This is a genomic window from Azospirillum sp. CT11-132 (genome assembly GCF_047302835.1).
Taxonomy (GTDB): domain Bacteria; phylum Pseudomonadota; class Alphaproteobacteria; order Azospirillales; family Azospirillaceae; genus Azospirillum.
On record NZ_JBGLZA010000003.1, the window covers coordinates 2,447,484 to 2,672,501 of the forward strand.

Annotated in this window: 207 protein-coding genes, 3 tRNA genes and 1 CRISPR repeat array (2 of these 211 running past the window's edge); of the genes, 120 read left to right on the forward strand and 90 right to left on the reverse strand. The window is 68.6% G+C overall.

The features are described from left to right. Positions 1–362, forward strand: partial view of an NAD(P)H-binding protein gene (locus ACCD06_RS17550; RefSeq protein ID WP_413342114.1) — the 3' end only. It extends 679 nt beyond the left edge of the window; only the last 362 of its 1,041 coding nucleotides appear in the window; its start codon lies beyond the left edge, outside the window; the stop codon is at positions 360–362. Positions 363–387: 25 nt separating this feature from the next. On the opposite strand, the gene ppa is transcribed toward ACCD06_RS17550, so the two are convergent. Beyond that, positions 388–945 (reverse strand): inorganic diphosphatase, encoded by a 558-nt coding sequence (ppa, locus tag ACCD06_RS17555; protein WP_109076049.1) that lies wholly within the window; start codon positions 943–945, stop codon positions 388–390. A 164-nt stretch (positions 946–1,109) separates the two neighbouring features. Between ppa and ACCD06_RS17560 the strand changes: the two genes are divergently transcribed. From ACCD06_RS17560 to ACCD06_RS17575, 4 genes are all read left to right on the forward strand, one after another. Then, a complete protein-coding gene (locus tag ACCD06_RS17560) occupies positions 1,110–2,918 on the forward strand; it encodes an extracellular solute-binding protein (RefSeq protein WP_413342117.1) in 1,809 nt (602 codons plus the stop codon). Positions 2,919–3,010: 92 nt separating this feature from the next. Next, a complete protein-coding gene (locus ACCD06_RS17565) occupies positions 3,011–4,504 on the forward strand; it encodes an ABC transporter substrate-binding protein (protein WP_413342119.1) in 1,494 nt (497 codons plus the stop codon). A 27-nt stretch (positions 4,505–4,531) separates the two neighbouring features. Then, on the forward strand, positions 4,532–5,497 hold the full coding sequence (locus ACCD06_RS17570) for an ABC transporter permease (RefSeq protein ID WP_136704941.1): 966 nt from the start codon (positions 4,532–4,534) through the stop codon (positions 5,495–5,497). Next, complete coding sequence (locus ACCD06_RS17575; RefSeq protein WP_413342122.1) at positions 5,494–6,321, forward strand: ABC transporter permease; 828 nt, start codon at positions 5,494–5,496, stop codon at positions 6,319–6,321. Before ACCD06_RS17570 ends, ACCD06_RS17575 begins: the two co-directional genes overlap by 4 nt. Positions 6,322–6,539: 218 nt before the next feature. Here the strand turns inward: ACCD06_RS17575 and ACCD06_RS17580 are convergent, their stop codons facing one another. Next, complete coding sequence (locus ACCD06_RS17580; protein ID WP_413342124.1) at positions 6,540–8,180, reverse strand: hypothetical protein; 1,641 nt, start codon at positions 8,178–8,180, stop codon at positions 6,540–6,542. 165 nt (positions 8,181–8,345) lie between these two features. Then, on the reverse strand, positions 8,346–8,840 hold the full coding sequence (gene gpt / locus ACCD06_RS17585) for a xanthine phosphoribosyltransferase (RefSeq protein WP_158282014.1): 495 nt from the start codon (positions 8,838–8,840) through the stop codon (positions 8,346–8,348). Between the two features lie 236 nt (positions 8,841–9,076). Between gpt and ACCD06_RS17590 the strand changes: the two genes are divergently transcribed. From ACCD06_RS17590 to ACCD06_RS17655, 14 genes are all read left to right on the forward strand, one after another. Continuing rightward, a tRNA-Arg gene (locus tag ACCD06_RS17590) sits at positions 9,077–9,153 on the forward strand. A 247-nt stretch (positions 9,154–9,400) separates the two neighbouring features. Next, positions 9,401–9,778, forward strand: coding sequence for a hypothetical protein (locus ACCD06_RS17595; RefSeq protein WP_109076042.1), 378 nt, complete (start codon positions 9,401–9,403; stop codon positions 9,776–9,778). Continuing rightward, entirely contained in the window at positions 9,775–11,160 is a 1,386-nt protein-coding gene (locus ACCD06_RS17600; RefSeq protein WP_413342127.1) for a hypothetical protein, read from the forward strand. The genes ACCD06_RS17595 and ACCD06_RS17600 overlap by 4 nt, the downstream gene beginning before the upstream one ends. Next, entirely contained in the window at positions 11,157–11,945 is a 789-nt protein-coding gene (locus ACCD06_RS17605; protein ID WP_413342130.1) for an ankyrin repeat domain-containing protein, read from the forward strand. The genes ACCD06_RS17600 and ACCD06_RS17605 overlap by 4 nt, the downstream gene beginning before the upstream one ends. A 132-nt stretch (positions 11,946–12,077) precedes the next feature. After that, a tRNA-Arg gene (locus ACCD06_RS17610) sits at positions 12,078–12,154 on the forward strand. A 133-nt stretch (positions 12,155–12,287) separates the two neighbouring features. Beyond that, positions 12,288–13,238 (forward strand): prolyl aminopeptidase, encoded by a 951-nt coding sequence (gene pip, locus ACCD06_RS17615; protein ID WP_413342132.1) that lies wholly within the window; start codon positions 12,288–12,290, stop codon positions 13,236–13,238. 241 nt (positions 13,239–13,479) lie between these two features. Next, positions 13,480–14,322: a bifunctional DNA-formamidopyrimidine glycosylase/DNA-(apurinic or apyrimidinic site) lyase gene (gene mutM / locus ACCD06_RS17620; RefSeq protein ID WP_413342134.1), complete on the forward strand. Its 843-nt coding sequence runs from the start codon at positions 13,480–13,482 to the stop codon at positions 14,320–14,322. A 12-nt stretch (positions 14,323–14,334) separates the two neighbouring features. Next, positions 14,335–14,766, forward strand: coding sequence for a hypothetical protein (locus tag ACCD06_RS17625; protein WP_109076037.1), 432 nt, complete (start codon positions 14,335–14,337; stop codon positions 14,764–14,766). 105 nt (positions 14,767–14,871) lie between these two features. Then, entirely contained in the window at positions 14,872–15,648 is a 777-nt protein-coding gene (locus ACCD06_RS17630; RefSeq protein WP_136704948.1) for an enoyl-CoA hydratase, read from the forward strand. Positions 15,649–15,854: 206 nt separating this feature from the next. Then, entirely contained in the window at positions 15,855–16,115 is a 261-nt protein-coding gene (gene rpsT, locus ACCD06_RS17635) for a 30S ribosomal protein S20 (protein WP_109076035.1), read from the forward strand. A gap of 580 nt (positions 16,116–16,695) precedes the next feature. Continuing rightward, entirely contained in the window at positions 16,696–18,231 is a 1,536-nt protein-coding gene (dnaA, locus tag ACCD06_RS17640; protein WP_413342137.1) for a chromosomal replication initiator protein DnaA, read from the forward strand. A 140-nt stretch (positions 18,232–18,371) separates the two neighbouring features. After that, a complete protein-coding gene (locus ACCD06_RS17645; protein ID WP_136704950.1) occupies positions 18,372–19,298 on the forward strand; it encodes a GGDEF domain-containing protein in 927 nt (308 codons plus the stop codon). Between the two features lie 151 nt (positions 19,299–19,449). After that, a complete protein-coding gene (locus tag ACCD06_RS17650; RefSeq protein ID WP_413342139.1) occupies positions 19,450–20,634 on the forward strand; it encodes an extracellular solute-binding protein in 1,185 nt (394 codons plus the stop codon). 19 nt (positions 20,635–20,653) lie between these two features. Continuing rightward, on the forward strand, positions 20,654–21,706 hold the full coding sequence (locus tag ACCD06_RS17655) for an ABC transporter ATP-binding protein (RefSeq protein WP_109076032.1): 1,053 nt from the start codon (positions 20,654–20,656) through the stop codon (positions 21,704–21,706). Between the two features lie 96 nt (positions 21,707–21,802). On the opposite strand, the gene ACCD06_RS17660 is transcribed toward ACCD06_RS17655, so the two are convergent. From ACCD06_RS17660 to ACCD06_RS17675, 4 genes are all read right to left on the reverse strand, one after another. Continuing rightward, a complete protein-coding gene (locus ACCD06_RS17660) occupies positions 21,803–22,873 on the reverse strand; it encodes a Tim44 domain-containing protein (protein WP_413342141.1) in 1,071 nt (356 codons plus the stop codon). Between the two features lie 114 nt (positions 22,874–22,987). Continuing rightward, the gene (locus ACCD06_RS17665; protein WP_136704953.1) at positions 22,988–23,383 is read right to left on the reverse strand and encodes an RNA-binding S4 domain-containing protein; all 396 of its coding nucleotides are present in this window, start codon (positions 23,381–23,383) and stop codon (positions 22,988–22,990) included. A gap of 168 nt (positions 23,384–23,551) precedes the next feature. After that, positions 23,552–26,089 carry a helicase-related protein gene (locus tag ACCD06_RS17670; protein WP_413342143.1) on the reverse strand — a complete coding sequence of 846 codons (2,538 nt, stop codon included), beginning with the start codon at positions 26,087–26,089 and terminating at the stop codon, positions 23,552–23,554. Between the two features lie 383 nt (positions 26,090–26,472). Further along, on the reverse strand, positions 26,473–27,108 hold the full coding sequence (locus ACCD06_RS17675; RefSeq protein ID WP_136704955.1) for a Spy/CpxP family protein refolding chaperone: 636 nt from the start codon (positions 27,106–27,108) through the stop codon (positions 26,473–26,475). Between the two features lie 254 nt (positions 27,109–27,362). Here ACCD06_RS17675 and ACCD06_RS17680 point away from each other — a divergent pair, with 254 nt between their 5' ends. Further along, positions 27,363–28,106 (forward strand): response regulator, encoded by a 744-nt coding sequence (locus tag ACCD06_RS17680; RefSeq protein ID WP_136704956.1) that lies wholly within the window; start codon positions 27,363–27,365, stop codon positions 28,104–28,106. Further along, on the forward strand, positions 28,103–29,566 hold the full coding sequence (locus ACCD06_RS17685) for an ATP-binding protein (RefSeq protein ID WP_413342145.1): 1,464 nt from the start codon (positions 28,103–28,105) through the stop codon (positions 29,564–29,566). Before ACCD06_RS17680 ends, ACCD06_RS17685 begins: the two co-directional genes overlap by 4 nt. Positions 29,567–29,636: 70 nt before the next feature. On the opposite strand, the gene ahcY is transcribed toward ACCD06_RS17685, so the two are convergent. Continuing rightward, complete coding sequence (gene ahcY / locus ACCD06_RS17690) at positions 29,637–30,935, reverse strand: adenosylhomocysteinase (RefSeq protein WP_136704957.1); 1,299 nt, start codon at positions 30,933–30,935, stop codon at positions 29,637–29,639. A 241-nt stretch (positions 30,936–31,176) separates the two neighbouring features. Here ahcY and ACCD06_RS17695 point away from each other — a divergent pair, with 241 nt between their 5' ends. Next, positions 31,177–32,268, forward strand: a complete 1,092-nt coding sequence (locus ACCD06_RS17695; protein WP_413342147.1) for a PA0069 family radical SAM protein — start codon at positions 31,177–31,179, stop codon at positions 32,266–32,268. 56 nt (positions 32,269–32,324) lie between these two features. On the opposite strand, the gene ACCD06_RS17700 is transcribed toward ACCD06_RS17695, so the two are convergent. The 4 genes from ACCD06_RS17700 to ACCD06_RS17715 all read right to left on the reverse strand — a co-directional run bounded on the left by ACCD06_RS17700 (position 32,325) and on the right by ACCD06_RS17715 (position 36,608). Beyond that, positions 32,325–33,011, reverse strand: coding sequence for a hypothetical protein (locus ACCD06_RS17700; protein WP_413342149.1), 687 nt, complete (start codon positions 33,009–33,011; stop codon positions 32,325–32,327). Positions 33,012–33,311: 300 nt separating this feature from the next. Continuing rightward, positions 33,312–33,545, reverse strand: a complete 234-nt coding sequence (locus tag ACCD06_RS17705; RefSeq protein WP_136704960.1) for a hypothetical protein — start codon at positions 33,543–33,545, stop codon at positions 33,312–33,314. 105 nt (positions 33,546–33,650) lie between these two features. Continuing rightward, positions 33,651–34,943, reverse strand: a complete 1,293-nt coding sequence (locus ACCD06_RS17710; RefSeq protein WP_413342151.1) for an MFS transporter — start codon at positions 34,941–34,943, stop codon at positions 33,651–33,653. 6 nt (positions 34,944–34,949) lie between these two features. After that, positions 34,950–36,608: a tetratricopeptide repeat protein gene (locus ACCD06_RS17715; protein ID WP_413342153.1), complete on the reverse strand. Its 1,659-nt coding sequence runs from the start codon at positions 36,606–36,608 to the stop codon at positions 34,950–34,952. Between the two features lie 178 nt (positions 36,609–36,786). Between ACCD06_RS17715 and ACCD06_RS17720 the strand changes: the two genes are divergently transcribed. Further along, positions 36,787–38,376, forward strand: coding sequence for an adenosine deaminase family protein (locus tag ACCD06_RS17720; RefSeq protein WP_413342155.1), 1,590 nt, complete (start codon positions 36,787–36,789; stop codon positions 38,374–38,376). A gap of 461 nt (positions 38,377–38,837) precedes the next feature. Continuing rightward, positions 38,838–39,932: a CRISPR direct-repeat array (repeat unit 37 nt; unit sequence GCTTCAATGAGGCCGGAGCATTTCCGCTCCGGATTAC). Between the two features lie 265 nt (positions 39,933–40,197). On the opposite strand, the gene tagF is transcribed toward ACCD06_RS17720, so the two are convergent. The 8 genes from tagF to ACCD06_RS17760 form a co-directional block, all read right to left on the reverse strand. Beyond that, positions 40,198–40,899, reverse strand: a complete 702-nt coding sequence (tagF, locus tag ACCD06_RS17725) for a type VI secretion system-associated protein TagF (protein ID WP_413342157.1) — start codon at positions 40,897–40,899, stop codon at positions 40,198–40,200. Beyond that, entirely contained in the window at positions 40,896–43,022 is a 2,127-nt protein-coding gene (tssM, locus tag ACCD06_RS17730; protein WP_413342159.1) for a type VI secretion system membrane subunit TssM, read from the reverse strand. Before tssM ends, tagF begins: the two co-directional genes overlap by 4 nt. 10 nt (positions 43,023–43,032) lie before the next feature. Beyond that, positions 43,033–44,283 carry a type IVB secretion system protein IcmH/DotU gene (gene icmH, locus ACCD06_RS17735; RefSeq protein ID WP_413342161.1) on the reverse strand — a complete coding sequence of 417 codons (1,251 nt, stop codon included), beginning with the start codon at positions 44,281–44,283 and terminating at the stop codon, positions 43,033–43,035. 227 nt (positions 44,284–44,510) lie between these two features. Next, complete coding sequence (locus ACCD06_RS17740; RefSeq protein WP_413342522.1) at positions 44,511–46,907, reverse strand: transglycosylase domain-containing protein; 2,397 nt, start codon at positions 46,905–46,907, stop codon at positions 44,511–44,513. A gap of 176 nt (positions 46,908–47,083) precedes the next feature. Next, the gene (locus ACCD06_RS17745; RefSeq protein WP_413342163.1) at positions 47,084–48,307 is read right to left on the reverse strand and encodes an NAD(P)/FAD-dependent oxidoreductase; all 1,224 of its coding nucleotides are present in this window, start codon (positions 48,305–48,307) and stop codon (positions 47,084–47,086) included. A 124-nt stretch (positions 48,308–48,431) separates the two neighbouring features. Beyond that, positions 48,432–48,701, reverse strand: a complete 270-nt coding sequence (locus ACCD06_RS17750) for a hypothetical protein (RefSeq protein WP_085087355.1) — start codon at positions 48,699–48,701, stop codon at positions 48,432–48,434. 255 nt (positions 48,702–48,956) lie between these two features. Continuing rightward, positions 48,957–50,000 carry an SH3 domain-containing protein gene (locus tag ACCD06_RS17755; RefSeq protein WP_413342165.1) on the reverse strand — a complete coding sequence of 348 codons (1,044 nt, stop codon included), beginning with the start codon at positions 49,998–50,000 and terminating at the stop codon, positions 48,957–48,959. An 11-nt stretch (positions 50,001–50,011) separates the two neighbouring features. Next, positions 50,012–51,214 (reverse strand): hypothetical protein, encoded by a 1,203-nt coding sequence (locus ACCD06_RS17760; protein WP_413342167.1) that lies wholly within the window; start codon positions 51,212–51,214, stop codon positions 50,012–50,014. Between the two features lie 257 nt (positions 51,215–51,471). On the opposite strand from ACCD06_RS17760, the gene ACCD06_RS17765 reads away from it, so the two are divergent. After that, a complete protein-coding gene (locus tag ACCD06_RS17765) occupies positions 51,472–51,795 on the forward strand; it encodes a ribbon-helix-helix domain-containing protein (RefSeq protein ID WP_109076016.1) in 324 nt (107 codons plus the stop codon). A 46-nt stretch (positions 51,796–51,841) separates the two neighbouring features. Here the strand turns inward: ACCD06_RS17765 and ACCD06_RS17770 are convergent, their stop codons facing one another. Then, positions 51,842–52,720, reverse strand: coding sequence for a TIGR01459 family HAD-type hydrolase (locus tag ACCD06_RS17770; RefSeq protein ID WP_413342169.1), 879 nt, complete (start codon positions 52,718–52,720; stop codon positions 51,842–51,844). Positions 52,721–52,792: 72 nt separating this feature from the next. Beyond that, entirely contained in the window at positions 52,793–54,043 is a 1,251-nt protein-coding gene (locus tag ACCD06_RS17775; protein WP_413342171.1) for a glycosyltransferase family 4 protein, read from the reverse strand. A 116-nt stretch (positions 54,044–54,159) separates the two neighbouring features. Here ACCD06_RS17775 and ACCD06_RS17780 point away from each other — a divergent pair, with 116 nt between their 5' ends. The 3 genes from ACCD06_RS17780 (at position 54,160) to ACCD06_RS17790 (ending at position 55,980) form a co-directional block, all read left to right on the forward strand. Then, complete coding sequence (locus tag ACCD06_RS17780) at positions 54,160–54,954, forward strand: alpha/beta hydrolase family protein (protein WP_413342173.1); 795 nt, start codon at positions 54,160–54,162, stop codon at positions 54,952–54,954. Between the two features lie 96 nt (positions 54,955–55,050). Next, positions 55,051–55,141, forward strand: a tRNA-Ser gene (locus ACCD06_RS17785). Between the two features lie 191 nt (positions 55,142–55,332). Further along, positions 55,333–55,980, forward strand: coding sequence for a hypothetical protein (locus tag ACCD06_RS17790; RefSeq protein WP_413342175.1), 648 nt, complete (start codon positions 55,333–55,335; stop codon positions 55,978–55,980). A 139-nt stretch (positions 55,981–56,119) separates the two neighbouring features. Here ACCD06_RS17790 and ACCD06_RS17795 read toward each other — a convergent pair whose 3' ends face one another. Both ACCD06_RS17795 and ACCD06_RS17800 read right to left on the reverse strand, forming a co-directional pair. Further along, positions 56,120–56,677, reverse strand: a complete 558-nt coding sequence (locus tag ACCD06_RS17795; protein WP_413342177.1) for a terminase TerL endonuclease subunit — start codon at positions 56,675–56,677, stop codon at positions 56,120–56,122. A 139-nt stretch (positions 56,678–56,816) separates the two neighbouring features. Beyond that, positions 56,817–57,311 carry a MarR family winged helix-turn-helix transcriptional regulator gene (locus ACCD06_RS17800; protein ID WP_244560711.1) on the reverse strand — a complete coding sequence of 165 codons (495 nt, stop codon included), beginning with the start codon at positions 57,309–57,311 and terminating at the stop codon, positions 56,817–56,819. A gap of 401 nt (positions 57,312–57,712) precedes the next feature. Between ACCD06_RS17800 and ACCD06_RS17805 the strand changes: the two genes are divergently transcribed. Continuing rightward, a complete protein-coding gene (locus ACCD06_RS17805) occupies positions 57,713–58,408 on the forward strand; it encodes a fumarylacetoacetate hydrolase family protein (RefSeq protein ID WP_109076011.1) in 696 nt (231 codons plus the stop codon). A 10-nt stretch (positions 58,409–58,418) separates the two neighbouring features. Next, complete coding sequence (gene xth, locus ACCD06_RS17810) at positions 58,419–59,213, forward strand: exodeoxyribonuclease III (RefSeq protein WP_413342180.1); 795 nt, start codon at positions 58,419–58,421, stop codon at positions 59,211–59,213. Between the two features lie 55 nt (positions 59,214–59,268). On the opposite strand, the gene ACCD06_RS17815 is transcribed toward xth, so the two are convergent. From ACCD06_RS17815 to ACCD06_RS17825, 3 genes are all read right to left on the reverse strand, one after another. Then, a complete protein-coding gene (locus ACCD06_RS17815) occupies positions 59,269–59,850 on the reverse strand; it encodes a histidine phosphatase family protein (protein WP_109076009.1) in 582 nt (193 codons plus the stop codon). A gap of 40 nt (positions 59,851–59,890) precedes the next feature. Further along, positions 59,891–60,724 carry a YcbK family protein gene (locus ACCD06_RS17820; protein WP_247882667.1) on the reverse strand — a complete coding sequence of 278 codons (834 nt, stop codon included), beginning with the start codon at positions 60,722–60,724 and terminating at the stop codon, positions 59,891–59,893. Positions 60,725–60,928: 204 nt separating this feature from the next. Further along, positions 60,929–61,828, reverse strand: a complete 900-nt coding sequence (locus ACCD06_RS17825; protein ID WP_413342182.1) for an MBL fold metallo-hydrolase — start codon at positions 61,826–61,828, stop codon at positions 60,929–60,931. A 297-nt stretch (positions 61,829–62,125) separates the two neighbouring features. On the opposite strand from ACCD06_RS17825, the gene ACCD06_RS17830 reads away from it, so the two are divergent. Next, entirely contained in the window at positions 62,126–62,902 is a 777-nt protein-coding gene (locus ACCD06_RS17830) for a hypothetical protein (protein WP_413342184.1), read from the forward strand. A gap of 24 nt (positions 62,903–62,926) precedes the next feature. On the opposite strand, the gene ACCD06_RS17835 is transcribed toward ACCD06_RS17830, so the two are convergent. Then, a complete protein-coding gene (locus tag ACCD06_RS17835) occupies positions 62,927–63,631 on the reverse strand; it encodes a response regulator transcription factor (RefSeq protein ID WP_413342185.1) in 705 nt (234 codons plus the stop codon). A gap of 131 nt (positions 63,632–63,762) precedes the next feature. Next, the gene (locus tag ACCD06_RS17840) at positions 63,763–64,281 is read right to left on the reverse strand and encodes a glycosyl transferase (protein ID WP_413342187.1); all 519 of its coding nucleotides are present in this window, start codon (positions 64,279–64,281) and stop codon (positions 63,763–63,765) included. Positions 64,282–64,563: 282 nt separating this feature from the next. Here ACCD06_RS17840 and ribA point away from each other — a divergent pair, with 282 nt between their 5' ends. The 3 genes from ribA to ACCD06_RS17855 all read left to right on the forward strand — a co-directional run bounded on the left by ribA (position 64,564) and on the right by ACCD06_RS17855 (position 67,530). After that, positions 64,564–65,814: a GTP cyclohydrolase II gene (gene ribA, locus ACCD06_RS17845; protein WP_413342524.1), complete on the forward strand. Its 1,251-nt coding sequence runs from the start codon at positions 64,564–64,566 to the stop codon at positions 65,812–65,814. Positions 65,815–66,037: 223 nt separating this feature from the next. Next, entirely contained in the window at positions 66,038–66,988 is a 951-nt protein-coding gene (locus ACCD06_RS17850) for a hypothetical protein (protein ID WP_413342189.1), read from the forward strand. Next, positions 66,985–67,530: a L,D-transpeptidase family protein gene (locus ACCD06_RS17855; protein ID WP_413342191.1), complete on the forward strand. Its 546-nt coding sequence runs from the start codon at positions 66,985–66,987 to the stop codon at positions 67,528–67,530. Before ACCD06_RS17850 ends, ACCD06_RS17855 begins: the two co-directional genes overlap by 4 nt. Before the next feature lie 41 nt (positions 67,531–67,571). Here ACCD06_RS17855 and ACCD06_RS17860 read toward each other — a convergent pair whose 3' ends face one another. Further along, positions 67,572–68,315, reverse strand: a complete 744-nt coding sequence (locus ACCD06_RS17860; protein WP_413342193.1) for a YggS family pyridoxal phosphate-dependent enzyme — start codon at positions 68,313–68,315, stop codon at positions 67,572–67,574. 159 nt (positions 68,316–68,474) lie between these two features. On the opposite strand from ACCD06_RS17860, the gene ACCD06_RS17865 reads away from it, so the two are divergent. After that, positions 68,475–69,077, forward strand: a complete 603-nt coding sequence (locus ACCD06_RS17865) for a hypothetical protein (RefSeq protein WP_136704984.1) — start codon at positions 68,475–68,477, stop codon at positions 69,075–69,077. Between the two features lie 78 nt (positions 69,078–69,155). Here the strand turns inward: ACCD06_RS17865 and ACCD06_RS17870 are convergent, their stop codons facing one another. The 3 genes from ACCD06_RS17870 to ACCD06_RS17880 all read right to left on the reverse strand — a co-directional run bounded on the left by ACCD06_RS17870 (position 69,156) and on the right by ACCD06_RS17880 (position 73,242). Next, positions 69,156–70,244, reverse strand: a complete 1,089-nt coding sequence (locus ACCD06_RS17870; RefSeq protein WP_109076001.1) for a porin — start codon at positions 70,242–70,244, stop codon at positions 69,156–69,158. A 375-nt stretch (positions 70,245–70,619) separates the two neighbouring features. After that, positions 70,620–71,714 (reverse strand): porin, encoded by a 1,095-nt coding sequence (locus tag ACCD06_RS17875; protein ID WP_109076000.1) that lies wholly within the window; start codon positions 71,712–71,714, stop codon positions 70,620–70,622. Between the two features lie 352 nt (positions 71,715–72,066). Further along, positions 72,067–73,242, reverse strand: coding sequence for a porin (locus ACCD06_RS17880; RefSeq protein WP_413342196.1), 1,176 nt, complete (start codon positions 73,240–73,242; stop codon positions 72,067–72,069). 319 nt (positions 73,243–73,561) lie between these two features. On the opposite strand from ACCD06_RS17880, the gene ACCD06_RS17885 reads away from it, so the two are divergent. The 6 genes from ACCD06_RS17885 to ACCD06_RS17910 all read left to right on the forward strand — a co-directional run bounded on the left by ACCD06_RS17885 (position 73,562) and on the right by ACCD06_RS17910 (position 79,336). Continuing rightward, a complete protein-coding gene (locus ACCD06_RS17885; RefSeq protein ID WP_109075998.1) occupies positions 73,562–74,101 on the forward strand; it encodes a DUF3576 domain-containing protein in 540 nt (179 codons plus the stop codon). Between the two features lie 96 nt (positions 74,102–74,197). Continuing rightward, complete coding sequence (leuS, locus tag ACCD06_RS17890) at positions 74,198–76,768, forward strand: leucine--tRNA ligase (RefSeq protein ID WP_413342198.1); 2,571 nt, start codon at positions 74,198–74,200, stop codon at positions 76,766–76,768. Further along, a complete protein-coding gene (gene lptE, locus ACCD06_RS17895) occupies positions 76,755–77,297 on the forward strand; it encodes an LPS assembly lipoprotein LptE (RefSeq protein WP_136704988.1) in 543 nt (180 codons plus the stop codon). The genes leuS and lptE overlap by 14 nt, the downstream gene beginning before the upstream one ends. 18 nt (positions 77,298–77,315) lie before the next feature. Further along, entirely contained in the window at positions 77,316–78,341 is a 1,026-nt protein-coding gene (gene holA, locus ACCD06_RS17900) for a DNA polymerase III subunit delta (RefSeq protein ID WP_413342200.1), read from the forward strand. 46 nt (positions 78,342–78,387) lie between these two features. Next, on the forward strand, positions 78,388–78,918 hold the full coding sequence (locus tag ACCD06_RS17905; protein ID WP_413342202.1) for a tryptophan-rich sensory protein: 531 nt from the start codon (positions 78,388–78,390) through the stop codon (positions 78,916–78,918). A 79-nt stretch (positions 78,919–78,997) separates the two neighbouring features. Continuing rightward, positions 78,998–79,336, forward strand: coding sequence for a GIY-YIG nuclease family protein (locus ACCD06_RS17910; protein WP_247874485.1), 339 nt, complete (start codon positions 78,998–79,000; stop codon positions 79,334–79,336). A gap of 10 nt (positions 79,337–79,346) precedes the next feature. On the opposite strand, the gene ACCD06_RS17915 is transcribed toward ACCD06_RS17910, so the two are convergent. After that, positions 79,347–80,384: a lysine-2,3-aminomutase-like protein gene (locus ACCD06_RS17915; RefSeq protein ID WP_413342204.1), complete on the reverse strand. Its 1,038-nt coding sequence runs from the start codon at positions 80,382–80,384 to the stop codon at positions 79,347–79,349. A 66-nt stretch (positions 80,385–80,450) separates the two neighbouring features. On the opposite strand from ACCD06_RS17915, the gene ACCD06_RS17920 reads away from it, so the two are divergent. The 3 genes from ACCD06_RS17920 to irrA all read left to right on the forward strand — a co-directional run bounded on the left by ACCD06_RS17920 (position 80,451) and on the right by irrA (position 83,502). Beyond that, positions 80,451–81,194, forward strand: coding sequence for a glycerophosphoryl diester phosphodiesterase (locus tag ACCD06_RS17920; RefSeq protein ID WP_413342206.1), 744 nt, complete (start codon positions 80,451–80,453; stop codon positions 81,192–81,194). Between the two features lie 265 nt (positions 81,195–81,459). After that, on the forward strand, positions 81,460–82,857 hold the full coding sequence (locus tag ACCD06_RS17925; RefSeq protein WP_413342208.1) for an NAD(P)H-dependent flavin oxidoreductase: 1,398 nt from the start codon (positions 81,460–81,462) through the stop codon (positions 82,855–82,857). A 222-nt stretch (positions 82,858–83,079) separates the two neighbouring features. Then, positions 83,080–83,502, forward strand: coding sequence for an iron response transcriptional regulator IrrA (gene irrA, locus ACCD06_RS17930; protein ID WP_211103633.1), 423 nt, complete (start codon positions 83,080–83,082; stop codon positions 83,500–83,502). 28 nt (positions 83,503–83,530) lie between these two features. Here irrA and ACCD06_RS17935 read toward each other — a convergent pair whose 3' ends face one another. Further along, positions 83,531–83,773, reverse strand: a complete 243-nt coding sequence (locus ACCD06_RS17935; RefSeq protein WP_109075989.1) for a hypothetical protein — start codon at positions 83,771–83,773, stop codon at positions 83,531–83,533. Beyond that, on the reverse strand, positions 83,770–84,012 hold the full coding sequence (locus ACCD06_RS17940) for a hypothetical protein (RefSeq protein ID WP_085087450.1): 243 nt from the start codon (positions 84,010–84,012) through the stop codon (positions 83,770–83,772). Before ACCD06_RS17940 ends, ACCD06_RS17935 begins: the two co-directional genes overlap by 4 nt. Positions 84,013–84,318: 306 nt before the next feature. Here ACCD06_RS17940 and ACCD06_RS17945 point away from each other — a divergent pair, with 306 nt between their 5' ends. Both ACCD06_RS17945 and ACCD06_RS17950 read left to right on the forward strand, forming a co-directional pair. After that, a complete protein-coding gene (locus tag ACCD06_RS17945) occupies positions 84,319–86,358 on the forward strand; it encodes an ATP-binding protein (RefSeq protein WP_413342210.1) in 2,040 nt (679 codons plus the stop codon). Between the two features lie 53 nt (positions 86,359–86,411). Continuing rightward, the gene (locus ACCD06_RS17950; RefSeq protein ID WP_109075987.1) at positions 86,412–86,633 is read left to right on the forward strand and encodes a hypothetical protein; all 222 of its coding nucleotides are present in this window, start codon (positions 86,412–86,414) and stop codon (positions 86,631–86,633) included. Between the two features lie 62 nt (positions 86,634–86,695). Here ACCD06_RS17950 and ACCD06_RS17955 read toward each other — a convergent pair whose 3' ends face one another. Continuing rightward, positions 86,696–88,378 carry a cation acetate symporter gene (locus tag ACCD06_RS17955; RefSeq protein WP_413342212.1) on the reverse strand — a complete coding sequence of 561 codons (1,683 nt, stop codon included), beginning with the start codon at positions 88,376–88,378 and terminating at the stop codon, positions 86,696–86,698. After that, a complete protein-coding gene (locus tag ACCD06_RS17960; protein ID WP_109075985.1) occupies positions 88,375–88,698 on the reverse strand; it encodes a DUF485 domain-containing protein in 324 nt (107 codons plus the stop codon). The genes ACCD06_RS17955 and ACCD06_RS17960 overlap by 4 nt, the downstream gene beginning before the upstream one ends. 231 nt (positions 88,699–88,929) lie before the next feature. On the opposite strand from ACCD06_RS17960, the gene ACCD06_RS17965 reads away from it, so the two are divergent. From ACCD06_RS17965 to ACCD06_RS17990, 6 genes are all read left to right on the forward strand, one after another. Next, on the forward strand, positions 88,930–91,719 hold the full coding sequence (locus ACCD06_RS17965) for a cache domain-containing protein (protein ID WP_413342214.1): 2,790 nt from the start codon (positions 88,930–88,932) through the stop codon (positions 91,717–91,719). A 79-nt stretch (positions 91,720–91,798) separates the two neighbouring features. Then, complete coding sequence (locus ACCD06_RS17970) at positions 91,799–92,521, forward strand: response regulator transcription factor (protein WP_109075983.1); 723 nt, start codon at positions 91,799–91,801, stop codon at positions 92,519–92,521. A gap of 154 nt (positions 92,522–92,675) precedes the next feature. Beyond that, positions 92,676–94,340: an acyl-CoA synthetase gene (locus ACCD06_RS17975; RefSeq protein WP_413342217.1), complete on the forward strand. Its 1,665-nt coding sequence runs from the start codon at positions 92,676–92,678 to the stop codon at positions 94,338–94,340. A gap of 177 nt (positions 94,341–94,517) precedes the next feature. Then, positions 94,518–95,267, forward strand: a complete 750-nt coding sequence (locus ACCD06_RS17980; protein WP_413342219.1) for an electron transfer flavoprotein subunit beta/FixA family protein — start codon at positions 94,518–94,520, stop codon at positions 95,265–95,267. Between the two features lie 196 nt (positions 95,268–95,463). Beyond that, positions 95,464–96,390, forward strand: coding sequence for an electron transfer flavoprotein subunit alpha/FixB family protein (locus ACCD06_RS17985; RefSeq protein WP_413342221.1), 927 nt, complete (start codon positions 95,464–95,466; stop codon positions 96,388–96,390). Between the two features lie 37 nt (positions 96,391–96,427). Continuing rightward, positions 96,428–98,248 (forward strand): acyl-CoA dehydrogenase C-terminal domain-containing protein, encoded by a 1,821-nt coding sequence (locus ACCD06_RS17990; RefSeq protein ID WP_413342223.1) that lies wholly within the window; start codon positions 96,428–96,430, stop codon positions 98,246–98,248. On the opposite strand, the gene ACCD06_RS17995 is transcribed toward ACCD06_RS17990, so the two are convergent. Then, complete coding sequence (locus ACCD06_RS17995; RefSeq protein WP_413342225.1) at positions 98,190–98,849, reverse strand: pseudouridine synthase; 660 nt, start codon at positions 98,847–98,849, stop codon at positions 98,190–98,192. The two genes, ACCD06_RS17990 and ACCD06_RS17995, sit on opposite strands and share 59 nt — an antisense overlap. An 87-nt stretch (positions 98,850–98,936) precedes the next feature. On the opposite strand from ACCD06_RS17995, the gene ACCD06_RS18000 reads away from it, so the two are divergent. Further along, on the forward strand, positions 98,937–99,863 hold the full coding sequence (locus tag ACCD06_RS18000) for a 2-hydroxyacid dehydrogenase (protein ID WP_109073672.1): 927 nt from the start codon (positions 98,937–98,939) through the stop codon (positions 99,861–99,863). A 132-nt stretch (positions 99,864–99,995) separates the two neighbouring features. Here the strand turns inward: ACCD06_RS18000 and ubiB are convergent, their stop codons facing one another. Beyond that, a complete protein-coding gene (gene ubiB, locus ACCD06_RS18005) occupies positions 99,996–101,534 on the reverse strand; it encodes a 2-polyprenylphenol 6-hydroxylase (protein WP_413342227.1) in 1,539 nt (512 codons plus the stop codon). 6 nt (positions 101,535–101,540) lie between these two features. Continuing rightward, positions 101,541–102,329 carry a class I SAM-dependent methyltransferase gene (locus ACCD06_RS18010; RefSeq protein ID WP_247882671.1) on the reverse strand — a complete coding sequence of 263 codons (789 nt, stop codon included), beginning with the start codon at positions 102,327–102,329 and terminating at the stop codon, positions 101,541–101,543. A gap of 322 nt (positions 102,330–102,651) precedes the next feature. On the opposite strand from ACCD06_RS18010, the gene rpmI reads away from it, so the two are divergent. The 5 genes from rpmI to ACCD06_RS18035 all read left to right on the forward strand — a co-directional run bounded on the left by rpmI (position 102,652) and on the right by ACCD06_RS18035 (position 107,667). Continuing rightward, positions 102,652–102,852: a 50S ribosomal protein L35 gene (rpmI, locus tag ACCD06_RS18015; protein ID WP_012975158.1), complete on the forward strand. Its 201-nt coding sequence runs from the start codon at positions 102,652–102,654 to the stop codon at positions 102,850–102,852. 36 nt (positions 102,853–102,888) lie between these two features. Further along, on the forward strand, positions 102,889–103,260 hold the full coding sequence (rplT, locus tag ACCD06_RS18020) for a 50S ribosomal protein L20 (protein ID WP_012975157.1): 372 nt from the start codon (positions 102,889–102,891) through the stop codon (positions 103,258–103,260). 131 nt (positions 103,261–103,391) lie between these two features. Further along, positions 103,392–104,459 carry a phenylalanine--tRNA ligase subunit alpha gene (gene pheS / locus ACCD06_RS18025; RefSeq protein WP_413342231.1) on the forward strand — a complete coding sequence of 356 codons (1,068 nt, stop codon included), beginning with the start codon at positions 103,392–103,394 and terminating at the stop codon, positions 104,457–104,459. Between the two features lie 12 nt (positions 104,460–104,471). After that, on the forward strand, positions 104,472–106,883 hold the full coding sequence (pheT, locus tag ACCD06_RS18030) for a phenylalanine--tRNA ligase subunit beta (protein WP_413342233.1): 2,412 nt from the start codon (positions 104,472–104,474) through the stop codon (positions 106,881–106,883). Between the two features lie 370 nt (positions 106,884–107,253). After that, positions 107,254–107,667 (forward strand): response regulator, encoded by a 414-nt coding sequence (locus ACCD06_RS18035; protein WP_109073679.1) that lies wholly within the window; start codon positions 107,254–107,256, stop codon positions 107,665–107,667. Positions 107,668–107,724: 57 nt separating this feature from the next. Here the strand turns inward: ACCD06_RS18035 and ACCD06_RS18040 are convergent, their stop codons facing one another. From ACCD06_RS18040 to ACCD06_RS18050, 3 genes are read right to left on the reverse strand one after another with little or no spacing between them, the layout of a single operon-like run. Further along, entirely contained in the window at positions 107,725–109,488 is a 1,764-nt protein-coding gene (locus ACCD06_RS18040; RefSeq protein ID WP_413342235.1) for a DUF3369 domain-containing protein, read from the reverse strand. A gap of 60 nt (positions 109,489–109,548) precedes the next feature. Continuing rightward, the gene (locus ACCD06_RS18045) at positions 109,549–110,517 is read right to left on the reverse strand and encodes an SH3 domain-containing protein (RefSeq protein ID WP_413342237.1); all 969 of its coding nucleotides are present in this window, start codon (positions 110,515–110,517) and stop codon (positions 109,549–109,551) included. Further along, positions 110,514–111,455 carry a LysR substrate-binding domain-containing protein gene (locus ACCD06_RS18050; RefSeq protein WP_136705007.1) on the reverse strand — a complete coding sequence of 314 codons (942 nt, stop codon included), beginning with the start codon at positions 111,453–111,455 and terminating at the stop codon, positions 110,514–110,516. Before ACCD06_RS18050 ends, ACCD06_RS18045 begins: the two co-directional genes overlap by 4 nt. Before the next feature lie 159 nt (positions 111,456–111,614). Between ACCD06_RS18050 and ACCD06_RS18055 the strand changes: the two genes are divergently transcribed. Further along, positions 111,615–111,839, forward strand: coding sequence for a hypothetical protein (locus tag ACCD06_RS18055; protein ID WP_109150947.1), 225 nt, complete (start codon positions 111,615–111,617; stop codon positions 111,837–111,839). A gap of 51 nt (positions 111,840–111,890) precedes the next feature. Then, positions 111,891–112,979: an asparaginase gene (locus ACCD06_RS18060; protein ID WP_413342240.1), complete on the forward strand. Its 1,089-nt coding sequence runs from the start codon at positions 111,891–111,893 to the stop codon at positions 112,977–112,979. A gap of 55 nt (positions 112,980–113,034) precedes the next feature. On the opposite strand, the gene ACCD06_RS18065 is transcribed toward ACCD06_RS18060, so the two are convergent. After that, a complete protein-coding gene (locus ACCD06_RS18065; protein ID WP_413342242.1) occupies positions 113,035–113,676 on the reverse strand; it encodes a hypothetical protein in 642 nt (213 codons plus the stop codon). A gap of 242 nt (positions 113,677–113,918) precedes the next feature. Here ACCD06_RS18065 and ACCD06_RS18070 point away from each other — a divergent pair, with 242 nt between their 5' ends. Next, entirely contained in the window at positions 113,919–114,521 is a 603-nt protein-coding gene (locus ACCD06_RS18070; RefSeq protein ID WP_136705011.1) for a hypothetical protein, read from the forward strand. Positions 114,522–114,574: 53 nt separating this feature from the next. Here ACCD06_RS18070 and lepA read toward each other — a convergent pair whose 3' ends face one another. From lepA to glgC, 3 genes are all read right to left on the reverse strand, one after another. Beyond that, positions 114,575–116,377, reverse strand: a complete 1,803-nt coding sequence (gene lepA, locus ACCD06_RS18075) for a translation elongation factor 4 (protein ID WP_109150951.1) — start codon at positions 116,375–116,377, stop codon at positions 114,575–114,577. A 114-nt stretch (positions 116,378–116,491) separates the two neighbouring features. After that, positions 116,492–117,961 carry a glycogen synthase GlgA gene (glgA, locus tag ACCD06_RS18080; RefSeq protein ID WP_109073688.1) on the reverse strand — a complete coding sequence of 490 codons (1,470 nt, stop codon included), beginning with the start codon at positions 117,959–117,961 and terminating at the stop codon, positions 116,492–116,494. Positions 117,962–118,161: 200 nt separating this feature from the next. Beyond that, positions 118,162–119,433 carry a glucose-1-phosphate adenylyltransferase gene (gene glgC, locus ACCD06_RS18085; protein WP_109073689.1) on the reverse strand — a complete coding sequence of 424 codons (1,272 nt, stop codon included), beginning with the start codon at positions 119,431–119,433 and terminating at the stop codon, positions 118,162–118,164. 678 nt (positions 119,434–120,111) lie between these two features. Here glgC and ACCD06_RS18090 point away from each other — a divergent pair. The 3 genes from ACCD06_RS18090 (at position 120,112) to ACCD06_RS18100 (ending at position 123,222) form a co-directional block, all read left to right on the forward strand. Further along, positions 120,112–121,512: an ammonium transporter gene (locus tag ACCD06_RS18090; RefSeq protein ID WP_413342245.1), complete on the forward strand. Its 1,401-nt coding sequence runs from the start codon at positions 120,112–120,114 to the stop codon at positions 121,510–121,512. Positions 121,513–121,688: 176 nt separating this feature from the next. Beyond that, positions 121,689–122,546 carry a pirin family protein gene (locus tag ACCD06_RS18095; protein WP_413342247.1) on the forward strand — a complete coding sequence of 286 codons (858 nt, stop codon included), beginning with the start codon at positions 121,689–121,691 and terminating at the stop codon, positions 122,544–122,546. Between the two features lie 130 nt (positions 122,547–122,676). Continuing rightward, complete coding sequence (locus ACCD06_RS18100) at positions 122,677–123,222, forward strand: hypothetical protein (protein ID WP_413342249.1); 546 nt, start codon at positions 122,677–122,679, stop codon at positions 123,220–123,222. 183 nt (positions 123,223–123,405) lie between these two features. On the opposite strand, the gene ACCD06_RS18105 is transcribed toward ACCD06_RS18100, so the two are convergent. Next, the gene (locus ACCD06_RS18105; protein ID WP_413342251.1) at positions 123,406–124,521 is read right to left on the reverse strand and encodes a catalase family protein; all 1,116 of its coding nucleotides are present in this window, start codon (positions 124,519–124,521) and stop codon (positions 123,406–123,408) included. Positions 124,522–124,891: 370 nt separating this feature from the next. Here ACCD06_RS18105 and ACCD06_RS18110 point away from each other — a divergent pair, with 370 nt between their 5' ends. Further along, a complete protein-coding gene (locus tag ACCD06_RS18110) occupies positions 124,892–127,915 on the forward strand; it encodes an EAL domain-containing protein (protein WP_413342253.1) in 3,024 nt (1,007 codons plus the stop codon). Positions 127,916–128,005: 90 nt separating this feature from the next. Here ACCD06_RS18110 and ACCD06_RS18115 read toward each other — a convergent pair whose 3' ends face one another. Next, positions 128,006–128,422, reverse strand: a complete 417-nt coding sequence (locus tag ACCD06_RS18115; RefSeq protein WP_109150959.1) for a hypothetical protein — start codon at positions 128,420–128,422, stop codon at positions 128,006–128,008. A 115-nt stretch (positions 128,423–128,537) separates the two neighbouring features. Further along, positions 128,538–129,452, reverse strand: coding sequence for a pseudouridine-5'-phosphate glycosidase (locus ACCD06_RS18120; protein ID WP_109073696.1), 915 nt, complete (start codon positions 129,450–129,452; stop codon positions 128,538–128,540). A 39-nt stretch (positions 129,453–129,491) separates the two neighbouring features. Here ACCD06_RS18120 and ACCD06_RS18125 point away from each other — a divergent pair, with 39 nt between their 5' ends. Further along, complete coding sequence (locus tag ACCD06_RS18125) at positions 129,492–130,583, forward strand: ligase-associated DNA damage response exonuclease (RefSeq protein ID WP_413342255.1); 1,092 nt, start codon at positions 129,492–129,494, stop codon at positions 130,581–130,583. Next, positions 130,580–132,169 (forward strand): cisplatin damage response ATP-dependent DNA ligase, encoded by a 1,590-nt coding sequence (locus ACCD06_RS18130; RefSeq protein WP_413342257.1) that lies wholly within the window; start codon positions 130,580–130,582, stop codon positions 132,167–132,169. Before ACCD06_RS18125 ends, ACCD06_RS18130 begins: the two co-directional genes overlap by 4 nt. Before the next feature lie 190 nt (positions 132,170–132,359). Here the strand turns inward: ACCD06_RS18130 and ACCD06_RS18135 are convergent, their stop codons facing one another. Then, positions 132,360–132,551: a hypothetical protein gene (locus ACCD06_RS18135; RefSeq protein ID WP_413342259.1), complete on the reverse strand. Its 192-nt coding sequence runs from the start codon at positions 132,549–132,551 to the stop codon at positions 132,360–132,362. Positions 132,552–132,901: 350 nt separating this feature from the next. On the opposite strand from ACCD06_RS18135, the gene ACCD06_RS18140 reads away from it, so the two are divergent. Both ACCD06_RS18140 and ACCD06_RS18145 read left to right on the forward strand, forming a co-directional pair. Further along, positions 132,902–134,080 carry a DUF3734 domain-containing protein gene (locus ACCD06_RS18140; RefSeq protein ID WP_413342261.1) on the forward strand — a complete coding sequence of 393 codons (1,179 nt, stop codon included), beginning with the start codon at positions 132,902–132,904 and terminating at the stop codon, positions 134,078–134,080. 30 nt (positions 134,081–134,110) lie between these two features. Next, positions 134,111–134,890: a 3-hydroxybutyrate dehydrogenase gene (locus ACCD06_RS18145; RefSeq protein ID WP_413342263.1), complete on the forward strand. Its 780-nt coding sequence runs from the start codon at positions 134,111–134,113 to the stop codon at positions 134,888–134,890. 222 nt (positions 134,891–135,112) lie between these two features. Here the strand turns inward: ACCD06_RS18145 and ACCD06_RS18150 are convergent, their stop codons facing one another. Then, positions 135,113–137,635 (reverse strand): methyl-accepting chemotaxis protein, encoded by a 2,523-nt coding sequence (locus ACCD06_RS18150; RefSeq protein WP_413342265.1) that lies wholly within the window; start codon positions 137,633–137,635, stop codon positions 135,113–135,115. A 274-nt stretch (positions 137,636–137,909) separates the two neighbouring features. Here ACCD06_RS18150 and ACCD06_RS18155 point away from each other — a divergent pair, with 274 nt between their 5' ends. The 6 genes from ACCD06_RS18155 (at position 137,910) to upp (ending at position 143,602) form a co-directional block, all read left to right on the forward strand. Beyond that, a complete protein-coding gene (locus ACCD06_RS18155; RefSeq protein ID WP_413342267.1) occupies positions 137,910–139,832 on the forward strand; it encodes an ABCB family ABC transporter ATP-binding protein/permease in 1,923 nt (640 codons plus the stop codon). A 22-nt stretch (positions 139,833–139,854) separates the two neighbouring features. Further along, entirely contained in the window at positions 139,855–140,424 is a 570-nt protein-coding gene (locus ACCD06_RS18160) for a biliverdin-producing heme oxygenase (protein ID WP_413342269.1), read from the forward strand. 72 nt (positions 140,425–140,496) lie between these two features. Next, positions 140,497–141,210 (forward strand): orotidine-5'-phosphate decarboxylase, encoded by a 714-nt coding sequence (gene pyrF, locus ACCD06_RS18165; protein ID WP_413342271.1) that lies wholly within the window; start codon positions 140,497–140,499, stop codon positions 141,208–141,210. Next, positions 141,207–141,851 (forward strand): phosphoribosylanthranilate isomerase, encoded by a 645-nt coding sequence (locus tag ACCD06_RS18170; RefSeq protein ID WP_413342273.1) that lies wholly within the window; start codon positions 141,207–141,209, stop codon positions 141,849–141,851. The genes pyrF and ACCD06_RS18170 overlap by 4 nt, the downstream gene beginning before the upstream one ends. A gap of 95 nt (positions 141,852–141,946) precedes the next feature. Further along, a complete protein-coding gene (locus ACCD06_RS18175) occupies positions 141,947–142,855 on the forward strand; it encodes a diguanylate cyclase (protein WP_109150375.1) in 909 nt (302 codons plus the stop codon). Between the two features lie 96 nt (positions 142,856–142,951). Further along, positions 142,952–143,602 carry a uracil phosphoribosyltransferase gene (gene upp, locus ACCD06_RS18180; protein ID WP_085087593.1) on the forward strand — a complete coding sequence of 217 codons (651 nt, stop codon included), beginning with the start codon at positions 142,952–142,954 and terminating at the stop codon, positions 143,600–143,602. Positions 143,603–143,679: 77 nt separating this feature from the next. Here the strand turns inward: upp and ACCD06_RS18185 are convergent, their stop codons facing one another. Further along, a complete protein-coding gene (locus ACCD06_RS18185) occupies positions 143,680–144,753 on the reverse strand; it encodes a DUF2235 domain-containing protein (protein ID WP_413342275.1) in 1,074 nt (357 codons plus the stop codon). Positions 144,754–145,211: 458 nt separating this feature from the next. On the opposite strand from ACCD06_RS18185, the gene hemA reads away from it, so the two are divergent. From hemA to ACCD06_RS18210, 5 genes are all read left to right on the forward strand, one after another. After that, the gene (gene hemA, locus ACCD06_RS18190) at positions 145,212–146,426 is read left to right on the forward strand and encodes a 5-aminolevulinate synthase (protein WP_413342277.1); all 1,215 of its coding nucleotides are present in this window, start codon (positions 145,212–145,214) and stop codon (positions 146,424–146,426) included. A 190-nt stretch (positions 146,427–146,616) separates the two neighbouring features. After that, a complete protein-coding gene (locus ACCD06_RS18195; RefSeq protein WP_109074336.1) occupies positions 146,617–147,162 on the forward strand; it encodes a hypothetical protein in 546 nt (181 codons plus the stop codon). A 129-nt stretch (positions 147,163–147,291) separates the two neighbouring features. Continuing rightward, positions 147,292–148,068, forward strand: a complete 777-nt coding sequence (locus ACCD06_RS18200) for an Hpt domain-containing protein (RefSeq protein WP_109074335.1) — start codon at positions 147,292–147,294, stop codon at positions 148,066–148,068. A gap of 241 nt (positions 148,069–148,309) precedes the next feature. Beyond that, on the forward strand, positions 148,310–149,194 hold the full coding sequence (locus tag ACCD06_RS18205) for an ABC transporter permease (protein WP_109150371.1): 885 nt from the start codon (positions 148,310–148,312) through the stop codon (positions 149,192–149,194). A gap of 25 nt (positions 149,195–149,219) precedes the next feature. Next, positions 149,220–150,035 (forward strand): ABC transporter permease, encoded by an 816-nt coding sequence (locus tag ACCD06_RS18210; RefSeq protein WP_413342280.1) that lies wholly within the window; start codon positions 149,220–149,222, stop codon positions 150,033–150,035. A 3-nt stretch (positions 150,036–150,038) separates the two neighbouring features. On the opposite strand, the gene ACCD06_RS18215 is transcribed toward ACCD06_RS18210, so the two are convergent. Continuing rightward, a complete protein-coding gene (locus ACCD06_RS18215) occupies positions 150,039–150,284 on the reverse strand; it encodes a hypothetical protein (RefSeq protein ID WP_413342282.1) in 246 nt (81 codons plus the stop codon). A gap of 180 nt (positions 150,285–150,464) precedes the next feature. Between ACCD06_RS18215 and ACCD06_RS18220 the strand changes: the two genes are divergently transcribed. Continuing rightward, on the forward strand, positions 150,465–150,887 hold the full coding sequence (locus ACCD06_RS18220) for an acyl-CoA thioesterase (protein ID WP_109074332.1): 423 nt from the start codon (positions 150,465–150,467) through the stop codon (positions 150,885–150,887). A 40-nt stretch (positions 150,888–150,927) separates the two neighbouring features. After that, on the forward strand, positions 150,928–152,286 hold the full coding sequence (locus tag ACCD06_RS18225) for a class I SAM-dependent RNA methyltransferase (protein WP_413342284.1): 1,359 nt from the start codon (positions 150,928–150,930) through the stop codon (positions 152,284–152,286). Between the two features lie 27 nt (positions 152,287–152,313). Here the strand turns inward: ACCD06_RS18225 and ACCD06_RS18230 are convergent, their stop codons facing one another. Together ACCD06_RS18230 and ACCD06_RS18235 are read right to left on the reverse strand one after the other, a co-directional pair. Next, complete coding sequence (locus ACCD06_RS18230) at positions 152,314–153,525, reverse strand: class I SAM-dependent rRNA methyltransferase (protein ID WP_413342286.1); 1,212 nt, start codon at positions 153,523–153,525, stop codon at positions 152,314–152,316. A gap of 54 nt (positions 153,526–153,579) precedes the next feature. Further along, complete coding sequence (locus tag ACCD06_RS18235; RefSeq protein ID WP_109074329.1) at positions 153,580–154,152, reverse strand: hypothetical protein; 573 nt, start codon at positions 154,150–154,152, stop codon at positions 153,580–153,582. A gap of 246 nt (positions 154,153–154,398) precedes the next feature. On the opposite strand from ACCD06_RS18235, the gene ccoN reads away from it, so the two are divergent. The 8 genes from ccoN to ACCD06_RS18275 all read left to right on the forward strand — a co-directional run bounded on the left by ccoN (position 154,399) and on the right by ACCD06_RS18275 (position 162,030). Continuing rightward, the gene (gene ccoN, locus ACCD06_RS18240) at positions 154,399–155,895 is read left to right on the forward strand and encodes a cytochrome-c oxidase, cbb3-type subunit I (RefSeq protein ID WP_109074328.1); all 1,497 of its coding nucleotides are present in this window, start codon (positions 154,399–154,401) and stop codon (positions 155,893–155,895) included. A gap of 21 nt (positions 155,896–155,916) precedes the next feature. Next, a complete protein-coding gene (gene ccoO, locus ACCD06_RS18245; protein ID WP_109074327.1) occupies positions 155,917–156,654 on the forward strand; it encodes a cytochrome-c oxidase, cbb3-type subunit II in 738 nt (245 codons plus the stop codon). Positions 156,655–156,669: 15 nt separating this feature from the next. Then, positions 156,670–156,831 (forward strand): cbb3-type cytochrome c oxidase subunit 3, encoded by a 162-nt coding sequence (locus ACCD06_RS18250; protein ID WP_012972963.1) that lies wholly within the window; start codon positions 156,670–156,672, stop codon positions 156,829–156,831. A gap of 3 nt (positions 156,832–156,834) precedes the next feature. Beyond that, positions 156,835–157,725 (forward strand): cytochrome-c oxidase, cbb3-type subunit III, encoded by an 891-nt coding sequence (gene ccoP, locus ACCD06_RS18255; protein ID WP_413342289.1) that lies wholly within the window; start codon positions 156,835–156,837, stop codon positions 157,723–157,725. A 243-nt stretch (positions 157,726–157,968) separates the two neighbouring features. Continuing rightward, entirely contained in the window at positions 157,969–158,499 is a 531-nt protein-coding gene (locus tag ACCD06_RS18260; protein WP_109074325.1) for a FixH family protein, read from the forward strand. 45 nt (positions 158,500–158,544) lie between these two features. Continuing rightward, entirely contained in the window at positions 158,545–161,061 is a 2,517-nt protein-coding gene (locus tag ACCD06_RS18265; protein WP_413342291.1) for a heavy metal translocating P-type ATPase, read from the forward strand. After that, entirely contained in the window at positions 160,982–161,185 is a 204-nt protein-coding gene (ccoS, locus tag ACCD06_RS18270; RefSeq protein WP_109074323.1) for a cbb3-type cytochrome oxidase assembly protein CcoS, read from the forward strand. The genes ACCD06_RS18265 and ccoS overlap by 80 nt, the downstream gene beginning before the upstream one ends. A 158-nt stretch (positions 161,186–161,343) precedes the next feature. Continuing rightward, complete coding sequence (locus ACCD06_RS18275) at positions 161,344–162,030, forward strand: Crp/Fnr family transcriptional regulator (RefSeq protein ID WP_083897443.1); 687 nt, start codon at positions 161,344–161,346, stop codon at positions 162,028–162,030. A gap of 232 nt (positions 162,031–162,262) precedes the next feature. On the opposite strand, the gene ACCD06_RS18280 is transcribed toward ACCD06_RS18275, so the two are convergent. The 4 genes from ACCD06_RS18280 to ACCD06_RS18295 all read right to left on the reverse strand — a co-directional run bounded on the left by ACCD06_RS18280 (position 162,263) and on the right by ACCD06_RS18295 (position 164,610). Next, the gene (locus ACCD06_RS18280) at positions 162,263–163,336 is read right to left on the reverse strand and encodes a COX15/CtaA family protein (RefSeq protein ID WP_413342294.1); all 1,074 of its coding nucleotides are present in this window, start codon (positions 163,334–163,336) and stop codon (positions 162,263–162,265) included. A gap of 113 nt (positions 163,337–163,449) precedes the next feature. Continuing rightward, positions 163,450–163,944, reverse strand: coding sequence for a lysozyme (locus tag ACCD06_RS18285; protein ID WP_413342296.1), 495 nt, complete (start codon positions 163,942–163,944; stop codon positions 163,450–163,452). Positions 163,945–164,089: 145 nt separating this feature from the next. After that, positions 164,090–164,239 carry a hypothetical protein gene (locus ACCD06_RS18290; RefSeq protein ID WP_158281972.1) on the reverse strand — a complete coding sequence of 50 codons (150 nt, stop codon included), beginning with the start codon at positions 164,237–164,239 and terminating at the stop codon, positions 164,090–164,092. Between the two features lie 107 nt (positions 164,240–164,346). After that, positions 164,347–164,610, reverse strand: a complete 264-nt coding sequence (locus ACCD06_RS18295) for an usg protein (RefSeq protein WP_413342299.1) — start codon at positions 164,608–164,610, stop codon at positions 164,347–164,349. Between the two features lie 355 nt (positions 164,611–164,965). On the opposite strand from ACCD06_RS18295, the gene groES reads away from it, so the two are divergent. The 6 genes from groES to ACCD06_RS18325 all read left to right on the forward strand — a co-directional run bounded on the left by groES (position 164,966) and on the right by ACCD06_RS18325 (position 170,982). Continuing rightward, entirely contained in the window at positions 164,966–165,256 is a 291-nt protein-coding gene (groES, locus tag ACCD06_RS18300; RefSeq protein WP_042702035.1) for a co-chaperone GroES, read from the forward strand. A 48-nt stretch (positions 165,257–165,304) separates the two neighbouring features. Then, entirely contained in the window at positions 165,305–166,948 is a 1,644-nt protein-coding gene (gene groL / locus ACCD06_RS18305; protein WP_109074319.1) for a chaperonin GroEL, read from the forward strand. 273 nt (positions 166,949–167,221) lie between these two features. Beyond that, positions 167,222–167,596 (forward strand): hypothetical protein, encoded by a 375-nt coding sequence (locus ACCD06_RS18310; RefSeq protein WP_109074318.1) that lies wholly within the window; start codon positions 167,222–167,224, stop codon positions 167,594–167,596. A gap of 15 nt (positions 167,597–167,611) precedes the next feature. Next, positions 167,612–168,529, forward strand: a complete 918-nt coding sequence (locus tag ACCD06_RS18315; protein ID WP_109150359.1) for a DMT family transporter — start codon at positions 167,612–167,614, stop codon at positions 168,527–168,529. Positions 168,530–168,951: 422 nt separating this feature from the next. Next, on the forward strand, positions 168,952–169,653 hold the full coding sequence (locus tag ACCD06_RS18320) for a response regulator transcription factor (RefSeq protein WP_247871073.1): 702 nt from the start codon (positions 168,952–168,954) through the stop codon (positions 169,651–169,653). A gap of 153 nt (positions 169,654–169,806) precedes the next feature. Continuing rightward, positions 169,807–170,982 (forward strand): ATP-binding protein, encoded by a 1,176-nt coding sequence (locus tag ACCD06_RS18325; RefSeq protein ID WP_413342303.1) that lies wholly within the window; start codon positions 169,807–169,809, stop codon positions 170,980–170,982. 6 nt (positions 170,983–170,988) lie between these two features. Here the strand turns inward: ACCD06_RS18325 and ACCD06_RS18330 are convergent, their stop codons facing one another. Then, on the reverse strand, positions 170,989–171,363 hold the full coding sequence (locus ACCD06_RS18330) for a hypothetical protein (protein WP_199231841.1): 375 nt from the start codon (positions 171,361–171,363) through the stop codon (positions 170,989–170,991). Between the two features lie 241 nt (positions 171,364–171,604). On the opposite strand from ACCD06_RS18330, the gene ACCD06_RS18335 reads away from it, so the two are divergent. Next, a complete protein-coding gene (locus ACCD06_RS18335; protein WP_413342305.1) occupies positions 171,605–172,630 on the forward strand; it encodes a zinc-binding alcohol dehydrogenase family protein in 1,026 nt (341 codons plus the stop codon). A 19-nt stretch (positions 172,631–172,649) separates the two neighbouring features. Here ACCD06_RS18335 and ACCD06_RS18340 read toward each other — a convergent pair whose 3' ends face one another. Further along, the gene (locus ACCD06_RS18340; RefSeq protein ID WP_109074314.1) at positions 172,650–173,543 is read right to left on the reverse strand and encodes a LysR substrate-binding domain-containing protein; all 894 of its coding nucleotides are present in this window, start codon (positions 173,541–173,543) and stop codon (positions 172,650–172,652) included. 193 nt (positions 173,544–173,736) lie between these two features. Here ACCD06_RS18340 and ACCD06_RS18345 point away from each other — a divergent pair, with 193 nt between their 5' ends. Continuing rightward, complete coding sequence (locus ACCD06_RS18345; protein ID WP_413342308.1) at positions 173,737–174,258, forward strand: substrate-binding domain-containing protein; 522 nt, start codon at positions 173,737–173,739, stop codon at positions 174,256–174,258. Positions 174,259–174,280: 22 nt separating this feature from the next. Here ACCD06_RS18345 and ACCD06_RS18350 read toward each other — a convergent pair whose 3' ends face one another. Then, a complete protein-coding gene (locus ACCD06_RS18350; protein ID WP_413342310.1) occupies positions 174,281–175,834 on the reverse strand; it encodes a helicase HerA domain-containing protein in 1,554 nt (517 codons plus the stop codon). A gap of 613 nt (positions 175,835–176,447) precedes the next feature. Here ACCD06_RS18350 and ACCD06_RS18355 point away from each other — a divergent pair. Genes ACCD06_RS18355 through ACCD06_RS18365 form a run of 3 tightly spaced genes read left to right on the forward strand, consistent with a single transcriptional unit; the run spans position 176,448 to position 178,931 of the window. Continuing rightward, on the forward strand, positions 176,448–178,328 hold the full coding sequence (locus tag ACCD06_RS18355; RefSeq protein ID WP_413342312.1) for an EAL domain-containing protein: 1,881 nt from the start codon (positions 176,448–176,450) through the stop codon (positions 178,326–178,328). Positions 178,329–178,378: 50 nt separating this feature from the next. Continuing rightward, positions 178,379–178,654, forward strand: a complete 276-nt coding sequence (locus tag ACCD06_RS18360) for a BrnT family toxin (protein WP_109074310.1) — start codon at positions 178,379–178,381, stop codon at positions 178,652–178,654. A gap of 31 nt (positions 178,655–178,685) precedes the next feature. Continuing rightward, complete coding sequence (locus tag ACCD06_RS18365; RefSeq protein WP_014248848.1) at positions 178,686–178,931, forward strand: helix-turn-helix domain-containing protein; 246 nt, start codon at positions 178,686–178,688, stop codon at positions 178,929–178,931. 22 nt (positions 178,932–178,953) lie between these two features. On the opposite strand, the gene ACCD06_RS18370 is transcribed toward ACCD06_RS18365, so the two are convergent. The 6 genes from ACCD06_RS18370 to ACCD06_RS18395 form a co-directional block, all read right to left on the reverse strand. Then, positions 178,954–179,733, reverse strand: coding sequence for an ABC transporter ATP-binding protein (locus ACCD06_RS18370; protein ID WP_413342315.1), 780 nt, complete (start codon positions 179,731–179,733; stop codon positions 178,954–178,956). 5 nt (positions 179,734–179,738) lie between these two features. Further along, positions 179,739–180,584 (reverse strand): ABC transporter ATP-binding protein, encoded by an 846-nt coding sequence (locus ACCD06_RS18375; RefSeq protein WP_413342526.1) that lies wholly within the window; start codon positions 180,582–180,584, stop codon positions 179,739–179,741. Between the two features lie 17 nt (positions 180,585–180,601). Then, entirely contained in the window at positions 180,602–181,522 is a 921-nt protein-coding gene (gene nikC, locus ACCD06_RS18380; protein ID WP_109074307.1) for a nickel transporter permease, read from the reverse strand. Beyond that, entirely contained in the window at positions 181,519–182,529 is a 1,011-nt protein-coding gene (locus ACCD06_RS18385) for an ABC transporter permease (protein ID WP_109074306.1), read from the reverse strand. Before ACCD06_RS18385 ends, nikC begins: the two co-directional genes overlap by 4 nt. 248 nt (positions 182,530–182,777) lie before the next feature. Further along, positions 182,778–183,782 (reverse strand): thioredoxin-disulfide reductase, encoded by a 1,005-nt coding sequence (gene trxB, locus ACCD06_RS18390; RefSeq protein ID WP_413342317.1) that lies wholly within the window; start codon positions 183,780–183,782, stop codon positions 182,778–182,780. A gap of 53 nt (positions 183,783–183,835) precedes the next feature. Continuing rightward, positions 183,836–185,764 (reverse strand): hypothetical protein, encoded by a 1,929-nt coding sequence (locus tag ACCD06_RS18395; protein ID WP_413342319.1) that lies wholly within the window; start codon positions 185,762–185,764, stop codon positions 183,836–183,838. Between the two features lie 251 nt (positions 185,765–186,015). Here ACCD06_RS18395 and ACCD06_RS18400 point away from each other — a divergent pair, with 251 nt between their 5' ends. From ACCD06_RS18400 to sigJ, 10 genes are all read left to right on the forward strand, one after another. Next, positions 186,016–186,627, forward strand: coding sequence for a PadR family transcriptional regulator (locus ACCD06_RS18400; protein WP_413342321.1), 612 nt, complete (start codon positions 186,016–186,018; stop codon positions 186,625–186,627). Between the two features lie 20 nt (positions 186,628–186,647). Next, on the forward strand, positions 186,648–186,941 hold the full coding sequence (locus tag ACCD06_RS18405; RefSeq protein ID WP_413342323.1) for a DUF2218 domain-containing protein: 294 nt from the start codon (positions 186,648–186,650) through the stop codon (positions 186,939–186,941). 164 nt (positions 186,942–187,105) lie between these two features. After that, positions 187,106–187,561, forward strand: a complete 456-nt coding sequence (locus tag ACCD06_RS18410; RefSeq protein WP_042701959.1) for an RrF2 family transcriptional regulator — start codon at positions 187,106–187,108, stop codon at positions 187,559–187,561. 148 nt (positions 187,562–187,709) lie between these two features. Beyond that, on the forward strand, positions 187,710–188,669 hold the full coding sequence (cysK, locus tag ACCD06_RS18415) for a cysteine synthase A (RefSeq protein ID WP_109150344.1): 960 nt from the start codon (positions 187,710–187,712) through the stop codon (positions 188,667–188,669). 168 nt (positions 188,670–188,837) lie between these two features. Then, a complete protein-coding gene (locus ACCD06_RS18420; RefSeq protein ID WP_413342326.1) occupies positions 188,838–189,635 on the forward strand; it encodes a hypothetical protein in 798 nt (265 codons plus the stop codon). 85 nt (positions 189,636–189,720) lie between these two features. Beyond that, positions 189,721–190,509, forward strand: coding sequence for a HesA/MoeB/ThiF family protein (locus tag ACCD06_RS18425; RefSeq protein WP_413342328.1), 789 nt, complete (start codon positions 189,721–189,723; stop codon positions 190,507–190,509). 33 nt (positions 190,510–190,542) lie between these two features. Continuing rightward, the gene (locus ACCD06_RS18430; RefSeq protein WP_413342330.1) at positions 190,543–191,031 is read left to right on the forward strand and encodes a DsrE family protein; all 489 of its coding nucleotides are present in this window, start codon (positions 190,543–190,545) and stop codon (positions 191,029–191,031) included. A 16-nt stretch (positions 191,032–191,047) separates the two neighbouring features. Further along, positions 191,048–191,305 carry a hypothetical protein gene (locus tag ACCD06_RS18435; RefSeq protein WP_109150340.1) on the forward strand — a complete coding sequence of 86 codons (258 nt, stop codon included), beginning with the start codon at positions 191,048–191,050 and terminating at the stop codon, positions 191,303–191,305. A gap of 84 nt (positions 191,306–191,389) precedes the next feature. Then, positions 191,390–191,842 (forward strand): carboxymuconolactone decarboxylase family protein, encoded by a 453-nt coding sequence (locus tag ACCD06_RS18440; protein WP_413342333.1) that lies wholly within the window; start codon positions 191,390–191,392, stop codon positions 191,840–191,842. After that, positions 191,839–192,720, forward strand: a complete 882-nt coding sequence (gene sigJ / locus ACCD06_RS18445; RefSeq protein ID WP_413342335.1) for an RNA polymerase sigma factor SigJ — start codon at positions 191,839–191,841, stop codon at positions 192,718–192,720. The genes ACCD06_RS18440 and sigJ overlap by 4 nt, the downstream gene beginning before the upstream one ends. Before the next feature lie 12 nt (positions 192,721–192,732). On the opposite strand, the gene ACCD06_RS18450 is transcribed toward sigJ, so the two are convergent. The 4 genes from ACCD06_RS18450 to ACCD06_RS18465 form a co-directional block, all read right to left on the reverse strand. Then, complete coding sequence (locus ACCD06_RS18450) at positions 192,733–193,107, reverse strand: response regulator (RefSeq protein WP_085087689.1); 375 nt, start codon at positions 193,105–193,107, stop codon at positions 192,733–192,735. Positions 193,108–193,183: 76 nt separating this feature from the next. After that, the gene (locus tag ACCD06_RS18455) at positions 193,184–193,921 is read right to left on the reverse strand and encodes an HAD family hydrolase (protein WP_413342337.1); all 738 of its coding nucleotides are present in this window, start codon (positions 193,919–193,921) and stop codon (positions 193,184–193,186) included. Positions 193,922–194,003: 82 nt separating this feature from the next. Continuing rightward, on the reverse strand, positions 194,004–194,408 hold the full coding sequence (locus tag ACCD06_RS18460) for a hypothetical protein (protein ID WP_413342339.1): 405 nt from the start codon (positions 194,406–194,408) through the stop codon (positions 194,004–194,006). Between the two features lie 195 nt (positions 194,409–194,603). Further along, entirely contained in the window at positions 194,604–195,035 is a 432-nt protein-coding gene (locus ACCD06_RS18465; RefSeq protein ID WP_085090580.1) for a Fur family transcriptional regulator, read from the reverse strand. Between the two features lie 383 nt (positions 195,036–195,418). Here ACCD06_RS18465 and ACCD06_RS18470 point away from each other — a divergent pair, with 383 nt between their 5' ends. Then, entirely contained in the window at positions 195,419–196,630 is a 1,212-nt protein-coding gene (locus tag ACCD06_RS18470) for a sensor histidine kinase (protein WP_413342341.1), read from the forward strand. A 198-nt stretch (positions 196,631–196,828) separates the two neighbouring features. On the opposite strand, the gene htpG is transcribed toward ACCD06_RS18470, so the two are convergent. From htpG to ACCD06_RS18505, 7 genes are all read right to left on the reverse strand, one after another. Continuing rightward, positions 196,829–198,709 carry a molecular chaperone HtpG gene (htpG, locus tag ACCD06_RS18475; protein WP_413342343.1) on the reverse strand — a complete coding sequence of 627 codons (1,881 nt, stop codon included), beginning with the start codon at positions 198,707–198,709 and terminating at the stop codon, positions 196,829–196,831. 157 nt (positions 198,710–198,866) lie between these two features. Further along, a complete protein-coding gene (locus ACCD06_RS18480) occupies positions 198,867–200,501 on the reverse strand; it encodes a hypothetical protein (RefSeq protein ID WP_413342345.1) in 1,635 nt (544 codons plus the stop codon). Positions 200,502–200,594: 93 nt separating this feature from the next. Continuing rightward, complete coding sequence (locus tag ACCD06_RS18485; protein ID WP_085087706.1) at positions 200,595–201,263, reverse strand: glutathione S-transferase family protein; 669 nt, start codon at positions 201,261–201,263, stop codon at positions 200,595–200,597. A 101-nt stretch (positions 201,264–201,364) separates the two neighbouring features. After that, positions 201,365–201,886, reverse strand: coding sequence for a GNAT family N-acetyltransferase (locus tag ACCD06_RS18490; protein ID WP_247882676.1), 522 nt, complete (start codon positions 201,884–201,886; stop codon positions 201,365–201,367). Positions 201,887–201,963: 77 nt separating this feature from the next. Then, positions 201,964–203,208: a TAXI family TRAP transporter solute-binding subunit gene (locus tag ACCD06_RS18495; protein WP_413342348.1), complete on the reverse strand. Its 1,245-nt coding sequence runs from the start codon at positions 203,206–203,208 to the stop codon at positions 201,964–201,966. A 188-nt stretch (positions 203,209–203,396) separates the two neighbouring features. Further along, positions 203,397–203,891 carry a HupE/UreJ family protein gene (locus ACCD06_RS18500; protein WP_109073735.1) on the reverse strand — a complete coding sequence of 165 codons (495 nt, stop codon included), beginning with the start codon at positions 203,889–203,891 and terminating at the stop codon, positions 203,397–203,399. A gap of 100 nt (positions 203,892–203,991) precedes the next feature. Next, a complete protein-coding gene (locus ACCD06_RS18505) occupies positions 203,992–204,531 on the reverse strand; it encodes a hypothetical protein (protein ID WP_413342350.1) in 540 nt (179 codons plus the stop codon). 348 nt (positions 204,532–204,879) lie between these two features. Here ACCD06_RS18505 and ACCD06_RS18510 point away from each other — a divergent pair, with 348 nt between their 5' ends. Then, positions 204,880–206,325, forward strand: a complete 1,446-nt coding sequence (locus tag ACCD06_RS18510) for a Y-family DNA polymerase (RefSeq protein WP_413342352.1) — start codon at positions 204,880–204,882, stop codon at positions 206,323–206,325. A 206-nt stretch (positions 206,326–206,531) separates the two neighbouring features. Here the strand turns inward: ACCD06_RS18510 and ACCD06_RS18515 are convergent, their stop codons facing one another. Continuing rightward, complete coding sequence (locus ACCD06_RS18515; protein ID WP_085087729.1) at positions 206,532–207,488, reverse strand: acetyl-CoA carboxylase carboxyltransferase subunit alpha; 957 nt, start codon at positions 207,486–207,488, stop codon at positions 206,532–206,534. Positions 207,489–207,680: 192 nt separating this feature from the next. Between ACCD06_RS18515 and ACCD06_RS18520 the strand changes: the two genes are divergently transcribed. Then, a complete protein-coding gene (locus ACCD06_RS18520) occupies positions 207,681–208,457 on the forward strand; it encodes a class I SAM-dependent methyltransferase (RefSeq protein WP_413342355.1) in 777 nt (258 codons plus the stop codon). A 153-nt stretch (positions 208,458–208,610) separates the two neighbouring features. Here the strand turns inward: ACCD06_RS18520 and aceB are convergent, their stop codons facing one another. Together aceB and pspF are read right to left on the reverse strand one after the other, a co-directional pair. After that, on the reverse strand, positions 208,611–210,215 hold the full coding sequence (aceB, locus tag ACCD06_RS18525; RefSeq protein WP_413342357.1) for a malate synthase A: 1,605 nt from the start codon (positions 210,213–210,215) through the stop codon (positions 208,611–208,613). 90 nt (positions 210,216–210,305) lie between these two features. After that, a complete protein-coding gene (gene pspF, locus ACCD06_RS18530) occupies positions 210,306–211,337 on the reverse strand; it encodes a phage shock protein operon transcriptional activator (protein WP_413342359.1) in 1,032 nt (343 codons plus the stop codon). 178 nt (positions 211,338–211,515) lie between these two features. Here pspF and ACCD06_RS18535 point away from each other — a divergent pair, with 178 nt between their 5' ends. From ACCD06_RS18535 to pspC, 4 genes are all read left to right on the forward strand, one after another. Further along, positions 211,516–211,680, forward strand: a complete 165-nt coding sequence (locus ACCD06_RS18535) for a hypothetical protein (protein WP_169055040.1) — start codon at positions 211,516–211,518, stop codon at positions 211,678–211,680. Between the two features lie 17 nt (positions 211,681–211,697). Next, complete coding sequence (gene pspA, locus ACCD06_RS18540; protein ID WP_109073730.1) at positions 211,698–212,369, forward strand: phage shock protein PspA; 672 nt, start codon at positions 211,698–211,700, stop codon at positions 212,367–212,369. A gap of 81 nt (positions 212,370–212,450) precedes the next feature. Continuing rightward, complete coding sequence (gene pspB, locus ACCD06_RS18545; RefSeq protein ID WP_149271184.1) at positions 212,451–212,678, forward strand: envelope stress response membrane protein PspB; 228 nt, start codon at positions 212,451–212,453, stop codon at positions 212,676–212,678. Between the two features lie 149 nt (positions 212,679–212,827). Continuing rightward, the gene (gene pspC, locus ACCD06_RS18550) at positions 212,828–213,229 is read left to right on the forward strand and encodes an envelope stress response membrane protein PspC (protein ID WP_109073728.1); all 402 of its coding nucleotides are present in this window, start codon (positions 212,828–212,830) and stop codon (positions 213,227–213,229) included. A gap of 32 nt (positions 213,230–213,261) precedes the next feature. On the opposite strand, the gene ACCD06_RS18555 is transcribed toward pspC, so the two are convergent. Continuing rightward, positions 213,262–213,390 carry a hypothetical protein gene (locus ACCD06_RS18555; RefSeq protein WP_256379242.1) on the reverse strand — a complete coding sequence of 43 codons (129 nt, stop codon included), beginning with the start codon at positions 213,388–213,390 and terminating at the stop codon, positions 213,262–213,264. A 281-nt stretch (positions 213,391–213,671) separates the two neighbouring features. Between ACCD06_RS18555 and ACCD06_RS18560 the strand changes: the two genes are divergently transcribed. After that, the gene (locus ACCD06_RS18560; RefSeq protein ID WP_413342362.1) at positions 213,672–214,238 is read left to right on the forward strand and encodes an MAPEG family protein; all 567 of its coding nucleotides are present in this window, start codon (positions 213,672–213,674) and stop codon (positions 214,236–214,238) included. Here the strand turns inward: ACCD06_RS18560 and ACCD06_RS18565 are convergent. Together ACCD06_RS18565 and ACCD06_RS18570 are read right to left on the reverse strand one after the other, a co-directional pair. Continuing rightward, complete coding sequence (locus ACCD06_RS18565) at positions 214,177–215,127, reverse strand: glycosyltransferase family 2 protein (RefSeq protein WP_109073726.1); 951 nt, start codon at positions 215,125–215,127, stop codon at positions 214,177–214,179. The two genes, ACCD06_RS18560 and ACCD06_RS18565, sit on opposite strands and share 62 nt — an antisense overlap. Next, positions 215,124–216,548 (reverse strand): hypothetical protein, encoded by a 1,425-nt coding sequence (locus ACCD06_RS18570; protein ID WP_413342365.1) that lies wholly within the window; start codon positions 216,546–216,548, stop codon positions 215,124–215,126. Before ACCD06_RS18570 ends, ACCD06_RS18565 begins: the two co-directional genes overlap by 4 nt. 353 nt (positions 216,549–216,901) lie before the next feature. Between ACCD06_RS18570 and ACCD06_RS18575 the strand changes: the two genes are divergently transcribed. Beyond that, positions 216,902–218,749, forward strand: coding sequence for a right-handed parallel beta-helix repeat-containing protein (locus tag ACCD06_RS18575; RefSeq protein WP_413342367.1), 1,848 nt, complete (start codon positions 216,902–216,904; stop codon positions 218,747–218,749). A gap of 172 nt (positions 218,750–218,921) precedes the next feature. Here the strand turns inward: ACCD06_RS18575 and ACCD06_RS18580 are convergent, their stop codons facing one another. Genes ACCD06_RS18580 through hemC form a run of 3 tightly spaced genes read right to left on the reverse strand, consistent with a single transcriptional unit; the run spans position 218,922 to position 223,886 of the window. After that, on the reverse strand, positions 218,922–220,271 hold the full coding sequence (locus ACCD06_RS18580; protein ID WP_252136835.1) for a heme biosynthesis protein HemY: 1,350 nt from the start codon (positions 220,269–220,271) through the stop codon (positions 218,922–218,924). After that, entirely contained in the window at positions 220,268–222,922 is a 2,655-nt protein-coding gene (locus ACCD06_RS18585) for a uroporphyrinogen-III synthase (protein ID WP_413342369.1), read from the reverse strand. Before ACCD06_RS18585 ends, ACCD06_RS18580 begins: the two co-directional genes overlap by 4 nt. Before the next feature lie 25 nt (positions 222,923–222,947). Beyond that, the gene (gene hemC, locus ACCD06_RS18590) at positions 222,948–223,886 is read right to left on the reverse strand and encodes a hydroxymethylbilane synthase (RefSeq protein WP_413342371.1); all 939 of its coding nucleotides are present in this window, start codon (positions 223,884–223,886) and stop codon (positions 222,948–222,950) included. 158 nt (positions 223,887–224,044) lie between these two features. On the opposite strand from hemC, the gene tsaD reads away from it, so the two are divergent. After that, positions 224,045–225,018 carry the 5' portion of a tRNA (adenosine(37)-N6)-threonylcarbamoyltransferase complex transferase subunit TsaD gene (tsaD, locus tag ACCD06_RS18595; protein ID WP_413342373.1) on the forward strand. Its footprint extends 100 nt past the window's final position, so 974 of the gene's 1,074 nt are visible here — the first part of the coding sequence; its start codon is at positions 224,045–224,047; its stop codon lies off the right edge, out of view.

Below are 225,018 nucleotides of genomic sequence, written 5' to 3' on the forward strand. Positions count from 1 at the left end.
CGATGTTCCATATGGATGGCCATTGGGACGCCGACGGCGATCAAATGGCCGCTGCCATCGCCCGCGCTCTTGGCGAACCCGACGTGCCGGTGCGGCGAATACCCTGGTGGCTGCTGCGGCTGGGCGGTCTGGCGGTGCCGCTGCTCCGCGAGATCAGCGAGATGCGCTATCTGTGGCAACAGCCGGTGCGGCTCGACAACCGCCGCCTGCGGGCCTTCCTGGGCGAGGAGCCGCACACGCCGCTGGACCTTGCGGTGCGCCGGACGCTTGTTGGATTGGGGCATCTCCCCGCGCAGCCGGCGGATATGCCGGAGGCGGGGAGATGCATGCCCGACCGTGTGGCCCTAAGCCGACATGGCTGAGGCCGCACGGTTCAAACCACTACCCTCAGACCACCGGACCCGGGGTGCCCTTGTTGGCTTCCAGGGCGCGGGCCAGGCCTTCCTCGATCTTCTTGGCGGCCTCTTCGGCGTTGCCCCAGCCGCGGACCTTCACCCACTTGTTCTTCTCGAGATCCTTGTAGTGCTCGAAGAAGTGGGCGATCTGCTCGGTCACGATGGCCGGCAGGTCGGTGTAGTTCTTCACGTCGGTGTAGAACGGGTGCAGCTTGTCGACCGGAACGGCCAGCAGCTTCTCGTCCTCGCCGGCCTCGTCCTCCATGTACAGGACGCCGATCGGACGCGAGCGCAGGACCGCACCCGGGACGACGCCGTGCTGGCCGACGACGCAGACGTCCACCGGATCGCCGTCACCCGACAGGGTGTGCGGGATGAAGCCGTAGTTGCAGGGATAGAACATCGCGGTGTGCAGGAAACGGTCGACGAACACCGCGCCCGAGTCCTTGTCGACCTCGTACTTCACCGGCTGGCCGCCGATCGGAATCTCGATGACGACGTTCACGTCCCAGGGCACGTTCTTGCCCGCAGCGAGCTTGCTCAGATCCATGTATCGCGTTCCTTCGACTGGCGTATTCAGGGCACGTTCTTGTTTTGGCGCCGATGCCCGGTCCGGCGCCACGCGGGGCGGGAGTTTAGGCGGAACGCACCCTGAGTCCAAGGAACTTGCGCGGGCTCTTGCGCAGGTGCGGCAAAGCGGCAACCCTGACGGCCATGGCCCGCCCGATCGTCCTTCTCCTCATCCTTCTGGCTCTGCTGGCGCCCCTTCCGACGGTAGCTGAGTCCCCCCATCACGGCATTGCCCACCACGGCATAGCCATGCATGGTGACCTCGCCTTGCCGCCGGACTTCACCGCCTTCCCTTACGTCAACCCAGCGGCGCCGAAGGGCGGCACCATCCGGCAGGCGGTGACCGGCAGCTTCGACAGCCTGCATCCGCACATCGTCAAGGGGGTGCCGGCGCTGGGGATGGGCTATGTCTTCGAAACGCTGCTGACGCGGTCGTGGGACGAGCCCTTCTCGCTCTACGGCCTGCTGGCCGACCGGGTGGAGGTGGCCGACGACCGCTCCGCCGTCACCTTCCACATCAACCCCAAGGCGCGCTGGCAGGACGGCACGCCGGTGACCGCCGCCGACGTGCTGTTCTCGCTGGAGGCGCAGAGGCAGCACGGTACTCCCAACCGCCGCCTGTTCTACGCCAAGGTCACGGCGGCCGAGGCGCCGGATCCGCAAACGGTCCGCTTCGCCTTCGCCGCCAACCCCGACGGCACCATCGACCGCGAGATGCCGCTGCTGATGGGGTTGATGCCGATCCATTCCAAGGCCTTCTGGGCGAACCGCGACTTCAGCCGCACGACGCTGGAGCCGATCATGGGCAGCGGTCCCTACCGCGTCGCCTCGGTCGATCCCGGCCGCCGCATCGTCTACGAGCGGGTGCGCGACTATTGGGGCCGCGACCTGCCGGTCCGTGTCGGCCAGTTCAACGCCGACCGTCTGGAGTTCGACTATTACCGCGACGATTCCGTGGCGCTGGAAGCCTTCAAGGCAGGGCAGGGCGACGTTCGTTACGAAAGCGATCCGGCCAAATGGGCCACTGGCTACGACGGTCCCGCCCTGCGCGACGGCCGCATCGTCCGCGAGGAATTGCCGAACCACCGGCCCGAACCGGCGCGCGGCCTGATCTTCAACACCCGCCGGCCGATCTTCGCCGATGTCCGGGTGCGCCGGGCGCTGGGGATGGCGACCGATTTCGATTGGATCGGCCGCAACCTGTTCCACGGCCTGCTGACCCGCACCGCCAGCTACTATCCCAACTCCGAACTCGCCGCCCGCGGCCTGCCGGAGGGTGAGGAGTTGCAGGCACTTGAGCCCTTCCGCGACCGCCTGCCGCCGGACCTCTTCACCAAGCCCTTCGCCCTGCCCGGAACCGGCGGCGGCCCCGCCGGCCTGCGGGCCAACAGGCGCGAGGGGCTGCGGCTGCTGGAGCAAGCCGGCTGGCGGGTGCGAGACGGAAGGCTGACCGATGCGGCGGGCAATCGTTTCGCCTTCGAAATCCTCCTGTCCGATCCGGCGGAGGAACGGGTGGCGCTGGAGTTCGCCCGTTCGCTGGAACCGCTGGGGATCGAGGCGGGCGTCCGCACGGTGGACAGCGCCCAGTTCCAGGCCCGGCTGGACGGTTTCGATTTCGATATGACCATGCGCTGGTGGGCGTCCAGCCTGTCGCCGGGCAACGAGCAGCTCTATTATTACGGATCCGATGCGGCCGGGCAGGAGGGTAGCCGCAACCTCGCCGGCATCCACGACCCGGCGGTCGATGCGCTGGCCCGTTCCATCGCCGCCGCCACCACGCGGGAGGCGCTGGTCGGCCGGGTGCGGGCACTCGACCGGGTTCTTCTGTGGGGGCATTACATGGTTCCGCTGTTCCACAGCCCGGTGGACCGCATCGCCCGCTGGTCGACCCTGCACCGTCCCGCCGTCACCCCGCTTTATGGTCCGATGCTGGAAAGCTGGTGGGTGGAATAGCGTGGCGGCTTCGCTTGCGCTCTCCCTCGCCGCACCGCATCATCGCGGCAAAGAGAACGTCGATAACGACGAGACGGGGGAGTTTGCCAACCATGTCGACCGCCAAGCAGCGTTTCACCCTGGTAGCATCAGCAGCGCTGGCGCTGGCCGCCACATCCCTGACGGCAACGGCCCAGCCGCGCACCGACCTCGTCGTCGGCATGGCGCTGGAGCCGCCGCATCTGGACCCGACCGCCGGTGCGGCCGGCGCCATCAAGGAAGTCACCTACGCCAACCTGTTCGAACCGCTGCTGCGCGTCGATGCCGACGGCAAGCTGGTCCCCGGTCTGGCGGAACGCTGGACCGTGTCGGACGACGGGCTGACCTACCGCTTCACCCTGCGCCCGAACGCCAAGTTCCATGACGGCACCACCGCCGATTCCGCCGACGTGAAGTTCACGCTGGACCGCGCCCGCGCCGCCGATTCCGTCAACGCCCAGAAGGCCTATTTCGCCCCGATCGCGTCGATCGAAACGCCGGATCCGCAGACGGTGGTCGTCACCCTGTCGCGTCCCGACGGCCTGTTCCTGTTCCACATGGCGAGCGGCGACGCCGCCATCGTCGCCCCGGAATCGGCGGCGACCAACAAGCAGAAGCCGGTCGGCACCGGTCCCTTCAAGTTCGACCGCTGGGTCGCCGGCGACCGCGTCGTGCTGGTCCGCAACCCCGATTATGACGGCATGAAGCCGACGCTCGACCGGGTGACCTTCCGCTTCATCAGCGACCCCGCCGCCCAGGTCGCGGCGCTGAAGGCCGGAGACATCGACGCCTTCACCCTGTTCAGCACCTACGAGGCGCTGCCGGAGTTCCGCAACGACCCGAAATTCTCGGTGATGGTCGGCTCGACGGAAGGCGAGACCATCCTGTCGACCAACAACGCCCGCAAGCCCTTCGACGATGTCCGCGTCCGCCGCGCCATGGCCTATGCCATCGACCGCAAGACGCTGATCGACGGCGTGCTCTACGGCAACGGCGTCGCCATCGGCAGCCATTTCCCGCCGCACCGCGAGGGCTATGTCGACCTGACCGGCATGTACCCCTACGACCCGGCCAAGGCGAAGGCCCTGTTGGCCGAAGCGGGATATCCCAACGGCTTCGACACCACCCTGCGCCTGCCGCCGCCGCCCTATGCGCGGCGCGGCGGCGAACTGGTCGCCGCCATGCTGGCCGAGGTCGGCATCCGCGCGAAGATCGAGCCGGTGGAATGGGCGGCGTGGCTGGAAAAGACGTTCAAGGGCAAGGATTACGACCTGACCATGATCGCCCATACCGAGCCGCTGGACATCGACATCTACGCCCGGCCCGACTACTACTTCAATTACAAGAGCGAGCGCTTCAACGCCCTGAACGACGAGCTGAACCGCACCCAGGACCCGGCCAAGCGCAACGCCCTCTATGGCGAGGAGCAGAAGGTGCTGGCGGAGGATGCGGTCAACGGCTTCCTGTTCATGCTGCCGTCGGTGACGGTGCAGAAGGCCGGCCTGACCGGCATGTGGGTGAACCGCCCGATCCAGGCCAACGACGTCACCGGCGTTTCCTGGAAATAAAACCAAGCAAGGTAAGGATAGACCCGCGTGCTTGCGTTCCTGCTGCGACGGCTGGTCAGCCTGATCGTCACCGTCTGGCTGGCCAGCATCGTGGTCTTCGCGGTGCTGCAACTGGTTCCGGGCGACCCGGCCCTGCTGATGCTGGGTGTCAACGCGCAGCCCGACACGCTGGCGGCCCTGCGCAGCCAGATGGGTCTCGACCAGCCCATCCTTACCCGCTACCTGCAGTGGGCCGGCGCGCTTGCCCGCGGCGACCTCGGCGTCAGCCTGACCTACGCCCGCCCGGTGGCAGAACTGGTGGCGGAACGGCTGGCGGTGACCCTGCCGCTGGCCCTGCTGTCGCTGGTCATCAGCACGGTGCTGGCATTGCCGCTCGGCCTGCTGGCGGCGGCGCGGCGGGGCAGGGGCGGGGATTGGGCGGTGCTGGGCTTCTCGCAACTGGGCGTGTCGATGCCCAGCTTCTGGATCGCCATCCTGCTGATTCTGCTGTTCTCCCTGACCCTGCACTGGTTCCCGGCCGGCGGATTCCCTGGTTGGACTGGGCCCGGCTGGGGCGGCGGCATCGGCCCGGCCCTGCATGCGCTGCTGCTGCCGGCCCTGGCGCTGGCGTTGCCGGAGGCCGCCATCCTCGCCCGCGTCACCCGCACCGCCGTGCTCGACACGCTGGCCGAGGACCACATCCGCACCGCCCGCGCCAAGGGAGTCAGCCGCACCGCGGTCCTGCTGCGCCATGCCCTGCCCAACGCCCTGATCCCGGTGGCGACGGTGCTGGGGCTGCAGATCTCCTTCCTGGTGGCGGGGGCGGTGGTGGTGGAGAATGTCTTCACCCTGCCGGGGCTGGGCCGGCTGCTCTATCAGGCCATCGGCCAACGCGACCTGATCGTGGTGCAGGGGGTGGTGGTACTGCTGGCGCTGTTCGTCGTGGTGGTGAACGCCCTGGTCGACATCGCCTGCGCGCTCGCCGATCCGCGTCCGAAAGGGGTGTCGTCGTGAGACGGCGCCTTCCGCTTTCCCTTCATTTCGGCGCCGTGCTGACCCTGCTGCTGGTCGTCATGGCGCTGCTGTCGCTGCTGTGGACTCCCTATCCGGCGGAGCAGGTGCGGGTGATCGCCCGGCTGAAGCCGCCCAGCGCCGCCCATTGGCTCGGCACCGACCATTTTGGGCGCGACGTGCTGTCGATGATCATGGTCGGCGCCCGCAACTCGCTGGCGGTCGGGGCGGCGGCGGTCGGGCTCGGCTTGCTGGTCGGGGTGCCGCTGGGGCTGCTGGCCGCCGGGCTGGGCCGCTGGGGGGACGAGGTGGTGGCGCGGCTGGGCGATCTGGTCTTCGCCTTTCCGGCCGTGCTGACGGCGATCCTGCTGACTGCGGTGCTGGGCGCCGGAGCGGTCAACGTCGTGCTGGCCCTGGCGCTGTTCAATGCCGCGGTGCTGGCCCGCGTCACCCGCGGCGCGGCGCTGGCGGTGTGGCGGCGGCCCTTCGTCGGGGCGGCGCTGGCGCTGGGGCGTGGTCCTGCGTCGGCGACGCTGGTGCATGTGCTGCCGAACATCGCCGGGATCATCGTGGTCCAGGCCACCGTGCTGTTCGCCGTCGCCATCGTCAACGAGGCGGCGCTGAGCTATCTCGGCCTCGGCATCCAGCCGCCAAGCCCCAGTTGGGGCCGGATGCTGGGCGACGCCCAGACCTACCTGTTCACCGCGCCGCTGCAGGCGGTGTTTCCGGGTGTGGCGATCGCGCTGAGCGTGATGGGACTGACGATGCTGGGCGACGGGCTGCGGGATTGGCTCGACCCGCGGCATCGGTCGTCTGGGGTGATGTAGTCGGCTAACGGTGAGGTTAGACCCCCACCTAACCTCCCCCGCTGGGCGGGGGAGGGACTGCCGCCACTCTCCCGCACAAGCACTGGCTCCCTCCCCCGCTCAGCTCTCGCACAAAGCTATGCTTTGTGCTGACGCGGCAGGCGGACCGTAGGTCCGCCGAGAGCGGGGGAGGGTTGGGGTGGGGGTTCTAACGCCGCAAGGAACAGCCGACGCCCCCCTCACCCCACCGACCGTGTCCGTTCCGACAGTTCGATCAGGTCCATCAGCTCATTGCTCTTCCAATAGCGCGATTTGCCGACTTCGGTGCGCGCGGTGGCGACGAGGTCGTCGATGATCGCCTGCTCCTCCGCGCCCAGTTCGCCGCCGCGCTCCAGCCGGTGCGACAGCAGGCGGGTCATGTTGTGGCTGAAAGTGGGGATCCAGGCGCTGACGCGCTGGCCGAACACGCCGGCGATGCCGTCGATGCGCAGGAGATGCTCCATCCGCTCGTCCAGCGGATCGGTCTCCTCGAACTTCATCGCCTTCTCGACATTGGCGCGCAGCTCCTCCAGCAGGCTTTCGCGCCACTTCACCAGATCGTAGGTCTCAAAACCGAAATCGCGCGACATCGCCTGCCAGCGCCACAGCAGCCGGTCGAGCCAGACGATGTCGGCATGGTCGATCACCGGCTGGCGCCGGGCGGCTGCCGCCTGGGCGGAGCGTTCCATCGCCACCGCGGCGACACGCGACCCGATGATCTTCGCCGCCTGGGTCCAGGCGTTGCGGAAGGCCGGCTCGCTGCGGCGGTCCTCCATCAGCCCGGCCGAGGTGGCGGCGTGGACCAGTTGGTCCAGACGCTGCACCAGCGCTTCCAGCCGCGCCTTCTCCTTGGCGCTGGGCCGGATGGCGGAGCCGGGGACCCGGTCGTTCAGCTTCAGGATGACGGTCAGCGCCGCGGTCAGCGCGCGGGTGACTCCGATGAAATGGCCGGTCAGCGCCGCGGTCATGGCGTCGCCGCGGCCGGGATCGACGCCGCTCTGCCGGATATACAGCGCCGCCACCGGATAGTTGCGCTTCACCGTCAGCACCGACAGCGGAAGCAAATTCGCCAGATCATCGCCGCAGCGGTCGCGCAGCTGGTCCGTCGCGTCCAGCAGCCGGTCGGCCAGCCGGTTCGCCTCCGCCTCGCCGCCGCAACTGGCGGGAAACTCCTCCAGCCGCTCGGCGACCGGCTTGCCCGCCCCCTCGGCATGGGTCAGCACCAGATGCATCAGCCGCAGCGTGTTGACATCGATGGTCGGCGTCTTTTCCAGGAAGCCCGACATCAGCCGGGTGCGGCGCGGCCGGTTGCGCGACATGCCGGCCAGCAGCTCCTCCATGGCCTTCTTGTTGGCCAGCACGGCATCCAGATGCTTCACCGCGGCGACGCGCATCCGCTCCTTCATCACCATGGCGACCGGGGAGCGCAGGATACGGTCGATCACCTCGCCGCGCGCCATCTCGTCCAGCGTTTCCTGCGCCTCCACCGCCAGCAGCGGAAAGGCGTCGCGGCTCAGCGCCTCCCACAGGGCGCCGACATCGACGCGCTGCAGCATGCCGGGGACGGCGACGCCGCCGTGATAGAGCACGTCGTCGTCGATCAGGAAGGCTTCGAACAGGTTGGTGAACAGGCGCCGGGCGCGGTTGGTGCGCTGGCGGTTCAGATACTCGATGACATATTGGCGGACGAGCTGGACACGGTCGGTCGGCTCGCTGTCCATGCCCTCGATCTCGCTCAGCAGGCTGTAGACGAGGCTGGCCGGCAGCCGCGCCACCAGGGCGTCGATCTTGTGCCGCAGCTCGTCCTGGTGCAGCTCTTCCGGGCGTATTTCGTCGGTCATGCGCGGGCCGCCACGCGATGTTGGGAAGCGATGGCGGGCGCAGAGGCGCCGCCGCGCGTCATTTAGGACGCAAACCGTAAATTTTTATGTAATGAACCGGAGAAGACGCAGGCTTGGGCGCGGCCCCCGCCGGCAGCGGACGGCCACGCCGAAACCCGTGGGCGCTCAGCCGTTGCGCAGCTTGGCGATCGGCTGCGAGAACTGCAGCTCGATGTCCCAGGGGAAGTGGATCCAGGTGTCCTGGCTGACTTCGGTGATGAAGGTGTCGACCAGTGGCCGGCCGGCCGGCTTGGCGTAGACGGTGGCGAAATGTGCCTTGGGCAGCATCTTGCGCACGACTTCCGCCGTCTTGCCGGTGTCCACCAGATCGTCGATGATCAGCCAGCCCTCGCCGTCGCCGGCGTTGGCGCCCTCGACACCCTTCAGCACCGTCGCGTTGCGCTGCTGCTGGTGGTCGTAGCTGGAAACGCAGACGGTGTCGATCATGCGGATCTCAAGCTCGCGCGCGATGATCGCCGCAGGAACCATGCCGCCGCGCGTGATCGCGATGATGCCCTTCCACGGGCCGCGGTCGATCAGGCGCCAGGCCAGCGCCTTGGCATTGCGGTGGAGCTCTTCCCAGGACACCGGGAAATGCTTGTTGAAGGGGGCTTCGGCCACGGGACTGACTCTCCAAAAACAGCAAGCGGACTGTATAACCCAGCCGCCGCCGCCGGGCAATCGGGGGCTATTTGTATGCTCATGCCCCGCTGCCGCAGGGCTGCCGAAATTTCGTGAAAAAAGCGCTTGCGGGGCAGGGGGGCTTTGAGTATGTTGCGCGCCTCGACGCCGACGGCCCGCCGCCGACGCCGGGATGGATGGACGGTAACACTGCCGACCGTCGCAGAATACACAGCGCGCCCGTAGCTCAGCTGGATAGAGCATCAGACTACGAATCTGAGGGTCAGGAGTTCGAATCTCTTCGGGCGCGCCATTCTGCTTCGAATACAGGTCCTGAAAATTCGATGATTTGACAGCAGGCGGCCTTTAGGCCGCTTTTTGCGTTTTCAGGCTTGGCCGCTCTGGCGCCACTGCCAACTTTCACCGGGCCATCTTGCGCCGGACTTGGATCGCCGGTTCCCGCCCGCCCGGCATTCGCCCCTTGAAATTACTGTTGCGTCTTCGGTTGCTCCCTTACTGTCGATCTGCGATCCGTTTTTTAGCGAGCAGAAGAGAGGGGCATGGCAACCGGTCTCACGCTTTCGGACCGGCAGGTCGAAACGCTGGCGGTGGAAGGGTTCCTGCGGAAGATGATCCGCATCCTGACACAGTCGGATCCCAAGGCCGGCCCGGTTCTCGACACTGCCGAGGGACAGCAGACCCTGCGCCAGCAATATGAGCGGGCGCGGGGATACGGGCTGGAGACGGAGCGCGACCTCGGCCGCTACATCGTCACCGCCTGGACGATGGGGATCGACTTCGACCGCCGCTTTCCGGCCATGTCCCAAATCCTGAACGATCCGGCGCTGACGCCGACCGAAAAGGCCGATGGGGTCGAGCGCACCGCCCTGACCCTCTTCGCCCTGTTGGCGGAAGGCCCGAAGGACGGCGCGGCATGAGCTGGGGTGATGCTCTGGCCGAGGCCTACGCGGCGGCCTCCGACGCCGCCCGCCAGGCTGCGGTGCGGGCCGCCTCCTCCGCACAGGCCGCGATCTCGGCGGCGGCCGATATGGCCAAATCGGCGGCCGGTGCCGCAAGCGATGCGGTGGTCGAGACCGCCAAGGCCACCGGCCGCGTTGCCGGCTTCGGCATGCGCGCCGCCGCAGAGACCGGAAAGGCGGCGGTCCAGGGCACCGCTTATCTCGCCGACAAGGCGATGGAGTCGCAGCCGGTGGTCGGCCGCCTCTACAAGGCGGCGAAAGAGCAGCTGTCCCCGGCCCGCGCGCCGCGCCAGCGGGTGGTCGAGGCCTGTCCGAACTCGGTCGAGGCCAAGGTCGACCGGCTGAACCAGCGCCAATCCCTGATCGACAAGGGGCGCGGCGCCGGCAGCACCCCGGCGCAGAAGGCGGCGGCCGAACGGCTGGCCCGCGACAACCGGGCGGTCGAACTGGCCCGCCTGTCGGGCGACACCTACGACCAGTACGGCAAGCCGCCCAAGAACGATCCGCCGCTCGGCTGGACGGCCATGAGCGACTCGGAACTGAACAAGGCCGGCATCGATCCGGCGCTGCTGCGCGACGCCAAGGCCACGATCTACCGCACGCCGGCGGACTGGCCGGGCGGACAGCAGACGGTCCTCGCCTTCCGCGGCACGGTGCCGAGCGAGATGGAGGATCTGCAGACCAACATGGATCAGGCGCTGGGGGGCGAGACGATCCAATACAAGGCTGCCGCCCAACTCGGCGCCAACGTCGCCAACAAGCTCGGCCCCGACGTCATGGTCACCGGCCATTCGCTCGGCGGCGGCAAGGCGCAGGCGGCGGGCGTGTCCGGCGGCCTGACCGGCATGATGTTCAACGCGGCCGGCCTCAATCCCAAGACGGTCGGCGGCGACACCGGCGATCCCTCCGACTTCCTGCAGTTCCGGACACCGGGCGATCCGCTGACCGGCGTCCAGAATTCGGCCGCCCTGCAATCGGGGGTCGGGCTGCTGGCCGGCGGCCTGGGGTCCGGGATCGGCATGCCCGTGGCCGCCGGCAACTTCATCGCCGACAAGCTGGGCTTCCCGTTCCTCTCGCCCGACACGCGCCAGCTGGTGGAAGGCGGAACCACCGCTTTCCCCCGCGCGTTGAAGAATCTCGTCAGTCAGGGCAACCTGCTGCCGCCGGCCATTGGGCCGGTCGTCACCGTCCCGGCGCTCGACGATGCGGGCAAGCCGGTGCCGATGACCAGCCCGGGCGGGCAGCATTCCATCATCAGCGTCATCAACGGCATCGAGCGCGAGAAGAGCGAGGACGTCGCCACTCTGCAGGATTCACCGGGGCAGGGCGCGTCCGGATGATCCGCCGCCAGGTCTTCCGTGTGATGCTGGCGGTCGTCCTCGCCGCCGGATGTGCAATGAGTCAGGAGAGCAATGCCATGGGCGCCACCGCCCGCAGACTGGACACCAGCCGCTATTTCGACGATCCGAAGCTGGCGGCCCTGGCCGACGACGTGCAGGAAGGCCGCGTTTCCAAGGTGGTCGAGGCTTTGCGCGGCGGCGTCGACCCCAACGGCGTCGGCCGCGACGGTTTCCGCCCGATCTTCTTCATCTTTCCCGCTCCGACGAACGAGACGGCCAAGGCGCTGCTGGCCGCCGGTGCCGACGCCAACGTCAAGACGGCGGGGGGCGAGCCGCCGCTGATGTATGCGGTGCGGCTGGAGGACCCCGCCTTCACCCGCGTCCTGTTGGCCGGACGGGCCGATCCCAATGCCCTTGGGAGCAACGACAAGCCGGTGATCCACGAGGCCGTGCGCTCCGACCAGCCGGAGCATCTGCGGCTGCTGGCCCGCGCTGGGGTCGATCTTAATGTCGTATGGGGCAATGCGACGCCGCTCCTGGCGGCGGTGGAGAGCATGAGCTGGGCGAGCGCCACGGCGCTGCTCGAGCTGGGGGCCGGCACCGACTGGCGCAGCCCCGGCGGTCGCACCCAGTTCACCGCCGGCGAGTCCTTCTGCAATTTCTTCACCAGACAACGCCCCTTGCGCATTCCGCCGGCCCATCGCGAGGCGGTGCGCGGCCTGTTCGCCGCCTTCGCGCGACGCGGCGTGGTGCTGGATTGTGCCGGCCTGGCCGACCGGCTGTAGGCGGAAACGGGCCGGGCGCCGCGCCGGAAATTTTTTGAAGAAAAGCGCTTGCGCCCGGTGAAGCTTTTGAGTAGGTTGCGCGCCTCGACGCCGACGGCCTGCCGCCGACGCCGACAGGGAAGACGACACAGCGCGCCCGTAGCTCAGCTGGATAGAGCATCAGACTACGAATCTGAGGGTCAGGAGTTCGAATCTCTTCGGGCGCGCCATCTTCTCCAGAAAGATATGATCGACACGCAAGGCCGCCTCCGGGCGGCCTTTGTCGTTTCGCGACTTCGTCGCGCTGGCGCAAGCCCCGGTGGCTCCTCTACACTTGTGGCCCGGACCACTGGATGCATGGCCATGCCCCGCAGCGACTTCTATCCGCCCATCGACCCGTTCCAGACCGGCACCCTCGCCGTCGACGGGATCCACACGGTCTATTGGGAGCAGGCGGGCAACCCGCGCGGCGTGCCGGTGATGTTCCTGCATGGCGGGCCGGGGGCCGGCGCCTCGCCCACCCACCGCCGCTTCTTCGACCCCGCCCATTACCGCATCGTCGTGATGGACCAGCGCGGTGCCGGCCGTTCCACGCCGCTGGGCGAAACGCGCGAGAACACCACCGAACGGCTGGTCGAGGACATCGAGACCCTGCGCCGGCATCTGGGCATCGAGCGCTGGCACCTGTTCGGCGGCTCCTGGGGTTCGACGCTGGCGCTGGCCTATGCCCAGACCCATCCCGACCGCTGCCTGGGCCTGATCCTGCGCGGCATCTTCCTGATGCGGAAGGCGGAGATCGACTGGTTCCTCTATTCCATGCGCATCCTCTTCCCCGAGGCCTGGGCCGCCTTTGCCGGCCATATCCCGGAGGACGAGCGCGACGATCTGCTGGAGGCCTACTGGAAGCGGCTCGATTCGGCCGACCCGATGGTGCGCATGGCCGCGGCGCGGGTGTGGAGCATCTATGAGGGCAGTTGCTCCTCCCTGCTGCCGTCGCCCGACCTGATTGCGGCCAGCGGCGAGGACCGCCACGCCCTGGGGCTGGCGCGGATCGAGGCGCATTATTTCCGCTCCAACCGCTTCACGCCGGAGGACAAGCTCCTGCGCGACGTCTCCCGCATCCGCCATCTGCCGGGGGTGATCGTCCAGGGCCGCTACGACATCGTCTGCCCGGTGATCTCCGCCGACGCGCTGCACCGCGCCTGGCCGGAAGCCGACTACCGCATCGTCCCCGACGCCGGCCACTCCGCCATGGAACCCGGCATCCGCGCCGCCCTGATCCAGGCGACGGAGCGCTTCAAGGAGTATCGGTGACGGGAGTTTCGGGGAGACGCTGGATCGGAGGACAAGATTGACACGGATGTCACGGATTTTTCTTGAGCGTGGCGGTGCGCCGGCCAGACCCGACAGCAGCTGCTTCGGAACGCCACATCCGTGAAATCCGTGCTGCAATCCGTGACATCCGTGTTCATCTTGCCCGCAACTCCCGAACCTCCCGTCCCGCCGACCGCCTCGCGCCCTTGCACCCGTCCCCCACCCACCCCACACTCTACCGATGCCTGAACTTCCCGAAGTCGAGACGGTGTGCCGGGGCCTTGCTCCGCATCTCGAAGGCCGGCGGCTGGTCCGTGTGGAGCAGCGGCGGCCCAACCTGCGCACCCCCTTTCCGCCGCGCTTCTGCGAGCGGCTGACCGGCCGGCGCGTCGAGTCGGTGCGGCGGCGGGCCAAATACATCCTGATGCATCTGGATGACGGCGGCGTGCTGATCGCCCATCTCGGCATGTCCGGCCGCATGATCATCGCGCCGGAACGGCCCGAGTCCTTCGACAAGCACGACCATGTGGTGTTCGAGACCGATACCGGGACCGTCGTCACCTTCAACGACGCCCGCCGCTTCGGGTTGATGGACCTGACGGTGGCCGACGCGCTGGGCGACCACCCGATGCTGCGCAACCTGGGACCGGAGCCGCTGGGCAACGAGTTCTCCGGTCCCGAACTGGCCCGCCGGCTGGCCGGCAAGATCACCCCGATCAAGGCTGCCCTGCTCGACCAGAGCATCGTCGCCGGGCTCGGCAACATCTATGTGTCGGAGGCGCTGTACCAGTCCGGCATCCTGCCGACCCGCACCGCCGCCAGCCTGACGGCCGCGGAGGTCGACCGGCTCGCCAGCGCGGTGCGCGAGGTGCTGGAGCGCGCGATCGCCGCCGGCGGCTCCTCCTTGCGCGACTACCGGCAGGCGTCGGGGGAGCTGGGCTATTTCCAGCACCAGTTCGCCGTCTACGACCGGGAGGGGGAGGGTTGCCCCGATTGCGACTGCGACCGTGCCCGGACGGGGGGCGTTCAGCGGATTGTACAGTCAGGCCGCTCGACTTTCTTTTGTGCGGCGCGCCAACGGTGATATAGCTGGGGCATGACGGCTCTACCGGCCATGCTCCGGGCGGCGTCCGCCGCTTTCCTCCTTGCCGGCCCCGCGGTCGCGGGCCTGGGGAGCTTCCTCGTTCCCATTCCTCCGGCTCAAGCGGCCCCACCGGCTTTTGCCGAGTCCGGGCCGTTCGTCCCCGGCTTCACCGACGTTCCGGTGATGCCCGGGCTGGCGACCGCCGAATCGGAACCGCTGGTCTTCGACAAGCCGGGCGGGCGGATCGTCCAGGCCGTGCTGTCGGGCGAGGTGCCGCGTCAGGCGGTGCTGGCCTTCTACGACCAGACCCTGCCGCAGCTTGGCTGGCGCCGGACCGCCGACCGCGTCTTCGTCCGCGAGGGTGAGGAATTGCGGCTGGAGTTCCCCAAACCAGCCGGCCGGCAGGTCGCGACCGCCGTCCGCTTCACTTTGACGCCGCGCTGATCGCGGGGACACCCGCCATACTCGCGCCGGTTCAGGATCGAACATCTCAACAACCACGAGTCCCGGAGGCAACCGGGCTCGCCCCATCGGGAGAGTGCTGCAGCCATGTCCTATGAAACCATCCTCGTCGAGACCCGCGGCCCGGTCGGCCTGATCACGCTGAACCGTCCGAAGGCGCTGAACGCGCTGTGCGATCAGCTGGTGACCGAGCTGGGCCAGGCGCTGGACGCCTTCGAGGCCGATTCCGCCATCGGCGCCATCGTCGTCACCGGGTCGGAGCGCGCCTTCGCCGCCGGCGCCGACATCAAGGAGATGGCCGGCTTCTCTTATATGGATGTCTACAACTCCAACTTCATCACCGCGAAGTGGGAGCGGCTGGCCAAGTGCCGCAAGCCGACCATCGCCGCGGTCGCCGGCTTCGCGCTGGGCGGTGGCTGCGAGTTGGCGATGATGGCCGACTTCATCCTGGCCGCCGACACCGCCAAGTTCGGCCAGCCGGAGGTCACCATCGGCACCATCCCCGGCGCCGGCGGCACCCAGCGCCTGACCCGCTTCGTCGGCAAGTCCAAGGCGATGGAGATGGTCCTGACCGGCCGCATGATCGACGCCGCCGAGGCCGAGCGCTGCGGCCTCGTCTCCCGCATCGTCCCGGCCGCCGAACTGGTCGAGGAGGCGGTGAAGGTCGCCACCAAGATCGCCTCGCTGTCGCAGCCGGTCATCGCCATGGCGAAGGAGGCGGTCAACGTCGCCTATGAATCGACCCTGGCCGAGGGCATCCGCTTCGAACGCCGCCTGTTCCATTCGACCTTCGCCACCGAAGACCAGAAGGAAGGCATGGCGGCCTTCGCCGAGAAGCGCCAGCCCGGCTGGAAGAATCGCTGAGTCGCCGACACAGCGCCAACCCGGCGTTGACTCTGCCTGCTGATCCGTCCCCTGCATCTTGCGGGGGACGGACCAGATCCCATCAAGATGTCGTTTAGCTACGATTAGTCAAAATCAACGGGCGACCACGCCTTGACTCGGGGTGCGCTGCCGCGTATAAGGCGCGCTCGCATCACGACAGCCGTGTCGTTCGGAGTAGGGTTTCCATGGCCAATCATAAGTCCGCTGAAAAGCGCATTCGTCAGACCGAGCGTCGCACGGAAGTCAACCGTGCCCGCATCAGCCGCATCCGTTCCTTCGTGAAGAAGGTCGAGGGCGCGATCCAGAGCGGCGACAAGTCCGCCGCCGCCGAGGCGTTCAAGTCCGCTCAGCCGGAAATGATGCGCGGCGTGTCCAAGGGCGTGCTGCACAAGAACACCGTGTCGCGCAAGCTGTCGCGTCTGTCGGCTGCGATCAAGGCTCTCTGATCGAGTCTTCATCCGCTGCTTTCAAAAAGCCGCGCCCGTGACTCGGGGCGCGGCTTTTTGCGTTTAAAGTAAATATGCGGATGCTCGACAATTGTCTTAGATTGTTCTTACGGTCGCGTATGAGATTCGGGATCGGTCTTGTGGTCAAAGCGAACGTTTTTATCTTTTTGGGCCGTTCGCCATCTGTCCCATTGCCAGATTTCCGCAGCCTCGTTAGACTTTTGATCCATTCGGCCGGGCGAATAAGGGTGATGCAACACTCTGTGTCCGGTTGAACACAGCAGTGAAATACTGAAGGTCTTACGCCGGATCAGGGCTTGTTGAGTCCCGGTCGTTCGCACGATCTTCTTTTACTTACAAGCTGTCGTGCTTGGGGCGGGATTTACGATCCCGTCGACTCTTGCGCGTGCTTTTTTGGGTATGGTGTTCCGTTCGGGGTTATCCTTGCCCGGAGTCTTCCGGGCTGGACCAGACGGGCGGCTATTCCGGTTGCAGAACCGGATTTGGGGCCGGTTGCGGGGTGATCCCGCGCCGCCACGGCGGTGGGGCCGGCCGGCGGAAGGAGCGGGAGTAAGGGAGCATGTCGGTCGGCGTGTCGTTGGATCAGCAGTGGGCGCGCATTCGCGGACGCCTGAAGGAAGAGGTGGGCGAGATCGCCTACCGGAGCTGGCTTCAGCCGCTGTCCGTCGCCAGCCTGGTCGGCGGCGAGGTGTGCATCGTCGTGCCCACGCGCTTCATGCGCGACTGGGTGCTGACCCACTATGCCGACCGCATCCGCGCCCTCTGGTCCGGCGAGAATCCGGAAGTCCAGTCGATCGACGTCATCGTCGCCTCCACCAACCCGCCGGCGGCGCTGGTCGCCGACAACGACGACCGTGATGATGGCCGTGATGGGGGCCGCGACGATGGTCGCGCCGCTCCGCCCCAGCGTGGCTTCGAATCGCGTGCCGCCGATTCCCGCCCGGCTCCCCGTCCGCTGCCGCCGTCCTCTGCCGAACCGGCGCCGTCGACCGTCTACACCTCCGCCTCCTATGGCGGGGCGTCGGACGAATCGCCGAACGCCGTCCCCGCGATTCTGGAGGACCGCTCCGACCTGTCGGCGGCGTTAGATCCGCGATTCACCTTCGAGAATTTCGTCGTCGGCAAGCCGAACGAGCTGGCCCATGCCGCCGCCCGCCGCGTCGCCGACGCCACCACCGTGACCTTCAACCCGCTGTTCCTCTATGGCGGGGTGGGCTTGGGCAAGACCCACCTGATGCACGCGCTGGCCTGGCAGATCCGCAAGAACGACCCGAACCGCAAGGTGCTGTACCTGTCGGCCGAGAAGTTCATGTACCAGTTCATCCGGGCGTTGCGCTTCAAGGACACGATGGCCTTCAAGCAGCAGTTCCGCTCGGTCGACGTGCTGATGATCGACGACGTTCAGTTCATCAGCGGCAAGGACTCCACGCAGGAGGAGTTCTTCCACACCTTCAACGCGCTGGTCGACCAGAACCGGCAGGTCATCATCTCCGCCGACAAGAGCCCGTCCGACCTGGAAGGCATGGAGGAGCGGCTGCGCTCCCGCCTCGGCTGGGGGCTGGTGGCCGACATCCACCCGACCACCTACGAGCTGCGGCTGGGCATCCTCCAGGCCAAGGCCGACGCGCTCCAGGCCAGCATCCCGCTGAAGGTGCTGGAGTTCCTCGCCCACAAGATCACGTCGAACGTGCGCGAACTGGAAGGGGCGCTGAACCGCATCGTCGCCCATGCCGAGCTGGTCGGCCGTTCCATCTCGCTGGAGACGACGCAGGAGGTGCTGCACGATCTGCTGCGCGCCAATGACCGCCGCGTCACCATCGACGAGATCCAGAAGCGGGTGGCCGAGCATTACAACATCCGCGTCGCCGACATGCATTCCGCCCGCCGCGCCCGCGCGGTGGCCCGCCCGCGCCAGATTGCCATGTATCTGGCCAAGCAGCTGACCGCCCGCTCCCTGCCGGAGATCGGCCGCAAGTTCGGCGGCCGCGACCACACCACGGTCATGCATGCGGTGAAGAAGGTGGACGAGTTGCGCGCCACCGATCCGTCCTTCGCCGAGGATGTCGAACTGCTGCGGCGGATGCTCGAAAGCTGAGGTTCGTTCGGTCCGCGAATTAATCGCCCGATTTATCGCCAAAGCAACCGCGACGTGTCGCCACGCCGCTATCCCCTCGCGACGGGAAGTTTGCTAAGGTCCGCGCGCACGGAATCTTTGCGGACGGCGTGGGTGTTGTGGTGGAAACGAATATTCTTGTCGTCGATGATTCCAATTTCTTTCGCGACCTGATCCGGACAGATCTGGAAAGCAACGGTTACCGTGTGTTGCTTGCGGAGGATGGGGCGCAGGCGCTGTCGCTCTACCGCAGCCACGACATCCACATCCTCATCACCGATCTGGAAATGCCGGTGATGACCGGGCTGGAGCTGTGCTGGCATGTCCGGGCGGAGGACGACCAGCACCGCACCTTCACCATCCTGATGACGGGCGACACCGAAACGGCCCGGCGGATCGAGGCCTTCGATTCCGGCGCCGACGAGTTCCTGGCCAAGCCGATCGACCTGTCGATGCTGCGCGCCCGCGTCCGCGCCGGAGAGCGCATCACCCGCATGCACCGGGTGATGGTGGAGATGCTGCACACCGATTACCTGACCGGCGTGCTGAACCGCCGTTATTTCATGGAGCGGCTGGAACAGGCCTACCGCGCCGCGAAGGAGACCGGCTCGCCGCTGGCGGTGGCGATGTTCGACATCGACCATTTCAAGACGATCAACGACACCCATGGCCACAGCAACGGCGATTTGGCGCTGAAGCGCTTCGCCGACCATTGCGCCGCCCAGTTGCCCGACGGCGGCTTCCTCGGCCGGCTGGGCGGGGAGGAGTTCTGCCTGTGCCTGCCCGCCGCCGACCTGGATGCGGCGCTGGTACGGGTGGAGGCGATCCGCCGCTCCACCGCGGAGTTGATGGTGGAGACCGGCAGCGGGTCCAGCTTCGGCTTTACCGTCAGCATCGGCATGTGCCTGGACCAGGACACCGACTCGGTCAACGACCTGATGGCCCAGGCCGACGAGGCGCTCTATTTCGCCAAGCGCAGCGGCCGCAACCGCACCGTCCTGCGCGGCGCCGAAGGCGTGACGGTGAAGGCACGCTTCTACGTGATGTGACGGCTCTATGAAGTTTGGCGGAGCTTCATCTTCCCCCATGGACGGACGGCTTTTGTCTCAGGCACACTTTCCGCCTTAAACGGGGCTGCGCGAAGCCGCCGCCGCGGGAACCTGACAAAACGCCATTCAAGAGCCAGGGAGACCGGACGTCATGTCCAAGATGGATCACGCCCAGACCGAGTCCCAGCGGTCCAGCGCCGAGACCCAGCGCGCCGCCAAGAGCTTCACCCGCCGCCTGCTGCTGCAGAGCGCTGCCGTCGCCGCCGGTGTCGCCTCGGTCGGCCCCTTCATCCTGCGCGAGGGCCGCGCGGCGTCGGGTTCGGTGAAGATCTTCTCCTGGGCCGGCTACATCAGCCCGGACATGCTGGCCGATTTCGAGAAGAAGACCGGCGTCAAGGCGACCCTGACCGAATACGGCACCAACGACGAACTGCTGAACCAGCTGAAGGCCACCGGCGGTGCCGGCTTCGACATCATCCACCCCACCGTCGACCGCGTGCCCAACTACGTCGAATACGAACTGGTGCAGCCGATCGACGAATCGAAGGTGAAGTGGGACGGCTGCCTGAAGTCGTCGGTCGAGGGTTCCGCCGGCATGGGCGGCGTCGTCGGCGGCAAGCGCTATTTCGCCCCGGCCGACTGGGGGACGGAGGCGCTGGCCTACGACATGAAGAAGGCGCCGCTGACCTACGGCACCGCCAGCTACGGCGACCTGTGGGCGCCGGCCAATGCCGGCAAGGTGACGGTGCGCGGCCATTCGGCGCTGATCGGCATCGCGCTGTGGCTGGAAAGCCAGGGCAAGCTGCCGCACCCCGTCCGCGACCAGTTCAAGGACGAGGCGAAGGCGCGCGCCAACTTCGACGCCATCCTGAAGGTGGCCGCCGCCAACAAGAAGTCGGTCGCCCAGTTCTGGACCAACGAGAACGAGGCCCAGGGCGCCTTCCGCACCAACGGCTGCGTCATCGGCCAGACCTGGGACAGCAGCGCGGTGGCTCTGCGCAAGGAAGGGCTGCCGATCCGCTTCATCGCGCCGAAGGAAGGGGCGCTGGCCTGGATGGAAGGCTTCGCCATCCCGAAGAAAGCGGAGAATCTGGAGAACGCCTATGCCTGGATCAACTGGTTCTACACGCCCCAGGCCGGCGCGCTCTACACCAACCATTCCGGCATCTCCAGCACCGCGGTCGGCGCCGAGGCCCACCTGACCGACCTGAACAAGCAGTTCTTCGCTGATGCCTATCCGGGCGACGCGCTGCAGAAGCTGTGGTGGTGGCCGATCCAGGAGGCGTGGTACGTCTCGATCCGCAACGAGTACCAGGACCGCTTCCTGGCGGCGTGACCCGCAGACAGAAGAGGCCATGAGCCAAGACGTCCAACTCGACCACGTCACCATGCGGTTCGGCGACACCGTCGCCGTTCGCGACGTGTCGCTGACCATCGGGGCGGGGGAGTTCTTCAGCTTCCTCGGCCCCTCGGGCTGCGGCAAGACCACCATCCTGCGCATGATCTCCGGCTTCATGGAGCCGACCGACGGCGTCATCCGCATCGGCGGCCGGGACATGCGCGGGATCGGGCCGAACAAGCGGCCGACCGCGCTGATCTTCCAGAACCTGGCCCTGTTCCCGCTGATGACGGTGGCGGACAACATCGGCTTCGGGCTGGAGGTGCGCGGCGTGCCGTCGGCCGCTCGCCGCCGCCGGGTGAGCGAACTGCTGGAACTGGTGGCGCTGCCCGACACGGCGGACAAGCGGGTGACCGACCTGTCCGGCGGCCAGCGCCAGCGCATCGCCATTGCCCGCGCCCTGGCGGTGGAACCGGCGGTGCTGCTGCTCGACGAGCCGCTCTCCGCGCTGGACCTCAAGCTGCGCCAGCATATGCGTGCCGAACTGCGCGAGCTGCAGAAGCGCACCGGCGTCACCTTCATCTACATCACCCACGACCAGGGCGAGGCCCTGACCATGTCCGACCGCATCGGCGTGATGTCGCGCGGCGTGCTGGAACAGGTGGGCGACGGCAAGACCATCTACGACCATCCGGAGACCGCCTTCGTCGCGTCCTTCGTTGGCGAGTCGAACCGCTTTTCGGGTTCGGTCACCCAGGCGACGGATGGCTGGGCGGTCCTCGACACCGCCTTCGGACCTCTGCGCGGCCGCAACCCGCGCGGACTTGGCCCCGGCGACCGCGCCACCCTCTATGTCCGGCCGGAACGTCTGGCGCCCGGCGACAGCGACAACAGCCTGACCGCCCGCGTCAGCCACAGCGACTTCGAGGGCGCCTTCGTCAACGCCTTCCTCGACGGCGGCCTGACCGTGCAGATGCCGCATCTGGGCCAGGAGCCCGCCTTCGTTCCCGGCGAAACCGTGCGGCTGGGCTTCCGGGCTGCCGACGCGGTGGTGCTGCCGACGGCATAAGACTCCCTCTCTCGTCCCGGGAGAGGGCACGAATCGCACAAACGAAAACGCCCCGGCCAATCGGCCGGGGCGTTTCGCATTGGGAAGACCGAGTCGTCAGTGCGTCTGCTGGATCGCCGACAGCTGCCACTGACCGCCGCGCGGGCGGACGAAGGTCCACAGCTCCGTCGCTTCGGTCGGCTGCGAGGCGTTGCCCTCGATCACCCGGCCGCTGGCGCGGTCCACCGTGACGTCGATCAGCGAGAAGCGCATGGCGACGGTGGCGTATTCCTGCGCCCCCTCGCGCCAGCCTTCGGCCAGATCGCCCTGCAGCAGGCGGACGTCGCTGACCTTGTTGACCACGCCGCGGTTGCGGTTCTCCGCCAGATCATCGCCGAAGTAGGCGAACATCTCCGGCGTCGTCGCCGCGCGCAGAGCGTCGGCATCCTCGCGCCCATAGGCGGTCTGGACGGTGACGAGCAGCCGCTCGAACGCCTCGAAGTCGGCCGGCTGGATGCCGATCTCGTCGGCCGCCTGACGGCGCTGGGCCGGGCCGGCGTTGCCGCCGCCCATACCACCAACCGGGTTATAGCCGACATCCGCCGAGTCGCGGTTCATCTGTCCACCCTGCGGACCACCAGCATAAGCCGGCCGGTTCCCGCCCAGCGGACCGCCGGACGCCGCGGTGTTGGCGGTCTGCGAGCGGTTGCGGAAGAAGCGCATGGCGAGCCGGACCAGGAAGACGACCAGCAGGATCTGCAGGATGAAGCCCAGGATGCCGGCGAAGCTGCCCAAGCCCTCGAAGAAGCCGCCGCCGAACAGCATCGCGCCGATGCCGGCGCCAATCAGGCCGCCCATCAGGCCCGACATGAAGCCGCCGCCGAAGAAGCCGCGCGAGGGCGCCGCCGCCGGGGCGGTGGAACCGGGGCGCTGCATGCCCGGCGACGCCGCCGGGGCGGCGGAGCGCTCCATCGGCGAGACCGCGTTGGGCGCGGTGGAGGTGGCGGCCGGCGCCTCGGTCGTGCGGCTGCCGCGGCTGCCCGAAGAGCTGCTCTTGCCGGCGCGGGCGTCGGCGGTGCCGGCGGCCAGCGCCATAACCAGGGCAACCGCCACCGCCGTGGCAGCGCGGGCGCCCCGCATTCCGGTGGAGGTGGCGGAAAGGCTCGAAGGTCGGGTCTTCTCGCTCATGATCGTGCTCGCTTGTCGCATCTGGTCTGTTGTCCAGCTTTGCCAGATGGGGGTGGTCCCGCCTCCGTTTAAGAGGCGGTCTCACTTTTTTCGAGCAACAATCGGAACGGCCGCCTAATCGGTCTCACTTTGCAGAGCATCGATCGCCCGGCGGTCGCGCTTGGTCGGCCGCCCGGCGCCCGGCGCGCGGTAGGGGTCCTGCAAGCGCTCTTCCGGTACCGGCGGGGCGAGATCCTCGTACAGCGCCTGGGCTTCCGGCGCCGGCCCGCGCCGGATTCCCAGCGCCACCACCTTGATGACGCGGATGTGCCGTCCCTGGGCGAAGGTCAGCACGTCGCCCGGCTTCACCGCCGCATGTGCCTTGGTCACCACCGCTCCCGACAGTCGCACGCCCCCGTCGTTGCACAGCTTGGCGGCAAGGCTGCGCGTCTTGAAGAAGCGCGCATACCAAAGCCACTTGTCGATCCGTAGCCGGCCGGGGGTGGAGTCTTCGGTGTCGGTGTTGCTCATGGGCGTTTCCGTTTGGTGGTTTCGTTAGTCATGTGTGAGGTCGTCATGCCCCTTCCCTAACCCTCCCACGCCTTTGGCGGTGGAGGGGACTGCCGCCGCTTTGCGGAAGGCACCCTCTCCCGCGCTAGCGGGGGAGGGTTGGGGATGGGGCACCCGTCGCCATCCCCCTCACATCCCCGACAGTTGCCGCAGCTTGGCGAACGGGTGGTCCTCGTTCGTCGGCGGCTCCCGCCGCTGCCGGTTTCCCTGCTGCTGCCTGGAGGACCTCTTCCGCTTCCAGGTCACCGCCCCATCCTCGGCGACGATCCGCACATAGCCCAGCCCGGTCAGCACCACCCCCAGCTCCTCCGCCGACAGGCCGACGCGCTGGCCGAGCGCCACCTCGCGGATCGGCGCATTGGCCTTGGATGCGGTCAGCAGCTCCGTCTCCAGCCGGTCGAGCATATCGACGCGCAGAGCCCGCCCGCCGGCCAACGGATAGCCGATGGCCTCCCAGAAGGCCGGCGGCGCGCCACCCTCCTTTACAGGCGGCGCCTCCACCGACACGCGGCCGGGCGGCGGGATCGGCACCGGCAGCGGATGACCCTGCGCCACCGCCCACAGCAGCCCGCGCAAACTCACCGCCGCCGGCTTGGCCAGCGCCGTCAGATAGAGGTGCGACACCCCCAGCCGGACGCCCAGCTTGGTCAGCGCCCTGCGGTCCTCGCGCTCCAGCCGCTCCACCATGTCGGCGACCGGCGCCCGCGGCAGCACCCCCAGCCCCTCGACCAGTTGGAAGACCAGCCCGCGCCCGGCGCCCGACAGCCCCTCGGCGGCGGACAGCGCGAACAGCGGCTTCAGCCGGGCGGCGATGTGGTCCTTCAGCCAGCGGTCCAGCCGCGCCCGCACCCGCTCGCGCTGGGCCTGATCCAGCATGCCCTCGTCGAACGGCATCACCAGCGGCGCCAGCACCGACGGCCCGGCCGCCAGCCGCGCCACCGGCAAATTGTCGGCGCTCAGCACCCCGTCCGGCCCCAGGGCGAAGACGTCGTCCGGCTCGGCCTCGAAGGCGCGCAGCCGCTTGGCGAGTTCGTCGCGCAGCGCCCGCCGGGCGGCCGTCAGCAGCGACTTCGCCTCGTCGGAGCGGTCGGGCGCGTCGGGGACGAAGCGGAAGCCCTCCAGCCGGCCGACGACATGCCCCTCCACCACCACCTCGCCGTCGGCCCGCACGCCGCCCAGCAGCGACCGTCCATCCTTCAGCGTCCGCGCCAACGTCGCCGACCGCCGGTCGATGAAGCGCTGGGTCAGCCGCTCGTGCAGGGCGTCGGACAGCCGGTCCTCGATGGAGCGGGTGCGTTCCTGCCAGTGCAGCGGGTCCTTCAGCCAGGTCGGCCGGTTGGAGATGTAGGTCCAGGTGCGGATGTGGGCGATGCGGGCGACCAGCGCGTCGATGTCCCCCTCCGTCCGGTCGAGCCGGGCGATCTGCTTCGCCACCCAGTCGTCATCCAGCCGGCGCAGCGGCCCGCGCAGGCTGCGGAAGACCTGGGCCAGCAGCTTGGTATGGGCATCCGACAGCACCTTGCGGAAGTCGGGGACCTGGCAGACCTCCCACAGCAGCTTGACGGCATCCCGGCCGCGCGCGAGGTCCATGATCTCCGGATCGCGCACCAGCGCCTGCAGCGCCAGATGGTCGTCGGCCTCGCGCACGCGGGACAGTTCCTGGATCGGCGCCCGTTCCTCCAGCGACTTCAGAAGGAAGCCCGGCGTGTCGAAGCGCAGGTCGCTGTTGCGCCAGGACAGCGTCTTGACCGTCTCGAACTCGTGGTTCTCGACGCGGGTGACCAGATCGGCGTCCAGTTCCCCCACCTCGTCGGTGGTGCCGAAGGTGCCGTCGCGCATGTGGCGCCCGGCGCGGCCGGCGATCTGGGCCACCTCGGCGGGGCGCAGGCGGCGCGGGGCGAAGCCGTCGAACTTGACGATGCGGGCGAAGGCGACATGGTCGACGTCCATGTTCAGCCCCATGCCGATGGCGTCGGTCGCCACCAGATAATCGACCTCGCCCGCCTGATAGAGGCCCACCTGCGCGTTGCGCGTGCGCGGGCTGAGCGCGCCCAGCACCACGGCGGTGCCGCCGCGCTGGCGCCGGATCATCTCGGCGATGGCATAGACATCGGTGGCGGAAAAGGCGACGACGGCCGAGCGCGGCGGCAGGCGCGTCAGCTTCTTGTAGCCGGAATAGGTCAATTGGGAGAAACGCGGCCGGCTGATGAACTCTGCCTTCGGCACCAGCCTGCGGATCATCGGCTGCATCGAATCGGACCCCAGCACCATTGTCTCGACCATGCCGCGGGCGTTCAGCAGCCGGTCGGTGAAGATATGGCCGCGCTCCGGATCGGCGCAGAGCTGGATTTCGTCCACCGCCAGGAAATCAACGGCGCGGTCCAGCGGCATCGATTCGACGGTGCAGACCCAGTAGGACGGGTTGGGGGGCAGGATCTTCTCCTCCCCCGTCACCAGCGCGACGGCATTCTTTCCCTTGATCGAGACGATGCGGTCGTAATTCTCCCGCGCCAGCAGGCGCAGGGGAAAGCCGATCATGCCGGACCGGTGACCGAGCATGCGCTCGATCGCCAGATAGGTCTTGCCGGTGTTGGTCGGCCCCAGCACGGCGACCACACGGCCCCCCCGCCCGAGACCGCCGCCCGCCGAAGCGTGAGAGGACGTCATGGAGTTAAGCTTTGGGGTGCGCAGGCCCGCAATGCAAGCGGCGGCTTGTCTTTTGCACCCTGCCCAAACCGCAAGAGGTCCCCTCTCCCCCCGCTCTCGCGCGAACTTCGTTTGCGCTGACGCGACAGGCGGACCTGTGGTCCGCCGAAAGCGGGGAGAGGGTTAGGGTGAGGGGGAAGCATCGTGGGATGCCGACAAAGGTCCGGCATGTGCGCCCCCCTCACCCTCCCCACTTCGCGGGTCCCCTCCCTCTCCCCGGGGGAGAGAGGGCGTTTTTTCCCCAAACGACAAGGGCCGCCGAAGGGGGATTCGGCGGCCCTTAGTCTCACGGCGGCTGCGTTGGGGGGCTTGGGGGCGCCGCCGGGAGCCTGTCTGTTACGTCCTTACTTGGGCTGCTCCTGCGGTGCCGGCGCCGGACCCTTTCCCGGAGCCATACCGCCCGGCCCCATTCCACCCGGGCCCATCCCGTGATGGCGCGGGCCGTCATGGTCCCAGCCGCCCGGACCGCCCATATGGCCGCCATGGTGGCCGCCCATCCGGCCGCCCATGCCGCCCGGTCCCGGGGTCAGCATGCGGTCGGCCTGCTTCTGCTGGTCGGGCGTCAGCTGGCCGTAGAGGTCGGTCAGCGCCGGGCGGACGGTCTGCAGTTGCTGCAGGTGGGCCTGCATCATCTGCTCCATACGCTCAAGGCGCTGCGGCAGGGCGGCGGGCGGCGGGGCCTCCTTGAACTTCACGCACAGGTCCTGCGTCGGCTTCAGGCTGGAGCGGGCGGCGTCGGCGAACTTGGTCCAGGCGGCGCGCTGCTGTTCGGTGATGTTCAGCTTCTTTTCCGCATAGGCCAGCTTGCCGGCCAGACGGGCCTCCTGGTCCTCGCACATCCGGGCGAAGTGGCGGTCGGGTCCGCCGGCGCCGGGACCCATGCCGGGACCGCCGGGCTGCGGGCCACCCTGGGCGAAGACCGGAACGGCCACGCCGAGACCGGCGACCAGCAGGGCGGACGTCAGAAGGGCGCGTTTCATGGTGACAACTCCTCAGTGTTTGGACCGTGGGTCACGGTGCTGATTAAACCCCGATGGAGGGGGCTTATTCCGTTGGGACCGTGCCGGCCGCGTCGCCGGCGCTGTCCCGATGACCAGACAATGGGCGCCGAACGTTGCGGTCGAATGTCCGCAAACCGGTCATTTGGTAACAGAGTGTAACCGCCGGCCGCCCCGTAACCGGGCGTTACACATTTCCCCTTCACGCCCGCGGCGCCTCGCCCGATCATGGGGCCATGGACCGCACGCCCCACCTCCTCGTCGTCGACGACGACCGCGAAATCCGCTCCCTCGTCGCCCAGTTCCTGACCAAGCACGGCTACCGGGTCACCGGGGTGCGGGACGGGGCGGAGATGATGCGCACGCTCGACGGCGCCCGCGTCGACCTGATCGTTCTCGACCTGATGCTGCCGGGGGAGGACGGGCTGTCGCTCTGCCGCCGGCTGCGCGCCACGCCGCAGACGGCGCAGACCCCCGTCATCATGCTGACCGCCATGGGGGAGGAGACCGACCGCATCGTCGGGCTGGAGATGGGCGCCGACGACTACCTGGCGAAGCCCTTCAGCCCGCGCGAGCTGCTGGCCCGCATCAAGGCGGTGCTGCGCCGCGTCTCCGCCCCGCCGGTGGCGGGCGCCCCGGCGGCGGCCGGCACGGTGCTGCGCTTCGAAGGCTGGTCGCTCGACCTGACCAAGCGGGAACTGCGCTCGCCCGACGGTGTGCTGGTCCAGCTGTCGGCAGGCGAATACGACCTGCTGGTCGCCTTCGTCGAGCATCCGCAGCGGGTGCTGACCCGCGACCAGCTTCTCGATCTGGCGCGCGGCCGCTCGGCGGTTCCCTTCGACCGTTCCATCGACGTGCAGGTCAGCCGCCTGCGCCGCAAGATCGAACCCGATCCGGCAGAGCCGACGCTGATCAAGACGGTGCGCGGCGGCGGCTATCTCTTCACCCCGACCGTCAGCAGCGGCGGATCGGCATCGTGACCGCGCAGCCGGAAGAGATGACGGCGAAATCCCGGCTGGCCCGCCGCCGCAGCCTCCGCCGCCTGCGGCTCGGCTTCCCGGACAGCCTCGCCGCGCGCATCGCCCTGACGGTGGTGCTGGCGCTGCTGCTGACCCAGGCGATCAGCGCGCTGGTCTATCTGACCGACCGCAGCGAGGGGCCGCCGATCCACGGCCCCAACGTGCTGATCCAGCGCATCACCGCCATCGTCCAACTGGTGGAAAGCACGCCGCCGCCGGGCCGCGAGCGGGTGGTGCGCGCCATCGACGACCCGGTCCTGCGCGTCGAATGGCGCCCCGACCGCCCGCCGCCGCTGGCCCCCAACGCCATTTCCAGCGGCCGGTTCGAGGGGCTGAAGCGCCGGTTGAGCGAGCAGCTCGACACCGCCGACCGCAATATCCTGGTCGAGGTCCAGCGCCCGCCCCGTGGCGATGTCCGGGGCGACGACCACCCGCATCCGCCCTTCATGGGCGGCGACGAGCCGCGGCGCTGGGGGCCGCATGTCCGGCTGTCAGTGCGGCTCGGCGACGGGTCGTGGCTCAGCTTCACCGGCGGCGATCCGCTGGCCGGTCCCTTCGGCATCGTCCGCTTCCTGTTGTGGATGGGTGCGATCGTCGCGGTGATCCTGCTGGTGTCGCTGCTGGCCGCCCGCCGGGTGACGGCGCCGCTGGCCGGCTTCGCCGCCGCCGCCGAGCGGCTCAGCGTCGACGGGCAGGCCGATCCCTTGCCGGAGGAAGGCCCGCGCGAGCTGCGCGCCGCCACCCGCGCCTTCAACCGGATGCAGGCGCGGCTCGCCCGCTTCGTCGCCGACCGCACCCAGATGCTGGCGGCCATCAGCCACGACCTGCGCACGCCGATCACCCGTCTGCGCCTGCGCGCCGAGCTGGTCGACGATCCGGAGATGCAGCGCCGGATGCTGGCCGACCTCGACGAGATGGAGGCGATGATCTCCGCCACGCTGGCCTTCGCCCGCGACGACGCCCAGCGCGAGCCGCGCGGCCGCTTCGACCTTGCCGACCTGCTGCAGAGCCTGTGCGACGACCGCGTCGACGCCGGCCACCGCGCCCTCTACGACGGCCCGGCCCATGTGGTGGCGGAAGGCCGCCCGGTGGCGCTGCGCCGGGCGCTGGCCAACCTGATGGACAACGCCATCAAGTATGGCGGCGGCTTCATCGTCCGGCTGGAGACCGGCGCCGACGGCACCAATGCCGCCAATGCCCTGATCCACATCGACGACGACGGCCCCGGCATCCCGGAGGCGGAGTTCGAGAAGGTCTTCGCCCCCTTCTACCGGCTGGAACGCTCCCGTTCCCGCGACACCGGCGGCGTCGGCCTGGGCCTGTCCACCGCCCGCAGCATCATCCGCGGCCACGGCGGCGACGTGACCCTGGCGAACCGCGACGAGGGCGGCCTGCGCGCCACGGTGACGCTGCCGCTCTGACCTTCCAGCTATTGCAAAGAAAAAGGGCCGCTCCATCGGAACGGCCCTTCTCTTTCAACTCCGCGACCGCTTAGTAGCGGTAGTGGTCCGGCTTGTACGGGCCGGCGGCGTTGACGCCGATGTATTCGGCCTGCTTGTCGCTGAGGACGGTCAGCTTGGCGCCGATCTTTTCCAGATGCAGGCGGGCCACCTTCTCGTCCAGGTGCTTGGGCAGGACGTAGACCTTGTTCTCGTAGTTGGCGGCGTTGGTCCACAGCTCGATCTGGGCCAGCACTTGGTTGGTGAAGCTGGCGCTCATCACGAAGCTGGGGTGGCCGGTGGCGCAGCCCAGGTTGACCAGACGGCCCTGGGCCAGGACGATCAGGCGCTTGCCGTCGGGGAACACGACCTCGTCGACCTGCGGCTTGACCTCTTCCCAGACCAGATTGCGCAGGGCGTCGATCTGGATCTCGCTGTCGAAGTGGCCGATGTTGCAGACGATGGCGCGGTCCTTCATGGCCCGCATGTGGTCGAGCGTGATGACGTCGACGTTGCCGGTCGCCGTGACGAAGATGTCGCCCAGCGGAGCGGCCTCGTCCATGGTGATGACCTGATAGCCTTCCATCGCGGCCTGGAGCGCGTTGATCGGGTCGATCTCCGTCACCATGACGCGGGCGCCCTGCGAGCGCAGCGAGGCGGCCGAGCCCTTGCCGACGTCGCCATAGCCGGCGACCACGGCGACCTTGCCGGCGACCATCACGTCGGTGGCGCGCTTGATGCCGTCGACCAGCGACTCGCGGCAGCCATAGAGGTTGTCGAACTTCGACTTGGTGACGCTGTCGTTCACGTTGATGGCCGGGACCTTCAGCGTGCCCTTCTTCATCATCTCATAGAGACGATGGACGCCGGTGGTGGTCTCTTCCGACAGGCCGCGGACGTCGTTCAGCATCTCCGGATACTTGTCGTGCATGATCTGGGTGACGTCGCCGCCATCGTCCAGGATCATGTTCGGGGTCCAGCCGTCCGGGCCGCGCAGGGTCTGCTCGATGCACCACCAGAATTCCTCCTCCGTCTCGCCCTTCCAGGCGAAGACCGGGATGCCGGCGGCGGCGATGGCGGCGGCGGCCTGATCCTGGGTCGAGAAGATGTTGCAGGAGGACCAGCGCACGGTGGCGCCGAGCGCGGTCAGCGTCTCGATCAGCACGGCGGTCTGGATGGTCATGTGCAGGCAGCCGACGATGCGGGCACCGGCCAGCGGCTTGGAGTCGCCGAATTCGGACCGCAGGGCCATCAGGCCCGGCATCTCGGTCTCGGCGATGGTGATCTCCTTGCGGCCCCAGTTCGCGAGGCTGATGTCCTTGACCTTGTAGTCCGTGAATTCGGCGGCCATGAGGGATGACTCCTGGTGGGCAGTGATGATTGGGGCAGCGATGATTGGCGCCGGCCGGATCGAATCCCCGGCCTTGCCGCTGTAATTTGCCAAGGGTGTATCAGCGGTATCGGAACCATGCAAGCATAAAGATATCTTTATGTTTGTTGGGTAGGGTGATGGAAAGCCCGGTGATCGAAAGACCGGCCACACCCCTTTCTGTTCGCTTTACGTTCCCATCTGCCGCGGCTAAGCTGCGGGCATGGACGAGATACGGCGATCCCCGATCAAGGGCCGCGGCGCGGTCAGCAACGCCACCGGGCGGTTCGAGCGCGAGACCCGCGTCCTGACCGACGACGGCTGGACCGGCTATGCCGAGGGTGGGAACGAGGCGCTGTCCGATCCCGTCCGCACCATTGTTGCCCCGGCGTCGGCCAAGTCGATCATCACCGGCAACCAGTCGCCCGACATCCCTTTCGACCGGTCGGTGAACCCGTACCAGGGCTGCGAGCACGCCTGCATCTACTGCTTCGCCCGGCCGACCCATGCCTATCTCGGCCTGTCGCCCGGATTGGATTTCGAGACCAAGCTGTTCGCCAAGCGCAACGCGGCGGAACTGCTTGCGAAGGAGTTGCGGGCGAAATCCTATGACTGCCGGCCGCTGGCGCTGGGGGCCAACACCGATCCCTACCAGCCGATCGAGCGGACGGAGGGCATCACCCGGCGGGTGCTGGAGGTCTGCCGCGACTTCAAGCAGCCGGTCAGCATCATCACCAAATCGGCGCTGGTGCTGCGCGATTTGGACATCCTGGCGCCGATGGCGGCGGAGGGGCTGGCATCGGTTGCGCTCTCCGTCACCACGCTGGACCGCGACCTCGCCCGCGTGATGGAGCCGCGGGCCAGCACGCCGCCGCGCCGGCTGGAGGCGATCCGCAGCTTGACGCAGGCCGGCGTGCCGGTGGCGGTGCTCGCCAGCCCGATGATCCCCGCCCTGAACGACCATGAGCTGGAGGCGATCCTGGAGGCGGCGGCCGGGGCCGGGGCGAGCGCCGCAAGCTATATCCTGCTGCGCCTGCCGCTGGAGATCGCCGGGCTGTTCGAGGAATGGCTGCGCGTCCACGCCCCCAACCGCGCCGACCGCGTGCTGAGCCTGATGCGGCAGAGCCGCGACGGCGCGCTCTACCGCTCCGGATTCGGCACGCGGATGAAGGGCACCGGCCCTTACGCCGAACTGCTGCGCCATCGCTTCAAGCTGGCCTGCCGCAAGCATGGGCTGGGCGATCGGAGCTGGCAGCTCGACTGCAGCCGCTTCCGGGTGCCGCCGGCCGTGGGGGATCAGCTGTCGCTTCTGTGAGGGGCGGGAGTTGGAACAGCGTGGAACAGGGGTGCGGATGGTGTTTCATCCGCCGCCTACCGGCGCCGGGAGAAGGGACCGGCGGCGCGGCGGCTCACCGGGCCGGGGTTGAGGTTGGGGTAATGTTCGTACTGGTTGGCGGTCCAGGGGAAGACACCCTTCGGGCCTTCCCCTTCCGGCCGGGCCAGGATGGCGGCGACCATGGCCGGATCGGGCGGCGTGCGCTCGCGCAACGCGCCGGGGATGTCGTCGTCGAGTTCGGGGACGGTGACGGCGGGCGGATCTTCGGGACGGGGCGATTGCAGGCCGGGCGGTTGCGTTTTGGTGTCCGGGAGATCTCTCGGGGTATCGAGACCGGCGAAGAGGCCGAGGCGTTCGGCCAGCCAGCGGACGGTGGAGGGATCGCCGGCGGAGACCAGCCGTTCGATCTGTTCGGCCACCAGGGCGCGGAGCGAGGACAGGCGCAGTTCGGCCTCGCGGTTCAGGGATTCACGCTCCCACCAGACTCGGACACGGAAATCCTTGGAGTCGTAATAGGCGCGCCAAAGCGTGGTGCGGCTGCAGCCCATGGCGCGGGCGACCTGGAGAAAGCTGTTGCCGCGCGCCAGCATGCCGGCGGCCATGATCCACTGTTCCTCGTGGAACTGCGATCCGGGGACGAGAGAGCCTTCGGATGGCACCGGCGGCTCCTCCGCCCAGCAGGGGAAACGGTCGTCTTTCAGCGTACGGGGATCGACGGGCATGGGGCGGCTCCGCGGAAGGGTGGGTCCTGCGGAGAGTTTATGGGAATAATTTCCGATTTTGGAGATTTTATGCAAAGACTGCCGGCGTCCGGGGAGGTCGCGGCGTCCGTGGCAACATTTCCACGGATGTCACGGATTAAGACACGGATGACACGGATTTTTTGGTCTTGTGGACGCTCCGGCTTCGACCGGAAGCCATGGCTTCGGAACGCCACATCCGTGACATCCGTGTCTTAATCCGTGACATCCGTGTCGATCTTGCCCGCCATCTCCGCGGCTTCCCGCCCGGACGAGGTGTCGTCAGGATCGGCGGATCGTCTTGCTCCAGGGCGGCAGCGGGGCGGCGGGCTTCTGCCCGGAGGACGACAGCGCCGACAGCGGCAGGCGGCCGGTCGCCAGCATCGCCATCACCAGGGCCGGATGGGCCGGACCTGCGTTGGTGGTGTCGTGGTCGGTCTGCCCGGTCTCGGCCGGTTCGTCGTTCAGCGCCTCGTTGATGCGGGCGAAGGCTTCGATGTCTTTGATGTGCAGCATGGTCCGTGCCCCTCGGCTTCGACATTTGTGCGTCGCAGCAAAAACGAAGGTAACAGCTCTGCCCTCGAATGATCTCACGTGCGGCGCTTTGACGCGGCCCTTTTTCTAACGGGCCGGTTCGCGAACGGCCAGCATAAGCCCGAAGCCGATGACGAAGAAAGCCAGAACCGTCGCCATGCCGGCGCGCTGGCTGTCGAAGGCCTGGGTCGCCAGCCCGAACAGCAGCGGCCCGAAGAAGCCGACGAAGCGGCCGGTCAGGCCGTAGAGCCCGAACATCTCGCCCGCCATGCCGGGCGGGGCAAGCCGCGCCATCATCGACCGCCCGGCCGCCTGCGCCGGCCCGAAGAACAGCCCCAGCCCCAGCGCGAAGATCCAGAACCACAGCCGCTCGGTCGCCAGCAGCAGCGGCAGGCCGCACAGCGCCATGCCGGCCAGCGCGATCAGGATCACCGGCTTGGCCCCCGCCCGGTCGTCCATCCAGGCGAAGCTGATGGCTCCCGCCCCCGCCACCACATTGAGCGCGATGGCGAAGACCAGGATCTCCTCGAAGCTCATGCCGAAGGTGCCGGCGGCGAAAATGCCGCCGAACATGGTGATGGTGTTGATGCCGTCGCGGTAGAAGGCGCTGGCGACCAGGAAACGCGCCACCTCGCGGTAGCGCCGGACCTGACGCAACGTGGCGACCAGCGTCGCCACCCCCTCGCGCGCCGCCCGGATCAGGCCTTGGCCGGTGGACGGCTCGTCGGGCACCCAGAGGAAATAGGGCAGCGCGAACAGCCCATACCAGGCGGCGGCCAGCAGGGCGGTGGCGCGGACATTGGCCTGCGGCCCCCAGTCGGCCCACTCCATCCCGAACAGGCCGAACAGCGGGGCCGGCGCCTTGACGAAGCCGACCAGCGCCAGGACGAGGCAGGCCAGCCCGCCGAAATAGCCGATGCCCCAGCCCCAGCCCGACACCCGGCCGAACAGCCGCTCCGGCACCAGCCCCGGCAGGGTGGCGTTGTAGAAGACGTTGGCCAGCTCGAACGCCACGGTGGCGACCACCACGCAGGCCAGCGCGAAGGCGGCGTCGGCCGGATCGGGACGCACCCACCACAGGGCGGCGGTGAACAGGACGGTGACTAGCGTAAACAGCGCCATCCACGGCTTGCGCCGCCCGGCTCGGTCGGCGATGGCGCCCAGCACCGGGCTGAGCAGCGCGATGGCGACACCGGCCACGGTCATGGCGGCACTCCACCGCGCGGTGCCCTCGACCGGATCGCCGACGACGCCGCGGGCGAAATAGACCGCGAAGACGAAGGTGGTGATGATGGTGTTGTAGGCCGAATTCGCCCAGTCGTAGAGACACCAGGAGGCGATGGCGCGGCGGGAAGGGGCGTTGGGGGAGGCTTCGGTCACGCCCGCTTACCCCTGCTCGCCCCCCGCCAACCCGTCCACACCGAAGGAGATCTGGTTGTTGTCGTAGCGGGCGACGATGCGCAGGCGGTCGCCGGCCGACAGCGCGATCGGCTTTTCCAGGAAGGTCATCGCCTGCTTCCAGTGGTTGGTGCGCGACCGGCTTTCCGACTTGTAGACCACCTCCTCGTCCATGAAGAGGTCGAACCAGAAGGCGACGCCGTGGCAGGTGCCGGCGGTGACGATCGTCACGTCGATCACCCGCTCGCCCTCCTCCGGCATGTTGCGGGTGAAGTCGAAATCCAGCGCGGTGAAGGGCTTGGACAGCGGGGTGTGGGCGTCGGCGCCGAGGTCGATCTGCTGGTAGCCGGGGGAGCGGAAGACGTCGAAGCTGCCCATGTCGAAGCCGTCGATCGTCTCCACCGGGTTGATGCGGGCCAGTTCCGGCGTCTCCACCAGCATGGCGTAGACGGTGGAGGCGCGCGGGATGATGGCGCCGCCCGGCTTCACCAGATGGGTGCGGGCATGCTGCAGCACCGACAGCATGCGCGGGGCCAGCATGCCGATGTTGATCAGTTCGGAGACGAAGACGTCGGCCTTCTCCGGCAGGTCGCCCCCCTCGCCAACCGTCAGCTGGGTGGACAGGCGCGGCACCACGTCGATGCGGCCGGCAAAGCCGTTGCGCGCCACGGTTTCCTTGGCGACGCGGGCGAGGATCGGGTTGACCTCGCAGGTCACGACCTTCTTGGCGCCGGCGCGGGCCGCCATCATGGCGACGATGCCGGAGCCGGTGCCGATCTCCAGCACCAGCGAATCGGGCTTCACCGCCCGTTCCAGCGACTGCTTGTAGGCCTCGTTCCGCTCGAAATCGTTGATCATCGGCAGGTGCCAGCCGGGTACCGCGTTGGAGTAGATCAGCCGGCGGGTGAACTTCACCATCGGGTGGTCGGGCGCCTGTTCGCGCGCCGCCTCGATCACCTCGATGGCCTCCGCCGCGCGGTCCAGGCTCTGCAGCACATGGGCGAGGCCGACCTGGGCGGGGATGAAGCGCGGGGCGGCGGCGAGCACGGTGCGGAACTCCGCCTCCGCCTCGGCCAGCCGGCCGCGGGTGGAGAGAAGCTCCGCCAAGCTGTAATGGACGTCGAGATAGTCGGGGGCCTGCTCCAGCGCGGTGCGGAAATGCTGCTCCGCCTCCTCAAGCTCGCCCAGCTCGCGCAGGGTGGCGGCGAGGAAATGGTGCATCTCCGGCGCTTCGGGGCGGAGGTCGAGCGCGGTGCGGAAGCAGTCCGCCGCCTCGTCCAGCCGGCTCTGCGCCTTCAGCGCGTTGCCGAGGTTGCCGTGCAGTTCGGGCAGGCGCGGGTTGATGGCGAGGCCGGCGCGGAACGCCTCCTCCGCCTCCGCCGGGCGGGCCTGCTGGAAGAGCAGGCTGCCGCGGCTGTTGTGGAAGGACGGGTCGTTGCCGTTCTCCGCGATGGCCTGGGCGAATAGGGCCAGCGCGTTTTCCGGATGGTCGGTGTGGGCGGCGACCAGCCCCAGCAGATGCAGCGCCTGGGCATTGTGCGGATCCGTCGCCAGGATCGCCCGGCAGTCCTGTTCCGCCCCCGCCAGATCGTTGCTGCGGAATCGCTTGGCCGCGTCGAGCAGGGTCGGGGCGGGGGTGTCGGTCATCGCTGCGGCTCCAAAGACGGCGGGTACGGCGGGAACACGAAAAGATCGCCGCACCATACCGGGAATTGCCGCCCCGCTACAGCCTTTCGATCCGCACCCTTTCACCGGGCTCGGCCATTGCGCCTGCGCGATTATCACGCCATCCATACGCGCAAAAGGAGAATAAGGAGTCGGGTGCATGTCGGACACGGGAATGATCGGGCGCGTGAAGGGCGGCGTGACGGGCGGCGTGATGGGGGCGCTGGCGGCGACGCTGCTGCTGGCGGGCTGCGCCACGGCGGAGATGGGCGGCGCGGGCGCCGGAGGGGGCGATGCCGCGGGATCGGCGGCGGCGCGGCGGTTCGAGGCGGTGCGGACCAGCCCGCCGGAACTGCGCGCCTTCCTGTACCGCATGCCCAAGGGGGCGGACCTGCACAGCCACCTGACCGGTGCGGTCTATGCCGAGAGCTACATGCGGATGGCGGCGGATGCCGGGCTGTGCTTCGACGTCAAGGCCAACACGCTGGTGGCGCCGACGGCGCAGGCGCCCTGCGACGCCAAGGCCGGGCGGCCGGGTGCCGCGGCGGTGACCGCCGACAGCGTGCTGTATCCGGTGGCGCTGGACGCGCTGTCGACGCGCGACGCGCTGCCGGTCTCCGGCTACAGCCTGCATGACCAGTTCTTCGCCACCTTCGGGCGGTTCCGTGCCGCCGCCAACGCGACCCCCACTTCCACCGGCGATCTGCTGGCCGAGGTGGTGGACCGCGCCGGCCGGCAGGGCGAACGCCATGTCGAGCTGATGGTGTCCTTCGGCACCGGCCCGGCCGCCGCCATCGGCAAGGCGTTCGCCTGGACGCCGCAGGTGGCGGCCGACCTGTCGGGCACCGCCGACCGGCTCATCGCCGCCGGCCTGCCGGCGCTGGTCGCCCCGGCCCGGCAGGAGATCGACGCCGCCGAGTCGCGGATGCGCTCCGTCCTGGGTTGCGGCACGCCGGCGGCGCGGCCGGGCTGCGCGGTGTCGGTGCGCTACCTCCAGCAGGTGGCGCGGACGCAAGGACCGGGGCCGGTCTTCGCCACCACCCTGTTCAACGCCCTGCTGGAAGAGCAGGAGCCGCGAATCGTCGGCCTGAACTTCGTGGCGCCGGAGGACAATCCGGTGGCGCTGGACGACTACGACCTGCACATGCGCATGGTGGCGGAGGCGGTACGGCGCCATCCCGGCACCAACGTCGCGCTGCATGCCGGCGAACTGACGCTGGGCCTCGTCCCACCGGAGCGGCTGCGCGACCACATCCGCAAGGCGGTTGAGGTCGCACGCGCCAAGCGCATCGGCCATGGCGTCGACGTGATGTATGAGGACGATCCCCAGGGCCTGCTGCGGACGATGGCCGGGCGCAAGGTGGCGGTGGAGATCAACCTGACCAGCAACGACAAGATCCTGGGCGTCAGCGGCCGGAACCACCCGCTGCCGGTCTATCGTGCCGCAGGCGTGCCGGTGGTGCTGTCCACCGACGACGAGGGCGTGAGCAGGATCGACCTTACCAACGAGCTGCAGCGCGCGGTGGAGGAGTTCGGGCTGGGCTATGCCGATCTGGTCGGGCTGGCGCGCGCCAGCCTGGAGCACAGCTTCCTGCCCGGCGACAGCCTGTGGTCGGCCCCCGGCTGCGCCCCTCCGGTCCGCGAGGACTCCTGCCGCGCGGTGACGGAGCGCAGCGAGAAGGCGCGGGTGCAATGGGGGCTGGAACAGGCGCTGGCGCGGTTCGACCGCGAGATGGCGGGGGTGCGGTAACGCCCGGCCGGACGCCCGCCCGCGGCGATGGGAAGCGGCGGGCGGGTTGCGCGGGTTGGAACAGCGTGAAACAGACTCCGGCACCCTGTTCATCCGTTCAACGGAGCGGACAAGGGGGGCGGGCCGCCGTCGGAGCCCCGGAATGGCGCGGCGGATGGAACACCGGACCGGGCGGGTGGTGTTGCAGGACCTGCCGCCCGACGGCCAGCAAGGCCCGATATCCCGGAGCCGCACGCCGATCCGGCAGTGAAGCGGGCAGGACGAAAAGCGGACGACAGGCCTCATGTACGGCCTCCGGGATTGGAGATGGGTACGCAGTCCTATCACGACGGATGGCTTCAGACCAGCGCGGCCCGCGCAGTTCCGGTGGAAAGCCGTGGGTGAATGCCTTCGCCAAGGGATCGGGCCGTAATGCCGGGAGTGAAAAGGCTGTTCGGCATCACCGACGATCACAACGAGCTGTTTCAATGAGGCCGGAGCAATTTTGCTCCGGATTACGACCGAGATCGTGCTGCGCCCGTACGCCGGTGAACTGCTTCAATGAGGCCGGAGCGTTTCTGCTCCGGATTACCGCGCGCGACCACGGTGTCGAGGTCCGCCCGGTCGACGTGCTTCAATGAGGCCGGAGCATTTCCGCTCCGGATTACCAATTCGACCCCGCCCCGTCGGGCGACGAGCCGTTCTTGCTTCAATGAGGCCGGAGCATTTCCGCTCCGGATTACTCTTGTCGCCGGCTCGATCCTCCGCGCGAAGGCCGGGGTGCTTCAATGAGGCCGGAGCATTTCCGCTCCGGATTACGGTCACCACCGCGGCGCCGTAGCTCGGCCGCCAGATGTCGCTTCAATGAGGCCGGAGCATTTCCGCTCCGGATTACCCGGCCGCGGTGATGGAGACCTGTCGTCCACCGACGTGCTGCTTCAATGAGGCCGGAGCATTTCCGCTCCGGATTACCAGGACATTCCCGCCGGCTGTGGCCTCATGGCGCGTGGTCCGCTTCAATGAGGCCGGAGCATTTCCGCTCCGGATTACGCAGCATGACGGATGTCAGGGTGAGGCGAACCATGTGTTGCTTCAATGAGGCCGGAGCATTTCCGCTCCGGATTACGGGGCCGGCGCCATGACCATAGCCGCGATCCACGACACGCTTCAATGAGGCCGGAGCATTTCCGCTCCGGATTACCAGCGAGCCGGCAGGAATGCTGTGCCAGACCCCCATCCGCTTCAATGAGGCCGGAGCATTTCCGCTCCGGATTACTAGTCAGACACGATCACCCCCACAGCGTAAGAGAAACTGCTTCAATGAGGCCGGAGCATTTCCGCTCCGGATTACACGCCACCAATGCCGTACTCTCGGTCCCCGCCCTCAACCATGCTTCAATGAGGCCGGAGCATTTCCGCTCCGGATTACCCGTGCGGAAAGCCGCCAGCAGACGCGGCGACGCGTTGCTTCAATGAGGCCGGAGCATTTCCGCTCCGGATTACAAGTCGAAGACGACATCAACGAGATGCTCCGCGCCCAGCTTCAATGAGGCCGGAGCATTTCCGCTCCGGATTACTGCCTTGCCCTCAAACCGTTCAAAGTCCACAGCGATTCGCCCTGGAATCGAGCGGTGAGGGACTCTGTCGGCTCGGTCAGGTCCTTGGGTCCGTTTTCGTTCTGAACGATGTCAAAGAACCCAGGAAAAACAACGGCTCCGCCCTTGCGAGCGGTGACGGGGGTTTCGCCTGTGCCGGACCGCTCGCGGCGGCGGTGGGAAGGATAGCATGGGGTGGGGGGGCAATGCCATCGCAGGGGGCTGGCCACCCTCTCCCGACCCCCCCTTACCCCTCCTCCGCGTTCTCCCAGCCCCAGCGGGTCCAGGCGCCGTCGAGGAAGGCGGTCGGGCGGGGGGCGGCGGGGAGGCCAGGGCAGGACAGCAGGGACGGAGCGATGCGGCCGGCGCCGCGGGTCCACCACAGGCTGGCATCCGCGGGCAAGGGGCCGGACAGGCGGCCGAGAAGGGCGCGGGTGGCGGCGCCGACGCGCTCCGGCTCGGGACGGCCGAGGATGGCGAGGCGGGCCGGCAGGCCTTCGACATCGGCACCGGCGCGGCAGGCGTCGGCGGCCAGCGACTCGGCACGGGCCAGCCAGGGGGCACAGGCGGCGGGGGCGTCGGCGATGTCGAAGCCGGCGGGCAGACCGGCGGCGATGGTGAAGGGATAGGGACGGCCGACGCGGTCGGCGCTGGACATCCATACGCCGATCAGCGGGGTGGCGCCGCACAGGCCGGCCGCCAGGGCGAAGCGCCAGACCGGGGCCTGGGCGAACAGCGACTCCCACTCGGCGCCGAGCTGGCTGGCGGCCTCGCCCAACGCCGCCGACAGCCAGCGGTCCCATGGGCCGACCACGGCCGGCGGCAGGCCGTGGCCGACGAAATCGCCGCGCGCCGGGACCTTGCCGTGGAATCCCATCACCGGATCGGCGCCCATCCCAACGCCCGGCCCGGCGGCAAGGCCGCGCGGCGTGCCGAAGGATCCCATCATGGCAGGGCGGCCCGGCTGGCCGGGGTCGGTTGTGGAGGTGGCTGGGGCGTCGATTCGGCCAGCACCTCGCGCACGCGGGCGACCAGGGCCTCGTCGGGCGGGACCGGGGCGAAGCCGACGGCGAACAGGGCGGCCAGATGGTCGCCGAGGGCGCGTCGTGCCGCCTCGTTGGCCGGGCCGGGAAGCGTGCGCTGCCAGTCGAGCGCCAGCCATTCCGCCAGCGCGCCGGCATCCATCGGTTCGGCCCCGCCGACCATGTGCCCAGTGATCATGTGATACAGGCGCAGGGTCCGGCGCAGCTGGTCGGGCAAGGCCCAGTCGGCGCGCAGCCGCTCCTCCAGCCTGAGGGCGATGCGGGCGAGGAACTGGCTGCGCAGGGCGCGGCTGTAGGCCTCCCGCGCCGGGACGGCGATGCGGGCGCCCTGGTAGAGGCCGCCGGCCAGCGCCGGATCGGCCCAATTTTGCGCCTCGTCGAAGGCGTGCGGCAGGGCGCGCAGGGCGTCCAGCGCCGGCAGGATCGCCGCCGGGTCGGCGTCGTCCACCCGCGTCAGCGCGCGCGGCGGCGTGTCGAGCGGGCGCAGCGCCGCCTCCACCGCCGCGGCGCCGGCGTCGGCGCGGTCCAGCAGGGCGGCGTTGCCCCGCGCGCTGACCAGCCACCAGCCGCCGAGCGCCGCGCCCAGCAGCAGGGCGGCGGCGGCGGACAGGGCGTTGCGGCGGCGGCGGGTGCGCTCCAGCACGCGGTCGACCTGGGCGAGGTTGGCTTCCGGAAAGACGATGTCGGGCAGCAGCCGGTCGAGGAAATAGGTGGAGGCCGGACCGTCGGTCTCCGGCTCCAGCAGGCCGAGCGGGCCGCCGGTCTGGGTGGCGCTGGTCAGGTAGAGCCCGCGCAGGCGCGGCGTCTCCTCGCCCTGTTCGGAGCCGAAGACGGTGTCGACGATGTCGGCCAGCGCCGGTTCCAGCTCCGCCACCCGCAGCGGCAGGGTGAAGGCGTCGCTGCGGCGGCGGATGTCGGGTTCCTGGTGCAGCCGGTCGAGCAGCCGCTCGTCCAGCCGCCGCACCAGACCGGCATAGAGGTCGCGGAAGAGCGGCAGCGGGCTGGCGGTTTCCGGTTCTGCGGCCGGCAGGGTCAGGCCCCAGATCTGGCTGCGCGCCTCGCGGTCGAGCGGATCGAAGAAGGTGGCGAAGCCGTCCAGCAGGTCGGCCTTGGTCAGCAGCAGATAAACCGGCAGGCGGACGCCCAACTGCACCCGCAGCTCGTTCAGGCGCTGGCGGATCAGGATGGCGTGGTTGCGCCGCTCGGCATCGGTCCAGCCGGTCAGTTCGGGAATGCTGACGGTGAGAAGGACGCCGTTGGCGGGCTGGCGCGGGCGATGCTCCTTCAACAGGTCGAGCAGGCCGGACCACACCCGGCCGTCGACCGCGCGCCGGCTGTCCTGGGTGGTGTAGCGGCCGGCGGTGTCGATCAGCACGGCGCGGTCGGTGAACCACCAGTCGCAGTTGCGGGTGCCGGCCAGGCCGGCCAGCGGCCCGGTGACCGTGCCGTTGAGCAGCGGGGTGGCGAGGCCGGTGTTGGCCAGCGCCGTGGTCTTGCCCGAACCGGGGGCGCCGATCACCAGATACCAGGGCAGCTGGTAGAGATAGCGCCCGCCCCGCCGCTTGCGCAGCTGGGCCAGCACGGCGTCGAGGCGCTTGCGCACCGTGCCGATCTCCTCCAGCGAGGCCTTCAGTTCGGGATCGCGGCCGGCGGCCAGCGCCTCCAGCAGGCGGGCGTTGGCGGCGCGCTCGCGGCCGTCGATGCGGCGGTTGACGGCGATCCACACCGCCAGCGCCAGCAGCAGCGGCAGCAGACGGACGCTCCAGTCGGCCTGGATGGTCGGCAGCAGGTGGGGGGCGGCGGATGCGGCCAGACGCGGCAGCAGCAGCCAGCCGGCCAGCCCCAGCGCCAGCGCGCCCGCCAGCGAGGTCGCCCAGCGGGCGCGGGCGGAGCGGTGGGGCGAGGGCGTGGCGGCGGGCTTGCGGCGCCTGACGGGCGTCTTCGCCACGGTCTTCTTCGCCGCAGTCTTGTTCGCCACGGGCTTCTTCGCCGGAGTGGCGCCGGCCTTCTTGGGACGGGGATCGGCCATGGCGGGCGCCCTATTGCGGATAGAGGCGGATGTCGATCCGCCGGTTGGCGTCGCGCCCGGCGGGCGTGTCGTTCAGCGCGACCGGCTCCTGGTCGCCATGGCCCTCGGCTGACAGGCGGGCGGGGGCGACGGTGTGCTCCAGCAGCTTGCGCACCGCTTCGGCGCGGGCGTCGGTCAGGGATTGCGCGGTGGCGAGGCGGCCGGTGGGCGGGGTCTGGTCGTCGGTGTGGGCGACCACCAGCACGCCGCCGGACTCGGTCGCCAGGGTCTGGCCCACCCGCTCGACGATGGCGCGGTGGCGGGCCTTCACCGCGTCGCCGCCGGTGGCGAACATCGCCGCCGCCGGGATGCGGATGACCAGGGCACCGTCCTCCCCCGCCAGCACCTCGACGGAGCCGGTGCGGATCTCCGGGGCGAGTTGGCCGGTGATGCGGGCGATCAGGGCCGGGCCGGCGGTGGGCGGCGGCGGTGGGACCAGCCGGGCGATCTCGATCGGGCGGTCGGGCAGCAAGGCGGCGATGCGGGAGGTGACCGGCTCCGCTTGCCGGTCGAGGGTGCCGGCGAGATGGACGTAGAGGCCGGACAGGCCCAGCGCCACCGCCGCCCAGACGAGCCAGCCGGGCAAGCCGCCGCCAAGGGTATTGCGAACTGGGCGGAACGGCTCCGCCACCCCGGTCCAGGCCGGCGACAGCTCCGCCGGCACGTCGCCGCGGGCGCGGCGCAGGATACGGTACAGCTCGTCGCGCAGGCGGGCGAGGTCGTGGGCGCCGCCGGGCTTGTCGCGGAAGCGGCCTTCGAAGCCCAGCGACAGGCAGGCGTAGAACAGCTCCAGCGCATGACGGTGGCGGCGCGGGTCGCCCAGCATGCCGTCGAGCAGGTCGAAGAAGCGCACCCCGGCACCGGGCTCGGCCACCGCCGCCCCGCCATGGCCGGCGGCGCGGGCGACGTCGTCCAGCGTGGCGGCCAGCGCAATGCGGGCGGCGCGGATGTCGTCGGGGTCGAGGCCGGCGCTGGCGGCGGCGCGGTCGAACCGCTCCAGCGCCGAGGCGGCGGCGGCGCGCGGCGGGTCGGACAGGGCACGGTCGCGCAGCGAGGTGGCCAGCGCCAGCACCGGGGCGGCGACGCTGAGCAGCGGGTTGAGGGCGTCGCGGGGGCGGGCAGGCGGAGCGGGGGTGTTGGCGGCGGCCGGCGGGGGCGCGGCCTCCGCCAGCAGGTCCGCTCCGTCCGATCGCTCGTCCGCTTGCCGCTCGTCCGCCTGCATGTGTCGTCCGCCGTGGGGAAAGTCGGGGGAGGTATAGCAGGGTCGGGGCGGTGGGGGGAACTTGAAGCCCTCTCCCGTCCCGGGAGAGGGAGGGGACCCGCGCCGTCAGGCGTGGGGAGGGTGAGGGCGCAGCCAAGTATCCCGAAGCCCATGGCTCCGTGCCTCACCCCTCACCCTTCCCATGCTCCGCATGGGCCCCTTCCCTCTCCCGGGGCGGGAGAGGGAGCCTACCGCACCCCGGTGTTGCTGTAGTCGTGCTGCACCTTCGGCGCGGCGCCGGAGCTGCCGGCGATCTTTTCGATCAGCGAACCGATGGCGCCGCCGGGCGGGGCGTCGGCCGAGGCCATCGGGACGCCGTTCGGTATCGTGCTTCCCGGCGGCGGCGTCCAGGCGGGGGCGCCGTCCAGGCCGGGGAGTGGGCGGGCGGGCTTGCCGGCATGGGCGTCCAGCATGAACTCGCGCCACAGCTTGGCCGGCAGGGTGCCGCCGGTGACCTTCTTCATGGCGTCGTTGTTGTCGTTGCCGAGCCAGACGCCGGCGACCAGATCGGCGGTGAAGCCGACGAACCACGCGTCGTGATAGTCCTGGGTGGTGCCGGACTTGGCCGCCGCCGGGCGGTTCAGCCGGGCGCTGCGGCCGGTGCCGTAGTCGAGCACGCCGCTCATCATCCGGGCGAGTTGGACCGCGTGGGCGGGGTCGACCACCGGCGCGCCGCCGCCGCCCTGGCGCCGGTAGAGCACGGCGCCGTCGCGGCTCCTGATCTCGGTGATGGCATAGGCCCAGACGGGGACACCGCGGTTGGCGATGCCGGCATAGGCGCGCACCAGCTCCAGCGGCGTCACCTCGCTGGTGCCGAGCGCCAGCGACAGGTCGCGGGTCAAGGGCGAGGAGATGCCGAGGTTCGACGCGATCCGCCGCACCCGGTCGGTGCCGACCCGGTCGATCAGCCGCGCCGTCGCGGTGTTGGACGAATGGGCCAGCGCCGAGGCCAGCGTGATGCTGCCGCGGTACTTGCCGTCGTAATTGCCGGGACTCCAGGTGCCGAGCTGGACCGGGGCGTCGTCGATCAGGCTGTCGGGGGTCCAGCCGGTTTCCAGCGCCGCCAGATAGACGAAGGGCTTGAAGGCCGAGCCGGGCTGGCGCAGCGCCTGGGTGGCGCGGTTGAACTCGCTGCTGTCGTAATCGCGGCCGCCGACCAGCGCGCGCACGGCGCCATCGGGGCTCATGGCGACCAGCGCGCCCTGGCGGACGTTGGCGGCGGCGCCGGGGCCGGCGAGCAGAGCCTCCATCCGCTGTTCGGCGGCGCGCTGCATCCGCAGGTCCAGCGTGGTGCGGACGATGACGTCGCCATGGTCGGGGCCGGCGAAGCCCGGCACCAGATCGGTCACCCAGTCGGCGAAATAGCGGCCGTCGCCGCCGGGCCTGCGCCTGGGCGAGGGCTTGGCGGTGCGGGCGGCATCGTACTGCGCCTGGGTGAGATAGCCGGCGTCGAGCATCGCCGCCATCACCACCCGCGCCCGCTCCGCCGACTCATCGGGGTTGGAGCTGGGGGCGTAGCGCGATGGCGCCTTCAAGAGGCCGGCGAGGACGGCCGATTCGCGGATGTCGACCTCGGTCGCCGGCTTGCCGAAATAGGTGCGGGCGGCGGCGTCCACCCCGAAGGTGCCGGCGCCGAGATAGACGCGGTTCAGATAGGCGGTGAGGATCTGGTCCTTGGTGAAGCGGCTCTCCAGCCACAGCGCCAGCATCGCCTCCTGAATCTTGCGCTTCAGCGACTTCTCGGGCGTCAGGAACAGGTTCTTGGCGAGCTGCTGGGTTATGGTGGAGCCGCCCTGCACCGCCCGGCCGGAGCGCCAGTTGACGTAGATCGCGCGGGCAAGGCCCAGCGGGTCGATGCCGAAATGGCTGTAGAAGCGGCGGTCCTCGATCGCCAGCACGGCGTCGACCAGATGCGGCGGCAGGTCGCGCACGCTGAGCGTCGTGCCCTGCAGGTCGCCGAAGCGGGCGAACTCGCTGCCGTCGGCGGCCAGAACGGTGATCGAGGCGCGGCGTTCGAACTGCGCCACCTTGGAGATGTCCGGCAGGTCGAGCGCGAACCAGGCCAGCACCGCGCCAAGCCCGATGCCGCACCAGATGGCGGCGACGAGGCCCCATTGCAGCAGTTGCCTCATCCAGCCGCCGCCCTTGGCCCTATTGTTCTTTGGCGGCTGCGGCGGCTGCGGCGGCTGGGAACCGCCGGACCGGGGAGCGGACGGCTTGGACGCTTTTATCTTGGGCAAGGAGATCCTTGGCAGGGTGAAGGGCGGCAGGGTGAGGGACGGCAGCGTGAAGGACGGCAAGCCGCGGCGGCGCGGCCGGCGCGGCTGCTTGTAGGGCGTCGGCGGCGGGGCGGCGGAGGGAGGCGGCTGCCTGCGGCGCGGCTTGTTCCGGCCGAGTCTCTGGCCAAGGGTAGCCAGCCGGTCGCGGGCAATCCCGAACGCCTTGGCGGCCAGCGCACGGGCGATCCCGCCCGCCGTCAGCCGGTCGAGCGGCGACGGGTCTTCGCGGGTGCGGATCGGGCGCGGACCGGCGTAGAGCTGGCCCGTCCTCTGGTCCCTTTGGTGGTCGGGTCGGTCGGCGGTCACGGCGCGCTCGCTGAAGCCCCATCGGGTCGATGCGGTGAGTGCGGGAAACGTTCCCGCTTCGGTCCTCATACGCCTACATCCCCGCCGCCGGAAGACCGGTGGCGGGCCGACGATTATTTGTCTCCCGACCGTGGCGAAAGGATGACGCTATCCGAAATTGCGGAGGGGTTCTCCTCTCACCGCAGCCACTCCACCATTCCCTTGCCGGCCGCCACGCCCATGGCGAAGCAGCCCTGCAGAAGATAGCCGCCGGTCGGCGCCTCCCAGTCCAGCATCTCGCCGGCCAGGAACAGGCCGGGGCGGCGGGTCAGCATCAGCCGGTCGTCCAGTTCCGACAGGCGGACGCCGCCGGCGCTGGAGATCGCGCGCTCGATGGGACGGACGCCGGTCAGCACCACCGACAGCCCCTTGATCTGACGGGCCAGCGCCACCGGATCGGTGAGTTCGGCGGCGGGGGCGAACTCGCGCAGCAGGGCGGCGCGCGGGCCGGTCAGCGACAGCGACTTCTTCAGGAAGGTGGACAGCGACTCGGCGCCACGGCGGCGCAGGCGCTTGACCAGCTCGGCCTCGGCCATGTCCGGCAGCAGGTCCAGCGTCAGGGTCGCCCAGCCCTCCCTGGTGATGGCGTCGCGGAGCGGGGCGCTCAGCGCATAGACGGCGCCGCCTTCGATCCCGGTCCCGGTGATGACGAACTCGCCCTTCAGGCGGCGGCCGGCAGCAGACAGTCCGACGCTCTTCACCGGCTGGCCGGCGAAGCGGTCGCGCAGGTGATCGGACCAGGGCACCTCGAAGCCCATGTTGGACGGCACCAGCGGCGCCACCTCCACCCCCAGCCCCTCCAGCAGCGGGACCCAGCCGCCGTCCGACCCGGTGCGTGGCCAGCTCGCCCCACCCAGCGCCAGCAGCGTGGCGCGCGGGGCGACGGTGACGACGTCCTCTCCGGTGCGGAAGGTCAGCGCGCCGGTGTCGTCCCAACCGGTCCAGCGGTGGCGGCTGTGCAGGGTGACGCCCAGCCCGTCCAGCCGCCGCAGCCAAGCCCGCACCAGGGTGGAGGCCTTCATCTGCACCGGGAAGACGCGGCCGCTGCTGCCGACGAAGGTCTCGATGCCCAACCCGGCCGCCCAGCCGCGCAGGTCGTCCGGCGAGAAGCCGGCCAGCAGGCGGCGGAACAGCGGCTCGGCGGCGCCATAGCGGGGCAGGAAGCGGTCGAGCGGTTCCGAATGGGTCAGGTTCAGCCCGCCGCGCCCGGCCAGCAGCAGCTTGCGCGCCGGGGTCGGCGCGTGGTCGAACACGGCGACCCGCAGGCCGGCGGCCGCGGCGATCTCCGCCGCCATCAACCCGGCGGGGCCGGCGCCGATGATCGCCACGTCCGGGATCACGTCAGGGGTGGGATGGGGCACTTGGCGGGGCTTTCACAAAAGGACATGCCCCCGCCGTTCCCATGCAGCGCGGGGAAGGGCGGGGGCATTCCGGTCTCGACCTCGGTCCACAGGGTCAATCCCTTGGGGGTCAGTCCCTTGGGGATCAGTCCTCGTAGTCGTCCTGGTCCTGCGATACTTCCTCGGCCAGGTCGGCGGCGAGGTCGGCGAAATAGCCGGCGTCGACGTCCAGGCCGTTCTCCTCGCAGATGCGCATGAAGATGCGGTAGGCGTGCAGGATGGCGACGTCGAGGACGACGAGGTCCCCCTCCTCGCTGTGGCGGTCGGCGACGTCCCGCTCCTGAAGGGTGGCGACGATGTCGTGCGCGGCGGCCTGCAGGACCGCGTCCATGGCTTGTTTGTGTTGGGTCGACATCGTGTGGATCCTTGTCCCGGTCGTGCTTCGCGCCCCCGCCCGGCCTGACCGGCGCCGCATGGCCGGCGGGGGTGGTCGAACCGTCGGACGGGGCGGGCACCCCCCGGCTCACGTCTGAAGGGGCACCGTTCGTCCGCGAAAGTTCGGCCTCCCCCTTGTTGTAGAATCCTTTTTCACGGCCGAACAAGCCCCTTCACGGGGGGCCAGGGCGCGTCCTTCCGGGTAGCCTCGTACCGGTTCCCCGGCGTTGCCCGTTCAGCGCTTGAGGGGCGCCAGCAGGGCGGCACCGACATAGCCCAGCGCCTTACCCTTCCGCCCGACCTTGTACCAGCCGTCGGCGGCCTCCAGCACGGTGACGCGCTCGCCGGCGTCCAGCACGTCCAGCACCTTGGCGTCGCAGACCGGGGCGACACGCAGGTTGCCGGCCGCGCGCAGCCGGGCGACGGTCCCGCCGGGCAGGCGGGGGCGTTGCGCCCGCTCCGGCAGGTCGTCGGGCAGGGCGCAGCCACGGTCTTCCGGATCGGCCTTGGCATAGCGGCCGGGCTTTGGCGCCGCGGTGGGCGCCGCGCTGGGCGCTGCGTTTGTCGTGCGGTTGGCGGCGGCTTCCGCCAGATAATCGCCGGCGACGTAGCCCTGCGGCTTCCCCTCCCGCCCGACCCGCTGCCAGCCGTCGACGGGCGGGCCGTAGGCCGTCACCTGCTCGCCCTTCTCCACCGTATCCAGAACCCGGCCATCGGCGTCCGGTGTCGCCCGCAGATAGATGCCGGCGGTGGCCGTCACGCTGCGCCGCGCCGGAGCGGCCGCAGGCGGTTTGGCGGTCGGCTTGGCAGGCCGCTCCACGGCGATCGGCTTTTCAGCCGTCGCTGCGGGGGCCGGCTGGAGCGCCACGTCGCCCAGTGGATTGATCGGCGGCTTCACGGGCGGCAGGGGCGGAAGCGCGACGGCCGGGGGCGCTTCGGCGGGTTTGGCGTCGGGCGGCTTCACCGCGGCGGGCGGTGCCGGCGCCCGGCTGGCGGCGGGCTCGGCCGGGGCGGGGCGTGGGTCCGGAGGCGACAGCGGGGCCGGCGCTTCCGGCGGATGCTCCCAGACCACGCCCGGGGTCAGCGGCGGCGAAAGGAGCTGTGTCGGCGTCAGCCGGGGGAGGGCGACGATGGGGCCGGCGGCAGGGGTCAGCCGGTCGGCCGGCGTTTTGGCCGGCGTTTCGGCCAGCGCGCCGGCCAACGCTCCTGCCGTGCAGGCGCTCAGCAGCAGGGCGGACGCCGCGAACCGCAGGATGGAGTTCCGCCGCACTCGGCCCATCGCATCCCCCCTCAATCGAGCGTGATGCGGGCGATCAGCGTCGGCAGCGTCTGGCAGCGCAGAAGCCCGTCCAGCGTCCGGTGCTCGGCCAGCCGCAATGTCAGGGCGCAGCCGAAGGAGTTCACCGCCAGTTCGGTCTGCGCCAGGGTGCCGACGATGCTGGACGGCCGGGCGATGCTGTAGCCGGGCGCCCCCAGCTTGCCGGCCAGCGCGCCGTTGACCGGGCTGAAGCCGTCGATCTCCAGCGTCATCGGCCCGAGATTCTGCACCACCACCTCGGAACTGGGGTCCTCCTTGGTGGCGTAGAGCTGGACCGGAACGGCGCGGTGGCGGGCGATCCAGTCCTTCAGCGCCAGATTGGCGACCACCGGATCGCGGCTCTGCAGCGCCGCGTCCATCGCCGTCTGGCGCAATGCCGGATCGTTGCCGCCCAACGCCGCTTCGAAGGCGGCCAGCCGCGCGGCACGGTCCGGACCGGACAGCTTGCCGCGCAGGTCGGCGACCTGGGCGATGCGCGCCTCGACCGCCCGGCGCTCGGTTTCCGCGCGGGCGGCTTCGGCCTTCGCCGCGGCGGTCTGCTGGGCCAGCCGTTCCTCCTCCCGCCGGCGGCGTTCGGTGTCCTCGGCCAGCCGTTGCGCGGCGTCGCGATCCAACTGCTCGCGCAGGCTTTTTGCTTCCGGCGTGCCGAGAACCACCGTGCGGCCGGGCAGCTCAGCGGCCGGCTTGCCGATGCCGTCGAACAGGCCGGGGCTCTGCGGCGTCAGCGCGACGGTCCAGCCGCCGGCCCCGTGGCTGGCGAGCGCCGTCGCGACCCAGCTCTTGGTCAGCCCGGCTTCGGCCGCCGGACGCAGGAAGGTCACCGGCCCCTCGCGGCTGTCCACCAGATAGGTCGGGCCGCCAAGCACCACTGTCGCGGTCACCCGCGCCGCCAACCGCGGTTCCGCCGCCCGAGCCTCCGGGGACGGCGGGGCGGCCAGCGGCTCCACGGTCAGCGATTCGATGCGCCAGGGAGCCGGCAGCAGCGCTTCGATCCGGCTGCGGAGAAGGGAGTCCGGGATGGTCTCGGCGGGAACGGCCGTGGCGGGCCCGGTGGCATCGGCAGCCCAGGCGCTCGGTGTCGCGGGGGCGATCCAGGGGGCCCAGGAAGCCAGGAGCCCCATGGCGAACCCGGCTGCGATGCGGGCCGCGAATCGTCCGTTCTCCGGTCGCGTCATCGCCGATCCTTCCCCTTCTTCCGCCGTCCGGCACTGGTATAGCGAAGGTACAGGCCAAAGGAAGCGGCTTTTCCCCGCAATCTGCCGATCTGCGGTTGGAGGCAATACCCGCCTGCGCTCGATTGTCGCGCCGATCCGCAGCCATGGGTCGAATTGAGCTTGGACGGCACACGCCGCTTGCAATATGGTCACACAAATGGATGTATTGCCCGCAACGAGAGATCGGGGCGTGTAACGGATGGAGAACGGGGTTTCCGATGGGGGGAACGGGCGCGAGCAGGGGTAAGGAAGGACCGGGGCTGCTCTGCCGCAATGTCAAGGTAAGCGGTCGCCGTACCAGCCTGAGGATGGAGCCGTACATCTGGGACTCGCTGAAGGAAATCTGCGAGCGCGAAAGGCTGACGCTGAACGAAATCTGCACGCAGATCGACGAGCGGCGGGGCGAGGCCAATCTGACCGCCTCCATCCGCGTCTTCATCGTCAGCTATTACCGCACCGCGATCGGCAATCGCGGCTTTGCCGAAGACGGCCAGTCGCCCCTGCTCGGCAAGGCGATGGACGACGCCGTCCCGCTGGATTGAGACGGGAACGCGGGCAGGACGCCTGCGCGCTCCCGTCTTCGAAGATTTACCAGCGCAGGCTGGGCACCGCGTAGGTGGGCATGTGCCCCGACGCATCGGCCAGGGCGCGCAAATTGACCGGATCGACCGCGGCCCCCCAGGCGGCGCCCCCCAGTTCCTCCTGATGGATGCCGGATGTGACCAGCGCCACGTCGATCCCGGCGGCATTGGCGCCGGCGACATCGGTGCGCAGGCTGTCGCCCACCGCCAGGATGCGGCTGCTGTCGTCGATCCCCAGCAGCTTGAAGCAGCGTTCGTAGACCGGGGCATGGGGCTTGCCGTGCTGGCGCACGTCGCCGCCCATCTCCTCGTAGCGGGCGGCCAGCGTGCCGGCGCAGATCACCAGCATCGGACCGACCATCACCACCAGATCGGGGTTGGCGCAGATCATCGGCAGCCCGGCGGCGAGGCAGGCATCCAGCTGCGGCTGATAATCCGCCACCGTCTCGCCGAAGGTGACGATGCCGGTGTTGACGACGAAGTCGGCCTCCTCCGGGGTTGCCGCGATCCGGTAGCCGAGCCCTTCATAGACGTCGGTGTCCCGCTCCGGCCCGATGTGGTAGAGCCGGCGGCCGAGGGCCGCGTGCCAGGGATCGTCGCGGTCGCGCAGCGCCTCGTAGGTCGCCTCGCCCGAGGTCATGACATGGTCGTAGCGCTCGCGCCCCAGCCCCATGCCGTCCAGCTTCTCGATCACGCCGGTGGTGCGGCGCGGCGCGTTGGACAGCAGGCACAGCGTCTTGCCGGCGGCGCGCATGCGGTCCAGGCAGTCGGGCACGCCGGCATAGGGCCGTTCGCCGTCATGCAGCACGCCCCACAGGTCCAGGATGAACCCGTCATACTGGTCGATGACTTCGGCGATGCCGGAAATCTGTCGGATGTCGGCCATGGTGTCCGGTCGGTTTGATGGAAGGGGTAAGGATCGGATTGCGTTCGATCGGATTGCGTCGACAGGCCGATCTCAGCGTGGTTGCAGCAACTCCGCATAGACCGCCAGCGTGTCGGCGCACATGCGATCCTTGGTGTAGCGGTCGGCGACGAAGGCGATGGCACGGGCGCCGATGGCCTCGCGCTGCTCCGGGGTCAGCGATAGCGCCTCGTCCAGCGCACGGGCCAGCGCGTCGGGATCGTCGGGCGGCACCACCCAGGCGGTTTCGCCGGGAACGACGGTTTCCTGATAGGCGCCGATGGCCGAGACGATCACCGGCTTGCCCATCGCCTGCGCCTCCACGATCACCCGCCCGAAGGCTTCCGGCTCGCGCGAGGCGGAGACGACCACCGTCGACAACAGGTAGGCCGCGGCCATGTCGCTGCAATGGTCGGTCATCCGCACCACGCCGCGCAGGCCGGCGTTGGCGATGCGGTTCTCCAGCTCCTCCCGGTAGCCGGTGCGGCCCTGGTCGGAGCCGACCAGCAGGGCCAGAACGTCCTTGCGCCCCAGCCTGGCCAGCGCGTCGATCAGCACGGTCTGGCCCTTCCAGCGGGTCAGCCGGCCGGGCAGCAGGATCACCGGCCGGTCGTCCGGCAGGTTCCATTGCTTGGCGAGCGTCACCAGCCGCGTCGGGCTGACCCGGTCGGGGGCGAAGACGCCGCGGTCGATGCCGCGGTGGATAACGCGCACCCGCTGCGGATCGACCGGGTAGTTGCCCAGCACATGGTCGCGGATGAAGCCGGAGATGGCGATCACCCGCTCGCCGCGCGCCATCACGGAGTTGTACCAGCGTTTCAGCCGGCCGCCGACCGGACCCGTGCCGAAATTGTAGGGGGCGTGGAAGGTGGTCATGTAGCGGGCGCCGGTCTCCCGGCAGGCCAGCCACGCGCTCCAGGCCGGCGCGCGGGAGCGGGCGTGGACGATGTCCACCTTGTGCTCGCGGATGATGGTGGCCAGCCGGCGGGCGTTGCGGCGGATGACCAGCGGGTTCTTGGAGGCCAGCGGCAGCGTCAGGTGGGTGATGCGGGCGCGGTCCAGCTCGCGCACCATCGGCCCGCCCTCCGACGCCACCAGCGGCCTGCCGCCGGCGGCCTGCAGGGCGAGCGCCATGTCGATGCAGCCGCGCTCCGCCCCGCCGGTGACCAGCGTCGGCACCACCTGCAGCACCGTCGGCGCCCGCCCACCCGGCCAATGCTCCGGCCAGTTGGGGACAGCGGTGTCCTGATGGGCGTCCGCGTTGCGCGGGGAGTGGTCGGTGGTAAGGTGGGGGTCGAAATCCATGATGCCGGCTGCTCGCAAGGGGCGGCCCGGAACCGGCCGCGGGCCCCGGCATGCCGGATCGCCGTCGAGTCCGGTGCCCGACCGCGTGCCGGTGTCCGTTTGTCGAAGGTGACCGTATGACCGAAACCGCAGCCCATCCGGGCGGCGCGCACCATAGCCTAACGCGCGGTGCCGCGACCATAGCCTATCACCACACCCCTGCCGGCCCGTCCGGGCAGGGCAAGCCGGGCGTCATGTTCCTGGGCGGCTTCATGTCCGACATGACCGGCGGCAAGGCGACGGCGCTGGAAGCCTGGGCGGTGGAGCGCGGCCTGTCCTTCACCCGCTTCGACTATCAGGGCCATGGCGCCTCCAGCGGGCGGTTCGCCGACGGCACCATCGGCCTGTGGGCCGACGACGCGCTGGCGGTGCTGGATCAGGTGACGACGGGACCGCAGATCCTGGTCGGATCCTCGATGGGCGGCTGGATGATGCTGCTGGCGGCAACGCGCCGGCCGGAACGGGTGGCCGGGCTGGTCGGCATCGCCCCGGCCCCCGACTTCACCGAAGACCTGATGTGGGACATCTTCGATGCCGATGTCCGCCGCCGGATCATGGAGGAGGGCGTCTGGAACCGCCCGTCGGAGTACGGACCGGAGCCGCAGCCGATCACCCGCGCCCTGATCGAGGACGGCCGCAACCACCTTCTGCTGCGCGGCCCCATCGCCTTCGGCGGCCCCGTCCGCCTGCTGCACGGCCAGCGCGACCCGGATGTCCCCTGGCAGCTCAGCCTGCGCATCGCCGAGGCGCTGACCGGCGACGACGTCCGCGTCACGCTGGTGAAGGACGGCGACCACCGCCTGTCCCGTCCCCAGGATCTGGACCTGCTGTGCCGCACCGTCGGCGCCCTTGTGGATGAGATTGGCGGATGAAACTGGATCGGTTTAGCGCGCCGCCAAAAAAACGTCGTTTGCGTGAAACGGAGGCTTGCATAGCCGCGAACCTCTGGCTATAACGCGGGCCTCTACGGAGGGGTGGCCGAGCGGTTGAAGGCGCACGCCTGGAAAGTGTGTATACGTCAAAAGCGTATCGAGGGTTCGAATCCCTCTCCCTCCGCCACGAATTCAGCCCAAGCAACTGGTTTGCTTGGGCTTTTTCGTTTCTGGAAAATGCTTTCCCCACTTCACCCCACATTTTTCAGCGGATTGACGCCGCTGTTGGCGGACGTTTGTGGACGGAAGCTCCTTTACAGAAGGACATCGCTACCGTAAGAATTGCAATCCTAGGAAGCGAAAATATGGTGGGATGATATGAAAAGCATAGATTATATGCAGGTTACTAAGCTTATTGATGAGAGAATTTCTGTTGTTTTGAAAAATGAACAACCAAAGAATCCCGCACAACGTAACGGAGTTATCAAGTCCGCTTTTTCAAAAATGGCAGCTGATTTGGGAATTGATTGTCGGTGCAGTCAGCCTAAAGGGCGTGGAGAGTTTATGGTTGATGTATGTTGGCTTGAACGAGACAAGACTAGTCTAATTCCAACTTTAAGCGCGTGCCATATGGCGGGTGAAATAGAACTAAACCCGTATGCTGACATGAAAGATATGTACAAGCTTCTGTTAATGAAGAGTCCATTGAAAGTATACGTTCATTCTCCGGCAAAATATATGTCAGGAACGAACGTATTGCGATTTGTAAGAGCCATTCAAGATTACAATCAGCATAGTTCGAATGAAATTTACCATTTCATGGAAATTAGTAAAGACAACCGTGTTGTGACAACAGCTACATATATTCACGAAGAGAGAAAATTAAGCTTGGGAATAGAGCAAAGTAAGCAATTCGATGAAATAATGAGAAGAATTGGCGATGATTATGGAGATGAGCGCGACGAAGTTGTGAGGGAATCACTGAAAAGAAGAGTCCCAACAGATATAAATTTTATGAGAAGGTAGATGGCTTTAGGAGCAAGCAATATGCTTGAAAGTTTTGTAATTCTATAATGTTCTGGAGGCTCATTAGTTCCCCAAATTCAGAGATATCTCGTGTCATTATGGAAATAGTATCTGGCATTGGCATGGGTGAGCTTGGGAATTAGATGAAGAACTCATCATCCAGCAGGTCCAGATCGTAGATTGAGCCTTCCGCCTCGCCGTGCTGCGCCAGCGACACGGCGATGGCGCAGGCAACAGTACCCTCGATCCGCTCCCGCGCCTTGCCCTTGCTGAACAGCCGGTTGCCGGCCCGGTCGGTCTCGACCTGGATGTTGTCGAAGCACCAGCGCAGCACATCATGCCCGCCGTGCTGGAACTGCCGCGCGATGATGGCGCGCTCCAACTCCTTAATCGCCGGCGCCATCGTCACCCACCCCTGCCGCACCTCCACAGCCGGATAGCCGTCTTCGGTCAGCGTGTTCAGCGTCGAACGGGCAAGGTGCGGGTCGATGCCCACCGACACTACGTTGAAGCGGTCGCACTGGTCGCGGATGCAGTCTTCCACCGCGCGGAAGTTCACCACGTTGCCGAGCGTCGGCTCGATCAGCCCGTTATCGGCCCGGCGCACATAGGGCGCCCTGTCCCGGTCCTGCTGAACAAGCAGGTTGTCGCCCGGACACATCTCAACGAAAGGATCCGTCGGGTGAGCCATTTTCATTTTGTGCTGTTCTTCGGCATGCAGCGGAGACTTGCCCCGCTTCACCCCAAATAGAAAAGCCCGCCCCACATCGGCGCATGCCGGTGCGGGGCGGGCTGTCAGTCTTTTCCGGTGCCTGGAACGGAAGGGGCGGTTCCCCTTACTTCGACCGCGACACGCGGCGCAGGAAGTCGATGAACTGTGCCTGCTCTTCCGGGGACAGGTCCTTGACCATGCCCTGGTCGTGCGCCTGGACGCGCGGGATCAGGTCGTCCATCAGCGTCTGGCCTTCCGGCGACAGGCGCAGCGCGTAGGAGCGGCGGTCGTTGGGCGAGGGAGCGCGCACGACGAGGCCGCGCGACTCGAGACGGTCGATCACAGCGACCATCGTCGACCGGTCGATGCCGACCGCCGTGCCCAGGTCGGACTGCGACAGTCCCTCGTTCTCCCGGATCATGATCAGCACGCCGAACTGGCCGGGCGTGATGTCATGCGGAGCGACCGCATTCTGAAAGCTCTGGAACACCGCAACCTGAGCCTTGCGCAGGTTGTAACCCACCAGCTCCGGAAGGGGGCCAAGGGCGAGCTTGCCGTTCTTGCCGGGCCGCAGACGCGACCGCCGGTCGGCGGGGGTGGAACGCTCGTTGTCAGTCACCGTGGATGCCATATTTTGGATGAATTATCGGATGAACGGATAAAATGCGGGCAAGGCTTTCGTTTGTCAGCAAGAACCGCACAGACAACAGGCTATGCATACCAGATATGCGTTGAGCGTATTGGTGGGAACGCGTGCAAATTCCATCTTGAAGAGTCAAGAAGTGATCGACGCCGATTCGACGCCGATCGCCCGCCCAGCGGTTTCCCCTGCCGCGCGCGGGTTCCCGAATCGGAGCTTCCGACGCCCGGTCCCCCCCAGACCGGGCGTCTTCGTTTTTGGCCGACCCCTGCTTGGAACGCTGGACCGATTTGCAGGGCAGGGCGGATGGTTGGGCGCTTGGTCCGTTGCCGGCTTTCGGGTTAGCTGTGGGTAAGCGTTCCAACCAGAGAGCCGATGCCATGGCCTTCGCCATTCCCCTGTGGTCCCAGCCGGCCGTCCCCGTCGTGGGCGGCGATCCGTTCCCGGTGCGCCGCATCTACTGCGTCGGCCGCAACTATGCCGCCCATGCGCGCGAGATGGGCGCCGATCCCGACCGCGAGCCGCCCTTCTTCTTCATGAAGCCGGCCGACGCCATCGTCGCCGACGGCGCCACCATCCCCTATCCGCCGAAGACCGCCAACCTGCATCACGAGATCGAGCTGGTGGTGGCCATTGGTGCCGGGGGCGGCACCGGCGGCCGCGACATCCCGATCGACCGGGCGCTGGACCATGTGTTCGGCTATGCCGTCGGCCTCGACATGACCCGGCGTGACCTGCAGGCCGCCGCCAAGAAGGAAGGCAAGCCCTGGGACATGGGCAAGGGGTTCGACCAGTCGGCACCCTGCTCCGCCATCCGCACCGTCGCCGACATCGGTCATCCGGCCAAGGGCGCGGTCACCCTGCAGGTGAACGGCGAGCCGCGGCAGAAGGGCGACCTGTCCGACCTGATCTGGTCGGTGGCGGAGACGATCTCCTACCTGTCCGGGTTCGTCGAACTGCAGCCGGGCGACCTGATCTACACCGGCACGCCGGAGGGCGTCGGCCCGGTGGTGGCCGGCGACGTGCTGACCGGCGCGGTCGAAGGCGTCGGCACCCTGACCCTGACCATCGCCTGAGCCGCCGGCAATGCGCATCGCGACCTGGAACATCAATTCGGTCCGCATGCGTCTGGACCTCCTCCTCCGTCTGATGGAGGAGGAGCGGCCGGACGTGATCTGCCTGCAGGAAACCAAGGTGGTGGACGCCGACTTCCCGCTCGGCCCGCTGGCGGAGCGCGGCTATGTCCACGCCCACATCCACGGGATGAAGAGCTACAACGGCGTCGCCATCCTGTCGCGCCTGCCCTTCGAGTCGCATGACGTCCAGCACTGGTGCGGCAAGCAGGACTGCCGCCACGCGCTGGCCCATCTGCCGGGCGGGATCGAACTGCATTGCGTCTACATCCCCGCCGGCGGCGACATCCCCGACCCGGCGGTGAACGACAAGTTCGCCCACAAGCTCCAGTTCCTCGACGAGATGACCCACTGGCTGGGCACGGAGCGGAGGTCCGACCGGCCGATGGTGCTGGTCGGCGACCTGAACATCGCGCCGCTGGAACAGGACGTCTGGAGCCACAAGGAACTGCTGTCCGTGGTCTCCCACACGCCGATCGAGGTGGAAAAGCTGGCGGCGATGCAGGCCTCGGCCGGCTGGGTCGACGCCATGCGCCGCTTCGTTCCGCCGGAGGAGAAGCTCTACACCTGGTGGAGCTACCGGGCGAAGGACTGGGCCGCCTCCAACCGAGGCCGGCGCCTGGACCACATCTGGGTGACCCCGCCGCTGGAAGGGGCGCTGACGGGCATCAAGGTGCTGCGCGACGCCCGCGGCTGGGAGCCCAAGCCGTCGGACCATGTGCCGGTGATCGTCGATCTGAACGTTTGAGATCTGGCCGTGTGATGGGGGAGGGGGCGGTTGCGCCCCCTTACTCCAGCGAACCCTATTCAAGCAGGCTGATGTTCAACCGAACCAGCTCCGGTGCGCCGCCCTTGGCGATGCGGAACAGGTGGGCGCAGCCGTTGCGCAACTCCTCCGCCGGGTCGTCGCGCATGTCCCAGCCGGTGGCGAGCGAGTAGAGCGCGCGCAGGATGCCGTTGTGGGCGACGGCGCCGGTCGGATGCCCCTCCGCCGCGAGGTCGGCGAGCCAGGAGCGCAGACGGGCCTGAACCTCGCGCGGGCTTTCGCCGCCGGGCGCCTTGAAGTCCAGACCCAGCCGGTCGTGGCGGGCCGGCATGCGGCCCTCGGCGCGCAGGTCCTCGGTGCGCTGGCCTTCCCACTCGCCCCAGTCCATTTCGACGATCCGCGGCTCCGGCGTGGGATCGAGGCCGAGCAGGGTGGCGGTCTCCCAGGCCCGGCGCTTCGGGCTGGCGACCCAGCGCAGCCCGGCCGACTCGGGCGGCAGGCGATAGCGGGCGACCCGTGCCCGGCCGGCGTCGGACAGCGGCTCGTCGATGCTGCCCTGGATGCGCCCTTCGGCGTTCCAGGCGGTCGGGCCGTGGCGGAGGATCAGCAGGGTGGTCATGACGGTACCGGTGCGCGGGTGACGGGACAGTGCCCCGAGTTTAGCGCTTCGCCGTCTTCTGCACCGGCATTTCCTTGACCTGGGCAAGCGCCACGCGGACACGCGACAGATCGGGGGCCGCCGCCCGGATGGCGGATTTGGCCGGAGCCTTGGCCGGCTTTGCCGGCGACTTGCCCGGTTTGACCGCCTTGGCCGCCACCTCGGCCACCTGCACGCGGCCCTTGCCGCCGCCATGCTTCATGGCGAGCGCCTGGGCCCTGGCACGGGCGCGGGCCTGCGCCTCCAGGATCTGCGGCGCGCGCGGTTCGCCGGTCTTCGGCGTCCAGGTGCGGAAGGGGCCGGTGTCGACATGGACATGGCCGGTGTGGGCGTACATGGCGTAGCCGCCGCGCTGCATCGCCGCCGCTTCCTCCGCCAGCCGCGAGGGCGGGATGCCGGCGATGGAGAAGTCCGCCGCCTGACCGCGCATGTGATAGGAGTTCTCGGCGACGTTCGGGTTCGTCCGGGCGAGGCTGGCGTTGGTCGCGCTCGACCGGTAGCCGGAGGTGAGGCGGATCGGCGACTCCGCCGACGCGCCGACGCGCTGGCGCAGCTCCACCAGCATATCGACCAGGGCCGGATCGACCGGGATCACCTCGTCGCTGCGGCGGTCGCGGAACAGGACGGCGATCTCGCGCATCGCGGCCGGGTCATAACCGTCGCCGGGGCGCCAGTAGGTGACGGACGCCGTCTCCCCGCTGGCGGGATGCTGCAGGACCACGCTGCGCGGTTCGCCGTCGAACTTGGCGCTTTCCAGCGGCGGCGCGGTGGCGCAGCCGCCAAGCTGCGTCGCGACGGTCAGCACGGCGAGAATACCCAAGGCACGACCGGTCATGCGCATCGCTCTTCCCCCCAAGCTTTGCACGCATCAACGACCCCGCCCGCCCCAATCGTGGCGGGGTTGCACACCGATCTAATACCAAGATTGTCACAGGAGGCCAGTGTGACAAAGCAACCTGTGGCGTAATGAACACGCACAAGCGCTTTTGCTCAGTGGAACCGATTGTTCGGGATTCAACCGATGCGGATCGCGCCGATCCTACAGGGACAGCTCCATCCCTTCATAGGCCACCAGGGCTCCGGGGCGCATCGCCGCCGCCTCGGCTGCGATGGCGTCCAGCGCGTCGTCGGTGCGGGCCGGGTCGTGGTGGAAGATCACCGCGCGGCCGACTCCGGCCGCCTCGGCCAGCCGCAGACATTCCTGCCAAGTCGAATGGCCCCAGCCGACGCGCGACGGGTATTCGGCGTCGGTGTAGGTGCTGTCATACACCATCACGTCGGCGCCGCGCAGCAACTCCAGGATCACCGGGTCGCGCCCTTCGGCCGGATGCTCGGTGTCGGTCAGGACGCACAGGCTGCGGCCGCCATGCTCCACCCGGTAGCCGGTGGCGCCGTCGGGATGGTTCAGGCGGCAGGTGCGCACCACCACTCCCGCTGGCACTCCCGACGCCAGCTCCAGCGTCTGGCCGGCCTGGAAATCGCGGAACTGGCAGTCGGCACGGAAGATCTCGACCGGCACCGGGAACAGCGGCGCCGTCATCATGTCGGCCAGCACGGTGCGGAAGGGTCGTTCCGGCGGCAGATGCCCGGACCACAGCCGCAGCCGGCCGGCCGGGTCGAAGGCCGGCGCGAAGAAGGGCAGGCCGCTGATATGGTCGAGATGGCTGTGGGTCAGCAGCAGGTCGATGTCCACCGGCCCGCCGTCGCGCGCCAGCGACTCGCCCAGCGGCCGGATGCCGGTGCCGCAGTCGAAGACGATGTGGGTGCCGCCGCAGCGCACCTCGATGCAGGCGGTGTTGCCGCCATAGCGCACGGTGGCCGGGCCGGGCGACGCGATGCTGCCGCGCACGCCCCAGAAGCGCACGGTGAAGGGGGACCCGCCGCCGGACTCCTCAGGAGCGGGCGGTTGCGCGGAATTGGTGGTTGAACGAACGGTCATGACGGCGCCATCGTGGCGGCCCCGCTTGCCCAAGTCTAGAGCTTCCTGCGTTTGATATGAAACGCAGGAAGCTCCAGCCTTATGTCTGGCGATCGGATTCACGCTTCAAATCGATACCGATTTTCGCGATCCGATCTGGCAAATCCGAACAGGCCGTGTCGCGAGTCGACACCCTACGAAGGGCATCTGTCCAAACCCATAAGATGTGGTAGGTTGGGGCTCGTCGCGCATTGCGCGGCATGACTCCCAAAGGGTCCCCGCGCGGGTGGGGACCGGCTCCGGCGGAACCCGACGCGGATGGATCCTGACAAGCTCGCCAAAGTCCTCGCCATGGCCGAGTCGGAGCATCAGGGCGAGGCGCTGTCCGCCCTGCGCGCCGCCCGCATCATGCTGTCCCGCGCCGGGCTGTCCTTCCGCGATCTGGCGGAGCGCGCCCGCACGCCGGTGCCGACCGCGGCCGAGCCGCCGCCCGCCGCCCAACCTGCCGAACCCGCCGGTGCGCCGGCCCCGCCGCCGCCGCCGGACGAACTCGTCCGCGGCCTGCGCCGGCAGGTGAAGGACCTGGAACTGGAACTCGCCACTCTGCGGCGGCAACTCGACAAGGCGGCGGGCGATGCCGACCGCCAGCGCGAGGAGGCCGACCGCTGGCGCACCCTGGCGCGCGAGACGGCGGAGAAGCTGTGGGACATGGGCAAGGCGCTGGAGCGCAAGCACTCCCGCCATGCCGACAGCGACAAGCGCCGCGCGGTTCTGGACCTGCTGCAGGACCCCGGCAGCGCGCTGCTGTCCGACCGCGAGATCGCCCGGCGCGTCGGCGTGTCGCCGCACGACGTCGCCCACTGGCGCCGCCGGATGGCCATCGTCGGCCGCAAGCTGCGGCTGCTGCCGGTGGTGCCGCGCGGGCGCGGCCTGTGGGGCGGCCCCTCGGCCTGCGGACTCGGCGTGGCCCGGCTGGGCAAGCTTTCGGGTGGGCCGCAGATGGGCGAGCGTCGCCGCTGGCTGGGCTTTGCCGGCGAGGTCACCATCGCCGAACGGGGAAGCCGGCGCGAGCTGGCCTCGGTCGGCCGGCGCTGATCGGGGAGCCGGCCAGGAGCCGGCTCAGGGCACCAGCCGGTAGCCGCCGGGTTCCGTCACCAGGATGCGGGCGTTGGACGGATCGGCCTCGATCTTCTGGCGCAGGCGGTAGACGTGGGTCTCCAGCGTGTGTGTGGTGACCGCCGCGTTGTAGCCCCAGACCTCGCCCAGCAGGGTTTCGCGCCCGACCACCAGATCGCCGGCCCGGTACAGGTATTTCAGGATCGCCGTTTCCTTCTCGGTCAGGCGGATCCTGCGGTTGGTGGCCTCGTCCAGCAGCAGCTTGGCGCCGGGGCGGAAGCTGTAGGGGCCGATGGCGAAGACCGCGTCCTCCGTCTGCTCGAACTGGCGCAGTTGGGCGCGCAGCCGGGCGATCAGCACCCCCAGGCGGAAGGGCTTGGTCACATAGTCGCTGGCACCGGATTCCAGCCCCAGGATGGTGTCGGCATCGCTGGCCGATGCGGTCAGCATGATGATGGGACAGCGCACCCCCTCGCGCCGCAGCAGCTTGCAGACGTCGCGCCCGTCCATGTCCGGCAGTCCGACGTCGAGCAGGATGGCGGAGAATCCGGTTCCGGCCTCGGCCGCCTTGCGGACCGCGTTCAGCGCGCCGGCGCCGTCGCCGGCCTCCTCCGTCTCAAGCTCCTCCAGCAGGCGAAGCTGCTCCGCCAGCGACTGGCGCAGGGCGGTGTCGTCGTCGACCAGGAGGATGCGCTTTGCGATTGTCATGGTCCGCGGCACGAAGTCGGAAGTCGAAGATTGACGCCGGCAGGGCCGGGGGCGGCGCCTTAGTAGCATGGCGCCGGTGGATTGTCGTGATGGCTTGTGGCGAAGCGGATGGGCCTTCCAGATGGGCCTTACTACAGAACCGCCAGCAGCGTCGCCGCCCCATCGGCGTCCGCGGCGGCGAGGACGATCCGCTCGGGCCGCACGCCCAGGTCCCGCAGGGTGGCGGCGACGGCCTCGTCCGGAACCGCGACATGGCGCATCAGCGACAGCGCCCCCTGTTCCAGATTGCGGCGCACGGCGGCCTCTTCGGCGGTCAGACCCGGCTCGGTCCAGTGCAGGCGTTCGATCAGCGCGGTGAAGCGCAGGCGCCGGCTGTCGGCCGGCAGGCTGGCGGCGAGGTTGGGCAGGGCGTTGCCGTCCAGCAGGACCGGCGCGCCGTCGGGCAGACGCGACAGCGCGACGTCGGCCGCCAGGATCGCCGACGGATCGACCTGCGGGTGCGGGCCGGGCAGGGCGTGGAGCATGATGCCGGCCCCGGCGGCGCGCAGGGCCTCGACCATGCGGCGGCCATAAGCATTGGCGGCAAGATCGGCCGGCATCACCAGATGCACGGACACGGTCGGATCAGGGGGCGTCGAAAGGGTGGTCACAGGGAACGGGCTCCCGGTTGAAGGGCTGCGGTCGCCATCCCGGCGCCCATGGTCAAGGGCGGCGGAGCGGCCCGTTGGAGGGGCCGACTCCGCCCGGCCGGCGGCCCGGGATGGTTCCCGCGCCGGGCAGGCTAGCCGGATCGTTGTGTCCCCGGCAACGGTGTGGCGCGCGGGAATTGCTGGACAGGGGCGCGCCACCTGCGCTTTGCTTCGCCCGCCGAACGCACCATGTCCCGTTTTACGCGCCGTATCCGGCGCACCCGCTACGCAAAGCCGCTGACGATGCAAGCCGAACGCTCCTCCGCCACCACCACGGTCACCCTGTCCACGCCCGCGGCAGCCGCCGCGGCGGCGCCAATCGACGAGGCCGCCGTGCGCGCCGTCGACCGGGCGCTGGCCGCCCTGCGCCGGGGCGAGGTGGTGGCGATCGAGACCGCCGACGGCACGGTCGGCGCCGCGGTGTCGGTGGAGTCGGTGGCGCTCGACGCCGTGGAGCGGCTGAAGGCGCTGACCGGCGGCACCCCGCGGCTGGTGGTCACCCGCCGCCGCGCCGTGGTGCTGGGGCTGGCCGCCGCCGCCGCGGCGCAGCCGGTGAGCGACATCGCCGACGATCAGGCGCCCGGCGCCGCGGCGGAGGCGTTCGGCGCCATGACGCTCGACCGGCCCGGCGGGCTGACCGCCGACCAGGCCCACGCGCTGGCCGATCCCGAACAGCATCCGCAGGCCCAGGATTCGCTGCCCGCCGGTCTGGCCGCCGTCGAGGCTTGCCCCGGCAGCCGCGAGGCCGCGGCGGTGGATCTCGCCCGGCTGGCCCGCCTGCTGCCCGCCGCCATCACCGCCGACCTGCCGTCGTCGGCCCGGATCAGCGCTGCGGAGTGGGCGGCGGAGCATGACCTGCTGCTGGTGCGGGCGTCGGACGTCGCCGATTACCGTGTCCATGTGGTGCGGACCCTGCGCCGCGTCGCCGACGCGCGGGTGCCTCTGGTCGGGTCGGAAAACACGCGCATCTACGCCTTCCGCCCGGCCGACGGCGGGCCGGAGCATCTGGCCATCGTCATCGGCGACCCCGATCCGCAGCAGCCGGTGCTGGCCCGCCTGCATTCGGAATGCTTCACCGGCGATCTGCTGGGGTCGCTGCGCTGCGACTGCGGCGACCAGCTGCGCGGCGCCATCGCCGAGATCGCCCGCCAGGGCAGCGGCGTGCTGCTGTATCTGGCGCAGGAGGGGCGCGGCATCGGGCTGGTCAACAAGCTGCGCGCCTACCGCATCCAGGACCGTGGCTTCGACACGGTGGACGCCAACGAGATCCTCGGCTTCGAAGCGGACGAGCGCGTCTATCTGCCGGCGGCGGAGATGCTGCGGCAGCTTGGCTTCGAGTCCGTGCGGCTGATGACCAACAACCCGGAAAAGCTGCGCCAGCTCGCCCGCTGCGGCATCGCGGTGGTGGAGCGGGTGGCCCACATCTTCCCGGCCAACGGCCACAACGAGGCCTATCTCCGCACCAAGGCGGAACGCAGCGGCCATATGTTCTGACCAAACGGCCGGGGCGAAAGGCCGGGGCCGGCGGGGCAGGAATCGCCATGCCGGCCCGGCAGTTCTTGCCGGCCTTTCGCCGACCGGGCCGCGCTGGGAATCGGATTCCGGGTGCTGACCGTCCGGATCCTCCCGAATCGGTCGATTCCGCTTCGGATCGGGCGCTCCGGCTTGGCACGCCGCTTGCTGTACCTGTCGTGACCACCGAGCCGGGAGACCGCCCATGGCCATCGACGCCACCATGATCGACAGCAGCGCCGTCCAGCGTCCGGCGCCGCGCGAAAAGGCGTCGCCGGTCATCAGCGACGGCCACAATGGCGGCCCGGTGGAAATCCAGGGCGACATGTCCTTCTGGGACTTCCTGGACATCATCAACCCGCTGCAGCACATCCCGATCGTCAGCACCATCTATCGCGAGATCACCGGCGACACCATCCAGCCGTCCATGCGGATCATGGGCGACATGCTGTATGGCGGCGTGATCGGTGGCATGGCCTCCATCGCCAACGCGGTGGTCGAACAGGCGACGGGTCAGGATGTCGGCGAAACGGTCATGGCCTCGCTCGGCTTTGGGGACGGTGACCATCCCGCCGCCTCCACCGCCGTCGCGGACGCCTCGGGGGGGCCGGCGGCGTCCGGCTCCCCCGCGGAGCCGCAACAGGCGCAGCAGGTTGCCGCCGGCGGTCTTGCCGCCGCGCTGGCCGCCGCCAAGCCCGCCGATCTCGGGTCGGCGCCGCCGCAGCCCGCTGCCGGGCAGCCGGTCCGGCTTGCGGCCGCCACCTCCGCCGCCAAATCCGCAGATGCCTCGCCGGTCCTGACGGCGCAGCTCGCGGCCGGGGCGGTTCCTCATCCCAGCAAGATGCCGGCGCGCGACACGCCGCTGGCCAGCTCCGCGCTGGCGAAGCACAGCGTGCCCCGCTATGCGGCGCCGGTCCCCGGGGCGGTGACCGCCAACGCGCGCGCCGCCGGTGCGACCGCGGCCAATGGCGGCCAGCCCCAGCCCGCTGCCGGGCAGGCAGGCGGCCAGCCGGCCGAGGCGGCCCCCGCCGCCGGCCTGACTCCGGTCGCGCCGGACATGCTGTCGGAGACGATGATGCGCAACCTCGCCAAGTATGAGCAGTCGCGCAAGACGGCGCAGAGTGCCGCGAGCAGCACCACACGGGTGACGGGATGAGCATCGAGATCACCGTGACGCCGGATGCCGGCTGCAATGACGGCGCACCGGTCACCACCGGCCGGCTGCGCTGGCCGGGCGGCGAGGTGCCCTGTGTGCTGGGCCGCGGCGGCGTCCGTGCCGACAAGCGGGAGGGCGACGGCGCCACTCCCGTCGGCCGCTTCCCGCTGCGGCGCGTGCTGTGGCGTGCCGACCGGCTGGCTCCGCCGGAGACCGGGCTGCCGCTCCAGACCATCGCCGAGCAGGACGGCTGGTGCGACGCGCCGGAGGATCCCGCCTACAACCGTCCGGTCATCCGGCCCTATCCCGCCAGCCACGAGGAGATGTGGCGGGACGATCACGTCTACGACGTCGTGGTGGTGATGGGGCACAATGACGACCCGGTGGTGCCGGGGATGGGCAGTGCCGTGTTCCTGCACCTCGTCCGCCCGGACCGCGCGCCGACCGCCGGCTGCGTCGCGCTGGCGCCCGACGACATGCTGCGCCTGTTGAAGGACTGCGGGCCGGGAAGCGCGCTGAGCGTCGCCGGCCCGGCCGCCTGATGCTGCGGCCTGTTGTCGGGCCAGGGCGTTTACCGGGCCGTTTATTGGGCCGGATAGGGGCGCGCGCCGAAAATCGCCGTGCCGACCCGCACATGGGTGGCGCCGAAGCGGACCGCGGTCTCGTAATCGCCGCTCATGCCCATGCTGATTTCCGACAGACCCAGCCGGCGCGCCATCTCCGCCAGCAGGGCGAAATGCATCGCCGGCTCCTCGTCCACCGGCGGGATGCACATCAGCCCGGTGACGGGCAGCCCCAGCCGGTCGCGGCAGTCGGCCAGGAAGGCCTCCACCTCCACCGGGGCGAGGCCGGCCTTCTGCGGCTCCTCGCCCGTGTTGACCTCGATCAGGCAGCGCGGGCGGCGGCCGGATTTCGCCATCTCCTCCGCCAGCGCCTCCGCCAGCTTCGGGCGGTCCAGCGTCTGGATCACGTCGAACAGGGCGACGGCATCCCGGACCTTGTTGGTCTGCAGCGGACCGATCAGGTGCAGTTCCAGCTCGGGGAAGCGCTCCTTCAGCGCCGGGAACTTGGCCTTGGCCTCCTGCACCCGGTTCTCGCCGAACACGCGCTGGCCGGCGGCGAGCGCCTCCTCCACCGCTTCGGCCGGATGGGTCTTCGACACGGCGACCAGCGTCACCGAGCCGTCGCCGCGCCCGCAGGCCGATGCGGTTTCCGCAATGGCGCGGCGCACCGAGTCGAGCCGTCCCGCCACGCTGTCCGCGTGGGCGGAACCGCCTGCTTCGGCGCCGGTTTGCGTATCTCTGCCAGTGCCCTGCGTCGTCGTCATGGCCGCCCCCAATCCGGTCGCTGCGGGTGTACAGCGCTTCCGCGGCGTGTTAGCGGACGGTCCGCGGAAACGCAAGCGCCCCAAGCGACCATGCCCTTTGCGTCCGGATCGCCGGTGCGGGGGATCGTCATCGTTTTTGCACATCGAGGAGACCTCCGCATGCGGAGTCCGTATCGTTCCCTGCTCTCCGTCCTGACGTCGGTGGCCCCCGCCGGCCTCCTTGCTGCCGCGGTCGCCATCTGGTCCGTCGCCACTCCCGCCCACGCCGAAGACCATGCGAAGCCGGCCCCCAAAACCGCAACGCCGAAAGCCGAGGGCAAGGCGAAGCCCGGCGCCAAGGACGGCAAGGCCAAGCTGATGCTCGGCTCGCCGATGACCAAGGTGCGCTTCAGCGAGCCCGCCTTTCCGCTGACGGACGACGGCACCTATCGCAGCTTCATGGACAGGATTCTGGACGAATACGGCCGCCGTTGCGTGCGGCAGGAGCAGTTCGGCTGGGAAATCGCGAAGGACGATCAGGAGCGGCTGGACTTCATCTTCCAGGGGACGATGGCGAATTACGGCCGTCTCGGCTTTCTGCTGGGGGAAATCCATCCCAAGTCCGTGACCGATCCGGAAACCCTCGCCTTCCTCGCCGACCGCAACAAGGAGCGCTACCTGCTGGTCTGGACGCCGCTGGAGTCGTCGGTGCTGTTCATGATGTGCGATACCGCGGCCAAGGATGCCAAGGCCGACCAGCCGAAATCCGCTCCGAAGAAATAGGGGCGGTCCGGAATGACGGAAAAGGCGGCGGATGTCTCCGCCGCCTTTCGCGTTCGTGCCGTCCGGGATCGCGGGCGCTCAGAAAGCGAAGCGGGTGTCCCACAGGACGATGTTGGCGTCGTTGTTCACACCGCCGACCTTGTTGTCGAGATAGCTGTATTCCAGACCCGTGGTCAGGCCCGGCGCCACGGTGTAGGTCACGCCGGCCTGCCAGACATGGGCACGGGAGTTCAGCCCGGCGAAGTTGCTGTCGATGCCCTTGGCGTCGGTGTAGGTGGCGGCCAGGATGACCGGACCCATCGTGTAGTTGGCGCCGACGATCCACAGCTGCTGATCGTCCACGCCGCGGGTGCCGGTGGCATAGCCGCTGTCGCCGCTGAAGGCGTAGCTGCCGCCGACCTTGAAGTTGGCGTAGGACACATTGGCGCCGACATGGACCGAGGACAGGTCCTCGAGCCCGCTGGCCGCCTTGGCGAACTGGTAGGCGGCGCTCGCCTCCACGCCGAAGCCGCCGAACGCGCCCTTGTAGGTGGCCTGGACCTCGGCCATGTCGTGATAGGCGGTGGTGTTCTTGCGGCGGTTCACGTCGGTGTTGCTGCTGCCGTACACCGGGGTGTAGGCGGCGCCGACCTGGAACCCGGCGAAGCTCGGCGTCAGGTAGATGATCTTGGTGCTGGCGTCGCCCGACTCCAGCGTGCGCAGGCTGCCCAGCACATAGGGAGCGCCATTGGCGTTCACGTAGTAGTTCAGGAACTGGGCATCGGGCGAGCCTTCGATGCCTTCGACGTTCGGCCCGATGATGCCGTATTCGTCCGACAGGCCGTTGATCACGCCGGCCTGCACCGTGCCGAAGCCGCCGTTCACGAAGATGAAGGCGCGGTCGCTGTCGGTGCTGCGGTTGTTGGCGGTGCCGCCGGAGGCGCGCAGGCGCAGGCGGGCACCGTATTCCAGGCCGTTGTCGGCCTTGGCCGTCGGTGTGATGTTGAGGCGGAAGCGGTTGGCGAACTCGGTCTGGCGCAGCCCGTTGTCATTGTCCTGGTCGACATAGGCGCCTTGGAAATAGGCGTCGCCACCCAACAGGATATCGAACTTGGCCTGGGCCGAGGCGGTGCCGCAGCCGGCGGCGAGGGCGACGGCTGCACAGCCGATGACGAGAGAGCGCTTCATGGCATGTCATCCCGGATGCATGCGCCCCATCGGAGAGAGGCGCGAGCGGTGTCTTATGCTCCAAAACTTAATCCCGTCACCGGTCGACCGGCAAGTGACCGATATGGTGGAAGTCTCCGCATCCCGAGGACAGTGATGGGAAAAACACGCACTCCCGGATCATGTGAATTCATATAATAAGTATTTGGCGATTTTCTGGCGATTGCTTGCAAGGAGATCGCCGCTTTGTCACCGGAAAGGGGTAACCCCTTCGCTGGGCGCGTCGTGATGGTCCTGTACGCCGGCGGGCATAGCGGGGCACGGCATCCGGGGGAACAAAAAAAGAGGCGGCGGATTTCTCCGCCGCCTTCGCGTCTGCTGCCAGGAGCCTGCTTCTTAGAAAGCGAAGCGGGTGTCCCACAGAACGATGTTGGCATCGTTGTTGACGCCGCCCGACTTGTTGTCGACGAAGCTGTACTCCAGGCCCGTGGTCAGGCCGGGGGCGACGGTGTAGGTCACGCCGGCCTGATAGATGTGGGCGCGGGCATAATCGGCGGCGGTGGCGGCACCGGTGCCGACATTGGCGCCCTTGGCGTCGGTGTAGGTGGCGGCCAGGATCACCGGACCCAGGGTGTACTGGGCGCCGACCAGCCAGACCTGGTTGTCGTCGACACCGGTATGGCCCTTGCGATACCCGCTGTCGCCGCTGAAGGCATAGCTGCCGCCGAGGGCGAAGGCGCCGTAGGAGATGGTGGCGCCGGTGTGGATCGACGACAGATCTTCGAAGCCGGTCGGAGCCTGGGCGAACTGATAGGCGACGCTGGCTTCCAGGCCGACGCCGCTGAAGGCGCCCTTATAGTAGGCCTGGATTTCACCCATGTCGTTGTAGGTGACGTTCTTGCGGCGGTTCACGTCCGTGCCGCTGCTGCCGTAGGTCGGCGTGTAGGCGGCCGACAGCTTGAAGCCGGCGAAGCTCGGGGTCGAGTAGACGATCTTGGTGCTGGCGTCGCCCGACTCGAGCGTGCGCAGCGAACCCGTCACGTACGGCAGCGAGGTGACGCCGTAGTAGAGGCCGTAGAAGCCGTCCGGGCTGCCCGAGATGCCGTCGACGTTCGGGCCGATGACGCCCGAGTCGTCCGACGGGCCGTTGGTCACGCCGGCCTGCACCGAACCGAAGGTGCCGTTCACGAAGATATAGGCGCGGTCGTAGTCGGTGCTGCGCGCGTTGTTGGTGCCGTTGCTGGCACGCAGACGCAGGCGGGCGCCGTATTCCAGGCCGTTGTCGGCCTTGGCCGTCGGGGTGACGGTCAGGCGGAAGCGGTTGGCGAACTCGGTCTTGCGCAGGCCGTTGTCATTGTCCTGGTCGACATAGGCGCCCTGGAAGAAGGCGTCGCCGCCCATCAGGACGTCGAACTTGGACTGGGCCGAGGCGGTGCCGCAGCCGGCGGCGAGAGCGACGGCTGCGCAGCCGATAACGAGAGAGCGCTTCATGGATTGCCATCCTTGTGCGTACGCCCCGTTTGACCGGGAGCGGCGGTTGTCTTGTCGGCCGTGACCTTCCGGCCGGGGCCCTTATGGGAATGACTTAATCGCGAGTTGCTCGGCGCCACAAGGGGGAAACCGACGTGCTTTCACGCATCCGCAACACAGTTGCGGGAAAACCACACCGGTAACTCTCTGAAAAGAAAAGGAAAATCGATTATGCCGCTTTTTTGGCGCATGAGCGGCCCAGGATTTGGGCGTCCTGCCCACGCCGCGGGCATAAAATTGGGCATAAAAAAAGAGCGGTGGCCGAAGCCACCGCCCTCTCTTTCCGTTTCCGGACGTCTGATCGGAAGACCGATTAGAACGCCAGGATGGTGCGGACGAGCACGACGTTGCCCTTGTCGCTGAGAGCCGAGGTCTCGGCATCCAGGTCGAAGTAGTCGTACTGAGCCTGCAGGGTCAGGCCCGGAGCGACGGTGTAGCCGACGCCGATTTCGTAGACCTGCAGCTCACGATCGCCGGAGATGGCAACCGAGCCGGCGTCCTTGCCGTTCTTGTAGTTGGCGCCGACGACGATCGGGCCGGTGGTGTACTGAGCACCGATAACCCAGTTGCGGGTCGACTCGGTGAACAGGCCGGTACGGTCGTTCAGGCCCGACTTGCCGAAGTCGGTGTAGCTGCCGCCGATGCTGAAGCCGGCGTAGCCGACGGTGGCGCCGACCTGCCAGGCGTTCAGGTCCTTGTAGTTCGAACCGGCGACGTTGTCGACGGCCTGGCCCCAGTAGTAGCCGGCGCTGCCCTTGACGGTCACGCCGCCGAAGGTGTTGTTGTAGTTCGCGCCGACTTCGACCATGTCGGTGTAGGTGCCGTTGCCGCCGCCGGCGAAGGTGCCGACCGGCTTGACGCGGTTCACGTCCGTGCCCGAGCTGTCGTTACGCGGGGTGTAGCTGGCGCCCAGCTGCAGACCGGCGAAACGCGGCGAGAAGTAGACGATCTTGGTGGAGTTGCCGTCCGGGTTCAGCGACGGCCAAATGATGCTGTTGCCGGTAACGGTCGCGGCCGGGCCGTTGCCACCGATGTTGGTGTTCGGGCCGAAGTAGTTCTGGACCTGATCGACCAGGGCCAGCGGCAGGTAGTCGGTCGGCGCCGAGACGTAGGTCTCGTCGTTGAACGAGTTGGTCACGCCCATGCGGACCTGACCGAAGGTGCCCTGCGCGAAGATGTAAGCGCGGTCAGCGTCGGTGGTACGGGCGTTGTTGGCGCCGGAGTTGGCGCGGATACGCATGCGGGCACCGTACTCCAGGCCGTTATCGGCCTTGGCGGACGGGATGATGTTGATGCGCATGCGGTTGCGGAATTCGGTCGAGCGCAGGCCGGAGTCCAGGTCCTGATCGACGTAGCCGGCCTCAAAGTAGGCGTCGCCACCGACCTTGACTTCGAACTTGGCCTGGGCGTTGGCGGCGCCAGCGCCGAGGGCGAGAGCGGCGGCAGCGGCGCCGGCCAGCAGATAACGGTTCATGATTGTTGCCTCCATCCTGGCAGCAGATGTTTCAGCCTGGTTGACGTCCTGGCTGAGACTTTCGTACGCACCCCCGCCCTTGCCAGCAAGCGGCAAATCTCCCCGATTGCTGCATTGGGGGGACAGTGTGTCGCACGGAGCACACTAAGAAGACCCCCCTGTCCGCCCCGCCACAGTCGAAGCCGGCAGGCCCCGCCTGTTGTCGTCCTGTTGTCGCGAGGCGGGGCAAAGACGCTTCCGCTGTTGCGTGGGGCCGTCCACTTATGGTCTGTTCACCGGCATTCCGCGCGTGACTCGCGCGCGGCATCCCCATTTCTGAACCGGGTTCCCGACCATGCGCCGTTCGACCGCCCTTCGCCTTGTCCCTGTACTGCTCGCGGCTTCCGTCTCGATCGCCGGCTGCGCAAGCTGGGGCGGCAAGACCGAAACCGTCGAAGAGCAGATGAAGAACAAGGACTACAAGTTCGGCAGCCTGCTCGGCACCGACGGCGGCCTGAACCTGTTCGGCAAGAACAAGCGCGGCGGCGACCAGGACAGCGCCGGCGGCATCGGCGTCAACAGCTTCCTGTGGCGCGCCTCGCTCGACACGCTGTCCTTCATGCCGATCGCCTCGGCCGATCCGTTCGGCGGCGTGATCCTGACCGACTGGTACACCCCGCCCGATTCGCCGAACGAGCGCTTCAAGGTCAACCTCTATATCATGGACCGCCAGCTGCGCGCCGACGGCGTCCGGGTTTCTGTGTTCAAGCAGCAGCGGACCGGCAACGACTGGCGCGAGGTCGCGGTCGGGCCGGAGACCGCCGGCCAGCTGGAGGATGCGGTGCTGACCCGCGCCCGCCAGCTTCGCGTCTCGCAGAACGCCGCGGTCCGCTGACGCGGCGACCGGCCTCCCCGGGCGACCCCCAGGCTGCCCCTGGGCGGTCCCCCGGGCTTTCGAGCATCTGGTACAACGGAAAACGGCGTCGCGCTCATGTCGCGTTACAATGTCAAGGAAACCGAGGCGAAGTGGCAGGGCGTGTGGGACGGCAAGGGCTGTTTCACCGCGCGCGAGGACGCCTCCCGGCCCAAATACTATGTGCTGGAGATGTTCCCCTATCCGTCGGGGCGCATCCACATGGGCCATGTCCGCAACTACACCATCGGCGACGTGATCGCGCGCTTCAAGCGCGCCAAGGGCTTCAACGTCCTGCACCCGATGGGCTGGGACGCCTTCGGCCTGCCGGCCGAGAACGCCGCGCTGGAGAAGAAGGTCCACCCGGCCGCCTGGACGCGCGAGAACATCGCGACCATGCGCGGGCAGCTGAAGACGATGGGCCTGTCCATCGACTGGGACCGCGAGATCGCCACCTGCGACGTGGAGTATTATCGCCACGAGCAGAAGATGTTCCTGGATTTCCTGAAGGCGGGCCTCGCCTACCGCAAGGAATCCTGGGTGAACTGGGACCCGGTGGACAACACCGTTCTCGCCAACGAGCAGGTGATCGACGGCCGCGGCTGGCGCACCGGCGCGCTGGTGGAAAAGCGCAAGCTGTCGCAGTGGTTCCTGAAGATCACCGCCTATGCCGAAGACCTGCTGAAGGGCCTGGAGACGCTGGACCGCTGGCCCGAGCGCGTCCGCATCATGCAGGAGAACTGGATCGGCAAGTCCACCGGCGTCCGCTTCCGCTTCAAGATCAAGGGGCGCGAGGAGGAGCTGGAGGTCTTCACCACCCGTCCGGACACGCTGTTCGGCGCCTCCTTCGCCGCGATCTCCCCGAATCACCCGCTGGCCGCCGAACTGGCCGCGTCCAGCCCGGAACTGGCCGAGTTCATCGCCGAGTGCAACCGGCTGGGCACCAGCGAGGAAGCGATCGAGACGGCGGAGAAGCGCGGCTTCGACACCGGCCTGAAGGTCGTGCATCCCTTCGATCCGTCGTGGGAGCTGCCGGTCTATGTCGCCAACTTCGTGCTGATGGAATACGGCACGGGCGCGATCTTCGCCTGCCCGGCGCATGACCAGCGCGACCTGGATTTCGCCCGCAAGTACGGTCTGCCGGTCCGTCCGGTGGTGATCCCGGCCGATGCCGACCCGGCGGCCTTCGATGTCGGGACCGAGGCCTACACCGGCCCCGGCGTGCTGCGGAACTCCGCCTTCCTCGACGGACTCGACACCGAGTCGGCCAAGGACGAGGCCGGCAAGCGGCTGGAGGCGGCGGGCCAGGGCGAGCGCACCACCCAGTACCGCCTGCGCGACTGGGGCGTGTCGCGCCAGCGCTATTGGGGCTGCCCGATCCCGGTCATCCATTGCGAGTCGTGTGGCATCGTCCCGGTTCCGGACGACCAGCTGCCGGTCGTGCTGCCGGAGGACGTGACCTTCGACAAGCCCGGCAACCCGCTGGCCCACCACCCGACCTGGAAGCACACCAGCTGCCCGACCTGCGGCAAGCCGGCGCTGCGCGAGACCGACACCTTCGACACCTTCATCGAGTCGTCCTGGTATTTCGCCCGGTTCTGCTCGCCGAAGACCGAGGATGCCGCCTTCACCCGCGACTCGGTCGACTACTGGCTGGGCGTCGACCAGTATATCGGCGGCATCGAGCATGCGGTCCTGCATCTGCTCTACAGCCGCTTCTGGACGCGCGCGCTGAAGACCTGCGGCTATCTGGATCTGGAGGAGCCGTTCACCGGCCTGTTCACCCAGGGCATGGTCAACCACGAGACCTACAAGGACGCCGGCACCGGCGCCTGGCTGGCCCCGACCGACCTGACCAGGAACGACAAGGGCGAGTGGGTCCGGGCCGACAGCGGCGCGCCGGTCAATGTCGGCCGCGTCGAGAAGATGTCGAAGTCCAAGAAGAACGTGGTGGACCCGGCGCACATCATCGGCACCTATGGCGCCGACGCCGCCCGCCTGTTCATGCTGTCGGACAGCCCGCCGGAACGCGATCTGGAATGGACCGAGGCCGGCATCGACGGCGCGTGGCGCTACATCAACCGCCTGTGGCGGATGGTGACCGAGGCGCCGGTGGAGCTGCCCGCCGCCGGCACGCCTAGACCTGAGTCGTTCGGCCCGAAGGCCGACGCCGCCCGCCGTCTGGTCCACAAGACCATCGCCGGCGTGTCGGAGGATCTCGACAAGTTCCGCTTCAACAAGGCGGTCGCCCGTGTCCGCGAGCTGTCCAACGCGCTGGGCGAGCTGGACGGCAAGGGCGAGGGCGAGGCCTGGGTCCTGCGCGAAGGCTTCGAGTCGCTGGTCCGCTTGGTCGGCCCGATGATGCCGCATCTGGGCGAGGAGCTGTGGGCGCAGCTCGGGCACACCACCCTGCTGGCCGACCAGCCCTGGCCGGAGGCCGACCCCGCCCTGGTGGTGGAGGACAGCGTCAAGGTCGCGGTCCAGGTCAACGGCAAGCTGCGCGCCACGCTGGAGCTGCCGCGCGACATGGACAAGGACGCGGCGGAGCAGGCGGCGCTTGCCGATGCCAACGTCCAGCGCGCCATGGACGGCAAGCCGGCGCGCAAGGTCATCGTCGTCCCGAACCGGGTGATCAATGTCGTCGTCTGATACCAGACTGTTCCGCCAGACCGTGGCGCGGGGGCTGTTCGCCCTCGCGCTCGGTCTGTCCGCCCTGTCGCTGTCGGGCTGCGGCTTCCAGCCGCTCTACGGTGGCCAGGGGGTTGGAGCCGCCGCGGCCGACCGGCTGATGGAGGTCGACATCGCGTCGATCCCCAACCGGGAAGGGCAGAAGCTCCGCAACCTGCTGATCGACAACTTCTATCCGTCGGAGCGGCCGAGCAATCCGCGCTACCGGCTGGATGTGGCGCTGTCGGCGTCGGAGCAGAAGCTGGCCCTGCAGAAGGACGCCACCGCCGTGCGCGCCCAGCTGCTGGTCAACGCCCCCTACCGGCTGACCGACACCCAGACCGGTCAGGTGGTGTTCCAGTCCAGCTCGCGCTCGATGATCAGCTACAACACGCTGGAACAGCATTACGCTGCCATCGAGACGGTGCGGAGCGCCTATGACCGGGCGCTCGAGGACATTTCCAACGACATCACCACCCGCGTCGCCATGTATCTCGGCCGCGGGTCCTGACCGGCCGGGGATGCACGGGTGAAGCTCCAGCCCAAGGCGATCGACGGTTTTCTGCGCAGCCCGGACCGCAAGGTTCGGGCGGTGCTGCTTTATGGCCCCGACTCGGGCCTCGTGCGCGACCGCGCCCAGACGCTGGGCAAGACGGTGGTGCAGGACCTGTCCGATCCGTTCCGCGTCGCCGAGTTCCTGGGGCGCGCGATCGCCGACGATCCGGCGCGGCTGGCGGACGAAGCCGCGGCGATCTCCTTCACCGGCGGCCGGCGCCTGATCCGTGTCCGCGACGCGGAGGACAACAGCACCGCCGCCTTCACCGCCTTCTTCGAGAATTTGCCGCCGGGCGACAGCCTTGTGGTGGTCGAGTCGGGCGACCTCTCGGCCCGCTCCAAGCTGCGGCTTCTGTTCGAGGGAGCGGACGCCGGTGCCGCGATTCCCTGCTATGTGGAGGAGGAGGCGTCGCTCGGCCGCGTCATCGCCGACATCCTGCATGGCCATGGGCTGACCGCCGATCCCGACGTGCTGAGCTTCCTGGCCGCCAACCTCGTCGGCGACCGCATGGTGGCCCGTGGCGAGGCGGAGAAGCTGGCGCTCTACATGGGCAGTGAAAAGCGCGTGCGGCTGGAGGATGCCCAGGCCTGCATCGGCGACAGCGCCGCCCTGTCGATGGACGAGCCGGTGTGGGCGGCGGCGGAGGGCGATTTCGCCACGCTCGACCGCTCGCTGGCGCGGCTGTTCGCCGAGGGCACCTCGCCGGTGCCGATCCTGCGCGGCGCCCAGCGCCATTTCCAGCGCCTGCAACTGCTCACCGCCCAGGTCGCCGCCGGCAAGTCGGCGGAGGCCGCCGTCGAGTCGCTGCGCCCGCCGGTCTTCTTCAAGCTGAAGACCCGGCTGGTCAAACAGGCGCGCCACTGGTCGCCCAACCATGTCCGGCAGGCGCTGGAACGGCTGGTCGATGCCGAGGCCGACTGCAAGCGCACCAACATGCCGGACGAGACGCTGTGCGCCCGCGTGCTGTTCCAGCTGGCTTCGCTGGGCGCGCGGCGTTAACGGGCGCTGACTTGACCATTGGGGGCCGCGCGCTATCTGGCGGGGCATGAGCCACGCCATAGACACCGCGCCACCGCCCGCCCCCTTCCGGGTGCGCTGGTGGCAACCCCTGCTGTTCTGGGTCATCGTCAACGCCTGGGGCTTCGTCGAACGCGGCGGCCAGCCCTTCGCCGGGCATCAGCCGTCGCCCTTGCAGCCGCCGGGCTGGGTGTTCCCGGTGATGTGGTTCACGCTGAACGTCTTCCAGATCTGGGGCGACATCCGCCTGCTCGACCCGGCGCGGCGAATCCGCAGCCGTGGCCTGCTGATCGGCCTGCAGGCGGTGACCTGGGTGATCTACGCCACCTTCAGCCTCGTCTATTTCGCGCTGGGCAGTTCGATCCTCGCCGCGGCCTGGACGGTGTCCTTCTTCGTCATCACCTCCTTCTGCATCGCGCTGGTGGCGCGGGACGACCGCAGCATCGCGCTGATCTGGACGCCGCTGATCCTGTGGACCGGCTTCGCATCGGTGGTCGGCATCCACAACGCGCTGATCAACCCCGATCCGCTGTTCGGCACTCCGGCCCTCTGGGGATAATACCCGGATAAAAACCTTGCATCGAATATCACCCGGGTATAACCAGTCGGGAACGATGATGCATGCGGTGAGGCTGGACGTGGTTGGCAAAGAGGATCGCAAGGCGGCGGTGGCGGCCTACAAGGAGCGCAAGAGCGTGGCCGGCGTGTTCGCCGTCCGCTGCGGGGCCGCCGGTGCGGTGTGGGTGGGCGGCGCGCCCGATCTCGACAAGATCCAGAACCGCCTGTGGTTTCAGCTGAAGATGGGCGGCTGTCCGCACCGCAGCCTGCAGGCGGCATGGAACGCCCATGGGCCTGAGTCGCTGGCCTTCGAAATCGTCGAGCGGCTTGAGGACGAGGACCTTGCCTTCGCCCGCACCGCCGCGCTGAAGGCGCGGGTCGCCCATTGGATCGCGGCGATGGGGGCGGAGGCGATCTGAGCGGAAGGGCTCAGCCCCGGTAATCGTGGACCCGGCCGGTGAAGTCGGTCACGCGATAGCGGCCCTCGCCCTGCTCCTCGATCCAGGCCGCGGCGGCGGGGGCCTTGCCATGGCCGCCGGGAATGTCGAGGACGTAAGTCGGCTGGCACAGGCCGGACAGCCGGCCGCGCAAGCCGGTTACCAGCGCCTGCCCCTCCGCCAGGGTGGGGCGGAAATGGCTGGTGCCGGCGGCGAGATCGGGGTGGTGCAGATAGTAGGGCTTCACCCGGTTGCGCACCAAGCCGCGGAACAGCGCCTCCAGCGCCGCATGGCTGTCGTTGATGCCCTTCAGCAGCACGGTCTGGCCGACCAGCGGGATGCCGGCCTCCACCAGCCGGGCGAGGGCGGCGCGCACCGGCGGTGTCAGCTCGTCGGCGTGGTTGATGTGGACGGCGACCCAGGTGGCGAGGTCGGGGGCGGTCAGCGCCTCCAGCAGTTCCGGGGTGACGCGCTCCGGGTCGGCGGCGGGGATGCGGCTGTGCAGGCGGACGATGCCGACATGCGGCATGGCCGACAGCGCCTGGACGATTCCGCGCAGCCGCCGCGGCGACAGCAGCAGCGGATCGCCGCCGGTGATGACGACCTCCCACACCTCCTGGTGATCGCGGATGTAGGCGAGTGCCGCGTCCAGCTCGTCGGCGGTCAGCGCCTCGCCGCCCGGACCGACCATCTCGCGGCGGAAGCAGAAGCGGCAATAGACCGCGCAGGCATGCAGCGGCTTCAGCAGAACCCGGTCGGGATAGCGGTGAACGATGCCCTTCACCGGGCTGCGCGCGCCGTCGCCGATCGGGTCTTCCAGCTCCTCCGGCGTGCTGTACGCCTCGGCGGGGGAGGGGACGTACTGGGCATAGAGCGGATCCTGCGGGTCCGTACGTCCGGCCAGCGTCTCGCGCAGGTACGGGGTCAGCGCCACGGCATAGCGGTCGGCGACCGTACGTACGGCCTCGCCGGCTTCGGGAGTCATCAGCCCGGCGGCCACCAGATCGGAAACGCTGTGCAGGGCCTTCATCGCTCTTTCCCGCTTCGACGGAATGGGTCATGTAGGAAAGCGACCGCTCTTACTCCTGCGAGACCCATGCTGTCGACTCTTCCCCGCCTGATCGGCCACCGCGGCGCCAAGGAAAGCGCTCCGGAAAACACCCTCGCCTCGATCCGCGAAGCCGCCCGCCAGGGCGCCCGCTGGGTGGAGGTGGATGTCATGCTGACCCGCGACCAGCGGCCGGTGCTGATCCATGACGATACGCTGGACCGCACCACCACCGGCACCGGTGCCGTGCCGCTGCTGGATCTGGCGGCGTTGCAGCAGCTCGACGCCGGACGCTGGTTCGATGCCGCCTTCGTCGGCGAACGGGTTCCGACGCTGGAGGAGGCGGTGGATCTGATCCGCGAGCTGGGACTCGGGCTGAACCTGGAGATCAAGCCCTATCCGGGGCAGGAGGAGATCACGGCGGAGGTGGCGCTGAACACGCTGCGGCCGTTGTGGCCGTCCGACCGGCCGCTCCTGCTCTCCAGTTTCGAGGTTCCCTGCCTGGAGGTGGCGCAGCGGCTGTGGCCGGAGATCCCGCGCGGCTATCTGCTGTGGGACCCGCCGGCCGATTGGGCCGCCATCGCCGACCGCATCGGGGCGGCAACCCTGAACGTCGACCAGAGCCGCCAGACCGCCGACAGCGTGGCGGAATACCGTGCCACCGGCCGGCCGGTGCTGTCCTACACCGTCAACGACGCCGATCGTGCCCGGACGCTGTTCGGCTGGGGCGTGTCGGCGGTCTTCACCGACGCGCCCGGCCGGCTGGCGCGGGAGCTGGGGCCGCTCGCCTGATCGGGCGCCTGATGGTCCGCCAGATGATCCGCCGGGTGACCGGTCGACACGCTGACGCTTCCGTTCGCGACTGCGGCAAATCGTGAACGTTTTTTGCGCGGGGGGATGAATCCGCTCGTAGGGCGCGCCAATTCCTCATATATAGAACCGCACTGGCGATCCCGCCGGAACCCACGCGGATTCCGGTGGAGCCTTTCGTCGTCTGGTATCCGCCGCTTTGGTCCGGCGTCCCACGGGATGCCACGTTCGGTCTTTGGAGGGTTCGTTGAAGGCGTTGAAGCCGTTGCCGATGTCCGGCCGGGAGGTTTTGCCGCTCGTCGAGGGTGGCAAGGGTATTGCCGTGTCCAACGGCGAAAGCTCCGGCGCCTGGGCGGCGGCCGGCGGGATTGGCACCTTCTCGGGTGTCAACGCCGACAGCTATGATGAGAACGGCAACCTTCTGCCGCAGATCTACAAGGGCAAGACCCGGCGCGAGCGCCATGACGAGCTGATCGCCTTCGGCATCGAGGGCGGCATCGCCCAGGCGCGCATAGCGCACGAGACGTCGAACGGCCAGGGCCGCATCCACATGAACGTCCTGTGGGAGATGGGCGGCGCCGAGCACATCCTGCACGGCGTGCTGGAAGGCGCCCAGGGTCTGATCCATGGCGTCACCTGCGGCGCCGGCATGCCCTACAAGGTGGCCGAGATCGCCGTGCGCTACGGCGTCCATTACTATCCCATCGTGTCGTCGGCCCGCGCCTTCCGCGCGCTGTGGCTGCGCGCCTACCACAAGTTCCGCGACCATCTGGGCGGCGTGGTGTACGAGGATCCGTGGCTGGCCGGCGGTCACAATGGCCTGTCCAACTCGGAAGACCCGCAGAAGCCGGAGGATCCGTTCCCCCGCGTCCTGGCCCTGCGCCAGATGATGAACAGCTTCGGCCTGAACGACACCCCCATCGTGATGGCGGGCGGCGTCTGGTGGCTGTCGGAGTGGGAGGACTGGATCGACAACCCCGATCTGGGTCCGATCGCCTTCCAGTTCGGCACCCGTCCGCTGCTGACCCAGGAGAGCCCGATCTCCATGGCGTGGAAGCGCAAGCTGGTCGCGCTGCAGCCGGGCGACGTCTTCCTGAACCGCTTCTCCCCCACCGGCTTCTATTCGTCGGCGGTGAAGAACCCGTTCCTGCTGGATTTGATGGGGCGGTCCGAACGTCAGGTCGCCTATCTGTCCAAGCCGGTGGGCGAGCATTCGGCCGAATTCCCGGTCGGTCCGCGCGGCCGTCCGGTCTATGTGACCGAAAGCGACAAGCAGCGCGCCGAGGGCTGGCTGTCCCAGGGCTTCACCACCGCGCTGAAGACGCCGGACAGCACGCTGGTCTTCGTCACGCCCCAGCAGTCCGAGAAGATCCTGCACGATCAGGTCGACTGCATGGGCTGCCTGTCGGCCTGCGGCTTCTCCAACTGGGCGCAGAACGAGGAGGGGACGACGGGCAAGCGTGCCGATCCGCGCTCCTTCTGCATCCAGAAGACGCTCCAGGCGGTCAGCCACACCGACGACTGCGAAAACCAGCTGATGTTCGCCGGGCACAACGCCTACCGCTTCGCCAGCGATCCCTACTACAACGACGGCTTCATCCCCACGGTGAAGCAACTGGTTGAACGGATCGCCACCGGTTACTGACCGGGCGCATCATTGGACGGGCAAGGCCGACGGCGGGAGACTGCCGGCGGCCTTTGCATTCGCCCGCCGCGCGTGTGCCGTCCGGTTGACGTCGGTGCGACAATGGCTTGCGCGGCCTTTCCGAATGGTTTTACAGTTGAACGGATTGCGGCCATGTGCCGCGGTTCTGTCCCGGACCATGTGTTCGATCCCGATGTCGACAGTACGGGGGCCACGCCCATGATGACCGCCGAACGTCCCTTCAAGCGAGTCCTGGACCGGCTGAACGGTGCCGGTCTGCGCCCGACCCGCCAGCGCCTCGGCCTTGCCCGGCTGCTGTTCGAAGGTTGCGACCGGCACGTCACCGCGGAACAGCTGCATGGCGAGGCGCTGTCCGCCGACCTGCCGGTGTCGCTGGCGACTGTCTACAACACGCTGAACCAGTTCACCGCCGCCGGCCTGCTGCGCGAGGTGGTGGTGGAGGCGGGGAAGTCCTACTTCGACACCAACATCAGCGATCACCACCATTTCTTCGTCGAATCCACCGGCCGGCTGGAGGACATCCCCGCCGACCGGGTGATGGTGCAGAACCTGCCGGCCGCTCCCGCCGGCACCCGCGTCGCCCGCGTCGACGTGATCGTCCGCCTGATCCAGGACGATTGCTGAACCTGCTTTTACCGATCCCGTTCCGCGCTCAGTTCCTGTCGGCCGGTCCCGGTTCGGCGGCGTTGGGCGCGCGGTCGACGAAGGGCCAGCGCATGAAGGCGAAGGCCCACACCGCCAGGACGTTGATGTAAGGGAACAGCAGCAGCAGGATCCACAGCGGGCTGCGCCCGGCCTTGGCCAGGACCCAGCCGCCGGCGATCAGCATGTACATCGTGACGATCGAGCCGATCAGCAGTTCCCAGAAGCCCAGATGGATCACGGTCTCCGTCATGCCGTCCTCCGTGCCTTGACCTTGCGCGCCTGACGCGCCGGCAGGACCGGCCAGCGGCTGTGCGCCATCACGCCGATGGGGACGACATGCCCGAGCGGAACCAGCGAGAACAGGGCCCACAGCGGCGAGAAGCCGGCCCGCCGCAGGATGCGCGACAAGGGCCAGACGATGGCGATCTGGAACAGCATCAGCCCCAAGAACGGCCCCTGACTCAGGCCATCGATGAAATCCTGCAGCATGCCGGTCCGGACCCTCCCTTGCATCGTCGTCGGGCAGAGAAGCGCGGGCGGGCGGCTTTGTCGAGCCAAACTTTTCCCGAACCGGGCATCATGCACCGCGTTGCAGGTTCTGCACGGATCAGGGGTGTGCGAACGTGAAATGCCCCGCATCGGCATGCTACAGTTCGCCGCGTCCGGCCTTTCCGGCTTGACGCCATCTCAGAATTCAGATGCGGCGGACCATTCTCTTTGACGGATCTCTCCGAACCGGACGGTGGCGCACGCGGGAGACGGTGGCGCTTATCGTCCCTGCCGCCGGTCGCCGCGTTGCGCATCGGCCTGCTTGTGGCGGTGATCGCCGGCTTCTGGCTGGTCGCCTACGCCGACCTTGACCGCGCGCGCGACCGGGCGATCCAGGACGGGCTGCGCCAGACCGTCAACCTGTCGATCCTTCTGGAGGAGGATGCCCGCCGCGTCATCGTCGTAGCCGGCTATTCCCTGCATTCGATGGCGGAAAGCGGACGGATCGCCGCTCATCTGCTGAGCGACACGGCAGGGCCGCCGGGCGCCGATGCCGGTCCCGGACCGGCGCTGCGGAGCATGCTGATCGTGGAGCGGGACGGGCGGGTGCGGCAGGCCGCCGGGCTGGACGCCCCGGCCTCGGTCGCCGGGACCCCGCTGGCCGATGCGGTGCGCGACGGTTCGGCGGCCTTCGTCGGGCCATACCAGACGGCCGACGGCGGCTGGCGGGCGGCCATGACCCGGCCGTTGACGGACGGCAGCGGCGTGGCGGTGGTGGTGCTCGACCTCGACCGCTTCACCCGGCTCTACGCCAGCCAGACCATCGGGCCGCTCAGCATCATCCTGCTTTATCGCGAGAACGGCGCGGTCCTGGCCTATTCGCGGACCGGCCTGCGATTGGACCAGGATCGCGCCGCCTTCGCCGCCTTTCTGCCGCGGCTGCCCGCCGGGGAAGCCGCGCGGACGCTGTCCGGCTTCGACCCGGCGGAAGGGCGCGAGCGCATCGGCACGGTCCGCCGGGTGGCGGGGTTGCCGCTGTACGTCTATGTCCGCATCCGCACCGACGACGTGCTGGCCGGCTGGTACAACGACCGCTGGAAACGCGTCCTGGAGACCGCGGCGGTTTCGGTGGTGGTGACGCTGCTGGCCCTGCTGGCCTTGCGGCAGCTCGGTCGGCTGGAGACGACGACGCAGGCGTTGCGGGCCAGCGACCGGCGGTCGCAGGCGCTGTTCGACAGCAGTTTCCAGATCATGGGGTTGCTGTCGCCGGATGGTCGGGTTCTGGCGCTGAACCAGCCGGCCTGCGCGCTAGCCGGGTTGCCGGCCAAAGCCCTGGTCGGGCGCCGCGCCTGGGAGTTCCGCGGCTGGGCCCGCACCGACGAGCTGGCGGCGGGATTCCGTCAATCCATCGAAAAGGCGGCGTCGGGACGATTCGTCCGCTATGAGACCGACGTGGTCACCGACGGCACGACCCGCGTGATGGACGTGACGATCAAGCCGGTGTTCGACGACCGGGGCGCCGTGACGGTGCTGGTGGTCGAGGCGCGCGACATCACCGAACGGGTGGAGGCGGCCGCGCGGCTCGCCGCGGCGCTCGATCAGGCGGAGGCCGCCAACCGCGCCAAGAGCGCCTTCCTGGCGACCATGAGCCACGAGCTGCGCACCCCGCTGAACGCCATCATCGGCTTTTCCGACATCATGCTGCACGAGCTGTTCGGCCCGCTGGGCAGCCCGCGCTACCGCGACTATGCCCGCCATGTGCAGAACAGCGGCCGGCACCTGCTCGACCTCATCAACGACGTGCTGGACATGTCGAAGCTGGAGGCCGGGCGCTACACGCTGGATGAAAGCTGGCTGGAACCGGCTGGGGCAATCGAGAATTGCCGGGCGCTGGCCGCGGTGCCGGCCGACGCCGGCGGCGTGCTGCTGGCGGTCGACTGCGCCCCCGGCCTGCCCGGCCTGCTGGCCGACGAGCGCGCGTTGCGGCAGGTGCTGCTGAACCTGCTGTCGAACGCGGTGAAATTCACCCCGCGCGGCGGCCGGGTGACGGTGAGCGCGGTGCGGGAGGAGGACGGCGGGATCGCCATTGCCGTGCGCGACACCGGCATCGGCATTCCGGCCGAGGCGCTGACCCGTATCCTGGAGCCCTTCCAGCAGGCCGACAGCAGCATCCCCGGACGGTTCGGCGGCACCGGGCTGGGGCTGTCGATCTGCCGCGACCTGATGGCCCTGCATGGCGGAAGCCTGTCGATCGAAAGCGAACCGGACCGTGGCACCACCGCCACCATCCGCTTTCCGGCGACCCGCGTCGGCCCGCCGGTTGCGGCGGACGGGTTGCCGGCGTAAGCCTGTCGCCAATCAAGCCTGTTGGCTTTGAGGCGGATCGAAAGGCGGACGAGATGATCGGGAATGACGGGAAGCCGGTGTCCAAGGAGGAGGTGCGCAAGCACATCGCCGCCTACAACGGCCAGTCGCGCGGCTCCAAGGAATTCGCGGCGATCCCGCGGGCGCTGGTGACCATCCTCGACGGGCTGAAGCCGGGCAAGACCGGCTACGTCAAATGCCTGGACGGGCAGGTGCAGCTGTCGCGCCGCAAGGACAACAGCGTTTCGGCGGGCTGACAAAAGAAAAGCGCCCTTCCCCGAGGCTGGGGAAGGGCGCCCTTCATTGGACCGTCAGGCCGTCAGTGCTTGGCCGCGGCGGCGGCACCGATGCCGGTCTGGGAGCGGACGAACTGGTCCTCGAAAGCCTCGCGCTCGGCACGGGCGGACGCGCTGCTGTCCAGCTTCGACACGATGATGGTGACGAGGAAGGCCAGCGTCATCGAGAACAGGGCCGGCTGCTCGTAGGGGAAGATCGGCGCCGGGTTGTTCAGCACCACGACCCACACGGCGTTCGACAGGATCACCAGCGTGACCGCGGAGATCAGGCCGGCGATGCCGCCCGCCAGTGCGCCGCGGGTGGTCAGGCCCTTCCAGTACATCGACAGGATCAGCACCGGGAAGTTCACCGACGCCGCGACACCGAAGGTCAGGCCGACCAGGAAGGCGACGTTCTGCTTTTCGAAGGCGATGCCCAGCACCACGGCCAGCACGCCCAGCACCAGCGACGCGATCTTGGACACGCGCATCTCCTCGCGCTCCGTCGCCTCGCCCTTGCGGATGACGCGGGCGTAGAGGTCGTGGGCGATGGCCGAGGCGCCGGCCAGCGCCAGACCCGACACCACCGCCAGGATGGTGGCGAAGGCGACCGCCGACAGGAAGCCCAGGAACAGATCGCCGCCCAGCGCCTTGGCCAGATGCATCACCGGCATGTTGCCGCCGCCGATCAGCTTGCCGCCGACCTTGCCGCCTTCGAAGAACTGCGGGTCGGTGCCGACGATGGTGATCGCCGCCATGCCGAGAACGCAGACGATCAGGAAGAAGAAGCCGATGAAGCCCGAGGCGTAGAAGACCGACTTGCGGGCCTCGCGCGCGTTGGGGACGGTGAAGAAGCGCATCATGATGTGCGGCAGGGCGGCCGTGCCGAACAGCAGGCCCAGCGACAGCGACACCGCCGACACCGGGTCGGCCAGCAGCGTGCCCGGCCCCATGATCTTCACGCCGTCCTTGTGCGCGGCGATGGCGCTCTTGGCGATGGCCTCCAGGCTGAAGCCGAAGCGCGACAGCGCCAGGAAGGCCAGCAGAATGCCGCCGCCCAGCAGCAGCACCGCCTTGATGATCTGCACCCAGGTGGTGGCGATCATGCCGCCGAAGGTGACGTAGACCACCATCAGCACGCCGACCACGATGACCGCGATGTTGTAGTCCAGCCCGAACAGCAGCTTGATCAGCTGGCCGGCGCCGACCATCTGGACGATCAGGTAGAAGCACACCACCGTCAGCGAGCCGATGGCGGCGAAGGTGCGGATCTTGCCCTGGTCGAGCCGGTAGGACGCGATGTCGGCGAAGGTGAAGTGGCCGAGGTTGCGCAGCCGCTCCGCCAGCAGGAACAGGATGATCGGCCAGCCGACGAAGAAGCTGATGGTGTAGACGAAGCCGTCATAGCCCTTGGCGAACACCAGGCTCGACAGACCCAGCAGCGTCGCGGCCGACATATAGTCGCCGGCGATGGCCAGACCGTTCTGGAACCCGGTGATGCCGCCGCCCGCGGTGTAGAAGTCCGACGTGGAGCGGGTGCGGCTGGCCGCCCAGTAGGTGATGCCCAGCGTCATCAGCACGAAGGCGATGAACATGCCGATGGCCGACAGGTTGATCGGCTGTTTCTCCACCTGACCGACATCGCCGGCGGCCAGCGCCGGCAGGGCGAACAGGGTGGCGGACAGGGTGGCGGCAGCCGCCGCGAGGAGGATCCGGCGGGAGGTCATTGCAGCGTCTCCCGCGTGATCTCGTCGGTCAGGTCCTGAAAACGGCCGTTGGCGAAGTGGGAGTAGACGCCGGTCAGCAGCCAGGACAGGATGATGATCCCCGCCCCGATGGGAAAGCCGACGCTGAGCGACGACTCGTCGGAGATCGGCTTGTGCAGCAGGTCCGGCGCGAAGGCGACCACCATCATGAAGCTGTAATAGCCGACCAGCACGACGGCCGACAGGACCAGGGCCAGCCGGCTGCGCTGGCGGACCAGCTCGTGGAATTTGGGGTTCCGGCGAACCCTCTCGTAAACGGGATTGTTGGCGGGGGAGTGCATGTTTCCTCCAGACGCTGGACGTCCTTGTGGTGCCCGACCCAAATTGATGGGATTCGGCTTATGGCTTTTCGGCTAACAAAACACTGTTTCGCAAATTTCCCGGAAATATGACGAATTGTTTCAGCGCAATTCAGGTAACAATCCCACCGATTCGCATTGAGGCGCGGCGGCGAAGCTGGGATGATGGCGGCAACTCCCCAATTCCCGCATCCTGCCGTCCCCGTCCGGAAAATGATCCGCTCGCCCCTGTTCCTCCGGCTGTTCTCGGCGATCCTGATCTCGCTCGGGCTGTTCTCCGCCGCGGCCTATGTCTTCTCGGTCCCGTTCATCGAGGAGAAGGCTTACGAGATCGAACGCGACGCCAGCCGCACCATCCTCGACAACGTGTTCGAACTGGTCAGCCGCATCCGCGTCGGGCTGGAGGAACAGCGGACGTCGACGGTGGAGTCGTACAAGACCCGCCTGCGCGATGTGCTGGAACTGGCGGTCGGCTATATCGAGCATGTCTATGCCCGCGCCGACCGTGGCGAGATCACGATGGAGGAGGCCCGGCGCGAGGCGATGGAGGGGCTGCACGCCTTCCGCTACGGCAACGGCGACTATGTCTGGGCCATCGGCTACGACTCGGTGATCCTGTCCCACCCGTCGCCCGACTATGAGGGGCGGAAGTCCGACGATTTGCGCGACAATCTGGGCCGCCACATCCTGCCCACCATCGTCGCCACCGCCAAGCGCGAGGGGGAGGGGTTCCAAACCTATCCGTGGTGGCGGCCCAACGGTGACGAGCGGGCGCCGAAGCTCAGCTTCTTCAAGGATCTGTCGAAGCGCGGCATCATCGTCGGCACCGGCGCCTATCTGGCCGACGTCGATGCCGAGGTGGAGCGGCGCAAGGCCGAAGCCATCGAGGATCTGCGGCAGGCCCTGCGCAAGCTGCGCATCGCCCGCACCGGCTATCTCTACATCTTCGATTCGGCGAACCGGATGATCATCCACCCGAATTCGAACATCGAGGGCACGGCCTTCGGCGACCGCCTGAATTCGGCCACCGGGCGCCCGATCGCCGAGGATCTGAAGGTTGCCGCGGCCAAGGGGGAGCCGCTGACCTACCTGTGGGACAAGCCCGACGATCCCGGCAACTACGCCTACGAGAAGATCAGCTGGGTCCGGCATTTCGAGGGCTTCGACTGGTACATCGCCTCGTCGGTCTATGTGGACGAGCTGCGGCGGTCGTCGGTGGTGCTGGGCAACCGCATCCTCGCCATCGGCATCGCGCTGATGGCGGCGGGCAGCCTGCTGGGCTACATCGCGGTCGGTCGGCTGGTCCGGCCGCTGCGCCGTCTGGCCGACACCGCGGCGCAGGTGCGCGCCGGCGATCTCGACGCCCAGAGCGGCATCCGCCGCGGCGACGAGATCGGGCTGCTGGGAACCGCCTTCGACGGCATGGTCCGGCAATTGCGCGATACCGTCGCCACGCTGGACAGCCGGGTGCGCGACCGCACCGCCGCGCTGGCGGAGGCGGAAACCCGGCAGCGCGTGATCCTGGACGCCATTCCCGCCTGCATCGCCGGGCTGGACCGCGACGGCCGGCTGACCTTCGCCAACCTGCGCTGGGCCGAACTGGTCGGGCGCGACAAGGCCGAGGTGATCGGCCGCGACCTTGCCGCCGTGGTCGGCCGGCGCGCCATGGCGGCGCTCGGTCCCCATCTCGACCGCTGTTTGTCGGGGAGCGTGGTGACCTTCGAATACGCCTTCCCGCGCGACGGTCGCGACATCGTGACCAAGACGACGCTGATCCCGCATCGCGGCGAGGGCGGACTGGAGGAGGGCGCCGTCACCGGCCTGTTCGTCCTGACGCTGGACATCACCGACGAGAAGCAGACCGAACGCCAGTTGGTGGAGGCGCAACGGCTGAAGGCGGTCGGGCAGCTGTCGGGCGGGCTGGCGCACGACTTCAACAACCTGCTGTCGATCATCATCGGCAACCTGTCGGCGGCGCGCGACCGCTACGCCGCGGTGGAGGGGCTGGACGCCTATCTGGAGCCGGCCCAGCGCGCCGGCCGCCGCGGCGCCGACATCACCGCCCGGCTGCTTGCCTTCTCGCGCCAGCAGCCGTTGAAGCCGGAACCGATCGAGCTGTGCGGCCTGTTGCGCGACATGGCGGTGCTGCTGCGCCGCTCCTTCCCCAGCTCCATCGCCATCGGCGTGCCGGAGGAGGGGCGGGAGTGCTGGACCATCGCCGACCAGACCCAGTTGGAAAACGCGCTGGTCAACCTCGCCATCAACGCGCGCGACGCCATGGCCAACGGCGGGCGGCTCGACATTGCGGTCGGCATCCGCAGGGTGGAGGGCGACCAGTCCTTCGACGAGCCGGTCCGGCCCGACGATTATCTGGAAATCCGCGTCAGCGACACCGGCACCGGCTTCACGGCGGAGGCGCTGGCCCGCGCGGTGGAACCCTTCTTCACGACGAAGGCCTTGGGGTCGGGGCTGGGTCTGTCGATGGTCTACGGCTTCGTCAAGCAGTCGCGCGGCTATCTGCGCATCGACAGCCGGCCGGGGGAGGGGACCGCCGTCACCCTGCTGCTGCCGCGCGCCGAGCCGGTGCCCCGGTTGCAGGAGGCCGATCCGGCTTCGGCCGAACCGCAGCCCGGCGGCTGGTCCGGCCAACTGGCGCTGGTGGCGGAGGACAATGACGACGTGCGGCAGGTGATGCGCCAGCAGCTGGTGGATCTCGGCTTCTCGGTGGTGGAGGCGGCCAGCGGCGACGAGGCGGCGGAGCTGGTGGAGCAGATCGACGGGCTGTCGCTGCTGGTCTCCGACATCGTCATGCCCGGTCTGTCGGGGGTGGAGCTGGCGCGGCGCGTCCGGCTGCTGCGGCCGGCGATGCGGGTGGTTCTGGTCAGCGGATTCGCCGTCGAGTATGGCGACGTCCCCGCCGATGCCGTCATACTGCGCAAGCCATGGGACAAGCGGGACCTGGTGGCGGCCATCGGCCACGCCGCCGAACCCGCGCCGGCCTGATATGATCGGGTCCAGAGAACGCACCTAATAGAACGCACCTGAAAAAATGCAGGGCGACGAGTGCCGAGGGGAAACGCGCGTGGGACAGAAGAAGCGCATCTATGTGGTCGAGGACGAAGCCGACATCCGCCGGCTGGTGACGGAGGTTCTGGAGGGCTACGGCTATGACGTGTCCTGCTGGGCCAGCGGGCGGGAGGCGCGGGCGGCGATCCAGCGACAGGCCCCCGACCTGTGCCTGGTGGATCTCGGCTTACCGGACATGGACGGGCTGACCCTGGTGCGCGAGCTGTGGGAGGATGTGCGGTTCGGCGTCATCATCCTGTCCGGGCGCGGCGGCACCTCCGACCGCGTGCTGGGGCTGGAGCTGGGGGCCGACGACTATATCGTGAAGCCGTTCGAGTCGCGGGAACTGGTCGCCCGCGTCAACAGTGCCATCCGCCGCCGCGAACAGCTGTCCAGCGCCGCCGCCCCGGCCGAGACCGCGCGGGCGCGCTTCGGCCCCTGGGTGTTCGATCTGGGCAACCTGACGCTGACCGCCGACGATGGCCGGCAGGAAAGCCTGACGGCGGCGGAGGCCTCGCTTCTGCTGATGCTGCTGAAGGCGCCCAAGCGCGTGCTGTCGCGCGAGCATCTGCAGGGTCCCGACCAGGACCGCGACGACTTTCCCTATGACCGCAGCATCGACGTCCGCATCTCGCGCATCCGCAAGAAGATCGAGGAGGACCCGCGCGCGCCGCGGCTGATCAAGACCGTTTACGGCGCCGGGTACCTGTTCGCGGGAGACGTGACGTGGCTGCGGTGACGGGGCACCCCCTCGCGCCGCCGTGAAACAACGCCAATAACAATTGGTCATAATCCTGAGAAAGTTGCGCAAAGCTGATCTGGTAGAGGCTGTTTCCAACACCGCCGCGCCCAATGTCGGCGCGCAACAAAGAACCCCTGGGGAGAACGGTCCGATGAGTGAAACTGCCGCCGCGGCGAATCAAAGCGTCGATGTCCGCGTCAATCCGTACGAACGCGATCTCGACCGCAACGCCGCCAATTTCGTCGCCCTGACGCCGCTGACCTTCCTGGAGCGCGCCGCCGCGGTGTGGCCCGACCGTCTGGCCGTCGTCCACGGCCCGGTCCGCCGGACGTGGGCGGAGACCTTCGTCCGCGTGCGCCGTCTGGCCGCGGCGCTGGCGAACCTGGGCATCGGCACCGGCGACACCGTCGCCATGCTGGCCGCCAACACGCCGGAACTGTTCGAGGCGCATTTCGGCGTGCCGCTGGCCGGGGCCGTGCTGAACGCCATCAACACCCGCCTGGACGCCGAGGCCATCGCCTTCATCCTGAAGCATGGCGAGGCGAAGATCCTGATCGTCGACCGCGAGTTCTCCGGCGTCGCCAAGAAGGCGCTGGCCCTGCTGGACTCGCCGATCCCGGTGGTGGACATCGACGACCCGACCTACACCGGCGGCGAGCTGATCGGTGACCGCGATTATGAAGCCTTCATCAGCGACGTCGGTGCCGAACATGCGTGGAGCCTGCCGGCCGACGAATGGCAGGCCATCGCGCTGAACTACACCTCCGGCACCACCGGCAACCCGAAGGGCGTCGTCTATCACCACCGCGGCGCCTATCTGAACGCGGTGTCGAACGCGCTGTCCTGGAACATGGGCGACGCGCCCGTGTATCTGTGGACGCTGCCGATGTTCCACTGCAACGGCTGGTGCTTCCCCTGGACCATCGCGGTCACCGCCGGCACCGCCGTCTGCCTGCGTCAGGTCCGTCCCGACGCCGTGCTGACGCTGATCCGCGACGAGAAGGTGACCAACTTCTGCGGCGCGCCGATCGTCCTGAACATGCTGAACAATGCCCCGGCCGAGTTGAAGCAGGGCATCGAGCAGAAGGTGAAGGTGATGGTGGCGGGCGCCGCCCCGCCCGCCGCCGTCATCGCCGGCATGGAGCGCATGGGCTGGGAAGTCACCCACGTCTACGGCCTGACCGAATGCTATGGCCCGACCGTGGTCTGCGTCTGGCATGACCGCTGGGACGGCCTGTCGCTGGATGAGAAGGCGGCGATCAAGGCCCGCCAGGGCGTGCGCGGCCCGATGCTGGAGGCGGTGATCGTCGCCGATCCCTTCACGCTGGAGCCGATGCCGAAGGACGGCCGCAGCATGGGCGAGATCATGATGCGCGGCAACAACGTCATGAAGGGCTACCTGAAGAACCCCAAGGCGACGGAAGAGGCCTTCGCCGGCGGCTGGTTCCACACCGGCGACCTCGCCGTCTGGCACGAAGACGGCTACGTCGAGATCAAGGACCGGTCGAAGGACATCATCATCTCCGGCGGTGAGAACATCTCGTCGATCGAGGTTGAGGATGTCCTCTACAAGCATCCCGAAGTGCTTGAGGCGGCCGTCGTCGCCCGCCATGACGAGAAGTGGGGCGAGACGCCCTGCGCCTTCGTCACCCTGAAGGACGGCGCCACCGCGACCGAGGCCGATATCATCGCCTTCTGCCGGTCGCACATGGCCCACTTCAAGTGCCCGCGCACGGTGGTGTTCGGCCCGCTGCCGAAGACCTCGACCGGCAAGATCCAGAAATACGTCCTGCGCAAGCAGACCGAGGGGCTGTAACAGCCTAAGCCGCTACCCCCACCCTAACCCTCCCCCGCTGGGCGGGGAGGGGACTGCCGCCGTCCTTTGCGATGTCTCTGCAAGCATCCGCCCCCTCCCCGCCCAGCGGGGGAGGGTCGGGGTGGGGGCAAGTCCCCCCATGCCCACACGCTGCCCAATCCTTAGGGGACCCGCGCCATGAAGATCCTCTGCGCCGTGAAGCGCGTCGTCGATTACAACGTCAAGATCCGGGTGAAGACCGACCAGTCCGGCGTCGAGACGTCCAACGTGAAATTCTCGATGAACCCCTTCGACGAGATCGCCGTCGAAGAGGCGGTGCGGTGCAAGGAAGCCGGCACAGCGACCGAGATCGTGGTCGTCTCCGTCGGCCCGGCCCAGGCGCAGGAGACCCTGCGCACCGCTCTCGCCATGGGTGCCGACCGTGCCATCCTGGTGCAGACCGACGTGACGACCGAGCCGCTCGCCGTCGCCAAGCTGCTGAAGGCGCTGGTCGAGAAGGAAGCGCCGGGGATGGTGATCCTCGGCAAGCAGGCGATCGACGACGATTGCAACCAGACCGGCCAGATGCTGGCCGCGCTGCTGGGCTGGGGTCAGGGCACCTTCGCCTCGAAGGTCGTTGCCGGCGACGGCAAGGTCGCGGTGACCCGCGAGATCGACGGCGGGTTGGAGACGGTGGAGCTGAAGCTGCCGGCGGTGGTCACCGCCGACCTGCGCCTCAACGAGCCGCGCTATGCCTCGCTGCCGAACATCATGAAGGCGAAGAAGAAGCCGCTGGAGACCGTTGCCCCGGACGCCCTGGGTGTCGACGTCACGCCGCGCCTGACCACGGTGAAGGTGGCCGAGCCGGCGAAGCGTCAGGCCGGCATCAAGGTGCCGGACGTCGCCACGCTGGTCGACAAGCTGAAGAACGAGGCGCGGGTGATCTGAGGACTGGTTGTACCGGGTGCCCCCTCCCTAACCCTCCCCCGCTTCGCGGGAGAGGGAACTGCCGCCGCTCCGCGAATAGAGTTCATGTCCGCAAGCGTCCACCCCCTCTCCCGCGAAGCGGGGGAGGGATGGGGAGGGGGCAATCCGCAGCCCATAGCCAGCAGACCTCACCACCCGCCAACCAAGGACCCGCCCCATGCCCATCCTGATCCTCGCCGACCACGACAACGCCACCCTCAAGCCCGCCACCGCCCACGCGGTGACCGCTGCCGCCAAGCTCGGCAGCGACGTCCACCTCCTCATCGCCGGCCGCAACGCCGCCCCGGCCGCGGAGCAGGCCGCCAAGCTGGCCGGTGTCGCCAAGGTGCTGCTCGCCGACGATGCCGCCTACGAGCATGCGCTGGCCGAACCGGTCGCGGCCCTGCTGGTCTCGCTTGCCGCCGGCTACAGCCATGTCCTCGCCGCCGCCACTTCAGCCGGCAAGAACGTGCTGCCGCGCGTCGCCGCCTTGCTCGACGTGGCGATGATCTCCGACATCACCGCGGTGGTCTCTTCGGATACGTTCGAGCGGCCGGTCTATGCCGGCAATGCCATCGCCACGGTGCAGTCGGCCGACGCGGTGAAGGTCGTCACCGTCCGCACCACCGCCTTCGAAGCGGCGGCAGCCACCAACAGCGCCCCGGTCGAGAACGTCACCGCCGTGGCCGATCCCGCCCTGTCGAGCTTCGTCTCGGCCGAGCTGTCGAAGTCGGAGCGTCCGGAGCTGACCTCCGCCCGCATCGTCATCTCCGGCGGGCGCGGCATGCAGTCGGGCGACAACTTCCACCTGCTGGAGGCCATCGCCGACAAGCTGGGCGCCGCCGTGGGCGCCAGCCGCGCCGCCGTCGATGCCGGATTCGTGCCGAACGACTATCAGGTCGGCCAGACCGGCAAGATCGTGGCGCCGGAGCTGTACGTCGCCGTCGGCATCTCGGGCGCCATTCAGCACCTCGCCGGCATGAAGGACAGCAAGGTCATCGTCGCGATCAACAAGGACGAGGAGGCACCGATCTTCCAGGTCGCCGACTACGGCCTTGTCGCCGACCTGTTCAAGGTGCTGCCGGAGCTGCAGCAGGCCGTCTGATCCCGTTCATTTCCTCCGTTACCCGAAGAGGTCCCCCATGACCGCCGCCGCGATCCCCTACACCCCGCCGCTGAAAGAGATCCGCTTCGTCCTCGACCACCTCGCCGGCATGGCCGACGTGGCGGCTCTGCCGGGCTTCGAGGATGCCAGCCCCGACATGGTGGACAGCATCCTGGGCGAGGCGGCGAAGATCGCCGAGAATGTCCTGGCTCCGCTGAACCGCATCGGCGACGTCCAGGGTGCCAAGCTCGGCGCCGACGGCATCGCCCGCACGGCGGAAGGCTGGGGGGCGGCTTGGCAGGCGCTGGTGGAGGGCGGCTGGAACGGGCTGCCCTTCGACCCGACGCGCGGCGGCATGGGGCTGCCCAACCTGCTGAACACCGCGGTGCAGGAGATGTGGCATTCCGCCAACATGGCCTTCGCGCTCTGCCCGATGCTGACGCAGGGGGCGGTGAATGCGGTGCAGCTCTATGGCTCCGACGCGCTGAAGGACATCTACCTGCCCAAGATGATCTCGGGCGAGTGGACCGGCACCATGAACATCACCGAGCCGCAGGCGGGGTCCGACCTTGCCGCCACGCGGTCGCGTGCGGTGCCGAACGGCGACCATTACCTCGTCAGCGGGCAGAAGATCTTCATCACCTACGGCGACCATGACCTGACGGAGAACATCGTCCATCTGGTGCTGGCCCGCCTGCCCGACGCGCCTCCGGGCGTCAAGGGCATCAGCCTGTTCGTCGTGCCGAAGTTCCTGGTCAACCCCGACGGCAGCCTGGGCGCCCGCAATCAGGTGAAGTGCGTGTCGCTGGAGCACAAGCTGGGCATCCACGGCAGCCCGACCGCCGTGCTGTCCTTCGGCGACGAGGGCGGGGCGACCGGATTCCTGGTCGGCGAGCCGAACCGCGGCCTGGAATACATGTTCACGATGATGAACCACGCCCGGCTGAACGTCGCCATGCAGGGCCTGTCGATCGCCGAGCGCGCTTATCAGCAGGCTTTGGCCTATGCCCGCGACCGTGTGCAGGGCAAGCCGCTGGGCTGGACCGAGGGGCAGTCGAAGGGCATCGTCAACCACCCCGACGTCCGCCGCCTGCTGATGGGCATGAAGGCGCGGATCGAGGCGATGCGCGGCATCCTTTATACCGCCGCCGCCGCGGTCGACGTGGCGCACCATCATGCCGACGAGGCGGCCCGCGGCCGGGCCGCCCTGCTGGTCGATCTGCTGACCCCCATCGCCAAGGGCTGGTGCACCGAGACCGGCCAGCAGCTGGCCTCGGACGGTGTGCAGATCCATGGCGGCATGGGCTTCATCGAGGAGACCGGCGCTGCCCAGCATCTGCGCGACGCCCGCATCACCACGATCTATGAAGGCACGACCGCCATCCAGGCCAACGACCTGATCAACCGCAAGATCCTGCGCGACGGCGGGGCGACCGCCAACGGCCTGCTGGACGAAATCGCGGCGCTGGGCGGCGAGCTGTCCGGCCACGCGGACGAGTCGTTGCGGGCCACCGGCGCCGAGCTGGCCGCCGCCGTGCTGGAGGCCAAGCAGGCGGTGGCCTGGGTGCTGAGCGTGGCGAAGCAGGACCCGCGCCTGCCGGCCGCCGCGTCGGTGACCCTGCTGGAGCTGATGGGCGTGGTCGCCGGCGGCTGGCAGCTTGCCCGCGCCGCCAAGGTGGCGGCGGAACGGCTGGCGGCGGGCGATGCCGACACCGCCTTCCTGTCGGCCAAGCCGCTGACCGCCCGCTTCTTCGCCACCCATGTGCTGCCGAAGGCGGCGGCGCTGCGGGCGACCATCGTCAACGGCTCCGCGAGCGTGATGGCGCTGAGCGAGGAGCAGCTGTTCGGCGCGGCTTAACGGGGGCGCGCTGACCGGTTGGTGCCGGGGCCTTTGGCCCTTTGCCGGGTGTCGCGGGCGGTTGGGGGACCTCCCGCCACTGCCCCGGCGCCAACCCATCCAATGTCCAATCGCCGATCGACCAGCGGATCAGCCGCAGGGTGGGGAAGCCGACCGCCGCGGTCATGCGGCGGACCTGCCGGTTGCGCCCCTCGCGCAAGGTCAGCGCGATCCAGCTGGTGGGGATGGCGGCGCGGTAGCGCACCGGCGGATCGCGCGGCCACAGCGATTCCGGCTCCTCCATCCGCCGCACCTCGGCCGGCAGGGTGGGGCCGTCTTTCAGCGTGACGCCGCGGTGCAGAGCCTCCAGCGCCTCGTCGGTCGGGATACCCTCCACCTGCACCCAATAGGTCTTCGGCATCTTGTTGGCCGGTGAGGCGATGCGGGCGATCAGCGGGCCGTCGTCGCTCAGCGCCAGCAATCCCTCGCTGTCGCGGTCGAGCCGGCCGGCGGCATAGACGCCCTTCACCGGCACCAGCTCCGCCAGGGTCGGGCGGCCCTGATCGTCGGTGAATTGCGGCAGCACGCCATAGGGCTTGTTCAGCAGGATCAGGCGCGGCACGGGCATGCGTCCTTGCGGATTGCGGAGTTTTGGAAAGGCGCTATCGTTCGCGCCCCAAACACTCACCTACATAGCAGGGGTTCGGCCGTGACGCTTCTGTTCTGCTCCGCCAGCGACAGCGCCGAGGATTGGCGCCGCGAGATCGCCCGCCATCTTCCCGGCGTGGAGATGCGCGTCTGGCCCGAGACCGGCGACGTCGCCGACATCGAGGTGGCGGTGGTGTGGAAGCCGCCGGCCGGCATGCTGGCGACGCTGCCCAACCTGAAGCTGATTGTGTCGCTGGGCGCCGGGGTGGAGCCGATCCTGCAGGATCCAACCCTGCCCGACGTGCCGCTGGTCCGCATGGTGGCGGACGGGCTGACGGTCGACATGGCCGGCTATGTGGCCTTCCAAGTGCTGTATTGGCACCGGCTGATGGATGGCTATGCCGCCCTCCAGGCCGAGGCGCGGTGGGAGCAGAGGGACCATCGCCCGGCCTCCGAGGTGACCGTCGGCTTCCTGGGGCTGGGCGAGCTGGGGGCGGCGTCCGCCCGCACCCTGCGGACCCTGGACTACCGCCTGATGGGCTGGAGCCGCAGCCCCAAGAGCATCGAGGGGGTGGAGAGCTTCTCCGGTCCCGACGGGCTGGCGGCGATGCTGCCGCAGTGCGATTTCCTCGTCTGCCTGCTGCCGCTGACCGACGAGACCCGCGGCATCATGAATGCGTCGCTGTTCGCCGCCTTGCCCAAGGGGGCGGTGGTCATCAACGCCGCCCGCGGCGGGCATCTGGTCGAGTCGGACCTGCTCGACGCGCTGGAGAGCGGGCATCTGCACGGCGCCAGCCTGGACGTCTTCGCGACGGAGCCGCTGCCGGCCGACCATGCGCTCTGGCGTCATCCGCAGGTCCGCATCACCCCCCATGTCGCCGGAATCACCCACCCGTCGCGTTGCGCCGTGCAGGTGGCCGACGCGGTGAAGGCCCTGCGTGACGGCCGGCCGCTGCCCAATCTGGTGGACCGTAGCCGGGGCTACTGAGAAGAAAGCCTCTCTCGGCCGTCATCCCGGCGAAGGCGGGGATCCAGGCTTCCGGCTCAGACACTTGGAAAGTCTGGATTCCCGCCTTCGCGGGAATGACGGTCGACGAACGCTTCAGCGCGGTCGCGGCCCTTACAGCATCTGAACCGCGATCACCGCCAGCAGGGCCGCGATCACCCACAGGGCAATGCGGTCCGAGCGGCGGCGGGTTTCCCAGCCGTTCAGCATCTGGCGGACGGTCTGGGGATGCAGGCGCACGCCGCCCTCCGCCATGTCGCGGGTCACCCGTTCCGCCTCGCTGACCAGGGCGGGGATGCGGCGGACGGTGGACAGGATGGCGCCGGCATCGTTGATGAACTGCGCCTCCGGCCCGCGATTCTCGCGCATCCACTCCTCGATCAGCGGACGGGCCAGTTCCCACATGTTGATGTTGGGGTTCAGCAGCCGGCCGACGCCCTCGGCCGTCAGCATGCTCTTCTGAAGCAGAAGCAGCTGCGGCTGGGTTTCCATCTCGAACTGTTCGGTGACGGCGAACAGCTGGGCCAGCAGACGGCCGACCGAGATGTCGGCCAACGGCTTGTTCTGCAAGGGCTCGCCGATGGCGCGGCAGGCCTGGGTGAAGATCTCGATCGACTGGTGGCGCGGGACGTAGCCGGCCTCGAAATGCACGATGGCGACGCGGCGGTAGTCGCCGGTCAAAAAGCCGATCAGCATGTCGGCGAGGTAATAGCGCGTCTCGCGGTCCAACCGGCCCATGATGCCGAAATCGACGGCGGTGATGGTGCCCTGTTCGTTGATGAACAGGTTGCCGGGATGCAGGTCGGCGTGGAAGAAGCCGTCGCGGAACACCTGATTGAAGAAGCTGGCCGAGGCCATCGCCAGGATCTCGTCGCGGTCGAAACCGGCGGCGGAGATGCGGGCCGGCTCGTCCACCTTGAAACCGCGGATGCGCTCCAGCGTCAGCACGCGGCCGGCGGTGCGCTCCCAATCGACCTTCGGCACGTTGAAGGTTTCATCGTCCTTGAAGTTCGACGCCAGCTCCGACGCGGCGGCCGCCTCCATCCGCAGGTCCATCTCCAGGCGGGAGGTGCGGGCGAAGGTGTCGACCACCTCGACCAGCCGCAGGCGCTTCAGCCTGGGCAGCACCCATTCGGCAAGCCCGGCCAGCCGGTAGAACAGGTCGATGTCGCGTTCGAAGGCCTGCTCGATCCCGGGACGCAGCACCTTGACCGCCACCTCCTGCCCGTCGGCGGTGACGGCGAAATGCACCTGGGCGATGGAGGCGGCGGCGACCGGCTTGTCGTCGAAGCTCTGGAACAGGGCATGGACCGGCTGGCCGAACTCCGCCTCGATGATGGCGCGGGCCTGATGGGCGGGGAAGGGCGGCAGCTTGTCCTGCAGTTCCGCCAGATCGACGGCCATCCGCTCGCCGACCAGATCGGAGCGGGTGGACAGAAGCTGCCCCAGCTTGATGTAGGTGGGGCCGAGTTCGGCCAGCGCGCGGGCCAGCCGCTCGCCCTCGCGGCCGGGCACGCCCTTGCGGGCGACCCGGCGCCACAGCCAGAGCAGGCCGGGGGCGGTGCCGAGCAGGCTGGTGGGCAGGGCGTCGTGACGGGCGACCGTCCGGCCGATGACGGCCATCCGGATCAGGTTGCGCAGGATGCGGAACACGGGAGCCTAGATCCGCCAGCCGGAATGGATGGCGGCGATCCCGCCCGACAGGTTGCGCACGCGCACGGCACCGAAGCCTGCGGCCTCGATCCGCTTCGCCAGATCGGCCTGCTGCGGGAAGCGGCGGATGCTCTCGGCCAGATAGCGGTAGCTCGCCTCGTCCTTCGCCACCACGCGGCCCATGAAGGGCAGCACCTGGAAGGAATAGACGTCGTACAGCTCGCGCAGGACCGGCAGGACGACGTGGCTGAATTCCAGGCAATAGAACTTGCCGCCCGGCTTCAGGACGCGGTGGGCCTCCTTGATCGCCTCGTCGATGCGGGTGACGTTGCGCAGGCCGAAGGCGATGGTATAGGCGTCGACCGAGCGCGAGGCGATGGGCAGCTTTTCCGCGTCGCCGACCGTCCATTGCACGCCGGACAGGATGTTGCGGTCGATGGCGCGGTCGCGGCCGACCCGGACCATCGCCTCGGTGATGTCGCAGACCACCGCCGCGCCACCGCCCTTCTTCAGGAAGCGGAAGGCGATGTCGCCGGTGCCGCCGGCCACGTCCAGCAGGGTCATGTCCGGCTTGGGCGCCACCAACTCCATCAGCGTGTCCTTCCACAGCCGATGGATGCCGCCCGACATCAGGTCGTTCATCAGGTCGTAGTTGGTCGCCACGCTGTCGAAGACGGCGCGGACCAGCCCGGACTTGGCGGACGGATCGACGGGGGTGAAGCCGAACCAGTTGCCTTCGGCACCGGAGACGGGCTTTTGCGGGTCGGCGGAGGATGGGGGGGTGCGGTCGCTCATGGCCGGGAACATAGCGCGGGCAGGGGCCATGCGCCAGCGGGGGCGTGCGATGCGGAAGACGCTGCGGCGAATGGCGTAGGGCGGGGGGCGGGGGGGCGGAAGTTTGGAACGACTGGATTCCCGCCTTCGCGGGAATGACGGCCGAAGAGGAGCCTCGGGTCCAGGGCGTTGCAGAAAGCCTTTCCGCCACATCCCCCTTGCATCCCGCTGCCCCCGCGCGTATAAGCGCATCCTTCCACGGGCGGCGAGGCTGGGCCGTATGGCTCAGGGCATGCCCAACCGTCCGATGGAATTCCGCCTCATTTCCCTCTAGGAAACGAAAATGCCCAAGCTGAAGACGAAGAGCGGCGCCAAGAAGCGCTTCAAGGTGACCGCCACGGGTAAGGTCCGCGCTCAGGCCGCCTACAAGCGCCACTGCCTGGAACAGAAGTCCCCGAACATGAAGCGCAACGCGCGCGGCATGATGACCCTGTGCGACTCCAACGCCCGCACGGTGCTGAAGAACTGGCTGCGCAACGCCTGATCTCGGCACATTGTAGAATTCGGAAGGACCTGAACCATGGCTCGTGTTAAGCGCGGCGTCACGACGCACGCCCGTCACCGCAAGATCCTGAAGCTCGCCAAGGGCTACCGGGGTCGCAATTCCAAGAATTTCCGTATTGCGATCGAGAAGGTCGAAAAGGCGCTTCGTTACGCCTACCGCGACCGCCGCAATAAGAAGCGCGATTTCCGCGGCCTGTGGATCCAGCGCATCAACGCCGGTGTCCGTCAGTACGGCCTGACCTACTCGCGCTTCATCAACGGCATCAAGCTGGCCGGCATCGAGATCGACCGCAAGGTCCTGTCCGATCTGGCCGCGCGCGAGCCGGAGGCCTTTAAGACCCTGGTGGACAAGGCCCAGGCCGCGCTCGCCTCCAAGGCCGCCGCGTAACGCCCAGCGCTTCCCGTCCCAGGGAACGCTTGCCGTCACGGCGTCAGTTGTAAGAGAAGGGAGCCGGGCCGCTGGGCCGGCTCCCTTTTTCTGTTTGCACCGATTTTTCCCCACGCTTGCCGGGAACCGCCATGCTCGACGCGCTGAAAGACGAACTTCTGTCGCAGGTCAACGCCGCCGCCGACCTTTCGGCGCTGGACGAGGTGCGGGTCTCCGCGCTCGGCAAGAAGGGGCGCATCACCGGCTTCATGAAGGTGCTGGGGAACCTCACCCCCGACGAGCGCAAGGAGCGCGGTCAGGCGCTGAACGCGCTGAAGGACGAGATCGCCGCCGCCATCGACGCGCGCAAGGCCGACCTCGCCGCCGCCCACCTGAAGGCGCGGCTGGAGGCCGAACGGGTCGACGTGACCCTGCCGGTGCGCCCGGAGACCGAGGGGCGCATCCACCCGATCAGCCAGACGATGGACGAGATGATCGCCATCTTCGCCGAGATGGGCTTCTCGGTCGCCGAAGGGCCGGACATCGAGGATGATTTCCACAACTTCACCGCCCTGAACTTCCCGCCCGGCCACCCGGCGCGCGACATGCACGACACCTTCTATCTGCCGGATGCCGGCGATAAGAAGATGCTGCTGCGCACCCACACCAGCCCGGTGCAGGTCCGCACCATGCTGAACAACAAGCCGCCGATCCGCATCATCGCGCCGGGGCGGACCTACCGCTCCGACTACGACATGACCCACACCCCGATGTTCCACCAGATCGAGGGGCTGGTCATCGACGAGGCGACCAACATGGGGCACCTGAAGGGCTGCCTCGTGGAGTTCTGCCGCGCCTTCTTCGATGTGGACGACCTGCCGCTGCGCTTCCGCCCCAGCTTCTTCCCCTTCACCGAACCGTCGGCGGAGGTCGATATCGGCTGCTCGCGCAAGGGCGGCGAGCTGAAGCTGGGCAATTACGGCGACTGGCTGGAGATCCTCGGCTGCGGCATGGTCCACCCGAACGTGCTGGAAGCCTGCGGCATCGACAGCACCCGTTACCAGGGCTTCGCCTTCGGCATGGGGGTGGAGCGCGTCGCCATGCTGAAATACGGCATCCCCGACCTGCGCACCTTCTTCGAAGCCGACCTGCGCTGGCTGAAGCATTACGGCTTCGCCGCGCTCGACATTCCCAACATCGCCCACGGCCTGACGCGCTAAGGAGCCGGATCCATGAAGTTCACGCTGTCCTGGCTGAAGGACCATCTGGAGACCGACGCCTCGCTCGACCAGATCACGGAGAAGCTGACCGCCCTCGGGCTGGAGGTGGAAGGCGTCCATGACCGGTCGAAGGAGCTGGCGCCCTTCCGCGTCGCCCATGTCGTCTCGGCCGAGAAGCACCCGGACGCCGACAAGCTGCGCGTGCTGATGGTCGATACCGGCGCCGGCACCCTGCAGGTCGTCTGCGGCGCCCCGAATGCGCGCGCCGGGATGAAGGGCGTCTTCGCGCCGGAGGGGACCTATGTCCCGGGTTCCGACATCACGCTGAAGAAGGGCGTCATCCGCGGCGTCGAGTCGAACGGCATGATGTGCTCCAAGCGCGAGCTGAAGCTGTCCGACGAGCATGAGGGCATCATCGAGCTGCCGGACGACGCGCCCGTCGGCGCCGGCTTCGCCGATTATGCCGGGTTGAACGATCCGGTCATCGACATCAACCTGACGCCCGACCGCGCCGACTGCGCCGGCGTGCGCGGCATCGCCCGCGACCTCGCAGCATCCGGCATGGGCACGCTGAAGCCGCTGACCGCCGGGCATCTCGACACCACCCCGGTGGAAGGCCGCTTCGCCAGCCCGATCGGCGTCAGCATCGCCGCGCCCGAGGCCTGCCCGCTGTTCGTCGGCCGCTATATCCGCGGCGTGAAGAACGGCCCGTCGCCGAAGTGGCTGCAGGACAAGCTGGTGTCCATCGGCCTGCGCCCGATCTCGGCGCTGGTCGACATCACCAACTACCTGACCTTCGACGCCGCCCGTCCGCTGCACGTCTTCGACGCCGACACGGTGAAGGGCAACATCACCGTCCGCATGGGCCGCGAGGGCGAGACGCTGGCGGCGCTGAACGGCAAGGAATACGCGCTGGACGGCGCCATGACCGTGGTGGCCGACGACGAGCGGGCGGAGGCTCTGGCCGGTATCGTCGGCGGTGAGCCGACCGGCTGCACCGAGGCGACCGTCAACGTCTTCGTCGAGGCCGCGCTGTTCGACCCGGTGCGCACGGCGCAGACCGGCCGCCGGCTGGGCATCGATTCGGATGCGCGCTATCGCTTCGAGCGCGGCGTCGATCCGGCCGCGGTGTTTGCCGGCATGGAACGCGCCACCCGCCTGATTCTGGAACTGTGCGGCGGCGAGCCGTCGGAACTGGTGGTCGCCGGGGCCGAGCCGGACTGGAAGCGCAGCCTGACCCTGCGCGCCGGCCGAGTCGCGGCGCTGGGCGGCGTCGACCTGCCGCGCGAGCGTCAGGAGCGGATTCTCACCGATCTGGGCTTCACCCTGGAAGGCGAGGATGAGGAGGGCCGGCTGCGCGTCGGCATTCCGTCCTGGCGCGCCGATGTCCATGGCGAGGCCGACCTGGTCGAGGAGGTGCTGCGCGTCCACGGCTTCGACGCCATCCCGGCGACGCCGCTGCCGCGCGAGACGGTGCTGACCCGTCCGGCCCTGACGCTGAAGCAGCGCCGGGTTGCGCTGGCCAAGCGGACGCTGGCCGCCCGCGGTTTGTCGGAGGCGGTGACCTGGTCCTTCCTGTCCGGTCCGGTCGCCGAGCTGTTCGGCGGCGGCCAGCCCGGGCTGCGGCTGGTCAACCCGATCAGCAGCGACCTGGACGTCATGCGCCCGTCGATCCTGCCCAACCTGATCCAGGCCGCTGGCCGCAACGCCGACCGTGGCTTCGCCGACGTGCGCCTGTTCGAGGTCGGGGCGGCCTTCCGCACCCCGGCGCCGGACGGGCAGGACAGCGTCGCCGCCGGCATCCGCGCCGGGGCGGCGGTGCCGCGCCATTGGGCGGAGAAGGCGCGCGGCGTCGATGTGTTCGACGCCAAGGCCGACGCGCTGGCGGTCCTGGAGTCGGTCGGCGCCCCCGCCGGCAATCTGCAGGTCACCACCGACGCGCCGGGCTGGTACCACCCCGGCCGCTCCGGCGTGCTGCGACTCGGCCCCACCGTGATGGCCCGCTTCGGCGAGATCCATCCGTCGGTGCTGGAGGCTCTGGGCGTCAAGGGTCCGGTCGTCGGATTCGAGGTGATGCTGGACGCCGTGCCGCTGCCCAAGAAGAAGGGCGGCACCGCCAAGCCGATGGTCCAGCTCTCCGCCTTCCAGCCGGTGGAGCGCGATTTCGCCTTCGTCGTCGACCGCAAGGTCGAGGCCGACAAGATCCTGCGCGCGGTGAAGGGTGCCGACAAGGCGCTGGTCAAGGATGTCGCGGTGTTCGACGTCTATGAGGGGCCGGGCGTGGGCGAGGGGCGCAAGTCGGTCGCCGTGTCGGTCACCTACCAGCCGACCAGCGCAACCTTGACCGATGAGGCGATCGAAGCGGTCGGCCAGAAAATCGTCGCGGCGGTGGTCAAGGCGACCGGTGGAAATCTCCGCGCCTGAGACTGTCACCCAAAGGTTGAAGTCTCTGCTGTTCAAGAAAAGAGCCTCCGTTCCGACGGGGGCTCTTTTTTTGTCCTCGCCGAAGGCGTCGCGAAAGAGTCCTTTCAAACCGCCGACTGCCCAATCATATGCTGAATCGCTGATTGAAGAGTCTTGAGTGCATTCGCTAAGGGAAAAACCTGATGCCGATTGTTGCAATTCAGTGTTAGACGGCTATGCAATGTTTTGTGGGAAGATCGGCCCCTGGGATTGTTTGCCCGTCGTAAGCCTATGATGTGTCCGATGTCACGGTTAGGCCACAGGCGGCGCTTGCATTGCCTTGGCATGCCCGATGTCCAATTTGATGCAAGCGACAGACCGGGAGAAATCAATGGCTGATCCTACAGGCAGTCAGGCAACCAAACCGGAGTCCGTCAGGCCGCTGATCCTGGTGGTCGACGATGACCGCTCGATTGTCGAGGGGCTGGCGATCCTGTTGGACGGCTGGGGGTACGAGGTGGTGAAGGCGCTGAGCGCCGCCGCGCTGGAGGCTCAACTCGGCGGTCTGGGCCGGGCGCCGAACCTGATCATCGCCGACCATTACCTGCCGGCCGGCCGTACCGGGCGGGAGGTGGTGGAGCGCGTCCGCGCCGAAACCGGGCAGCAGATCCCGGCGATCATCCTGACCGGCGACAGCACGCCCGAGCGGCGTGACGAGGCCGAACTTCTGGGCTGCCAACTGCTGCTGAAGCCGGTGCAGGTCGGGCCGCTGCGCGAGGCGGTCGAGGCCCTTTGCAGCCGATAGGACGAAGGAAAAGGGGGCGGGGGTAGGGGTGCGGCATCCCGCCTGTCTGGCCGCCCGTCAGGTTGCAGGACCTGCCCCGGAACCGGGCCGGTCGATCTCCGGCAGCACGGCGAGGAAGGCATCGACCACCGCCGGATCGAAGCGCAGGCCGGCCAGCCGCCGGATTTCCTCCACGGCGTGAGCACGGTCCAGCGCCGGACGATAGGGACGGTCGCGCGTCATCGCGTCATAGGCGTCGGCGACGGCGACGATGCGGGCGCACAGCGGGATCGCCGCCCCGGTGCGGCCGTCGGGATAGCCGGTGCCGTCCCAATTCTCGTGATGCCAGCGCGCAACCGCCGCCCCCAGATGCAGATGGGTCGGACCGTCGGCCAGATGGCTGGCATGGTGCAGCAGGGCGGCGCCGGCCACCGTGTGGGTCTGCATGGCGCTGCGTTCCGTCGGATCGAGCGGGCCCGGCTTCGACAGGATGTCCGGATCGACCGCGGCATTGCCGATGTCGTGCAGGATGGCGGCGAGCCCGATGATCTCCAGCGTCGACTCGTCCAGCGACTCGGGGAACAGGCCGTCGGCATGCAGGCGGCGGGCGATCCGTTCGGTGATCGCGGCAATGCGCAGCGAGCGGCTGAAGCGGCTGTCCCCAGTTATCTCGGCCGCCATATCGGCCGTCTTCTCCGCCGCCGCGCCGTCCGTGCCCAGCGCGCCGCGGCCGCGTTCGGCCAGATCGGCCAGCGCCGCCAGCGTGCCCTGCTGGGCGCGGTAGAGCTGCTCGTAATGGTGCAGATTGTCGAAGCCGACGGAGATCTTGCCGCAGAACACCTCGATCAGCTTGCGGTCGAGTTCGGACAGCGGCCGGTTGGAGCGCAGATAAACCACGGTCTCGCGGTCGTTCGGCGTGCGGATGTAGAGCGTGCAATGGTCGCCGGCATAGCCATGCGCCTGTCTTTCCAGGCAGGCGGTCACCGCGTCCAGCACGGCCGGGTCGACATGGCCGGCGGCGGGCTCGTTGATCAGCGCCTCAAACCGGCCCGACCCGGCCAGCACATAGAGGCTGGTGGGACATCCCGATGGGGCGCATCCCGACGGGGTGCAGCCCGCCGCGCCGGCGCCGCCGCGCTGCATGCAGAGGATGGCGTCCGGCCCCACCCCCAGCAGGCCCGACAGCTGGGTCAGCACGCCCGCCGCGAACAGCTTCATCGAGCGGGCGCGGAACAGCGACGACGACGCCTCGATGATCTTCTCCAGGCCACGGCGGTTGGCGTCGATCGTTACGATGTCCTCGTAGGAGCGCAGGGCCGCGACGGTGGTGGTGAACAGCTGCTGGGCGGTCAGCTGGGTCTTCGCCTTGTAGTCGTTGATGTCGTAATCGAGGATCACCGCCCGTTCCGGCGCCTGTCCCGGCTGGCCGGTGCGCAGGATGATACGGACGTTGCGGTTGCGCAGCTCCTCGCGGATGTGGTGGACCAGCCGCAGGCCGGCGTCCTCCGTCTCCATCACCACGTCGAGCAGGATCAGCGCGATGTCGCTTTCCCGCGCCAGGATGCGCCGCGCCTCCGCCGCCGAATGGGCGGACAGGAAGCGCGCCTTGCGCCCCTTGTAGGCGAAGTCGGACAGGACGAGCTTGGTGATCGCATGGACCTCCGGCTCGTCGTCGACGATCAGCATGGTCCAGCGGCTGCCGGGCTGCTCCTCCGCGCCCCCGCCTGATGCATCCCCGTCCGGGGCGGCATCGTCGAGGAACACCAGATCCTCGTCACCGCTTTCCGGTGCCGGATCGGTTCGGGCCTCGTCCTCTGGTCCAGTCGGGTCGGCGTCGGTCATGGCTCTTCGATCGTGAAAGCGTCATGAGGGTGGGCGTGGCCGGCCCATTGGTGCAAACTATCAGAACGTATCCAACTCGATCACCGTACAATCGAGTCCGCGTTGCGCCAACGTGCCGCAGGCGGTGTCGACCTGCAGCCGGGTGAAGGGGGCCACCCCGACCTCGTACAGCAGGCGGCCCTTGCGGAACACCGGCCAGACCATCGGCGGCAGGTCGCGATAGGCGCTGCCCGGTCCGGCGGTGAACTCCTTCCAGGCGCGCAGGCCCTCGGCGTAGCTGACATATTCGCCCAGCTTGATGCCGTAGAGCATGCCCGGCTCCACCGGCGGCATGCCCGGCAGCGGGTAGGGTGCAACCACCCCGACCAGCCCCTGGACCGGCGCCAGCGCGCGGGTGCCGGCGGGCAGGGCCAGAGTGGCCTCGCCGTTCGCCGCACTGATCAGCGCCACCACGTCGCCCTGGCGCAGGGTGAAGGGGCGCCGCTTGCGGTTGCTCAGGATCTCGGTGGCGGAGATCGGGCCGGCGGCGACGACATAGCCCTCCGCCGGGGTCTGCGCCGCCTTGTCCCAGGCCGCGCGCGGCACGACGGCGGCGCTGCGGTGGGGCAGGGGAGCGTCCGCCGCCGGCTTGCCGGAGCCGGGTTTCGCCGGGTCGGCAGGCTTGTGCGCCCGTGGCCCCTCGCCGCCGATGGCCGGCCGGCCGGTGACCATCAGCGCCGGGTCCAGCGAATCGGCGGGAACATAGCCGATGGGCTGGCCGCCGATGGCGACCTCCGTCCAATAGGTGCCGCGCGGGGTGCCGAGCGCGTTCAGCGCCTTGCCCTGCTTCAGCGTCATGACGATGCGCGCATCCTCGCTGGGGCCGATCCGCACCTCGATGTCGCGGTTCAGCACCACCTCTCCGGTCAGCGGGGCGCCGATGGCGACGGGGCTCTGCGCCCGCGCCGATGGGGTGGCAGCGATGAACCCGACACAAGCGAGGGCGACGGCGAGCGCCGGCAGCAGGCGGCGGGTCGGCACGGCTTTCATGTGGCAACTTCCTTCGCGGACACCGGTGAAGCAAGGCCCGGTTCCCGCCGGCCAAGCAAGTCATGGCCGACAAGGTCGTGAATGGCGTCGGCCAGCAGCCGCACCGGCTTGGGCGCCGTGCCGCGGGCGCGGTGCAGGGCGATGTCGACGTCCGGCAGGCCGGGAAACCCCTCCGCGGCGCCGATGCGGCGCAGGCTGGGCGGAACGGTGCAGCATTCCATCGCCGTCACCCCCAGCCCGCCCATCACCGCGCCATGGACGGCGACGACGCTCTTGCTGGTGAAGGCGACGCGCCAGTCGCGGCCGATCCCGTCGAGCGCGGCGACCGCGAGGTCGCGCACGACGCAGCCCTTGGGGAACAGCGCCAGCGGCAGCGGGTCCAGGCTTTCCACCGGGCGATGTCCCGGCGGCGACACGGGATCGAGCGGCGGGGCGACCCAGGCCACCGGCTCCTGCCGCACCAGCTCGCCGCCGGCCTCGCCGGCCTTGCGGGTGACGAGCGCGAGGTCGTAGCGGCCCTTGTCGATCTCCGCCACCAGATCGGGGCTGTTGTCGCAGATGACCTCGACCATCACCTCGGGATAGGCGGCGTTGAAGCGGGCCAGGATTTCCGGCAGCAGCATGGTGGCGTAATCGTCGGGCGTGCCGATGCGGACGCTGGCCACCGTCGGGCTGCGGTGCATCAGGGCCAGCACCTCGTCGTTCAGGGTCAGCATGCGCCGGGCATAGGTCAGCAGCACCTCGCCGTCGCGGGTCATGCGCACGCCGTGGGTGTCACGTTCGAACACGCGCTTGCCCACCGTGTCCTCCAGCCGGCGCACCTGCTGGCTGACCGCCGCCTGGGTGCGGCCCAGCCTTTCGCCGGCACGGGTGAAGCTGGCGCTGTCGGCGACGGCGACGAAGGCGCGCAGCAGGTCGGTATCGAGATTGGCGGGCATGGCGGGGAACCGGAAGTTGCCGCTTATTCAAGCAGAGCGCCCGGCCGTCCGCAACGGCGCGGTCATTACGAATCGTGATGACGGCATAATGCCTATTCGTTTCCAAGGGAATGGCGCCCGCCCCATTGTCGGTCTCCGAACCCTTTGGAGTGTCCGATCATGTCGCTGTTCGCCGCCTGGACCGGTGCGGTTCTCGGGGCCGCCCGCATGGAGTTGCCTGTCATGCCTGCGCCGTCGGTGCCGGAGCCGCGGCGCTTCCGCCTTGCCTACAACCCGGTGCCGTCGGCCCTTCCCGTGTTCGGCCATCGCCTGATGGCGGAACAGGCGCCGTCGTCGGTGCGCTCGCCGCTGGCGGTCCGGGACCGGCTGCGGCTTGAGAAATAGGCGGGCGCCAGCCTATCCTGCCGCCGACAAGAATGCCGGGAGGAACGGGCGATGTCGCGGGTCTATGTGCTGTATACCGGGGGCACCATCGGGTGCGTGACCAATCCCGACGGGGCGCTGGCCCCGGTGCCGGGCGCGGAGTTCGAGAAGCTGGTGCTGGCGGTGCCCGGCCTGTCGGGCCACCGGGTGCAGGATTACCCGGACCTGAACTGGACCATGGACTGGTTCGACCGCACGCTCGACAGCTCCAACATGACGCCGGCGGACTGGGTCGCCATCGCCCGGCGACTGCTGTCGGTCTATGACCAGTATGACGGTTTCGTCGTGCTGCACGGCACCGACAGCATGGCCTACAGCGCGTCGGCCCTGTCCTTCCTGCTGCCCGGCCTGTCGAAGCCGGTGGTGTTCAGCGGGTCGCAGGTGCCGCTGTCCTTCACGCTGAGCGACGCGCCGGCCAATCTGGTCGGCGCCATCGTGGTGGCGGGGACCCTGCCGGTGCCGGAGGTCTGCGTCTATTTCGACACCAAGCTGCTGCGCGGCAACCGCTCGTCCAAGGTCGACGCCAACCGTTTCGCCGGCTTCGATTCGCCGAACTTCCCGCCGCTCGCCAGCGTCGGCAGCGTGGTCGCCCGCAACGAGCCCCATTGGCTGCCGATGCCGGACAAGAGCGTTTCACTGGCCGAGCCGGACAACCGGGCCAAGCGGCTGGCAACGTTGGACGCCCTGCCGGCGGCGCTGGCGGGGTTCTCCGTCGTCATGCTGTGGCTGTACCCCGGCATTCGGGCGAGCACGGTGTCGGCGATGCTGACCGCCACCAGCCCGGCGGCGAAGGGGGCGGTGCTGCTGGCCTTCGGCGAGGGCAACGGCCCGACCGATCCGGAGTTCCTCGGCGCCCTGTCGGCGGCGGTGACGGCCGGGGTCGTGCTGATGGACAACACCCAGGTGCAGCGCGGCGCGGTGCTGCCCGGCGCCTATGCCACCGGGTTGGGCGCCGTCGGTGCGATCGGCGCCTATGACATGACGCCGGAGGCGAGCTACGCCAAGCTGGTCTGCCTGCTGGCCGGCGGTCTGGACGCCGCCGCGGTCAAGGCGGCGATGCCGGTGCCGCAGGCGGGCGAACTGACGGTGATCGGGGATTGAGAGTTGTTGTCCGGAGGCGGGGGCGTCGGTTGGACCCTCCGCCTCCGGCAGACGGTTACTGGCCCATGCCGGGCTGGTTCGGCGACATGGTGCCGCGGTTCATCGTGCCGTTGCCCATAGTGCCCTGATTCATGGTGCCCTGATTCATGGAGCCTTGGTTCATCGACCCGCGGTTCATGGTGCCGGTGCCCATGGAGCCCCGGTTCATCGAATCACTGTCCATTGCCCCGCGATTCATGGCGCCGGAGCCCATGCCGCCGGCGGAGCCGCCCATCTGGCCGCCCATGGTCCCGCCCGTCGAGCTGCCGTAGCCGGTGTTGGCCTGGTTGCTGTATTGGGCGAGCTGCTGCAGTTCGCTGGCGTCCTGCATGACGATGATCTGCTTGCCCCGCCGTTCGAAGGAGGCCGGGGGAAGCATGACGGTCTGGCCAGACTTGGCGAGCTTCAGCTCGACCATCGTCTGGCCCTGGGCGTCGGTGGTGACGTTCTGGACGGTGCCGGCGACCGGCCCGCCATGGCGGTGGACCACCCGTTTGCCGATCATGGCGCGGCTGGCCTGGACGTCGCGGGCGCCGCTGTCCATCGTGCCGTTGGCGACCGCGTTGGCCCTGGCGGAGCCGCTGGTCTGTGCATGGCCCGGCGCGGCGGCGGCCATCAGCATCAGGGCCGGAACCGCGGCGGCGAGAAATTTGCGCATGTCATCCTCCCGGACTTCAACCGAATGTGGGGGGACCGCGACCGCCGACGGCGGCATCTGATCCCCCTTCGCAGGAGATGACACCTCAGCCGTGGGTTTGTTTCGCCGGTAAGCCGCTATTTCTCAGGTCTGTCATCAGATAGACAGTTCGGTCGCAGGGCTGAAACCACAGTTCGCTTTAAATGCGAACTAATTTCTGAGAGTCTCCTTCCCGCAGAATCGGCAGTCGCGAGGCTTCAGTCATGGTGTCCCTTTCCCCGGCCTATCGTCCCGGCGACATCATCATCGCCGATGGAACGGTGTCGCACTGCGCCATCGTGATCGGCGAGAAGGTCAAATACAGCAGCGGTGTGCGGACCGACTGGATGGTGCTCCATGCCACCGGCTTCGGCAGCGAACAGCCGCGCGACGGCATCAAGAAGTCCGACGTCATCAATATGGGGGCCGGGCGGCTGTTCCGCCCGCGCGCGATGAGCGATGCCCAAGCCCAGGCGGTACAGGACACCGCGCTGAGGCTGCACAAGGCCTCCTCCTCCTACGGGACGGCCAGGGCGGTGTTCGCCTGGGCGGGAAGCACCGGCTTCGGCACCGGCGCCTTCGGGCGGCTGCAGAAATACAAGGAGCGGCTGTCGCACACCGAACATCAGGGGGCGGTGAAGAACGTCTTCTGTTCGGAATTCGTGATTCTCTGCTACCAGCTTGCCTTTCTCGACGAGGCGCAGAAGACGCGGCAGACCAATCCGCTGTTCATCAACCTCGACGCCAAGCACAGCTATCCCAAGCACCTCCGCCAGTATCTGCGGACCAACGCCACGGTCTGGGAGGAGGGCGATTTCCCGCCCTGAGCGGCGACCGCCGTCAAACAAAAAGGCGGGCCGAAGCCCGCCTTTCCGTATCCTTACTCGTCGCCCATCTTGAGCGCCGCGATGAAGGCGCTCTGCGGGATTTCGACCTGGCCGAACTGGCGCATGCGCTTCTTGCCTTCCTTCTGCTTGTCCAGCAGCTTGCGCTTGCGGCTGATGTCGCCGCCGTAGCACTTGGCGGTCACGTCCTTGCGCATGGCGCTGATGCTCTCGCGGGCGATGATCTTGCCGCCGATGGCGGCCTGGACGGCGATCTTGAAGAGCTGGCGCGGGATCAGTTCCTTAAGGCGTTCGCAGAGCTGACGGCCGCGGCGTTCGGACTGGCTGCGGTGGACGATCATCGACAGGGCGTCGACGGGCTCGGCATTCACCAGGATCGACAGCTTCACGAGGTCGCCTTCCTCATAGCTGTCCATCTGGTAGTCGAAGCTGGCATAGCCGCGGCTGATCGACTTCAGCCGGTCGTAGAAGTCGAACACCACCTCGTTCAGCGGCAGGCGGTAGACCAGCATGGCGCGGGCGCCGGCGTAGGTCAGCTCGATCTGCTGGCCGCGCCGCTCGGTGCAAAGCTGCAGGACGCCGCCGAGATACTCGTCGGGCAGCATGATGGTGGCCTTGATCCACGGCTCGTCGATGTGGTCGATCCGCATCACATCGGGCATGTCGGCCGGGTTGTGCAGGTCCCGCACCGTCCCGTCGGTCATCGTCAGCTTGTAGACCACCGAGGGGGCGGTGGTGATCAGGTCGAGGTTGAACTCGCGCTCCAGCCGCTCCTGGATGATCTCCAGATGCAGCAGGCCGAGGAAGCCGCAGCGGAAGCCGAAGCCCAGCGCCGCCGATGTCTCCGCCTCGTAATGGAAGCTGGCGTCGTTCAGCTTCAGCTTGCCCAAGCTGTCGCGCAGCCGCTCGAAATCGGCGGCGTCGACCGGGAACAGGCCGCACCACACCACGGGGATGGACGGCTTGAAGCCGGCCAGAGCCTCGGTCGCCGGCTTGCGCTCGTCGGTGATGGTGTCGCCGACCTTGGTCTGGGTGATGTCCTTGATCGCGGCGGTGATGAAGCCCATCTCGCCCGGCCGCAGCTCACCGGTCAGCAGCGCCTTCGGCGTGAAGACGCCGACGCGGTCGACGTCATGGGCCGAGCCGGCGGCCATGAAGCGCACCTTCTGCCCGACCTTCAGCACGCCGTCGACCACGCGCACCAGAATGACGACGCCGAGATAGGGGTCGTACCAGGAATCGACCAGCAGGGCCTTCAGCGGCGCGTCGGCATCGCCCTTGGGCGGCGGCAGCCGCTTGACCACCGCCTCCAGCACCGCGCCGATGTTGAGGCCGGACTTGGCCGAGATCTCCACCGCGTCGGAGGCGTCGAGGCCGATCACGTCCTCGATCTGCTGCTTGATCCGCTCCGGCTCGGCGGCGGGCAGGTCGATCTTGTTGAGGACCGGGATGATCTCGTGATTGTTGTCGATCGCCTGATAGACGTTGGCGAGCGTCTGCGCCTCCACGCCCTGGGAGGCGTCGACCACCAGGATCGAGCCCTCGCAGGCGGCGAGCGACCGGCTGACCTCATAGGCGAAGTCGACGTGGCCGGGGGTGTCCATCAGGTTCAGCGTGTACTGCTTGCCGTCCTCCGCCTTGTAGAGCAGGCGGACGGTCTGGGCCTTGATGGTGATGCCGCGCTCGCGCTCGATGTCCATGCTGTCGAGCACCTGTTCGCGCATCTCGCGCGCGTCGAGGCCGCCGCACTGCTGGATCAACCGGTCGGCAAGGGTGGACTTGCCATGATCGATGTGGGCGATGATCGAGAAATTGCGGATGTGCGAGAGGTCAGTCATCGGGGCCCGGACAAGCGATAGTTTGCCGGGAACATAGGGCGGACGGGGGATGGGCGCAATGATGGTGTGGTGGGGCGGGCGGATGCGAAGCCCCAGGGGGGCCTCGCCGGGGCCTCACCGCCCAGCGATCCCCCGGTACAGCTCCATGTACTCCTCCGCCGGCCCGTGCCAGCCGAAGTCCCGCGTCATGGCGCGGCGCTGCATCGCGTGCCAGCGCTCCGGCTTGCGGTAGACGGTCAGTGCGCGCCGCAAGGCCCACACCAGTTCCTGGCCGGTGGCGTTGACGAACTGGAAGCCGGTGGCGCTGCCGTCGGCACTGGCGGCGGGGTTGGCGTCGATCACCGTGTCGGCGAGGCCGCCGGTGCGGCGGACAAGCGGCAGGGTGCCGTATTTCAGGGCGTAGAGCTGGGTCAGGCCGCAGGGCTCCGAGCGGGACGGCACCAGGAACAGGTCGGAACCGGCCTGGATGCGGTGGGACAGCGGCTCGTCATAGCCGACGCGGACGCCGATCGAATGCGGGTGCCACTGGGCGAGGTGGCGGAAACCGGCCTCGCTGGAGGCGTCGCCGCTGCCGAGAACCACCAGCTGGCCGCCCCAGGACACCCATTGGCTGGCGGCCTCCAGCACGAGGTCCAGGCCCTTGTGCCAGGTCAGGCGGCTGACCACGGCGGCGAGCGGGGCGTCGGGGCGGCGGTCCAGGCCGAAGGCGGATTGCAGGTCGGCCTTGCAGGCATCCTTGCCGCCCAGATCGTCGGGGGTGTAGCGGGCGGGGAGGTGCGGGTCGGTCGCCGGGTCCCACACGGCGTAATCGACGCCGTTCAGGATGCCGGTCAGCACGTCGGAACGGGTGGCGAGCAGGCCCTGCAGGCCGGTGCCGTGTTCCGCCGTCTGGATCTCGTTGGCGTAGGTCGGGCTGACCGTGGTCAGGCGGTCGGCGTAGAAGCAACCGGCCTTCAGGAAACTGATGTTGCCGTAATACTCGACGCCGTCGATGCGGAAGCTGGAGGAGGGCAGGCCGATGTCGCCCATCATCCAGGGGCCGAAGACGCCCTGATAGGCGATGTTGTGGATGGTCAGCACGGTGCCCGGCCGGAAGGGGGCGGCGAAGCGGTCGGGGCGCAGGGTCAGATAGGCGGGGATCAGCCCGGCCTGCCAGTCATGGCCGTGCAGGATGTCGGGCCGCCACCAGGGATCGTAGGAAACCTCCGACGCGAAGCCGGCGGCGACCCAGGCGAGCGCGGCGAAACGCAGGGCGTTGTCGGCCCAATCCTTGCCGTCCGGACCGAGATAGGGGTTGCCGGGACGATCGTACAGCGACGGCGCGTTCAGCGCATAGGCGAGGACCCCGTCGGCGGTGCGGCCGATGCACAGCTGGGCGCGGTCGCAGCCGGGCAGGTCGGTGATCAGGTCGCCGACCTCGTGCAGGTTCTGCAGGCTGTTGAGAACGGCGGGATATCCCGGCAGCAGCAGGCGGACATCGGCGCCGGCGGCGTTCAGGGCCGGCGGCAGGGCGGCGGACACGTCCGCCAGCCCCCCCGTCTTGACCATCGGGTAGCATTCGGACGTGACGTAAAGGACGCGCATCGGGAAGGCACTCGGGTGAAAGGCGGGAGGGGCGAAAGGCGGGGGAAGGCTGGCCTGTAGCTCACCTGGCCGTCATCCCCGCGGGAGAAGGGGATCCAGGCTGTTCCGAAGATCGGCTTCGGGAACTGGATTCCCGCCTTCACGGGAATGACGGCCGCAGGGGTGAGGGGTCGGCTTCGGTCGGAGGGGGAGGAGGCTTCCTACTCCTTCGGCAGCTTCTCGATCATCTCGCGGGTGATGAGGACGACGCCGCCTTCCGAGCGGTGGAAGCGCTTGGCGTCCAGCTCCGCATCCTCGCCGACGACGAGGCCGTTGGGGATGCTGACGCCGCGGTCGATCACCACCTTCTTCAGGCGGCAATGACGGCCGATGTCGCATTCCGGCAGGACCACCGCCTCGTGCAGCTCGCTGTAGGAGTTGACGCGGACCGAGCTGAACAGCAGCGACCGCCGCACGGTGGAGCCGGAGATGATGCAGCCGCCGGACACCAGGCTGTCCACCGCCATGCCGCGGCGGTTCTCGTCGTCGAAGACGAACTTCGCCGGCGGCAGCTGTTCCTGATAGGTGAAGATCGGCCAGTCGCGGTTGTACAGGTTCAGCTGCGGCGTGACGTGGCAGAGGTCGAGGTTGGCTTCCCAATAGGCGTCGATGGTGCCGACGTCGCGCCAGTAGGGGGCGTCGTCCGGCGCGTCGATGATGGCGCTGTCGGCATAGTCGTGGGCGATGATCCTGGCACCGGTCTTCACCAGATGCGGGATGATGTCCTTGCCGAAATCGCGGCTGGAGCCGGGGGTGGCCACGTCGCGCTCCAGCTGGTCGTAGAGGAACTGGGCGTTGAAGACGTAGATGCCCATGCTGGCCAGCGCCAGATCGGGGCGGCCGGGCATCGGCGGCGGATCGGCCGGCTTTTCCACGAAGTCGATGATGCGGCGGTCGTTGTCGATGTGCATCACGCCGAAGCCGCTCGCCTGTTCGCGGGGAACGGCGATGCAGGGAACGGTGACGTCGGCCTGCCGGTCGATGTGGTCGAGCAGCAGCGCGCCGTAATCCATCTTGTAGATGTGGTCGCCGGCCAGGATCAGGACATATTCCGGCTCGTGGTCGCGCAGGATGTCCAGGTTCTGGTACACGGCGTCGGCGGTGCCCTGGTACCACTCCGTCTCGCTGACGCGCTGCTGGGCCGGCAGCAGGTCGCAGAACTCGTTCATCTCGCCGCGGAAGACGTTCCAGCCGCGCTGGAGATGGCGGAGCAGGCTGTGCGACTTGTACTGCGTCAGCACGCCGATGCGGCGGAAGCCGGAATTGACGCAGTTGGACAGCGCGAAGTCGATGATGCGGTACTTGCCGCCGAAATAGGTGGCCGGCTTGGCCCGCCGGTCGGTCAGTTGCTTCAGACGGCTTCCGCGTCCCCCGGCCAGCACCAGCGCCACCGCACGTCGCGGTGCGAGGCGCAGATCGCGTTTGTCGAGCATGGCCGTTACCCCCTTTGCCTTATTCTTGCGGCCGCGGGCGAGCGGCCAATCCAATTGGAGGCGTTGACGGTGCCACATCTCGCCGCCATGTCCAATAGGCCCGGCGTCGGGTTTGCCTCGGCTTACCCGCCGGATCTTCAACCCGCGGTCCTAGGAGGAAAGCGGTGGCGAAAGCGGGGCAAGCCGAAAGGACTGGATGGACGGGGTAGGGTGCTGCCCGATGTCGCGCCCCCGATGCCGTGCCCCAGATGCCGCTCCAGTGACCGCCGCGCGGGCCGATCTCTGCCTAATTTTTCATCATCTGCCGGAATGGCAGCCAGAATGCCGGGCCAAATCGGGGCGTCCGGTCCTGCCAATCGGTCGAAAGCCCGAAAATTGCAGCAGAGTGAGGGTTCCGGAGCCTGCCTGTTTTCTGTGCAGACACCGGGTGCGACTCGTCCGGGGCTGCCCGTTCGGGGGTCCGGTCCTGGGACAACCCTGACGATTCCAAGCCGTTTTCGACTGGCACGCTTCTTGTAACGCTGGAGGCGTCCTTGGTCCCGTCCGCCGCCCCGTCTTTGCCGGGGACGGGGCGACCGGGACGGGGTCGCCCCAGTGCGGTGCCCAGCGCGCGGAACACCTCCGGTGCCGCGCCGGCCGTATCGGGGCGGGAGCGATTTTGGAGAAAGAGGAGCCTCGATGAACCGTCTGTTCCTTCTGGCCGCACCGATGATGGCGGTTGCTCTGGGCACGGTCGGCATGCCGGCCGCAGCCCTTGCCCAAGATGCGGCCGCGGCCGCCGCTGCTGCCGCGCCGGCGCTGAATGGCGGCGACACCGCCTGGATGCTGATCTCCACCGCGCTGGTGCTGATGATGACCATCCCCGGCCTGGCGCTGTTCTACGGCGGCATGGTCCGCAAGATGAACGTGCTGTCGACGGTGATGCAGAGCTTCGCCATCACCTGCCTGATCAGCGTCCTGTGGTACGTGATCGGCTACAGCCTGGCCTTCACCGGCACCGGCGCCTATGTCGGCGGGCTCGACCGGCTCTTCCTGAACGGGCTCGACTTCTCGAAGGCCTTCGTGCTGGGCGAGGCGACGGGGTCGGGTGTCGCGACGACGATCCCCGAGCCGGTCTTCATGATGTTCCAGATGACCTTCGCGATCATCACCCCGGCCCTGATCACCGGCGCCTTCGCCGACCGCATGAAGTTCTCCTCGCTGCTGGTCTTCACCGCCCTGTGGTCGATCGTGGTCTATGCGCCGATCGCTCACTGGGTCTGGTATCCGTCGGGCTTCCTGTTCGGCCTGGGCGTGCTGGACTTCGCCGGCGGCACGGTCGTGCACATCAACGCGGGTGTCGCCGGTCTGGTCGCCGCGCTGGTGATCGGCAAGCGCAAGGGCTACCCGAAGGAAGCCTTCATGCCGCACAACCTGGTGCTGTCGCTGATCGGCGCCTCGCTGCTGTGGGTCGGCTGGTTCGGCTTCAACGCCGGTTCGGCCCTGACCGCCGGTCCGCGCGCCGGCATGGCGCTGGCCGCCACGCACATCGCCACCGCCGGTGCCGCCATGGGCTGGCTGTTCGCGGAGTGGATCGTCAAGGGCAAGCCGTCGATCCTCGGCATCATCTCCGGCGCCGTCGCCGGTCTGGTCGCGGTGACCCCGGCCGCCGGCTTCGTCGACCCGACGGGCGCCATCATCATCGGCATCGTCGCCGGCGTGGTCTGCTTCTGGTCGGCCACCAGCCTGAAGCACATGCTGGGCTATGACGACAGCCTGGACGCCTTCGGCGTGCACGGTGTCGGCGGCCTGATCGGCGCCATCCTGACCGGCGTGTTCGCCAAGATGTCGGTGTCCAACAGCGAAGGCGGCTTCGCCTCCGTCCTGCAGGCCGACCCCAACGCCACGCTGGGCCTGCTGGAAGGCAACGCCGCCGCCGTGTGGATCCAGGTCCAGGGCGTGCTCTACACCATGGTGTGGTGCGCCGTCGCCACCTTCGTCCTGCTGAAGGTCGTCGACGTGGTGATGGGCCTGCGCGTCGAGGAGGATGTGGAGCGCGACGGTCTCGACCTCGCCCTGCATGGCGAGAGCATCCACTAAGACAAATCCCTTTCCCACGGGTCTCTTCGAGAAGGCCGCCGGTTCTCCGGCGGCCTTTTTCGTTTGGATTGTTGCACGGGCGGAAACGCTGTGGCGCGGGCGGGCCGGCTTCACGGCGGGGCCGGGGCGGACTACCTCTGGTGCAACGTCATTGTGCTTTGCCAGGAGTTGCCGCCATGTCTACCAAGCCCGCCACCCCCGGTGTCCGTCCGGTGCTCGCCGCCGTGGAGGGCATGGCCACCTCCGACGGGGCCGGGGTCAGCATGACCCGCATGCTGGGCACGCCCCGCCTGCGCACGCTCGACCCCTTCCTGATGCTTGACCTGTTCGGCTCGGACCAGCCGACCGACTATCTCGCCGGCTTCCCCGACCATCCTCACCGCGGGTTCGAGACGGTGACCTACATGCTGGCCGGCCGCATGCGCCATGCCGACAACCATGGGCATGAGGGCGTGATCGAGACCGGCGGCGTGCAATGGATGACCGCCGGCCGCGGCCTGATCCATTCGGAGATGCCGGAGCAGACCGAAGGGCTGATGCGCGGCTTCCAGCTGTGGATCAACCTGCCGGCCCGGCTGAAGATGACCGACCCGCGCTATCAGGAGTTCCCGGCCGCTTCCATTCCGGTGGAAAAGCGCGAGGGTGGGGCGACCGTCACCGTCATCGCCGGCGACACCGCCCGCGGCACGGCCGGGCCTGTGCGGGCCGAGGCGACCGACGCCCGCTATTTCGACGTGACGCTGCCGCCGTCGGTGTCCTTCGCCGAACCGCTGCCGGCCGGCCACACCGCCTTCCTGGTGCTGTTCGAAGGCACGCTGGATGTGGGCGGGGAGGGAGCTTTGTCGGGGCCGCGGGTGATCGTGCTGGGCGACGGCGAGCGGGTGGAGGCGGTGGCCGGGCCGGACGGCGCCCGCTTCCTGCTGCTGGCCGGCGAGCCGATCGGCGAGCCGATCGCCTGGGGCGGTCCCTTCGTCATGAACACGCGGGAGGAGGTGATGCAGGCCTTCCGCGACTTCGAGGAAGGGCGCATCTGATCGCCCGATGCTGCGCGGGGCCGGTCCTCATGGTCTGCCCCACGCGGCATCTCGTGCCTTGCACCCCCGCCGTCCCCGGTTATCATGGCGCATTCCGTATTAACACCAACGATGGCGGGGAGCCGGGGCGATGCGAGCAAAGGGTCTGATGGGCGGCTTCAGGGCGGCTGCGGCTGCGGCACTGCTGGCTCTGACGCTTGCCGGGGGACTTTTCTCCGCCAAGCCGGCCGCCGCCGTGGACTTCTCCAAGGCCGCCGCCGATTTCGGGCCCGAGGGCGCCTGGACCAACCAGTGCGACATCGACCGGATGACCGACAGCAAGACCTGCCGGCTGATGATCTACCGCCTGTTCGACGACGGGAAGGATGTCGGCTTCATCGCGCTCAGCATCATTCCGACCGGCAACGACTTCCACCTGTTCCTGACCACCAGCCAGGGCCTGATCGACCGCTGCGCCATCCGCGTCGACCGCCAGCCGCGCATCGAATCGCATGTGGCGACGCTGAACATGTGCATGTTCCCGAACTTCGTGTCCGGCCGCGTCGCCGACCAGTTCCGCAACGGCTCGTCCATCCTGGTCCGCGTCAACTCCCCCCACATGGGCAAGCGCGACATCGACTTTCCGCTGAACGGCTTCTCCCGCACCTTCGAGGAGATGCAGCGCAGCCTGCAGTGAGGGGGAGTGATGTCCCCCTCTCCCCTCCGGGGAGAGGGTCGGGGTGAGGGGGATGCATGGGGTGGATTTGGTGCAGGGCGGAGAGTGCGCGATGCTTGAAGATCCTCGCCGCGCGTCCCCCTCACCCTAACCCTCTCCCCAGGGGGGAGAGGGGATTGTAGGCGGGAGAGGGAGCGCTGACGCCTACCCCGGCAGGCGGTAGCCCGCAGCCGGTTCGTGCATTGGGCAGCCGTTGCGGTCCATGCGGAATTCGGCGGAGCGGTCGTAGGCGAGGCGGCGGGCGCGCATGATCGAACCCAGCGGCCGGTGCGCCGCCAGACCGTGCCAGGGGCTGAAGGACAGCCGGTCGTCGCCGGCGCGCGACCGTTCCTCGCTCCACGCCGTCTGCGCCGGCACGGTGAGGCGGGCGACGGTACGGTAGGGGCTCAGCTCCTCCGGCCACAGCACGCTGGCATCCTCCACCGGCATGCGCTCCTCGTCGGTGCGCAGTTGGGCGCGCAGTTCCCAGACGGCTTCGTTGTCGCGGAAGAACTCCACCACCGCTTCGCGCAGGCCGTTCGGCTTGCCGTTGACGGTCAGCGCCGCGCCGGCCAGCGCGGTCAGTTCCGGAGACACCGGAACGATCTGCAGCTTGGCGATATGGTCGCCGAAGCGCAATGCGGCCTGACTGTAGAAGGTTTCGCCCAGGATGTGGGTTTCCGGGTGGCCGCCCAGCGTCTTCAGCGTGGCGCTCTCGCCGCCGAAGGCCTCCACCACCCGTTCGGCGGCACGCAGGCCGGCCGACAGCACCGTCTTCGCCGTCTCCGCCCGGTCGGTGGTGGCGGCCAGCAGCTTCAGCGTCGTCAGGAACCGCTTGGCGTCGGGGGCCGAGAAGACAGGGGCGTTGGCCATGACGAAATCCTGCGTGGCCTCGTCCTCCGATCCCGGCAGCCGGTCGCCGGACACGCCCAGCACCTTCACCGCCAGACCACGCGGGGTCGATACGCTGTCGGGCAGGATGTCGCCCGGCGTGGTCGACAGCCGCAGGATCGCCGGATAGCTCTCCGGCCGCGCGAACAGGCCCTGGGCAAGCTCCGCCGGCAGATCGTCCAGCACGTCCAGCCTGCCGATCAGCAGCCCGTGGCTCTTGGCGTGGACGCTGCGGTTCGCATGGCCGCTGTCCTCGAAGGTCTTGGCGCTGATCGACAGCAGCGTTTCGGCCAGTTCCTCGAAGATTCGGGCTTCGTCGGGACCGGGATTTTCGACCGACGGGGCGTAGGGCAGGGGCTTGGCAGTGGGCTGGGAAAAGGCAGCGGACAAGGGGCCGGCTCCGGATTGGGGAAGGGGCGGGGTGCAGCCGGGACAACAGCCGGATTGTGTCGTCCGTTCCGCAACGATTCGCCGGAGCCGGCGGAGGTTAATGACCAGGCCCGGCATCCGCCTTTGCTGTTCGCACTGCACAAAAAGAGGCGGGATTGCAAATAATCAAGCACGACCCATGCGGGTGTGGTTTGGGAGTATTCCAATCTTCTATGGAAATTAACCCAAGAGTATTGGAAGATCCCTTATAAGAAGTCTGTGGCGCTGAGGTGCCTTGCCTGCTTATCCTTCAAGGTGGGAGGGTCGGAGATTTTCGATCACTTTGCGGAGTTCGAAGAGTCCGGCCGGATCGGCGACTGAAGGATGCTCCATGACCAGCTGGCCTGCGATACGTCCCATCAGGTGGGTGCGCGGCTGCGTCCTGCTGCTGGGACTTCTGCTGGCGGCGATGGCGTCCTCCGCCGCCGGACGGCCGTCGGCGGCGAACCGGACGGTGCTGGTCCTGCATTCCTACCACCAGGGCTACGAGTGGACGCATGGTCAGGCCGACGGTATCACCAAGCTGTTGGAGGTGGAGGCGCCGACCGCGATCGTGATTGCCTATTACCTGGACTGGAAGCGCTTTCCGGACCGGAGCGGCCTGGAGCTTCTGCGGGCACTGATCGCCTTTCGCCATCCTCAGGGCACCGTCGATGCAATCATCACCACCGACGATGCGGCATTGGAATTCGCTCTCGACCTGCGGCGGGAATTGTATGGGCCGGTGCCGCTGGTGCATGGCGGCGTGATCGCGGCAACGGCACGCAAGCTGACCGCGGGCGAGCGCAATGTGGTCGGGGTGGACGAGGGCAAGGACATCGAAGGAACCGTCCGCATGGCGGCTGCGGCCAACCCGAAGCTGCGCCACCTGTTCCTTCTGCGCGACCAGACCGAATCGGGACTTGCCCTGGATGTCGAGGTCGAGGCGCTGGCGGCGGCCGGCCGTCTTCCCGCCGGGCTGGAGCGGCATGTGCTGCCCGACCTGCCCTTCGCCCGGCTGGAGGATCGGCTGGCGACCCTTCCGCCCGACAGCGCCGTGCTGCTCGGGAGCTATGCTTCCGATGCCGACGGGGTGGTTCTGCCGCCCGAGGAGTTCCTGGACCTGATGAGCGAGCGGAGCAGCGCGCCGATCTATGGCCTGCAGGACTTCCTGCTCGGCCACGGCATCGTCGGCGGCAGCCTGCTGAGCGCACAGGAGCACGGCCGGGCGGTGGGAAGGCTGGCCGCCAGGATGTTGAACGGGGACGGGGTGTCCGATCTGCCGGCGGAGGCGAACCGCTCCGTTTCACGCGCGGCGGATTACCGGCAGGCGGAGCGGTATGGCATCGACGCCATGTCGTTCGGGCCGCTCGACCGGCTGATCAACAAGCCCTTCTCCTTCATGGAGACCTACCGCTGGCTGGTGGTGACGGTCGGCGGCGTGCTGCTGCTGCTGTTCGGCATGGTGCTGGTGCTGTCCTTCGCGCTGCGCGAACGCCGGATGGCCGAGGCGGCGCTGCGGGTGAGCAACGATGCGCTCAGCGACTCGCGCCGGGAGCTGCAGGCCAAGGTGGAGGAGCTGACCGCCAGCAAGGAGGCGTTGCGCGGGCGTGAGCGGTGGATGCGGCTGGTGGCCGAGGCGTCGCGCGACATCATCTGGACCTGGGACGTCGTCAAGGACCGCCGGGTCCTGTCCGGCCGGGTCGAGGAACTGCTGGGGGTGGATGCCGTCAGCATCAATTCGCTGGCGGCCTGGTACGACCGTGTCCACCCGGACGACCGCGCGCATGCGGAAGAGGAGCTGTGCCGCCACCTGTCGGGCGAACTGCCGGAATACCGGGTGGAATACCGCGTCCGTCACCGCGACGGCAGTTACCTGTGGCTGTACGCCACCGGCAAGGCCCTGTTCGACGAGCAGGGGCATCCGACGATGATGGGCGGCTCCTACACCGACATCACCGCCCAGAAGCAGCAGCAGGCGCGGCTGGACCATCTGGCCCATTATGATTCGCTGACCGGGCTGCCCAACCGGCTGATGCTGGAACGGCATGTCGACCGGCTGATCGCCGACAACAGGGCGTGCGGCAAGGCCGGGTCGCTGGCGCTGCTGTTCCTCGACATGGACAATTTCAAGTTCATCAACGACGGGTTCGGCCACAAGGCGGGCGACGAGCTGCTGGCGATGATGGGCCGGCGCATCAGCGAGGGAGCGGGCGAGGGGCTGTTCATCGCGCGGCTGGGCGGCGACGAGTTCGTGGTGGTCGTCCAGGGCGGCGACGCCGGTGCCCCGGCGGAGGTGGCGCGGCGGGTGGAGCAGGCTCTGGCCGCGCCCTTCCTGGTCGAAGGGCAGCATTTCTACGTTTCCTGCAGCATCGGCATCGCGCGCTATCCCTGGGACGGCCGCTGTTTCGACGATCTGCTGCAGAATGCCGACACCGCCATGTACCGGGCCAAGGACAATGGGCGCGGAAGCATCTGCACCTTCACCGCCGACATGAACCTGAACGTGGTGGAGCGCATGCAGCTGCTCAGCCGCGCCCGGCTGGCCTTCGACCGCCAGTCCTTCAGCCTGCATTACCAGCCCCAGGTCGCGACGGCCGACGGCCGGGTCCGCGGCTTCGAGGCGCTGGTCCGCTGGACCGATTCGGAACTGGGGCCGGTGTCGCCGGACCGCTTCATTCCGGTGTGCGAGGATTCGGGCCTGATCGTCCCGCTCGGGCTGTGGGTGCTGGAGACCGCCTGCGTCGAGGCGGTGGGGCTGGGCTGCCGCGGGGCCGGCGACGTGACGATGAGCGTCAACATGTCGGCGGTCCAGCTGGCCCAGCATGATTTCGTGCCGCGGGTGCTGGAGATCCTGGCCCGCACCGGATTGCCGCCGCACCGGCTGGAGCTGGAGATCACCGAGTCGCAGATGATCGGTTCGCTCGACGCCGCCATCGGCAAGCTGAACGCGCTGCGGCAGGCCGGCATCCACATCGCGCTGGACGATTTCGGCACCGGCTATTCGTCGCTGACCTATCTGCGGACGCTGCCGATCAACACGCTGAAGCTGGACAAGGCCTTCATCGACGACGTCCACCGCCGCCCCGACGCGCGCAGCATGGTGTCGTCCATCTCGCGCATCGCCCACGACCTCAGCCGCAGCGTGGTGGCTGAAGGGGTGGAGGAGGCGGCCCAGTGGGAGGTGCTTGCGCAGATGGGCTGCGACCTGATCCAGGGCTATTTCATCAGCCGGCCGCTGCCGGCCGACCGCATCGACGCCTTCCTGGCGGCCTGGGAGGGGCGGCGGGCCGGCTTGCCGCTGATCGACGGCGATGATGTGGTGGTCGGCATGCCCTGCGCCGCGGCGACCCGGCCGCCGTCGCCGGTGTCATGATTTGGGGAAGGGCCGTAAACGCAAAACGCCCCGCAGGCGGACTGCGGGGCGTTTTCGGAGGCTGGGCTGACGGGACCGGAGGAGTCGCGTTCAGTGCCGCGTGCGGGCCGGGGTGATGTAGACGCCGTCCCAATCGACGCCGAACAGGGCGTCGTCGCCGGCCTCTTCCACCAGGTCGTCATATTCGTGGGCCTCGATCAGCCCGAAGATGGAGGCGGTGCCGGAGGCGTCGAGGTCGCAGGTCACCACATGGCCGCCCACCTCGACGGAGGTGAAGAACACTTCCGGCAGCTCCATGCTGTCCAGGTCGGCGGTGACGGCGGCTTCGATCTCGTGGATGGAGCGGGACGACAGCGACACGCGCAGCTTGGCCGCCTGGGAGGCCCAGACGATGCGCTTGACGTGTGCCGGCTCCTTCATCTCCGCAACGCCCGCCGCTTCGTCGCCTTGGCCGGCCATCGCGATCATCCGGGAAACCAGGGTCGAGGTGCTGCTGGGTGCGCGCATTGAAGCCTCCGCTCGTTCGATGACGACAGATTTGCGCGCAGGCGGTTAACGGGGTCTTAAGCCGGCACCGGGGCTAAAGCCTTACCACCGCAGGAGTAGGCTTATCCGTTCGGTTCTAGGGGGCGGCAAGGGCGGCGGCGACCCCTGCCGCGACCCGCGCGTTGTTGCGGATCAGCGCGATGTTGGCGGTCAGGCTGCGCCCGCCGGTGATGCGCTCCAGCGCCGCCAGCAGGTGGGGGGTGATGTCCTTCCCCTTGATATTGTTGGCTTCCCCATCGGCCAGCGCCTGGGTGACCGCGGCTTCCATCAGGTCGGCGTCCAGTTCGTCGGCCGGTGGGATGGGGTTGGCGAGCAGCACGCCGCCTTCCAGGCCAAGCTGCCATTTCGCCCGCAGGATGTCTGCCACCTGTCGCACGTTGTCACAGCGATGATCGACGGGCAGGCCGCTGCGGCGGCTGTAGAAGGCGGGAAATTCGTCCGTGCCGAAGCCCAGCACCGGGACTCCGCGGGTTTCCAGCACCTCCAGCGTCTTGGGCAGGTCGAGAATCGACTTGGCGCCGGCGCAGACCACGCAGACGGAGGTGCGGGCCAGCTCGTCGAGGTCGGCGGAGATGTCGAAGCTGCTCTCCGCCCCGCGATGGACGCCGCCGATGCCGCCGGTGGCGAAGACGGAGATGCCGGCCAGCCGCGCCCCGATCATCGTCGCCGCCACCGTGGTGGCGCCGATGCCGCCGCCGGCGAGCGCGATGGGCAGGTCGCGGCGGCTCAGCTTGCGCGCCTTGTGGCCGGCGATGGCCAGCCGTTCCAGCGCCGTGTCGTCCAGCCCGATGCGGATGCGGCCGTCCATCACCGCGATGGTGGCGGGGATGGCGCCGGCGGCCCGCACCTCCGCCTCCAGCGCGCGGGCGGTCTCCAGATTCTGCGGATAGGGCATGCCGTGGGAGATCACGGTCGATTCCAGCGCCACCACCGGGCGGCTCGTGGCAAGCGCGTCGGCAATCTCGGGGGTCGGCAGCAGGATCGGGTGCATGCGCTGGGTCTCCGGTTGTCGCGCCCTATATTAGGACGCATGTCCGCTGCACAACAATCCAATCAGGCTGGGTCCAAACCCGATCGCCCGCATCCTGACAAATGGATCAGGGTCCTGCCCGAGGGGCTCTATGTCGAGCCGGGAGGCTTCTACATCGACCCGGTGCGCCCGGTGGAGCGCGCGGTCGTCACCCACGGCCATTCCGACCACGCAAGGCCGGGCAACCGCCATGTGCTGGCGACTCCCGGCACGCTCGCCATCATGCGCCAGCGGATGGGCGAGGGGGTGGGGGGAAACCTGCAGCCGCTGGAGTATGGCGAGAGCTTGCGCATCGGCGACGTGGCGGTGCGGCTGGTTCCGGCCGGCCATGTGCTGGGCAGCGCCCAGGTGGTGCTGGAGCATGCCGGGTCGCGCGTGGTGGTGTCGGGCGACTACAAGCGCCGGCTCGACCGTACCTGCGCAGCCTTCGAGCCGGTGCCCTGCGACGTCTTCGTGACCGAGGCGACCTTCGGCCTGCCGGTGTTCCGCCACCCGCCCGACCTGGGGGAGGTGCAGAAACTGCTGCATTCGATGGCGCTGTTCCCGGAGCGCAGCCATGTCGTCGGCGTCTATGCGCTCGGCAAATGCCAGCGGCTGATCACCTTGCTGCGGGCGGCGGGATACGACCGGCCGATCTGGCTGCATGGCGCGCTGGAGCCGCTGTGCCGGCTCTACAGCAGCCTGGGGGTGGAGTTGGGGGAGCTGCGGCCGGCGACGGTGGCGGCGAAGGAGGATTTGAAGGGGGCGCTGGTGCTGGCCCCGCCGGCGGCGGTGGCCGACCGCTGGGCGCGGCGGCTGGCCGATCCGGTGGTGGCGGTGGCGTCGGGATGGATGCGGGTGCGCCAGCGTGCCCGCCAGCGCGGGGTGGAGCTGCCGCTGGTGATCTCCGACCATGCCGATTGGGACGAGCTTTGCCAGACGCTGGAGGATGTCGGTGCGCCGGAGGTCTGGGTGACCCATGGCCGCGAGGAGGCGCTGGTCCATTACGCCACCAGCCGCGGCATCCTCGCCCGCGCGCTGGCGCTGATCGGCTTCGAGGATGAGGATTCGGAAGGGATTTCGGAGAAGGCCGGAGAAGGGGAGGCGTCGTGAACCGCTTTGCCGCGCTGATCGACGCGCTGGTCTTCATGCCGTCGCGCAACGGCAAGATCCGCCTGCTGGTCGAACATTTCGCCACCGCGCCGGACCCCGAGCGCGGTTGGGCGCTGGCTGCGCTGACCGGGGCTCTGAGCTTCCGCGAGGCCAAGCCGGCGGCGATCCGCGAACTGGCGGCGACCCGGGTCGATCCGCAATTGCTGGCGCTGTCCTACGACTATGTCGGCGATCTGGCGGAGACGGTGGCGCTGATCTGGCCGGAGCGTGCTGAACGCGCGAACAGTCTGCCGCCGAGCCTGGACGAGGTGGTGGAGGGGCTGCGGGCCGCCAAGCGCGGGCAGGTGATCGGGCTGGTGGAGGGCTGGCTCGACACGCTCGATTCGTCGGGGCGGTTTGCGTTGCTGAAGCTCATCACCGGGGCGTTGCGCATCGGCGTCTCGGCGCGGCTGGCCAAGACGGCGCTGGCGGAGTGGGGCAGGACGGCCCGGCCGGAGGTCAGCGTCGATGACGTGGAGGAGGTCTGGCACGGGCTGACCGCCCCCTATGCGGAGCTGTTCGCCTGGCTGGAGGGGCGGGCCGAGCAGCCGGCCACCGGCTCCGGTGCCGGCTTCCGCCCGATGATGCTGTCCCACCCGCTGGAGGAGGAGGACCGCGCCGGGCTCGACCCCGCCGCCTATGCCGCCGAATGGAAATGGGACGGCATCCGCGTGCAGATGGTGGCGCGCGGCGGGGAGCGGCGGCTCTACAGCCGCACCGGCGACGACGTGTCGGGCGCCTTTCCCGACATCGTCGACCATATGAGCTTCGACGCCGTGCTGGACGGCGAGCTGCTGGTGGCGCGCGACGGGGTGGTGGCGCCCTTCAACGATCTGCAGCAGCGCCTCAACCGCAAGACGGTGACGGCGCAGATGCTGCGCGACGGGCCGGCCTGGGTGCGGCTCTACGACATCCTGTTCGACGGCGATGAGGATTTGCGCGGCCTGTCCTTCGTCGAGCGGCGCGCCCGGTTGGAGCGCTGGTTCGAGGCGGTGCAGCCGCGGCGGATGGACTTGTCGCCGATGGTGCCCTTCACGGCCTGGGACGAGCTGGTGGCGTTGCGCGAGGGCGCGCGGGAGAACGGCATCGAGGGGCTGATGCTGAAACGGCGCGACAGCGCCTATCTGGCTGGGCGGCCGAAGGGGCCGTGGTTCAAATGGAAGCGCGGGGCGCTGACGCTCGACACCGTGATGATGTACGCCCAGCGCGGCCACGGGAAGCGGTCGAGCTATTATTCCGACTACACCTTCGGCGTCTGGCGAGGGGAGGAGCTGGTGCCGGTCGGCAAGGCCTATTCCGGCTTCACCGACGCCGAACTGATCGAACTGGACCGCTGGGTGCGCAACCACACCACCCGCCGTTACGGCCCGGTGCGCGAGGTGGAGGCCGGGCTGGTGCTGGAAGTCGCCTTCGACAGCGTGCACCCGTCGACCCGGCACAAGAGCGGGCTGGCCATGCGCTTCCCCCGCATCCACCGCATCCGATGGGACAAGCCGGCGCATGAGGCGGACCGGCTGGAGACGCTGGCGGCGATGGTGGTTGGGTAAGATTCCCTCTCCCGCCCCGGGAGAGGGAAGGGGCCCATGCGAAGCATGGGAAGGGTGAGGGGTAGTGCAAGGAACCATGCGGTTCGGGTTTCTTGGGTCACCCCTCACCCTCCCCGCCTTTGGCGGGTCCCCTCCCTCTCCCGGGGCGGGAGAGGGCATCTGCCATCATCGCAAATAGCTGGTGGAGGCTTTACCGCAGCGGCGCGGTCACCACGTCGACGGAGGTTTCCGCCACGGTGCCGACGACATCCACGGCGGTGCCGGCGATGCTGGCCGCACCGCTGGCCACGCCGGTGACGGCACCGCAGCCGCTCAGCGAAGCGCCCAGCAGCAACAGGGCGGCGAGCGGGAGACAGCGGCGGGAAGCGGGGCGGCGGGACATGCTGTCCTCCAGAAAACCAAGGGGCTGGAACGAAACCGAGGGCATTGCAGCACGCAATCCCCACCGAAAGGTTAATTCGGGCATTTGGCACAACAGCCGTGAAATCCGCCGTCCTGCGAAGAAGCGATCACTGATCCTGAATATTACAAGTAATTAATAGTGGTGTAATACCTTGATATAGGTTTCCGCAAAGATAGGGCGGACTTAAAAGAAATCGGCATGGCTGCCATGAGTATTCAGCCGACTTTGCGGAATGTTTCTGCGTGGCCGCGTTCATTTCCGGCCCCATATCAGGCCTGCCGAGCGACGAATGACGTCTGCGAGCAATCGACTGGTAGGGAAAGACACCGATGCGCGACGGATCCTTTGCCGATCTCACCGCCCCCTACGACCGGGTGGCTCTCGTCCTGCAAGGCGGCGGAGCGCTGGGGGCCTATCAGGCGGGCGTCGTCGAGGGGCTGTTCAAGCACGACATCCATCCGACCTGGGTGGCCGGCGTGTCGATCGGCGCCGTCAACGCGGCGCTGATCGCCGGCAACCCGCCGGAGCGGCGCTGCGCCGCGCTGGCGGAGTTCTGGGCCCGCGTCGCCCCGCCCTCGCCCTGGGAGCATGCGGAGGCGCTGTGGCGGCGGCTGGATCCCGACGGCCCGTCGATTTCCATCCTCAACCAATGGAGCGCATGGCGGACGGCGCTGTCCGGGCAGCCGGGCTTCTTCCGGCCGCGGCCGGCGGTGGAATGGGCGGCGGCCGGTCCCTTCGCCGGGCCGACCAGCGTCTACGACACCGCGCCGCTGAAAAGCACGCTGGAGGACCTGATCGACTTCGACAGGATCAACCGGGGCGATGTCCGGTTGTCGCTGGGCGCCGTCAATGTGCGGACCGGCAACTCCATCTATTTCGACACCGAGACCCACCGGATCGGCCCGGAGCATGTGATGGCCAGCGGCGCCCTGCCGCCCGGCTTCGCCCCCGTGGAGATCGACGGCGAGTTCTATTGGGACGGCGGGCTGGTCTCCAACACGCCGCTCGACCATGTGCTGGAGGACCAGCCGCGCCGCGACACGCTGGTCTTCCAGGTCGACCTGTGGAGCGCCAGCGGTCAGGTGCCGCGCGGCATGTCGGAGGTGCTGGAGCGGCAGAAGGACATCACCTATTCCAGCCGCACCCGCTTCAACACCGACAAGGTCACCTACGAGCAGACCCTGCGCAACCAGCTGGTCACGCTGCTTGACCGGCTGCCCGGCGATCTTCGCGACACGCCGGAGGCCAGGGCGCTGCGGCGCGCCGCCTGCGGGGCGGCGATCAACATCATCCACCTGATCTACCGCCGCAAAAGCTACGAGCGCGACAGCAAGGACTACGAGTTCTCCAACGCCGGCATGCGCGAGCATTGGGAGAGCGGCCTTGCCGACACCCTCGCCACGCTCGCCCACCCGGAATGGCTGGCGATGCCGTCGCGGCTGGACGGTCCCGTTACGCACGATTTGCGGCGCGCGGCCGTAACCGAAATCCCCACCGATGCACCCTGAACGATGCAGCTTGAACGAAGGAGCGGACCCATGTGTTTGCAGGACAAAGTCGCCGTCATCACCGGGGCGGCGAGCGGAATCGGGCTGGAAATCGCCCGGACCTTTGCCGGCGAAGGCGCGCTGGTCGTCATCGCCGACCTCAACCAGGCCGGTGCCGACGCCGCGGCGGCCAGCCTCGATCCCACCGCCAAGCGGGCGCTCGGCGTCGCCATGGACGTGACCGACGAGGCCCAGGTCGAGGCCGGCATGGCCCGCGCCGTCGCCGCCTTCGGCCGCATCGACATCCTGGTCAGCAATGCCGGCATCCAGACGGTGGCGCCGGTCGAACAGTTCGAGTTCGCGAAGTGGAAGCAGCTTCTGTCCATCCATCTGGACGGCGCCTTCCTGACCACGCGCGCCGCCCTGCGCACGATGTACAAGCAGGGAAGCGGCAGCATCATCTATATGGGGTCGGTCCATTCCAAGGAGGCGTCGCCGCTGAAGGCGCCCTACGTCACCGCCAAGCACGGGCTGATCGGGCTTGCCAAGGTGGTCGCCAAGGAAGGGGCGGCGCATGGCGTGCGCGCCAACGTGATCTGCCCCGGCTTCGTCCGCACCCCGCTGGTCGAGAAGCAGATCCCCGAACAGGCCAAGGAGCTGGGCATCTCCGAGGAGGAGGTGGTCAAGACCGTGATGCTGAAGGAGACCGTCGATGGCGAGTTCACCACGGTCGAGGACGTCGCCCAGGCGGCCCTGTTCTTTGCGTCCTTCGGATCGAACGCGCTGACCGGCCAGTCGCTGGTCGTCAGCCATGGCTGGTTCATGCAATAGGCGGAACGCCGCCGGACTGAAAAAGGCGTCGGGCCAATGGCCCGACGCCCTTTCGTTTGAAGATGAGTTGGTTCGCTGAGAGACCATTATCGGCCGTCATCCCCGCGGAGGCGGGGATCCAGGCTGATTCGCTTCTAAACCTTTGGAACCTCTGGATTCCCGCCTTCGCGGGAATGACGGCCGAGAGATGCTCATGACGTGAGCATCAAACCTCGTGAACTCTCAGAACTCCTTCCAGTCGTCGTCGTCGCTGGTGCTGTGCTTCAGGACCGGGACCGCAGCGGCGCCGCGCGCGGGGGAGTCGGTGCGGGCAGACGGCTTGGTCGTCGCGACCGCGTGGGCCGTGCCGTTGCCGCGGGCGGCGGGCTTCGCCGTGGGCTTGGCGGCGGTGCGGGTCGGGGCCGCGGCGGCGCGGCGCGTGGTGGCGGCCGCTTGGGCGGTGTGGGCAGCGGCATGGACGGCGACCGGCGCGCGCGGAGCCGCGGCGTAACCGAAGCCGGCCGCCTGTTCGAACTTGAAGAAGCCGACCAGCGACTTCAGGTCGCCGGCCTGACCGCTCATCGCCTGGGCGGCGGCGGTGGTCTCCTCCACCAGGGCGGCGTTCTTCTGCGTCATCTCGTCCATGTTGGCGACGGTCGAGTTGATCTCGTCCAGCGCCGTCGCCTGCTCGGCCGAGGCCGACGCCATCTCGGCGATCAGGGTCGCCACCTGCTGCACGCCGGACACGATGCCCTGCAGCGCGTCGCCGGCCTTGCTGACCAGATCGACGCCGTCCTTCACCTGGGCATCGCTGTCCAGGATCAGGCCCTTGATTTCCTTCGACGCCTGGGCGGAGCGCTGGGCGAGCTGCCGCACCTCCTGCGCCACCACGGCGAAGCCGCGCCCGGCGTCGCCGGCCCGCGCCGCCTCCACCGCGGCGTTCAGCGCCAAGAGGTTGGTCTGGAAGGCGATCTCGTCGATCACGCCGATGATGTCGGTGATCTTGCGGCTCGATTCCTCGATCCGGCGCATCGCCTCGATGGCCGAACCGGCGACGCCGCCGCCGGATTCGGCGGAGCCGCGGGCCTGGGCGGCCATCACGTTGGCGCGCTGGGCGTTCTCGGCGTTGGAGCGCACGGTCGCCCCCAGCTCTTCCATGCTGGCCGCGGTCTCCTCCAGCGAGGAGGCCTGCTGCTCGGTGCGGTCGGCGAGGTCGGAGGATCCCAGCGACACCTCGGCGGCGGCGGCGGCGATGGTCTCGGCCGCCTGGGTGATCTGGCCGACGATCTCGGCCAGCCGGGTGGAGGTGGCGTTGACGTCGGTCTTCACCCGCTCGAAGGCGCCCTGGTAGTCGCGGGTGACGCGGCGGTTCAGGTCGCCCTGGGCCAGTGCGCTCAACACCTCGCCCAGGTCGGCGATGACCGCCTCCACCGTGTCGGTCAGGCGGTTGATGCCCTGCGACATGGTCTTGTAGAAGCCGTCCTTGCCGGCCAGATCGATGCGGCGATCGAGGTCGCCCTTCGACACGGCGTCGATCAGGCCGGCGATCTCCTCGCCGATGGCCTGCTCGCGGGCGCGTTGGGCCTCGGCGGCGCGGCGCTCGGCCTCCAGCCGCTCGCGCTCGGCCTCGTCCATCCGCTTCTTCTCGACGGCGTTGTCCTTGAACACCAGCACGGCCTTGGCCATGCTGCCGATCTCGTCGCGGTTCTCCAGGGCGGGCACGTCGACGGCGAGGTTGCCGGCGGCCAGCTCCGTCATGGTGCCGGTCATCTGCACCACCGGGCGGACGATGGAGCGCGCAGTGATCAGCGCCACCAGGATGCCGAGCACGAAGGCGCCCACCGCCATGCCGATCAGCAGCTTGGTGGTGGTCTCCATGTCGCTCTGCGCGCCGGTCAGCATCGCCTTGCGGACTTCGCTCTGCGAGGCGACGGTCTTCGTCACCAGATCGCCGAATTCCTCCGCCTCCGCGCTCATGGTGGTGAAGGCCAGCGTCTGGGCCTCGTTCACGGCGGTGACGACGCGGTTGAAGCTTTCCAGGTAACGGCCGGCAGTCTGGGCAGCCTCTTCGGCAGCGCGCTTGTGCGCCGGATCCGTGAGGGTATCGGCCAGTTTGCGGGCGGCCTTGATGAAGCCGTCCATCTGGCCGCGCACCTCGTCCGCGGCCTTGGCCGACGGCTCGGTCAGGAAGCGCTGCGAGCCCAGGCGGGCAAGGATCAGCGTTTCCTGCGCCTGTCCGGCATGGGCGGCGGCTTCGAAGTTCCCGGTGGCGATACCCGTGGTCATCACTTGGCTCAAGGCTTCGCGCGCCTTCATGCCCAGCGGCATCAGCTCTTCCGGCACCAGCCGGTCGCGCAGCTCGCGCGCCTTGACCAGCTGGCTGAAATTGGCGCTGTAACTGTCGATCTTCTGGATCATCCGCTCGATGTTGGCACGACGGCCATCGTCCAGCGTCGCGTCGCGGGCGGCACGCAGCATCTCGCCCAGCGTCCTCTGTTGCGCCTGGGTCGGTGCGATCAGCGCGTCGTTGCCGGAGAAGGAATAGTTGACCACGTTGCGCCGCATGTTCGCGACCAGGCTGTCGATGTCGGAAATCCGGATCGAGTTGTCCGAAACCGACCCATAGCGGGTGAATCCGTCCTCCACCGTCGACAGCGACCGTACGCCGAGTGCTGCCACCAGGGCGAGGAGGACGAGGATCAGAAGGAACCCCACCTGGATGCGGGTGCCCACCTTGAATCGGCCGGCGAAGCTGGCGTTCTGCATGGTCAAATGCCTTGGTCTGCGGTGCGGATCGAACGCGATACGCCCGGCAGGGTAGAGGAAGATGGTTTCCAGTCCGTTGCCATGGCGCAAGGAAATGCAGGGAAAGCGTCCCTGGGCCGCGGCAAAATCGTGTCAAAGTCGCGGCGCGGGGCTTTGACGATGCCGCACCGGTCCCTAGGTTAGGTCGCCTGAACAGCATTTCGGGGCGGTGCCATGGTCTGGCCCATTCCCTGGGCTGGTTTCCCGAAACCCGCAGAGACCACCGAAGAAGAAGATGCGCCGCAGCCTTCCGCCGACCTCCGAAAACAGCGCCTTCACCCGCCCGTCCGGCGACCTGCGCGCCGCGATGCGCTCGCTGGCGCCCTATATCTGGCCCAGCGATTCCCTGGAAACCCGGATCCGGGTGGTGGCGGCGATGCTGCTGCTGATCGGCGCCAAGGTCGCCAACGTCTATGTGCCGATCTTCTACAAGCATGCGGTGGACGCGCTGACGCCTGCCTCTGCGGGCGGGAGCGTTGGGCCGGGCGCGGCGGTGACCATCCCCCTGGGACTGATCGTCGCATACGGCCTTGCCCGTGTGACCTCGCTGATCTTCGCCGAGCTGCGCGACGCCGTCTTCGCCACCGTGGCGCAGCGGACCATCCGCCGGGTGGCGCTGTCGGTGTTCCGGCACCTGCACGCCCTGTCGCTGCGCTTCCATCTGGAACGCCAGACCGGCGGCCTGACCCGCTCGCTGGAACGCGGCACCCGGGCCATTGAGTCGCTGCTGCGCTACACCCTGTTCTCCATCGTGCCGACGCTGGTGGAGATCGCGCTGGTCTGCGCCATCCTGTGGAAGCTGTTCAGCATCTGGTTCGCGCTGGCGACCTTCGTCACGGTGATGGGCTACATCCTCTACACCTTCTTCGTGTCGGAATGGCGCATCAAGTTCCGCCGGCAGATGAACGACACCGACAGCAAGGCCAACACCAAGGCGATCGACAGCCTGCTGAACTACGAGACGGTCAAGTATTTCGGCAACGAGGAGCATGAGGCCCGCCGTTACGACGGTGCGCTGCAGAGCTACGAGAAGGCGGCGGTGCGCAGCCAGCAGAGCCTGTCGCTGCTGAATGTCGGCCAGTCGGCGATCATCTCGCTGGGGCTGGCGGTGGTGATGGGCATGGCCGCCAAGGGCATCGTCGACGGCAGCATGTCGCTGGGCGACTTCGTGCTGGTGAACACCTATCTGCTGCAGCTCTACCAGCCGCTGAACTTCTTCGGCGTCGTCTATCGCGAGATCAAGCAGTCGCTGATCGACATCGAGTCGATGGTCACGCTGCTGGCGGTCGACCGCGAGGTGGCCGACGGCCCAGAGGCGAAGCCGCTGGCGGTCGAGGGGGCGGAGCTGCGCTTCGAGGGGGTGGAGTTCGGCTACGATCCGCGCCGGCCGATCCTGAAGGATGTCAGCTTCACCGTGCCGGCCGGCAAGACGGTTGCCATCGTCGGCCCGTCCGGGGCGGGCAAGTCCACCATCAGCCGGCTGCTGTTCCGCTTCTACGACGTCAACGGCGGCCGGGTGCTGATCGACGGGCAGGACATCCGCGACGTCACCCAGTCCTCGCTGCGCGCGTCCATCGGCATCGTCCCGCAGGACACCGTGCTGTTCAACGACACCGTCTTCTACAACATCGCCTATGGCCGCCCCGGCGCCAGCCCGGCGGAAGTGGAGCGGGCGGCCCGGCTGGCCCACATCCACGACTTCATCATGGCGCTGCCCGACGGCTACCAGACCACGGTGGGCGAACGCGGGCTGAAGCTGTCCGGCGGCGAGAAGCAGCGCGTCGCCATCGCCCGCACCATCCTGAAGGATCCGGCGATCCTGCTGTTCGACGAGGCGACCAGCGCGCTCGACACCCACACCGAACGGGAAATCCAGGCCAACCTGCGCGAGGTCAGCCGCGGCCGCACCACGCTGGTGATCGCCCACCGGCTGTCCACCGTGATCGACGCCGACGAGATCCTGGTGCTGGAGGCCGGCCGGGTGATCGAGCGCGGCCACCATGCCGACCTGCTGGCCGCCCGCGGCGCCTATGCCGCCCTGTGGACGCGGCAGCAGGAAGCCAGCCAGGGGGCCAATGGGGCGTCCAATGGGGCGTCCAACCAAGCGCCCGATGGCGGCGGACCCGCGCCGTTGTCCGGCGTGCTGGCCTCGACCTGAGCGGAAGCGCGGAGCACGATTGATGGGACCGGCAAGGCAGGCGCTGCGCGCCGCGACGCGGGAGAGTCACGACCGGCTGGACAAGGCGGCGGTGCTGCAGCCGCTGGTCCGGCCGGACATCACCGCCGACCAGTATGCCCGGGCGCTGGCCGTGCTCTACGGCTTCAACGCGCCGGTGGAACGGGCGCTGGGGGAGGGGCCGGGCGCGGCGCGGCTGGCGCTGCTGCGCGAGGATCTGCGGGTTCTCGGCACCGATCCGGACGGGCTGGCGGAGATGACGGACCTGCCGCCGCTGGACAGCGCGCGGGCCCGGTTGGCGGCGCGCTATGTGCTGGACGGCTCCGCCCATGGCGGGCGGGCGATGCTGCCGGGGATCACCCGCGCGCTGGGTTACGACGCCCGGCGCGGCGCGCGCTTCCTGGCGTCGGATGGGCTGGACATGGCCGGGGCGTGGAAGGCGCTGATGGGGCGGCTGGAGGAGGAGCTTGCCGATCCGGCCGCGCTTGCCACCGCCTGCGCCACCGCCGCCGCGCTGTTCGCGGCGCTGGAGCGCTGGACGGCAGAGCAGTGGATGGGGGAGCGGAGGGGTTGAAACTGGCGTACCGCCCCATCCCTTGCTAGGGTGCCGGACCATTCGCATTCGGGTTCTGGAGACCGCCTTCCCATGACCGCGCCAGCCTCGCGCATCTATTGCTCCGTCGACACCACCGAGATCGACGCCGCCCGCCGCATCGCCGGGCAGGTGGCGGGGGCCGTCGGCGGCATCAAGCTGGGGCTGGAGTTCTTCATCGCCCAGGGGCCAGCCGGCGTCCGCGCGGTGGTGGGGGAGGATGGGCCGCCGCTGTTCCTCGACCTGAAGCTGCACGACATCCCCAACACGGTGGCGGGCGGCGTGCGCGCGGCGCTGCCGCTGAAGCCGGCCTTCATGACCATCCACAGCGCCGGCGGGCCGGCGATGATGCGCGCGGCGGCGGAGACGGCGGCCAGCGCCGGGGCCGACCGGCCGAAGATCCTGGCCGTCACCGTGCTGACCAGCCTGGACGAGGGTGACCTGGGGGCCGTCGGCCAGTCGGTGCCGGTGGCCGATCAGGTGGTGCGGTTGGCGAAGCTGGCCAAGGCGTCGGGGGTGGACGGCGTAGTCTGCTCCCCGGCCGAGGTGGCGCTGGTGCGGGCGGCCTGCGGTCCCGACTTCATCCTGATGGTGCCCGGCATCCGCCCGGCCTGGGCCGCCACCAACGACCAGAAGCGCATCATGACTCCGGCGGAGGCGCTGGCCGCCGGCGCCGACCATCTGGTCATCGGCCGGCCGATCACCGCCGATGCCGATCCGGCCGCCGCCGCCCGCCGCATCGTCGCCGAAATTGAGGGGACCGCATGACCGTCGCCGCCAAGATCTGCGGGCTGAGCGAGCCCGAAAGCCTGCGCGCCGCCGTCGCCGGCGGGGCGCGCTATGTCGGCTTCGTCTTCTACCCGCGCAGCCCGCGCGCCATCGCCCCGCCGATGGCGGCGGAACTGGCGCGGCTGCTGCCGACCGGCGTTCGCTCCGTCGGGCTGTTCGTCGATCCCGACGACGAGTTCCTGGAGCATGTCACCGGGCAGGTCCCGCTCGACCTGATCCAGCTGCATGGCGCCGAGACGCCGCGCCGCATCGTCGAGATCAAGGGCCGCTATGCCCTGCCGGTGATGAAGGCGGTCAAGATCGGCGGGCCGGAAGACCTGACCACGGCGATGGAGGCGGCGGAGGTCGCCGACCGCCTGCTGTTCGACGCCAAGCCGCCGGCCAAGGTGTCGGCGCTGCCCGGCGGCAACGGCATCGCCTTCGACTGGACGATCCTGGCCGGGCGCAGCTGGCCGCGCCCCTGGATGCTGTCGGGCGGGCTGACGGTGGAGAATGTCGCCGAGGCGGTGCGGGTCACCGGCACCAGCGAGGTCGACGTGTCGTCCGGCGTGGAGGATCGCCCCGGCCACAAGGACCCGGCGCTGGTCCGCGCCTTCCTGTCGGCGGTGGCGGCGCTTTGAGGCCGTTTTTCGGCGAAAGCGCCCTGTTTTAGACGAATGCTGCGGCTTATCTTGGTCGCATGGCGGGACCTTGCGCCGTCGGGTAGGATGCGCCCATGAGCGATTCGACCACTCCGTCCACAACCGAGGCGCTCGGCGCCGTGCTCGACGAGCATCTGCGCTGGATCGGCCAGTGGCAGCGCGCCGTTTTCTACCGTGAGGGGCGTGGCGGGGAGCGGTCGTCGGCCCCGGCCTCTTTCCAGGCCTGGTGTCAGGCCGCCAGCCGCGACGACCTGCTGCAGCAGCCGGCGGTGCAGAAGCTGGCGACCCTGCACGAGCAGATGCACCGGCAGGCCCGGCTGATCCTGCTGAAGGCGTCCGGCGGCGAGCTGCCGACCGAGGCCGAGTTCGAGGGGGTGGTCGGCCGCTTCGAGGAGTTCATGCTGCACCTGCGCCGGATGGAGCGCGCCTTTGCCGCCGCCGCCTCCGGCCTGGACCCGCTGACCGGCCTGCGCACGCGGCGCGGCATGGGCGAGGCGCTGGAGCGCGAGCACAACCGCTACCGCCGCACCGGACAGCCCTTCTGCGTCGCGCTGTGCGACATCGACAAGTTCAAGGGCATCAACGACAGCTATGGCCACGACATCGGCGACCGGGTGCTGGCCGCGACCGCCGCCGTCATCAGCCGCGGCGTCCGCAGCTTCGACGAGGCCTTCCGCATGGGCGGCGAGGAGTTCCTGGTCTGCCTGAAGGAAACCCGGCTGGACGAGGGCTATGAGGTGATCGAACGGCTGCGCGTCGACCTGATGCGCTCGCCGGTGGTGCTGCCCGACGGCCGGATGATCCCCGTCACCGCCTCCTTCGGGCTGGTGGAGGCGGTGTCCGACCTGACCGTCGACGATCTGGTGGTCTGCGCCGACCGCGCGCTCTATCAGGCGAAGAATTCCGGCCGCAACCGCGTGATCCGCTACGGCATCGACCGTCCGGAACCGAAGCCGGCGGCGGCGAAGGCGGGGCGGGGATAGGGACAAGCGACGCCCCGCCGGTCAGCCCCCTTGGCCCCGGCCCCCCTGACGCGCTAGGATCGCGATAACCTTACCGTCAGCCGTGATCCGGATTCCATGCGCACCCTGCCCGAATTTCCCAACCTGTTCGTCCTCGACCATCCGCTGATCCAGCACAAGCTGACCCATATGCGGAACAAGGAGCGGTCGACCGGCGGGTTCCGTACCCTGCTGCGCGAGATCTCGCTGCTGATGGGCTATGAGCTGACGCGCGACATCCCGCTGACCACCGAGCGGATCGAGACGCCGCTGCAGCCGATGGACGCGCCGGTGATCCTGGGCAAGAAGCTGGCGGTCGTGCCGGTTCTGCGCGCCGGGCTCGGCATGTCGGCCGGGCTGCTGGAGCTGGTGCCGTCGGCGCGCGAGGGGCATATCGGCCTCTACCGCGACCATGACACCAAGCAGCCGCACGAATATCTGGTGAAGCTGCCGCCGGCCGAAGGGCGGCTGTTCATCGTCGTCGACCCGATGCTGGCGACCGGCAACTCCGCCGCCCATGCCTGCGACGTGCTGAACCGCCATGGCGTCGACGACGACAACATCCGCTTCATGGCGCTGGTCGCCGCGCCCGAGGGCGTGCGCCGTTTCCATGAGTCGCACCCGGACGTGAAGGTCTTCACCGCGGCGTTGGACAGCCATCTGAACGAGGACGCCTACATCGTCCCCGGCCTGGGCGACGCCGGCGACCGCATGTTCGGCACCAAGTAAGGACCGCTCAAGCGACCGGTAAACGGGGCGGGCGCCGGAGGACGGCTCCGCCCCGTTTTTCGTTGTGATTTCGGCAATCAGGTGCCGAACTGCACCAGCGCCTTGCGGAAGCCGACATTGGGCGGCGCATAGCCCGCATCACCTGCGGCGCGTTGCGGCACCGACTCGTGCAGGTTTTCCTCGCTGTAGGGCAGGACGCAGACCGGGCGGTAATGGCGCGGCTCCGACAGCCTGCCGAGGCCATCCAGGAACTCGGCATAGGAATCGACGATCTTGCCCAGCGCGTCGTCGGGCGTCACCCGGGGCATCCATTCGGGATCAAGCGCCAGTCCGCACTCGGCAGCCCGCTCCATCATCCATTGCAATGCGATGTTCGACAGTTGGTCGTCCTCATAGCCGCCGCCGACATTCGAATGGCAGCCGACGAACCAGCGCTGCTCCACCCGCTGTGCCGGCTTGTCCTTCGGATCCCAGACGGAGGCGGCGAAGGTCTTGCGGTGCTCGTCGATCGCCAGGGCCTGAAAGGCGTTGCGGACCAGACCGCTGAGTTCGGTGTCGTGGAAGCCGTAAAGCTTCTCGTCCAGATGTTCGCAGATGCCAAGCGGTATGCCCAGCGCACCGACCGTGTCCCAGACGCCGAGGAAATGGATTGGAATCAGGCGGGAGCCGTGGGTGTCGCGGAACTGCTTCGCCTCGTCTACATCCGGACCCTCATCCCGCGTGCGGTAAAGCTCATAGGCGGCGTCCGTCTGGTCCAGCTTGTCGGCGGGCAGCAGGCCGGCGTTGCGGATCAGCCCGACAAGGCTGCGGGCGGTGTAGGCTCCGCGAGAGAAGCCCAGGATGAAGACCTGATCGCCGTCCACATACTGTTTGGCGAGGGTGCGGTAGCCGTCCTTGATCTTCTGGTCCAGACCCAGACCGAAGGCACCGCCAAAGATATGATTGAGCCAGTCGTGGATGATGTTGCCGTTCTCGTCGGCGCCGACGCCGGAATCGTAGAAGCTGTATTGCGTCGTGCCGTCGTCGGCGCCGGGCCGTACCGATTTATAAAATTTCCAGACGTTGGTCGATTGCCTGTTGTTATCAGGGTTGTCGCCGCTGCCCGGCGTATTCCAGGTGCCGTCGAAACACAGGACGATCCGCTTCGCCATCTTGCCCTCCCTGCTGGCATGCGCGCGGGAGATGATGGCAGTGATAGTTTTTCTCCTTCAACAGATTTGTTGAAAAAGCCCGCAACCCCGGAACGTGTCGCTGTGCATACCGCAACCGGGTCCGGCCGCCGGGGATCGGCGCAGGCATACGCACGTATTTCCAGACTGCAGCCATGGTTATGCGGAAAGTTCCCGCCCATACAATTGCCGCTTCGGTCAAGTCATCGCCGTGCGGCCGGACTGTCGGCGGGAAGCCGATATGCGGCATCCGCAGGACATGGGAGCCCGCCACTTGTGCGAAGGTCCCATATGACATTGGCTTGATTTCGATCAATGCCGGGTGGCGTGACGGTAAGGATCATGCCATCCTATTCGATGCGCCGACCGAATGGCCTAGCCCATATGCCTTCAACCGGTGCAGCCGATCCTTAGTGGATGAACGCGAACGGGAACGCGCGATGGATTACGAAACTTTCTTCCGCAACCAGATTGCGACCCTGAAGCAGGACGGCCGCTACCGGGTGTTCGCCAATCTGGAACGCCATGCGGGCAATTTCCCGACGGCGACCTTCCGCGATTCCAACGGGCGCGAACGTCCGGTCACGGTCTGGTGCTCCAACGACTATCTCGGCATGGGCCAGCACCCCAGCGTGATGAAGGCGATGCACGACGCGCTGGATCAGGTCGGCGCCGGCGCCGGCGGCACCCGCAACATCTCCGGCACCAACATCTACCATGTGCTGCTGGAGCGCGAACTGGCCGACCTGCACCACAAGGAAGCGGCGCTGCTCTTCACCTCGGGCTATGTGTCGAACGACGCGACGCTGACCACGCTGGGCAAGATCCTGCCCAACTGCGTGATCCTGTCGGACGCGCTGAACCACAACTCGATGATCACCGGCATCCGCAATTCGGGCGCCGAGAAGCACATCTTCCACCACAACGACCCCAAGCACCTGGACGAGCTGCTGTCGGGCATCGCCCCCGGCCGGCCCAAGGTGGTGGCGTTCGAAAGCGTCTATTCGATGGACGGCGACATCGCCCCCATCCATGACCTGTGCGACGTCGCCGACAAGCACGGCGCCATGACCTATCTCGACGAGGTGCACGCCGTCGGCATGTACGGAGCCCGCGGCGCCGGCGTGGCCGAGCGCGACGGCGCCATGGACCGGCTGACCATCGTCGAGGGCACGCTGGGCAAGGCCTTCGGCGTCCAGGGCGGTTACATCACCGGCTCCACCGCGCTGATCGACTGCGTCCGCAGCTTCGCCGCCGGCTTCATCTTCTCCACCTCGCTGTCGCCGGTGCTGGCGGCGGGTGCGCTGGCCTCCATCCGCCACCTGAAGAACAGCCAGGTCGAACGGACGCAGCACCAGGAGCGCGCCGCCACGCTGAAGCGGATGTTCGCCGATGCCGGCCTGCCGGTGATGCCGTCGGTCAGCCACATCGTGCCGCTGATGGTCGGCGACGCCCACCGCTGCAAGCGCGCGTCCGACGAGCTGCTGGACCGGCACAACATCTATGTCCAGCCGATCAACTATCCCACCGTCCCGCGTGGGACGGAGCGGCTGCGCTTCACCCCGACCCCGCTGCACACCGACGCGCAGATGGGCATGCTGGTCGAGGCGCTGCTGGATGTCTGGAGCCGGCTGGACCTGCGTCTCGCCGCCTGAGTCGCACCCCCTCGGAAAGCCCGGGAAAGACCCTTTCGGCGATAGGGGCCTTTTGTCCTCTGGACAGATGGCGTGTGCACCCCTATTTTGAGGGATAGCGTTGCGATCGGTTCGCAGCTTCGTTGCTGCGGGCCGGCCGTTGCGCTTGCCGTCCATCCTTCAATCCAGGGCATCGCCCAGGGGGTTCGCCATGTACCGTGACAACTCGCTGATGCCGAAGGAGGCCGTGCGCCTCGTCGTCCTGGGCACGCTGATCCAGGGCGGTCCGTTGCGTTACGCCGATCTGGCCGGCTCCGTCCGTCATTTCCTCGATCGTATGATGGGTCCGTCGCTGGACCTGATGGGCACCTCGCTGGAGATGCTGCGCTACGAGGGGCTGATCGAGGCGCTGGACGGCAGCGGCATGGAAGACAACGCCCTGCTGGGTCCGACCGAGACCGGCCGGGCGGAGTTCGACACGCTGATGCGCGCCAATGTCCGCGCGCCGTCGGCCGACGGGCTGAACAAGCTGGTCACCGCGCTGAAGCTGCGCTTCCTGCATCTGCTGGATGTCGAGTCGCAGCGCGACCAGATCGACAATCTCGTGGCGCTCAGCGAGACCGAGCTGGCCCGGCTGGGCGACCTGAAGCGGGCGGATGTCGGCAGCGACGGCCATTTCGCCTCCTGGCTGGACCGCGACATCGCCCAGACGGAAGAGCGTCTGGCCTGGTTTCAGGAGCTGCTCTCCCGTCTGTAATTCCCTGCGGGACCTAAGGTTTTATTTCGCGCGGCGCGTCCTTATCGAATAGGGGCGCGCCGCGTCTGTTTCGGCGTGCGGTTTTGGTGTACCTTCGGGGTACCCCTTTTCCCAGCCGGAATCCTCTCCATGGCCTCGTCCCTGTCGACCGACGACCTCGAAGACCGCTTGCGCATGGAGTTCGTGGACGACGCGCGCGATCGGCTGGAGCTGATGAACGCGGCGCTGGCGGACCGCGTGAAGGGCGAGCGCAGCGACACGGACACCATCGGCGTCCTGCGGCTGGAAGCCCACAATTTCAAGGGCATGGGCACCAGCTTCGGCTATCCCACCGTCAGCCTCGTCGCCCACCGTCTGGAGGATTACCTCAGCGGCCTGAAGCGGCTGGACGAGAAGCAGCTGGTCGACGCCCAGATCTTCATCGACCGCATCGCCGAACTGGTCGACCGCGCCGAACAGCCGCTGCTGGCCGAGACCAACCGGATCATCCGTGCCCTGCCGGTCCGCTACGAGTTCCAAGTCACCGACGTCGATGTCCGCAACGTCGAGATCATGCTGGTGACCCCGTCCAAGGTCGTCGCCAAGAAGCTGGGGACGGAGCTGGCGGCCTGCGGCTTCCGCACCATGACGGTGACCGACCCGATCGAGTCGATCAGCCTTGCCGTGCGCGTGCCGCCGGACATGGTCATCGCCTCGATGGTGATGGACGGGCTGTCCGGCCTCGACCTGATCCGCGGCCTGCGCGCCATGAGCGTGACCCAGCATGTGCCGATGGCGCTGCTGACCTCGCTGAACCTCGACCACCCGTCGCTGAAGGAGATTCCGTACGGCGTCTCCGTCATCCGCGTCGGCGAGCATTTCGGCGACGACTTCGCCGCGGTGGTGGCAAAGCACAATCTGGGCTGAGCCTTTTCCGGCCGTCATCCCCGCGAAGGCGGGGACCCAGGCTTCCCGGTCAAGCGCCTGCATCGGCTGGATTCCCGCCTTCGCGGGAAAGACGGCCGAGGGGCGTGGTTGCTGGGGCTGCTGTATCGGGACACCGACCACTCCATTCGGCTGAACGTCATCGTCATATAGCCGCGCTTGCGCCGGCGGGAATCCCCATGTTAGGCGTCAAACCGGTCCCACAGGCTGGAGCAGCGCCCGAATGACGGAGGTTCTTCGCCGGTACGGCCCGGTTCTGACCGGAGTGATCCTGCTGGCGGTGGCGTTGTGGCTGGCGCTGCTGGTGGTGCTGCCGCAGCTGATGATGATCGGCTTCTCCTTCCGGCCGTCGCTGCCGCCGTCCAAGATCGGCGGGCCGGAGGATGTGTTCACGGTCAGGAATTACCTGACGCTGTGGACCAACAGCATCCACCTGTCGATCTTCCTGAAGACGATCTGGGCCAGCGCGCTGGTCACCGCGACCACGCTGGCGGTCTGCTATCCGGTCGCCTTCTATCTGGCGCAGGTGGCGCCGAAGCGGCGGCTGCCGCTGCTGATCCTGATGCTGGTCGTGCCCTTCTGGATCAACGAGCTTCTGCGCACCTTCTCCTGGTACATCATCCTGGCCTTCAACGGGCCGCTGAACGCGATTCTGCTGGGGCTGGGCATCATCGACGAGCCGCAGCGCTTCCTGGGCGGCGACGGCGGGGTGATCGTCGGGATGGTGTATGTCTACATCCTGTTCATGGTCTTCCCGCTCTACAACGCCATCGAATCGCTGGACCGCAACCAGATCGAGGCGGCGCGGGATCTGGGCGCCGGCTGGCTGCGCATCCATCGCCGCATCGTGCTGCCGCACGCGAAGCCCGGCATCGCCGTCGGCTGCATCATGACCTTCATGCTGGCCGCCGGCAGCTATGCCGTGCCGGCGCTGCTGGGCGGGCCGAACAGCCGCTGGTTCACCGAGATCATCTACAACTGGTTCTTCGAGGGTGGGAACTGGAACCAGGGGGCGGCCTACGCCTTCATCCTGCTGGTGCTGTGCATCGGCTTCATCCTCGGCGCGATGCGGCTGTTCCGCGTCGGGCTGGCCGATATAGCGAAATGAGCCATCGTGAAGTGAGCCTCAAGCCATGACCGCCGCCCGACTCCGCCGCCTGCTGACCGGCGCCTATCTGGTGCTGTTCTTCGGCTATCTGTTCCTGCCGCTGGGCATCATGGCTGTGGCGACCTTCAACAGCAGCCGCTTTCCCACCGTGACGCCCTGGATGGGCTTCACGCTCGGCTGGTTCCAGGCGCTGTGGGAGGACCAGCGCATGTGGGCGGCGCTGGGCACCAGCCTGATCGTCGGGGCGGGGGTGATCGCGCTGGCGGTGCCGCTGGGGCTGGCGGCGGCGCTGCTGCTCGACCGGCTGCACAGCCGGGCCAAGACCTTCCTCTACGCGCTGATGGTGTCGCCGCTGCTGACGCCGGGGGTGATCGTCGGCATTTCGACGCTGGTGTTCTGGCGGGAGTGGTTCGGGGTCAGCGGCGGGCTGTTCCTGACCGTGGTGGCGCAGTCCAGCTTCATCGCCGCCTATGCCATGCTGCTGTTCTCGGCAAGGCTGGAGCGGTTCGATCCGGCGCTGGAGGAGGCCGCGCTCGACCTCGGCGCCACGCATGGGCAGGTGTTCCGGCGCATCACGCTGCCGTACCTGATGCCGGCGATCCTGTCGGCGGCCCTGCTGGCCTTCCTGCAGAGCTTCGAGAACTACAACACCACGCTGTTCGTGCGTGGGCTGGATACCACCCTGACCGTCTACATCGCGACCAAGGTGCGCACCGGGCTGACCCCGGCGGTCAACGCGCTGTCGCTGGTGCTGATCGCGCTGACCATCCTGGGCGCCGTCGTCTACGAGATCCTGCGCCGGCGCGAGGCGCGCCGGCAGGCAGGGTCCGTTACAGCGTAATCCTCAGTCCTCTTCCGCCTCGTCGGCGTCCGCCTCGATCTGGGCGGCGAGGTCGCGCAGCATGTCGATGACGTCTTCGTGGCTGGTCTCGTCCACGGCGGCGTTCACCGCGGCCTCGATCATGGCGACGGCGATGTAGGGGCCGAGCGGGCCACCTTCCTTGATCGCCTCATCCAGATGCCTTTCGGCGATCGACAGCGCCTTTTCGAACAGCGCTTCGGCCGTCTGGTTGGTGGTGTCCTTGCTCATCGTCCGGTCCGTTGCGGAGGGTTGGTCCGACTCCAATAACACGCCCAATCGGCGATTGGCGCGGGAATTCGCTGTCGCGGCCGCAAATAGAGGCCGCGAAACGGGAGGCCGGGCTTGCGCCGCCCCGGACCATACGCCACAGTCCGGAGACGCGTTGACCTATACGGCAAGAGAGACAGCATGACCGGGACGCCCGACCTGACCAGCCCCGACCTCTACCGCTTCTGGTGGGAGGAGCGCGTGCGCTTCAACGACCTCGACGCGGTGGGGCATGTCAACAACAACGCCCTCGGCGTCTATTTCGAACAGGCGCGCGTCGCCCTGATCCATCAGGTCGGCGGCTTCACCGACGAGGTTCCGTGGACCGTCGTCCTGGCCCGCAGCGTGATCGAGTACAAGGCGGAACTGCTCTATCCCAACACGGTCCGGATCGGCGCGCGGACGCTGCGGCTGGGCAACAGTTCGATCACGCTGGGCTGCGCCATCTTCCTGGGCGACCTCTGCATCGCCACGCAGGAAGCGGTGGCGGTGATCGTCGACAAGGCGGCCCATCGCCCGACCCCGATCCCGGAACCGTTGCGCGCCAAGCTGCTGGAGGCGTAAAGGGAGGCGCCGCAGCCCCGTACCATCGGAACCCCGACATATGACGCGCTCACCCCAGCGCCCTTCCGGCAAGCGCCCCTTCGCCAAGGGACGCCCGCCCGCCCGCAAGACCGCCCAGCCGCCCACCCATGCGCCTACTGAGTTGCGGGAAATTGAGGTCGCCATCGCCGATGTCGGTGCGCGTGGCGACGGGATCGCGTTCGCCGAGGGTCTTCGCCTGTTCGTGCCCTACACGGTGACCGGCGACCGCGTGCGTGTACGTGTCGCCGAGGGCGACGGGAAAGGGGAGGGCGTACGGGCAGACCTGCTTGAGGTTCTTGAGCCCGGCCCCGGCCGCCAGACCCCGCCCTGCCGCCATTTCGGCCGCTGCGGCGGCTGTACGCTGCAGCAGATGGACGATGCGACGTACGCCGCCTGGAACAGCGGGATGGTGCGCGGCGCGCTGGAGCGGGTCGGGCTGGACGACGTCGTGTTGGAACCGCTGGCGCATACGCCCGCCGGTGCCCGCCGCCGCGCCCGCTTCGCGGCGCTGAAGCGTGGCAAGCGCGTCTGGTTCGGCTTCAACGAGCGGCAGAGCCATCGGCTGGTCGATCTGGAGGAGTGCCCGATCCTGGCGCCCCGCCTATTCGCCCTGGTGGAGCCTCTGCGCGCCGTGCTGGCGGCGATCCTGCCGGACGGCGGTGACGCCGACGTGGTGCTGACCGATCTTGAGGGTGGCGCCGACCTGCTGCTGGTCGGGCCGCGCAGCCTGGATCGTGGTGCCCGCGAGGCGCTGGTCGCTTTCGAACCGGAGCGCATCGCCCGCATCGCCTGGCAGCCCACCGACCGCGCGGCGGCGGAGCCGGTGGCGAACCGCAGACCGGCCTTTATCCGTTTCGCAGGCGTTCCGATCCAGCCGCCGCCCGGCGCCTTCCTGCAGGCCAGCGCAGAGGGCGAGGCCGCCCTGGTCGCTGCGGTGCGCGAGGCGGTGGGGCAGGCATCCCGCATCGCCGACCTGTTCGCCGGCATCGGCACCTTTTCCATTCCGCTTGCGCAACGGGCCGCGGTTCATGCTGTGGAAGGCGACGAGGCGGCGGTGGCGGCGCTTGGCCGCGCGGTGCAGGGGCTGCGGCTGACGGTGGAGCGGCGCGACCTGTTCGAGAATCCGCTAGGGGTGAAGGACCTCAACCGCTATGACGCGGTTGTGTTCGACCCGCCGCGCGCCGGGGCGGCGGCCCAGGCGGCGGCGCTCGCCGGCAGCAAAGTGCCGCGGGTGGTGGGGGTGTCCTGTAACCCAGCCAGCTTCGCCCGCGACGCGCGGGTGCTGGTGGATGGCGGCTATCGCCTGGTGAAGGTCTGGCCGGTCGACCAGTTCCTGTGGTCGGCCCATGTGGAACTGGTCGGCCTGTTCGAGCGGTGAGGAGGCTGTCGCAGCCTCCCCGTCGCATCAATCCAGCTGCAGAACGATCGCCTTCAGATAGGCCGACTCCGGCAGGTGCGGGTGGACCGGGTGGTCGGGGCCGGCGCCGGCGCTGCGCAGGATGCGGCCGGTGCGGCCGGCGTCGTGCAGGCCGCGGGCAACCTGCTCGGCGAAGGTCGGCGGATCGACATTGTGGCTGCACGACCCGCAGAGCAGAAAGCCGCCCGGCGCCGTGATCTTCGCGGCCAGACGCGCCATCTTGCGGTAGGCGCGGGAGCCGGCCGCCAGATCCTTCTTCGACTTCACGAAGGCCGGCGGATCGGCGACCACCACTTGGAAGGTCTCGCCGGCCTCGCCCAGCCGTTCCATCTCCTGGAAGGCGTCGGCCTTGCGCGCCTCGAAACGGTCGGCGACGCCGTTCGCCTCGGCGGCGCGGGTGGCGTTCTCCAGGGCCAGGGCGGAGCGGTCCACCGCGACCACATGGGTGGCGCCGGCCACCGCGCACTGGATGCCGAAGCCGCCATTGTAGCTGTAGAAGTCGATGGCCCGGCCGCCCTTGGCCAGCGAGGCGATGAAGGCGCGGTTGTCGCGCTGGTCGTAGAACCAGCCGGTCTTCTGGCCCTCCAGCGGGTTGGCGAAGAAGGTCACGCCGTTCTCTTCCAGCCGGATCGGGCCGTCGATCTCGCCCTTGACCAGCCGGGTCTCCTCGCCCAGCCCTTCCAGCGCGCGCTGGCTGCCGTCGTTGCGCAGGATGACCGCGCGCGGCGCCATTACCTCGTCGATGGCGGCCAGGATATCGTCGATCCGGCTGTCCATGAAGACGGAGTTGGCCTGGACCGTCACCACATCGTCGAACCGGTCGACGATCAGGCCGGGCAGCCCGTCGGCCTCGGCATGGACGACGCGGTAGAAGGGACGGGAGAACAGCCGGTCGCGCAGCTCCACCGCGCGGCGCAGCCGGCCGGCGATGAAGGCGTGGTCCACCACGGTCGCCGGGTCGTTCGACAGCAGCCGGGCGGCGATCAGCGTGTGCGGATTGAAGGTGTAGATGCCCAGCGGCGTCCCGCCGGGGTCCAGAAGCCGCACCGGGCTGCCGGGCGGCACCGCCTTGGCGATGCTGTCCATCTGGACTTCGTTGGAATAGACCCAGGGATGTCCATGCATGACGCGCCGCTGGCGGCCGGCCTGCAGATGGATCGGGGGGTATTTCTTGACGGGTTTGGTGCCGGTGTCGCTCATGGCCGCATCCTAGCGGCAATTCGCTGGCGCGCAATGGCCGGCTGTCCTGTCCACCTACTCGGCGCGCAGGCTGCCGTCCGGCAGGTCGGGGGCGTTGTCGTTGACCACGACCAGATCCTTGCAGAAGCGGACGGTCTCCTGCCGGTGGCCTTCGCTGTGGAAGCAGTCGGGGATCGGGTTGCGGCGGGAGTCCCGGGGCAGGTAGCGCTCCGGCAGGGTGGTGTGGATGGCGGTGCAGCCGAGCCGCCGGGCCAGCCCCTCCATCGCCTGCAGCAGAGTCTCGGCGGGGCCGGCGACGTCGAACAGGTCGAGCACGACGAAGTTGTCGACGCACAGCGTCCGGCCATGGAGGAGCTGCGGTTCGACCGCGTAGGAGAACAGGCCGTGCATGTACCCTTGCGCGTTCTGCACGGTCATGATGCCCCTGGCCGCGGGCAGGCCGTCCGTCCCGGCATCTCCCCTGCCCCCGCCCTTGGGGCTGCTGCCCATGGTTGCGCTGTCGAGCAGCGCTGCGGCAAATGCGCGCCATTGGTCGATCCCCAGGCCCGGCGCGATGGCGCAGACCAGCGGATAGGCTTGGTCGATCTGGCGCCGACCAAGGGGTTTGGCGATGAAACTGTCGTCCATTTCAGTCCGGCCGATTGCAAGGACACTGAACGATGGCAGCCCCGGGCCGCAAGGGTCGTTGACGTAGATCAATGTTGCTGAACCCCCCCATACACATAGTGGCGTCCATTGGAGACAGGCGCGCCCGGCGTCCCTTTCGGCATTTCCGAGTGCAACCTGTCCCGCTCCTTAACAGTACGTACCCAGTGGTGGTGCAACCCAGAAGGCGCGGCCCCACGGCCGCCCGGGGCAAACGGGAGAGATTGTATGACATCAGCGACTCTGACTTCAGGGGCCACCCTGGGCAGCCAGCGGGTGTCGGAAGACGTGCGTTACAATGAGGACGCCATCCGACTCTTCGTTATCGCTGCAGTGTTCTGGGGCGTGGTCGGTTTCCTGGCCGGCACCTTCATCGCTCTGCAGCTGGCCTTCCCGGCGCTGAATCTCGGGCTGGAGTGGACGAGCTTCGGGCGCCTGCGCCCGGTCCACACCTCGGCCGTGATTTTTGCGTTCGGCGGCAACGTGCTGCTCGCCACCTCGCTCTATTCGGTCCAGCGGACTTGCCGCCAGCATCTCTTCGGGGGCGAAGGGCTGGCGAAGTTCATCTTCTGGAACTACAACGTCTTCATCGTGCTCGCGGCGCTGAGCTACGTCCTGGGCTTCACCCAGGGCAAGGAATACGCCGAGCCCGAGTGGATCCTCGACCTGTACCTGACGGTCGTCTGGGTGCTCTATGCGGTCCAGTTCATCGGCACGGTGATGACGCGGCGCGAGTCGCACATCTATGTGGCGAACTGGTTCTTCATGGCGTTCATCCTGACCGTTGCCATCCTGCACATCGGCAACAACGTCAACGTTCCGGTGTCGCTGTTCGGCATGAAGTCCTACACCTACGTGTCGGGCGTGCAGAGCGCGATGGTGCAGTGGTGGTACGGCCACAACGCGGTCGGCTTCTTCCTGACCGCCGGCTTCCTGGGCATCATGTACTACTTCGTGCCCAAGCGCGCCGAGCGGCCGGTCTATTCCTACCGCCTGTCGATCGTCCACTTCTGGACCCTGATCTTCCTCTACATCTGGGCCGGCCCGCACCACCTGCACTACACCTCCCTGCCGGACTGGGCGCAGACGCTGGGCATGACCTTCTCCGTCATGCTGTGGATGCCGTCCTGGGGCGGCATGATCAACGGCATCATGACCCTGTCGGGCGCCTGGGATAAGCTGCGCACCGACCCGGTCCTGCGTTTCCTGGTCACCTCGGTCGCCTTCTACGGCATGTCGACCTTCGAAGGCCCGCTGATGTCGGTCAAGCCGGTCAACGCCCTGTCGCACTACACCGACTGGACCGTCGGCCACGTGCACTCCGGCGCTCTCGGCTGGGTCGCCTTCATCTCCTTCGGCGCGATCTACTATCTGGTTCCGGTGCTGTGGAAGCGCTCGCAGCTCTACAGCCTGCGTCTGGTCAGCTACCACTTCTGGACCGCCACCATCGGCATCGTGCTGTACATCACCGCCATGTGGGTGTCGGGCATCATGCAGGGCCTGATGTGGCGCGCTTACGACAACCTGGGCTTCCTGCAGTACTCCTTCGTGGAGACCGTCGCGGCGATGCACCCGTTCTACGTGATCCGCGCGATGGGCGGCGTCCTGTTCGTCACCGGCGCTCTCATCATGGTCTACAACCTGTGGCGCACGGCGAAGGGCGATGTCCGCATCGAGAAGCCCTATGTCACCACGCCGCACAAGGCGACGGTCGGCGCGGCCTGACGCTAGGGAAGGATGCGAGAAATGGCTCAGGATAAAAAGGGCTTCAGCCACGACCTGATCGAGCGGAACACCCTTCTGCTGATCGTGCTCGTGCTGATCACCGTGTCGATCGGCGGTCTGGTTCAGATCGTCCCGCTCTTCACGATCGAATCGACCATCGAGAAGGTGGAGGGGGTCCGTCCCTACTCCCCGCTCGAGCTGGCCGGGCAGAACATCTACTTCCGCGAAGGCTGCTACAACTGCCACAGCCAGCAGATCCGTCCGTTCCGTGACGAGGTCGAACGCTATGGTCATTACTCGCTGGCGGCGGAGTCGATGTACGACCATCCGTTCCAGTGGGGCTCCAAGCGCACCGGCCCGGATCTGGCCCGCGTCGGCGGCAAGTACTCCAACGACTGGCAGGTCGCCCATCTGGTGAACCCGCGCGCGGTCGTGCCGGAGTCGATCATGCCGACCTACGGCTGGATGAAGGACCGTCCGCTGAGCTACGGCGACATCGCCGACCACCTGAAGACCCTGAAGATCGTCGGGGTGCCCTACACCGACGAGCAGATCGCCAACGCCAAGGCCGATCTGGAAGCGCAGAAGAACCCGGACGGTGACACCGCCGGCCTGACGAAGCGCTACCCGAAGGCCGTGGTCGCGAACTTCACCGGCAGCAAGACCGTCACCGAAATGGACGCTCTGGTTGCCTACCTGCAAGTGCTGGGCACCATGGTGGACTTCACCAAGTACCAGTCCAAGCAGCTGCAGCAGTAATCGGGGGAGGAATCCATGGACTTGGATTCGATCACGGTGATGCTTCGGTCCTTCTGGACGGTGTGGTTGATGCTGCTGCTGACGGGCATCCTGGTTTACGCCATGTGGCCCGGCAACCGCCGCACCTTCGACGACGCCGCCCAGATCCCGCTCAAGGATGATGGTCAGGAGCTTTAGACCATGGCACAGAATTACAAGGACGAGCTGTCCGGCGTCGAGACCACCGGCCACGAGTGGGATGGACTGCGCGAGCTGAACAATCCGCTGCCCAAGTGGTGGCTGTATCTCTTCTACGTCTGCATCGCCTGGGCGATGGCCTATTACGTGTTCTACCCGGCCTGGCCGCTGGGCAAGACCTACACGAAGGGCATCCTCGGCTATTCCCAGCGCGAAGAACTGGATACCAAGCTGGCGGAAGCGAAGGCCGGCCAGGCCAAGTACCTGACCGCCATTGCCGCAAAGTCGGTCGACGAAATCCAGAAGGACAAGGACCTGCTGGGCTTCGCGATGGCCGGCGGCCGCTCCTACTTCAACGAGAACTGCGCCGCCTGCCACGGCGCCGGCGGCCAGGGTGCCAAGGGCTTCCCGACGCTGGCCGACGACGTGTGGCTGTGGGGCGGTGCCTCGGCCGACATCTACAAGACCATCCAGCACGGCATCCGCTCGGATGACGGCGACACCCGCGGCACCCCGAACGTCGGCATGACCGCCTTCGGCAAGGACGGCATCCTCACCCGTGATCAGATCGATCAGGTGACGGACTATGTCCTGTCGCTGAACGGCAAGCCTGCCGACGCCGGCAAGGTCGCCAAGGGCAAGACCGTCTATGACGAGAACTGCGCCGCCTGCCACGGCGACGCGGCCCAGGGTGCGGTTGCCGCCGGCATCGACGGCGTCGGCGCCCCGCCGCTGAAGCAGGCCAACTGGCTCTACGGCGGCGACAAGGCGACGCTGATGGAGACGGTGACCAACGGCCGCGCCGGCGTGATGCCGGCCTGGTCCAAGCGTCTGGACGACGCGACGATCAAGTCGCTGGCGGTCTACGTCCACAACCTGGGCGGCGGCAAGTAAGCCGTCCGACTGGGGAACTGGTTCGGAACTGACCGGAAAGGCGTCGGGGGGGCAATCCCCGGCGCCTTTTTCTTATGCGTAACTGGCGGTCGGACGGCCGCTTCGTTAACTTCCTGTCATTTGATCCATCGCAATGTACCTGCGGCAATCGGTCGCCATAGTGCCTCCCGACCGGCCACACACATCGTCGATCGAACGCCGCCGATCGAAAGCAGCCGACCAGTCGAAGGGCAACCACCGACCATGAGCATCAGCACCGCCACCGGAAACCGCCCCGTCCCCCCGAAGCGTGGCAAGGCGCCGCGCCAGCCGGGATGGTACATCCCCTGGATCTTCGTCGGCGTCTTCATGATCGTCCTGGCGGTGAACGGGGTGATGGTCCATTTCGCGATGTCGAGTTGGACCGGGGTGGAGACCGAGAACCACTTCATCAAGGGTCTCGGCTACAACAACGACCTCGCCGGCGCCCGTGCCCAGGCGGAGCGCGGCTGGCAGGTCGAGCCCCAATTCACCAGCACCGAGCCGCGCAAGGCGGTGATCGCCATCACCGCGCGTGACAAGCAGGGTCAGGTCCTGAAGGACGCCACCGTCTCCGTGACGATGATCCGCCCGACCGCGGAAGGGCACGACAAGAGCCTGACGCTGCCCTATCTGGGCGAGGGCCGCTATGGCGCCCCGGTGGAGCTGGATCTGGAAGGCCAGTGGGACATGCGCTTCGTCATCACCCACGCCACCGGCGACTATCAGGACCAGAAGCGCGTCTGGGTGCAGTGACGGCGGCGACACCGCCGCGACCGGGACAGCCAGGGTGACGTTGAGATGACCGTCTGCCTCCATTGCGGACAAGAGCTGGGCGAAGGCGCGCAGAACGGGACGATCGCCGGTGCCATGACCGCCGGTGACGGCGCCGGTCCCTTCTGCTGCACCGGCTGTGCCGCCGCCTACGACCTCGTCCGCGGGCTGGGGCTGGAGCGCTATTACGAGCGCCGCAGCGTCGATCCCACCGCCCGCCCGCTGCGCCCCGACGAGACCCCGGCCGCCGATTACGAGCCGCATGCCCGCGAGGAGTCCGACGGCAGCCGCAGCCTGCACCTGATGGTCGACGGCATGCAGTGCGCGGCCTGCGTCTGGCTGATCGAATCGGCGCTCAGCCGCCAGCCGGGCATCGGTCAGGCCCGCATGAACATGACCACGCGCCGGCTGACCGTGCGCTGGGACCCCAAGGAGACCGACGCCAACGCGGTGGTCGGCACCGTGGCGCAGCTGGGATACCGCGCCGTGCCCTTCGACCCGGAGCGGCTGGGCGGCGCCCAGGCGAAGAGCGAGAAGGAGCTGCTGCGCGCCATGGCGGTGGCCGGCTTCGCCATGGGCAACGTCATGCTGCTGTCGGTGTCGGTCTGGGCCGGCCACAGCCAGGGCATGGGCTCCGCCACCCGCGACCTGATGCACTGGATTTCGGCGCTGGTCTGCATGCCGGCCATCGCCTATGCGCTGCGGCCCTTCGCGCGTTCGGCGCTGTCGGCGCTCAGCCATGGCCGCACCAACATGGACGTGCCGATCACCATCGGCGTCCTGCTCGCCACCGGCATGAGCCTGTTCGAGACGATCCACAGCGGCGAGCACGCCTATTTCGACGGCGCGGTGATGCTGCTGTTCTTCCTGCTGATCGGCCGTTATCTCGACCAGCGGGCGCGCGGCCGGGCGCGGTCGGCGGCGGAACAGCTGCTGGGCCTGCGCGCCAACGCCGTCACCATCCTGAACGCGGACGGCACCAGCGCCGTGGTCGCGCCGGAGCAGGTCGGCCCGGGCAGCACCATCCTGGTCGCCGCCGGCGAGCGCATTCCCGTCGACGGCCGGGTGTCCGACGGCGTGTCCGACCTCGACACCGCGCTCATCACCGGCGAGACGGTGCCGGGCACCGCGCGGCCGGGCGATCAGGTCTTCGCCGGCACCCTGAACCTGACTGCTCCCTTGCGCCTGACCGTCACCGCGGTGGGGGAGGGCACGCTGCTGGCCGAGATCGTCCGGCTGATGGAGGTGGCGGAGCAGGGCCGCGCCAAATATGTCGCCATCGCCGACCGGGTGTCGCGCCTCTACGCCCCCGTCGTGCATCTGACCGCGCTGACCACCTTCGCCGCCTGGATGCTGCTGGGCGGGGTGGTGTGGCAGGACGCGCTGATGAACGCCATCGCCGTGCTGATCATCACCTGCCCCTGCGCGCTGGCGCTGGCTGTGCCGGTGGTGCAGGTGATCGCCAGCGGCCGGCTGATGCGGCAGGGCACCCTGCTGAAAAGCCCGACCGCGCTGGAACGGCTCGCCGCCATCGACACGGTGGTGTTCGACAAGACCGGCACTTTGACCGAGGGGCACCCGGTGCCGCAGCTCGACGGGCTGCCGGCGGAGGATCTGGCGCTGGCGGCCTCGCTCGCCGCGGCCAGCCGCCATCCGCTGGCCCGCGCGCTGGCCGCCGCCGCGCCGGAGGTGCCGGTGGCCGCGGGCGTGCGCGAGATCGCCGGCGCCGGCCTGTCGCTGCAGACGGCGGACGGCGAGGTGCGGCTGGGCAGCCGCCGTTTCACCGGCGCGCCGTCGAGTGCCGAGGATGCCGCCGGTCCGGAGCTGTGGCTGGCCCGTCCGGGCGAGGAGCCGCGCCGGATCGTCTTCCTCGACGCCCCGCGTCCGGATGCCGCCGCCGTGGTGACGGCGCTGAAGGCGCGCGGGCTGGAGGTGAAGCTGCTGTCGGGCGACCGCAAGGGCGCGGTGGCGGCGGTGGCGGAGCGGCTGGGCATCGCCGATTGGCGGGCAGAGCAGACGCCGGCCGACAAGACCGCGGCGCTGGCCGACCTGGCGGCGGAGGGCCGCACCGTGCTGATGGTCGGCGATGGGCTGAACGACGCCCCGGCGCTGGCCGCCGCCGCGGTGTCGATGTCGCCCTCCACCGCGGTGGACGTCAGCCAGACCGCCGCCGACGTGGTGTTCCAGGGCCGGCTGTTGCGCCCGATCGTCGAGACGGTGGAGGTCGCCCGTCGGTCCGGCCGTCTGGTGAAGCAGAATTTCGGCATCGCGCTGGTGTATAACCTGTGCGCCGTGCCGCTCGCGATGGGGGGGCTGCTGACGCCGCTGCTGGCGGCGCTGGCCATGTCGTCCTCGTCGCTGATCGTCATTCTCAACGCGCTGCGGCTGGCCCGCGGCGCCGTCGTCAAGGATCTTCCCGTGCGGGACATCGCCGCGCGGGAAGCGTCGGGTAAGGATTCGGGTGATGGACGAGCTTCTCTATCTGATCGCGATCGCGCTGAGCCTGGGCGGTCTGGGGCTGGGGGCCTTTCTGTGGGCGCTTAAATCCGGCCAGTTCGACGATCTGGACGGGGCGGCCCACCGCGTGCTGTTCGACGATGATCTGCCGCCGCCCGCCCGCGCCGGACATGAGGCTGCCAAGCCGGCGGAGGCCGGGCGCGGGCAATAGGCCCACATTCTGTACGGGCAATGAAAGGGACGTATGCGTGCGAGGTTGCGATTCCGAGCGATTGCCACCAATATGAGCGCATGCGGAATGAAAGGCTGGGTTCGTCCATGCCACCCTTCGATATGGTCCGCGCTCGCGATAAGAGCGCTGCGACGGAAATGAATCCCTGCGGGGCCTGTCCCGTGCGCAGCCTGACGGTGTGCGCCGCGCTGGAACCCGAGGAATTGCGCCGTCTTGCCGACATTCTGCAGAATGTGCGCATCGACGCCGGCCACACCCTGTTCGCCGAGGGTGACGCCGCCGACGCGCTCTACAACGTCACGTCGGGCACGGTGAAGCTGTACAAGCTGCTGCCGGACGGGCGTCGCCAGATCACCGGCTTCCTGGTGACCGGCGATTTCCTGGGGCTGGCCGTCAACGACAGCTATGCCTACACCGCCGAGTCGGTGACCAGCGCCTCGCTCTGCCGCTTCCCGCGCAAGAAGATCGACGCGCTGCTGGAGGAATTTCCCAAGATGCAGCGGCGCCTGTTCTCCATGGCGTCGAACGAGCTGGCCGCCGCGCAGGACCAGATGCTTCTGCTCGGCCGCAAGACGGCGAAGGAGAAGATCTGCTCCTTCCTGCTGATGCTGTCGCAGCGCGCCGCCCGCCGTGGCCACAAGGAAAACCCGGTCTTCGTGCCGATGAGCCGCGCCGACATCGCCGACTATCTGGGCCTGACCACCGAAACCGTCAGCCGCACCTTCACCCAGCTGAAGACCGCCGGGGTGATCTCGCTGCAGGAAGGCAACAAGGTCCTGATCGCCGACCTCGACGCGATGTACGATCTGGCCGAGGGGGCGTGACGCGCAGCCTCGCGCTTTTGCGGGGTGCGGGCGTGTTCGACAAATTCTCCACGGATGTCACGGATTTAAACACGGATGTCACGGATGTTCTTCCGCAAGGCCTTGGCCTTCCGAAGAGCAGCCGCCTTGGCAAGTCATGAAAAAATCCGTGTAATCCGTGTATAAATCCGTGACATCCGTGTAGATCTTGCCAGGCATCTCTGCGCGCTGGCAAGAATACAGCCAGCGCGCGTTACTCCCTACCGATCGACCGCAGTTCGAACAGCAGCCACACCAGCATCGACACCACGAGGATCGCGCCGGCCTGATGGGCGGCGGCGATGGGAATCCACACCACGGTCAGCAGCGTGGCGATGCCCATGGCGATCTGCAGCAGGACCATGGCGCCCGACGCCAGCGCCGCGCGGCCGGCGCGGCCGGGAAGGCGGGCATTGAGGACGCGGGCGGCCAGCACCAGCACCACCACGCCGGTCAGGATCGCCAGCACGCGATGGATCAGCTGGATCGCCGCGGTGTTCTCGAACGGATTGATCCACCAGGGGGTCAGCGTGTCGACCTCCGGCGGGATCCAGTGGCCGGCCATCAGCGGGAAGGTGTTGTAGGCGAAGCCGGCATCCGATCCGGCGACCAAGGCGCCCCAGACGATGGTCACGGCGACCAGCCCCAGCGCCCAGCGGGCGTGGCGGCGCAACGGCGCCGATTCCGGCCGCCAGCCGGCCAGCGGCAGCGGATCGAGCAGGCCCAGCGCGGTGCGCAGCAGCAGGGCATAGATCAGGATCGCGGTGCTGAGATGCAGGGCCAGCCGGTAATGGCTGACGTTCGGCGAATCGACCAGCCCGCTCTTCACCATGAACCAGCCGATGCCGCCCTGGAGGCCACCCAGCAGGAACAGCCCGGCCAGCTTCGGCCACAGCTCGGCCGAGATGCGGCCCTGCATCCAGAAGCGCAGGAAGGGGATCAGGAAGACGAAGCCGATCAGCTGGCCCCACAGCCGGTGGAACCATTCCCACCAGAAGATCGACTGGAAACCGGCCAGATCCATGTGGCTGTTGTAGATGCGGAATTCCGGCGTCGCCTTGTACAGGTCGAAGACGCGGTTCCATTCCGCCGAAGACAGCGGCGGCAGGATGCCGATCAGCGGCTTCCACTCCACCATCGACAGGCCGGATTCCGTCAGCCGGGTGATGGCGCCGATCACGGCCATGGCCAGCACCATGGCGGCGCAGACCAGAAGCCAGACGGCGATCGGCCGGTTCGGGTTGGGGCGAGTTGCGGCGGCGAGGCTGTCGGAGGCGAAGGCGGTCAAGGCGGCATTCCGGAGCACGGCGGTGGGATGTTCGCCAATGTGGTGCGAACATCCCGTCCCGTCAAACGCCTCTTGTCAGGCGCCTCTTGCCCCGTGCCCGCCGGGACGGCGGATCAGACGGTGCCGTCGGCGGTGGTCACCCCGGTCTGGGGCTGGGCGGTCTGGCCCTGGAACAGCGCCTCTTCCGCCGCGCGGCGGGCGACGAGGCCTGCCAGCTTGGTCGGCTTGCCGGCCACCGTGGCATAGACCCAGCGGCCGAACTGGTCGGCGGCCCCGGCGTAGTCACCGGCATTCAGCAGCTTCAGCAGGGTCGAGCTTTGCAGGCTGCCGGCGCCCAGATTGAAGACGAAGGAGGACAGGGCGCCGCGCTGGTCGTCGTTCAGCGCCACCTTCACCAGCCCGTCGACGCGGCCCGCCGCCTCGGTCAGGTCGGAGGCGAGAAAGGCGTCGGCCTGCTCGGCGGTGATGGTCTGGCCCATCTTCACCCCGGCGGTGTGGCCGTAACCGATGGTGGGAACGCCGGCCGGGCAGAGATAGGCGTTGAGGTACAGGCCCTCGAAATGCTTCACGAGATCGACCGCGGCTTGGCAGACCGGCTTGGTGGTCATGGATGCTAACTCCCGGTTGGCGCGCCGGGCGGACACCCTCCGCCCGCAACGGGGGTGATCCTATGCGAGATACGCGCTTAGCGGGAAGGATGGAATGCAAATTGTCGTAATTCGCCGAAAGTCCATCGGATGGGCTGCCGGAGAGTCAGGGTGTCAGCGTCTGCGCGGCGCCGAACAGCACGAACAGGGCGAACAGCAGCGCGAACAGCCCGGCAATGGTCGTGACCTCCAGCAGCGCCTCCACCAGCCGGCTCTCACGAGTCCGCCAGTCCACCGCCTTCCGCTTCGCCGCCATCGTCCCCTCCACCTCTGCAGCCCCGGTATTCGCTAAAATTTTAGCGAATACCGGGGCGTGGTGCTGTGACGGCAGTCACAGGGGGGGTGAAAGGGCGCCGGCCGGGATCAGTGAAGGCGGAAATCGGCGGCGACGTGGCGAAGCTCGCCGGGGGTGATCAGGGTCTGGCTCGCCAGCCGCACCGAATGCAGCTTGCCATCCAGATTGCGCTGCCAGAAATCGAGGAAACGGCGCAGCACCGGATAGTCCGGCGCTTGGTCCAGCTCCTGCCACAGGTAGCACTGCAGCAGGCCGGGATGGTCCGGCATATGGTAGAGAATCTCGGCGGTGGTCAGGCGGAAATCGCGGAGCTGGAGGCTGAGGTCGGCCATGCGCGGTCTCCCGTTCGGTGGGGGGATCGGGTGGGTCTGGCGGTGTCCGGTTCCTTCCGGTGCCGTTCCGGCATGGAGGCAGGCGCCGGAACGGTCGGGTCCTTCGTGACCGTTTGAAGAAATCTTGCCGCGGAGCGGGTCGGGGTGCAACGGAAAATATCAAACACTTTCAGTGTGTTAGCAGCATGCTTCGGTGAGTGCTGCCGGCATTCGCGACAAATTCCGAAATGAGCCTCTTGAATCCCCAAACCGCTTCTATTAGCTGTCTGGCACTCGCCGGGTGGGAGTGCTAACAGCCGCCGCCCGCGCCAATTCACGTCAGTCAGAACCAAGCCTTGATCCAAGGAGGCATTCCATGAAGTTCCGCCCGCTGCACGACCGCGTCGTCGTCAAGCGTCTGGAGTCCGACACCAAGACCAAGGGTGGGATCATCATCCCCGACACGGCCAAGGAAAAGCCGCAGGAAGGCGAGATCATCGCCGTCGGCCCCGGCGCCCGTGACGAGTCGGGCAAGGTCGTGGCGCTGGACGTCAAGGCCGGCGACCGTATCCTGTTCGGCAAGTGGTCGGGCACGGAAGTGAAGATCGAAGGCGTCGATTACCTGATCATGAAGGAATCGGACATCATGGGCGTCATCGAGGCCTAAGTCCTCCGCCCTTATCCTTCGAAATTTACAAGTTAAAGGAATCGAGACATGGCTGCCAAAGACGTCAAGTTCGGCCCCACCGCGCGCGAAAAGCTGCTGCGTGGCGTTGACATCCTCGCCGACGCCGTGAAGGTCACGCTGGGCCCGAAGGGCCGCAACGTCGTGATCGAGAAGTCCTTCGGCGCTCCGCGCATCACCAAGGACGGTGTGTCGGTCGCCAAGGAAATCGAACTGTCGGACAAGTTCGAGAACATGGGCGCCCAGATGGTCCGCGAGGTCGCCTCGAAGACCAACGATCTGGCCGGTGACGGCACCACCACCGCCACCGTGCTGGCCCAGGCCATCGTCCGCGAAGGCGTGACGAAGGTCGCCGCCGGCCTGAACCCGATGGACCTGAAGCGCGGCATCGACATCGCCGTCGCCGCCGTCGTCGCCGACATCCAGGCCCGCGCCAAGAAGGTCACGACCAACGACGAGATCGCCCAGGTCGGCACCATCTCCGCCAACGGCGAAGCCGAGATCGGCAAGATGATCGCCCAGGCGATGGAGCGCGTCGGCAACGAGGGCGTCATCACGGTGGAAGAGGCCAAGAGCCTGGACACCGAGCTGGACGTCGTCGAGGGCATGCAGTTCGACCGCGGCTACCTGTCGCCGTACTTCATCACCAACGCCGACAAGATGATCGCGGATCTCGAGAATCCGTACATCCTGCTGCACGAGAAGAAGCTGTCGGGTCTGCAGCCGCTGCTGCCGGTCCTGGAGTCGGTCGTGCAGTCGTCGCGTCCGCTGCTGATCATCGCCGAGGACATCGAGGGCGAGGCGCTGGCCACCCTGGTCGTCAACAAGCTGCGCGGCGGCCTGAAGATCGCCGCCGTGAAGGCCCCGGGCTTCGGTGATCGCCGCAAGGCGATGCTGGAGGACATGGCCATCCTGACCGGCGGCCAGGTCATCTCGGAAGACCTCGGCATCAAGCTCGAGAACGTCACGCTCGACATGCTGGGCACCGCCAAGAAGGTCGTGATCTCCAAGGAGACCACCACGATCGTCGACGGCGCCGGCGAGAAGGCCGACATCGAAGCCCGTTGCGGCCAGATCCGCGCCCAGGCCGAGGAGACCACCTCGGACTACGACCGCGAGAAGCTGCAGGAGCGTCTGGCCAAGCTGGCCGGCGGCGTCGCGGTCATCCGCGTCGGCGGTGCGACCGAGGTCGAGGTGAAGGAGCGCAAGGACCGCGTTGACGACGCCATGCACGCCACCCGCGCCGCGGTGGAAGAGGGCGTGGTCGCCGGCGGTGGTTCGGCCCTGCTGTACGCCGGCAAGGCTCTGGACAAGCTGGTCCCGGCCAACGACGAGCAGCGTGTCGGCATCGACATCATCCGCCGCGCCCTGCAGGCCCCGGTCCGTCAGATCGCCTACAACGCGGGCACCGACGGTTCGATCGTGGTCGGCAAGCTGCTGGACCAGAACGACGCCAACTTCGGCTACGACGCCCAGAAGGGTGAGTTCACCGATCTGGTCGCCGCCGGCATCATCGATCCGGTGAAGGTGGTTCGCACCGCCCTGCAGGACGCGGCCTCGATCGCCGGCCTGCTGATCACCACCGAGGCGATGATCGCCGAGAAGCCGGAGAAGAAGGCTGCTCCGGGCGGCATGCCGGGCGGCATGGGCGGCATGGACGACATGGGCTTCTAATAGCCCGCAGTCCGTCTGTCTGCCGACCATTCAATGGTTCGGAAAGGGGCGCCTCCGCAAGGGGGCGCCCTTTTCTTTTGCCCGGAGGGATGTGGGGGAGCGGGTCGCGCCGAATTGCGGTCATCGCGAAAAGCCCCAACCCTGAAATGTCAAGGCGAACTCCGCCTTGCTTTGCCGCGGTCGCCTCCCAATAATCCGCCCCTCTCTTGCCGGGTGCCCCAGCGTGGGGCGCCGGCCTCCTGACTTCCGTATATTTTAACGAGGGCCTGTTCCATGCGCTCCTTCGAGGGCCAGCATTCCGACAACGTCGCCATCAAGCGCACCCGCGAGCAGAAGCAGCGCCAGCTGGTTCAGCTCAAGGAGCAGCTGGCGACGCTGAAAGCCCACGCGGCCCCCGCCATCCGTGAAGCGTTGGTCAAGCGCATCGCCGAACTCGACGCCGAACTGCGCCAGCCCGCCAAGCCGCCCCGCGAAGGTCGTGAGGGCCGCGAAGGCCGCGAGGGTCGTGGTGGCGAGGGCCGTGAAGACGCGCCGCGCCATCCCCGCCGCGAATCCCGCCCCAGCGTCTTCCGCGCCGAAGACAGCAGCGACCGCGCCGGCGCCCTGTCCGCGTCCAGCGTCTTCGCCTCGCCCCGCCGCCGCAGCTGAAGCACGGACAGCCCGATGCCCGCCGACCGCGTCGCCTCCGCCAAAGGTTCCCGTCTGGCCGATCAGGCTTGGCTGCTGATGATGCTGCCGCCCCTGTTCTGGGCCGGCAATGCGGTCCTCGGGCGCGCGGTCGCCGGGGCGGTGCCGCCCATCGGGCTGGCCTTCTGGCGCTGGTGCCTGGGCATGCTGGTGGTGCTGCCCTTCGCTTGGCCGCATCTGCGCCACGACATCACGCCGATCCTGGCGCGGTGGAAGAGCGTCCTGCTGCTGGGCACGCTGGGCATCGGCATCTACAACACCTTCCAATACATCGCGCTGAACACGACGACCGCGCTGAACTGCGTGATGCTGCAGTCGTCGATGCCGGTGATGATCGTGCTGATGAGCCTCGTCCTGTTCCGCGACCGGATCGGGGCGATGCAGGGGGTGGGGATCGCCGTCTCCCTGGTCGGCGCGACGACGCTGATCTCGCACGGCGATCCGGCGACTCTGCTGGGGCTGGAGCTGAATGCCGGCGACGTCTGGATGCTGGCGGCGGTGGTGATCTATGCCGCCTATACCACGCTGCTGCGCCGCCGGCCGGCGATCCATGGCCTGAGCTTCGTCGTCGTCACCTTCGCCATCGGCGCGGTGGAATTGCTGCCCTTCTACATCTGGGAGAGCCTGAGCGGACACCCGGTGCAGGCCAGCGGCATCACGCTGCTGGCGGTCGGCTATACCGTGCTGTTCCCGTCCATCGCCGCCTATCTGTGCTTCAACCGGGCGGTGGAGCTGCTCGGTCCCAACACCGCCGGTCTCGCCATCCATCTGGTGCCGGTCTTCGGCAGCCTGCTGGCCATCCTGTTCCTGGGCGAGCAGCCGCATCTGTATCACGGGGTCGGCATCGCGCTGATCGCCGCCGGCATCGTCCTGGCGACCCGCCGCCGGGCCTGAGCGGGGGCGGGGGCAGGCGCAGCAATAAAATTACCGGAAAAGAGAAATTTTCGGAATGTGCCGGCGAAATAAAAAGCTGGGATTTGATTGTTTCACGTGGGACAAAGTTGGGAGGGCGTTTTTCCGCGGGCTGGTATCGGTCCAGAAGAAGAACTTGCGAGTTTTCTCGCGAAGTTCGCCATCCGGTTTTTCCCGCGCCACGGGATAGCGTCTTGATTGGGCTTCTTGTTCGGGTGTTCGCCCGTATAATATCCCCGATATCCTTTTAGACACCCCCACTATCCCTCGCGCCTGCGGCGGTCAATAAGGGACGACCGCTAAAATATGGGTCATGGCGGCGGTTCGGTGTCGGATCGATCGTCATGTGGAGCCGGCGCTGTTCGCCGGTCCGATGTGGTGGAGGTCCCAAGATGCCCCTGCAAATGTCCGCGCCCGCTTACCAGCAAGCCGCCTGCCTGGTTCATATCGTCGACGGCGACCTGCTGTCGCGCAGCACGCTCTCGCGGGCGCTGGGCGCCGTCGGCATCGCCTGCCGGGTCCACAGCACCGCCGCCGATGCGCTGGCCGTGCTGGGCACCGCGTCCTCCTGCATCGTCCTGCGCAGCGACCTGCCGGACATGACCGCCATCGAATTCATGTCCGAGGCCTCGCTGCACGGGCATGACCTGCCGGTGCTGGTGGTGACCGAGCAGGGCGACGTCGATGCCGCCGTGGCCGCGATGAAGGCAGGCGCCATGGACTGCATCGCCCATCCCTTCGCCATCCCGGCCTTCCTGGAGCGGCTGCGCGCCTGTCTCGCCTCCGGCAATCCCCATGCCCAGCAGCGCGACCGCAGCCGCGACGCCGTCCGCCGGCTGGCTCTGCTGAGCCGCCGCGAGTCGGAGGTTCTGGAACTGATCGTCGAGGGCAAGCAGAGCAAGACCATCGCCTGGGAACTGGGCATCAGCATCAAGACGGTGGAGGTCCACCGCGCCCGCATCATGGAAAAGACCGGCTGCCGGTCCATCGTCGGGCTGGGCCGCCTGTGGGAGGCGGCGGAGATGCTGCGCGGGCGCGACCTGCTCCATGGGCTTCCCGTCCGCCAGCCGGCCCAGCCGGCACTGATGGAAGTGGCAGCATCCTGACGCAGGGCACGAGGCGGAATCCTGGAAGTTGCGCTTCTTCCGGTTCCGGCCGGGCGAAAAATGAGACGAGACGTGTCCTTTGCGTGGGCTTGACCACAAGAGGATTGTAATGTTCTGGCGATGAGCAACCAGAACGCCGACAGGAGCGGTCCGATGTTCCCCGATCATGGTCACCGTCGCATCGCCGTGGCGTCGCCCGACGACATCGCCACGGCGCGTCGGATCGCGGCGGAGCGGGCCGAGGGCGTTCTGGCGGCCGACGAGGCGGCCCGGCTGGACCGGCTGGTGGCCGCGCTGGCCGAGCATGCGCTGGGCCGGCCGGACGGCACGCTGCTGATCGCGCGGATGCGATCGGGCGCCGGTGTCGAATGCCTGGCCTACGATCGCGATCCCGCCACTGCCGAACTGCCGGCGCCATCCGGGGGCGATGCGGGTCTCGGCATCGCGCTGGAAACGGTTCGGGCGCTGGCCGACCGCTTCCACATCCATGTGACGCCGGGCATTGGCTCGGCACTGCTGGCCCGCGTGCTGCGGCCCGGGGTGGACGACGCGCCGACCGCCGACGCCATGGTGCAGACCGGGGTCGTCATGGTCGAGCGGAGCGGGGGCGAGGCCGCGCGGGGCGGCCCCTTCATCGACCATTGCTTCGTCGGCTGCGCGCCCGCCCGCGGCGAGTACGGCCCCTGCGGCATCGCGCTGATGATCGACGGCGACACGGTGGCCGGCGGCAATGCAGGCGTGGCTGCCGGAGCCGGATCCGATGCCGGGGGAGGTGAGGTCTATGGTCCTCCTCCCTATCCCCCCACGGTGATGACGCCCGCAGTGATCCGGCAGGTGGAGACGGTGGTCGCCGCCACGGTGCCCGGCCTGCCGGCGCCCATGGTGGTCAATGCGATCCGGCGCGATCTGAAGGGGCGGCCCGAACTGGGGCTTTCCGAGGACAAGACCCTGGCGCAGATCGGACGGGCCGCCGTCGCGGTTCTGCGATTCGACGCCAAGGCCGTCGACTATACCGCGCTCGGCACCGTGGCCGGGGCGGTGGTGCGCCCGCAGGAGCTGACGGCGCTCGGCGCGCGCTGGGCGATGATCGGCTTCAACCCGCTGGCACCGGCCGCCGTCCATCTGCTGTGGGGACCGGGCGACCATGTCGTGCTCTACACCGGCGGATGCGCCCGGCTGCCCGCCCTGTTCATCCGCCGTGACCTGCGCACGGTCGACCCGACGCTGGCGGCGCTGGTCCTGCTGCGCGACGGCGCGGTGTGCGACGACGACCACACCATCCTGGTGCTGCGCAACCGCGCCGATCAGGTTTCGGCATCGGCCGCCTGACGAGGCTTATCGGCCCCAGCCATGCGGACCGCCGGGGCGTTCCCAGGCATGGGGGTCGCCGTTGTGGTCCCGCCCCCGCTGGTGCCAGCCGCGATCGCCCCAATCGTGATCCCCCCGGCCGCGATCCCTCCAGCCGCGATCCCTCCGGCCGTGGTCGCCATCCCACGAGCGGTAGCGGTAACCGGGCTGCACGATGACCGGCGGCGGCACCGCATAGACGGTGGGCGGCGGCACCACCACCGGCCCGCCGTAAGCGGGATAGTAGGGATCGTAGGGGTCGTAGCCATCGTAGGCGACGCAGCCGGACAGCGCGGCGGCACCCGCGGCCAGAAGCAGGGCGGTCAGCATCTTCGGCAGGATCATCGGACGAATGGTGCGCATGGCCTTGCTTCCTGTCTTGCGGAGGACCGGGATCGGTGAGGAAAGCGGTCATCGGTACAAACAGCCCAACCCACCCGGCTATTCCATACCTCTTTGGCGTCACCCTGTCCGGAGCAGGTGCGGCGGCGGATCGTCCATCGCGGTTTCTGATGGATGAAACAAGAACTATGAATTTCACATATCCGATTGGCGCCGTCATCCTGTGTCTCGACTTCCTCCACAGCATGAAGACGAGGCCATCATGAAAGCCATCGGCTACCGCAAGTCCCTGCCCATCACCGATGCCGACGCGCTGATCGACGTCGAGATCGACCGCCCGGCCGCCGCCGGCCGCGACCTGCTGGTCCGGGTGGAGGCGGTGTCGGTCAATCCGGTGGACACCAAGCTGCGCCGCAACGCCTCGCCGGCCGAGGGTGACCTGCGCGTCCTCGGCTTCGATGCCGCCGGCATCGTCGAGGCGGTCGGGCCGGACGTGACCCTGTTCCGCCCCGGCGACGCGGTGTTCTATGCCGGCGCCATCGACCGTCCCGGCACCAACAGCGAATATCATCTGGTCGACGAGCGCATCGTCGGCGCCCGCCCGGCCAGCCTGAGCGTCGCCGAGGCCGCCGCCCTGCCGCTGACCGCCATCACCGCCTGGGAGATGCTGTTCGACCGGCTGGGGCTGCCGCGTGATGGTGGTGCCCAAAATAATGGTGAGGGCAAGTCGCTGCTGATCGTCGGCGGGGCCGGCGGCGTCGGCTCCATCGCCATCCAGCTGGCCCGCCGGCTGAGCAAGGTCCGGGTGCTGGCCACCGCCTCGCGTCCGGAGACCGCCGACTGGGTGCGCGAACTGGGCGCCCATGACGTGATCGACCACAGCCGGCCGATGGCGGAGCAAGTGAAGGCGCTGGGGCTGTCCGGCGTCGATTACGTCTTCTCCACCAACGCGACCGACCGCCATTTCCAGGATCTGGTCGAGCTGGTGGCGCCGCAGGGCCATATCGGCCTGATCGACGATCCGGAGCCCATCGATGTCCGCCTGCTGAAGCGCAAGAGCGTCTCGCTGCATTGGGAGCTGATGTTCACCCGATCGCTGTTCCAGACCGCCGACATGATCGCCCAGCACGAGCTGCTGACCGAGGTGTCGCGGCTGGTCGACGCCGGCACCCTGCGCACGACGCTGACGGAAACGCTGGGCCGCATCGACGCCGCCACCCTGCGCAAGGCCCATGCCCTGATCGAGTCGGGCAAGGCCCGCGGCAAGGTGGTGCTGGAAGGCTTCTGATCCGCGTTCCCCCGCCGCTCTACCCCGCCAGGGCGAGCGGCGGGCGGGCCGGGCGCATCGCCGCCAGGCTTTCCACGATGAAGCCGACCAGCGGTTCGGCGAGACGGCGGTTGCGCGGCGTCTCGCCGAAGATCGCCATTTCGACATTGCCCAACTCGGGCAGGCCGTCCTCCACCCCCAGCCGGCGCACGCCGTCGGGCACCGAGGATTCGCTGAGCACCGCCACCCCCAGCCCGGCGCGGACGGCGGCCTGCACCCCCATGACGCTGGCGCTGGTGTAGACCACCCGCCAGGACCGCCCGGTTTCGCCCAGCGCCGCCAACCCGCGGTTGCGGAAGACGCAAGGGGCCGGCAGGGCGCAGAAGGGCAAGGGGCCGTCGGCCGGGATTTCCAGGCCGGGGGCGGCGATCCAGCGCATCGGCTCGGTCCAGATGGCGCGGCCGCGGCTGTCGCCGGCATCGCGGCGCGAGATCACGAGGTCCAGCTCTCCGGTATCCAGCGCCGTGACCAGATCGCTGCACAGGCCCACCCGCACGTCGATGTGCAGGCGCGGATGCAGCTTGGCGAAGCGGCGCAGCACATGGGGCAGATGGTCGGACAGGAAATATTCGGCGACGCCCAGCCGCAGCTCGCCCTCCGCCGCCGGTTCGGTGAAGCGCCGCACCGTCTCGTCGTTCAGGTCCAGCATGCGGCGGGCATAGCCCATCAGCAGTTCGCCGTCAGGGGTCAGCGCCAGCGACCGGCTGGTGCGCTCGAACACCCGGCGGCCGAGCATGTCCTCCAGCTTCTTGACCTTGACGCTGATCGCCGACTGCGTCCGGCCCAGCCGTTCGGCCGCCGCGGTGAAGCCGCCGGCCTCCGCCACGGTGACGAAGGCGCGCAGAGCGTCGATCTCCAGATCGGGCAGGGACATGAGGATGCATTCCGGACGGTAATCAGTATGGCTCATCCTATCGCGATCGTTCATGGATGGCGAGCGGCGCATCGGGGCAGCCTGTGGGACAAGCGGCGGCCGGGCCGTTGAAGCCGGGCGGGAGCGTCCTCATTGTCAGCCTCCGGACCTTGCCGTCCGGATGCCTGACGTTGCTTGAGGAGAGAGACGCCCGATGATCCGCTTTTCCGCGCCGGCCGGCAGCTTGGCTCTTGCGCTTGCCGCTGCCGCCCTGCTCGCCGGTTGTCAAATGCCGGGTTCCATGCCGCCGCCGCAACAGACCGCCGCTCTTCCGCCGCCGGCCGTGCCCAAGCCGCCGCCGGAAGCCCGCGGCATCTGGATCGTCGGCAGCCCGGCCCTGCGCGGCACCGTCGATCAGGCGGCGGCCAAATATAACGGCGGTCCCGACACCAAGCCGCATCTCGATGCCCGTGGCACCGCTGCCGGCTTCCGCTCCTTCTGCGCCGGAGTCGGTCTGGACCATCCCGACATGGTGGCCTCCGACCGTCCGATCAGCGCCGCCGAGTACAAGCGCTGCCGCTCCGCCGGCATCACGCTGACCGAGTATGATTTCGGGCCGAAGCGCTTCGTCTACGTCAAGGATTCGCACATGATGGCGGTGCCCGGCGTCAACGACTTCGTCACCAGCTGGAGCCAGAGCGGCAAGCCGGTGAGCGCGCCGACGGCGGGGAGTTGACGGGCGGGGAACTGATGGCGGATCAACCCGCCGCGAACAGCCCGCCCTCATCGGGGGCGTCGGCCGCGTCGTCGGCATTCGGGTCGCCCAGCGCGGTTTCCCAGCCCAGCGCCGGCAGGGTGATGGCGCGGGTGTTGCCCAGGCCGCTGCGGCTGGTGATGAAGCCGCGCTGTTCCATGTAGGTCAGCAGGCGGCGGCCACGTCCTTTGGACCGGCTGCCGCAGGCGCGCGCCACGTCGGCGTCGGACGGGCAGGGGGCATGGTCCAGGGCGGCGCGGGCCAGCAGCAGGAAGACCGGCTGGATGTCCTCCGCCAGGGTGGCGGCGACCTCCGTCGCGCGCTGCCAGGCGGGATCGTCGCCGCTGCCGGCCCCGGCGCGGGCGGTCGCCAGACGGCGGCGGAAAGCGGGCAGGGCCAGCCGGTCGCCATCCACCCCGCGACCCCGGCAGCGCACCAGGAAATCCTGGTACAGCACGGCCAGCGAGCGGTAGGGCGCCTCCGGGTCGGCCAGTACCTCGGCCAGCACCTCGTCATAACCGGCTTCGCGCTCAGCCGCCTGTTCGGGCGTTTCCTCCGGCTCCAAGGGCAGCAGGGCCGGCTGTTCGGCGGCGCTTTCGTCGGTTGACGGCGGCGGGGCGGCGGGACGGCCGCGCGCCAGCTGCGCCATCAGGTCGGCGCTGGCCGAGGTCGAGGGGCGGCGGACGTAGCGCGGCGGCTCCGGCTCGGTGGTGGTGAAGATCAGGTCGCGGGCATCCGCCGCCGGGGTGGCGGGGGGCGGCATCAGGGTCGGGCTGCCCGTGCGGCCCTGGGTCTCCACCGCGCCGATTCGCAGCGGCAGCGGCCGGCGCGACAAAGCGGGGCCGAGCGCGATGAAGTGGCCGCGCTCCAAGTCACGGAACATTTCCGCCTGCCGACGCTCCATGCCCAGCAGGTCGGCGGCGCGCGCCATGTCGATGTCGAGGAAGGTGCGGCCCATCAGGAAATTGGACGCCTCGGCCGCGACGTTCTTCGCCAGCTTCGCCAGACGCTGGGTGGCGATCACCCCGGCCAGCCCGCGCTTGCGCCCGCGGCACATCAGGTTGGTCATGGCGCCGAGCGAGACCTTGCGCGCCTCGTCCGACACTTCGCCGGCGGCCGAGGGGGCGAACAGCTGCGCCTCGTCCACCACCACCAGCATCGGATACCAGAAGTCGCGGTCGGCATCGAACAGCCCGCCCAGGAAGGCGGCGGCGTGGCGCATCTGCATTTCCGCGTCCAGCCCTTCCAAGTTCAGGACGACGGAGACGCGGTGCTGGCGCACGCGGGCGGCAACGGATTGCAAGGCCGCCTCGCTGTGCTCGTCGGCTTCGACCACCACATGGCCGAAGCGTTCGGCCAGGGTGACGAAGTCGCCTTCCGGGTCGATCACCGCCTGTTGCACCCATTGGGCGCTCTGTTCGATCAGCCTGCGCAACAGGTGCGACTTGCCCGAGCCGGAATTGCCCTGGACCAGCAGACGGGTCGCCAGCAGCTCCTCCAGGTCGAGCGTCGCGGCGCTGCCCGCGTTCGTCGCCCCCATGTCGATGCCGACCTTCATCCCGCTCGCCTCCCACTCACCCGAACCGCCCCCGTGAAGAAGGGGGACTTCCTATAGCGCAGGCGGGCGCGGCGATACGAGGATTCGATTCGGGACGGCCGGGCGGCGGACGGGGAGCCACTCTCCGCCCGATTGAGCGGCAGCGGCCCGGATGAGCGTTCCGGTGGTGGGGTGGGTCTTGCGGTGGAGGGCGGTTTTGCCCATATTGTTGCGGACAGGAGGGTGCGGCTGGCACCGCACCCCCCGTCCGGTCCGGTTACTTCAGCAGGTCAAGGATCGCCTTGATCAGCTGCAGCACCAGGACCAGGAGGACGAGTGCTTTTTCCACTCTGTGCTCCCAGGTAGGTGGGACGCGGGCGGTGGCCATTCCGCCGCCCGGTTCCCACCATTGCATGCATAGCGATGCGCGGTGGTGCGGGCAATGCGCATTCCACCGTACCGTGTGTGCGATGGAGCTGTGATCAACCGAAATTCGGATCCTGCCTGTTTCCCCGCGTCTGCGGCGGGAGGGCGCGTTGCGCAACAACGTGGCGCTGCGGTCACGAAACCGCAAACAAGCTCTGTTACAAGCGGATGCTGATCTCATGCCGGATCGGCGCTGGCGGACCGAGCGATGACTGTGCTGACCACGACAAAAGCCGGGACCATGGCCGGCGCCAAAACCGGACGGACGGCGAATGATGCCGCCGAATCTTATGGCGCGAACTGGACCGCCGTCCGCTCCGCCGAGAATGCCGCCGCGGCGTTCGATTGGGCATCGGCGGTCGGGCTCTTGCGCTATGCCTTCCAACCCATCGTCCAGCTGCGGTCCGGCCGCTGCCATGGCTATGAGGCGCTGCTGCGCGGGTTCGAGCGCACCGGCTTCGCCAATGCGGGCGAGTTGCTGGACGCCGCCGATGCCGCCGGCCTGCTGGCGACGGTGGAGACGGCGCTGCATGCCAAGGCGGTCGCGGCCTATCGTGCGCTGTCGGGCTGGAGCGAGGCGAAGCTGTTCCTGAACCTGGACGCCCGGCTGATCGGCCGGCCCGACTCGCCCTGGCTCGCCCGCGATCCGGCAGCCGCGCGCAACAGCGGCATCGTGCTGGAGCTGTCGGAAAGCCGGCCGGTGCCCAGCGGCGTCGCGGTGGATGCGGCGGTGGACCGCTACCGCCAGAGCGGAGTCGGGATCGCCATCGACGATTTCGGCGTCGGCCATTCCGGCCTGCGCACGCTGTACGAGGCGCGGCCGGATTACGTGAAGATCGACCGCTTCTTCATCGCCGGCATCGATGCGGACTCGCGCAAGCGGGCGCTGGTGGCGGCGCTGGCCGGCCACGCCCACGCGCTGGGCATCCAGATCGTGGCGGAGGGGGTGGAGACCGCGACCGAGTTCTACACCTGCCGCGATCTCGGCTGCGACTTTGCGCAGGGCTTTTTGATCGCCCGGCCGCGGGTGGATCTGACCGGGCTGCCCAACCGCTACGCGATGGTGGAGGACCTCAACCGCCAGGACCGCCGCCAGCCCAGCGAATCGCACCGCCGCCTGTCGGAGGTGATCGAACGGCTGCCGCCGCTGCGGGTGGATTCGCGCAAGACCGAGTTGCTGGACTATTTCCGCCGCGACGGCAGCGCCCCCATCGCGCCCATCGTCGACGAGCATGACCGGCCGCTCGGCCTGATCCGCGAGCGCGACCTGAAGCGTTACGTCTATTCCCGCTTCGGCGGGGAACTGCTGCGCAACCGCGGCCTGGGCGACCGGCTGGACGATCTGGTCATCCGTTCGCCGGTCTGCGACATCTCCACCCCGCTGGACCGGGTGATCGAGGCCTTCTCCACCGAATCCGCCGCCGACGGGATCGTCATCGTCGAGGGCGGCGCCTATGCCGGTGTGCTGTCGAGCGGCGCGTTGCTGCGGCTGGTGCATGAACGCAATCTGGCGATGGCGACCGACCAGAACCCGCTGACCCGGCTGCCGGGCAATGCGGCGATCCTGCGCCACATCGAAGGGGCGCTGGCCGATGGGGGCCGTGGCCATGTGCTGGCCTATCTGGATTTCGACAACTTCAAACCCTTCAACGACAATTTCGGCTTCCGCCAGGGCGACCGCGCCATCCTGATGTTCAGCGAGCGGCTGAAGGCCTGGGCCGGCAGCGCCGGGGCGGCGATCGACGCCGACGCCTTCGCCGGCCATATCGGCGGCGACGACTTCTTCCTGGGCGTCAGCGGCGGCGAGGAGGGCGAGGTGCTGGCCCGGCTGGTGGAACTGCTGGCGCTGTTCCGTTCGGATGCCGAGAGCCTGTACGACGCCGAAACGCGGGTCAGCGGCGGGTTTCTGGCGAAGGACCGTTATGGGGCGCTGCGGCGTTTCCCCTTGCTGGCGGCCAGCGGGGTGGCCGTGGTGATCCCGCCCGGCGGCGGCCAGTTGACCCCCGACGCCGTCAATGCCGCGATCGCCGACCACAAGGCCGCCGCCAAAGGGGCGGACGACAAGCTGTGCGTGGTGCGGCTGGGGTGATGTGATATCTCTCTGGCGCGGACTCCGTCAATGACGTAGCATGGCCTTCCATGGGTGAGCCATTCGATCCGGTCAAGAACCTGCTCAATCGCCGCAAGCACGGCTTGGACCTGTCCTTTGGGGCCGAGGTCCTTCGCGACCGTCACCTGATCGAAGCGCCCGATCTGTCCATGGATTATGGCGAGGAGCGCTTCAACGCGCTGGGCATGGTCAACGGCAAGGTCTACGCCGTCACCTACACTGAACGTACCGAGGGGGTAAGATTCATTTCAGTGCGGGAGGCCGACAAACGCGAGGCGGCCCACTATTTCAAGGCCAACTCCTGAGCAACGGCATCCTAGACCCATGGTGATCCCGATGAGCGACCACGAAACCTTCACCGATGAGCAACTCGCCGCCATGAGGCACCCGCCTCTGGCGAAGCGGGTTCGCCGTTCGACCGGTCTGTCGCAGGAGGCATTTGCCGAGCGCTTCGGCATTCCGCTGCGCACGCTACAGGAGTGGGAGCAGGGGCGGCGGGAGCCGGACGCCGCCGTTGCCTCCTACCTGCGGGTCATCGAAAAGCAGCCCGATATGGTCGCCCAGGTTCTGGCGGCGGAGTGATCTCAACGCGGGGGCGCCTCCCTCACGCATAATCCCGGAAGCTCTCCGCCGTTGCGCGGTCATAGCCCAGGCTGGCGCGCAGGAGTTGCAACGTGTAGGGCTCGCGTGCCGCACCCCGGCGCAATTCCTCGACCGTCATCTCCTCCACCAGACGGCCGCGGTTCATCACCGCCAGCCGGTCGCACAGGTTGGCGACGACGGCGAGGTTGTGGGTGACCAGCACCATGGTCAGGCCGTGCTCCGCCCGCAGCCGGCGCAGCAGGTTCAGGATTTCCGCCTGCACCGACACGTCGAGCGCCGAGGTCGGCTCGTCCAGCAGCAGGACGCGGGGCTCCAGCACCAGGGCGCGGGCGATGGCGACACGCTGGCGCTGGCCGCCCGACAGCTGATGCGGGTAGCGGAAGCGGAAGGCGGGGCCAAGCCCGACGTCGCGCAGCACCCGGTCGATGCGGGCGTCGGCATCGCCCAGCCCGTGGATGGCGATCGGTTCCGCCAGGATGCGGTCCACCGTGTGGCGCGGGTGCAGCGAGCCGTAGGGGTCCTGGAACACCATCTGGCAGAGCTTGTAGAAGCCCTTTTGCCGCTTCGGTCCCTGCTCCGTGCCGGCGACGGCGATGCGGCCGGTCCAGTCGTCGTTCAGGCCGCTGACCGCGCGCAGGACGGTCGATTTGCCGGAGCCGGACTCGCCGACCAGCCCGAAGCTTTCCCCCTCGCGCACCGACAGGGTGACGCCGTCCACGGCGGTGACGGCGTCGGCGCCATCACCGAAACTGACCCGCAGGTTCTGGATGTCGATCATCATCGTCCTTACGCCTCCAGCCAGGCGGGGTCGCGGCTCAGCACCGGCAGGTCGCCCGGCGGCTCGTCGATCTTCGGCAGGCTGGCCAGCAGGCCGCGGGTGTAGGGGTGCTGGGCGGCGTGCAGGTCCGACGCGCGGCAGCTTTCCACCACCCGGCCGGCATACATGATGAGGATGCGGTCGCAGAAGGAGGCGACGAGGTTCAAATCGTGGCTGACGAAGATCATGCCCATGCCGCGCTGGGAACAGAGGTCGTCGAGGATCGCCAGCACCTGCATCTGCACGGTGACGTCGAGCGCCGAGGTCGGTTCGTCGGCGATCAGCAGGTCGGGGTCGGGGATCAGCATCATCGCGATCATGATGCGCTGGCCCATGCCGCCCGACACCTCGTGCGGATAGCGGTCATAGACCCGCTCCGGATCGCGGATGCGCACGGCGGCCAGCATCTCCAGCGCGCGGCGCTTGGCCTCGGCGGCGCCGGCCTTGCTGTGGACGCGGTAGGCCTCGGCGATCTGGCGGCCGACGGTCATCACCGGGTTGAGCGAGTATTTCGGGTCCTGCATCACCATGGCGATGCGCCGGCCGCGGATGTCGCGCATGCGCTTGGGCGACGCCGCCAGCAGATCCTCGCCATTGAAGGCCAGCCGGTCGGCGGTGACCCGGCCCGGCGGCGGCACGAGGCGCAGGATCGATCGGCCGGTCATCGACTTGCCGGAGCCCGATTCGCCGACGATACCCAGCTTCTCCCGCCCCAGGGTGAAGGAGACGCCGCGCACCGCCTCGGCCATGCCGGTGCGGGTGGGGAAGGCGACGCGGAGGTTGGAGACTTCCAGAAGGGGAGTGTCGTCCGCCATCTTTTGGTTGGTCATCGTCAATCCCCCTTCGGGTCCAGCACGTCGCGCAACCCGTCGCCCAGCAGGTTGAAGCCCAGGCTGACGATGAAGATGGCAAAGCCCGGCATGGCGGCGACCCACCATTGCTCCAGCACATATTGCCGGCCGCTGGCGATCATCGCCCCCCATTCCGGCAGCGGCGGCTGGGCGCCGAGGCCGAGGAAGCCCAGCCCGGCGGCGGTCAGGATCACGCCGGCCATGTCCAGCGTCGTCCGCACGATCAGCGAGGCGACGCACAGCGGCATGATGTGGCCGAGGATGATGCGCAGGCTGGACGCGCCCTGCAGCCGGGCGGCGCTGATGAAGTCGGCGCGGCGGACGGTCAGCGTCTCCGCCCGTGCGATGCGGGCATAGGGCGGCCAGGAGGTGATGGCGATGGCGATAACCGCATTCTCGATGCCGGGGCCGAGCGCGGCGACGAAGGCCAGCGCCAGGATCAGCTTGGGGAAGGCCAGCGCGATGTCGGTGATGCGCATCAGCACGGTGTCGACCCAGCCGCCGAAATAGCCGGCGACCGTGCCGATCACCAGCCCGGCCAGCGGCGCCGTCGCCGCCACCAGCGCCACGATCATCAGCGTCAGCCGCGCGCCGTGGATCAGGCGCGAGAGGATGTCGCGGCCGAAGGCGTCGGTGCCCAGCCAATGGGCCGCACTCGGCGGCATCAGCCGGTTGTCCAGATTCTGGGCATAGGGATGGTAGGGCGCCAGCACCGGGGCCAGCGCCGCGACGACGACCAGGGCCAGCACGATCAGCAGCCCGGCGACGGCCAGCCGGTTGCGGCGGAAGGCGGTCCAGCCGGCCCAGGCGCGGCCAAGCCGGGCCTGGGCCCGGGACTGCGGCGTGTCGGTGGTCAGCCAGTCCCGCCAGCCGGCGGTTTGGGTATCGGTGCGCGCGGTCATCGGGCCCGGGGATCCAGAAGGCGATAGAGCAGGTCGGACAGCAGGTTCAGCGCGATGAAGACCGCGCCGACCACCAGCGTCCCGCCCAGCACCGCGTTCATGTCGGCGCTGAGCAGCGAATTGGTGATGTAGAGTCCAAGGCCGGGCCAGGCGAACACCGTCTCGGTCAGCACCGACCCCTCCAGCAGGCTGGCATAGGACAGGGCGATGACGGTGACCAGCGGCACCGCGATGTTGCCAAGCGCATGGCGCCAGACCACGCGGGTCTCCGACAGGCCCTTCACCCGGGCAGTGGTGATGTATTCCTGGCGCAGCTGGTCCAGCATGAAGCCGCGCGTCATCCGCGCGATGTAGGCGACGCTGTAGAGCCCGAGGATGGCCGACGGCAGAACCAGATGCTGGACGGCGTTCCAGAACATCTCGGTCTCGCCGGCCAGCAGGGCGTCGACGGTGACGATGCCGGTCACCGGATCGACCATGCCCTCGTAGAATACGTCGACCCGCCCCGGTCCCGGCACCCAGTCCAGCTTGGCGTAGAACAGCAGCAGCGCCATCAGCCCGAGCCAGAAGATCGGCACCGAATGGCCGATCAGGCCGAGCAGGCGGATGGCATGGTCGGGCCAGCGCCCGCGGTGGGTGGCGGCGAACACGCCGGCCGGCACGCCCAGCAGGGCACCGAGCACGACGGCGACCGTCGCCAGCTCCAGCGTCGCCGGGAAGACGCGCAGCACATCCTCCAGCACCGGGCGGGAGGTCAGCACCGAGGTGCCGAGGTCGCCCTGCAGCACATCGCCGACATAGCGGAGGAACTGCTGCCACAGCGGCAGGTCGAGGCCCAACTGCGTGCGCATCTGCGCATAGCTTTCGGCGTTCGCCCGATCGCCGAGCGCGGACAACACCGGGTCGATCGGCACGACGCGGCCGATCAGGAACGTGACCAGCAGCAGGCCCAGCAGGGTGGCGGCGACCGTGACCAGCAGGGTCAGGCCGCGTTTCAGCGTAGGCAAGAGGACTCCCTCGCGATTTGGAGGCGCTAGGGAATCACAGTCGGGGCTTTCTGCAAAGCCCGTCAAGGGCATAGGGGGTAATCTCCCTCTCCCGCCCCGGGAGAGGGAAGGGGCCCGCCGCGCAGCGGTGGGAAGGGTGAAGGGCTTGGCACGGCGCCATGCGGTTCGGAATTCTTGGATTCCCCCTCACCCTCCCCACTTCGTGGGGCCCCTCCCTCTCCCGGGGCGGGAGAGGGCCTTTTCTCAGTTCACCAAGTCCCCGCCGGGCTGGGATCGCCATGCGCGCCGGCGGCCGGCTCGTGGTGGGCGAGCCAGCGTTCGGCCTCCAGCGCGGCCATGCAGCCCATGCCGGCGGCGGTGACCGCCTGACGATAGACCTTGTCCTTCACGTCGCCGGCGGCGAAGACGCCCGCAATGTCGGTGGCGGTCGAATCGGGGGCGGTGATGATGTAGCCCGACTCGTCCATCTTCACCTTGCCCTTGAAGATGCCGGTCGCCGGCTCGTGGCCGATGGCGACGAAGACGCCGGTCACTGGGATGACGCGCTCCTCGCCCGACTTGACGTTCTTCACGCGGACGCCGGTGACGTTGCGCGGGTTGCCCATGGTGCCGTCGCCCTCGCCGACGATCTCCTCCACCGTGCTGTCCCACACCACCTCGATCTTCGGGTGGCGGAACAGGCGGTCCTGCATGATGCGTTCGGCGCGGAAGCTGTCGCGGCGGTGGATGACCGTCACCTTGGTGGCGTGGTTGGTCAGGTACAGCGCCTCTTCGACCGCCGAGTTGCCACCGCCGATCACCGCGACCTCCTTGCCGCGGAAGAAGAAGCCGTCGCAGGTGGCGCAGGCCGACACGCCGAAGCCGCGATAGATCTCCTCAGTCGAGATGCCGAGCCAGCGCGCCTGGGCGCCGGTGGCGATGATGACGCTGTCGGCGGTGTAGGTGTCGCCGCTGTCGCCCTTGCAGACGAAGGGACGCTGGGTGAAGTCGACGTCGGTGATCAGGTCGAACACCATCTTCGTGCCGACATGCTCCGCCTGCTTCTGCATCTGCTCCATCAGCCAGGGGCCCTGGATCGGATCGGCGAAGCCGGGGTAGTTCTCCACGTCGGTGGTGATCATCAACTGGCCGCCCGGCTGCATGCCCTGGACCATCAGCGGCTCCAGGTTGGCGCGCGCGGCATAGATGGCGGCGGTGTAGCCGGCCGGGCCGGCGCCGATGATGAGGACCTTGGTGTGGTGGGTCGTGGCCATGGGTCTGATCCCGCTGTGTATCGGCAAATGACGTGGTGCGTTTTGGAACGGCTCTAGAAACCGAACATATGGTCGAGGCTGAAGGCGCTGTCACCGGCAGCAAGGCAGCCATGGTAGCCGAACAGGCGGCAGGTGGTGTCGCGAATCAGCACATAGGCATGCTCGCCCGCCGCCAACCGTTCCGCTTCCGAAAACATCTCGTGATAGCGCCAGAAACGCGAGCCGCCGCAGGGGATCGCCAGCCGCTTGCGCGCCACTTCGACACCGTCGCGCCGCACCAGGATCAAGCTGGTGTCGGAGGTGTCATGCCACCGGGTCGAGGCAGGGTAGACGAGGTGGCAGAGCGTGTCCCACGGGTCGGTGCCCAGCCGCAGGAACAGGCGGGTCGACAGGCCGGGCGGGCGGCCATGGTAGCTCTGCGGCTCGTCGCGATAGACCATCGCCATGTTGAACATGTGGCTGCCGAAGCTGGTCTCCGCCACATGGCCGGTCGTTACGTCCTCGTAACGGACCAGTGCGTGCAGCCAGCCGTCGGCAATCGTTCCGGCTTCGAAATCATAGACCAGTTCGACATGGCCCCAGCCGTCAACGACGCTTTTGTCGGCGACCAGCCCGGTCACGTCCAGCGCCACGCTGTCGGAGCGCTTCAAGTTGCCGAAGCGGTGTTCGGCCACCGCGGCGCCGTTGCGGTCGTAGACCACCGCCTTCACCGGCAGTTCGGTCTGCGCCGTGCTCATCGGCGTCGGCAGCAGAATGGTGCGCCAGCGGCCCATGGGCAGCAGCGGCGCCGGCAGGATGTGGCCCTTACCGACGACGCCCTTGTCCATGGCGCCACCGGTCAGTTGCGGCAACTTGGGGTCGGGCTTCAGGTCGGTGCGCTCGACATTGGCATGGGCCATGCGGCGGCGGCCGTCGGCGGCGACGATCTCATAGCGCGGCCGGACGAAATGCTTGCCGGCCTGCACCTCGAACTGCTGGGGCCAGCGCGCCTCGGGGAACAGGCTGGCGACGTCCAGCTCGACGGTGGCGAAGGCCGGGACCGCCTGGTCGAGCCTGCGGATGTCGGCCGAGCCCATCAGGTTCAGGCCGACGGCACCGGCCGGGATCGGGGTCGGGTGGCTGTTCTGGATCCACAGGGTCACCCGCTCGCCCTCGCGCGGGGCGGGCAGGCCGGCATAGAGGTCGGCCGGCCAGGCGTTGGCGTCGTGGGTGCAGGACAGCACGCTGTCGTCGTCGCCATAGGTGTCGAGCGCGTATTTGACCACGTCATGCCCGGCGGCGCCGATGACGTGCAGGAACAGCGAGCCGCAGAAGTCGGACAGGTTGAAGCGCTCGCGCACCTGCCGGCTGTCGATCACCACGGTGCCGTCGGTCGGCGGCATCGGCTCCGTCCAGTCGGCGATGGGGCGGCCCTCGCCGTCGAACAGGCAGGCCCACAGCCGGGTGCCCTTGGCGCCGTAGCGCGGCCAGTAATTGGCCGACACCACGCGGGTGTGGTGGCCGTCGCCGTCGCGGAACCAGGCGAAGTTGGTCGCCCAGTTGAACTTGGACAGGTAGTGGCCGGGGTCGTTCAGCATGTCCTCCGGCACGCGCATGGCGTCGAGCGAAACGACGCCGGCCTGCTTCGGGATCAGATGCGCGATGTGGCCTTCCAGCCGCTGGGAATCGAAGGCGACGACGAAGACGGTGCGGGCGCCGCTGGACGGCAGGTCGGTCACCGGACGGGCGGCGTGGCCGAACACCTCGCGGCCGACCTGCTCCACGTCCTGGACATAGATCCCGCCGATGTCGATCGACGACAGGTCATAGAACTCCGCCAGCCCCGACAGCAGGCCCAGCGGGTCATAGACCGCCACTGGTCCGAAGGAGGCCAGCCGCGCGATCAGGATCGCGGCCTTGGGCGCCGCCAGCGGGTGGCCCACCGCCTTGAAGAAGCTGGAGCCGCCGGTGACGTTGGAAAAGGTCTCGATCCGAAGGGGCATGAGGACACACACACGCGAAAGCAATGCCAGGGCGTCGGTTATAGCCCCTTCGGCCGGGCGGGCGACAGAGATTTGCGGACCAACCCGATTTGTCCGGGGGCCGGGCGTCACCTGAGGGCCGCAGGGGCGCCGCATGGGGCGCCGAATGGGTCGCCGCCGGAGCGTCCACCCGAAAATCGCCTCTTGTCTAAGAGCGGGTTTCGATATATCTAAGTTTTCGTTATATCGAAACTGCATCAAGAGAGGGTTCCATGTTTCGGCATCTGTTTCACAATCACGGCCGCCGCTTCTCGCGTCCCGAGTTCGACGACGAGGCTCCGGAAGGGCGTGGCCGGCACGGGCGCCACGGTCACCGCGGCGGCTGGGAAGGCTGGGGCGGCCATGGGAAAGGCGGCCGGGGAGAACGGCGCATCTTCGACCATGGCGACCTGCGCCTGGTCCTGCTGTGGCTGATCGCGGAGAAGCCGCGCTCCGGCTACGACCTGATCAAGACGATCGAGGAGATGGTCGGCGGCGCCTACAGCCCCAGCCCCGGCGTCGTCTACCCGACGCTGACTCTGCTGGAGGAGCAGGGCCACATCCGGGTCGGCGCGACCGAAGGCAACAAGAAGCTCTACGAGATCACGCCGGACGGCACGGCGGCGCTGGCGGCGGCGGAGCCGACGGTGGCGGCGGTGCGCGAGCGCATTGCCCATGCCAAGGCCTGCCGCCAGCGTGAATCGTCGCCGCAGATCGTCCGCGCCGTCGAGAACTTCAAGATGGCCCTGCGGATGCGCCTGTCGCGCGGCGACCTGACGACGGAGCAGACCCAGGCCATCGCCGACATCATCGACAACGCCGCCCGCAGCGTCGAACGCATCTGACCGGACAGGAGACGATGACCATGGCCGCATCGACCGCGCGCATCGCGACGCCGAACGGGCGCCACTACATGACCCAGCTGTGCAAGCATTGGGCGCACAAGTTCGAGGTCACCTATGACGAGACCCAGGGCCTCGTCCCCTTCAGCCCCGACAGCCGCTGCCGCATGGCGGCCGACGACGCGGGGCTGACGCTGACCCTGGAGGTGGCGGAGTCCGGGCAGATGGAGCGGATGCAGGGGGTGGTGATTGACCATCTGAAGCGCTTCGCCTTCCGCGAGGATTTGGGCGAGGTGGCCTGGACACCAGTGGGGTGAGTGTGGGGTGAGGTGCATTTTCCCGAATCTGTCTGCGACAAATCCTGTTGAGAATTACCGCGTTGGCGGTGTAAAACGGCTCTTAACCAACAGGCGGGAATGGGAGAGAAGGCGGTTTCCCACCGCCGGGCCGCCCATGGACAGATCACCGGGAGTCGTTCGTGATGCTCCGCATCTCCAAGAAGCTGATGTTCGCCATCGAGGCGGTCCTCGACATCGCCTATAACGCGGGCACCGAGCCGGTGCAGTCGGGGGAGATCACCCGGCGCCAGGGCATCCCGAAGCGCTATCTGGAACAGGTGCTGCAGCAGCTGGTGCGTGAAGGCGTGCTGGCCGGGGTGCGCGGCCCGCGCGGCGGCTACCGGCTGGCGCGGGAACGGCGGCGCATCACGCTGGGCGAGATCGTCAAGGTCGTCCGCGCGATGGAGACCGCCACCGATCCGATCGAAGAGCCGGCCGGCTCCGTGCTGGGCCATCAGGTGGTGCGCCCGCTGTGGGGTGAACTGCAGGAAGAGTGCATGGCGAAGCTCGACACCATCACCATCGAGGATCTGTGCATGCGCGCGCGCCGCGCCGGGGTGGAGAGCGAGACCGAGGACCGCATCGACTTCACCATCTGACGCCCTGATGTGGTGCCACGGCTGACTCGCTGGGGGTCGTTCGGACGGCCCGGCAGCACCACTTCCTGTTTGACAGGGTCCCGGGGCTGGATAATGCTCCACTTGTGGTGTTGAACTTACTTATAACACAAATCTCAGAGGTGGAATCATGGCTGCACCGGAGTTCCGCGGCAAGATCTACGACAGCATCCTCGACACGATCGGCGCCACGCCGCTGGTGCGGCTCGACCGTCTCGCCGCCGAGGCGGGGGTGAAGGCCCAGATCATCGGCAAGCTGGAGTTCTTCAACCCGCTGGCCAGCGTCAAGGACCGCATCGGCCGCGCCATGATCGAGGCCGCCGAGGCCGCCGGCACCATCGCCCCCGGCCGCACGACGCTGGTCGAACCCACCTCCGGCAACACCGGCATCGCGCTGGCCTTCGTCGCCGCCGCCAAGGGGTACAAGCTGATCCTGACCATGCCGGAAAGCATGTCGGTGGAGCGGCGCAAGATGCTGAAGCTGCTGGGCGCCGAACTGGTGCTGACCCCGGCGGCGGAGGGCATGAAGGGCGCCATCCGCAAGGCGGAGGAGATCCTGGCCGCCGACCCGAACGCCTATCTGCTGCAGCAGTTCAAGAACGCCGCCAACCCGGCCGTCCACCGCGCCACCACGGCGGAGGAGATCTGGAAGGACACCGACGGTCAGGTCGATTTCCTGATCTCCGGCGTCGGCACCGGCGGCACGCTGACCGGCACCGCCGAGGTCATCAAGGCGCGCAAGCCCTCCTTCAAGGCGGTGGCGGTGGAGCCGGAGGACAGCCCGGTCCTGTCCGGCGGCATGCCCGGCCCGCACAAGATCCAGGGTATCGGCGCCGGCTTCGTGCCGGAAATCCTGAAGAAGGAGCTGATCGACGAGGTGGTGCGCATCTCCAACCAGCGCGCCTTCGAGACCGCCCGCGACGTCGCCCGCCTGGAAGGCGTGCCGGTCGGCATCTCGTCCGGCGCGGCGCTGGCCGCGGCGCTGGAGATCGGCGCCCGTCCGGAGAATGCCGGCAAGCAGATCGTCGTGATCCTGCCGTCCTTCGCCGAACGCTACCTGTCGACCGCCCTGTTCGAAGGGCTGGAGTAACACTGCGCCCGTGCGGGTGGGGGCGATCCTTGCCCCCCACTCGCAGCTTCGGTTCGCAGCTTGGCGGCGAAATTCCGGCCCGAAATTTGACGGAATTCGCCCTTTCGGCTAATCTTCCCGGTGACCGCACCGCCGTTCCGTCCGTGCCGCCGCCGGGGAGTGACCGCCATGACGGATATTACCGCCGCCACCTACGTTCCGAACCTGTCGAGCAGCGCCTTCTCCCAATTGAAGGGGAAGACGACCAAGATCGGTTCGGACGGTGCCAACGCCGACACCCAGACCTTCACGGTCAGCAAGTCCGGCGAGTTCAATTTCAAGATCAACAACACCTTCACCAACGTCGAGATCCGCAACGACCGCAACGAGGTGGTGACCACCATCCGGTCGAAGGAATCGGCGGCGGACGCCAGCGCGCGGCTGGGACCCGGCACCTACACGGCGACCTTTTCGCAGGCCAACCGGGCCGCGGGCGTGCGCGACTATTCGATGGACGTCACGGAGCGGCAGAACGTCCTGGTGACCGGCGGCGGCGCGACCTTGAAGGGCACTGCCCAGCCATCCGGCAACGGCGATACCGGCATTCAGAAGCACACCTTCAACGTCGTGCAGGGCGGCACCTTCACCGCCGACATCTCGCTGCCCAACACGCGCTGGGCGATGATGGACAAGGACGGCAAGGTGGTGGCCGCCAGCGACTCCGGAAAGCCCGACGCGCAGCAGACCTTCCTGCAGAAACCGACCTACAAGCTGGAACCCGGTCAGTACACCATGGTTGTGGTGCCGCCGTCCGACCTGAAGAGCCCGACCGATTTCCGGCTGAGCTTCGTCCCGCGCAATCCGGACCTGACGGAAAGCGGCCTCAACCAGGAAAGCGCCATCCAGAAGACGCTGCGCGAACGGCAGGACCGGCTGCGCCAGTGGGCGTCGGAAGCGAAGCCCACGACCTCCTCGACAAAGGCCTAGCGGTTTCCGGCGGCACTGCCGGCCTGCGGAAAACGCGGCATCGAATGTTGCTGCAACGGCGCGTCCTTGCGCTATGCTGCGGGCCATGGACTTCACGGATACCCAGCTTCACCGCTATTCCCGCCACATCGTGCTGCCGGAAGTCGGCGGCATCGGCCAGGAAAAGCTGTTGCGTTCCAAGGTGCTGGTCGTCGGTGCCGGCGGCCTGGGCGCGCCCCTGCTGCTCTATCTGGCGGCGGCCGGCGTCGGCACCATCGGCATCGTCGACGACGACACGGTCGACCTGTCGAACCTGCAGCGTCAGGTGATCCACGACGAGTCGTCGCTCGGCCGCCCGAAGGTGGAGAGCGCCGCCGCCCGCATCCGGGCGCTGAACCCGGATGTCCGGGTCGAGACGCACCGGACGCGGATCAGCCGCGACAACGCGATGGAGCTGATGGCCGGCTATGATCTGGTCGCCGACGGATCGGACAATTTCGCCACGCGCTTCCTGCTGAACGACGCCTGCTTCCTGGCCGGCAAGACCCTGGTGTCGGCGGCGATCCTGCGCTTCGACGGGCAGTTGACCACCTTCAAGGCGCATCTGGGCGCGCCGCACCCCTGCTATCGCTGCCTGTTCCCGGAACCGCCGCCGCGCGGCGCCGTGCCGTCCTGCTCGGAAGGCGGGGTGCTCGGGGCGCTGGCCGGCTCCGTCGGTTCGCTGCAGGCGACGGAGGTGCTGAAGGAACTGCTGGGGCTGGGCGAGAGCCTGTCGGGCAGCCTGCTGATGATGGACACGCTCTATGCGTCCTATCAGCGCATCTCCATCAAGCGGGATCCCGACTGCGCGCTTTGCGGCGATCATCCGACGATCCACGACCTCTCCGCCCATTGACGGGCGCCACGGCAACGACGGGAGGCGGCCATCATGTCCACTGCCCTGCCTGAAACCATGTCTATGACGGGAGCCGGCGGCACGTCGGCCCTGTCTATCGTCTTATTCGCCGGCGGCTTCGACCGCGTCCATTACGCGCTGGTGATGGCCAGCGCCGCGGCGGCCACCAACCGCAAGGTCACGCTGTTCTTCACCGGCCGCGCCCTGCGCGCCCTGGTGCATGAGACGGAGCCGGGGGTGCTGGGCTGGCACGATCTGGACCCGGCCGACGACGGCAGCACGCCGGTGGCGCGCGACCGCTATTTCGCCACCCACGGCCTCGCCACCTTCGAGGAGCTGCTGGAGGCCTGCGTCGCCATGGGCGTCACGGTGATGGCCTGCGAGATGGGGCTGCGGGCGCTGGGGCTGCCGCCGGGCGTCTCGCTGCGAGCCGACGTGCCGGTCGCCACCGGCGGAGTCGTCACCTTCCTGAACCATGCGTCCGGCGGGGCGCCGGGCGGCGGCGCCATGCTGTTCATCTGAGATGGCTGGAACGGGCATGAGCGACAACCGCGAGATCCTCGACCTCGCCAACCGGTTCGAGTCGATCGCCACCGACGGGTTCGAAGGGCGCCCCTACCGGCCGGCGCTGTCCGACCTCGCGACCCGTGTGCGGGAGCGACCGGGCATGGCGCCGCGCGTCGCCCATGCGCTTGGGATCATGATCCAGCTGATCGGCGAGAGCGATCCCGAGGGGCGGTTCGCCGCCAAGATCGCCATCCTGCGCGAGGCGGTGGGGCTGCTGAGCGACGCCTGAGCCAAGTGCAAGGCAGCCATGCGTCACGCTGGAGATGTGTGCCCCGTCATGGGTGCGATGACACTCCAAACGAGGATGAACACCATGGCTTTCCGTTTCACCGTCGCCGCCGATGCTCCGTCCCTGTACGCCACGCTGTTCGCCACCGCCAAGGCCATCCGCGGCAGCGGCCTGCCGACCGGGCTGGTCCACCTGATCGACCTGCGCGTGTCGCAGATCAACGGCTGCGCCTATTGCATCGACCTGCATACCAAGGAGGCCCGCCACGACGGCCAGTCGGAAGAGCGCATCGCCGCCCTTGCCGAGTGGGAGCGGTCGGACCTGTTCCTGCCTGACGAGCGCGCCGCCTTCGCCTGGGCCGAGGTGCTGACCCGCACCCAGCATGATCGCATCGACGACGCCTACCGGGCGCTGCAACGCCATTTCAGCGCCGAGCAGATCGCCCAACTGACGGTGACGGCGGCGCAGATCAACGCCTGGAACCGCATCGGCATCGCCCAGCATATCGAGGGCACCGCCGTCGGGATGGCGGCGTGACGGCGCTGGCCGACCCGGATACCGCGCTCGCCGCCTTCGCGGGCGAGCGGGCGCGGCTGCGCGCCTTGGCCTACCGGCTGCTCGGTTCGGTGGCGGAGGCGGAGGACGCGCTGCAGGACGCCTGGCTGCGCTGGTCCGCGGTGGCGCCCGGCAGTGTTGGGTCGGCCCCCGCCTTTCTGACGACGCTAGTGACGCGGCTGGCGCTCGACCGGCTGCGGTCCGCCCGCGTGGCGCGGGAGCGCTATTACGGGCTGTGGCTGCCCGAGCCCGAGGTCGCCGGTTGGGATGACGGGTCGGAGGACGGAGCGGAGTCCGAGTCGGTGCCGATGGCGATGCTTCTGCTGCTGGAACGGCTGGCGCCGGACCAGCGGGCGGTCTTCGTCCTGCGCGAGGCCATGGATCTGGATTACGCGGAGATCGCAGGCATGCTCGGCAAGTCGGTCGAGGCCTGCCGCCAGATCATGCGGCGCGCCCGCGCCCGGATGGCCGAGCCGTCCGCCGCGATGGCCGATCCGGATGCCGGGCGCCGTCTGGCCGCCGCCTTCGCCGAGGCCAGCGTGCGGCGCGACTATGCCGCCATCGTCGCCCTGCTGTCCGACGACGCCCAGTGGCTGAGCGACGGCGGCGGGATGGTGCGGACGGCGGTCAAGCCGCTGTTCGGTGCCGACCGCATCGCCCGCTTCCTGATCGGCGTCCAGCGCAAGCGCGCCGTCAGCTTCCGATTCGTGCCGGTGCGGGTCAATGGCGGGCCGGGGCTGCTTGCCGAACTGAGCGGGTCGTTCCGCAGCGTGCTGGCCTTCGACGTTGCTGACGGCCGGATCCTGCGGGTCTATCAGGTGGCCAACCCGCAGAAGCTGGAGCGGGTGCGGAGCTTTTAAGCTGTCCGGTTTTTAGCCTGCCGCCTCGTCTAGCCAGCGGTCGAGCGCGGTCAGATCGACCGGGCGGGGCAGGATCGGGAAGGGCAGGTTCGGCATCCGCGGGCCGGTCATCAGGATGCGCGTCTGCGGATAGAGCATCGCCGCAAGCGCCGCGGCGCGGTCGCCCTCGTCGCCCTCATGGTCGAGCGGCAGCAATGCCACGACCGGCGCCTCCGCGCCGATGAGGGTCAGGGCCTCCAGCGCATCGGCGGTCTGCGAGACCTGGAAGCCGCGGCCGGACAGATGGCCGGCCAATGCCTCGCGCTGGATGCGGTCGGCATCGGCGACCACGGCGCGGCGCCCGCCGTAACCCGGCATCCGGATGTCCGCTTCGATGCTGAAAGCCACGTTTCCCCTCCGTCCATCATGTTTTTGTTATGGACGGAGGGAGTATGCGGGCGGGTGGGCGGGTTGTAAACGGCCGCTACCTGTGGTTCGACCTTCGTCGAATACGGACCACTTCGCCCTTGTGCATCAGCGCCAGCATCGGCAGGTCGCTGGGATGGTTGCCATAGCCCCAGGTGGCGGCGACCGGGCCGTTGTCGGCGATCCAGCCGGTCACCCGCTCCGCCTTGTCCAGCCGCACGCAGTTGGCGGTGCTGAGCCGGCCGGTCAGCGTGCCGTCCACCACCTCCATGCCCGTCGCCAGCAGGTCGTCCACCTCCAGCTCGCGCAGCAGCGCCGGCATGTAGAGGTCGAGCGCGCCGGTGGCGACCACCACGCGGCGGCCCTGCCGGCGATGATCCTTCAGCACGTCGAGCATCGGCTGGTGCCAGCGCACGCGCGGGATCATCCGCTCCGCCGCGGCCAGCGCGTCGGCCACCGGCAAGCCGCGCAGGGTGCGCTTCAGGTAGATCGCCTTGACCGAGCCCGGAAAATCGCAGCCCGGCCCGCGGCCGCGGACATGGCGGTGCAGGGCCGACCGGATGGCGTCGGCCAGCGCCAGGGCGGCGCGGCGCCGGCCGATCACCTCGCCGACGAACATCGGCAGGCTGTCGCCATGGATCAGCGTTCCGTCGAAGTCGAAGAAGGCCACGCCGGCCGGCCCGGAAACCAATGGCCCGGAAACCGGCGAATCGGGAGCCGTCGCCAGCAGCGGCGCGGGCGGCGTGAGGCTGATCCGGGGCTCGATGCCGCGGGGCGGAACGGACGTCGTTTGCATGACCATGGTTATCCGGCCGCCGCGGGGCGGCAGGCAAGGATTTTCAAGCGGACTCCGGCCAAGCCGGCCCCGGCAGAGCCGATCAATGCAGCATGGTGGGGCCGCAGGGCGTTTCGAAGAGCGGTCCGTCCTCCGCGCCATCCTCCGACCCGTCGCCGGATGCGAAGTCCGGCCCGGCGGTGTCGTCCACCTCCTCCAGCTGGGCGATCAGGTCGCCTGACGCTTCCTCCAGCCCGGCCTTGACGGCGATCAGCAGGTTGATGATCTCGCCATTGTCCTGCTCCAGGCTGCGGACCCGCTCTTCCAGCCGGTCGATGCGGCGCAACAGCAGGTCGGACAGGCGGTCCAGCCGTTCGAGGACGGGGTCGGGACCCGAGCCTGCGGCGTTGGCTGCGGTCTTGGGAATGTCCGGCCCGGCCGTGCTTGGCGGGCTTTCGGGCCGGGCGTCGGGGCGTCGGTCTTGGCGATTGTCGGGACGATCATCCATGGTGCGGCCGGTTCCGGTCAGTGAGGTTTGCTCCTCGCCTAACCTTGGGCCAGCGGCCGGCAAGGTCCAGCCCGGCACCCGATGCACCCCGCAAGCGATGGCTGCCTGACCCGCCCGTCACGCGTGTGGAGATTCCGGGGAAGGGAGAGTCAGCCGGCACCCCTTGTGCGCATCGCCAGCAAGTTCCGTATACAGTTAAGACTCAGATTTGTCAGTGCGGCGTTTGCGCGGAACACCGTACAGTTCCAACCGATGGCCGATCAGGTCATAGCCAAGTTCGCGGGCTATGCTTTCCTTCAGCCGTTCCATTTCATCGTTGGTGAACTCGATCACTTCTCCTGAGTCGACATCGATCAGATGGTGGTGATGATCGGTTCTGGTCTCTTCGTAGCGTGCACGGCCGTCACCGAAATCAAGCCGGTCGATGACGTGCGCCTCCTCGAACAGCCGCATCGTGCGATAGACCGTGGCGATGGAAATGCGCGGGTCGATGGCGGATGCACGGCGGTGCACTTCCTCCACATCGGGGTGGTCCGTCGCCTCCGACAGCACGCGCGAGATCACGCGGCGCTGGTCGGTCATCTTCAATCCCTTCTTCACGCACAGTTCTTCAAGGCGCGAGGGCATGGACATCCCCTGTATTCCTGTCTTTGTTTGATGGGCGACGCTTCGCCCCTCCGGTCTCCCTGATCCCCGGGACGCCAGCACCAAACGCCGACCGGACGTTCCATCCCGGCCGGCTCTTCGCGGCACCCCGAATATCCGAGCAATATACTGTGTTTCGGACGCATTCTCAAACACCCACGCCCCCGCCGGACGGCCGAGCGGAAGATGCTTTGCCGGCCAAAGCCATAGTACTTTCAGGCTATCGTTCGGCGGGGACGGATGGTTGGAACGGAAACCAATTGCTCATAATCCCCTGCTAGGTTTTGTCGGACGGAGCGCCGTGCAGTCCGGGACGGCGCCTGATCGGACGTGACCATGCCGGATGGGGAGGGGGAGGAGCCGCAATGAAGCCATTCGATGTCCCGCCTCCCGTCCTGAAGAATCCGGCGGAGCCGGCCATGGACGAGCCTGCCTTCACCGCCGCGGGGCTGGCCGTTCCGGTGCCGCCGCTGACCCTGGACCAGGAGTGTGACGCCGCGCTCGCCCGCTTCCAGCGCCAGCCGGAGCTTGCCGCCCTGCCGGTGGTCGACGGCGACGGCCGCGTCGCCGGGCTGCTGGAGCGTGGCCGGCTGCTGCCGGACGGCGGGGGAGAGGGGGGTGGCCGGCGGCTGGTCTCCGCCGCGATGGATCCGCATCCGCTGCTGATCGAAGGGGCGACCCCGCTGGCGGAGATCGGGCGACGGCTGGCCAAGCTGAAGCCCGCGGCGCTGGTGACGGGATTCCTGGTGGCGGAGCAGGGCCGCTATCTCGGCGTCGGCACGGTGACCGGGCTGATGGCGCGCTCGGCCGAACAGACGGAACTGCGCGCCCGCCAGTTGGAGGAGGCGCGCCGGCAGGCCGAACAGGCCATCCGGGCCAAGACCGCCTTCCTCGCCAACATGAGCCACGAGATCCGCACGCCATTGACCGCGATGATGGGCTTCGCCGAGTTGCTGGAGCAGGAGGTGCTGGGGCCGCACGCCATCCCGCTCTATCGCGAATACGCCCGCGACATCGCCGAGAGCGGCCGGCACCTGATGGAGCTGATCAACGACCTGCTCGACCTGTCCAAGGCCGACGCCGACCGGTTGGAACTGGTGGATGGCACGGTGGACGTGGTGCGGGTGACGATCGGCACGGCGCGGCTGCTGGCCGAGCGGGCGTCGCGCCATGGCGTGAGCATCGCCACCGAGGTGCCGCTGGACCTGCCGCCGCTGCGGGCGGACGAACGCAAGCTGCGCCAGATGCTGCTGAACCTGCTGTCCAACGCGGTGAAGTTTACCCCGATCAATGGCGTGGTGACGCTCGGCGCCCGCATGGCGTCGGATGGCGCGTTGTGGCTGTCGGTGCACGACACCGGCATCGGCATGACCGGGGAGGAACTGGGCAAGGCGCTGGAGCCCTGGGGGCAGGTGGACAGCGCGCTGGCCCGCAGCCAGATCGGCACCGGCCTGGGACTGCCGCTGACCAAGCGCCTGATCGAACTGCATGGCGGTCGCCTGGACGTCGTCAGCCGCCGCGACGAGGGCACCACCATGTCGCTGGTCTTCCCGGCCGAGCGGGTGGGGCGGGGGTAGAACGGAAAAGCCCCTATCCCGCATTGCCCTCTCCCGTCCCGGGAGAGGGAGGGGACCCGCCGAAGGCGGGGAGGGTGAGGGGTGATCCAAAGATCCCGAACCGCAGGGCTTCGTGCCTAACCCCTCACCCTTCCCATGCTCCGCATGGGCCCCTTCCCTCTCCCGGGGCGGGAGAGGGAAACCGTTGCAGGTCGAACCTTACGCCAGACCCTTCTCCATCGCGCTTGCCAGACGGCGGGCGAAGGCGGCGGGGTCGGGCAGGGCCTCGCCTTCGACGATGCGGGCCTGGTCGAGCAGCAGCCAGGCGGCATCCTCCAGCGCGTCGGTGGCGCCGGTGCCCTTGGCCCGTTCGGCCAGACGCTTGATCAGGGCGTGGGACGGGTTGATCTCCAGGATGCGCTTGCCGACCTCGCCGTTCAGCTGCTTGTGCTGCTTCAGCAGGCGTTCCAGGTGCATGTCCATATCGTTGTCGTCGGCCACCAGACAGACGGCGCTGTCGGTCAGGCGTTCGGACTTGCGGACATCCTTCACCGCGTCGGACAGGGTCAGCTTCAGCAGGGCCAGCAGGTCGGTCAGCTCGCCCTCCGGCGTCTTCTCCTCCGGCTTCTCGGCCTCTTCGCCCTTGATCTTGCCGAGATCGGCGCCGCCGCGGGTCACCGACTTGAAGGGCTTGCCGTCATAGACGCCGACCGACGGCATCCAGAACTCGTCCACCGGGTCGGTCAGCAGCAGCACCTCGACGCCCTTGGCCTTGAAGCCTTCCAGCTGCGGGCTGCGCAGCAGGGTGTCGATGTCGTCGCCGCTGATGGTGTAGATGGCGTCCTGGCCCTCCTTCATGCGGGCGACATACTGCTCCAGCGAGACGAGTTCCTCGCCGGCGGTGGTGCGGAAGCGCAGCAGCTTCAGCAGCTCGTCCCGGTGCTCGTAGTCCTCGTAGAGGCCTTCCTTCAGCACCGCGCCGAAGTTCTCCCAGAAGCTGTCGTATTCGGCCGCGTTCTCGGTGTCCTTGGCCTTCTTCGACAGTTCCGACAGGACGCGCCGGGTAATGCCGGCCTTGATCTTGGCCAGCATCGGGTTGTGCTGCAGCATCTCGCGGCTGATGTTCAGCGGCAGATCCTCGCTGTCGACCACGCCGCGCAGGAAGCGCAGGTAGGGCGGGATCAGCCCTTCAGCCGCGTCGGTGATGAAGACGCGCTTGACGTACAGCTTCACCCGGTGAGCGCGCTTGGGGTCGAACAGGTCGAAGGGCTTGGTCGAGGGCACATAGAGCAGGTTGGTGTATTCCAGCGCCCCTTCTGCCCGCCAGTGCAGGGTCAGCCACGGATCGTCGAAGGCGTGGCCGACATGGTGGTAGAATTCCTTGTACTGGTCGGCGGTGATCTCCGACTTCGACCGGGTCCACAGGGCCGACGCGCTGTTCAGCGCCTTGGCCTCTTCGCCCTCGCCGAACAGGATCGGGATGGCGATGTGGTCGGAATATTTGCGGACGATGCCGCCGAGACGGGCTTCGTCGAGATACTCGTCGTCGCCTTCGCGCAGATGCAGAACGATCTTGGTGCCGCGCGACAGGCCATCGGTCTCGGCGATGGTGAACTCGCCCTTGCCGTCGGATTCCCAGCGCCAGCCGGTGGCCTCGCCGGCCTTGCGGGTCAGCACGGTGACCTTGTCGGCGGCCATGAAGGCGGAATAGAAGCCGACGCCGAACTGGCCGATCAGGTTGACGTCCTTCTTGCCGTCGCCCTTCTCCGCGCCTTCCAGCGACTTCATGAAGGCGGCGGTGCCGGAGCGGGCGATGGTGCCGAGATTCTCGACCAGATCCTCACGGTTCATGCCGATGCCGTTGTCGGCGACGGTCAGGGTCCGCGCGTCCTTGTCGACCAGCAGGCGGACCTTGAGGTTCGGATCGTCGGCCGAGAGTTCGGGCTGGGTCAGCGCCGCGTAGCGCAGGCGGTCGCAGGCGTCCGACGCGTTGGAGACCAGTTCGCGCAGGAAGACTTCCTTCTCGCTGTAGAGCGAGTGGGCGACGATGTCGAGCAGACGGCTGACCTCGGCTTGAAAACTGAGCCGTTCCTCGGTCATGGGGGCACCTTCGTTGGTTTTGCACGGGTGGGCGTCAAGACGGCGGAGATATGTGAAAGCGTCTCCGCCGTTCAAGAGGCTTGTGGCGTGCAACCGCGGGAGGTGTGCGGCGGGGTGTCGCGGGGGGGGGGCGACGGCCCCCCCACCGCGCGCCCCCTTACTTCTTCTTCTTCGGCTGTTCCGCCGGGGCCGGGGCCGGTTCGCCGCCGCCGGCCAGCAGCGGGGTCATGTCGGCGCCGTTCAGCAGGAGCTGGCCGGCCTCCGTCACCTCGAACTTGTAGCTGCGGACATCGGCGCCGGTGTCGTCCTTGCCGGCCTGACCCATGGCCTGGACCATCGCCAGACCGCCCAGCAGGTCCTGGGTCTCCTTGTCGGGCTTGGCGCCCGGCGCCGGCTGCATCGCCTTCACCGCGGCGTCGATGCCGCGCAGCAGGACGGTGGCGCCGCCGGTGACGCCGAAGGCGGCCTGGGTGGCGACCTTGACCGCGCCGGTGGCGGTGCCGGCCGTCGCCGGGGTGTCGAGGTTCAGCGCGTCGATCCGCAGCTCCGTCCCGGCCTCGCCCATGGCGGCCATCGCCTGCTGCATCACCATCTCGGAGGAGGGCGGCGGCGGGGCGGCCTTGGCCTTGGCGCCCTTCTTCGGCTGGGTCTCTTCGGCCTCGGCGGCCTTGGCCAGCTCGGTGAAGGCCTTCCACAGGGCGCTGTTCGGCAGCTTGGCGACCGACAGCTTCATTTCGAAGGCGCGCGGGGTGAAGGCGGCGGGCGCCGGCGACGGCGTCATGGAGAAGTCGCGCGCCTCCATGCCCATGCTGACTGTCGACATCGCCTGGTCGAGGTCGGTCAGGCCGCTGCGGAAGGCGAGCTGGCCGAGAGAGACCTGGGTGCCGTCCTCGGGATTGACGAAGGACAGGTTGGACAGGCGCATCGCGCCGCTGATGCCGCCGAACATCCCCTGGAGCTTCGGCAACAGTTCCGCGCTGGTCGGCGCCACGCCCTTGGCGGCGGTCTGTTCCGACAGCTTCTGCAGCGCGCTGACCTTGGTCAGGTCGACCCGGGTGTAGGTGGCCTCGGCGGTGACCCCGCCGATCTTGACCAACTCCTTCTTCTTCTCGTCCTGCACCGACAGGCCGCCGAAGGCGAAGGCGGCCGGGCCGCTCCACAGGGTGGCGCCGCCGGTCCCCGCCTCCGGCTTCAGGTCCTGGACCATGGTCATGGAGGCGACGGAAATCTTGCCCTTGCCGTCGGCGGCGCTGACCGCAATGTCGTTGTAGGCGGCATCGACGGCCAGCAGCGTCTCCAGCGCACCCGACCAGGTGCTGGTGAAGGACTGCTTGCCGATGGAGATGGTGGCGGCGTCGACATACTCGTCGTTGTCGTCGAGGTTCTGCACCTTGATCGCGCTGGGCAGCGTGATCGCCACGCCATACTGGCCGTCGTCCTTTGGCGTCACCGACAGCAGGACGGTGCCGATGTCGAACAGCGTGCCTTCGGCATCCTCGGCCGACAGGCGGGGCAGGGCGACGTCGTAATGGTCGCCAGCCGGCTTGACGGTGGGCTCGCCCTGCCATTCGAAGCCGACGCCCTCGCCATCCTCGCTGGGCGGCGGGAACCAGCGGGGCAGGTCTTTCTTCAACGAGGCGGCGAGCGCCTTGGCCCCGGCGTCGTCGACGGCGGGGGCGGCCTGGACGGGCGACCAGCCGGCGACCAGCGCCAGCATGCCGCCGGCGATCAGGGCGGGCCTCAGGGAACGGACCGGCAGGGCCGGGACGGGCGAAAGACGGCTGAGACGCATCGAGGAACTTCTCCCAGGTACGATTTGGGAGCACGTTAAGCTTGATACGCGAGGCCGGTCCATGCCCCTGATGGGCCAAAACCCAAGAGGCGGTTAAAAATCCAGGTCGGCGTAGTGCTTGGGCGGCGGGCAGCCGGTGATGTTGTCGGCCAACAGGGCGCGGAAGCTGGGACGCGACTTGATCCGGGCGTACCAGTCCTTGGCCTCCGGACTGCGGTCCCACGGCACGTTGTCGATATAGTCCAGGCAGGACAGCTGCGCAGCGGCGGCGATGTCGGCCAGGGTGAAGACCGACCCGGCCAGCCACGGCCGCCGTTCCGACAGGAAGGCGATGTAGTCGAGATGATAGGTGACGTTGGCCAGCCCGGCGCGAATCGCCGGGGCGAAGGGGTGGCCCTGGCCGGACAGCCGCTTGATCAGCTTCTCGCCCACCAGATTCTCGGTCACCTCGCGGTCGAACTTGTTCAGGAACCAGTCGGCGACCCGCCGCACCTCCGCCCGCGCCGCGATCTCGCGCGGCAGCAGGGGGGTGTCGGGATAGGCCTCCTCCAGATATTCGATCACGGCGAGGCCGCCGGCGACGACCGTCCCGTCCTCCTCCACCAGAACCGGAACCTCGGCGGCCGGGTTCAGCTTCAGGAAATCGGTGCGCCGTTCCCATGGCCTTTCGACCACGGGTTCGAAGGGCAGGGCCTTCTCGGCAAGCATCACGCGCGCGGTGCGCGACAGGGCGTGGATCGGGTGGTGGTACAGGGTTCGCATGGCGGCGCGACTTTACCGCAACGCCGCAAAGGAAAACAGCCTGCGCATCCGGGCCTGCGGGTCTCGTTGGGGGTGGGTCGGCGGGGCAGGCGGCAAGCGGTTCACCCCATCCGCGACAGGCGGTAGAGCACCAGCGTGTCCGGCTGGTCGGAGGGGGGAGCCACCGGCGTCCAGCCGTTGCGTTCGTAGAAGGCGCGGGCGGCGGCGTTGCGGGCGGCGCAGGCCAGCTCGACCGGGTGGGGGCCGCCGCGCAGCAGGGCCAGCGCCTCGCGCAGCAGGGCGGAGCCGATGCCGCGCTTGTGCCATCCGGGGTCGATGAACAGGTTGTGGATGACGCCGGCCTGGGGATCGAGCGAGACGAAGCCGACCACCGTCCCGGCCCCGGTCCCACCCTCGGCCGCCTCGGCGACCAGCACCGCATCCTCGCGCACGCAGTCGTAATAATCGTCCAGCCCGAAGCGGTCGGCGGGTTGCCAGGAGAAGGCCTGGCGGCGGCCGTGCAGGAAGATCTCGGCACAGCGTTCGGAGTCGGCGCTGCGGGCGGAACGGATCGCGATGCGCACCCCTTCCCCGGCCGGCATGCCTTCCTCCTTCTGCCCGTTGCGCCCGATCCTGAGGATCAACCGGATCTCCGGTCAGAGTATTCCACCGGCGGGGCGTCCGGGAACGGTCCTTTCGTCCTGTCCGGAGAATGGAGCGTTCAGCGCGTCGCCTTGTCCCCGGCCGCCTTCCCGGTGGCGGTCTTTTCGGCAGGGGCCTTCTCGGCAGGGGGCTTCTCGGCGGGAGGCGTGTCGGCGGGGGGCTTCCCGTTCACGGCCTTCTCGCCGGCGGCGGGGGTGGTGTCCGTGCCGGTCCCGCCGGTGGGCGCCCGTGCCGGTTCGTTGGCGGCGTTGCCGAGCAGGCCGGCCTCGCGGTAAAAGCGCTCCGCCCCCGGATGCAGGGGAACCGAGACGTTGGCGACCGCACGGGCGGGATCGAAGTTGCGGCCCTGCGGGTGGCCTTCGGCCAGGACGCGGCGGGTGTTCTCGTGCCACAGCGCGCGGACGATGCCATAGATCAGGTCGGGATCGCGGTCGGCGCGGGTCAGCAGCTCCGCCCCCAGGCTGAGCGTCGGGGTGGGGGCGCTGCCGGGGTAGGCGTTGGCGGGGATCTCGTGCTCGATGTAGAAGCGCTGGGTCCGCAGCAGCCGGTCGGCGGGCTCGCCGTCCAGCGGCACCAGCCGGATCGGCACCCGCGCCGCCACGTCGGCGACCGCCGCCACCGGATAGCCGCCAACCATGAAGAAGCCGTCCAGCTCGCCCTTCGCCAGCCGGTCGGCCGCCATGCCGGGCTTCAGGTAGAGCGGCGTGATCGTGCTTTCCGACAAACCGTAGGCGTCCAGGATCAGCCGCGCCTCCACCAGCGTGCCGGAGCCCTCCTCGCCCAGCGAGATGCTGCGGCCCTTCAGGTCGGCCATGCGGTCGATGAAGCCGTCGGAGCGGACGACGACCTGGATCGCCTCCGCATAGAGCATGCCGAGCGAGCGCAGTTCGGCGAACGGGCGCTTGCCGGTGAAGCTGCCGGTGCCGCTGTAGGCCCAATAGGCGACGTCGGCCTGGGCGAATCCGGCCTCCACCGTGCCGGCGCGCAGCATCTCGACATTGTCGACCGAGCCGTTGCTGGCCTGCGCCACCACGATCAGGCCGGGAATGCCGCAGCTTCCCCCCTTGTCGCAGGGGCGGGAGCCCGGCGGGTTGGAGATGGCGTTGGCGATCAGCCCGCCGATCGGAAAATAGGTGCCGGCGGTGGTGCCGGTGCCGATGCGGAAATAGCGCAGATCCTGCGCGGCGGCAGGGTCACTCAGCAGCAGGCCGGCGGACGGCAGCAGCGGCGCCAGCGCCACCCCGCCCAGCAGGCGGCCCAGCAGACGGCGGCGGGTCAGGGCGGACGTCTGGGGGGCGGACATGCCGGGGCCGTCCCGAAGTCCCGGTGAGGGGAACCCCGGCGGGGTAAGGCAGGCTTTGGCGACTGCGCGGGGCACCGGGGCGTTCCGTTCGTCTGGCCCGTTGGTCCCGGAAGGGAGGGGCGGGGCGGGAAGGAGGGGCGTGTCTTCAAAGATTTCCGCGCAACCCCGTCATTTCAAGGCGCAACCGGTCAAATCACGCCGACGAGGTCAAGAACGCCGGCGACTGCTACCGCACCGCCACACAGCCGCACCGCGCGCTCCGACTCGGCCTGCGTCACCGCGACCGACAGCCCCAGCCCGCCGCAGGCGACCAGCATCAGCCCGGCGGCGAAACCGGCCCAATAGAGCGGCGGTCCCTGGTGGGCATGGCCGTGGAACACGGCAGCGACCGCGGCGATCAGCACCGCCAGCACGGCGGGCGCCCGCACCCCCAGCGCCACCAGCGACCCGACCACCAGCAGCGAGGCGGCCAGTCCCGGCCCGGCATAGGGCAGCCGAACCCCCATCTGAGCGGCGAAGCCGGCCGCCAGCGCGGCGGTCACGGCGGCGGCCGGCACCTGCCACACCGCGGTGCCGCCGGTTTGCCCCGCCCACATGCCGATGCCGAGGATGCCCAGCAGATGCTGCAGCACCCACACCGGCGTGGTCAGCCCGGTGCCGAAGGCCCCCGTCAGCGTCGTCATGCGCCCGCATCCCCCATCCCGTATCGGTCCGGCAGCCGGTATGGCGGCTGAGGCGGGGCGGGGTCAAGCGGTCAGGCTCCAGGTCGGGGAGGGGAGAAGGCTACCGCGCCAGCGGGTCGCCCCACTGCCGCAGGTCGTTCTCGCGCTTCATCAGATCGCGCTGGCCCAGCGGGTCGAGCCGTCCCATGGCGTCGTCGGTGCGCATGCGGTCGACCTCCGGCCGGATCAGGTCGCGCTTGAAGGCGTCGGTGGCGCTCTGGGACGAGGGCGGCGGCGGCACCGGGATCGGACGCGGCGGCTGGGGCAGGACGGCCGGGTCGGGCGGGGGCGACGAACTGCCGCGGCGGCGCTTGGGTGGCGGCCGGTCGGTGTCTCCCGAGTCGCGGCGTGCCTGCGGCTCTTCGGCCTGCCGGGCCTGGGGAGCGGGCTTCGAGTCGGCGCGCGACTGCTCCGCCTGGATCTGGCTCCAGGTCCGCCGCTCCCCGCCGCCGGGAATCACCGTCTGCTCGTGGATCGGCGGAAAGGCCTGGGCACGGCCGGGCATGTCGTCGCGCAGGTCCGGCTGCGCGCAGGCGCCGGCCGCCAGCAGGAAAGCCAGCGGAGCCAGACGGCGGGCGAGGGGCGGGAGATGTGGGGTCATTGATGGAATGTCGGCACTGCTGATCGTTTCGGCAAGATGACCCCAAAGGAGGGACTCGCCTCAAAGCCAAGCCAGCGCTAGATTGTTCTTTGTTTGTTCTGGATTGTTGGTTCTCGTATGACGCACTTGTCCTCACACCCCGGCGTTTCCCCCTCTCCCCCCCGGGGAGAGGGTCGGGGTGAGGGGGATGCATCTCAGGATTTCCCCAAAAGTCCCGCCACGCCACCCCCTCACCCTAACCCTCTCCCCGGGGGGGAGAGGGGAACGTGGAATGGTGGAGAGAGAAGCCGCCGCCGCATCCTCGCCCTGTGGCTCCCACGCCTATCCACCGACGCGCGGGAGCGGCTCATGCCGCCGGAGTTGCGCGCCCGTCCCCTGGCCCTGCTGCGGACGGAGCGCCAGCGGCGGATGGTGGTGGCGGTCAACCGGGCGGCGGCGGTGCTGGGCATCGTTCCCGGCCAGACCCTCAGCGATGCCCGCGCGCTGGAACCGGCGCTGGAGGTGGCGGAGGCGACGCCGGAGGCCGATTCGGCCCTGCTCGGCCGCATCGCCGACTGGGCGCGGCGCTACAGCCCCTGGACCGCGGCGGACGAGCCGGACGGGGTGGTGATCGACATCACCGGCTGTGCCCACCTTTTCGGCGGCGAAGCGGCGCTGGCCGCGGATTTGACCGGGCGGCTGCGCACCGCCGGCTTCGCCGCCCGCGCCGCCATCGCCGACACCCCCGCCGCCGCTTGGGGGCTGGTGCGGTTCGGCAGCCCGGAAGAGCGGAAGCGCGAGGCGCTGGACGGTCTCCCGCTTGCCGCCCTGCGGCTGCCGGCGGAAACGGTGGAGGGGCTGCATGCGCTGGGCCTGCGCCGGATCGGCGACCTGCATGCCATGCCGCGGGCGGGGCTGGCCGCAAGGTTCGGGGGCAGGTTGCTGCAACGCTACGATCAGGCCTTCGGCCGGCTGGACGAGCCGATCTCGCCGCGACGGCCGGTGCCGGACCACCGCGAGCGCCTGACCTTCGCCGAACCGATTTCCACGCCCGAGTCGATCGCCGGGGCGCTGCGCCATCTGCTGGGCCGGCTGTGCAAGGGGCTGGAGGCGGCGGGGCAGGGGGCGCGCCGGCTGCGGCTGGACGCCCACCGCACCGACCAGCGGGTGGATGACGAGCCGCAGAGCCTGTCGCTCGGCACCAGCCGCCCGACCCGCGACCCGGCGGCGCTGGCCCGGCTGTTCACCCCGATGCTGGAGCGGATCGAGCCGGGGCCGGGGCTGGAGACGCTGGTGCTGTCGGCGACGGAGACCGGGCCGCTGTCCGCCGTGCAGACCGGCATGGATGGGGAGGAGGTTGACGGTGGATTGGCAGAACTGGTGGACCGGTTGACTCTGCGGCTGGGGGAGCGGGCGGTGCTGCGGTTGGTGCCGCGGGAAAGCTGGCTGCCGGAACGCTGCGTGGCGCCGCATCCGCCGCTGGAGAGTTTGCCGCCGCCGAAGCCCTGGCCGGCGGGACAGCCGCGCCCGTTGCGCCTGCTGACCCCGCCCGAACCGGTGGAGGCCACCGCCCCGCTGCCCGACGATCCGCCGCTGCAATTCGTCTGGCGCGGCGTGCGCCACCGCGTCAGCCGGGCCGAGGGGCCGGAGCGGATCGAATGCGAATGGTGGCGTGGGGAAGGATCGCTGGGGCTGGCCGTGCGCGATTACTACTGCGTGGAGGATGGCGACGGCCGCCGTTTCTGGCTGTTCAGGGCCGGGCTGTACCGGCCGGGGGAGACCCCGCGCTGGTTTCTGCACGGGTTTTTGGGGTGAGGGTGGTGGGGAATGGAGAAGTTAGACCCCCACCCTAACCTCCCCCGCTCTCAGCGGACCTTCGGTCCGCCTGCCGCGTCAGCACAAAGCGTAGCTTTGTGCGAGAGCTGGGCGGGGGAGGGGATAAGTGCTTAAGCGGGAAAGCAGCGGCAGTCCCTCCCCCGCCCAGCGGGGGAGGCTAGGTGGGGGCAACACGGACCAGGAACTTACCCCAGCCCCTTCTGCCCCATTTCCAGGAACTTCTCGCGGCGCTTGGCGCGCAGGGTGGCGCCGTCCAGGCCGTCCAGCTCGCCCAGCGACTCCTCGATGCAGTCGCCCAGCTTCTTGATCGTCTCGGCCGGGTCGCGGTGGGCGCCGCCGATCGGCTCGCTCACCACATGGTCGATGACGCCCAGTTCCTTCAGGTCCTGGCTGATCAGGCGCAGCGCGATGGCCGCCTCGCCCGCCATGTCGGAACTGCGCCACAGGATCGACGCGCAGCCTTCCGGCGAGATCACCGAGTAGATGGCGTGTTCCAGCATCAGCACGCGGTCGGCGGTGGCGATCGCGATGGCGCCGCCCGAGCCGCCCTCGCCGATCACCGAGGCGACCATCGGCACGTTCAGCCGCAGGCAGCGCTCGATGCTCTTGGCGATGGCCTCGGCCTGGCCGCGCTCCTCCGCCTGGACGCCGGGGAAGGCGCCGGCGGTGTCGACCAGCGAGACGACCGGCAGCTTGAAGCGGTCGGCCAGATCCATCAGGCGCTGGGCCTTGCGGTAGCCTTCCGGCTTCGCCATGCCGAAATTGTGGCGGACGCGCGATTCGGTGTCGTTGCCCTTTTCCTGGCCGATCACCACCACGGACCGGCCGCGGAAGCGACCGAGCCCGCCGATGACCGCGCGGTCCTCGGCGAAATGGCGGTCACCGGCCAGCGGCGTGAAGTCCTCGATCAGGCCGTTCACATAGTCCAGGCAGTGCGGCCGATTGGGGTGGCGGGCCACCTGAACCTTCTGCGCGGGCGTGAGCTTGGCGTAGGTCTGCCGCAGGAGCTTGTCGACCTTGGCCTGCAGCTTGGCGACCTCGTCGGCGATGTTGATGTCGCCGGCGTTGGTCAGGTGCCGCAACTCCTCGATCTTGCCTTCAAGCTCGGCGATCGGCTTTTCGAATTCCAGGAAGGTCTGCATGCCGGACACGGGTGGTTGGCGAGGCGCACAAAAAAGCGCGCGCTTGGTAGCACGCCCGGCGCGCCTGCGCCACAGCGGAAAGATGCGGGACAGCCTGGGAAGGGTTCCGCGACGAACCCACAGGGTTTATCCTTAACCGCCGGGAAATTCCAAGCCTAATCGTTGCCCGGATCGTGCAAGGCGGATCGCTGCATGCCCTCATTCCCCCAATCCTTCCCCCAATCCTTCAAGGACCATTTTTCCGGCCATGCCGGCGATTACCGTGCCTTTCGTCCGACATATCCGCCCGGTTTGGCCGCCGCCCTGGCCGATGCGGCGCCGGCCCGCGAGCTGGCCTGGGATGTCGGTTGCGGCAACGGGCAGTTCTCCGTTTCGCTGGCCGACCACTTCGCGGCGGTCCACGCCACCGACGCCAGCGCGGAACAGATCGGGCAGGCGGAAGCGCATCCGCGGGTTCGCTATGCCGTCGCCCCGGCGGAGGACAGTGGATTGCCCGACGGCTGCTGCGACCTGATCGTCGCGGCGCAGGCGGCGCACTGGTTCGACTTGCCACGCTTCTATGCCGAGGTGCGGCGGGTGGCGAAGCCGGGGGCGGCGGTGGCGCTGGTCTGCTATGGCCGGCAATGGCTCGACCATCCCATGCTGGATCCGGTGGTGGAGCGGTTCCACAACGGCACGCTGGGACGGTATTGGCCGGCCGACCGCTGGAAAGTGATCGGGGGCTATCGCGGCATGGAGTTCCCGTTTCCGGAGCTGCCGGTGCCGCCGCTGGCGATGGAGGCGGTTTGGACGCTGCCGCGGCTGCTTGGCTACATGAACACCTGGTCGGGGGTGAAGGCGGCGACCAAGGCGCTGGGGCGCAACCCGCTGGAGGACTTCGCGGAGCAGATCGCGCCGCTGTGGGGCGATGCCGAAGCCGAGCGGCGGATCCGCTGGCCGCTGACGGTTCGGCTGGGAAGGGTGGAGTAGGCGTCGGCTTCGAATGCCCCCACCCTGACCCTCCCCCCCAGGGCGGGGGAGGGGACTGCCGCCGCTCTGCAAATCCTCCCTCCCCTGCCCAGCGGGGGAGGGAGGGGACCCATGCGCAGCATGGGGAGGGTGGGGGCAAACGGGCGAGGACCCTTACGCCCCCTCCGCCACCACGCGCTCGTAGGCCGGCAGGGTCAGGAAGTCGGTGAAGTCCTCGCGCGCGACCAGATCGCGGAACAGCGACGCGGCGTCGGCGTAGCGGCCCTTGGCGTAGGTGTCGGCGCCGACGCGGGCCTTCCAGGCCGACAGCTCCTCGGCAATCACGCGGTCGACGAGGTCCAGCGTCACGGCCTGCCCGTCGTCCAGCGCCGTGCCGGTGTGGACCCACTGCCAGACCTGGGTGCGGCTGATCTCCGCCGTGGCGGCATCCTCCATCAGGTTGAACAGCGGGACGCAGCCCTGGCCGCGCAGCCACGCCTCGATATAGCCGATGCCGACCGCCACGTTGTTGCGCAAGCCCCCCTCCGTCTTCGGCCCGGCGGGCACCGCCAGCAGGTCGGCGGCGGTGACGGTCACGTCGGTGCGCTTGCGGGCGATTTGGTTCGGCGTCGGCATGTAGGCGTCGAACACCTCGCGCGCCACCGGCACCAGGGCGGGATGGGCGACCCAGGTGCCGTCATGGCCGTTGGACGCCTCGCGCTCCTTGTCGGCGCGCACGCGGGAGAAGGCGGCCTCGTTGGCTTCCGGGTTGTCCTTCACCGGGATGAAGGCGGCCATGCCACCGATGGCCGGCGCGCCGCGGCGGTGGCAGGTCTTGACCGCCAGCTGGCTGTAGGCCGACAGGAAGGGGGTGGCCATCGTCACCTCCGCCCGGTCGGGCATGACGGCGGTGGGGTCCTTCCGGAACTTCTTGATGAAGCTGAAGATATAGTCCCAGCGGCCGCAGTTCAGGCCGGCGGAATGCTCGCGCAGCTCATAGAGGATCTCGTCCATCTCGAAGGCGGCGAGGATGGTCTCGATCAGCACCGTCGCCTTGATCGAGCCCTGCGGCAGGTGGAGATACTCCTCCGCCACCAGGAAGACCTCGCGCCACAGCCGCGCCTCGAAATGGCTTTCCAGCTTGGGCAGGTAGAAGTAGGGACCACTGCCGCGCGCCAGCAGCTCCTTGGCGTTGTGGAAGACATGCAGGCCGAAGTCGAACAGCGCACCGGAGATCGGCTCGCCGTCCATCAGCACATGGCGCTCCTCCAGATGCCAGCCGCGCGGCCGGACCTTCAGCACCGCCGGCTGGTCGTTGAGGCGGTATTTCTTTCCGCTGGCCGGGTCCTCGTACGAAATGGTCCGGCGCACGGCGTCGCGGATGTTGATCTGCCCCTCGACCAGATTGGTCCAGGTCGGGCAGGTCGCATCCTCGTAATCGGCCATGAACACCTTGGCGCCGCTGTTCAGCGCGTTGATGACCATCTTGCGGTCGACCGGGCCGGTGATCTCCACCCGGCGGTCGAGCAGGTCGACCGGCAGCGGGCTGATGGTCCAGTCGGCCTCGCGGATCGCACGGGTTTCCGGCAGGAAATCGGGCTTGTGGCCCTGGTCGAGCAGCGCCTGCCGCTTGGTCCGCACGTTCAGCAGCCGCAGCCGTTCGCTGCCGAAGCGCCCCTCCAGCTCCGCCAGGAAGGCCATCGCCTCCGGCGTCAGGATTTCCTCGAAACCGGGCTTGATCGGACCGCGAATCTCGAGACCGGACATGCTGGTGGCCATCGTGCTGCTCCCCTTCCCGTATCGTAATGAACCGCTCTGCGACGGTTGAGGACCCGGTATAGCACGGGACACCCGCAATCCGGGGACGGCCTAAGGTCGCAGAGGGGCGGGCGGGATCAGCCCGTGCTTCTTCAGCATGCCGCGCAGCTGGTGGTAGCCCAACCCCAGCGCCTCCGCGGTCTGGCGCTGGTTGAAGCGGTTGCGCTCCAGCGCCTCGCGCAGTCTGGCGGCCTCGAAGGCGCGGACCTGATCGAGGATGCCGCCGTCGAAGATGGGGGCGGGAGCCTGCGCCGGGACAGGTGCCGCCTCCTGCCGCGCCGCCGGCGCCGTGGCCCAAGCGGCTATGGGGCGCCAGGGCGATTCGAAAGGGTCGAGGATGATGTGGTCGAGTGGCTCGTCGGGATCGGCGGCGGCGACGGAGCGCTCCACCGCGTTGCGCAGTTCGCGCACGTTGCCGGGCCACTCATGGCCGCGCAGCCGGTCCAGCGCGGCGGCGGTGAAGCCGGGGAACAGCGGGCGCCGCAGCTCGCGCACCATGCCCAGCGCGAAATGCTCGGCCAGCGGCGGGATGTCGTCGGGACGGGCGCGCAGCGGCGGCAGGGTCACCACGTCGAAGGCCAGCCGGTCCAGCAGGTCGGCGCGGAAGCGGCCGGCGGCGGCCAGCGCCGGCAGGTCGGCGTTGGTGGCGCCGACCACCCGGACATCGACGGTGGCGGTGCGGCCGCCGACCCGCTCGATCTCGCCATACTCGACGGCGCGCAGCAGCTTCTCCTGAACGGCGGGGGAGGCGGTGGCGATCTCGTCCAGGAACAGGGTGCCGCCGTCGGCCTGCTCGATCCGGCCGATCTGCCGGCGGGTGGCGCCGGTGAAGGCTCCGGCCTCATGGCCGAACAGCTCCGAATCGAGCAGCGACTCCGGCAGGGCCGCGCAGTTCACCTTGACGAAGGGGCGGTCCCACCGCTGCGACAGGTAGTGCAGGCGGGCGGCGATCAGCTCCTTGCCGGTGCCGCGCTCGCCGATCACCAGCACCGGCCGCTCCAGCGGCGCCACCCGCGACACATGCGCCAGCGCCGCCAGGAAGGCCGGCGATTCGCCGAGCAGGGAGGGGGGAGTGATGGTCATTGTGATTTTCACCACTGTTTCGCCGGATTGGCGATTGTATCGTCGTGTAAACGAAGCGGCAATCCGGGGCATGCAGGGGCGTAAGCTTGGCAAGTCCAGGCTTTCCAACGGTTTGGCGCCGATCCGTCGGAATTGGCACGACGGTTGCAATACCGGTGGCATGGCAAGGAGGTCATCCATGAGCGACTTCAGCGATTTCCGCCGCCGCTATGGCGGTGACCGCTTCAACACCACGCAGGGCCGCCCGCTGGCGCGCCGCGTGCGCAACTATCTCGCCACCCGGCCGGCGGAAAGCTGGCTGTTCTTCTTCGCCGGCATCGTCGCCGGCGCCATCCTCGGCTGATTCACGGGACATCCATCATGAGCATCTTTTCGCGCCTGACCGACATCGTGCAGTCGAACCTGAACTCCCTGCTCGACCGCGCCGAGGAGCCGGAGAAGCTGATCCGCCTGATCATCCAGGAGATGGAGGACACGCTGGTCGAGGTGCGCTCCTCCACCGTCAAGATCATCGCGGAGAAGAAGGAGATCGAACGCCGCGTCGCCGACCTCCACCGCGAGCGCGACGAGTGGGACCGCAAGGCCGAGGTGGCGCTGACCCGCGACCGCGAGGATCTGGCCAAGGGCGCGCTGATGGCGAAGTCCAAGGTCGCCGAGCAGGCCGACGCGCTGGCCGAACAGCTGGTGCAGGTCGAGGCCGCGCTGTCCAAGGCCAATGAGGACATCAGCCGCCTGCAGGCCAAGCTGACCGACGCCAAGACCCGCGAGAAGGCGCTGGTCGCCCGCACCCAGACGGCCAGCAACCGGGTCAAGGTCCGCACCGTCCTGCACGACGAGCGCATCAACGACGCCCTGTCGCGCTTCGAGCAGGTCGAGCGTAACCTTGACGAGATGGAGGGCCGGGTCGAGGCCTATGACGTCGGCCGCAGCAAGAGCCTGACCGAGGAGATCGCCGAGCTTGAGGCGACCCACAAGGTCGAGGAGGATCTGGCCGCGCTGAAGGCCCGCATCGCCGCCCGCCGCAACGGCTGACGGCGGATCGGACCCGGCTGCCGGGGTGGGGCGGTGACGCCCCGCCCGCTCTTCTCACGACAATAAGAAGGCCCGACGACCATGGGGTTCCTGGGTTTCGTCCTCGCGGTGCTGTTCATGGTGGTGGTGGCGCCGGTCTGGATCGTCTTCCACTACATCACCAAATGGCGCTCCCAGCGCGGGCTCACCGCGCAGGACGAACGGCTTCTGGCCGAATTGTGGGAGATCTCCAACCGGCTGGAGGCCCGCGTCCACTCGCTGGAGCGCGTGCTGGATACCGAGGCGCCGAACTGGCGCAACAAGGTGTGACGGCTGTTTGCAGGCGGGAACGCGCGTTTTCAGGCGGTGTCCTCCCCGCGAAGGCGGGGATCCAGCCTTCGCCATAAGTGTCGTTCCGCCAAATCCGGATCCCCGTCTTCGCGGGGATGACGCAAGCCATTCAATAATTGGGAGGAGTCATGGACCGCGCGTCCCCCTACGACTCGCCGAATCCGCACCGCCTCTATCGCGATCCGCAGCGCGGGGTGCTGGGCGGGGTGTGCACGGGTGTTGCCGATTATTTCGGCGTGCAGCCGGCCGTCGTCCGGCTGGCGATGCTGTTCGCCCTGTTCTTCTTTTCGGTGCCGCTGGTGATCGCCTATGTCATCGCGCTGTTGGTGCTGCCGGTGCGTCCGGCGCAGCTGTATCGCGATGCCGAGGAAGAGGCCTTCTGGCGGACGGTGTCGACCAAGCCCGACCGGACGCTCGCCGGTCTGACCCAGCGCTTCCGCGACATGGAGAAGCGGATCGTCGGAATGGAGGCCTATGTCGCCTCGAAGGAATTCGAACTGAACCGCGCGATCCGCGATCTGGATCGCTGATCCCCGACCGTAAAGGCCGGGGGCCGGTGTCGTCAGCGCCGCTGGCGGCGCCGGTCGCGGACGCGGATCGGGATCGGTTTCGGTGTGGGCATCGTGGCGATCAGACCGGCCAACGCCGCAGCCGTCGCCACCGCACCACCGAGCAGAACGAGATCCATCATAGGCCCTCCACCATCGAGATCCCCGTGTTCACCCACATGGTGAAGCACTTGGTTAGAACATGGTAGCGAAAAGAGAGACTGACAACATCTCTCCCATCGGGGCAGCCCCCCAGTAGACGCCGTCGAACATGGCGTCATGGGACACCCTCCGCGTCGCCCGGGCCTTGATCCAAATCACGAGCCGGGCCGTTATTGGTCGAAGGAACAGGGTGCGGTCCTTTCCAGATGGGAAGGGGCCGGCCCTTTGTCGAATCCCCGGCCTTTGACGGAGCACCGCCCCGATGTCCGATACCAGTCTTCGCCAAAGCGCCCCCCGCCGGCGCAAGTCCCTGGTGCTCCGTGCCCTGATGCTGAACGGGGCGTCGGCGGTGGTGACGGTGCTGCTGTTCGTCCTGCTGCTGTCGCTGGTGGCGCCGCCGATGGGCGTCAATGCGCCGGGCGCGCGGATGGCGCTGTGGGCGCGGCTGATGGTCTGGCCGGCGCTGGTCCTGTTCGGCATGGTCGTCGGCGTGATGGCGATGCGCGGCCGCACCCAGGCCTTCAACCCCATCGAGGATCCCGAATCGCGTGGTCAACGCGTCGCCCAGCGGGTGCTCGCCAACAGCGTGGAGCAGACCGCCATCTTCGTCCCGGCGCTGGCCGCCCTGGTCGCCACCCTGCCGCAGCCCTCGCTGGGGGCGGCGGTGGCGGCGACCGCGCTGTTCGTGCTGGGCCGGCTGCTGTTCTGGGCGGGCTATCTGGTGCATCCCTTCGCCCGCGCACCGGGCATGGCGATGACGCTGACCGTCAATCTGATCGTGCTGGGCTGGGCCGTTCTGCTGCAATTGGGCGGGATGCAGCCCGGCTGACGGGCTTCTCGGCAGGTGGGGCACTGGCGGGGGCCGCCGTCTTCGCCAGATGCATCCAGCGGCGGTAGGCCTCGGCGCTCACCGGCGCGCGGTGCTTCAGGCCGATGCGCAGGATCTGCGGCAGGGCCAGCAGCACCTTCAGGTCGGTCATCCGCGGGCCGTGGCGCAGGTTCTTCCAGCTGTTGCCGGCCCAGGATCGCGCCAGCCGCCACGCCATCAGCGAGGACGGGCAGCGCGCCACCTCGCGGATCAGGTCGTTGCGGTGGTTGTAGAAGCGCTCCATCCCCGGCTTGCGGCCCTTCTCGCTCTTGTCGTGGTAGACCATGACGTCGGGCAAGGCGACGACGCGATAGCCGGCGCCGACCAGCCGCAGGCAGCGGTCCTTCTCCTCCCCCTGGCGGTAGAGTTCGGGCATGTAGAGGCCGACCTGTTCGACGGCGCTGCGCCGCAGCAGATGGCCGCAGCCGACATACCAGGGCACATCGAAGGGGGCGGCACCCTTGGGGAAATAGACCAGCCCGTCGCGCGTCTCGATGTTGCAGGCGACGGCGGCGACCTCCGGGTTCTCTTCCAGATAGGCGACACAGCGGGCCAGCCCGTCCGGATCCTCGAACCAGCTGTCGTCGTCCACCGACAGGATGCAGTCGCCGGTGGTGTTCACGAAACCGAAGTTGCGGGCCAGGATCAGCCCGCCATTGTGCGGCTGGCGGACATAGCGGACGGTCGGGAACTCCGCCCGCATCATCGCGCCGGTGCCGTCGCTGGAGCCGTCGTCGATGACGATGATCTCCATCGGCGGGGTGGTCTGGTTCATCAGCCGGGTCAGCGCGATGCGCAGTTCCGGCCCGCGGTTGTAGGTGGCGATGACGGCGCTGACGGTCAGCGTCATGACGGCTCCCTTCTGGCGAGATTGGGCCGGACAAGATTGGGTGGCGCCACCACCGGGCGCATCGGGTCGTCGTCCAGGATTCCCCAGGCGCGGAGCGCGCGGGTCAGCCCGATCCACAGCAGGATCGGCAGCAGCGAGAAGAAGCCGAACTTCACGATGGTGATGTTGCCGTCGCGGAACCACTGCAGGCACAGCGGCAGGAAGGCGCAATAGAACAGCACGGCGTAGCGGTTGCGGAAGCCGCTGGTCCAGAACCAGCGGTGCATGCGGCCCAGGATCAGGCCGACCACCACCATGGTGACGATCATGCCGATCCAGCCGGCGCTCATCCAGCCGTCGCCGGGCAGCGAGGTGGTCAGGTTGTAGAAGACGCCGTAGTCGTTCAGGTCCACCCACTTCACCGGCGCGCCGACCGGCTTGCCCGGCCACAGCAGGCGGGGGATCGGTTCGGTGAACAGCTGCAGATACTGGGTGAACCAAGTGTAGGTCGCCGACTGCTTCGGCACCACCCACAGGATGTAGGCGAGGAAGTCGAAGTTCGCCAAATCCTGGCCGGCCAGCGCGTCCAGCGCCCGGCCGCTGCCGCTGCCGCCGTTGAAGCGCAGCAGGACGGAGAACGGGGCGTCGCCGGCCATCACGTCGCGGAAGGCGTCGCGGTTGTTGCCCAGCACGGTGAACAGGCCCATCACCGGGATTGCGGCCAGCACATGCCACAGCCGGAACCAGCGCGTGCGGGTGCGGTACAGCATCAGCAGCACCAGCCCCAGGATGCCCATGATGATCGCCCAGCGTCCCCAGCCCAGATAGGCGCGGTAGGCGACGAAGCCGGCGAAGGGGATGAAGGACAGCGGGTGGAAGCGGCAGACCCAGATCAGCCCCAGCGTCAACGGCAGACCCATCGAATGGGCCTCCGCGATGTAGCCGGTGGTGTTGGTGTAGATCGGCTGGCCGGTCAGCGGATCGCGCTCCATCTGCACGTCGCCGGTGCCGTCGAAGCTGGCGCCGCCCTGACGCTGGATCGCCGAATAGATGGCGAGCGGACCCAGCAGCAGGGCGGTGGTCAGGAAGGCCACGATGTCGACGCGGTCGAAGGAGAAGGCCGGTGCCGGCTCGCCATTCGGGGTCCAGTCCGGCTTGATCAGGCCGGCCCACATGCAGGCGGCGGCGAAGGCGATCAGCCCCACCGAACTGACCACCAGGGTCATGACGAACTGCTGCTCGTTCGGCCAGAAGCCCATGAACAGCCAGACATCGTCGAAATTCTGGGTGTGGACCAGGATCGGCCGCATGACGAAGACCAGGGCGTGGAAGATCAGGTACAGCGTCAGCGGATGGAACATCGATGCGCTGCCGGAGCTGAGGAACACCACGGTTACCAGCACCAGCACCAGGACCTGCGCGATCAGCGCCATTTCGATCATCGGCAAACAGTCCCCGGTAATTAGGCTCCGCCTGATGACGGACGCGACCCGCGGGCAAGCGGGTACGACCGGCCGGTCAGGCTAGGATGAAAAGCCAGCCTATACGCCCCGTCCCGGTCGGGCAGGTGTGCAGAGGGCGTGGCCCCTTCGCACCCGCACACCCCCTTCGCGCTTTTGCCGGTTGCTGTGGGGTTGGGTCAGTCTCCCCCCTTCGGCGGCCTCGCCGCTGTCTTGGAGGAGGTTCTCCCATGTTCCGTTCCCAACCTCGCCTTCGGAGTGGAGCGGCCCAAATCCTGCCTCGGATTTTGCTGACATCTGCGTTTCTGCTGACCGCTGCCGGATGGGGGCCGGCGGTGGCAGCCCAGACCACATCCACCGAGACGACCTTCTATGTGTCGCCGACCGGCAACGACCGCTGGTCGGGACGCCTGTCCCAGCCGTCGGCGGACGGGCGCGACGGCCCCTTCGCCACCCCGGCCCGTGCGCTGGCCGCCGCCAAGGGAAGCGGCCCGGCCACCGTGCGGCTGCATGGCGGGACCTATCGGCTGACGGCGCCGCTGGTGGTGGATGCCTCGCTGCCGGGGCTGCGGCTGACCGCGGTGGAGGGGGAGCAACCGGTGCTGTCGGGGGGCGAGGTGGTGGGCGGCGCCCAGCTGGCGAACGGCCTGCTGTCGGCGCCGCTGGCGCGCGATCCGGGGCTGGATGTCTCGATCGGCGGCCCCGGTGAAAGGTTGCGCCTGGACGCCGCGCGCAGCGGCGACGTCACGCCCGGCGACCCGCGCAGCGGCTGGTTCCCGGTCAAGGCGGTGCAGTCCGATCCCAAAAGTCCGGGGAGCAAGCGGCAGATGCGGCTGCCCCCCGGCGTGCTGAAGGCCGGCTGGGCCGGGCCGGGGGTGCGGGCGCAGGCGCTCGACCGCGAACGGCTGTCCGATGACCTGCTGGGCGTAGCGTCCGCCGATCCGAACGGTCTGCTGACCCTTGGCGGCGATGGGCAGTATCCTTACCGCGACGGCTCGACCGTACGGCTGCTCGGCCATCCCGATTTCCTGACGCGGCCGGGCGAATTCGCCTGGGACGCCAAGGCCAAGCGTCTGCTGGTCAAGCCGCCGACCGGGCTGAACAGCGCCGGGGCGGAGCTGGTGGTGGCGCGGCAGCCGGTGCTGCTGCGGCTGGACAATGCGCGCAACGTGGCGGTGGAGGGGCTGACCTTCACCGATGTGCCGTGGGACGGCAACGCCGTGCTGGTGAAGGGCGGCAGCGGCGCGCGGATCGCCGGCAACCGCTTCGTGCTGGTCGGCACCGCGGTGATGCTTGATGGCGCCAGCCGCAGCGAGGTGTCGGGCAACCGGATGGAGCATCTTGGCCGCTCCGGCGTGGTGCTGGCGCCGGGCAGCAGCGACAACCGCATCCTCGCCAACCGCATCAGCGACATCGGCGAGGTCCGCTTCTTCAGCGGCGGCGTGATGGGGGCCGGCATCCGCAACACGCTGATCGCCCACAACGACATCCGCCGGTCGGCCCGTTACGGCATCTCGATCAAGAACTGGAACCCGCAGACGGTGAACAGCGACAACACCATCGAGTTCAACCGCATCCGCGACACCTCGCGCCAGACCGCCGACGCTGGCGCCATCGAAATGCTGGGCCGCAGCGGCAACGACACCCGCAGCATCATCCGCTTCAACGACATCCGCGACACCGGCGGCCTCGCCACCGATGCGCAGGGGCGCTGGCTGGCCCGCTACAAGGGGTTCGGCATCTATCTGGACGACATGACCAGCGGCGTGACGGTGCAGGGAAACCTGCTGGAGAACACCGGCATGGCGGCGATCTTCCTGCATGGCGGCGACAACAACCGGGTGTCGGACAACATCACGGTGATGAACGACGGCAAGGACCGCTTCCTGCGGCTGGAATGGGTGCCCAGCGCCGGCCCGGCCGGCCGGATGCATGGCAATGTCGCCGACGGCAACGTGGTGGCCGGCCCGTCGGCGAAGGAGCAGGTCGTCAACAGCCTGTCCGGCGGCGAGTACCGGGTCGAGAACACGCAGCTGGAAAACGCGGCGCCCACGGCGGAGGCCGCCGGTGTGGCCAGCGCCACCAGGGCCGCGAATGCACCGGCCGGGGGGCGCCTGCTCGACCGCCTGCTGGCGAAGAAGGAACTGCCTCTCGACCGCGTCGGACCGGAGGGGATGCGGTAATAAAAAACCCTCTCCCGCCCCGGGAGAGGGGAGGGACCCAAGCGAAGCTTGGGAGGGGTGAGGGGTGGGACAAGGATCGAGAATCCATGTCCACATCGCCCCTCAACCTCCCGCCTGCGGCGGGCCCCTCCCTCTCCCGGGTCGGGAGAGGGGGATTTTCAGCGCGTCATCCTCACGCCGTGGCCGGACGGGCCAGCGCCGGGGGGATGTCGGTCGGTTCCATCAGCGGGACGGCGACCGTCGGGGCCTTCCAGGTCAGCGTGTCGAAGGCGCCGCAATGGCCGCACAGGCCGCCCCAGTTGTGGCTGACCGCCCCGCAGGAGCTGCAGGTCCACACCGGATCCTCCGGCGCGTTGGCGGCCTTGGCCAGCCAGTCCTTCGCCGCATCCTCGTCGTGGCGCTCGCCGCGGTCCAGCTCGGCCATCAGGCGGTAGGTGCGGCGGGTCGGGCCGATCTCCATGGCGCGGTTCAGGTGCTGGCGCGCCTCGCCCCACAGCTGGGCGTCGATGGCGGCGCGGGCGACGGCGAGGTGCGATTCGGCCGAGTCCGGGGACTGACGCACCAGCTTCTGGAACAGCCGGACGCGGGTCAGCGGGTCGTAGCTGGAGACGATCGACCGGTAGATGTCGGCCAGCTCCGGATGCGGCGAGTGGCGCCATGCCCGCTCCACCACCTTGGCGGCCGGCTTCAGCCGGTCGGCGGCGAGTTGCAGGCGGGCCAGACGGACGGCGGCGGGGACGAAGCCCGGCATCATGTCGTGCGCCGCCTGGGCGTGCGACAGGGCGGCGTCGGCCCGGCCGCGGCGCTCCGCCTCGAAGCTGCGCTCCAGCAGCAGGACGGCGCGGTGGCGGCGGCCCTCGTCGGTCGGGATGGCCCCGGCCTGGATCGCCTGCTGCAAGGTGCCTTCGGCGGCAGCCCAATCGCCGGCCTGCGCCTCCAGGTCATAGAGCGTGCCGAGCAGCCAGGGCGTGTTGGGCTGCAGCCCGCGTGCCTTGCGGGCCAGCGTCAGCGCCTCCACCCGGTCGCCCGACTTGATCGCCTGGGTCAACAGCCCGCGCATGCCGAGGAAGGCCGTCTCCGGCCGCTCCAGCATGGCGGTGAAATACTCCCTGGCGGCGCGCTCGTCGCCCTGCAGCTGGGCGGCCTGGGCCGACAGCAGCATGGTCAGCGGCGGCTCGTTCAGCAGCCCGTCGGCCTTGCGCGCCATCTTGCGCGCGGTCTGCGCGTCGCCGGCGGCGATGGCGACCATGCCCTGGGTCAGGGCGCGGTAACCACGCTCGCGGCGGCGGACCCGGCTGTGGCGGCGGATGCGGTACGGCGTGCGGATCAGCCCACGGATCAGGCGATAGCCCAGCGCCGCGATGCCCAGCGCCACGATCGTGACCAGCAGGGCGACCCAGAAGGGCGCCTCGACGGCGTAGCCCAGCCAATGGACGCTGACGGTGCCGGGACGGTCGGCGAGCCAGATCGCGGCGGCGATGACCACCGCGACCTTCAGAAGGAACCAGAGGGCGCGGATCATTGGGCCGTCCCCTTCCCGCCGGCGGCGGTGGTCATCAGGGCGATGGCGCGGTCGTTCAGCTGGCGCGCGGCCTGATCGGCGGCCAGACGCGCCTTGGCGTCGGCCAGCCACGGGGCGGCGGTCTGCGCGGCCGGACCCTGCAGGGCCGACAGCTCCTCGACCGCCTTGGCGAGGTTGCCCTCGTTCAGAGCGGCCTCGGCGCGGGCGACGATGGCGTTGGCGGTGGTGCCGACCACCCCGCCGCCCTCCTGGCGGACGGTGACCAGGGTGGACAGCTTGCCGACCGCCGTGTCGATCCAGCTCTTGCCCTCGCCGCGGATGTCGGCGCGGACGATCTCGCCGGCCAGCGGCTGGAAGCGGTCGGTCAGCTGGGCGCGGGTCGGGATGCCCTTGGCGGCATAGGGCGCCACGGCGTCCAGCGGCTGGGTTACCCCGGCATCGGAGATGTTGAGGGCGCGGACCGCCTGCAGGTCCTGCTGGAACGGCTGCCCGCCCGACAGGGAGGCGCGCAGCTGCCCGGCGGCCAGCACCAGCGCCTGGGCGGTGGTGGCGGCGTCCTGGCGCTCGCTGACGGCCTGGTTGACGCTGGTGACCTGCTGCTTCAGCTGGTCGACCTCGCTGCGCAGCTCCTGCGCCGCTTGGCTGTTGCCCGAGACGGCGGAAACCTTCTGCTCGAGCGCGGCGATGCGGTCGGCCAGCGCCTTCTGGGCGTCGGCGGCGCCGGTGTCGGGCGTGGCGGCCGGGCGCTTCTCCAGCGCGTCGATCCGCTGGGTCAGGGCGGAGAGGTCGGCACCGTTGCCCCCGTTGGCGGCGGCCGGACGCTGCTCCAGCTTGCCGATGCGGTCGGTGAGCTGCTGGATCTGCGCCTTCAGCGCCGGGTCGGCCGGAGCGGAGGCGGTGGAGGAGGCGGACGGTGACGGCCAGCCGGGCAGGGCTGGACCCCACCAGGGCGCCGACAGGGCGGCGGCGCCGACCAGCAATGCTACCACCGACAGGGCGGTGGCGAACCCACTGCCGGAGCGCGGCTCGTCGAGGTAGGACGGGGTCGGGGCGATATTGGGGGCGATGGTCGGACGCGCCGGCTCGGCATCGGCGCTGCGGCTGTAGCCCGCGCTGCCGCTGGTGCCGGACGGCGTCCAGCTGCCGGTGGTGGACTTCGACGTATCGGATTTGGTGGCGTCGGACTTGATACCGTCGTCCTTGGCTTCCTCGGCCTTCTCCGCGTCGCCCTTCGGCGTGTCGGCGAGGCTGTCGGTCGCGCCGATCGGCGTGGCCGGCGGGATCAGGGCGTCGGACGATTGCAGTTCCGTCGCCGCACCGGTGGTCGCGCCGGCCGCCGGGGTGTCGGCGCCGGGGATGGTGTCGGCCGGGGAAGCTGTCGGAACCGGCTCCACCACCGGAGCGGCGTCGACAGTCGTGGCGGTCGTGGCGGCCGGGGTGATGACGGACGCGGCGGAGGCGTCGGTCGGCCGATCCTCGCTGGGGGTGGCCGCGTCCAGGTCGGCGTCGTCCAGCTTGATGCGGTGCTTGGCGGCGGCGGTGCGCAGGTCGGCATGGCGGGCCAGCGGGATCGCGCCGCGCTTCTTCCAACCCTGGACCGTCGTCACCGGGGTGTCCAGCTTGTGGGCCATCGGGCGGATGCCGCCGAAACGTTCGACGATGCGGTCGACCGCCGCATTGCCGGTGCTGGCGCCGTCGCCGTCACGGTCGGTGCCGGGGCGTTCGGGGCCTGGACGAGAGGTCATGGGCTGTACCTTCGGTTCGCTGTTGTTCGTCTTAACGTCACAGCCCCCTGACCGGTCCCCCTCGTCCCCCGTACGGCTGACCCACCCACCCGGACGCACCAGGGGTGTAAGCCGTACGGCCGGACCGCGCCGGGTATATCCGGCGACCGGCAACAGATCGAGCAGGGCGTCCTGCTCCGGCCGCGCCGCCACCCGTACGCTTCGCCACGGCGTCACTCCCTGGTCGCCGTACGCACGGGCAGCCTCCGCGACCGCGGGGCTGAGGCAGAACGCATCGACCGTACGACAACAATCGACCAGCCCCGCCTCGGCGAGCAGCCTAACAAAGGATGCGGCGGTACGGGGAGAGAAAAACAACACGCCGTCGAGCCCGGACGTACGCAAAAATGTCGCGGTCTCGTCCGACAGGGTTAGCGCGGGTACGGCATCGTACATCACGCTGCGCCGCAGCGTGAACCCGGCCGCCCCCAGCAGGCCGGAGAGGTCGCCCGCCACCTTGCTGCCGGCCACATGAAGAAGCGTACCGGCGTATGGATCCCGCAGGGACCGGACACGTTCCGCCAGCGCGTACACGTCGCCGGACGCGCTGTCGACCTGTTCGAAGCCGGCGGCCCGCGCCGCCCGCGCCGTGGCGTCGCCGACGGCGTGCACCGGACAGTCGCGCCGGCTCGTACGTTTGGAGTAGGCGCGTACGCCGTTCGCGCTGGTGAACAGTAGGGCTTGTACGTCGGACAGGTCGGGTTCCGGCCCGTCGAGCCAGACCATCGACAGCATCGGCTCCACCGCCGTGGCGAAGCCTAGCGCCTCCAGCCGCCGGACCAGCGGTTCGGCATCTTCCGCCGGACGCGTCACCAGAAGGCGCGTACGGCGGTCGGCGGAAGAGGATTGAGGCTGCTTTCCCGTCATGCGGAAAACCCGGCCGGGATGGCGGTCAGTGCGGTGCCGCGGCGAAGAAATCGGGCGGCAGTTGCGCCCGGATCTCGGCCCCGGCATCGGCGCCCAGCGACTCGGCCTCGGCGGCCTTGCCGTGGCGTTCCGCCCGGAAGATGATGCGTCCATCGGTCGACAGCACCTTGGCGCGCAAATGCAGGTCGTCGCCGTCCAGCATCGCCAGCGCCGCGATGGGCGTGCGGCAGGAGCCGTCGAGCGCGGCCAGCAGCGCACGCTCCGCCGTGACGCGGACCATGGTCTCCGCACAGTTCAGCGGGGCCAGCAGGGCGCGGGTGGCGTCGTCGGCGCTGCGGATCTCGATGCCGATGGCGCCCTGGGCCACCGCCGGCAGCATGGTTTCCGGTTCCAGCACCGCGCTGATGCGCTCGGTCAGGCCGAGGCGGCGCAGGCCGGCCAGCGCCAGCAGGGTGGCGTCCACCTCGCCCGCGTCCAGCTTGGACAGGCGGGTCTGCACATTGCCGCGCAGCGGGAAGATCTTCAGGTCGGGGCGCAGCTCCAGCACCTGGGCCTGACGGCGCAGGCCGGCGGTGCCGACCACGGCGCCGGCCGGCAGGTCGGCCAGACCGCCGCCGGAGCGGGAGAAGAAGGCGTCGCGCGGGTCCTCGCGCGGCAGCAGGGTGGCGATCTCCAGCCCGTCGGGAAGCTGGGTCGGCACGTCCTTCATCGAATGGACGGCCAGATCGGCGCGGCCGTCGAACAGCGCCTCCTCCAGCTCCTTGGTGAACAGGCCCTTGCCGCCCGCTTCCGCCAGGGTGCGGTCGAGGATGCGGTCGCCGGTGGTCTTGAAGACGACGATCTCGATGGCGCCGGGGGCGGCGAGATGCGGATGGGCGGCGATCAGGCGGTCGCGGGTTTCGTGGGCCTGCGCCAGCGCCAGCGGGCTGCCGCGCGTCCCGATACGGAGCGGGTGGGTCGTCATAGGGCGTGTTCTAGGGGATCCGCGCAGCTTTGCAAGGATTCGTCTGCCCCTCATACATAAGATTGAGACGGATCAAATTTCACACGCCCGCTTTCCCGCACCCGCGGGCGCGCAACTCCATCCTGTACCCGGACGGCCAAGGCGGCTAGTTTGGCGCCATGATCGTTCTTGGAATTGAAACGAGCTGCGACGAGACGGCCGCCGCCGTCGTCACCGACGCGCGCGAAATCCGCGCCGACGTCGTGCTGTCGCAGTTGGACGACCACACGCCCTATGGCGGCGTCGTCCCGGAAATCGCCGCCCGCGCCCATCTGGAACACCTCGACGGGCTGATCCGCCGCGCGATGGCGGAGGCCGGGATCGGCTTCGGCGATCTGGACGCGGTGGCGGCCACCGGCGGGCCGGGGCTGATCGGCGGCGTCATCGTCGGCGTCATGACCGCGAAGGCCATCGCCGCGGCGCGCGGACTGCCCTTCGTCGCCGTCAACCATCTGGAAGGCCACGCGCTGACCGCGCGGCTGACCGACGACGTCGCCTTTCCCTACCTGCTGCTGCTGGTGTCGGGCGGCCATTGCCAGTTGCTGGCGGTGGAGGGGGTCGGGCGCTACCGCCGGCTCGGCACCACCATCGACGACGCGGTCGGCGAGGCGTTCGACAAGACCGCCAAGCTGCTGGGGCTGGGCTATCCCGGCGGGCCGCTGGTGGAGAAGGCGGCGGCGCGCGCCACCAACCCGGCGCGCTTCGAGCTGCCGCGGCCGATGCTGGGCCGTCCGGGCTGCGACTTCTCCTTCTCCGGGCTGAAGACCGCGGTGCGGCGGCATGTGGAGGAGTTGGGGGGTGTGCTGTCGGATGCCGACCGCGACGATCTCGCCGCCGCCTTCCAGGCGACGGTGGCGGAGGTGCTGGCCGACCGCTGCGCCCGCGCCATCCGCCGCTTCAAGGAGGACCATCCGCAGGGCGGCGCCCTGGTGGTCGCCGGCGGTGTCGCCGCCAACAAGGCGATCCGCAGCCGGCTGTCGACGCTGGCGGAGAAGCAGCGCATGCAGTTCGTGGCGCCGCCGCTGCGCCTGTGCACCGACAACGCGGCGATGATCGCCTGGGCCGGGATCGAGCGGTTCCGGCTGGGCGAGAG

Excerpts from the sequence above, each read along its gene's own strand:
- ppa (WP_109076049.1), bottom strand. The coding sequence starts at position 945 with ATGGATCTGAGCAAGCTCGCTGCGGGCAAGAACGTGCCCTGGGACGTG.
- ACCD06_RS17560 (WP_413342117.1), top strand. The coding sequence starts at position 1,110 with ATGGCCCGCCCGATCGTCCTTCTCCTCATCCTTCTGGCTCTGCTGGCG.
- ACCD06_RS17565 (WP_413342119.1), top strand. The coding sequence starts at position 3,011 with ATGTCGACCGCCAAGCAGCGTTTCACCCTGGTAGCATCAGCAGCGCTG.
- ACCD06_RS17580 (WP_413342124.1), bottom strand. The coding sequence starts at position 8,180 with ATGACCGACGAAATACGCCCGGAAGAGCTGCACCAGGACGAGCTGCGG.
- ACCD06_RS17595 (WP_109076042.1), top strand. The coding sequence starts at position 9,401 with ATGGCAACCGGTCTCACGCTTTCGGACCGGCAGGTCGAAACGCTGGCG.
- ACCD06_RS17600 (WP_413342127.1), top strand. The coding sequence starts at position 9,775 with ATGAGCTGGGGTGATGCTCTGGCCGAGGCCTACGCGGCGGCCTCCGAC.
- ACCD06_RS17605 (WP_413342130.1), top strand. The coding sequence starts at position 11,157 with ATGATCCGCCGCCAGGTCTTCCGTGTGATGCTGGCGGTCGTCCTCGCC.
- pip (WP_413342132.1), top strand. The coding sequence starts at position 12,288 with ATGCCCCGCAGCGACTTCTATCCGCCCATCGACCCGTTCCAGACCGGC.
- mutM (WP_413342134.1), top strand. The coding sequence starts at position 13,480 with ATGCCTGAACTTCCCGAAGTCGAGACGGTGTGCCGGGGCCTTGCTCCG.
- ACCD06_RS17625 (WP_109076037.1), top strand. The coding sequence starts at position 14,335 with ATGACGGCTCTACCGGCCATGCTCCGGGCGGCGTCCGCCGCTTTCCTC.
- ACCD06_RS17630 (WP_136704948.1), top strand. The coding sequence starts at position 14,872 with ATGTCCTATGAAACCATCCTCGTCGAGACCCGCGGCCCGGTCGGCCTG.
- rpsT (WP_109076035.1), top strand. The coding sequence starts at position 15,855 with ATGGCCAATCATAAGTCCGCTGAAAAGCGCATTCGTCAGACCGAGCGT.
- dnaA (WP_413342137.1), top strand. The coding sequence starts at position 16,696 with ATGTCGGTCGGCGTGTCGTTGGATCAGCAGTGGGCGCGCATTCGCGGA.
- ACCD06_RS17650 (WP_413342139.1), top strand. The coding sequence starts at position 19,450 with ATGTCCAAGATGGATCACGCCCAGACCGAGTCCCAGCGGTCCAGCGCC.
- ACCD06_RS17655 (WP_109076032.1), top strand. The coding sequence starts at position 20,654 with ATGAGCCAAGACGTCCAACTCGACCACGTCACCATGCGGTTCGGCGAC.
- ACCD06_RS17660 (WP_413342141.1), bottom strand. The coding sequence starts at position 22,873 with ATGAGCGAGAAGACCCGACCTTCGAGCCTTTCCGCCACCTCCACCGGA.
- ACCD06_RS17665 (WP_136704953.1), bottom strand. The coding sequence starts at position 23,383 with ATGAGCAACACCGACACCGAAGACTCCACCCCCGGCCGGCTACGGATC.
- ACCD06_RS17670 (WP_413342143.1), bottom strand. The coding sequence starts at position 26,089 with ATGACGTCCTCTCACGCTTCGGCGGGCGGCGGTCTCGGGCGGGGGGGC.
- ACCD06_RS17675 (WP_136704955.1), bottom strand. The coding sequence starts at position 27,108 with ATGAAACGCGCCCTTCTGACGTCCGCCCTGCTGGTCGCCGGTCTCGGC.
- ACCD06_RS17680 (WP_136704956.1), top strand. The coding sequence starts at position 27,363 with ATGGACCGCACGCCCCACCTCCTCGTCGTCGACGACGACCGCGAAATC.
- ahcY (WP_136704957.1), bottom strand. The coding sequence starts at position 30,935 with ATGGCCGCCGAATTCACGGACTACAAGGTCAAGGACATCAGCCTCGCG.
- ACCD06_RS17695 (WP_413342147.1), top strand. The coding sequence starts at position 31,177 with ATGGACGAGATACGGCGATCCCCGATCAAGGGCCGCGGCGCGGTCAGC.
- ACCD06_RS17700 (WP_413342149.1), bottom strand. The coding sequence starts at position 33,011 with ATGCCCGTCGATCCCCGTACGCTGAAAGACGACCGTTTCCCCTGCTGG.
- ACCD06_RS17705 (WP_136704960.1), bottom strand. The coding sequence starts at position 33,545 with ATGCTGCACATCAAAGACATCGAAGCCTTCGCCCGCATCAACGAGGCG.
- ACCD06_RS17715 (WP_413342153.1), bottom strand. The coding sequence starts at position 36,608 with ATGACCGACACCCCCGCCCCGACCCTGCTCGACGCGGCCAAGCGATTC.
- ACCD06_RS17720 (WP_413342155.1), top strand. The coding sequence starts at position 36,787 with ATGTCGGACACGGGAATGATCGGGCGCGTGAAGGGCGGCGTGACGGGC.
- tagF (WP_413342157.1), bottom strand. The coding sequence starts at position 40,899 with ATGATGGGATCCTTCGGCACGCCGCGCGGCCTTGCCGCCGGGCCGGGC.
- tssM (WP_413342159.1), bottom strand. The coding sequence starts at position 43,022 with ATGGCCGATCCCCGTCCCAAGAAGGCCGGCGCCACTCCGGCGAAGAAG.
- icmH (WP_413342161.1), bottom strand. The coding sequence starts at position 44,283 with ATGCAGGCGGACGAGCGGCAAGCGGACGAGCGATCGGACGGAGCGGAC.
- ACCD06_RS17750 (WP_085087355.1), bottom strand. The coding sequence starts at position 48,701 with ATGTCGACCCAACACAAACAAGCCATGGACGCGGTCCTGCAGGCCGCC.
- ACCD06_RS17755 (WP_413342165.1), bottom strand. The coding sequence starts at position 50,000 with ATGGGCCGAGTGCGGCGGAACTCCATCCTGCGGTTCGCGGCGTCCGCC.
- ACCD06_RS17760 (WP_413342167.1), bottom strand. The coding sequence starts at position 51,214 with ATGACGCGACCGGAGAACGGACGATTCGCGGCCCGCATCGCAGCCGGG.
- ACCD06_RS17765 (WP_109076016.1), top strand. The coding sequence starts at position 51,472 with ATGGGGGGAACGGGCGCGAGCAGGGGTAAGGAAGGACCGGGGCTGCTC.
- ACCD06_RS17770 (WP_413342169.1), bottom strand. The coding sequence starts at position 52,720 with ATGGCCGACATCCGACAGATTTCCGGCATCGCCGAAGTCATCGACCAG.
- ACCD06_RS17775 (WP_413342171.1), bottom strand. The coding sequence starts at position 54,043 with ATGGATTTCGACCCCCACCTTACCACCGACCACTCCCCGCGCAACGCG.
- ACCD06_RS17780 (WP_413342173.1), top strand. The coding sequence starts at position 54,160 with ATGACCGAAACCGCAGCCCATCCGGGCGGCGCGCACCATAGCCTAACG.
- ACCD06_RS17790 (WP_413342175.1), top strand. The coding sequence starts at position 55,333 with ATGAAAAGCATAGATTATATGCAGGTTACTAAGCTTATTGATGAGAGA.
- ACCD06_RS17795 (WP_413342177.1), bottom strand. The coding sequence starts at position 56,677 with ATGAAAATGGCTCACCCGACGGATCCTTTCGTTGAGATGTGTCCGGGC.
- ACCD06_RS17805 (WP_109076011.1), top strand. The coding sequence starts at position 57,713 with ATGGCCTTCGCCATTCCCCTGTGGTCCCAGCCGGCCGTCCCCGTCGTG.
- xth (WP_413342180.1), top strand. The coding sequence starts at position 58,419 with ATGCGCATCGCGACCTGGAACATCAATTCGGTCCGCATGCGTCTGGAC.
- ACCD06_RS17815 (WP_109076009.1), bottom strand. The coding sequence starts at position 59,850 with ATGACCACCCTGCTGATCCTCCGCCACGGCCCGACCGCCTGGAACGCC.
- ACCD06_RS17820 (WP_247882667.1), bottom strand. The coding sequence starts at position 60,724 with ATGACCGGTCGTGCCTTGGGTATTCTCGCCGTGCTGACCGTCGCGACG.
- ACCD06_RS17825 (WP_413342182.1), bottom strand. The coding sequence starts at position 61,828 with ATGACCGTTCGTTCAACCACCAATTCCGCGCAACCGCCCGCTCCTGAG.
- ACCD06_RS17830 (WP_413342184.1), top strand. The coding sequence starts at position 62,126 with ATGGATCCTGACAAGCTCGCCAAAGTCCTCGCCATGGCCGAGTCGGAG.
- ACCD06_RS17835 (WP_413342185.1), bottom strand. The coding sequence starts at position 63,631 with ATGACAATCGCAAAGCGCATCCTCCTGGTCGACGACGACACCGCCCTG.
- ribA (WP_413342524.1), top strand. The coding sequence starts at position 64,564 with ATGCAAGCCGAACGCTCCTCCGCCACCACCACGGTCACCCTGTCCACG.
- ACCD06_RS17850 (WP_413342189.1), top strand. The coding sequence starts at position 66,038 with ATGGCCATCGACGCCACCATGATCGACAGCAGCGCCGTCCAGCGTCCG.
- ACCD06_RS17855 (WP_413342191.1), top strand. The coding sequence starts at position 66,985 with ATGAGCATCGAGATCACCGTGACGCCGGATGCCGGCTGCAATGACGGC.
- ACCD06_RS17860 (WP_413342193.1), bottom strand. The coding sequence starts at position 68,315 with ATGACGACGACGCAGGGCACTGGCAGAGATACGCAAACCGGCGCCGAA.
- ACCD06_RS17865 (WP_136704984.1), top strand. The coding sequence starts at position 68,475 with ATGCGGAGTCCGTATCGTTCCCTGCTCTCCGTCCTGACGTCGGTGGCC.
- ACCD06_RS17870 (WP_109076001.1), bottom strand. The coding sequence starts at position 70,244 with ATGAAGCGCTCTCTCGTCATCGGCTGTGCAGCCGTCGCCCTCGCCGCC.
- ACCD06_RS17875 (WP_109076000.1), bottom strand. The coding sequence starts at position 71,714 with ATGAAGCGCTCTCTCGTTATCGGCTGCGCAGCCGTCGCTCTCGCCGCC.
- ACCD06_RS17880 (WP_413342196.1), bottom strand. The coding sequence starts at position 73,242 with ATGGAGGCAACAATCATGAACCGTTATCTGCTGGCCGGCGCCGCTGCC.
- ACCD06_RS17885 (WP_109075998.1), top strand. The coding sequence starts at position 73,562 with ATGCGCCGTTCGACCGCCCTTCGCCTTGTCCCTGTACTGCTCGCGGCT.
- leuS (WP_413342198.1), top strand. The coding sequence starts at position 74,198 with ATGTCGCGTTACAATGTCAAGGAAACCGAGGCGAAGTGGCAGGGCGTG.
- lptE (WP_136704988.1), top strand. The coding sequence starts at position 76,755 with ATGTCGTCGTCTGATACCAGACTGTTCCGCCAGACCGTGGCGCGGGGG.
- ACCD06_RS17905 (WP_413342202.1), top strand. The coding sequence starts at position 78,388 with ATGAGCCACGCCATAGACACCGCGCCACCGCCCGCCCCCTTCCGGGTG.
- ACCD06_RS17915 (WP_413342204.1), bottom strand. The coding sequence starts at position 80,384 with ATGAAGGCCCTGCACAGCGTTTCCGATCTGGTGGCCGCCGGGCTGATG.
- ACCD06_RS17920 (WP_413342206.1), top strand. The coding sequence starts at position 80,451 with ATGCTGTCGACTCTTCCCCGCCTGATCGGCCACCGCGGCGCCAAGGAA.
- irrA (WP_211103633.1), top strand. The coding sequence starts at position 83,080 with ATGACCGCCGAACGTCCCTTCAAGCGAGTCCTGGACCGGCTGAACGGT.
- ACCD06_RS17935 (WP_109075989.1), bottom strand. The coding sequence starts at position 83,773 with ATGACGGAGACCGTGATCCATCTGGGCTTCTGGGAACTGCTGATCGGC.
- ACCD06_RS17940 (WP_085087450.1), bottom strand. The coding sequence starts at position 84,012 with ATGCTGCAGGATTTCATCGATGGCCTGAGTCAGGGGCCGTTCTTGGGG.
- ACCD06_RS17950 (WP_109075987.1), top strand. The coding sequence starts at position 86,412 with ATGATCGGGAATGACGGGAAGCCGGTGTCCAAGGAGGAGGTGCGCAAG.
- ACCD06_RS17955 (WP_413342212.1), bottom strand. The coding sequence starts at position 88,378 with ATGACCTCCCGCCGGATCCTCCTCGCGGCGGCTGCCGCCACCCTGTCC.
- ACCD06_RS17960 (WP_109075985.1), bottom strand. The coding sequence starts at position 88,698 with ATGCACTCCCCCGCCAACAATCCCGTTTACGAGAGGGTTCGCCGGAAC.
- ACCD06_RS17965 (WP_413342214.1), top strand. The coding sequence starts at position 88,930 with ATGATCCGCTCGCCCCTGTTCCTCCGGCTGTTCTCGGCGATCCTGATC.
- ACCD06_RS17975 (WP_413342217.1), top strand. The coding sequence starts at position 92,676 with ATGAGTGAAACTGCCGCCGCGGCGAATCAAAGCGTCGATGTCCGCGTC.
- ACCD06_RS17980 (WP_413342219.1), top strand. The coding sequence starts at position 94,518 with ATGAAGATCCTCTGCGCCGTGAAGCGCGTCGTCGATTACAACGTCAAG.
- ACCD06_RS17985 (WP_413342221.1), top strand. The coding sequence starts at position 95,464 with ATGCCCATCCTGATCCTCGCCGACCACGACAACGCCACCCTCAAGCCC.
- ACCD06_RS17990 (WP_413342223.1), top strand. The coding sequence starts at position 96,428 with ATGACCGCCGCCGCGATCCCCTACACCCCGCCGCTGAAAGAGATCCGC.
- ACCD06_RS18010 (WP_247882671.1), bottom strand. The coding sequence starts at position 102,329 with ATGAGCGACCGCACCCCCCCATCCTCCGCCGACCCGCAAAAGCCCGTC.
- rpmI (WP_012975158.1), top strand. The coding sequence starts at position 102,652 with ATGCCCAAGCTGAAGACGAAGAGCGGCGCCAAGAAGCGCTTCAAGGTG.
- rplT (WP_012975157.1), top strand. The coding sequence starts at position 102,889 with ATGGCTCGTGTTAAGCGCGGCGTCACGACGCACGCCCGTCACCGCAAG.
- pheS (WP_413342231.1), top strand. The coding sequence starts at position 103,392 with ATGCTCGACGCGCTGAAAGACGAACTTCTGTCGCAGGTCAACGCCGCC.
- pheT (WP_413342233.1), top strand. The coding sequence starts at position 104,472 with ATGAAGTTCACGCTGTCCTGGCTGAAGGACCATCTGGAGACCGACGCC.
- ACCD06_RS18035 (WP_109073679.1), top strand. The coding sequence starts at position 107,254 with ATGGCTGATCCTACAGGCAGTCAGGCAACCAAACCGGAGTCCGTCAGG.
- ACCD06_RS18040 (WP_413342235.1), bottom strand. The coding sequence starts at position 109,488 with ATGACCGACGCCGACCCGACTGGACCAGAGGACGAGGCCCGAACCGAT.
- ACCD06_RS18045 (WP_413342237.1), bottom strand. The coding sequence starts at position 110,517 with ATGAAAGCCGTGCCGACCCGCCGCCTGCTGCCGGCGCTCGCCGTCGCC.
- ACCD06_RS18050 (WP_136705007.1), bottom strand. The coding sequence starts at position 111,455 with ATGCCCGCCAATCTCGATACCGACCTGCTGCGCGCCTTCGTCGCCGTC.
- ACCD06_RS18055 (WP_109150947.1), top strand. The coding sequence starts at position 111,615 with ATGTCGCTGTTCGCCGCCTGGACCGGTGCGGTTCTCGGGGCCGCCCGC.
- ACCD06_RS18060 (WP_413342240.1), top strand. The coding sequence starts at position 111,891 with ATGTCGCGGGTCTATGTGCTGTATACCGGGGGCACCATCGGGTGCGTG.
- ACCD06_RS18065 (WP_413342242.1), bottom strand. The coding sequence starts at position 113,676 with ATGCGCAAATTTCTCGCCGCCGCGGTTCCGGCCCTGATGCTGATGGCC.
- ACCD06_RS18070 (WP_136705011.1), top strand. The coding sequence starts at position 113,919 with ATGGTGTCCCTTTCCCCGGCCTATCGTCCCGGCGACATCATCATCGCC.
- lepA (WP_109150951.1), bottom strand. The coding sequence starts at position 116,377 with ATGACTGACCTCTCGCACATCCGCAATTTCTCGATCATCGCCCACATC.
- glgA (WP_109073688.1), bottom strand. The coding sequence starts at position 117,961 with ATGCGCGTCCTTTACGTCACGTCCGAATGCTACCCGATGGTCAAGACG.
- glgC (WP_109073689.1), bottom strand. The coding sequence starts at position 119,433 with ATGCTCGACAAACGCGATCTGCGCCTCGCACCGCGACGTGCGGTGGCG.
- ACCD06_RS18090 (WP_413342245.1), top strand. The coding sequence starts at position 120,112 with ATGAACCGTCTGTTCCTTCTGGCCGCACCGATGATGGCGGTTGCTCTG.
- ACCD06_RS18095 (WP_413342247.1), top strand. The coding sequence starts at position 121,689 with ATGTCTACCAAGCCCGCCACCCCCGGTGTCCGTCCGGTGCTCGCCGCC.
- ACCD06_RS18100 (WP_413342249.1), top strand. The coding sequence starts at position 122,677 with ATGCGAGCAAAGGGTCTGATGGGCGGCTTCAGGGCGGCTGCGGCTGCG.
- ACCD06_RS18110 (WP_413342253.1), top strand. The coding sequence starts at position 124,892 with ATGACCAGCTGGCCTGCGATACGTCCCATCAGGTGGGTGCGCGGCTGC.
- ACCD06_RS18115 (WP_109150959.1), bottom strand. The coding sequence starts at position 128,422 with ATGCGCGCACCCAGCAGCACCTCGACCCTGGTTTCCCGGATGATCGCG.
- ACCD06_RS18120 (WP_109073696.1), bottom strand. The coding sequence starts at position 129,452 with ATGCACCCGATCCTGCTGCCGACCCCCGAGATTGCCGACGCGCTTGCC.
- ACCD06_RS18125 (WP_413342255.1), top strand. The coding sequence starts at position 129,492 with ATGTCCGCTGCACAACAATCCAATCAGGCTGGGTCCAAACCCGATCGC.
- ACCD06_RS18135 (WP_413342259.1), bottom strand. The coding sequence starts at position 132,551 with ATGTCCCGCCGCCCCGCTTCCCGCCGCTGTCTCCCGCTCGCCGCCCTG.
- ACCD06_RS18140 (WP_413342261.1), top strand. The coding sequence starts at position 132,902 with ATGCGCGACGGATCCTTTGCCGATCTCACCGCCCCCTACGACCGGGTG.
- ACCD06_RS18145 (WP_413342263.1), top strand. The coding sequence starts at position 134,111 with ATGTGTTTGCAGGACAAAGTCGCCGTCATCACCGGGGCGGCGAGCGGA.
- ACCD06_RS18150 (WP_413342265.1), bottom strand. The coding sequence starts at position 137,635 with ATGCAGAACGCCAGCTTCGCCGGCCGATTCAAGGTGGGCACCCGCATC.
- ACCD06_RS18155 (WP_413342267.1), top strand. The coding sequence starts at position 137,910 with ATGCGCCGCAGCCTTCCGCCGACCTCCGAAAACAGCGCCTTCACCCGC.
- ACCD06_RS18160 (WP_413342269.1), top strand. The coding sequence starts at position 139,855 with ATGGGACCGGCAAGGCAGGCGCTGCGCGCCGCGACGCGGGAGAGTCAC.
- pyrF (WP_413342271.1), top strand. The coding sequence starts at position 140,497 with ATGACCGCGCCAGCCTCGCGCATCTATTGCTCCGTCGACACCACCGAG.
- ACCD06_RS18170 (WP_413342273.1), top strand. The coding sequence starts at position 141,207 with ATGACCGTCGCCGCCAAGATCTGCGGGCTGAGCGAGCCCGAAAGCCTG.
- ACCD06_RS18175 (WP_109150375.1), top strand. The coding sequence starts at position 141,947 with ATGAGCGATTCGACCACTCCGTCCACAACCGAGGCGCTCGGCGCCGTG.
- upp (WP_085087593.1), top strand. The coding sequence starts at position 142,952 with ATGCGCACCCTGCCCGAATTTCCCAACCTGTTCGTCCTCGACCATCCG.
- ACCD06_RS18185 (WP_413342275.1), bottom strand. The coding sequence starts at position 144,753 with ATGGCGAAGCGGATCGTCCTGTGTTTCGACGGCACCTGGAATACGCCG.
- hemA (WP_413342277.1), top strand. The coding sequence starts at position 145,212 with ATGGATTACGAAACTTTCTTCCGCAACCAGATTGCGACCCTGAAGCAG.
- ACCD06_RS18195 (WP_109074336.1), top strand. The coding sequence starts at position 146,617 with ATGTACCGTGACAACTCGCTGATGCCGAAGGAGGCCGTGCGCCTCGTC.
- ACCD06_RS18200 (WP_109074335.1), top strand. The coding sequence starts at position 147,292 with ATGGCCTCGTCCCTGTCGACCGACGACCTCGAAGACCGCTTGCGCATG.
- ACCD06_RS18205 (WP_109150371.1), top strand. The coding sequence starts at position 148,310 with ATGACGGAGGTTCTTCGCCGGTACGGCCCGGTTCTGACCGGAGTGATC.
- ACCD06_RS18210 (WP_413342280.1), top strand. The coding sequence starts at position 149,220 with ATGACCGCCGCCCGACTCCGCCGCCTGCTGACCGGCGCCTATCTGGTG.
- ACCD06_RS18215 (WP_413342282.1), bottom strand. The coding sequence starts at position 150,284 with ATGAGCAAGGACACCACCAACCAGACGGCCGAAGCGCTGTTCGAAAAG.
- ACCD06_RS18220 (WP_109074332.1), top strand. The coding sequence starts at position 150,465 with ATGACCGGGACGCCCGACCTGACCAGCCCCGACCTCTACCGCTTCTGG.
- ACCD06_RS18225 (WP_413342284.1), top strand. The coding sequence starts at position 150,928 with ATGACGCGCTCACCCCAGCGCCCTTCCGGCAAGCGCCCCTTCGCCAAG.
- ACCD06_RS18230 (WP_413342286.1), bottom strand. The coding sequence starts at position 153,525 with ATGAGCGACACCGGCACCAAACCCGTCAAGAAATACCCCCCGATCCAT.
- ACCD06_RS18235 (WP_109074329.1), bottom strand. The coding sequence starts at position 154,152 with ATGGACGACAGTTTCATCGCCAAACCCCTTGGTCGGCGCCAGATCGAC.
- ccoN (WP_109074328.1), top strand. The coding sequence starts at position 154,399 with ATGACATCAGCGACTCTGACTTCAGGGGCCACCCTGGGCAGCCAGCGG.
- ccoO (WP_109074327.1), top strand. The coding sequence starts at position 155,917 with ATGGCTCAGGATAAAAAGGGCTTCAGCCACGACCTGATCGAGCGGAAC.
- ACCD06_RS18250 (WP_012972963.1), top strand. The coding sequence starts at position 156,670 with ATGGACTTGGATTCGATCACGGTGATGCTTCGGTCCTTCTGGACGGTG.
- ccoP (WP_413342289.1), top strand. The coding sequence starts at position 156,835 with ATGGCACAGAATTACAAGGACGAGCTGTCCGGCGTCGAGACCACCGGC.
- ACCD06_RS18260 (WP_109074325.1), top strand. The coding sequence starts at position 157,969 with ATGAGCATCAGCACCGCCACCGGAAACCGCCCCGTCCCCCCGAAGCGT.
- ACCD06_RS18265 (WP_413342291.1), top strand. The coding sequence starts at position 158,545 with ATGACCGTCTGCCTCCATTGCGGACAAGAGCTGGGCGAAGGCGCGCAG.
- ccoS (WP_109074323.1), top strand. The coding sequence starts at position 160,982 with ATGGACGAGCTTCTCTATCTGATCGCGATCGCGCTGAGCCTGGGCGGT.
- ACCD06_RS18275 (WP_083897443.1), top strand. The coding sequence starts at position 161,344 with ATGAATCCCTGCGGGGCCTGTCCCGTGCGCAGCCTGACGGTGTGCGCC.
- ACCD06_RS18285 (WP_413342296.1), bottom strand. The coding sequence starts at position 163,944 with ATGACCACCAAGCCGGTCTGCCAAGCCGCGGTCGATCTCGTGAAGCAT.
- ACCD06_RS18290 (WP_158281972.1), bottom strand. The coding sequence starts at position 164,239 with ATGGCGGCGAAGCGGAAGGCGGTGGACTGGCGGACTCGTGAGAGCCGG.
- ACCD06_RS18295 (WP_413342299.1), bottom strand. The coding sequence starts at position 164,610 with ATGGCCGACCTCAGCCTCCAGCTCCGCGATTTCCGCCTGACCACCGCC.
- groES (WP_042702035.1), top strand. The coding sequence starts at position 164,966 with ATGAAGTTCCGCCCGCTGCACGACCGCGTCGTCGTCAAGCGTCTGGAG.
- groL (WP_109074319.1), top strand. The coding sequence starts at position 165,305 with ATGGCTGCCAAAGACGTCAAGTTCGGCCCCACCGCGCGCGAAAAGCTG.
- ACCD06_RS18310 (WP_109074318.1), top strand. The coding sequence starts at position 167,222 with ATGCGCTCCTTCGAGGGCCAGCATTCCGACAACGTCGCCATCAAGCGC.
- ACCD06_RS18315 (WP_109150359.1), top strand. The coding sequence starts at position 167,612 with ATGCCCGCCGACCGCGTCGCCTCCGCCAAAGGTTCCCGTCTGGCCGAT.
- ACCD06_RS18320 (WP_247871073.1), top strand. The coding sequence starts at position 168,952 with ATGTCCGCGCCCGCTTACCAGCAAGCCGCCTGCCTGGTTCATATCGTC.
- ACCD06_RS18325 (WP_413342303.1), top strand. The coding sequence starts at position 169,807 with ATGTTCCCCGATCATGGTCACCGTCGCATCGCCGTGGCGTCGCCCGAC.
- ACCD06_RS18330 (WP_199231841.1), bottom strand. The coding sequence starts at position 171,363 with ATGCGCACCATTCGTCCGATGATCCTGCCGAAGATGCTGACCGCCCTG.
- ACCD06_RS18335 (WP_413342305.1), top strand. The coding sequence starts at position 171,605 with ATGAAAGCCATCGGCTACCGCAAGTCCCTGCCCATCACCGATGCCGAC.
- ACCD06_RS18340 (WP_109074314.1), bottom strand. The coding sequence starts at position 173,543 with ATGTCCCTGCCCGATCTGGAGATCGACGCTCTGCGCGCCTTCGTCACC.
- ACCD06_RS18345 (WP_413342308.1), top strand. The coding sequence starts at position 173,737 with ATGATCCGCTTTTCCGCGCCGGCCGGCAGCTTGGCTCTTGCGCTTGCC.
- ACCD06_RS18350 (WP_413342310.1), bottom strand. The coding sequence starts at position 175,834 with ATGAAGGTCGGCATCGACATGGGGGCGACGAACGCGGGCAGCGCCGCG.
- ACCD06_RS18355 (WP_413342312.1), top strand. The coding sequence starts at position 176,448 with ATGACTGTGCTGACCACGACAAAAGCCGGGACCATGGCCGGCGCCAAA.
- ACCD06_RS18360 (WP_109074310.1), top strand. The coding sequence starts at position 178,379 with ATGGGTGAGCCATTCGATCCGGTCAAGAACCTGCTCAATCGCCGCAAG.
- ACCD06_RS18365 (WP_014248848.1), top strand. The coding sequence starts at position 178,686 with ATGAGCGACCACGAAACCTTCACCGATGAGCAACTCGCCGCCATGAGG.
- ACCD06_RS18370 (WP_413342315.1), bottom strand. The coding sequence starts at position 179,733 with ATGATGATCGACATCCAGAACCTGCGGGTCAGTTTCGGTGATGGCGCC.
- ACCD06_RS18375 (WP_413342526.1), bottom strand. The coding sequence starts at position 180,584 with ATGGCGGACGACACTCCCCTTCTGGAAGTCTCCAACCTCCGCGTCGCC.
- nikC (WP_109074307.1), bottom strand. The coding sequence starts at position 181,522 with ATGACCGCGCGCACCGATACCCAAACCGCCGGCTGGCGGGACTGGCTG.
- trxB (WP_413342317.1), bottom strand. The coding sequence starts at position 183,782 with ATGGCCACGACCCACCACACCAAGGTCCTCATCATCGGCGCCGGCCCG.
- ACCD06_RS18395 (WP_413342319.1), bottom strand. The coding sequence starts at position 185,764 with ATGCCCCTTCGGATCGAGACCTTTTCCAACGTCACCGGCGGCTCCAGC.
- ACCD06_RS18400 (WP_413342321.1), top strand. The coding sequence starts at position 186,016 with ATGTTTCGGCATCTGTTTCACAATCACGGCCGCCGCTTCTCGCGTCCC.
- ACCD06_RS18405 (WP_413342323.1), top strand. The coding sequence starts at position 186,648 with ATGGCCGCATCGACCGCGCGCATCGCGACGCCGAACGGGCGCCACTAC.
- ACCD06_RS18410 (WP_042701959.1), top strand. The coding sequence starts at position 187,106 with ATGCTCCGCATCTCCAAGAAGCTGATGTTCGCCATCGAGGCGGTCCTC.
- cysK (WP_109150344.1), top strand. The coding sequence starts at position 187,710 with ATGGCTGCACCGGAGTTCCGCGGCAAGATCTACGACAGCATCCTCGAC.
- ACCD06_RS18420 (WP_413342326.1), top strand. The coding sequence starts at position 188,838 with ATGACGGATATTACCGCCGCCACCTACGTTCCGAACCTGTCGAGCAGC.
- ACCD06_RS18425 (WP_413342328.1), top strand. The coding sequence starts at position 189,721 with ATGGACTTCACGGATACCCAGCTTCACCGCTATTCCCGCCACATCGTG.
- ACCD06_RS18430 (WP_413342330.1), top strand. The coding sequence starts at position 190,543 with ATGTCCACTGCCCTGCCTGAAACCATGTCTATGACGGGAGCCGGCGGC.
- ACCD06_RS18435 (WP_109150340.1), top strand. The coding sequence starts at position 191,048 with ATGAGCGACAACCGCGAGATCCTCGACCTCGCCAACCGGTTCGAGTCG.
- ACCD06_RS18440 (WP_413342333.1), top strand. The coding sequence starts at position 191,390 with ATGGCTTTCCGTTTCACCGTCGCCGCCGATGCTCCGTCCCTGTACGCC.
- ACCD06_RS18455 (WP_413342337.1), bottom strand. The coding sequence starts at position 193,921 with ATGCAAACGACGTCCGTTCCGCCCCGCGGCATCGAGCCCCGGATCAGC.
- ACCD06_RS18460 (WP_413342339.1), bottom strand. The coding sequence starts at position 194,408 with ATGGATGATCGTCCCGACAATCGCCAAGACCGACGCCCCGACGCCCGG.
- ACCD06_RS18465 (WP_085090580.1), bottom strand. The coding sequence starts at position 195,035 with ATGCCCTCGCGCCTTGAAGAACTGTGCGTGAAGAAGGGATTGAAGATG.
- ACCD06_RS18470 (WP_413342341.1), top strand. The coding sequence starts at position 195,419 with ATGAAGCCATTCGATGTCCCGCCTCCCGTCCTGAAGAATCCGGCGGAG.
- htpG (WP_413342343.1), bottom strand. The coding sequence starts at position 198,709 with ATGACCGAGGAACGGCTCAGTTTTCAAGCCGAGGTCAGCCGTCTGCTC.
- ACCD06_RS18480 (WP_413342345.1), bottom strand. The coding sequence starts at position 200,501 with ATGCGTCTCAGCCGTCTTTCGCCCGTCCCGGCCCTGCCGGTCCGTTCC.
- ACCD06_RS18485 (WP_085087706.1), bottom strand. The coding sequence starts at position 201,263 with ATGCGAACCCTGTACCACCACCCGATCCACGCCCTGTCGCGCACCGCG.
- ACCD06_RS18495 (WP_413342348.1), bottom strand. The coding sequence starts at position 203,208 with ATGTCCGCCCCCCAGACGTCCGCCCTGACCCGCCGCCGTCTGCTGGGC.
- ACCD06_RS18500 (WP_109073735.1), bottom strand. The coding sequence starts at position 203,891 with ATGACGACGCTGACGGGGGCCTTCGGCACCGGGCTGACCACGCCGGTG.
- ACCD06_RS18505 (WP_413342350.1), bottom strand. The coding sequence starts at position 204,531 with ATGACCCCACATCTCCCGCCCCTCGCCCGCCGTCTGGCTCCGCTGGCT.
- ACCD06_RS18510 (WP_413342352.1), top strand. The coding sequence starts at position 204,880 with ATGCCGCCGGAGTTGCGCGCCCGTCCCCTGGCCCTGCTGCGGACGGAG.
- ACCD06_RS18515 (WP_085087729.1), bottom strand. The coding sequence starts at position 207,488 with ATGCAGACCTTCCTGGAATTCGAAAAGCCGATCGCCGAGCTTGAAGGC.
- ACCD06_RS18520 (WP_413342355.1), top strand. The coding sequence starts at position 207,681 with ATGCCCTCATTCCCCCAATCCTTCCCCCAATCCTTCAAGGACCATTTT.
- aceB (WP_413342357.1), bottom strand. The coding sequence starts at position 210,215 with ATGGCCACCAGCATGTCCGGTCTCGAGATTCGCGGTCCGATCAAGCCC.
- pspF (WP_413342359.1), bottom strand. The coding sequence starts at position 211,337 with ATGACCATCACTCCCCCCTCCCTGCTCGGCGAATCGCCGGCCTTCCTG.
- ACCD06_RS18535 (WP_169055040.1), top strand. The coding sequence starts at position 211,516 with ATGAGCGACTTCAGCGATTTCCGCCGCCGCTATGGCGGTGACCGCTTC.
- pspA (WP_109073730.1), top strand. The coding sequence starts at position 211,698 with ATGAGCATCTTTTCGCGCCTGACCGACATCGTGCAGTCGAACCTGAAC.
- pspB (WP_149271184.1), top strand. The coding sequence starts at position 212,451 with ATGGGGTTCCTGGGTTTCGTCCTCGCGGTGCTGTTCATGGTGGTGGTG.
- pspC (WP_109073728.1), top strand. The coding sequence starts at position 212,828 with ATGGACCGCGCGTCCCCCTACGACTCGCCGAATCCGCACCGCCTCTAT.
- ACCD06_RS18555 (WP_256379242.1), bottom strand. The coding sequence starts at position 213,390 with ATGATGGATCTCGTTCTGCTCGGTGGTGCGGTGGCGACGGCTGCGGCG.
- ACCD06_RS18560 (WP_413342362.1), top strand. The coding sequence starts at position 213,672 with ATGTCCGATACCAGTCTTCGCCAAAGCGCCCCCCGCCGGCGCAAGTCC.
- ACCD06_RS18565 (WP_109073726.1), bottom strand. The coding sequence starts at position 215,127 with ATGACGCTGACCGTCAGCGCCGTCATCGCCACCTACAACCGCGGGCCG.
- ACCD06_RS18570 (WP_413342365.1), bottom strand. The coding sequence starts at position 216,548 with ATGATCGAAATGGCGCTGATCGCGCAGGTCCTGGTGCTGGTGCTGGTA.
- ACCD06_RS18580 (WP_252136835.1), bottom strand. The coding sequence starts at position 220,271 with ATGATCCGCGCCCTCTGGTTCCTTCTGAAGGTCGCGGTGGTCATCGCC.
- ACCD06_RS18585 (WP_413342369.1), bottom strand. The coding sequence starts at position 222,922 with ATGACGGGAAAGCAGCCTCAATCCTCTTCCGCCGACCGCCGTACGCGC.
- hemC (WP_413342371.1), bottom strand. The coding sequence starts at position 223,886 with ATGACGACCCACCCGCTCCGTATCGGGACGCGCGGCAGCCCGCTGGCG.